Origin of the sequence: Salinarimonas ramus (genome assembly GCF_014645695.1) — a bacterium.
Classification (GTDB): domain Bacteria; phylum Pseudomonadota; class Alphaproteobacteria; order Rhizobiales; family Beijerinckiaceae; genus Salinarimonas; species Salinarimonas ramus.
Map to the genome: position 1 here is coordinate 54,309 of NZ_BMMF01000013.1, position 162,993 is coordinate 217,301.

106 protein-coding genes, 2 tRNA genes and 1 pseudogene (1 of these 109 cut by a window edge) are annotated in these 162,993 nt (G+C 71.6%); 47 read left to right on the forward strand and 62 right to left on the reverse strand.

Translation table 11 applies throughout. The features are described 5' to 3' along the window. The 4 genes from IEX89_RS19500 to IEX89_RS19515 all read right to left on the reverse strand — a co-directional run. On the reverse strand, window positions 1–1,091 hold the 5' portion of the coding sequence (locus IEX89_RS19500) for a sensor histidine kinase (protein WP_188914938.1). 1,159 nt of this gene lie to the left of the window's left edge; only the first 1,091 of its 2,250 coding nucleotides appear in the window; the start codon lies at window positions 1,089–1,091; its stop codon lies off the left edge, out of view. Window positions 1,092–1,230: 139 nt separating this feature from the next. Continuing rightward, window positions 1,231–1,926, reverse strand: coding sequence for an RlmE family RNA methyltransferase (locus tag IEX89_RS19505; protein WP_188915042.1), 696 nt, complete (start codon window positions 1,924–1,926; stop codon window positions 1,231–1,233). Between the two features lie 73 nt (window positions 1,927–1,999). Then, window positions 2,000–3,136 (reverse strand): Ppx/GppA phosphatase family protein, encoded by a 1,137-nt coding sequence (locus IEX89_RS19510; RefSeq protein ID WP_188915043.1) that lies wholly within the window; start codon window positions 3,134–3,136, stop codon window positions 2,000–2,002. A 143-nt stretch (window positions 3,137–3,279) separates the two neighbouring features. Then, complete coding sequence (locus IEX89_RS19515; RefSeq protein ID WP_188914939.1) at window positions 3,280–3,762, reverse strand: response regulator; 483 nt, start codon at window positions 3,760–3,762, stop codon at window positions 3,280–3,282. Between the two features lie 102 nt (window positions 3,763–3,864). On the opposite strand from IEX89_RS19515, the gene IEX89_RS19520 reads away from it, so the two are divergent. Continuing rightward, window positions 3,865–4,215: a c-type cytochrome gene (locus IEX89_RS19520; protein WP_188914940.1), complete on the forward strand. Its 351-nt coding sequence runs from the start codon at window positions 3,865–3,867 to the stop codon at window positions 4,213–4,215. A 17-nt stretch (window positions 4,216–4,232) separates the two neighbouring features. On the opposite strand, the gene IEX89_RS19525 is transcribed toward IEX89_RS19520, so the two are convergent. Beyond that, entirely contained in the window at window positions 4,233–4,433 is a 201-nt protein-coding gene (locus IEX89_RS19525) for a hypothetical protein (protein ID WP_188914941.1), read from the reverse strand. 216 nt (window positions 4,434–4,649) lie between these two features. On the opposite strand from IEX89_RS19525, the gene IEX89_RS19530 reads away from it, so the two are divergent. Beyond that, window positions 4,650–5,639, forward strand: a complete 990-nt coding sequence (locus IEX89_RS19530) for a lipid kinase (protein WP_188914942.1) — start codon at window positions 4,650–4,652, stop codon at window positions 5,637–5,639. Window positions 5,640–5,648: 9 nt separating this feature from the next. Here the strand turns inward: IEX89_RS19530 and IEX89_RS19535 are convergent, their stop codons facing one another. Together IEX89_RS19535 and IEX89_RS19540 are read right to left on the reverse strand one after the other, a co-directional pair. Continuing rightward, entirely contained in the window at window positions 5,649–6,869 is a 1,221-nt protein-coding gene (locus IEX89_RS19535; protein ID WP_188914943.1) for an LL-diaminopimelate aminotransferase, read from the reverse strand. Window positions 6,870–6,980: 111 nt separating this feature from the next. Then, window positions 6,981–7,382, reverse strand: coding sequence for a hypothetical protein (locus IEX89_RS19540; protein WP_188914944.1), 402 nt, complete (start codon window positions 7,380–7,382; stop codon window positions 6,981–6,983). A 252-nt stretch (window positions 7,383–7,634) separates the two neighbouring features. On the opposite strand from IEX89_RS19540, the gene IEX89_RS19545 reads away from it, so the two are divergent. Then, window positions 7,635–9,383, forward strand: coding sequence for a PHA/PHB synthase family protein (locus IEX89_RS19545; protein ID WP_188915044.1), 1,749 nt, complete (start codon window positions 7,635–7,637; stop codon window positions 9,381–9,383). Window positions 9,384–9,550: 167 nt separating this feature from the next. Here the strand turns inward: IEX89_RS19545 and IEX89_RS19550 are convergent, their stop codons facing one another. Further along, entirely contained in the window at window positions 9,551–12,715 is a 3,165-nt protein-coding gene (locus IEX89_RS19550) for an efflux RND transporter permease subunit (RefSeq protein WP_188914945.1), read from the reverse strand. Further along, window positions 12,712–13,911: an efflux RND transporter periplasmic adaptor subunit gene (locus IEX89_RS19555; RefSeq protein WP_188914946.1), complete on the reverse strand. Its 1,200-nt coding sequence runs from the start codon at window positions 13,909–13,911 to the stop codon at window positions 12,712–12,714. Before IEX89_RS19555 ends, IEX89_RS19550 begins: the two co-directional genes overlap by 4 nt. A 179-nt stretch (window positions 13,912–14,090) precedes the next feature. Between IEX89_RS19555 and IEX89_RS19560 the strand changes: the two genes are divergently transcribed. Both IEX89_RS19560 and IEX89_RS19565 read left to right on the forward strand, forming a co-directional pair. Continuing rightward, complete coding sequence (locus IEX89_RS19560; RefSeq protein WP_188914947.1) at window positions 14,091–14,393, forward strand: hypothetical protein; 303 nt, start codon at window positions 14,091–14,093, stop codon at window positions 14,391–14,393. Window positions 14,394–14,436: 43 nt separating this feature from the next. Continuing rightward, window positions 14,437–15,018 carry a hypothetical protein gene (locus IEX89_RS19565; protein ID WP_188914948.1) on the forward strand — a complete coding sequence of 194 codons (582 nt, stop codon included), beginning with the start codon at window positions 14,437–14,439 and terminating at the stop codon, window positions 15,016–15,018. 80 nt (window positions 15,019–15,098) lie between these two features. Here the strand turns inward: IEX89_RS19565 and IEX89_RS19570 are convergent. Beyond that, window positions 15,099–15,174, reverse strand: a tRNA-Lys gene (locus IEX89_RS19570). 156 nt (window positions 15,175–15,330) lie between these two features. Between IEX89_RS19570 and IEX89_RS19575 the strand changes: the two genes are divergently transcribed. Next, window positions 15,331–16,182, forward strand: a complete 852-nt coding sequence (locus IEX89_RS19575) for an ion transporter (RefSeq protein ID WP_188914949.1) — start codon at window positions 15,331–15,333, stop codon at window positions 16,180–16,182. 4 nt (window positions 16,183–16,186) lie between these two features. Here IEX89_RS19575 and IEX89_RS19580 read toward each other — a convergent pair whose 3' ends face one another. Then, on the reverse strand, window positions 16,187–16,747 hold the full coding sequence (locus IEX89_RS19580) for a flavin reductase (RefSeq protein ID WP_244645586.1): 561 nt from the start codon (window positions 16,745–16,747) through the stop codon (window positions 16,187–16,189). A gap of 81 nt (window positions 16,748–16,828) precedes the next feature. Beyond that, complete coding sequence (locus IEX89_RS19585; protein ID WP_188914951.1) at window positions 16,829–18,793, reverse strand: glycoside hydrolase family 15 protein; 1,965 nt, start codon at window positions 18,791–18,793, stop codon at window positions 16,829–16,831. Between the two features lie 133 nt (window positions 18,794–18,926). Between IEX89_RS19585 and IEX89_RS19590 the strand changes: the two genes are divergently transcribed. After that, on the forward strand, window positions 18,927–19,871 hold the full coding sequence (locus IEX89_RS19590; protein ID WP_188914952.1) for a ChaN family lipoprotein: 945 nt from the start codon (window positions 18,927–18,929) through the stop codon (window positions 19,869–19,871). An 84-nt stretch (window positions 19,872–19,955) separates the two neighbouring features. On the opposite strand, the gene IEX89_RS19595 is transcribed toward IEX89_RS19590, so the two are convergent. Continuing rightward, complete coding sequence (locus IEX89_RS19595; RefSeq protein WP_188914953.1) at window positions 19,956–21,215, reverse strand: UbiH/UbiF family hydroxylase; 1,260 nt, start codon at window positions 21,213–21,215, stop codon at window positions 19,956–19,958. Window positions 21,216–21,350: 135 nt separating this feature from the next. Between IEX89_RS19595 and IEX89_RS19600 the strand changes: the two genes are divergently transcribed. The 7 genes from IEX89_RS19600 (at window position 21,351) to IEX89_RS19630 (ending at window position 29,036) form a co-directional block, all read left to right on the forward strand. Continuing rightward, window positions 21,351–22,205: a DUF2182 domain-containing protein gene (locus tag IEX89_RS19600; protein WP_188914954.1), complete on the forward strand. Its 855-nt coding sequence runs from the start codon at window positions 21,351–21,353 to the stop codon at window positions 22,203–22,205. A 320-nt stretch (window positions 22,206–22,525) separates the two neighbouring features. After that, window positions 22,526–25,342 (forward strand): DNA gyrase subunit A, encoded by a 2,817-nt coding sequence (gyrA, locus tag IEX89_RS19605; RefSeq protein WP_188914955.1) that lies wholly within the window; start codon window positions 22,526–22,528, stop codon window positions 25,340–25,342. A gap of 66 nt (window positions 25,343–25,408) precedes the next feature. Beyond that, entirely contained in the window at window positions 25,409–25,903 is a 495-nt protein-coding gene (gene coaD / locus IEX89_RS19610) for a pantetheine-phosphate adenylyltransferase (protein ID WP_188914956.1), read from the forward strand. A 38-nt stretch (window positions 25,904–25,941) separates the two neighbouring features. Continuing rightward, window positions 25,942–26,463 carry a peptidylprolyl isomerase gene (locus tag IEX89_RS19615; RefSeq protein ID WP_188914957.1) on the forward strand — a complete coding sequence of 174 codons (522 nt, stop codon included), beginning with the start codon at window positions 25,942–25,944 and terminating at the stop codon, window positions 26,461–26,463. Window positions 26,464–26,509: 46 nt separating this feature from the next. Beyond that, the gene (locus IEX89_RS19620; protein ID WP_188914958.1) at window positions 26,510–26,974 is read left to right on the forward strand and encodes a peptidylprolyl isomerase; all 465 of its coding nucleotides are present in this window, start codon (window positions 26,510–26,512) and stop codon (window positions 26,972–26,974) included. Between the two features lie 233 nt (window positions 26,975–27,207). Then, window positions 27,208–28,818, forward strand: a complete 1,611-nt coding sequence (locus tag IEX89_RS19625) for an FAD-dependent oxidoreductase (RefSeq protein WP_188914959.1) — start codon at window positions 27,208–27,210, stop codon at window positions 28,816–28,818. Continuing rightward, complete coding sequence (locus tag IEX89_RS19630) at window positions 28,815–29,036, forward strand: DUF2783 domain-containing protein (RefSeq protein WP_188914960.1); 222 nt, start codon at window positions 28,815–28,817, stop codon at window positions 29,034–29,036. The genes IEX89_RS19625 and IEX89_RS19630 overlap by 4 nt, the downstream gene beginning before the upstream one ends. Window positions 29,037–29,061: 25 nt before the next feature. Here the strand turns inward: IEX89_RS19630 and IEX89_RS19635 are convergent, their stop codons facing one another. After that, the gene (locus IEX89_RS19635; protein ID WP_188914961.1) at window positions 29,062–30,276 is read right to left on the reverse strand and encodes an MFS transporter; all 1,215 of its coding nucleotides are present in this window, start codon (window positions 30,274–30,276) and stop codon (window positions 29,062–29,064) included. Window positions 30,277–30,469: 193 nt separating this feature from the next. Between IEX89_RS19635 and IEX89_RS19640 the strand changes: the two genes are divergently transcribed. After that, complete coding sequence (locus IEX89_RS19640) at window positions 30,470–34,072, forward strand: type IIL restriction-modification enzyme MmeI (RefSeq protein WP_188914962.1); 3,603 nt, start codon at window positions 30,470–30,472, stop codon at window positions 34,070–34,072. A 19-nt stretch (window positions 34,073–34,091) separates the two neighbouring features. On the opposite strand, the gene IEX89_RS19645 is transcribed toward IEX89_RS19640, so the two are convergent. Continuing rightward, window positions 34,092–34,493, reverse strand: a complete 402-nt coding sequence (locus tag IEX89_RS19645; RefSeq protein ID WP_188914963.1) for a DUF350 domain-containing protein — start codon at window positions 34,491–34,493, stop codon at window positions 34,092–34,094. Window positions 34,494–34,587: 94 nt separating this feature from the next. On the opposite strand from IEX89_RS19645, the gene IEX89_RS19650 reads away from it, so the two are divergent. Beyond that, window positions 34,588–36,006 (forward strand): MFS transporter, encoded by a 1,419-nt coding sequence (locus IEX89_RS19650; protein ID WP_188914964.1) that lies wholly within the window; start codon window positions 34,588–34,590, stop codon window positions 36,004–36,006. Window positions 36,007–36,167: 161 nt separating this feature from the next. Here the strand turns inward: IEX89_RS19650 and IEX89_RS19655 are convergent, their stop codons facing one another. From IEX89_RS19655 to trhA, 5 genes are all read right to left on the reverse strand, one after another. Next, window positions 36,168–36,506 (reverse strand): DUF3140 domain-containing protein, encoded by a 339-nt coding sequence (locus IEX89_RS19655; protein ID WP_188914965.1) that lies wholly within the window; start codon window positions 36,504–36,506, stop codon window positions 36,168–36,170. Between the two features lie 87 nt (window positions 36,507–36,593). Continuing rightward, window positions 36,594–39,539, reverse strand: coding sequence for an FAD-binding and (Fe-S)-binding domain-containing protein (locus IEX89_RS19660; RefSeq protein WP_188914966.1), 2,946 nt, complete (start codon window positions 39,537–39,539; stop codon window positions 36,594–36,596). 37 nt (window positions 39,540–39,576) lie between these two features. After that, the gene (locus IEX89_RS19665; RefSeq protein WP_188914967.1) at window positions 39,577–40,671 is read right to left on the reverse strand and encodes an enolase C-terminal domain-like protein; all 1,095 of its coding nucleotides are present in this window, start codon (window positions 40,669–40,671) and stop codon (window positions 39,577–39,579) included. Between the two features lie 10 nt (window positions 40,672–40,681). Continuing rightward, window positions 40,682–42,439, reverse strand: a complete 1,758-nt coding sequence (locus tag IEX89_RS19670) for a thiamine pyrophosphate-dependent enzyme (protein WP_188914968.1) — start codon at window positions 42,437–42,439, stop codon at window positions 40,682–40,684. A gap of 131 nt (window positions 42,440–42,570) precedes the next feature. After that, window positions 42,571–43,293 carry a PAQR family membrane homeostasis protein TrhA gene (trhA, locus tag IEX89_RS19675; RefSeq protein ID WP_188914969.1) on the reverse strand — a complete coding sequence of 241 codons (723 nt, stop codon included), beginning with the start codon at window positions 43,291–43,293 and terminating at the stop codon, window positions 42,571–42,573. Between the two features lie 105 nt (window positions 43,294–43,398). Between trhA and IEX89_RS19680 the strand changes: the two genes are divergently transcribed. From IEX89_RS19680 to IEX89_RS19690, 3 genes are all read left to right on the forward strand, one after another. Beyond that, the gene (locus IEX89_RS19680; RefSeq protein ID WP_188914970.1) at window positions 43,399–44,229 is read left to right on the forward strand and encodes a polyphosphate kinase 2 family protein; all 831 of its coding nucleotides are present in this window, start codon (window positions 43,399–43,401) and stop codon (window positions 44,227–44,229) included. Window positions 44,230–44,376: 147 nt separating this feature from the next. Beyond that, complete coding sequence (locus tag IEX89_RS19685; RefSeq protein WP_188914971.1) at window positions 44,377–45,750, forward strand: efflux RND transporter periplasmic adaptor subunit; 1,374 nt, start codon at window positions 44,377–44,379, stop codon at window positions 45,748–45,750. After that, complete coding sequence (locus tag IEX89_RS19690; RefSeq protein WP_188914972.1) at window positions 45,747–48,938, forward strand: efflux RND transporter permease subunit; 3,192 nt, start codon at window positions 45,747–45,749, stop codon at window positions 48,936–48,938. Before IEX89_RS19685 ends, IEX89_RS19690 begins: the two co-directional genes overlap by 4 nt. Window positions 48,939–49,002: 64 nt before the next feature. Here IEX89_RS19690 and IEX89_RS19695 read toward each other — a convergent pair whose 3' ends face one another. The 3 genes from IEX89_RS19695 to IEX89_RS19705 all read right to left on the reverse strand — a co-directional run bounded on the left by IEX89_RS19695 (window position 49,003) and on the right by IEX89_RS19705 (window position 55,454). After that, window positions 49,003–51,738: an HAD-IC family P-type ATPase gene (locus tag IEX89_RS19695; RefSeq protein WP_188914973.1), complete on the reverse strand. Its 2,736-nt coding sequence runs from the start codon at window positions 51,736–51,738 to the stop codon at window positions 49,003–49,005. A gap of 187 nt (window positions 51,739–51,925) precedes the next feature. Beyond that, window positions 51,926–53,623, reverse strand: a complete 1,698-nt coding sequence (locus tag IEX89_RS19700) for a bifunctional GNAT family N-acetyltransferase/carbon-nitrogen hydrolase family protein (protein ID WP_244645587.1) — start codon at window positions 53,621–53,623, stop codon at window positions 51,926–51,928. 58 nt (window positions 53,624–53,681) lie between these two features. Next, window positions 53,682–55,454, reverse strand: a complete 1,773-nt coding sequence (locus IEX89_RS19705; protein ID WP_188914974.1) for an SLC13 family permease — start codon at window positions 55,452–55,454, stop codon at window positions 53,682–53,684. Window positions 55,455–55,740: 286 nt separating this feature from the next. Between IEX89_RS19705 and IEX89_RS19710 the strand changes: the two genes are divergently transcribed. From IEX89_RS19710 to IEX89_RS19720, 3 genes are all read left to right on the forward strand, one after another. Continuing rightward, a complete protein-coding gene (locus tag IEX89_RS19710) occupies window positions 55,741–56,922 on the forward strand; it encodes a YbfB/YjiJ family MFS transporter (protein ID WP_188914975.1) in 1,182 nt (393 codons plus the stop codon). A 135-nt stretch (window positions 56,923–57,057) separates the two neighbouring features. Beyond that, window positions 57,058–57,306, forward strand: coding sequence for a type II toxin-antitoxin system Phd/YefM family antitoxin (locus IEX89_RS19715; protein ID WP_188914976.1), 249 nt, complete (start codon window positions 57,058–57,060; stop codon window positions 57,304–57,306). Then, window positions 57,303–57,569 carry a Txe/YoeB family addiction module toxin gene (locus IEX89_RS19720; protein WP_188914977.1) on the forward strand — a complete coding sequence of 89 codons (267 nt, stop codon included), beginning with the start codon at window positions 57,303–57,305 and terminating at the stop codon, window positions 57,567–57,569. Before IEX89_RS19715 ends, IEX89_RS19720 begins: the two co-directional genes overlap by 4 nt. 13 nt (window positions 57,570–57,582) lie before the next feature. Here IEX89_RS19720 and IEX89_RS24285 read toward each other — a convergent pair whose 3' ends face one another. The 5 genes from IEX89_RS24285 to IEX89_RS19745 form a co-directional block, all read right to left on the reverse strand. Beyond that, complete coding sequence (locus IEX89_RS24285; RefSeq protein WP_210317680.1) at window positions 57,583–58,269, reverse strand: DUF433 domain-containing protein; 687 nt, start codon at window positions 58,267–58,269, stop codon at window positions 57,583–57,585. A 28-nt stretch (window positions 58,270–58,297) separates the two neighbouring features. Then, on the reverse strand, window positions 58,298–58,777 hold the full coding sequence (rpsI, locus tag IEX89_RS19730) for a 30S ribosomal protein S9 (RefSeq protein WP_188914978.1): 480 nt from the start codon (window positions 58,775–58,777) through the stop codon (window positions 58,298–58,300). Between the two features lie 2 nt (window positions 58,778–58,779). Beyond that, window positions 58,780–59,241 carry a 50S ribosomal protein L13 gene (gene rplM / locus IEX89_RS19735; protein ID WP_188914979.1) on the reverse strand — a complete coding sequence of 154 codons (462 nt, stop codon included), beginning with the start codon at window positions 59,239–59,241 and terminating at the stop codon, window positions 58,780–58,782. A gap of 207 nt (window positions 59,242–59,448) precedes the next feature. Then, window positions 59,449–61,563, reverse strand: coding sequence for a penicillin-binding protein 1C (gene pbpC, locus IEX89_RS19740; protein WP_188914980.1), 2,115 nt, complete (start codon window positions 61,561–61,563; stop codon window positions 59,449–59,451). A gap of 7 nt (window positions 61,564–61,570) precedes the next feature. Next, window positions 61,571–66,790, reverse strand: a complete 5,220-nt coding sequence (locus tag IEX89_RS19745; RefSeq protein ID WP_188914981.1) for an alpha-2-macroglobulin family protein — start codon at window positions 66,788–66,790, stop codon at window positions 61,571–61,573. A 187-nt stretch (window positions 66,791–66,977) separates the two neighbouring features. Between IEX89_RS19745 and IEX89_RS19750 the strand changes: the two genes are divergently transcribed. The 4 genes from IEX89_RS19750 (at window position 66,978) to IEX89_RS19765 (ending at window position 70,717) form a co-directional block, all read left to right on the forward strand. After that, window positions 66,978–69,035 (forward strand): hybrid sensor histidine kinase/response regulator, encoded by a 2,058-nt coding sequence (locus IEX89_RS19750; protein WP_188914982.1) that lies wholly within the window; start codon window positions 66,978–66,980, stop codon window positions 69,033–69,035. A gap of 68 nt (window positions 69,036–69,103) precedes the next feature. After that, window positions 69,104–69,517, forward strand: a complete 414-nt coding sequence (locus tag IEX89_RS19755; protein ID WP_188914983.1) for an NADH:ubiquinone oxidoreductase subunit NDUFA12 — start codon at window positions 69,104–69,106, stop codon at window positions 69,515–69,517. A 90-nt stretch (window positions 69,518–69,607) separates the two neighbouring features. Then, the gene (locus IEX89_RS19760; protein WP_188914984.1) at window positions 69,608–70,072 is read left to right on the forward strand and encodes a DUF2155 domain-containing protein; all 465 of its coding nucleotides are present in this window, start codon (window positions 69,608–69,610) and stop codon (window positions 70,070–70,072) included. A gap of 102 nt (window positions 70,073–70,174) precedes the next feature. Continuing rightward, window positions 70,175–70,717, forward strand: a complete 543-nt coding sequence (locus tag IEX89_RS19765) for a YbaN family protein (protein WP_244645589.1) — start codon at window positions 70,175–70,177, stop codon at window positions 70,715–70,717. 199 nt (window positions 70,718–70,916) lie between these two features. On the opposite strand, the gene glmS is transcribed toward IEX89_RS19765, so the two are convergent. The 3 genes from glmS to IEX89_RS19780 form a co-directional block, all read right to left on the reverse strand. Further along, window positions 70,917–72,722: a glutamine--fructose-6-phosphate transaminase (isomerizing) gene (gene glmS, locus IEX89_RS19770; RefSeq protein ID WP_188914985.1), complete on the reverse strand. Its 1,806-nt coding sequence runs from the start codon at window positions 72,720–72,722 to the stop codon at window positions 70,917–70,919. Window positions 72,723–72,838: 116 nt separating this feature from the next. Next, entirely contained in the window at window positions 72,839–74,242 is a 1,404-nt protein-coding gene (glmU, locus tag IEX89_RS19775; RefSeq protein ID WP_188914986.1) for a bifunctional UDP-N-acetylglucosamine diphosphorylase/glucosamine-1-phosphate N-acetyltransferase GlmU, read from the reverse strand. 122 nt (window positions 74,243–74,364) lie between these two features. Next, the gene (locus IEX89_RS19780; protein ID WP_188914987.1) at window positions 74,365–75,069 is read right to left on the reverse strand and encodes a hypothetical protein; all 705 of its coding nucleotides are present in this window, start codon (window positions 75,067–75,069) and stop codon (window positions 74,365–74,367) included. A gap of 225 nt (window positions 75,070–75,294) precedes the next feature. Here IEX89_RS19780 and IEX89_RS19785 point away from each other — a divergent pair, with 225 nt between their 5' ends. The 5 genes from IEX89_RS19785 (at window position 75,295) to IEX89_RS19805 (ending at window position 79,210) form a co-directional block, all read left to right on the forward strand. Then, window positions 75,295–75,711: a MerR family transcriptional regulator gene (locus IEX89_RS19785; protein ID WP_188914988.1), complete on the forward strand. Its 417-nt coding sequence runs from the start codon at window positions 75,295–75,297 to the stop codon at window positions 75,709–75,711. 91 nt (window positions 75,712–75,802) lie between these two features. Then, window positions 75,803–76,189, forward strand: coding sequence for a TIGR04076 family protein (locus tag IEX89_RS19790; RefSeq protein WP_244645590.1), 387 nt, complete (start codon window positions 75,803–75,805; stop codon window positions 76,187–76,189). Continuing rightward, the gene (locus tag IEX89_RS19795; protein ID WP_244645591.1) at window positions 76,186–77,265 is read left to right on the forward strand and encodes an aldo/keto reductase; all 1,080 of its coding nucleotides are present in this window, start codon (window positions 76,186–76,188) and stop codon (window positions 77,263–77,265) included. Before IEX89_RS19790 ends, IEX89_RS19795 begins: the two co-directional genes overlap by 4 nt. Window positions 77,266–77,269: 4 nt before the next feature. Next, window positions 77,270–77,698 carry a hypothetical protein gene (locus IEX89_RS19800; RefSeq protein ID WP_188914989.1) on the forward strand — a complete coding sequence of 143 codons (429 nt, stop codon included), beginning with the start codon at window positions 77,270–77,272 and terminating at the stop codon, window positions 77,696–77,698. An 84-nt stretch (window positions 77,699–77,782) separates the two neighbouring features. Then, entirely contained in the window at window positions 77,783–79,210 is a 1,428-nt protein-coding gene (locus IEX89_RS19805; RefSeq protein WP_188914990.1) for an MFS transporter, read from the forward strand. Here the strand turns inward: IEX89_RS19805 and IEX89_RS19810 are convergent. The 6 genes from IEX89_RS19810 to IEX89_RS19835 form a co-directional block, all read right to left on the reverse strand. Beyond that, the gene (locus tag IEX89_RS19810) at window positions 79,197–79,517 is read right to left on the reverse strand and encodes a YbjQ family protein (protein ID WP_188914991.1); all 321 of its coding nucleotides are present in this window, start codon (window positions 79,515–79,517) and stop codon (window positions 79,197–79,199) included. The genes IEX89_RS19805 and IEX89_RS19810 overlap by 14 nt on opposite strands. Window positions 79,518–79,597: 80 nt before the next feature. Then, a complete protein-coding gene (locus tag IEX89_RS19815; RefSeq protein WP_188914992.1) occupies window positions 79,598–80,431 on the reverse strand; it encodes an ABC transporter permease in 834 nt (277 codons plus the stop codon). Further along, entirely contained in the window at window positions 80,431–81,381 is a 951-nt protein-coding gene (locus IEX89_RS19820; RefSeq protein WP_188914993.1) for an ABC transporter permease, read from the reverse strand. Before IEX89_RS19820 ends, IEX89_RS19815 begins: the two co-directional genes overlap by 1 nt. Before the next feature lie 68 nt (window positions 81,382–81,449). After that, entirely contained in the window at window positions 81,450–82,952 is a 1,503-nt protein-coding gene (locus IEX89_RS19825; RefSeq protein WP_188914994.1) for an ABC transporter substrate-binding protein, read from the reverse strand. 108 nt (window positions 82,953–83,060) lie between these two features. Further along, the gene (locus IEX89_RS19830) at window positions 83,061–83,948 is read right to left on the reverse strand and encodes a glucosamine kinase nucleotide-binding domain-containing protein (RefSeq protein ID WP_188914995.1); all 888 of its coding nucleotides are present in this window, start codon (window positions 83,946–83,948) and stop codon (window positions 83,061–83,063) included. 16 nt (window positions 83,949–83,964) lie between these two features. Continuing rightward, window positions 83,965–84,771, reverse strand: a complete 807-nt coding sequence (locus IEX89_RS19835; RefSeq protein WP_188914996.1) for a GntR family transcriptional regulator — start codon at window positions 84,769–84,771, stop codon at window positions 83,965–83,967. Window positions 84,772–84,989: 218 nt separating this feature from the next. Here IEX89_RS19835 and IEX89_RS19840 point away from each other — a divergent pair, with 218 nt between their 5' ends. The 5 genes from IEX89_RS19840 (at window position 84,990) to IEX89_RS19860 (ending at window position 89,555) form a co-directional block, all read left to right on the forward strand. Then, complete coding sequence (locus IEX89_RS19840; RefSeq protein ID WP_188914997.1) at window positions 84,990–85,871, forward strand: N-acetylmuramic acid 6-phosphate etherase; 882 nt, start codon at window positions 84,990–84,992, stop codon at window positions 85,869–85,871. Further along, window positions 85,868–86,845: an ABC transporter ATP-binding protein gene (locus tag IEX89_RS19845; RefSeq protein WP_188914998.1), complete on the forward strand. Its 978-nt coding sequence runs from the start codon at window positions 85,868–85,870 to the stop codon at window positions 86,843–86,845. The genes IEX89_RS19840 and IEX89_RS19845 overlap by 4 nt, the downstream gene beginning before the upstream one ends. Further along, on the forward strand, window positions 86,842–87,846 hold the full coding sequence (locus IEX89_RS19850) for an ABC transporter ATP-binding protein (RefSeq protein WP_188914999.1): 1,005 nt from the start codon (window positions 86,842–86,844) through the stop codon (window positions 87,844–87,846). The genes IEX89_RS19845 and IEX89_RS19850 overlap by 4 nt, the downstream gene beginning before the upstream one ends. Window positions 87,847–87,934: 88 nt before the next feature. Beyond that, window positions 87,935–88,906: an MBL fold metallo-hydrolase gene (locus tag IEX89_RS19855; protein ID WP_188915000.1), complete on the forward strand. Its 972-nt coding sequence runs from the start codon at window positions 87,935–87,937 to the stop codon at window positions 88,904–88,906. 58 nt (window positions 88,907–88,964) lie between these two features. After that, entirely contained in the window at window positions 88,965–89,555 is a 591-nt protein-coding gene (locus IEX89_RS19860; RefSeq protein ID WP_188915001.1) for an exopolysaccharide biosynthesis protein, read from the forward strand. Between the two features lie 9 nt (window positions 89,556–89,564). Here IEX89_RS19860 and IEX89_RS19865 read toward each other — a convergent pair whose 3' ends face one another. Next, window positions 89,565–90,458, reverse strand: a complete 894-nt coding sequence (locus IEX89_RS19865) for a LysR substrate-binding domain-containing protein (protein ID WP_188915002.1) — start codon at window positions 90,456–90,458, stop codon at window positions 89,565–89,567. 198 nt (window positions 90,459–90,656) lie between these two features. Between IEX89_RS19865 and katG the strand changes: the two genes are divergently transcribed. Continuing rightward, a complete protein-coding gene (katG, locus tag IEX89_RS19870) occupies window positions 90,657–92,849 on the forward strand; it encodes a catalase/peroxidase HPI (protein WP_188915003.1) in 2,193 nt (730 codons plus the stop codon). 110 nt (window positions 92,850–92,959) lie between these two features. Here katG and IEX89_RS19875 read toward each other — a convergent pair whose 3' ends face one another. The 12 genes from IEX89_RS19875 to IEX89_RS19930 form a co-directional block, all read right to left on the reverse strand. Beyond that, window positions 92,960–94,078, reverse strand: coding sequence for a cache domain-containing protein (locus IEX89_RS19875; protein ID WP_188915004.1), 1,119 nt, complete (start codon window positions 94,076–94,078; stop codon window positions 92,960–92,962). An 11-nt stretch (window positions 94,079–94,089) separates the two neighbouring features. Beyond that, entirely contained in the window at window positions 94,090–96,063 is a 1,974-nt protein-coding gene (locus IEX89_RS19880; RefSeq protein ID WP_188915005.1) for a glycosyltransferase, read from the reverse strand. Next, window positions 96,063–97,268, reverse strand: coding sequence for an HlyD family secretion protein (locus IEX89_RS19885; protein WP_188915006.1), 1,206 nt, complete (start codon window positions 97,266–97,268; stop codon window positions 96,063–96,065). The genes IEX89_RS19880 and IEX89_RS19885 overlap by 1 nt, the downstream gene beginning before the upstream one ends. 159 nt (window positions 97,269–97,427) lie before the next feature. Continuing rightward, complete coding sequence (locus tag IEX89_RS19890) at window positions 97,428–100,265, reverse strand: NHLP bacteriocin export ABC transporter permease/ATPase subunit (RefSeq protein ID WP_188915007.1); 2,838 nt, start codon at window positions 100,263–100,265, stop codon at window positions 97,428–97,430. Continuing rightward, window positions 100,262–102,442 carry an NHLP family bacteriocin export ABC transporter peptidase/permease/ATPase subunit gene (locus IEX89_RS19895; protein ID WP_188915008.1) on the reverse strand — a complete coding sequence of 727 codons (2,181 nt, stop codon included), beginning with the start codon at window positions 102,440–102,442 and terminating at the stop codon, window positions 100,262–100,264. The genes IEX89_RS19890 and IEX89_RS19895 overlap by 4 nt, the downstream gene beginning before the upstream one ends. Further along, on the reverse strand, window positions 102,432–103,676 hold the full coding sequence (locus IEX89_RS19900) for an NHLP bacteriocin system secretion protein (protein WP_188915009.1): 1,245 nt from the start codon (window positions 103,674–103,676) through the stop codon (window positions 102,432–102,434). The genes IEX89_RS19895 and IEX89_RS19900 overlap by 11 nt, the downstream gene beginning before the upstream one ends. Window positions 103,677–103,807: 131 nt before the next feature. Further along, window positions 103,808–104,974 carry a glycosyltransferase family 4 protein gene (locus IEX89_RS19905; RefSeq protein WP_188915010.1) on the reverse strand — a complete coding sequence of 389 codons (1,167 nt, stop codon included), beginning with the start codon at window positions 104,972–104,974 and terminating at the stop codon, window positions 103,808–103,810. Window positions 104,975–104,984: 10 nt separating this feature from the next. Beyond that, a complete protein-coding gene (locus IEX89_RS19910) occupies window positions 104,985–105,701 on the reverse strand; it encodes a thioesterase II family protein (RefSeq protein ID WP_188915011.1) in 717 nt (238 codons plus the stop codon). A gap of 97 nt (window positions 105,702–105,798) precedes the next feature. Continuing rightward, the gene (locus IEX89_RS19915; protein WP_188915012.1) at window positions 105,799–106,011 is read right to left on the reverse strand and encodes an MbtH family protein; all 213 of its coding nucleotides are present in this window, start codon (window positions 106,009–106,011) and stop codon (window positions 105,799–105,801) included. Window positions 106,012–106,061: 50 nt separating this feature from the next. Further along, entirely contained in the window at window positions 106,062–106,913 is an 852-nt protein-coding gene (locus IEX89_RS19920; protein ID WP_188915013.1) for a cupin-like domain-containing protein, read from the reverse strand. 22 nt (window positions 106,914–106,935) lie between these two features. Continuing rightward, window positions 106,936–116,223 (reverse strand): non-ribosomal peptide synthetase, encoded by a 9,288-nt coding sequence (locus tag IEX89_RS19925; RefSeq protein WP_188915014.1) that lies wholly within the window; start codon window positions 116,221–116,223, stop codon window positions 106,936–106,938. Between the two features lie 84 nt (window positions 116,224–116,307). Further along, complete coding sequence (locus IEX89_RS19930) at window positions 116,308–116,943, reverse strand: hypothetical protein (protein ID WP_188915015.1); 636 nt, start codon at window positions 116,941–116,943, stop codon at window positions 116,308–116,310. A 144-nt stretch (window positions 116,944–117,087) separates the two neighbouring features. On the opposite strand from IEX89_RS19930, the gene IEX89_RS19935 reads away from it, so the two are divergent. Both IEX89_RS19935 and IEX89_RS19940 read left to right on the forward strand, forming a co-directional pair. After that, complete coding sequence (locus IEX89_RS19935) at window positions 117,088–117,900, forward strand: 4'-phosphopantetheinyl transferase family protein (protein ID WP_188915016.1); 813 nt, start codon at window positions 117,088–117,090, stop codon at window positions 117,898–117,900. A gap of 34 nt (window positions 117,901–117,934) precedes the next feature. Then, complete coding sequence (locus IEX89_RS19940; protein WP_188915017.1) at window positions 117,935–118,486, forward strand: aspartyl/asparaginyl beta-hydroxylase domain-containing protein; 552 nt, start codon at window positions 117,935–117,937, stop codon at window positions 118,484–118,486. An 18-nt stretch (window positions 118,487–118,504) separates the two neighbouring features. Here IEX89_RS19940 and IEX89_RS19945 read toward each other — a convergent pair whose 3' ends face one another. Both IEX89_RS19945 and IEX89_RS19950 read right to left on the reverse strand, forming a co-directional pair. After that, window positions 118,505–125,767 (reverse strand): non-ribosomal peptide synthetase, encoded by a 7,263-nt coding sequence (locus tag IEX89_RS19945; RefSeq protein WP_188915018.1) that lies wholly within the window; start codon window positions 125,765–125,767, stop codon window positions 118,505–118,507. Then, on the reverse strand, window positions 125,764–131,925 hold the full coding sequence (locus tag IEX89_RS19950; RefSeq protein WP_188915019.1) for a non-ribosomal peptide synthetase: 6,162 nt from the start codon (window positions 131,923–131,925) through the stop codon (window positions 125,764–125,766). Before IEX89_RS19950 ends, IEX89_RS19945 begins: the two co-directional genes overlap by 4 nt. 328 nt (window positions 131,926–132,253) lie before the next feature. Between IEX89_RS19950 and IEX89_RS19955 the strand changes: the two genes are divergently transcribed. Genes IEX89_RS19955 through IEX89_RS19970 form a run of 4 tightly spaced genes read left to right on the forward strand, consistent with a single transcriptional unit; the run spans window position 132,254 to window position 146,340 of the window. Next, window positions 132,254–137,845 carry a type I polyketide synthase gene (locus IEX89_RS19955; RefSeq protein ID WP_188915020.1) on the forward strand — a complete coding sequence of 1,864 codons (5,592 nt, stop codon included), beginning with the start codon at window positions 132,254–132,256 and terminating at the stop codon, window positions 137,843–137,845. Then, window positions 137,842–138,858 (forward strand): TauD/TfdA family dioxygenase, encoded by a 1,017-nt coding sequence (locus IEX89_RS19960; protein ID WP_188915021.1) that lies wholly within the window; start codon window positions 137,842–137,844, stop codon window positions 138,856–138,858. Before IEX89_RS19955 ends, IEX89_RS19960 begins: the two co-directional genes overlap by 4 nt. Then, window positions 138,848–143,119 (forward strand): AMP-binding protein, encoded by a 4,272-nt coding sequence (locus IEX89_RS19965; protein WP_188915022.1) that lies wholly within the window; start codon window positions 138,848–138,850, stop codon window positions 143,117–143,119. The genes IEX89_RS19960 and IEX89_RS19965 overlap by 11 nt, the downstream gene beginning before the upstream one ends. Then, a complete protein-coding gene (locus IEX89_RS19970; protein WP_188915023.1) occupies window positions 143,116–146,340 on the forward strand; it encodes a non-ribosomal peptide synthetase in 3,225 nt (1,074 codons plus the stop codon). The genes IEX89_RS19965 and IEX89_RS19970 overlap by 4 nt, the downstream gene beginning before the upstream one ends. Before the next feature lie 7 nt (window positions 146,341–146,347). Here IEX89_RS19970 and IEX89_RS19975 read toward each other — a convergent pair whose 3' ends face one another. Continuing rightward, window positions 146,348–147,346 carry a sugar-transfer associated ATP-grasp domain-containing protein gene (locus IEX89_RS19975; RefSeq protein ID WP_188915024.1) on the reverse strand — a complete coding sequence of 333 codons (999 nt, stop codon included), beginning with the start codon at window positions 147,344–147,346 and terminating at the stop codon, window positions 146,348–146,350. A 193-nt stretch (window positions 147,347–147,539) separates the two neighbouring features. Here IEX89_RS19975 and IEX89_RS19980 point away from each other — a divergent pair, with 193 nt between their 5' ends. The 3 genes from IEX89_RS19980 to IEX89_RS19990 all read left to right on the forward strand — a co-directional run bounded on the left by IEX89_RS19980 (window position 147,540) and on the right by IEX89_RS19990 (window position 150,868). Then, a complete protein-coding gene (locus tag IEX89_RS19980; RefSeq protein WP_188915025.1) occupies window positions 147,540–148,478 on the forward strand; it encodes an ATP-grasp fold amidoligase family protein in 939 nt (312 codons plus the stop codon). Further along, the gene (locus tag IEX89_RS19985; protein WP_188915026.1) at window positions 148,475–149,494 is read left to right on the forward strand and encodes a sugar-transfer associated ATP-grasp domain-containing protein; all 1,020 of its coding nucleotides are present in this window, start codon (window positions 148,475–148,477) and stop codon (window positions 149,492–149,494) included. Before IEX89_RS19980 ends, IEX89_RS19985 begins: the two co-directional genes overlap by 4 nt. A gap of 126 nt (window positions 149,495–149,620) precedes the next feature. Further along, window positions 149,621–150,868 (forward strand): MFS transporter, encoded by a 1,248-nt coding sequence (locus IEX89_RS19990; protein ID WP_188915027.1) that lies wholly within the window; start codon window positions 149,621–149,623, stop codon window positions 150,866–150,868. Window positions 150,869–150,874: 6 nt separating this feature from the next. Here the strand turns inward: IEX89_RS19990 and IEX89_RS19995 are convergent. The 9 genes and pseudogenes from IEX89_RS19995 to IEX89_RS20035 all read right to left on the reverse strand — a co-directional run. Continuing rightward, a pseudogene (locus tag IEX89_RS19995) lies at window positions 150,875–151,084 on the reverse strand (peptidoglycan-binding domain-containing protein); the annotation flags it as partial. A 373-nt stretch (window positions 151,085–151,457) separates the two neighbouring features. Continuing rightward, window positions 151,458–153,791: a DEAD/DEAH box helicase gene (locus tag IEX89_RS20000; protein WP_188915029.1), complete on the reverse strand. Its 2,334-nt coding sequence runs from the start codon at window positions 153,789–153,791 to the stop codon at window positions 151,458–151,460. Then, window positions 153,791–155,770: a site-specific DNA-methyltransferase gene (locus IEX89_RS20005; RefSeq protein ID WP_188915030.1), complete on the reverse strand. Its 1,980-nt coding sequence runs from the start codon at window positions 155,768–155,770 to the stop codon at window positions 153,791–153,793. The genes IEX89_RS20000 and IEX89_RS20005 overlap by 1 nt, the downstream gene beginning before the upstream one ends. 253 nt (window positions 155,771–156,023) lie before the next feature. Continuing rightward, window positions 156,024–156,099, reverse strand: a tRNA-Lys gene (locus tag IEX89_RS20010). Between the two features lie 134 nt (window positions 156,100–156,233). Next, a complete protein-coding gene (phhA, locus tag IEX89_RS20015; RefSeq protein ID WP_188915031.1) occupies window positions 156,234–157,085 on the reverse strand; it encodes a phenylalanine 4-monooxygenase in 852 nt (283 codons plus the stop codon). Window positions 157,086–157,225: 140 nt separating this feature from the next. Then, window positions 157,226–159,076 carry an aq_1923 C-terminal domain gene (locus IEX89_RS20020; protein WP_188915032.1) on the reverse strand — a complete coding sequence of 617 codons (1,851 nt, stop codon included), beginning with the start codon at window positions 159,074–159,076 and terminating at the stop codon, window positions 157,226–157,228. A gap of 122 nt (window positions 159,077–159,198) precedes the next feature. Next, window positions 159,199–160,062 carry a formyltetrahydrofolate deformylase gene (gene purU / locus IEX89_RS20025; RefSeq protein WP_188915033.1) on the reverse strand — a complete coding sequence of 288 codons (864 nt, stop codon included), beginning with the start codon at window positions 160,060–160,062 and terminating at the stop codon, window positions 159,199–159,201. A 117-nt stretch (window positions 160,063–160,179) separates the two neighbouring features. Then, window positions 160,180–160,380: a hypothetical protein gene (locus IEX89_RS20030; protein ID WP_188915034.1), complete on the reverse strand. Its 201-nt coding sequence runs from the start codon at window positions 160,378–160,380 to the stop codon at window positions 160,180–160,182. Between the two features lie 291 nt (window positions 160,381–160,671). Beyond that, window positions 160,672–161,589, reverse strand: a complete 918-nt coding sequence (locus tag IEX89_RS20035) for a pirin family protein (protein WP_188915035.1) — start codon at window positions 161,587–161,589, stop codon at window positions 160,672–160,674. A gap of 248 nt (window positions 161,590–161,837) precedes the next feature. Between IEX89_RS20035 and IEX89_RS20040 the strand changes: the two genes are divergently transcribed. Beyond that, a complete protein-coding gene (locus IEX89_RS20040) occupies window positions 161,838–162,809 on the forward strand; it encodes a magnesium transporter CorA family protein (protein ID WP_188915036.1) in 972 nt (323 codons plus the stop codon). The last annotated feature ends 184 nt before the right edge of the window (window positions 162,810–162,993 follow it).

Genomic DNA, 162,993 nt, shown 5'->3' on the forward strand with positions numbered 1-162,993 from the left:
GAGGTCATGGCGTTGAAGGTCTGGCCGAGGAAGGCGAGATCGCCCTCCGTGCGGCGCACGGGGACCTGGACGTAGAAATTCCCTTCCGCCACCTGCTGCGTGGCGCGGATCAGCCGCCTGATCGGCGAGACCAGCCTGTCCGCGGAGCCGATCCCGAACCAGATCGCCGAGAGCAGGATGATCAGCGTGATCACCGCCAGCATCGAGGCGAAGGCGACCTGGATGCCGTTCGAGAGCTGCTCGAGCAGCCGGTAGTAGCTCATCCCCGCTTCCGCCTCGTTGGGGAAGTCGAGGGCTCGCCGATCGACGAAGCGGGTGACGAAGAGGATGCGCCCGTCGTGCTCCTGCAGCCGGAGGATGGAGCGCAGGACCGAATCCTCGCGGGGCACGAGGCACAGCGCGTCCTCCACTTCCGCGTCATCGAGATCCTCCGGGCCCGGCACTTGGAGGCCGGGGATCGGGACGTTGACGATCTCCTCGACGACGCGCCCGTCGGGCTCCACCATCATGGCCACCGGGAAGCCGAGGAAGACGGCGCGCGAGCGCATGAACTCGCGAAACAGGGCGGGATCTGCGTCGTAGAGCACCTTGGCGCGGTCGAGATCCGCCGCCATCAGCGTCGTCTCGCGGGCGAGCGTGCGGCATTGCAGCTCGCGGTACTCGTGCGCGATCTCCACCGTGTTCTGCAGGAGCGTGTCGATCCAGCCCGAGAACCAGGGCTCGAGCCCCCGCGCCAGCGCGATCGAGGCGACGACGGCGACGACCACCACGGGCACCGTCGCGATGCCGCTGAACAGGCCCACGAAGCGCAGGTGCAGCCGCGCGCCGGCCGCACCCGCGCGCCGCGCCCGCAGCAGCCGGCGGGCCTGCATCGCCATCATCAGCGCGAGCGCCAGGATGAAGCCGATGTTGATGAAGAGCGCGTTGAGCGTCACGCTCTCGGTCGGCTGGATCGGCGTGAGGCCCGACAGGATCAGGAAGCTCGCGAGCGCCGAGACGAGGGCGGACACGACGAGCGCGAGCCCGAGCCAGCCGGGCCCGCTCGCCCCGATCTCCTCGTCCGCGTTCGGCGTGCGTCGCTTGTCCTTCACGTCGGCCTCGGGCTCCCCCAACGCCCGGAGCGATTCGGCCCCGGCGCGCTGATGCGTTCACACAACAGTGTGGCGAAACTAATACAGTGCCGGTCGGGAAGGAACAGGGGCGAGGACGATGAGACGCGATCGATCGGCGTCAGGTCCCCTGCCCTTCGGCGCTCTCGTCGGTCTGAACGACGCGTCCGCGAAAGCCGGTGGCGAGCACGAACAGCTCCGCCGAATCGGCGCGGCTCGCGCCGGGCTTCACGTGCCGCACGGCGGCGAAGTCGCGCTTGAGATCGGCGAGGAGCGTGTGCTCCGTGCCGCCGCGCAAGACCTTGCACAGGAAGGTCCCGCCCGGCGCCAGCACCTCGCGGGCGAACTCGACGCCCGCTTCCGCGAGACCCATGATGCGCAGGTGGTCGGTCTTCTTGTGGCCGGTGGCGTTGGCCGCCATGTCGGACATCACGACGTCCGCCTCGCCGCCGAGAAGCGCCTTCAGGCGATCGGGCGCGTCCTCGGCGAGGAAATCGAGCTCGATGAAGGTGGCGCCGGGCATCGGCTCCACGGGCAGGAGGTCGATGCCGACGATGGTGGCGCGGTCCGAGCGCTCCAGCCCGATCTTGCGCGCGGCGACCTGGGACCAGCCGCCGGGCGCGGCGCCGAGATCGACGATGCGCTGGCCGGGCTTCAGGAAGCGGTACTTCTCGTCGATCTCGAGCAGCTTGAAGGCCGCGCGCGAACGGAAGCCCTCCGCCTTGGCGCGGACGACGTAGGGGTCGTTGAGCTGCCGCTCGAGCCAGCGCTGGGAGGACGTCGTGCGCCCCCGCGCGCTCTTCACGCGGACCTTCATGGCGCGCGGGGCGCCGGATTTCTTCTCGCTCACGGTGTCTCGGGCTCGTGGCTGCGGGGAGGTCGGGCGCGGCTCACCGCCGGCGGCGGCGCCACACCCCGTCCTCGCGCATCAGGTTCATCAGGATGCCCTCGCGCAGGCCGCGATCGGCGATGCGCAGCCGCGGCGAGGGGAAGGCACGGCGGATCGCCTCCAGGATGGCGCAGCCGGCGAGGACGAGGTCCGCCCGGTCGCGGCCGATGCACGGATGCGTCGAGCGCTCGTCGTAGTTCAGCCGGATCAGGTCCTCGATGACGTGGTCGATCTCGACGTCCGCCATCCACAGCCCGTCGACGCGGCGTCGGTCGTAGCGCGGCAGGTCGAGGAAGATCCCGCCGAGCGTGGTGACGGTGCCGGAGGTGCCGAGGAGATGGAAGCCCGGCGCGTTGCTCGCAGAGCTCGCCGCGATCTGGAAGGGCTCGAGCAGGACCTGCACCTCCTCGACCATCCGCTCGAAGCTCTCGGGCGTGACGCACACGCCCCCGTGCCGCTCGGCCACGGTGACGACGCCGACGGGGAGCGAATCCCAGGCGCGGATGCGCTTGCAGGGGTCCTGCATCGGGCTCTTGGCGCGCCCGTCGAGCCACGCGATCTCGGTGGAGCCGCCGCCGATGTCGAAGATGACGACGGAATGCGCGTCGGGATCGGCGAGGGCCGCGCAGCCGGTCACCGCGAGATAGGCCTCGGTGCGGCGATCGACGATCTCGAGCTCGAGCCCCACCTCCTCCTGCACGCGCTCGACGAAGCTCTCGCCGTTGCGCGCCGCGCGGCAGGCCTCCGTGGCGATGAGGCGGGCGCGGCGTACACCCTTCATCCGCATCTTGTCGCGGCAGATCCGCAGCGCCTCCATCGTGCGATCGATGGCGAGCTGGCTCAGCCGCTCGCTCGCGGCGAGGCCTTCACCCAGGCGCACGATGCGCGAGAACGCGTCCACGACGCGGAAGCCGTGGCGCGAGGGCTGGGCGATGAGGAGACGGCAATTGTTGGTGCCGAGGTCGAGCGCCGCGTATGCGCTTGCGCCCGCGGGGTGGCTCGTGCGGGGGCGATGCGCGCCCTCGGGGCCGGCGAAAGCCGGCGCCTGCGGCGTGGCCGAGGCCAGAGGCGTCAGAGCCGGGACGCTCCCGGATTCCTTGACCTGCGGCTGATCTCCGACATTGACGAGCAAGTCCATCATCCGTCTGCGGCGCCGCCTCCGAAGAGGTTCGCCTAGCTACTTGCCGTTAATGTAAGCGCCCGAAAGCGGCCATGCCAAGGCCTATTGCGGCGAGCACGAAGCTTCGCCTGGGGACGGAGCCGCGCTCCGGCGTCTGCCGATCAGGCGGCGGACTTCGTCGCGAGCTGCCCGGGCGCCGTGCGGGCGACGGGGCGCAAGAGGCTCTTCACCTGCAGGTAGGGGCGCGGGCGGTTGATCACCTCGTCGAGGCGCGACCAGAGAACCTTGGGCGAGAAGGGCTTGGCGATGATCTCGTTGACACCGAGCCCGACCGCGCGATCGACCACGTAGCGGCGCGGCTTCGACATCATCACGATGATCGGCACCGTCGGCGCGGGCGAGGTCGTGGGCGTGCGGGTGAGGCGGATGAACTCCTCGCCCGAGAGGATGGCGAGGTCCCAGTCGAGGATCACGAGGTCCGGCTTCGATTCGGACAGCACGCCCAGCGCCTCCGCGCCGTCCGGCGCCTCGAGCACGCGCTTGATGCCGACGCGCGTCAGCATGTCGCGGAGGATGCGGCGCACGTAGAGGCTCTCGTCGACGACGAGGGCGGCGAGGTCCGGGAAGGTCGGGGTCGCGATCATGGAAGGGTGCGCATCCGGGTTCACGCGGAGTTTGCCGCCCCAACCTTTTCCGCTTCGCTAACGCGCAGGAAAACGCGTGCCGTGACGATGCGGGAGACGATCATGAGGAATGCGACCCGGTTCGAGCGCCGTCCCGCCCTCCCCGGCCTGGCGACGGGCGTCGCGATCCTCCTCGCCTCTCTCCTGGCGAGCCCGGCCGCGCGCGCCGCCGACGTCGAGGAGGGGCGCGCCATCGCGGAGCGCTGGTGCGCGTCCTGCCATCTCGTCTCTCGGGAGCAGGAGACCGCGACCGACGAGGTGCCGACGTTCCACGCCATCGCCGCGCGAGGGGATCTCTCCGGCGAGACGCTCACGGCTTTCCTGGCCGATCCGCATCCGGTCATGCCGGACATGGCGCTGACGCGCGACGAGATCGCGGATCTCGCTTCGTACATCGACAGCCTGGCCGATTAGGGCGCAGCGTGCGCGTCTCAGCCGCCCTCCACCTCCGCCCGCACGAGGCGGCGGGGACGGCGCGCGGCGGCGTTGCGCATCGCCTTGCGGGTCGCGACGGCCGCGGCCTCGCGCATCGCGTCGGCATGGAGCGGTGCGACCCTGGCCGGGCCGAGCGCGTTGCGCAGGACTGCGAGGTCCTCCGCGGTCTCGTGCGAGGCGTTGTCCAGGACGGGCACGGCGATCACTCCTCGGGCTTCGCGATGGTCTTCGCGAGCGATCACGAAATGTTACCGGATTGTTAACGCCTCACCTATCCGGTGGTTCCCCGATTCGTACTTGATGGACCCTGCGCGAGGCTGGCAGCCTCTCCTCGCGAGAACCTTCGCCTCGCAGGAACCTTCGCCGCGCGACGCGGTTCGTGCTCCCGTCCGCATCACGGGAGATCATCAGACATGACGGCCGAGCCTGGTGAGGCCGCCGAGGAGGCCACCAATGCCCCTCCCCCGCCGGCGCGCGGCGTCGCCCGGCGGGCGCTCGTCCTCGTCAACGGCAAGAGCCGCCGCGCGCCGGAGATGATGGAGACGGCCGTCTCCAAGCTCGACGCCTACGAGGATCTCGAGATCGTCGTCGAGGATTGCCACGATCCAGAGACGCTCGGCGACGTCATCCGCTCTCATCGCGACGACGTCGACATGGTCGTCGTCGGCGGCGGCGACGGGACCATGAACGCGGCCGCGCGCGGGATCATCGACACCGGCCTGCCGCTGGGCATCCTGCCGCTCGGCACGGCGAACGACCTCGCCCGCACGCTCGGCATCCCCGAGGACCTGGAGGCGGCGGCCGACATCATCCTGCGCGGGCGCACCCGGCTCATCGATTGCGGCGAGGTGAACGGGCGGCCCTTCTTCAACGTCGCCTCCATCGGTCTCTCGGCGGATCTAGCCCGCGAGCTGACGCGCGACCTCAAGCGACGCTTCGGCCGATTCGGCTATGCCATTGCCGCAGCTCGCGTCCTGGCGCGCGCGCGGCCCTTCCGCGCCACCATCGAATGCCCACAGGAGCGCGCCCGCGTCACCACCTTCCAGATCGCGGTTGGGAACGGGCGCTATTACGGAGGCGGCATGGCGGTGGACGAGACCGCGACCATCGACGACGCGACCCTCCACCTCTACAGCCTCGAGATGCGCCGGCCCATGGAGCTCCTGCTCCTCGCCGGCGCCTTCCGATCCGGCCGGCACGTGGCATTCCAGGACGTGCGCTCGCGCGCGGCGACGGAATTCACCGTCACCACGCGCAAGTCTCGCTCGGTCAACGCGGACGGGGAACTGATCACGAAGACGCCCGCGCACTTCAAGGTGCTCGCGCGCGCCGTGCGCGTGTTCGTCCCGGACGCGCCGACGCCGGGCCTGCACGGGCCGAACGGCGAGCCGCCGCCGGCCTGAGGCACTCGATCAGGCCGAGCCGGTGCGCACCATCGGCACGACGTTGTGGCCGGTAGCATCCGTCTCGAAGAAGCGGCGGATGTTTCGCGCGGCCTGGCGGATGCGCTGCTCGTTCTCGACGATGGCGATGCGCACGTACTCGTCCCCGTGCTCGCCGAAGCCGACGCCCGGCGCGACGGCGACCTCCGCCTTCTCCACGAGGAGCTTGGCGAACTCGAGCGAGCCGAGATGGCGGTAGCGCTCGGGGATGGGCGCCCAGGCGAACATCGAGGCGCTCGGGCTCGGCACGGGGAAGCCTGCCTTGTCGAAGCTCTCCACCAGCACGTCGCGGCGGCGCTTGTAGATCGCGCGGGTTTCCGCGATGCAGTCGTCCGGCCCGTTCAGCGCCGCGGCGGCCGCGACCTGGACCGGCGTGAACGCGCCGTAATCGAGGTACGACTTCACCCGCGCGAGCGCGGCGAGGAGCCGCTCGTTGCCCACCGCGAAGCCGATGCGCCAGCCCGCCATGGAGAACGTCTTCGACATGGAGGTGAACTCCACCGTCACGTCCATGGCGCCGGGCACCTGGAGAACGGAGGGCGGAGGCACGCCGTCGAAATAGATCTCGGCATAGGCGAGATCGGACAGCACGATCAGCTCGTGCTTCTTCGCGAAGGCGACGAGCTCCTTGTAGAAGTCGAGCGAGGCGGTGAAGCCCGTGGGGTTAGACGGGTAGCAGACGACGACGGCGATGGGCTTGGGGATCGAGTGGATCACCGCCCGCTCCATGGCGGCGAAGAAGGCGTCGTCCGCCGTCGCCGGGACGGAGCGAATCACTCCGCCGGCCATGAGGAAACCGAAGGCATGGATCGGGTAGCTCGGGTTGGGCACGAGCACCACGTCGCCGGGCGCCGTGATGGCCTGCGCCATGTTGGCGAAGCCCTCCTTGGAGCCGAGCGTGGCGACGACCTGCGTGTCCGGGTTCAGCTTCACGCCGAAGCGGCGCTCGTAATAGCCCGCCTGGGCGCGGCGCAGGCCGTTGATGCCCTTGGAGGCGGAATAGCGGTCCGTGCGCGGCTTGCCCGCGGTCTCGACGAGCTTCTGGATGATGTGCGTGGGCGCCGGCAGGTCCGGGTTGCCCATGCCGAGATCGACGATGTCGGCCCCGCGGGCGCGTGCGGCGGCCTTGATCCGGTTCACGGGCTCGAAGACGTAGGGCGGCAGGCGCTTGATGCGGTGGAAGTCGGTCATGGCGGGATCCAGGATTGCCGGGGTTTGCCGGGTCTCGTGTTGTAGCACGGCGTGGTTAATGGAGCATCCAGCAATAAGTCGCGGCGCAGGAGGCTCGGCTCGTGGCGCGCCTCAGCGGGTGCTCGGCGGCGGGGCGATATCGTCCTCGATGGCGGGCAGCGGCTCGACCGCGACGGGCTCCGGCGCCGGCCCGATGGCGAGGCGCCGCGCGCGAGCGCCGCGCGCGTTCGTCTCCGCGAGGGCGGCTTCGAGCTCGGCGCGCGCGGCCTCCACCTCGGCCTGCGTCTTCGGCGCGGTCTCCCGCGCCGGCGCCGGGGCGATGGGCAGGTAGTCCGCCTCGGCGGCGGGCCGGCTCTCCTCGATGAAGCCGGGGGCGGCCTGCTGCGGCGCCGTGGCACCCACGGACGCGAACACGTCGCGCACGGGGTTGAGGTCGCCCGCGCAGCCGCCGAGCGTCGCGACCGCGAGCGCGAGGCCCGCCGCCGTCACCATCCTGCGCCAGATCGCCGTCATGCACGCTCCGCTCGATCACGCTTTCCGGGAACGCCTTCGCATCGGGCGTCTTCCGGGTCTAGCGAAAACCATATCGCGCTCGGTAAAGTGTCGAAAGGACGGCGTCGACGGGCGAGCCCGGGCAGGGAGGTTCGGGGGAGGACGTCGGCGCGTCGCCGTCCGAACGAGGGGGAAGCGTCCGTGAGCGACAACAGAAGGTCCGAAGGACCACGCGCATCCACGTCCGACCAGCCCGCGCCCGATTTCGAGGCGATGTCGCGCAACATGGCGCGGCTCGTGGAGGAATACGGCAAGGCGACCGCGGCCTATCTCAAGCCAATCGAGGAGCGGCGGGCGAAGACGGGCATGGCCGACGAGATGTCGGACATGGTCAAGACGCTCGTCCACGTCACCGAGCGCTGGCTGATCGATCCGCAGAAGGCCATCGAGGCGCAGGCGCGCCTCGGCGCGTCCTTCTTCGACATCTGGTCGTCCTCGCTGCGGCGCATGCAGGGCGAGGACGTGCCCCCCGCCGCGGCGCCGGACCCGAAGGATTCGCGCTTTGCGGACAAGGAATGGTCCGACAACGCCTATTTCGACTTCCTCAAGCAGGCCTATCTCGCCACCTCGCGCTGGGCGGAGAGCATGGTCGACGAGGCGGAGGGGATCGACGAGCCCACGCGGCAGAAAGCGCGCTTCTACGTGCGCCAGATGTCGAGCGCGCTCTCGCCGTCGAACTTCCTCACGACGAACCCGGAGCTGATCCGCGAGACCCTGCGCGAATCGGGCGCGAACCTCGTGCGCGGCATGCAGATGCTGGCGGAGGACATCGAGGCCGGCGACGGCGAATTGAAGATCCGTCAGTCGGACCCGGCGCGATTCAAGGTCGGCGTCAACCTGGCCACGACGCCGGGCAAGGTGATCTTCCGCAACGAGCTGATCGAGCTGCTGCAATATTCACCGACCACGGACGACGTGCTGAAGCGGCCGCTGCTGATCGTGCCGCCGTGGATCAACAAGTTCTACATCCTCGATCTCAACGAGCAGAAGAGCTTCATCCGCTGGGCCGTCTCCCAGGGGCTCACCGTCTTCTGCATCTCCTGGGTCAACCCGGATGCGCGGCTCGCGGAGAAGAGCTTCGAGCACTACATGCGCGAGGGGATCTTCGCCGCGCTCGACGCCATCGAGCAGGCGACGGGCGAGCGGCAGGTGACGGCGATCGGCTATTGCGTCGGCGGCACGCTGCTCTCGACCGCGCTCGGCTACATGGCCGCGACGAAGGACGACCGCATCGCCTCCGCGACGCTCTTCACGACGCAGGTCGACTTCACCCATGCGGGCGACCTCAAGGTCTTCGCCGACGAGACCGGCATCCGCGCCATCGAGGAGACGATGAAGGCGCGCGGCTATCTCGAAGGCTCGCGCATGGCCTCGGCCTTCAACATGCTGCGGCCCAACGATCTGATCTGGCCCTACATCGTCAACGTCTACCTCAAGGGCCAGGCGCCCTTCCCCTTCGACCTGCTGTACTGGAACTCGGATTCGACCCGCATGCCGGCGGCGAACCATTCGTTCTACCTGCGCAACTGCTATCTCGAGAACAACCTCAGCTGCGGCAAGGTCACGATCGCGGGCAAGAAGATCGATTTGAAGAAGGTCAAGATCCCGATCTTCAACCTCGCCACCCGCGAGGACCACATCGCCCCGGCGAAATCCGTCTTCCTCGGCTCCTCCGCCTTCGGCGGTCCGGTGGACTACGTCATGGCCGGCTCCGGTCACATCGCCGGCGTGGTCAACCCGCCCTCCAAGCCGAAATATCAATACTGGACCGGAGGCAAGCCCGAGGGCGAGCTCGAGGACTGGATCGCGAAGGCGACGGAGCATCCGGGCTCGTGGTGGCCCTACTGGTTCTCCTGGATCGAGAACCAGGCGCCCGAGCGCGTCCCCGCCCGCACCCCAGGAGACGGCGCGCTCGCCCCCCTCGGCGACGCGCCGGGGACCTACGTGCTGGAGAAGGCCTGACGAGACGGCATCGCTTCCTTCCCGCAGGGGAGGAGTCCGCGCGAAGCGCGGGCGGTGGGGCCGTTCCGATCATTCTGCACCCCGGACCACCCCCGCCCCACCCTCCGACCCATGGGTCGTCGTCCTCCCCTGCGGAGAGGTGGCGCGTTCGGGTCCGAACCTGCGCGCTACTCGGCCCCCTCCGCGGCGACGCGTCGGCGCCGGAAGCGCTCCGCCAGGCGCTTACCGGCGGCGCTCGTCCGTGCGCCGAGCACCAGCATGGCCGGCGTCAGGATCAGCGTCAGCACGGTGGCGAAGGTGAGCCCGCCGGCGATGGCGCTGGCGAGCTCCGTCCACCATTGCGTCGAGGGCGCGCCGATCAGGATCTCGCGGCCGACGAGGTCGATGTTGATGCCGAGCACCATCGGCATGAGGCCGAGCACCGTCGTCGCCGAGGTGAGCACCACCGGCCGCAGGCGCTGAGCGCCCGTGCGCAGCACCGCCTCCACCGGGTCGAGCCCGCGGCGCAGGAGGTCGTTGCAGGTGTCGATGAGCACGATGTTGTTGTTCACGACGATGCCGGCCAGCGCGATAACGCCGATGCCGCCCATCACCACGCCGAACGGGCGACCCGTGATCAGCAGGCCCAGCAGCACGCCCGCCGTCGAGAACACGATCGCGGAGAGCACGAGGCCGGCCTGGTAGAGGCTGTTGAACTGCGTGACGAGGATGATCAGCATCAGGAAGATCGCCGCCCCGAAAGCCTGCGCCAGGAAGAGCCCCGCCTCCCGCTGATCCTCGTCCTGCCCGGCGAAGACGACGCGCACGCCCTCGGGCAGCTCCGCGTCGGCGAGCGCGACGCGCAGCGCCTCGATCCTCTCGCTGGCGAGAACGCCCTCCGGCACGTCGGCGCTGACCGTGATGACGCGGCGCGCGTCGATGCGCTGGAGCGTGCCCGTGCGCGGCGCGGGGCGGAATTCGACGAAGTTGCGGATCGGGATCAGCCCCTGGGCCGTCGGGATGCGGAACTGCTCCAGCTGCGCGAGGCTGCGGTCCGTCGTGGGGAAGCGCACGCGGATGTCGACCTCGCCGTCGGCGGTCTCCGGCCGGTACTCGGCCACCTGGAGGCCCGCCGTGAAGAGCTGGACGGCCTGGCCGAGCAGCGTCACGTCCGCGCCGTAGCGCGCGGCCTGCGTCCGGTCGACGGCGAGCTCCCACTCGACGCCGGGCAGCGGGCGCGTATCGGCGACGTCGACGAAGCCGCCGAGCCGCGCCATCGTCGCGCGCACGGTCTCGACGGCGGCGTCGAGCGCCCCGTCGCCCCCGCCCCGGCCGGTGACCTGCAGCTCCACGGGCTTGCCCTGCGCGGGCCCGCCCTCCTGCTCGCGGATCTCGAGGCGGATGCCGGGGATGTCCGCCGTGATCTCGCGGATGTCGGCGAGGATCGCGGCGGCGGGCGGGCGCACGTCCCAATCGCGCAGGTCGAGCTGGATGACGCCGATCACGTCCTCGCCGAGCTGGCGCCCGCCCCCGCCGCCGATGGTGCGGGCGTAGACGTGCTCCAGCTCCGGCAGGTCGAGGACCCGCGCCTCGACGCGGCGCACGAGGGCGTCCTTCTCCCAGACCGAGAGGTTGCCCCGCGCCTGCACCTGGATCTGCGCGAAGTCCGGCTCGACGGAGGGGAAGAACTCGATGCCGCGCCCGTAGGCGCCATACGCCGCGACCGCGCCGACGAGGAGCGCGAAGGCCGCGACCAGCGTCAGCGCCGGGCGCCGCACGGCCCAGCGCAGGGTGCGCAGATACGCGCCCGTCCCACCGCGTATGTCGTCGAGGTCGCCCCCCTCCGCCGCGCGCAGGGCCGCGAGCTGCGCCTCGCTTTGCGCGCCGGGCTTGCCGATCATGCCGCCGAGAACGGGGATGAAGACGAGCGCCATGGCGAGCGAGGCCGCGAGCGTGAGGATCACCGTGATCGGCAGGAACTTCATGAACTCGCCGACGACGCCGCCCCAGAACAGGAGCGGCACGAAGACGGCGAGTGTCGTCGCGGTCGACGAGACGATCGGCCAGGCCATGCGCTTGGCCGCCTCCGCGTAGGCCTCGCGCGGGGGAACGCCCTCGGCCATGCGCCGATCGGCGAGCTCCGTCGTCACGATGGCGCCGTCGACGAGCATGCCGACGACGAGGATCAGCGAGAACAGGACGACGATGTTGAGCGTGTAGCCGAGGAAGTAGATCGCCACGATGCCGGCGAGGAACGCGCCGGGGATCGAGAGGCCCACGAGGAAGGCGGTGCGCAGGCCCAGCGTCGCGATGATGACGATCATCACAATGACGATCGCGGAGAGCACGTTGTTCTGCAGATCCCCCAGCATGGTGCGGATCTGCTCGCTCTCGTCCTGGAGGTAGGACACGGAGAGCGCCGCCGGCCAGCCCTCCTGGCGCTCGGCGACCAGCGCGCGCACGGCCTCGACCGTCTCGATGATGTTGGAGCCGATGCGCTTCTTCACCTCCAGCGCCACCGCCGGCTGGCCGTCGATGCGCGCGAACCCCTCCGGATCGCGGAAGGTGCGGCGCGGCACGGCGACGTCGGCGAAGGTGACGACCGTGTCGCCCACCACCTTCACCGGCAGCGAGAGCACGTCCTCGATGTCCTCGATGACGCCGGGCACCTTGAGCACGATGCGCCCCGCGCTCGTCTCCAGCGCGCCGGCGGCGATGAGGCGGTTGTTGCGCTGGATCTGCTGGACGAGCCCTTCGAAGGAGATGCCGTAGGTCTCGAGCGTCACGGGATCGATGAGGATCTCGAGCAGCTCCTCCCGATCCCCGCCGATATCGACCTCGAGCACCCCCGCGAGGCCCTCGATGCGGTCCTGCAGGTCGTTCGCTATGGAGACGAGCGTGCGCTCCGGCAGCGGGCCGGAGAGCACGACCGTGAGGATGGGGAAGAGCGCGACGTTCACCTCCTGGACGATGGGCTCCTCCGCGCCCGCCGGCAGCTCCGGCTGGGCACGGTCCACCGCCTCGCGCACGGCGTCGAGCGCCTCGTCCGAATCGGATCCCGCCTCGAACTCGAGCTGCACGGAGGCGTAGCCCTCCGCCGCCGTGGCGCTCATCTCGGAGAGGCCCTCGATCGATTGCAGCTCGCTCTCCAGCGGCCGCACGAGGAGCCGCTCGGCGTCGTCGGGCGCGATGCCCTCGTAGGCCACCGAGACGTAGACGATGGGGATCGGCACGTCCGGCGCGCTCTCCTTGGGGATGACGACGTAGGAGATCGCCCCCAGGATCAGCACGAAGATCAGCAGCATCACCACGGTGCGGGTGCGCGAGAAGGCGGCGTCGATGATCGCGTTCATCGCGCGGCCTCCTCGTCGGGCGCGGCGCCGGGCGCGGGTCGCGGCGCCGGCGGCGGCGCCTGCGGCGAGGGCAGCTCGCCGGGCGGCAGCGCGTCCCCGGGCAGCGAGGCGCCGGGCTGCTCGCTCGCCTCGACCGTCTGCTCCTCGACGACGCGCACCTCCTCGCCCTCGGCGACGAAGCCCTGGCCGACCGTGATGAGCAGGATCTCGTCGGGCAGGCCCGACACGTACACGCCCTGCGCCCGCGCCTGGACGATGTCGACGGCATGAAAGTCGACGATCCCCTCCTGCGTCACGGTCTTGACGCCGAGCTGGCCTTCGCTCGACAGCGAGAGCAGCGCCGGCGAGAAGAAATGCGCCGGCACCTCCTCGATGGGGATGCGCGTCTCGGCGCTGATTCCGGAGGGCACCTCACCGTCGGGGTTCGGCACCCGGATCTCGACGCGGAAGGTGCGCGTCTCGGGCTGCGCCGCCGCGGAGACGTAGGAGACCTCCCCCTCGGCCGCACGTCCCGTGACGAAGGCGACCTGCGCCGGGCGCCCGACCGCGACGTCGCCGATGCTCTGCTGGGGCACGTCGATGGCGACGACGAGAGGGTCGTTGTCGATGAGCGTCGCGATCTCGCCGTTGACGGGCACGAACTCGCCCTCGTCGATGGCGAGCGTGTTGACGATGCCGCCGAAGGGCGCCTCGATCGAGGTGTTGGCGATCTCCCGCTCGATCCGGTCGAGGGTGGCGCGGGCGGATTGGAGCGCGGTGAAGCGCTCGCGCAGCGTCGCCTGGGTGGTGACGCCGCGATCCTCGAGCTCGAGCGCCGCGTCGTAATCCGCCTGCGCCTGGTCGACGAGGGCCCGCGCCTCCTCGAGCCGCGCCGGCAGGTCTCCCGCGTCGACGCGCGCGACGAGATCGCCCTCCTCGACCCGCGTCCCCTCCGGCGCCGCGATCTCCGCCAGACGCCCGGCGACCTCGGCGCGCAGGGTCACGGAGCGGTTGGGCAGGACCTCGCCCTGGTTGAGCAGGGCGCGCGTGACGGGCGCGGCGCTGGAGCGCCGCACCTCGACGGGGAACGGCTGGCGCGCCGCGGAGGGCGCCGTGGGCTCGACGGCGGGCTCCGCGCCGTCGAGCAGGTAGCCCGACGCGATCCAGGCGACGAGGGCGACGGCGACGGCGGCCGCGATGAGAGTCGATCGGCTCATGAGGGGTCCGGGCTGGGCTTTCGAGGTCTCCGCGCACGCTGCGACGCGGGAGGGTGAGTGCGGGGGGCGGCCCGGGTCAAGGCGCGAGACCCTCCGGTGGTTTCCCCGGCGCGAGGAATCCGGGAACCGCGGGCGCGCTCGCCGATTGCCCTCTCCGACCGAAGACAGGAGGTTCCGACATGGCCGAGGCCACCACGGACCACGACACGATCCGGAAATGGGCCGAGGGCAAGGGCGGCAAGCCCGCCGCGGTCTCGCGCACCCACGGCGACGACAGCGTCGGCATCGTGCGCATCATGTTTCCGGATGCCGACCAGTCGAAGCACGGCGCGCTCACGGAGATCTCGTGGGACGAGTTCTTCGCGCAGTTCGAGGACGCAGAGCTCGCGCTCCTCTACGAGCCGACGAGCATGTTCTCGAAGATCGTCGGGCGCGACACGCTGGAGAAGCGCGAGCACGGCGAGAACCACGCCTCGCGCTGACCCTGCCGCACACCATCACCCACACGAGACGAGGGAGCTTCCCATGAAGACCACCGCCTCCACCCGATTCTCCACCACGATCTCCGCCGCCGCGCTCCTCGCGGCGCTCCTCGTCGCGCCCGGCGCGATGGCGCAGAGCGACACCTCCGGCATGACGACCGGCGCCATCGGCGATTACGGCCAGATGGATGCCGATGCGAGCGGCGGCGTGAGCGCCTCCGAGTTCCAGCCCTACATCGACCAGACCTACGACGCCTGGGACACGAACCAGGACGATCTCCTCGGCGAGGAGGAGTTCTTCTCGGGCCTGTTCGGCACCTGGGACGAGGATCGCGACACCATCCTGATCCAGGAGGAATACGACCGCGGCTACGCCTCCTGGTTCAACGACATCGATCTCGAGGAGGACACCGGCTATTCCACCACGCTCGGCGGGACCGACGAGGGCCTCTCGCAGCGGGACTTCGTCGCCGGCGCGTCCGAGACCGGCCTCTACGAAGCCTGGACCGGGAGCGAGGGCGACACCTCCCGCGAGGACTTCTCCGCGCGCTGGTACGACTTGATCTCGGGCGGCGACGACGAGCTCACGCAGAGCGAGTTCGAGGAGTTCTACCGCGGCGGCTGACGCCCGGCGGACGAGCGATGAACCAGCGGCGTCGGTCCGGACAGGGCCGGCGCCGTTTTCATATGCGGCGGAAAGATGAATGGTGAGCGCGCTGGGGCTCGAACCCAGGACCTACAGATTAAAAGTCCGTTGCTCTACCAGCTGAGCTACGCGCTCGTGCGGGCATTGGTTACGCGGAACGCCGCGGGCGGTCAACACGCCTGTGGACGCGGGCCGCGCGGCGTTTCGGTCCGGCGCGGGGAGGCGCTTGACGAAACCACGGCGGGCGGGCACTGCCATCGGCGTTGCCCTCTCACGCCTTGGAGCGCGCTCGTGGAGCGTCTGCGATCCTTCGTCGAATCCCGCCGCGTCGAGCGGGTCATCATGATGCTGATCATCGTCAACGCCGTCACGCTCGGGCTCGAGACCGTGCCTGCGGCGATGGCGCGATTCGGGCCGCTGCTTCTCGCCGTCGACAAGGCGATCCTCGCCGTCTTCACGCTGGAGATCGCCGCTCGCCTCGCGGTGCACCGGCTGCGCTTCTTCACCAACGCGTGGAACGTGTTCGACTTCGTCGTCGTCGCCATCGCGCTCGTGCCGGCGACGGGCGCGTTCTCGGTGCTCCGCGCGCTGCGCGTGCTGCGTCTGCTGCGGCTCGTCACCATCGTGCCTTCGCTCAAGCGCGTCGTCGGCGCCATGGTCGGCGCGCTGCCGGGGATGGGCTCCGTGATCGTGCTGCTGACGCTCGTCTTCTACGTCTTCTCGGTGATGGCGACGAAGCTCTTCGGCGCGTCCTTCCCCGACTGGTTCGGCTCCATTCCGGCGTCGGGCTACACGCTCTTCCAGGTGATGACGCTGGAGAGCTGGTCGATGGGAATCGTGCGACCGGTGATGGAGGTGTATCCCTACGCGTGGGCGTTCTTCGTGCCGTTCATCGTTGTGACCACGTTCACCGTGCTCAACCTCTTCATCGGCATCGTCGTCTCGGCCATGCAGGCCGTGCACGAGGAAGAAGCGAAGCGGGAGCGCGAGGCGGAGCGCCAGGCCGACCAGGCCGCGAGCGCGGATGCCGCGGCGAACGCGGTGCAGGAGGGCAACGCCGTTCTCGTCGAGGAAATCAGGGCGCTGCGCCGGGAGGTCTCGGAGCTGCGCGGCTCGCTCTCGGGCAAGCGCGACGTGGCGTGATCCCTCACACGCCGTGGAATGCCCGCTCGCGATAGACGAGCGCGCGGGCGTGCCGGCCGACGCGCACGTCGCGCACCTCCCCGATCACCACGTGGTGCGTGCCGACGATCTCCGCGGAAAGGAGCCGGCAGTCGAAGGAGACGAGCGCCGTCTCGAGCACCGGCGCGCCGGTCTCGAGCGTCGTCCAGCGGCCTTGGCGGAAACGGTCGTCGCCGCGCAGCTCCGTGCGCCCGGCGAACAGGCCCGCGAGGGGCTCGTCGTCCCAGGAGAGCGTGTTGACGCAGAAGATCGCGTTCTCGACGAGCGCCTGCGCGCTCTCGCTGCCGGCGTTGGCGCACACGAGGATGGTCGGCGGATGGTCGGACACGGCCGTGACGGCGGTCGCCGTGAAGCCGGCACGACCGTGAGGGCCCGTCGTCGTCACGACATGGACCGCGCCGGGGACCCGGCTCATGGCCTCGCGGAACGTCCCGGCGTCGAGAACCGTGTTCTCCGGGCTCTCCTGATCGGCGGCATCGGGGCGTGCGCTCAAGTGCGGGTCCTTCTCGATCGTCTCGGTGCGCAAGGGCTCCCTCCATATGGCCTGCCGGGCGCGAAAGGGAACCCTCTCGGCCATGCGCCGGCATCGGGGCGGCGCGGAGCGAGATCAACCGAGGGCGAGCACGCTCGCCTTCGAGGAGAACAGCTTCACCGAGCGATTGCGCGCGAGAGCGTAGAGCAGCGCCTTCACGCCCTGCGTCGCCCCCACCAGCGAGCGCGCGCGATCGGCGTTGGTGCCCCGGATCGCTTCCGCCCCGCCGATCTCGTAGAGATGCAGCAGCGCCGCGCTCGAGATCAGCGAGAGGTGCGTGAAGGCCTGCGGGAAGTTGCCGAGGAAGCCGCCGGTCTTCGGGTCGATCTCCTCGGCATAGAGGCCCACGTCGTTGGCGCGCGCGAGCAGGCTCTCGAACAGCGCCCGCGCCTCGTCCCCGCGGCCGACCGTGAGGTAGGCTTCCACGAGCCAGAAGCTCGTGATCATGAAGGCGCCCTCGCCGCCGGTCAGCCCGTCCTCGCCCTTGTAGCGGAAGACGAGATCGCCGACCTTCAGGTCCGCCTCGATCCGGCGCACCGTCTCCTCGAAGAGCGCCGGGTCGAGCGGCAGGCCGAGCAGCGGCACCTGCAGGAGCGCGGCGTCGACGGCCTCGTTGCCGAAGGATTGCGTCAGGTAGGGCGGATCGCCCGCCGTGCCCTTCTCGCGGATGGCGTCGAGGATGAGATCGCGGTTCTCGGCCCACAGCGGGCGATCGCCGAGCAGCTTCGCGGCGCGGTCGAGGGTCACCCAGGCCATGGCCTTGCCCTGCACGAAATCCTGCGGGCCGGAGCGCATCTCCCACAGCCCCTGGTCCGGCAGCTCCCAGGTGAGGCAGACGTGGTCGGCGATGGAGGCCATGAGCGCCTTCTCGTCGGGCCCGAGATCGGCGCCGAGCGCATGGCGCAGGTCCGCCCAGTCGAGCACCTCGCCGAAGACGTCGAGCTGGCGCTGCTCGGCCGCCTCGTTGCCGGTCCGCACCGGGCCCGCGCCGCGATAGCCGGCGAGGTCGCCGCGCGTCACCTCGGGCAGGAAGGGCTGTCCGTCGATGCCGTAGACGATGCGCATGGTCGAGCCTTCGCGCAGGCATCTCCTCGTGAGGAATTCCGAGAACCGTGCCGCCTCGCCGCTGTAGCCGAGCGCGGAGAGGGAGAAGAGCGCGAAGCACGAATCGCGCAGCCAGGAGAAGCGGTAGTCCCAATTGCGCGAGCCGCCGAGCTCCTCCGGCAGCGACGTCGTCGCGGCGGCGACGAGGGCGCCGGTCGGCGCGTAGGTCAGGCATTTGAGCGCGAGCGCCGAGCGAACCACCTGCTCCGCATAGGGTCCGCGATAGCGCGTGTAGGCCGCCCACTCGCGCCAGAAGGCGCAGGTGACGGCGACCAGCTCCTCCACCCGCTCGCGCGGATCGAAGAGCGGCATGACATGGGTGAGGACGGTGGGCACGCTCTCGCCCTCGGCGATCTCGTGGCGCACGAGGGCGGTGCCCTCGCGCATCTCGATCTCGCCGCCGCACCAGAGCATCAGCCCGCCGCGCAGCGCGATCCGCCCATCCTCGACCACCATGTTCAAGGCCTCTTTCGAGAAGCCCGGCCCACGGGGCGAGAATCGGCTCGTGACGGCGACCCGGCCCTTCGTGCAGGCGAGGCGTCGCACCAGCCAGCCAGGGGCGTTGAGGTCGACGTAGTCGTGGACGGCGGCCTCGCGGGTGCGGCCCACCGGCATGAAGTCGGTCACCTCGAGCACGCCCGTCTCGCAGACGAAGGTCGTGTGCAGCACGTTGGTGCGGTCGAGATAGGCGCGGTGTACCTCCTTCACGCCGTCGGGCAGGATCTCCCAGGCGCCGCCGCCGAGATCGCCGCGCTCGCCGCCGTCCAGCAGGCGAAAGAAGGTCGGGTCGTCGTCGAAGCGCAGCAGCGCCAGCCAATCGATCGCCCCCGCTCGGGACACCAGCGCGGCGCCGTGGCAATCGCCGATGATGGCGTAATCCTCGATGGGCGGCTGGACGTAGGGCGGCGGCTCGACGGGACGGGACTCGGGCGGCATGCGCTCTCCTCGGGGATCGGTCGGCGGGACAACGCACGGCGAGCGTGGCCGTTCGTCCGCGCGTCACGCCTCACGGGGACGTGACGCCGCAGCGGCGTTCCGGAGCGCGGCGCGATGCGCTATCTCGCAGAGCATGCGCACGTTCACGACCGCCCTCCTCCTCGTCGCGGCGACGGCCGCTCCCGCGCTCGCCGCGTCCGAGATCCCTGCTTTCGTCGGGCCGAACGCGCCGCTCGTCGGCGCGATCCACGACGCGCGCACCGGCGAGGCGCTGACGCCGGAGATCGTCGCTGCGATGGTCGCCGAGGCGGATCTCGTGCTGCTCGGCGAGCGCCACGACAACCCGGACCACCACGCCCTCCAGGCTTGGGCGACGGGCGTCGCCGCGGCGGCCCACCCGGAAGGGCGGCTCGTGCTGGAGATGGTCCGTCGCGGTGAGGACGTGCCGCTCGCAGAGGCGTCGGCGCAGGACGTCGAGGCGCTGGGCGAGGCGCTCGCCTGGGAGGCGAACGGCTGGCCGGACTTCGCGATGTACGCCCCGATCCTCGAGGCGGCTCTCGAAGCGGACTGGACGCTGCATGCCGGCGACGTCGACCGCGAAACGATGGGCGCCCTCGCATCCGACACGGACCCGCTCGGCGAGACGGAGCGCGCCCGCCTCGCCCTCGACGCGCCGCTGCCCGATGCCGCGCTCGCGACCATGGAGCAGGCCATCGTCGAGGGCCATTGCGGTCTCCTGCCCGACGAGGCCGTACCGGGCTTCGTCGCCGCGCAGCGCCTGCGCGACGCGTCGCTCGCGGACGCGCTGCTCGAGGCGCCCTCCCCCGCCGTGCTGATCGCGGGTGCGGGCCATGTCGGCCCGGAGGCGGTGCCGTTCTATCTCGCGGCACGCGCGCCCGAGCGCGAGACGTTGACCATCGCCTTCGTCGAGGCGCCGGCCGACGTCGAGGAGCCCGGCGCGCTGGCGCCGGGCTTCGGCACGCAGGACGCGCCCGTCGACATCGCCTGGTTCACGCCCGCGATCGAGCGCGGCGACGTCTGCGCCTCCCTTCGCGAGCGATTCGCGCCGGCAGACTGAGACGCGCGCCGCCACCTCCTCGAAGGGGAGGAGTCCGCGCGCAGCGCGGGCGGTGGGGCCGTCTCCTTTTACGGCGATGGCCGCTCAGAACGCCACCGCCCGCGGTTCGCGCCTGCGCATCAGTTGCGGCGTGCCGATCGTGGGCGTCACGCCCTCGCGCATCAGCATGCGCCGCAGCGGCCCGACCGCCGAGAGCGCGTGGAGGCCAGCACCCCGCAGGAAGTCCGCGGGGAGGATGCCGGCCAGAAGCGTGCGGTTGAGCATGTCGACACCGAGCGTGCGCGTGCGCACGTCGAGCGCGCGGGAGCGCTCGTAGGCCCGCAGTGCCGCGCGCGAGCCCGGATCGGTGTTCGCCGAGACGGCGGCGTCGCGCAGCGAGGCGACGTCGCGCAGGCCGAGATTGAGCCCCTGCGCGCCGATCGGCGGGAAGACGTGCGCCGTCTCGCCGACGAGCGCGAGGCGATCGGCGGTGTAGCGCTGCACCGACATGCCCGTCATCGGCACGACGCCGCGGGGCCCGTCGATGCGCATGGCGCCGAGCAGCGAGCGCGCCTGCCGCTCCACCGCGCGGGCGAGCGCGTCGTCGTCGAGCGCGGCGAGCGCCTCCGCCTTCTCCGGCGCCGTGACCCAGACGAGGCTCGAGCGGCGCCCGGGCAGCGGCACGAGCGTGAAGGGGCCGTGGCGGGTGTGGAACTCGCTCGAGACGTCGCGGTGGTCGCGCTCGTGCGCGAGGATGGTGGTCAGCGCCTTCTGCGGGTAGGTCCAGCTGCGCGTGCGGATGCCCGCCGCCTCGCGCAGCTTCGAGCCGCGGCCGTCGGCGGCGACGATCAGCGAGGCGAGGAGGCTCGATCCGTCGGCGAGGCGCACGGCACGCTCGGCGCCCTCCTCCGCCTCGTCCGGCTCGCCCTCACCCGGTGCGAAAACCTCCTGCACGGCGCCGAGCCCGTCCGCCGAGACGGGGAAATGCGTCAGCCCGGGCGCCTCGCCGACGGCCTCCGCCAGCCGCTCGACGAGGGTCGCGTTCTCCACGTTCCAGCCGAAGGCGTCGAGGTCGATCTCGTGCGCCTTGAAGTCGACATTGGGCGCGCGGAAGAGGTTGTCCGTGGCGTCGACGAGGCGCATCGTCTCCAGCGGCGCCGCCTCCGGCGCGAGCGCGTCCCACACGCCGAGCGCCTCGAGAAAGCTCACCGAGCCGTCGAGCAGCGCCACCGTGCGCCCGTCGCGCGCGGCGCGGACCTCGCCGACGAGCGCCGTCGCGTAGCCTTCCCGTGCGAAAGCCAGCGCGGCGGCGATGCCCGTCGCACCCGCACCGACGACGACGACGTCGAGGCTCTTCTCGCTCATGGTCCGCTCCCTCGCTGTGCTTCGAGGTCACACATCTAGCGCGCCCCGCGTCGCTTGGCGATTGATGCGCGTCAACGCGTCTCGCGCCGCGATGGTCTAGAGATGCGTACGTCCCGATCCTCGAAGGTCGCCCCGTTGAGCCGTTCCGCAGAGCCTCTCGCCGCCGCCTCCCCACGCGTCTTCGCGCGGCCCGTTCCCGTGGCGCTCGTCTCGATCGCCGCGCTGACGCTGATGGGCTGGTCGATTCTCTTCTGGGAAGCGATCCGCCGCGGCGGCGGCGCGGACGCGTTCCTGGAAGCCCTGTGCACGCCCGCCGCCGTCCTCGCGGCGCCGAGCCTCGCGGGCGCGCTCTCGGCGCTCGCGCTCTCGATCGGCATGTGGATCGCGATGAGCGTCGCCATGATGCTGCCCACCGCGAGCGCGCTCGTCGTCGGCTACGCCGATCGCGCCGAGACCGCCCGCGCGGCGGGCGAGCGCGCCGTCTCGCCCCTCGTGCTCGGCGCAGGCTACCTCTCCGTCTGGATCGCGGTCTCCGTCGTCGTGGCGCTCGTGCAGACGGGCGTGTCGGTGGCCTTCGCCACGGTCGACATGCCCGAGCGGATCGTCGGCGTGCTCGGCGGGGCGGCGCTCGGGGCCGCGGGGCTCTACCAGTTCACCGCCTTCAAGCTCTCCTGCCTCGTTGCCGTCGGCTCGCCCTTCGCGGGGCGCGAGGAGGGCTGGCTTTCTCGCCCCCGCGCCGTCTACGCGCTCGGCCTGCGCCAGGGCGCGGCCTGCGTCGGCTGCTGCTGGGCGATGATGGCGGTCCTCGCTTTGCTCGGAGCCATGAACCTCGTGTGGATGGCGGTGTTCTCCGCGATCATGGCCGCCGAGAAGCTCGTCGCCACCGAGCGCGCGGCGACCATCGTCGGCACGGGCCTGATCGCCGCCGGCGTCGCGCTGTCCGTGATGGCGGTCGGCCCGGAGGCGATCACGGACTACCTCGCCCGCTGACCAACGAGGTTGATGACGTCCGCACCGCGCCACCTCCCCGCAGGGCAGGACGACGACCCGAGGGTCGGAGGGTGGGGAGGGGGCGGGCCGGCCCGCAGAACCCGCGGAACGGCCCCACCGCCCGCTTCGCGGACTCCTCCCCTGCGGGAAGGTGGCGCCGCCCGTCATTCCGGTGGATGACTCCCGCGCCAACGCTCTCGCAACCCTTGCCATGCTTGCGATCGGCGCCCGGAGCGGCCATCTAGAGGGTTGATTTCCCCGTGGATTCGGTCGCCCTCGCGCCCCGGCCACGGCATTGTCGACGCGAGAGAAGGTCGCCCGTGGCCGAGAACGATCCCAAGACGCCCGGCGGCGAGCCGCCGCCGCCCGGCGCCGACGTGAAGCCCGTCTCCATCATCGAGGAGATGAAGAAGTCCTATCTCGATTACGCGATGAGCGTGATCGTGAGCCGCGCGCTGCCCGACGTGCGCGACGGGCTCAAGCCCGTGCACCGGCGCATCCTCTTCGCCATGCACGAGGCGGGCATCTTTCCCGAGCGTCCGTACGTCAAGTGCGCCCGCGTCGTCGGCGACGTCATGGGTAAGTACCACCCGCACGGCGACCAGGCGATCTACGACGCCCTCGTGCGCATGGCGCAGACCTTCTCCATGCGCCTGCCGCTGATCGACGGCCAGGGCAATTTCGGCTCCGTCGACGGCGACCCCGCGGCGGCCATGCGCTACACCGAGTGCCGGCTCGCCAAGCCTGCCATGGCGCTCCTCGACGACATCGACAAGGAGACGGTCGATTTCGGCGACAATTACGACGGCAAGGAGAAGGAGCCGCTGGTCCTGCCGGCGCGCTTCCCCAATCTCCTCGTCAACGGCGCCGGCGGCATCGCCGTGGGCATGGCCACCAACATCCCGCCGCACAATCTCGGCGAGGTGATCGACGCCTGCCTCGCCTATATCGACGATCCCGGCATCAGTGTGGACGACCTCATCGGCATCGTGCCCGGGCCGGACTTCCCCACCGGCGGCCTGATCATCGGCCGCGCCGGTGCCCGCTCGGCCTACCACACGGGCCGCGGCTCCGTGATCATGCGCGCCCGCGCCGAGGTGGAGGAGATCCGCAAGGACCGCGAGGCGATCGTCGTCACCGAGATCCCCTACCAGGTGAACAAGGCGGCGCTCATCGAGCGCATCGCCGATCTCGTGCGCGAGAAGCGTATCGAGGGCATCTCGGATTTGCGCGACGAATCGGATCGCCAGGGCATGCGCATCGTCGTCGAGCTCAAGCGCGACGCCGTGGCGGACGTGGTGCTCAACCAGCTCTACCGCTACACGCCGCTCCAGACGTCCTTCGGCTGCAACCTCGTGGCGCTCAACGGCGGGCGCCCGGAGACGCTCAACCTCAAGGACATGATCCGCGCCTTCGTCGACTTCCGCGAGGAGGTCGTCTCCCGGCGCACGAAGTACCTGCTCGGCAAGGCCCGCGATCGCGCCCACGTCCTGTGCGGCCTCGCCATCGCGGTGGCCAATATCGACGAGGTCATCCGCCTCATCCGCACCGCGCCCGATCCGAACGCGGCACGCGAGGCGCTGATGGCGCGCGACTGGCCGGCTCACGACATCGCGCCGCTCATCGCGCTCGTCGACGATCCGCGCCACCGCGTGGCGGAGGACGGCACCTACCGCCTCTCCGAGACGCAGGCACGCGCCATCCTCGACCTGCGGCTCCAGCGCCTCACCGCGCTCGGCCGCGACGAGATCGGCGACGAGCTCAAGAAGCTCGCCGACGAGATCCGCGACTATCTCGAGATCCTCTCCTCGCGCGTTCGCATCCTCGGCATCATCCGCGACGAGCTCGCCGCCGCCCGGTCGGAATTCGCCACGCCGCGCAAGACCGAGATCATGGAGGCCGAGGGCGAGTTCGACGTCGAGGACCTGATCGCCCGCGAGGACATGGTCGTGACCGTGTCGCACATGGGCTACATCAAGCGCGTCCCGCTCTCGACCTACCGGGCCCAGCGCCGCGGCGGCAAGGGCCGCTCGGGCATGGCGACGCGCGAGGAGGATTTCGTCTCGCGCCTGTTCGTGGCGAGCACGCACACGCCGGTCCTGTTCTTCTCCTCGCGCGGCCAGGTCTACAAGGAGAAGGTCTGGCGCCTGCCCGTCGGCGCGCCCAATGCGCGCGGCAAGGCGCTCATCAACATGCTCCCCCTCGTCGAGGGCGAGCGCATGACGACGATCATGCCCCTGCCCGAGGACGAGGACACCTGGGAGCGCTACGACGTGATGTTCGCCACCGCGAACGGGAACGTGCGGCGCAACAAGCTCTCCGACTTCGTCCAGGTGAACCGCGCCGGCAAGATCGCGATGAAGCTCGACGAGGGCGACAGCATCGTCGACGTCCAGGTCTGCTCCATCGACGACGACGTGCTGCTGACGACGGCCAAGGGCCAGTGCATCCGCTTCGCCGTGCCGGACGTGCGCGTCTTCAAGGGACGTGATTCGACGGGCGTTCGCGGCATCACGCTTGGCCAGGACGACACCGTCATCTCGCTCGCCATCCTGCGCCACGTGGACGCGAGCGCCGAGCAGCGGCAGACCTACCTGCGCCGCGCCTCGGCGATGCGGCGCGCCCGCGGCGAGGAGCTCGGGGCCGAGGAGCTGCCGACGAGCGGCGACGTCGAGGAGGAGGCCGCTGACGTCGATCTCGGCGATCTCTACGCCGAGATGGACGCCAAGGAGCAATTCGTCCTCACGCTCACGGAGAACGGCTACGGCAAGCGCTCGTCGGCCTACGAGTACCGGGTGACGAACCGCGGCGGCAAGGGCATCACCGCGATGGTGACCAACGCCCGCAACGGCCGCCTCGTCTCCTCCTTCCCCGTGGAGGGCCACGACCAGGTGATGCTCATCACCGATCGCGGCCAGACGATCCGCGTGCCGGTCGACGGCATCCGCATCGCCGGGCGCTCGACGCAGGGTGTCATCGTCTTCGACACGGCCGAGGACGAGCACGTCGTCTCCGTCGAGCACATCGCCGGCGGCGCCGAGACCGAGGTGGTCGAGGGCGAGGCGGGCGAGAACGGTGGCCCGGAGAACGGTGGGGAAGCTCCCGAGGGTCCGCCCGAGAGCCCGTCCGAGGCGTGATCGCCACGACGCGAACCGGCGCGCCCGCCCTTGCGGGCGCGCCGCGTTGCGGCTAACGCTCCTCGCATGCCAGGTCCCCGCACCGCCCTCTACACCGGCTCCTTCGATCCCGTCACGAACGGGCACGTGGACGTTCTCGTCCAGGGGGCCGCGCTCGTCGACCGGATCGTGATCGCCATCGGTGTGCATCCGGGCAAGACGCCGCTGTTCTCGGCGGACGAGAAGGCGGACCTCATCCGCGCGAGCCTCGCCATGCTCTCGCTTCCCGTGAAGGTGGAGATCGTCACCTTCGCCGATCTCGCGGTGGACGCAGCACGCCGGGCCGGCGCGACGATCGTCCTGCGGGGCCTGCGCGATGCCACCGATTTCGACTACGAGATGCAGATGGCGGGCATGAACGCCGCCATGGCGCCCGAGATCCGCACGATCTTCCTTCCCGCCTCGGGGCCGACCCGCCACATCTCCGGCACGTTGGTGCGGCAGGTGGCGAAGATGGGCGGCGACGTCGCCCCCTTCGTGCCCGCGCCCGTCGCCGCGGCCCTGAAGGCCAAGCTCGCTTGACGCCGCGCCAGAACCGCGGCTCCCACCTGGAGACATGCATGAAGACGCTTCTCGCCGCCTTCGCCCTCATGCTCGCGGCCGTGCTGCCGGCCGCGGCGCAGGAGAACACGCTCGTCATGGAGACGCCTCACGGCGAGGTCGTCATCGAGCTGCGCGAGGATCTCGCCCCGCAGCACGCCGAGCGCCTGCGCACGCTGACCAGCCAGGGCTTCTACGACGGCGTGCCCTTCCACCGCGTCATCTCGGGCTTCATGGCCCAGACCGGCGACCCGACGGGCACCGGCACCGGCGGCTCGGACCTGCCGGACCTCTCGGCGGAGTTCACCAACACGCCGTTCCGGCGCGGCTCCATCGGCATGGCGCGCACGCAGGACCCGAATTCGGCCAACAGCCAGTTCTTCATCGTCTACGACCGCGCCGAATGGCTCGACAACCAGTACACCTATGTCGGCGACGTCGTCTCCGGCATGGAGGCGATCGACGCCCTCGCGAAGGGCGTCGGCCAGTCCGGCATGGTTCCCAATCCCGACCGCATCGTCTCGATGCGGGTGGGGCAGTGAGCCCGTTCCGATTATTTCGACACGCAACCAAGCACAGGAGGGCCCGATGGCCGATCCCGAGAACACCCTCGTCCTGGAGACGACCAAGGGCCGCGTCGTCATCGAGCTGCGCCCCGATCTCGCGCCCAACCACGTCGAGCGCATCAAGACGCTCGCCCGCCAGGGCTTCTATGACGGCATCGCCTTCCACCGGGTGATCGAGGGCTTCATGGCCCAGACCGGCTGCCCGAACGGCACCGGCACCGGCGGCTCGGACTTCCCCGACCTGAAGGCGGAGTTCAACGCCGAGCCGCACGTGCGCGGCACCTGCTCCATGGCGCGCACCAACGCGCCGCATTCGGCCAACAGCCAGTTCTTCATCTGCTTCGGCGACGCCCGCTTCCTGGACAAGCAGTACACGGTCTGGGGCAAGGTCACCGAGGGCATGGAGAACGTCGACCAGATCAAGCGCGGCGAGCCCGTGCGTGACCCCGATCGCATCGTCTCGATGAAGGTCGCCGCCGACGCCTGAGGCGCGACGGGCGCCGCTCGTTCGGACGTGAGCGAGCGGCACCGCATCTCTTCCCGGCAGGGGAAAATGGCGCCGGGTCGGCCGCAACGTCATCGCCCCGCGAGCCCGAAGGATCCCCGCTCGGACGGCGCGACGTGCACCCGCAAAACGTCCTGGACTGGAGCATCCTCATGATGGTTGCTTCTTCCGCAAAGAAGGAGAAGCACCGCGGGAAGCGCGAGGACACGTAGACCATGACAGCCAAGGCCCGGAAGTCCCTCTATCAGTTCGACTATCGCCGCTCGCCGGACCAGGACGGGCCGGTGGTGCGCCGTCCCGTGGTCGTCGTCGGCGCGGGGCCGGTTGGCCTGTGCACGGCCATCGACCTCGCGCAGCGCGGCGTGCCCGTCGTCCTCCTCGACGACGCGGACCGGATCGGCGAGGGCTCGCGGGGGCTGTGCTACGCCAAGCGCACGCTCGAGATCCTCGACCGGCTCGGCGTGGGCCGGGCCTGCATCGAGAAGGGCGTCACCTGGAAGCTCGGGCGCGTCTTCCAGGGCGAGGACCTGCTCTACGCCTTCGACCTCCTGCCCGAGACCGGCCACGCCATGCCGGCCTTCGTGAACCTGCAGCAATACTACCTCGAGCACTTCCTCGTTGAGCGTGCGGGCGAGCTCGAGGGGATCGACATCCGCTGGCGCAACAAGGTCGTGGGCCTCTCCCACCTGCCCGACGCCGCGGAGCTGACGATCGAGACGCCCGACGGGGCCTATACGCTGCGCGCCGATTGGGTCGTGTGCGCCGACGGCGCGCGCTCGCCCACCCGCGCCATGCTCGGCCTGGACTTCGTCGGCGAGGCCTTCGAGGAGCGCTTCCTCATCGCCGACGTGCGGATGTCGGAGGCCTACCCCACCGAGCGCTGGTTCTGGTTCGATCCGCCCTTCCATTCCGGCCGGTCCGCCCTCCTCCACAAGCAGCCCGACGGGATCTGGCGCATCGATCTGGGCTTGGGCGCCGATGCCGACGCCGCCCACGAGCAGAAGCCGGAGGTGGTGACGCCGCGCATCGCAAGGATGCTCGGCCACGATGATTTCGAGCTCGAATGGGTGTCGGTCTACACCTTCCAATGCCGCCGCCTGGAGCGCTTCGTGCACGGGCGCGTCGTCTTCGCGGGCGACGCCGCCCACCAGGTCTCGCCTTTCGGTGCGCGCGGCGCCAATTCCGGCATTCAGGACGCGGAGAACCTCGCCTGGAAGCTCGCGCGCGTCGTGAAAGGCGAGGCGCCGGTCGCGCTCGTGGAGAGCTACGAAACGGAGCGGGTGGCGGCGGCGGACGAGAACATCGGCCATTCCACCCGCTCTGCCGACTTCATCGCCCCGCGCTCGCGCCAGGAGATGCGCTATCGCGACGCCGCGCTCACGCTGGCGCGCGAGTGCGACTTCGCCAAGCGCATGGTGAACTCGGGCCGGCTCTCGACGCCGAGCACCTATCGGCAGACGCCGCTCTCGACCCCCGATGCCGAGCCCTGGGCCGGCTCCGCCCGCCTCGGCGCGCCACTGCCCGACGCTCCGATGGAGCGCGCGGACGGTACGCCCGCCTGGCTGCTGGGCGAGATCGGCGGCGACGCCGTCGAGATCGTGATGCCGGACGGCGCCGACCACGGCCCGCCGCCGGAGGGGCTGCGCCGCATCGTCGTCGGCAAGGACCTCATCGACGTCGAGGGCCGCTTCCGCGAGCGCTTCGACGCCGTGCCCGGCGCGACCTGGCTGGTGCGGCCGGACCAGCACCTCGCCGCGCGCTTCCGCCACGAGGACCCGGAGCGCATCGCCGCCGCCGCCCGTCGCATGCTCGGAGACGCCGCGTGACCGACACACGAGATCTCGCCCCCTCTGGCCTCGACACCTCGCCGCGCCTGCCGGACCCCGACCGCGCCTACCGCGCCCTCATCGATGCCCATCGCGGCCTCACCGACGAGGAGAGCGCCGCCCTCAACACGCGCCTCGTCCTCATCCTGGCGAACCAGGTGGGCGACGAGACCGTGCTGGAGGAGGCGATCGCGCTGGCGAAGGGCGAGGCGGGCTGAGCGCCTGCCCGTCTCGTAAGGCAGCCTAGCGCGACCGCGCGGTGTCGGCGCGACGCGCCGGATCGGTCCGCACCAGGATCATCCCCGCCACGGGGCCGAGGCAGGCGATCGCGGCGGCGGCGAGCGCCAGCGTCGCCCCCTCCCCGATCAGCGCGAAGCCCGCGCCGATCAGTGCGGGGCCGAGCGCGCCGCCGAGGAAGAAGAAGCAGGCGTGCAGCGCCGTCGCGGAGCCGCGGGCCTCCGCCGCGAGCTCCGTCACCGCCGTCTGGAAGGAATTGTGCATCATGTAGAAGCCGAGCCCCATGGCGAGGAAGGCCGCCGCCATGAGCCGCCAATCCGCCACGACGACGAGGGCGAGGATCGCGAGCGCGGCCAGGATGCCCCCCGCGCCCACCATGCGCGGCATGCCCAGGAAGCGCAGCAGCGTACGCACGAGCGCCGAGTAGAGGAGCCCCCCGATGGCGAAGCCGGCGATGGCCAGACCCGCTTCCGCCGATCCGCCGGCGTCGCGGCGCTCGAGCAGCACGGCGGCGAAGGGGAAGAGCCCGAACAGGGCCGCCGCCTCCACGAAGACGAAGGCGAAGAGCGCCCGCGCCCGCGGCATGGCGAGGAGCGCGCGGTAGCGGGCCTTGGCGATGCCGAGGTCGAACGTACCCTTGGCCTCGGTCGCCCGGCGTGCGAAGACGAGCACCGCCGCGAGCGCGCCTGCCGCGAGGATCGCGGCCAGCACGAACACGCCCCGCCAGCCGATCCACAGCGCGAGCGCCCCCGAGAGCGACGAGCCCGCGAGCTGGCCCAGGATGATGGCGACCAGGAAGCGGCTGATCGCCACCTGCCGTCCCTCCATCCCCACCCGGTCGCCGATGGCCGCGAGCGCGAGCGGGATCACTCCGCCCGCCGCCGCGCCGGCGATCACGCGAAGGACGAAGAGCGTCGTCTCGTCGGGCGCGAAGGCGGAGGCGAGGAGGGCCAGCGCGAGCAGCGCCACGCACACCCGCATGACGGCGAGCTTGCCCACCGCGTCGCCGATCGGCCCGAGGATCGGCTGGATCAGCGCATAAGGCAGCGCGAAGGCGGTGGCGAGGAGCGCGATCGTCTTCACCGACGCCCCGAGATCGGAGGCGATGGTGGGCACCAGCGGATCGGCGATGCGCGAGGAGAAGGTCGAGGCGAAGCCCGCGATGGCGAAGATCGCGATGGTGAGCGCGATCGCGCGCTGATCGTCCGAAGTCTGCGTCATCGCTCCGCCGCGGGAGGTGCACGGAATGGGGTGCAGGAACGCGCATCCTATACCCCCGCGCGGGGCGCGTGCAGTGAGCCGACGCGCATGCCCGGCTTGCGGAATGCTCGCGGCGTGAGCACGAGAGTCATACGATCTGAAGTAAGCACGATACGCTGGACAGCGACATCTTCGAATTATAACACTCTGCTTCATGCAGAGTTGCGTCGACGATTCCATCGAGCGTTTCATCGCGGCGGCGGGCCGGGCCGACGGGTCCGAACGCGCGAACTATCAGCTCTTCGTGCGCGACCTGTGCGAGCTCATCGGCGTCCCCCCGCCTACCTATTCCTCCGCCGAGACCGCGCTGAACGACTACGTCTTCGAGCGACGCGTCGACTTCCCGCATCCGGACGGCTCGCGCACGCCGGGCTTCATCGATTGCTACAAGCGCGACTGCTTCGTGCTGGAGGCCAAGCAATCGGGCAAGCGCAAGGACGGGGCGGACGGCGGGCCGGCGCCAGGATGGGACCGCGTGCTCATGGAGGCGCGACGGCAGGCGGAGAACTACGCCCGTGCATTGCCGGTCGCGCACGGATATCCGCCATTCCTGATCGTCGTCGACGTCGGCCGCTCCATCTCGCTCTTCGCCGACTTCTCCGGCCAGGGCAAGAACTACGTCCACTATCCCGACCGGGCGAGCTATCGCATCCTCCTCGACGACCTGCGCGACGAGGCCGTACGCGAGCGGCTGCGGCGGGTGTTCGTCGAACCTCTCACGCTCGATCCGACGCGGGAGGCCGCCGAGGTCACCCGCGACGTGGCCGAGCGGCTCGCCCGCATCGCCAAGCGGCTCGAGAAGCGCCACGACCCCGGCGACGTGGCCGAGTTCCTCATGCGTTGCGTCTTCACGATGTTCGCCAAGGACGTGGGGTTGCTTCCGCGCGAGAAGCTGCTCGACCTGCTCGCCGACGTGAAGAGCGAGCCGAACGCCTTCGTCCCGGCGATGGAGAGCCTCTGGGCGGCGATGAATGCGGGGACCTACGAGCCGCGGCTCCTCGTGCGACTCGTCGAGTTCAACGGCGGCCTCTTCGCCGATGCTCGCGCTCTGCCGCTCGCGGCCGAGGAGATCGCCGAGCTCGAGATCGCCGCCCGGAAGACGTGGGCGAACGTCGAGCCGACGATCTTCGGCACGCTCCTCGAACGCGCTCTCGATCCGCGCGAGCGCGCCTCGCTGGGCGCACATTACACACCGCGCACCTATGTCGAGCGCCTGGTGATCCAGACGGTCATCGAGCCGCTTCGCGCGGAATGGGACATCCGCAAGAACCATGCGGACGAGCAGGCGCGCGCCGGCGACATCGCGGAGGCCGTGAAGACGGTTCTCGCCTTCCATCACGAGCTGTGCACCGTGCGCGTCCTCGATCCCGCCTGCGGAACGGGCAACTTCCTCTACGTCGCGCTCGAGCTGATGAAGCGTCTGGAAGGCGAGGTGCTCGATGCGCTGGAGGCGCTGGGCCAGGATCAGGGGCGTCTCGCCATGGAGGGCGAGACGGTTGGCCCGCGGCAATTCCTGGGGCTCGAGCTCAATCCGCGCGCCGTCGCCATCGCCGAGCTGGTTTTGTGGATCGGCTTCCTCAAGTGGCAGCTCAAGACCGGCGGGCCCAACGCCATCACGCCGCCGGTGCTCAAGGCCTACGGCACGATCCGCGAGCAGGACGCGATCCTCGCCCATGACGGCCGCGTCGCCGTCCTGGATGGGAACGGCGAGCCCGCCACCCGCTGGGACGGCGTGACGTACATCACGAGCCCGATCACCGGCGAGCGCGTGCCCGATCCGCAGGCGCGCGTGCCACTCTACCGCTACGCGAACCCGCGCCCGGCGCCCTGGCCGGAGGCGGAGTTCATCGTCGGCAACCCGCCCTTCATCGGCGGCAAGGACATGCGCGCCCAGCTCGGCGACGGCTATGCCGAGGCCTGCTGGAAGGCGCGTCCGCACCTGCCCGGCGGCGCCGATTTCGTCATGCACTTCTGGGACGAGGCGGCGACGCGGCTCGTTGCGGCGCCGAGCGCGGGCAAGACGGCCGGCGGGCGGGCGGGCAAGGGGGCGGCGAAGCAGCCGAAGGCGCACGCCACGCCGGTGCTGCGGCGCTTCGGGTTCATCACGACGAACTCGATCACGCAGACCTTCTCGCGCCGCGTGATCGAGCGCCATCGTGCCGCCAAGACGCCGATCCATCTCGTCTTCGCCGTGCCCGACCACCCCTGGTACAAGAGCGCGGACGCCGCCGCCGTGCGCATCGCCATGACGGTCTGCGCCCGCGGCGACGGCCCCGGCGTGCTGGCCCGCGTCGTCTCCGAGGAGCACCTCGACAGCGATACGCCGCAGGTGGAGCTGGAGCGGCGGGAGGGGGTGATCACGGGGAACCTGATCATCGGCGCCGACCTCGCGAGCGCCGGAGCGCTCCTCGCCAACGAGGCCCTGTCGAGCCGAGGCGTCGCGCTCCACGGCGCCGGCTTCATCGTCACGCCGCAGAAGGCCGCGGCGCTCGGGCTCGGGCGGGTGGAGGGGCTGGAGAACCACATCCTGCCCTATCGCAACGGCCGCGACCTGACCGGCCGTCCGCGAGGGGTGATGGTGATCGATCTGTACGGGCTCGAAGCGGAGGAGGTGCTGGAGCGCTTTCCCGCCGTGTATCAGCACCTTCTGGAGACGGTGAAGCCGGAGCGGGACCAGAACAACCGTGCGAGCTACCGGGATAATTGGTGGCAGTTCGGGGAGCCGCGTGGAAACTTGAGGCCTGCGCTGCACGGTTTGACGCGCTACATCGCCACGGTGGAGACTGCGAAGCATCGCTTCTTCGAGTTCATCAACATCGATACTCGACCAGATAATCGGCTCGTTGTCGCTGCGCTCGAGGAAGGCTATGCGCTTGCGCTGATGTCGTCGCGTGTTCACGTTGCGTGGGCGTTGGCTCAGGGTGGGCTTCTTGAGGACCGTCCAATCTACACCAAATCTCAGTGCTTCGACCCCTTCCCCTTCCCCGCCTGCCTCGACCCCGCCCATCCCGACGCCGACACCCGCGAGACCCTCCGCCGCCTCGGCGAGCGGCTCGACGCGACGCGCAAGGCACGCATCGCGCAGCATCCCCACCTCACCATGACGGGCCTCTACAACGTGATGGAGCGGCTGCGGGCCCTGGAGTGGAAGACCGACCTGGAGCCGCTGACGCCGGCCGAGATCGACGTGAAGGACGCGGGCTTCGTCTCGATCCTGAAGGACCTCCACGACGCGATCGACCGTGCCGTCTTCGCCGCCTACGGCTGGGAGGATCTGGCGGAGCGCCTCGTCGGCCGCCCCGGCGCGACGATGCCTGCGGACGTGCTCCCGCCCGGCCAGGCGCAGGCCGAGGAAGAACTGCTCACGCGTCTCGTCGCGCTCAACCGCGAGCGCGCGGAGGAGGAGGCCGCGGGGCGCGTGCGCTGGCTGCGGCCCGAGTTCCAGATCCCGCGGCTCGGCGGGCGCCTGCCCGAGCCGGTGCAGGAGATCCTGCCGGACATGGACGTGGTGCCGATCCCCGTCGCCGCGCGTCCACGCTGGCCCACCGACGGCCTCGACCAGATCCGCCTCGTGCGCGACGTTCTCGCCCGCGCACCGGCACCCGTGCGCATCGAGACCATCGCCGTGTCCTTCGACGGGCGGGCGAATGCGCACCGCCGCCGCCGCGTCGCAGCCGTCCTGGAGACCCTCGTCGCCACCGGCTCCGCGCGCATGCGCGACGACGGCGAGGCGGCGTCCTACTTCGTGCCGCGCTGAGCGCCGGCCCCTACCCCGCTCAGAACCGCATCGCGGACGCGTTGATCAGCCCCGCCGAGACGCTCGCGGCGCCGAGGAAGAGCGCGGGCGCGATCTCGCCCTTGGCGATGCGCGGGGAGAGATCGGGCAGGACGAGCCGCACCAGGAAATAGACCGCGATCTGCACGACGAGCGCGACGCCGCCCCAGACGACGAGGTCGAGGACGGTGACGGCGAAGACCATGGCCGAGGAGAGCGGGATGGCGAAGCCCACCATGCTCAAGCCCAGCGCCAACGCCGCGGAGGGAATGTTGCGGCGGATGAGGGCGAACTCGTTGTGCGCCGTCGCGAATGTGTAGATCGCAAGATAGAGGGCGACGAGCGCCGTCGCGAGGACGAAATCGAGAAGGAATCCCGGCAGGACGGTCAGAATCGACGGCATCGCGTTATACCCAGCCTCTCGCCCGATTCGGGCGCCCGCAGCATAGAAGTCCTCGGGCCGCCATGCACGGCCCTCGCGAAAAAGGACCGGACCCTTGCGTCATCGCCGCATCGCGCCCCTCATCGTCGCGACCGCCCTCTTCATGGAGACGACGGATTCGACGGTGATCGCGACGGCGCTGCCGGCCATCGCCGCCGATCTCGGCGAGGACCCGATCGCGCTCAAGCTCGCCATCACGTCCTACCTGATCGCGCTCGCCGTCTTCATCCCGGTGAGCGGCTGGATGGCGGACCGGTTCGGCGCGCGCACGATCTTCCGCGCGGCGCTCGGCGTGTTCGTGACGGGCTCGATCGCCTGCGCCTTCGCCGATTCGCTGGGCGGCTTCGTGGCGGCGCGCTTCTTCCAGGGCATGGGCGGGGCGATGATGGTGCCGGTGGGCCGCCTCGTCATCCTGCGGGGCATTCCCAAGAACGAACTCGTCGGCGCCCTCGCCTTCCTCACCGTGCCGGCGCTGGTGGGGCCGGTGATCGGCCCGCCACTCGGCGGATTCATCACGACCGCCTTCTCCTGGCGCTGGATCTTCATCATCAACGTGCCCATCGGCCTCGTCGGCATGGTGCTGGCGTCGATCTTCATCGAGAACCTGCGCGAGGAGGACACCCCGCCGCTGGACTGGCGGGGCTATCTCATGCTCGGCACGGGGCTCGCGACCGTGATGCTCGGCCTGGCGACGGCGGGGCGCCACCTGCTGCCGCTCTGGGCCTCGCTCGCGAGCTTCGGCATCGGCGCCGTGCTCCTCGCGCTCTACGCGCGCCATGCCCGGCGGGTGGCGCATCCGGTGATGAGCTTCCGGCTGATGGTGCTGCCGACCTTTCGCGCCGGCGTCGTCGGCGGGGCCCTGTTTCGCCTCGGCGTGGGCGCGATCCCGTTCCTCTTGCCCCTGATGCTGCAGCTCGGATTCGGGCTCGATCCGCTGAATTCGGGTCTCATCACCTTCGCGGCGGCGGCGGGCGCGCTCTTCATGAAGACGCTCGCCGCGCGCATCATCCGCACGCTGGGCTTCCGCTCGATCCTCGTCTGGAACAGCCTCGTCTGCGCCGCCTTCATCGCGGTGATGGGAATCTTCCGGCCGGAGACGCCCTATGCGATCGTCATCGCGCTCCTGCTGGTGGGCGGATGCTTCCGCTCGCTGCAATTCACGGCGTTGAACGCCGTCTCCTTCGCCGACGTGGTGCGCAAGGACATGAGCCAGGCCACCGCGGTGACGAGCGTCGTGCAGCAGGTCGCGCTGGCGGTCGGCGTCACGATCGCCGCCTTCGCGCTCGAGGCGTTCAGCCTGATGGCGGGCCACGAACGGCTGATGACCGAGGACTTCACCCCGGCCTTCCTGTTCATGGCCGCCCTTTCGGCGCTGGCCTACTTCGTCTTCGCCCGCCTCGACCCCGACGCCGGCGCCGAGATGTCCGGCCACCGGACCAATCTCGGCCCCGCACCGAAGCCTCCCTCGCTGTAAGGGAGGAGAATGCTCGCGGAGCGAGCCAGGGGTGGGGTCCGTCGCCTGCGGGTGAAGCGCCCTCCCCTTCGGCTACGCCGAACACGCGTGCCGCGTGCCCCATCCGTCTCGGCTGCGCCGAGCCACCTTCCCCTACAGGGAAGGAGAAGGCGGCACGCGTCTCACTTCAGCGGGTCGTGGCCCCAGTTCATCAGGGAATAGCGCCAGCGGGAGTGCTCCTTGTCCTCGCCCGGGCCGCCCTGCTTGGAATGGCGGTGGACGTAGCCGACGACCTTCTTCATGTGAGCGTAGTCGTCGTCGCCGAGGTCGGCCTTCTTGGTGTGCTTGATCTCGACGATGCGCCTTCCGGACTTGTGGCCCACGGCCTCGCTCTCGCCCTCGTGCGTCCAGCCGACCTCCTTCGATTCGTCCGTCTCGAGCCAGTCCTCCAGCTCCTTGGGCGTCATGTTCACCGCCTCGCCGAACTCGCGGTAGATCTCCTGCTTCTCCTGGTCGTCCATGGCGTCGTCGTCTCCCTCTGTTCCGGTTTCGGAGGAAAAACGCGCCGGCCGGGCTTCGGGTCGAGCGGCGTGCCGTCGCGGGGGCGCTCACCCGTGCGTGGAGAGCCCCATGCGCTCGGCCATCAGTTCGGCGAGGTGGCGCGTCGGGCGCCCCGCGCCCTGCTCGATCTGCTCGCGGCAGGAAAAGCCGTCGGCGAGGATGGTGCGGCCGGGCTCGGCCTCGCGCACCATGGGCAGGATCACCCGCTCCCCGCAGTCGCGGGACACGGGGTAGGTCTCCCTCGCGAAGCCGAAGGAGCCCGCCATGCCGCAACAGCCCGACGGCGCGATCTCGGCCTCGATGCCGAGCTTGTCCATCAGCGCGCGCTCGCCCGCGTCCTTGATGACCGCGTGATGGTGGCAATGGATCTGCACCAGCGCCCCCTCCCCGATTCGCGGCAGGTCGAAGCGGTCCTCGTCGGCCATGACGAAATCCGAGAAGTAAGACGTCTGCGCCGAGAGATCGCGCGCCCGCTGGTCGTCAGGGAACAGGTTCACGAGCTCGTCCTTGAACGCCGTGGTGCAGGCGGGCTCGAGCCCGATGATCGGCGTTCTCGCCGCGATGTCGTCCTTCAGCGTCGTGAGCGTGCGGAACCACAGATTCTGCGCCGTGCCGAGGAAGCCCTCGTCGTAGAGCGCGCGCCCGCAGCAGAGCGGGCGCGGTGGGATGTCGACCGCGTATCCCGCACGTTCCAGGATCAGCGTCGCCGCGATCAGCGTGTCGGGGCGGAAATTGTCGTTGAACGTGTCGGGCCAGATCAGCACGCGCTCGCCGTCGGTGGGCCGGTCCTCGCGCGCCTCGAACCAGGCGCGGAAGGTGCGGGTGGCGAATTTCGGGATGTCGCGCTCCTGCGCGATGCCGCCCACCGACTTCGCGAGCCGCGAGATCCCGGGGAAGCCCGCCGCGAAATTGGCGAGCCGCGGCAGCTTCGAGCCGATGCGGGCCCACAGGTGGATCAGGCCCATCGAATAGGCGGCGCGCGGGCGCAGCTTGCGCTTGTAGTAGTGCGCGCGGAACTCCGCCTTGTAGGTCGCCATGTCCACGTTGACGGGGCAATCGCTCTTGCAGCCCTTGCAGGCGAGGCACAGCGAGAGCGCGTCCTCGACCGCGTCGGCGTGGAAGCCGCCCTGCATGGCGCCGCCGTGGAGCATCTCGAAGAGGAGCCGCGAGCGGCCGCGGGTCGAGTGCTTCTCCTCGCGCGTCGCCATGAAGCTCGGGCACATGACGCCACCCGACGACTCGATGCGCCGGCACTTGCCGACGCCCACGCAGCGCTCGGCCGCGGCGACGAAGCCGCCCTCCTCGTGGAAGGAGAACACGGTCTTGGGCTCGTCGGGATCGTAGGCGGGCCCCAGCCGCAGGTTCGACGTCGCAGGGTAGGCGTCGAGAATCTTGCCCGGGTTCATCAGCCCGTCGGGATCGAAGATGCCCTTGAAGGCGCGGAACATGGCGAGCATCTCGGAGCCGTACATGCGCTCGAGCAGCTCGCCACGCGCCTGCCCGTCGCCGTGCTCGCCCGAGAGCGAGCCGCCGTGGCGCACGACGAGATCCGCCGCCTCGCCGAGGAAGCGTCCCCATTGCGCGACGCCGTCCTCGTGCTTGAGGTCGAAGGAGACGCGGCAATGGACGAGCCCGTCGCCGAAATGGCCGTACATCGGGGAGACGTAGCCGTACCTGTCGTAGAGTGCCTTGAGGTCGCGCAGGTAGGCGCCGAGCTTCGCCGGCGGCACCGCCGTGTCCTCCCAGCCCTCCCAGGTCTCCGGGCGATCGGGGATGTAGGCCGAGCCCGGCAGCCCCGCCTCGCGCACGCTCCAGAGCTTCTGCTCGCGGGTGGGGCGTGTCAGCACCCGCGCCGCGACGCCCTTCCGCTGGTAGGCCGCGCACAAAGCCCGCGCCTTCTCCTCGGCCTCCGCCCGGTCGAAGGCGCCGAACTCCACGGCGAGCCAGGAATGACCCTCCGGGAGCACCTTCATGTCCTCCTCGTGCAGGTGCTTCCTGTGCATGGCGTCGACGAGGAAGCCGTCGATGCCCTCGATGGCGATGGGCCCGTGCTCGCGCACGGCCACGACCTCGTCCGCCGCCTCGAAGATCGAGGGGAAGGAGAGGACGCACAGCACGCGCTCGGGCGGGCTCTCGATGAGGGTCAGCGTCGCGCCGAGGATGGCGACGCAGGTGCCCTCCGTGCCCACCAGCGCCTTCGCGACGTCGAATCCGTGCTCGGGCAGGAGCTTGTCGAGATCGGCGAAGCCCGAGACGCGCCGCGGCAGGTCCGGGTAGCCCTCGCGCAGGAGCCGCGCATGCGTCTTCCGGAAGGCGTCGAGATTGTCGTAGAGGTCGGCCACGGGCCCGCCCTCGGCGCGGATGCGGGCGAGGTCCTCGTCCGAGGTCTTGCCGACGGTGAGCCGCAGGCCGCGCGGCGTGAGGATGTCGAGCGCCTCGACATTGTCCGCCGTGCGCTTGCCGATGACGGAATGCACGCCGCAGGAATTGTTGCCGATCATCCCACCGAGCGTGTTGTGGTCGTGCGTCGCGGGATCGGGCCCGAAGGTCAGGTGGTGGCGCTCGGCCTGCGCGCGCAGGACGTCGAGGATGCAGCCGGGCTCGACCCGCGCCGTGCGCCGCTCCGCATCGATGCCGAGCACGCGGTTGCAATGCTTCGACCAGTCGATGACGACGGCCGTGTTGGTGCATTGCCCCGCGAGCGAGGTCCCGCCGCCGCGCGACAGGATCGGCGCATGGTGCCGGATCGCCGTGCGCATCGCCTCCGCGCCGGCTTCGACGGTGCGCGGCACGACGACGCCGATGGGCACCTGCCGGTAGTTCGAGGCGTCCGTGGCGTAGAGCGCCCGGTCGCCGTCGGAGAATCGCACCTCGCCGTTCACGCGCTCGGCGAGATCGCGCTCGAGCGCCCGCGCGTCGCCGTCGAAGCGCGCCGCCTCCGTCTCGATGCGGCCGGCGGCGTTGCGGTGGATGACGCGGGCGGGCTCGTCCATGCGGGTCGTCTCCTCGTGCGTCGCGCAGGCTGAGGGGTCAGAGCGCGAAGCGCTCGGCGTCCTTGGTCTTGAAGGTGAGGCCGTGGCCGGCGGCGGTGCTCGCCGCGATCGCGCCGTCGCGGGGAACGGGGGCGCCCTCGAAGAGCATCGCCTCGATGCGTACGTGATCGTGGAACCACTCGATGTGCCGCAGGCCCGGCGCGGCGCGGCAGACGGGCAGGTGCAGCGCGGGCGCCGTATGGGCCGAGATCGGGATGGCGAAGGCCTCCGCCAGCGCCGCCGCCTGGAGGAAGCCGGTATAGCCGAGGCAGCGGGTGGCATCGAGCTGGAGGCAGTCGACGGCCCGCGCCTCCAGCATGCGCCGCGCGTCGTGCGGGCCGTAGACGTATTCCCCCGCCGCGCAGTCGACGGCGCCGGGAAGCCCGCCGCGCACGAAGGCGAGGCCCTCGAGATCGTCGGACGTCACCGGCTCCTCGAACCAGTCGACGCCCAAGCCGTCGGCGATCTCGGCGATGGCCAGCGCCTCGCGCGGGGTGCAGGCGCCGTTGGCGTCGATCATGAGGCGAGCCTCCTCCCCGATCGCCTCCTTGGCGCGCGTCATCCGCCGCTCGGCGTCGCGCCGGTCCGCGCCGATCTTCATCTTCACGCGCCCGCAACCGTCCTCGGAGACCCAGCCCGCGAGCTGCTCGGCGAGACGGTCGTCGTCGTAGCTGGTGAAGCCGCCGGACCCGTAGATCGGCACCGCGTCGCGCCGCGCGCCCCAGAGGTCAGCGAGCGGCAGGCCGACGAGGCCGGCCTTCAAGTCCCACAGAGCGGTGTCGACCGCCGAGACCGCCCCGGCCGCGATGCCGCCGGACCCCATGTTGCGCACGCGCCGGCGCATGCGGTCCCACAGGCGCGGGACGTCCATCGCATTCTCGCCGAGGATCTCTGCGGCGAGCGTGCGGTTCGCCACGCCCACGGCGCCAGCGTCGGCAAAGGAATAGCCGGTGCCGCGGACGTTGCCTGCGCCCGCCGTGACGACGACGAGGGTCGTCGCCTCCCATTCCAGCGTCCCGTCCGCCTCCGGCGCATCCGTGGGGATGCGGTAGGCGCGCGCCTCGAGCGCGTCGATGGGCACGACGCCGACCATCGCATCCGCCTCAGATGATCTCGCGGACCGTGTCCGAAGCGGCGGTGAGCGCGATCTTCGTCGCGTTCGGCGTGCCGCGGGCGAGGCTCTCGCCGAACTTCGCCGCCTGGCCGGGCTTGATCTTCGGGGGCATGGGCGGCTCGTGGGGATCGACCACGGCCTCCACCAGCACCGGCCCCGGCGTCGCCAGCGCCTGGCGCAGCGTCGTCGCGCATTCCGCCGGATCGGTGACCGTGAAGGAGACGAAGCCGCAGCCGCGCGCGATGGTGGCGAAGTCCACGGGCTCCAGCTCGCAGCCGTATTCCGGGTTGCCCAGGAAGACCATCTGCTCCCACTTGATCTGGCCGAGCGTGTTGTTCTTGATCACGACGACCTTCACGTCGAGGTCGTATTTCTTCGCCGTGATCAGCTCGCTCATCAGCATCGACAAGCCGCCGTCGCCCACGAAGGCGACGACCGGGCGCCCCGGATAGGCGATCGCGGCGGCATTCGCGTAGGGCAGCCCGCAGGCCATGGTGGCGAGGTTGCCCGAGCACGAGAACATCATGTCCCCGCGTATGTCGATGTGGCGCGCGACCCAGGTGGTGATGGTGCCCGAATCGGTGGTGAGGATCGCGTTCGACGGCATGAGCTTGTTCAGCTCGTGGGCGACGACCTGCGGCTTCATCGGCATGTCGGTGCGGGTGCCGCGCTCGTGCATCAGCTCGCGCCACTCGCGCATGCCGGCCTGCGCCTCCTCCAGGAAGGAGCGGTCCTCGCGATAGGCGAGATGCGGCATGAGGAGCTCGAGCACGCGCACGCTGTCGCCGACCAGCGGCACATCGACGTCGTAGCGCAGCCCGATGCGCTGCGGATCGATGTCGATCTGCACCGCCTTCGCCTGCCCCGGCTGCGGGTAGAACTCGACGTAGGGGTAGGACGAGCCGACGATGAGCAGCGTGTCGCAGCTCTCCAGCGCCTCCTGCGAGGGCCGCGTGCCGAGAAGGCCCGTGCCGCCGGTCGTCAGCGGGTGCTCGTCGGGGACGACGCCCTTGCCCAGCAGCGGCTTGACGATCGGCGCACCGAGCCGCTCCGCCAGCGCGATGACGTGATCGCCCGCGCCCAGCGCGCCGCGACCCGCGAGAATGACCGTGCGCTTGCCCTCGTTGAGGAGCGCCGCCGCTTCCGCGATCTGGTTCGCGTTGGGAATGTGGGCGCTCTCGGCCATGCGGTCGGAGACGTGGCCGGCGATGTTGCGCTTGGAGCGGTAATCCGCCTTCACCGGCTGGGACTGGGTGTCCACCGGCATGGTCACGTGGGCGACGCCGCGATAGGCGAGCGCCGATCGGCAGGCGAGCTCGACGACGTTGCGGGTGTGCGCCGGGCCCATGACGCGGGCGTTGTAGACCGATACGTCCTGGAAGACCTTGTCGAGCTCGACGTCCTGCTGGGTGTGCGTCTGGATCAGGTCGTGGAACTGCAGGCCCGTGATGGCCAGGACAGGCTGCCCGTCGAGCTTGGCGTCGTAGAGGCCGTTCAGCAGATGGATGCCGCCGGGGCCCGAGGTCGCGAGGCAGACGCCGAGCTTGCCCGTGAACTTGGCGTAGCCGCAGGCCATGAAGGCCGCGCCTTCCTCGTGGCGGACCTGGACGAAGCGGATCTCGTCCTTGCGCTTGCGAAGGCTCTCGATGATCCCGTTGATGCCGTCACCCGGCAGGCCGAAGATCGTGTCGACCCCCCACTCGATCAGCGTGTCGACGAGAACGTCGGCGGCGGTCTTCGATGCCATGAGAGCCTCTCCCTGTGCGGCGGCGCGGGGTCGCGGCGCGTGGCGCACCGCTTTGCCCGGTCAACAGGGAGGGACGCGGATCGTTCCTGGAAAGGAGAGGCCGGTCTAAGCGCCCACGGTTGACGCTCTGCTCAAGATTTGGCGAGCACCATGGCGTCGAGCACCGCGAAGTAGAAGCAGGCGGACGCGACGAGCACGAAGGCGTGCCAGACGGCGTTGTGGAAGCGCAGCGTCTCCCACAGGTGGAAGACGATGCCGGCCATGTAGATGGCCCCGCCGATGACGATGAGCCACAGCGTCGTGGGCGTCAGCGCCGCGATGATCTCCTCGCCGCCGAGCACGCCGCTCCAGCCCATCGCGAGGTAGAGCAGGATCGCCCCGCGATCCCAGCGGCCGGGGAAGACGAGCTTGAGCGTCACGCCCGTCGCGGCCGCGCCCCACAGGATGACGAGGAGCGGGGCGGCATGCGCCGCGTCCACCTGCGTGAGGAAGGCGGTGTAGGTGCCGGCGATGAGGATGTAGATCGCCGAATGGTCGAACCGGCGCAGGATCCATTTGGTGCGCGAGGCGGGATAGAGGTTGTAGATGGCCGAGACGGTGAGAACCGTGACGAGCCCGAAGCAATAGACGAGGAGCCCCGTCATCTCGAGCGCGCCGGCGCGCTCCGCCGCCCACAGCGTGATGAGGACGACGCCGATCAGGGCGAGCTTCAGGCCCAGCGCATGCACGATCCCGTCGGCGATGAGCTCGGCGCGGCTGTAGTCCCATTTCACCCGCACGGGGGGGACGAAACCGGCGGCTCGGTCGCGCGCTTCCCCGGTCTGCGCTTCGACGCTCGGCCCTTCCACGTTCATATGGTCTCCGTCTCCTGTCGTGCCGCTGGGGAGCATCATCGCGACGGGCGCTTGCTCCGGACGGCGAACGGCGCTTCCCTGGTCGACGTTCCGGGAGACGATAGCATGAAATTGGACGCGAACCGCCTGGTGGCACCCGAATTTTCCCTGTCCGACGTGGACTTGAAGGAGCGTATCGAGGACGACGAATACCTCGCCGAGGAGGCACGGCTGCAGACGGAGCTGAAGCGCATCCAGCAGGCGTATCTGCACAAGGGCGAGCGCGCGCTCATCGTCTTCGAGGGCTGGGACGCCGCCGGCAAGGGGGGCACCATCCGCCGCATGGCGGCGGCCATGGATCCCCGCGGCTTCAAGGTCTGGCCCATCGGCGCGCCCTCCCCCGCCGAGCAGCGCCACCACTATCTCCACCGCTTCTGGACCCGGCTTCCCGGCAACGGCGAGATCGTGATCTTCGACCGCTCGTGGTACGGACGCGTGCTCGTCGAGCGCGTGGAGGACTTCGCCACGCAGACCGAATGGCAGCGCGCGTACGAAGAGATCGTCGCCTTCGAGCGCATGCTGCTCGACGACGGTGCGCGCATCGTGAAGATCTTCCTCCACATCTCCCCCAAGGAGCAGCGCAAGCGCTTCGTCGAGCGCCTGCGCGACCCGCTCAAGCGCTGGAAGCTGTCCTACGAGGACCTGCGCAACCGCGAGAAATGGCCGCACTACGAGGCCGCCGTCGACGACATGGTGCGCCGCACCTCGACCGTCCGCGCACCCTGGACGGTCGTCTCCTCCGAGCAGAAGAAGTCGGGCCGCATCAAAGCCTTGCAGGCGATCGTGGAGGCGCTTTCCCATGACGTCGACCTCTCGCCGCGGCCCCTCGACCTGGGGCTCCTGGCGGAGGCCGAGGCCAAGCTCGGGATTGATCCGCGAGACGTCGTGGACACGTAAGCCCGGCGAGGCGTCGATGCTGCCGCTTTACGTTTCTTCACGTGCTGTTCGCACCTGCGAAACGGGTCTATGTGAGACAGGGCGAAGACAAGGCGACGAAACGGTTTGCAGCCCGTGAGTTTCCCGCCCTCGAGGATGACGAAGACCATGGACGCGCGCGTCAACGACGAACCGCCTTTCGCGGCCGACCGGGAGGCCGATCCCGACCGACCCGCGCCGCGGCGTCCGAGCGTGCTCTCGCGCATCGGCCGGGGCCTCCGGCTCCTCGTCATGGTGATCTTGCCGATCGCGCTGATCGTCGGCGCGCTCGCCGGCTTCGGCTGGATGCGGGCGACGAAGCCCACCGTCCCCGTCGAACGTCAGGGCGAGGTGGCGCGGCCGATCGCGGCGATCGTCGCCGATCCCGGGCCCGTCCAGCCGACGCTGACGGTCTACGGCCGCATCGTCTCCGGCCGCTCGGTCGACATCCGCGCTCTCGTGTCGGGGCCGATCGTGTCGGTGTCGGACGCCCTCGTCGACGGCGGGCGGGTGGCGGCGGGCGATCCGCTGGTCACCATCGATCCCTTCGCCTACGAGGGCGCGCTCGTGCGGGCGAACGCGGATCTGGCGGAGGCGCAGGCGCGGATCGCCGAGCTCGAGGCCCGCACCCGGCAGGAGACCGACGCGATCGAGCGGGCCCGCGACCAGCTCGTCATCGCCGAGCGGGATCTCGACCGGATCTCGACGCTCCGCGACAGCGGCTCGGCCTCGGCGCGCGCGCTCGACGACGTCGAGCTGCGCGTTTCGCAGGCGCGGGCGGCGCTCGAGACGCGGGAGAACCAGCTCGCGATCTACGAGGCCCAGCGCGCGGCACTCGATGCCTCCCTCGACCGGCTGCTTTTCGCCGTCTCCCAGGCCGAGCGCAATCTCGCGGACACGGTCCTGCGCGCACCTTTCGACGCCCTCGTCTCGGACGTCGGCGCGGAGGTGGGCAAGGTCGTCTCGCTCAACGACCGGATCGCGACCCTCGTCGCCACGGAGCGGCTCGAGGCGCGCTTCCTCCTCTCGGACGCGCAATACGCCCGACTCGCCCCGGACGGCGGCCTCGTGGGCCGCCCGGTCACGGTCATCTGGAGCGCCGGCGAGAGCGAGATCAGGCGCGCGGCGACGATCACGCGTGTCGCCAGCGCGGCGCAGGACGCCTCCTTCGCCGTCTACGCCTCCTTCGACGAGGCAGCGGACGCCGAGGTGCTGCGTCCGGGCGCCTTCGTCGAGGCGCGCCTCGCCGATCGCGTCTACGAGAACGCGCTCACCCTTCCCGTCACCGCCCTCTACGACGGCGGCGTCTTCACGGTGGACGGCGAGAGCCGGCTCGCGCGCGTGCCCGTCGAGATCCTCGCCTGGGGCGAGGACGAGGCGGTGGTGCGCGCCCCCGAGATCGCCGCCGGCACGACGATCCTCGCCTCGCGCCTCACGGCGGCCGGTGCCGGCCAGCTCGTCGAGATACGCACGCCCGCCGCCGACGCGGAGGTCGGGCGATGAGCGCCGCGACGGACGAGCGCGACGCCGTGCCCGCGGGCGGCGGCGGGATCATCGGCATCATCAACGGCTTCCTGCGCCACCGCATCGCCGCGAACCTGCTCGCGCTCGGCGTCGCGTTGATGGGGCTGATGGCGCTCACGCGCCTCAACACGCAATTCTTCCCGACGGTGCAGATCCCCACGATCTTCGTCACCGTCGCATGGCAGGGCGCGAGCCCGGAGGACGTCTCCACCGCCGTCCTCGACGTCATCGAGCCCGAGGTGCGCTTCCTCGACGGCGTCGACGACATCACCTCCTACGCCGTCGAAGGGTCGGCACGCATCGTCCTCGAATTCGTCGAGGGCGCGGACATGGACAAGGCGCTCTCGGACGTCGAGCAGGCGCTGACCTCGATCAGCACGCTGCCGCTCGAGGCGGAGCGCCCCGTCGTCACCCGCGTCGAATTCTACGAGACGGTGGCGCTGCTGGCGCTCTCGGGCGACGTCTCCGAGGACACGCTGAAATCCCTCGCCCGCGACGCGCGCGACGGCCTCCTCGACCGCGGCATCGATCGCGTCGTCTTCACCGGCGACCGCGCCCGCGAGCTGTGGGTGGAGGTCGACGCGGCCGCCATGCGCCGGCTCGGTCTCACCGCAGCGGACGTCTCCCGCGCGATTGCGAGGACCAACCTGTCCGAGCCGCTCGGCACGCTGGAAGGCGCGAGCGAGCGCACCCTGCGCACCCTCTCGCGCACGGATCGGCCCTCCGGCATCGGCGCCATCGAGGTCGTCGCCTCGGCGGAGGGCGAGCGCATCTTCGTGCGCGACGTGGCCGCGATCCGCGAGGCGCTGCGCGACGGGGGCGTGCGCCTCCTGCGCGACGGCGCGCCGATGATCCTCCTCGACATCCAGCGTGCGGAGAGTGCCGACACGCTCCAGAGCATGTCGGCGGCCCTCGACCACGTGGAGGAGCTCGAGGCCCGCCTGCCGCCGACGGTGCATGCGCAGCTCTTCGACGTGCGCGCGCAGGTCGTCTCCGACCGCATCGAGACACTCTCGCTCAACGCCCTCTCGGGCATGGCGATCATCGTCGTCGTGCTCCTGTTCTTCCTCAACACCCGCGTCGCCTTCTGGGTGGCGATGGGCGTGCCGATCTCGCTGCTCGCCACCTTCGCGCTGATGTGGGCGACGGGGCAGACGATCAACGCGATCTCGCTTCTCGGCCTCATCCTCGTGCTCGGCATCCTCGTCGACGACGCCATCATCGTCGGCGAGCACGCGGTGACGCTCACCGAAGCCGGCAAGTCGCCCACCGAGGCCGCCCACGGCGCGGCCATGCGCATGCTCGTGCCCGTCATCGCGGCGACGACGACCACGCAGGCCGCCTTCCTGCCGGTCTTCATGATCTCGGGCGTGGTCGGGCAGATCATCGTCGCGATCCCCCTTGTCGTCGTCGTGGCGCTCGCGGCCTCGCTCTTCGAGAGCTTCCTCGTCCTGCCGACGCATCTGCGCCACGCGCTCGCCGCGCAGGAGCGCGCCAAGGCCCGCGCGGCGCGCCGGGCACGGCCCTCCGCGATGAGCCGCATGCGCGCGGGGCTGGAGCGCGGCATCGACCGCTTCCGCAACGGGCCGATCCGGGCGCTCGCGCGGATCGCCTATGCCTGGCGCTACTCGACCATCGCGCTCGCCGTCGCGGCGCTGATCCTCTCGGTGGGCCTCATCGCCGGCGGGCGCGTGCAATTCACCTTCTTCCCCACGCCCGAGCCCGAATACGTCACCGCCGAGATCATGTTCGCGCCCGGCATGTCGGAAGCCGCCATGGTCGACGCCCTCGCCCGCGTCGAGGACGCGATCGAGGCGGCGGACGCGGACATCGCGGCGCAGAGCGGCGAGCGCGTCGTGCGCTTCGCCTTCTCGCGCCTGGGCGTCGCCGGGCAGAAGCGCGGGGACAACATGGCGACCGTGGAGGTCGAGCTGACGCCCGGCGAGGAGCGCACGATCCGCACGCCCGACGTCGTCGCCGCCTTCGAGGCGGCCGTGCCGGCGATCCCGGGGCTCGACGAGATCTCCATCACCGGCCGCCGATCGGGCCCGCCGGGCTCGGACATCGACGTCTCGTTCACGGGCGCCGACCTCGCGACGCTCAAGGCCGCCGCCGAGGAGCTGAAGCTGCGGCTTCGCGACTATCCAGGCGTCTACGGCATCGCCGACGACACGCCTTTCGGCAAGAACGAGATCGTGCTCGCAACGACGCCGCGGGGCGAGGCGCTGGGCCTCACCGCCGACGTCGTGATCTCCCAGGTGCGCGCCGTCTATCAGGGCGCCGTCGCCATGCGCTTCGCCGCCGGCGAGGAGGAGGTGACGATCCGCGTCAAGCAGGAGGGCGCGGACGAATCGGTCGCGGGCCTCCTCGACATGATGCTGCGCACGCCGTCCGGCGCTCAGGTGCGCCTCGGCGACGTCGTCACCATCGACGAGCGCGCCGCCTTCGCGCTGATCCAGCGCCGCGACGGGCGCGTCGCCGTCACGGTGACGGCGGACGTCAACGCCGACGTCACGCCCGAGGGCGAGGTGCGCGGCGACGTCGTCGACAACATCCTGCCGGCGCTGCGCTCGCAATACGGCGTCGAGACCGCCGTGCGCGGGCGCGCCGAGACGCAGGCCGCCGCCTTCGGGGACCTCGGCTTCGGCGCCATCGTGGCGCTGGCGGCGATCTACGTGATCCTCGCCCTCGTCTTCCAGAACTGGTCGCAGCCGATCCTGGTGATGCTCGTCATCCCCTTCGGCTTCATCGGCGCCGTGATCGGGCACTGGATCCTCGGCTTCCAGTTCGCCTTCCTGTCGATGGTGGGGCTGCTCGGGCTCTCGGGCATCCTCGTCAACGGCTCCATCGTCCTCGTCGACCGCTACAACGAGCGCGTCCGCGACGGCGAGGACCCGGCCTCCGCGGCGGTCGCCTCGTCGGTCGACCGCTTCCGCGCTGTGCTGCTCACCACGCTGACGACGTCGGGCGGCATGGCGCCGCTCATCGCGGAGAAGAGCCTGCAGGCGCAGTTCCTCATCCCCATCGCGATCACGCTCTCCTTCGGGCTGCTGGTCGCGGCGCTGATCATCCTTTTCGTCGTGCCGGCGCTGCTGGGCGTCGCGCAGGACCTCGCCCGGATGAAGCGCGGCTATCTCCGGCTCGCGGGGCTCGCGGAGGTGCGCTGAGGGGGCGGCCGTCGTCCTCCCCTGCGGAGAGGTGGCGCTTGGTGCAGGCGTATCGGTGGTCGCCTCAGCGGGTGCGGAGCCTCGTCATCGCGCGGCGCACGAGCTTTTCCGCCTCGAGCATCACCAGCACGGCGACACCCGCCGCCAGCGCCGCCGCCAGCTCGGCCAAGCCGAGCGGTCGCGAGTCGAACACCGCGTTCATGAACGGCACGTAGGTGAAGCCGAGCTGCAGCGCGGTGACGGCACCGACGACGATCAGCACGACCGGCGTGCCGAGCGCGCCCGCCAGCGTCATCGAGGGGCTGTCGAGATAGCGCACGGCGAAGAGGTAGAAGATCTCCATGGCGACGAGCGCATTCACCGCGATCGTGCGCGCCGTCGCTTCGTCGTGTCCCTGCGACAGGCCGAAACGATAGGCGCCGAAGATACCGGCCGTGAACAGGGCCGAGACGAAGAGCACCCGCCAGGCGAGGAAGGCGTCGAGGATGCGCTTTTCGGGATCGCGCGGGCGCCGGCGCATGACGTCGGGCTCCGGCGGCTCGAAGGCGAGGCTCGTGCCGAGGATGACGGACGAGACCATGTTCACCCACAGGATCTGCACCGCCGTGATCGGCAGCGCGAGCCCGGCGAGGAGCGCGATGACGAGGCTCGCCGATTCGCCGCCGTTGATCGGCAGCAGGAAGGCGATGCCCTTCTGCAAATTGGCGTAGACCGTCCGGCCCGCCTTCACGGCGGCTTCGAGCGTCGCGAAATTGTCGTCGAGCAGCACCATGTCGGCGGCCTGCTTGGCGGCCTCGGACCCCTTGCGGCCCATGGCGATGCCGATGTCGGCGCGCTTGAGCGCGGGCGCGTCGTTGACGCCGTCCCCCGTCATGGCGACGACGCGTCCTTGCGCCTGGAGCGCCGAGACCAGGCGGATCTTGTGCTCGGGGCTGGTGCGCGCAAAGACGTCGACCGCCCGCACCCGCTCGGCCAGCGCGGCGTCGTCGAGCGCGTCGAGGTCGCGGCCGGTGAGCACGTCGTCGGGGTTCGAGAGGCCGAGCGCACGGGCGATGGCGGATGCCGTCGCGGCGTGATCGCCGGTGATCATCTTCACGTCGATGCCGGCCTCGTGGCACTCCGCGACGGAGGCCACGGCCTCCTCCCGCGGAGGGTCGATGAGGCCGACGAGCCCGATCAGGACGAGGCCCGGCTCGACGCTCTCGATGTCGAGCATGTCCTCCCCCTCCCCCGCCTCGCGCCCGGCGAAGGCGAGGACACGCTGGCCCTTCGCCGCGATCTCCTCGATCGCCGCGTGGCAACGCGCGCGGTCGAGGGGCAGGTCGCGCCCGTCGGCGCCGCGGGCGACGTCGCACATGGCGAGGATGCGCTCGGGCGCGCCCTTGACGAAGACGTAGGCGCCGCGCTCCGCCTCGTTCGGCCTGTCGAGGGTCGCCATGAAGCGGTGCTGCGCGTCGAAGGGCACGGCGTCCATGCGCGTCCAGGACGTGCGCTCCGCCCGCGGCTCGAAGCCGGCCTTGGCGGCGAGCGCCACGAGGGCGCCTTCCATCGGATCCCCTTCGACGCGCCAGCCGTGCTCGGTACGCGTCAGAGCCGCGTCGTTGCACAGGAGCGCGGCGCGGGCGAGATCGGCGAGGAGCGGCTCGTCCGCCGGGTCGACCGCCGCGCCGTCGTGCGTGAAGCCGCCCTCGGGCGCATAGCCCTCGCCCGAGACCTCGTAGACGCGCTCGCCCGTCATCACGGTCGCGGCCATCATCTCGTTGCGGGTGAGCGTGCCGGTCTTGTCCGAGCAGATGACGGAGACGGCGCCCAGCGTCTCGATGGCCGGGAGCCGGCGCACCACCGCATTCCGTCTCGCCATGCCCTGGACGCCGATGGCCAGCGTGATGGTGAGAAGCGCCGGCAGGCCCTCGGGCATCGCCGCGACCATCAGGCCGACGACGGCGATGAAGAGCTCGTCGAAGGCGTAGCCCCGCACCAGGATGCCGAAAGCCAGCACCGCGGCGGCGAGGACGACGATGCCGATGGCGAGCGTCTTGGCGAGGCTGTCGATCTGGCGAAGCAGCGGCGTCGTCATCTCGCCGACCTCGGCGAGGAGGCCCGAGATGCGGCCGATCTCCGTTCGCGAACCGGTGGCGACGACGACGCCGCGGCCGGAGCCCGCCGTCACCATGGTGCCGGAATAGGCCATGGAGGCGCGGTCGCCGAGCTGGGCGTCCGCCTCGACAGGATGGATCGACTTCTCGGAGGGCACGCTCTCGCCCGTGAGCGCCGCCTCCTCGATGCGCAGGTTGCGCGCCTCGACGACGCGCAGGTCCGCCGGGACGCGGTCTCCCGCCTCGACGAGCACGACGTCCCCCGGCACGAGATGCTCGCCGGGTATCCCGACGCGCTTGCCGTCGCGCAGCGTCGCCGCCTGGGGCGCGAGCATGCCGGCAATGGCGTCGAGCGCCGCCTCCGCCTTGCCCTCCTGCACGAAGCCGATACCCACGTTGGCGACGACGACGGCGAGGATGACGGCGGTGTCGATCCAATGGCCGAGCAGCGCCGTCACCAGCGCCGAGACGAGTAGGATCCAGATGAGGACGGAATTGACCTGATCGAGGAGCCGCTGCAGCGGCCCGCGTCGCTTCGCCTGCGGCAGCCGGTTGGGCCCGTGCCGCTCGAGCCGCCGCGCCGCCTCGTCCGCAGCGAGGCCGTGCGGCGCGCTCTCGAGATGCGCGAGCGCGTCGGCATGGGGAATGGCGTGCCAGGGGCGAGCGTCGGGGGGCCGCGTCGCGTCGTCGTCCGTGGGGGGCATGGGCGGATCACTCCACGCATCTCTCCTTCCCTGTAGGGGAAGGTGGCGCCGGCGAAGCCGGTGACGGATGGGGCACGCCGAACGGCGTGCTCGGCGAAGCCGAGATGGGGCGTTTCACCGGCAAGCGACGGACCCCACCCCTCGCCGGCTGGCGCCGGCATTCCCCTCCCCTACAGGAAGGGACACCTCACCGCGACCGCTCCTTCCTCCACTGCACCGAATACAGATCGAAGCGCCGGTCGCGCAGGTTCTGGACGGTGCCGTTGGCGCGCGCCTGGCGCAGCGTGTCGAGATTCAGGTCGGCGATGGCGACCATCTCCGAGTTCGGCGTCGTGTCGGCGGCGATGCCGTCGCGGTCGAAGGGGAAGTCGCAGGGCGTCAGGATGCAGCTCTGCGCGTACTGGATGTCCATGTTCTCGACGTTGGGGAGATTGCCCACGTTGCCGGCCAGCGCGACGTAGACCTGGTTCTCCACCGCCCGCGCCTGGCAGCAATAGCGCACCCGCAGGTAGGACTTGCGCTCGTCGGTGCAGAAGGGGACGAACAGTATCTGCGCGCCCTGGTCGACGAGGTGGCGGGCGAGCTCGGGGAACTCGCTGTCGTAGCAGATCATGATGCCGATCGGCCCGCAATCGGTCATGACCGTGCTCGCCTCGTCGGCGCCGACGATGGACCACCAATAGCGCTCGTTGGGCGTCGGGTGGATCTTCGGGCGTGCGTGGATCGAGCCGTCGCGCAGGCAGACATAGCAGACGTTGATGATGTCGCCGTCCTCGTCCCGCGTCGGATGCGAGCCGCCGATGATGTTGATGTTGTAGTGCACGGCCAGCCGCGACAGCATCTCCTTGAGCCGCTCGGTATAGCGGGACAGCTGCGCGATCGCCTTGTCGGGCGGCAGGTTCTCGTTGTCGATCGAGAGCAGCTGGAGCGTGAACAGCTCCGGAAAGACGCAGAAGTCCGACTTGTAGTCGGCCACGGCATCGACGAAATACTCGACCTGGTCAGCGAATTCCTGGAAGGATTCGACCTTGCGCTGCTGGTACTGGATGCAGGCCACGCGCACGGTCGATTGCGGGCGGCGGCGCTGCTTGTCGTTGCGCGAGGCCGGATCCGGCGCCACGGCCGGGTTCCACCAGACGAGGTGCACGGCGTTGCCGCGGCTCTCCGTGTCGATGGGCAGGTAGTCGTGGAGGACGCGCAGGGGCTCGAAGCCGTTGCGCATCTGGAACGAGATCACCTGGTCGCGCAGGCCCTGCTCCACCACGGACTCGAGATATTCCTCGGCGCTCGCCACCTGCTTGCGGCGCTTCGCCTTCGCGTAGCCCGGCATGCGCCCGGCGAAGACGATGGCCTTGAGCTTGAGGTCGATGGCGAGGCGCTTGCGCTCATTGTAGAGGCGCTGGCCTATGCGCAACCCGCGATGCTTCGGGTCGACCATCACCTCGAAGCCGTAGAGCACGTCCCCGTCGTCGTCGTGGCGGGAGGCGAAGCCGTTGCCGGTGATCGTGTTCCAGTCGTGCGGGGCGAGCGCCGTCTTCTCGTCGATGAGGAAGGTGGCCGCGTAGCCGACGAGCTCGTCCTGGTAGATGGCGACGAACTGACCTTCCGGGAACATCTGGATCTGGCCGCGCAGCTGGGCCTGGGAATAGGGCTCCATCGTCGGGTAGGCCCGCCGGCACAGCGCCTGGATGGCACGCACGTCCTTGAGCAGAGCCGGCCGCACGAAGAGCTTCGGCTTCGTCTCGGCGCGAGCCTGGGCCTTGGCGGTGCGCGCGTTGGACGCCTTGGCGGCGGCGCGCTTGACGCCTGGCGCGTGCGCCTCTCGCGTCGCGGCGTCGGTGGTTGCGTCGTCGATCAGCGTCTTGTCGCCGGCATCCTCGTTCACGAAAGCCTCTCTTCTCGCATGGGCCGGCCTGCGCGGGCCGGCCTCTCAAGTGATGATCCTAGAGCGGCCAGACGACGAGGATCATCGGGATTCCCACGCACAGGACGACGATCTCCAAGGGCAGGCCGAGGCGCCAGTAGTCTCCGAATCGAAAACCGCCGGGGCCCAGGATCAGCGTGTTGTTCTGGTGGCCGATCGGCGTGAGGAACGCGCAGGACGAGCCGATCGCCACCGCCATCAGGAACGGGTCCGGATTTGCGCCCATCACCCCCGCGATCCCGATCGCGATCGGACACATAACGGTCGCGGTCGCCGCATTGTTCATGAAATCGGTGAGACACATGGTCATCACCATGAGGCCGACGAGCACCAGGACGGGGCTGCTCTCGCCCATCAGCCCCATCATGCCGCGCGCCAGCATGTCGGCCGCACCCGTCGCCGCGACGGCGCCGGCGACGGGGATGAGCGCGCCGAGCAGCACGATCACCGGCCACTCCACCGCCGTGTAGACCTCCCGCGTGGGCACGATGGACGCGAGCACGTAGGCGAGCGCGGCGAGCGTGAAAGCGATCTCGGCGGGCAGGATCGCGAGCGCGGTGGCCGCGATGGCCGCGCCGAAGATGCCGGCGGCGAGCCACGCGTCGCGCTTGGCCGGGAAGCGCAGCGCGCGCTCGGCCAGCGGCACGCAGTCGAAATGCGCGGAGAAGTCGGCGAGCGTGTCGGGCGTGCCCTGGAGCAGCAGCACGTCGCCGGGCGCGAGACGCGTCTGGCGCAGCCGCGAGATCGAGCGCCGGCCCTGGCGGGAAATGGCGAGGAGATTGATCGCGTGGCGCGAGCGCAGCTTCAGATGCTGGGCCGTGCGCCCGACCAGCGGCGAGCCCGGGCGCACCACGACCTCCGCCATCACGGTGTGCTCGGCCTCGGGCGCGCGCACGCCGGTGCGCTTGTCCTCCTCCAGCGTCAGGCCGAGCTTGGCCAGCGCCTGGGCGAGGTTCTTCGAATCGGCCTCGATGACGAGGATGTCGTCCTCGCGCACGCTGCGCCAGTTCTGCGGGGCGGGGATGCGGGCGTTGTCGCGCACGAGGCCCACGACCTGCGCCTCCGCCGCCGCGAGGGTCTCCTCGACCTCCTTGAGTGTCATGCCCACGGCCCGCGCCTTGGCAGGCACCCGCGCCTCGGTGAGGTAGGCACCGATGTCGAAGTTTTGCCCCGCGCTACGCGGCCGCTCGGGAACGAGGAAGCGCGCGCCGAGAACGACGAGGAGCACGCCCGCGCCGGCCACCGCGAGCCCCACGGGCGTGAAGGCGAACATGCCGAAGGGCTCGCCCGTCGCCTCGGCTCGGAAGGCGGCGACGATCAGGTTCGGCGGCGTGCCGATGAGCGTCGTCATGCCGCCGAGGATGGAGGCGAAGGAGAGCGGCATCAGGATCTGCCCCGGCGCCACGTTCACCCGCCGCGCGGCTCCGAGGGCAGCCGGCATCATCAGCGCCAGCGCGCCGATGTTGTTCATGAACGACGACATGGCGGCCGTGAGCGCGCAGAAGATCAGGATGATGCGCCACGGTCCGGCCGCATCGGGAACCACCCGGCGGATCAGGCGGTCGATCAAACCGGAGGACGCGAGGCCGTGGCTGAGCACGAGCACCGCGGCGACGGTGACGACCGCCGGGTGACCGAAGCCGGCGAAGGCCTGCGAGGCCGGCACGAGGCCGACCAGCACGCACGCGATCAGCGCCGCGACGGCCACGAGGTCGTGACGCCAGCGTCCCCACAGGAAGAACCCCATGGCGACGGCGATGATCGCGAGGATGAGGGCTTGGGGCGCCGTCATGCGCCGTTCCGGCCGGTCCGAGCTGCGGGCATGGGCGACGCGGCAGGCAAGGGCGACGGGCTCCCGCACGCCGCCTCGTCCGCGAGCGCCGCGCTTCCCGCGAAGTTCGACCACACATCGGCGCGGCGGGCAAGCCCCAGGTTGGCCCGCAAAGAGCGCTTGCCGGGCGCTCGACCGGAGCGTGCGTCCGCTGCGGGTCCGCTTCGCGTGCCGTGCGTGCCGCGCGCCTTGCGGTGCGGCCGGCCGCGGCCTACGGCTCGACGGAAATGCGTACGCGGAGGCGGCGATGGCGGGCGAGGCGGAGATGCGGACGAAGGCGCCGAGCGGCGGGCTCGCGCCCTGGCTCCCGGCGCTGCTGGCGGTGATCGTCGGCATCGGCTTCGCGCGCTTCGCCTACACCCCGCTCCTGCCGCTCCTCGTCGAGCGGGGCTGGGTGAGCGCCGCCGAGGGCGCTTTCGCGGGTGCTGCGAATCTCGCGGGCTATCTCGTCGGCGCGCTGGCGGCGCAGGCGCTCGCGGGAAGGCCCGAGCGCGGGGCGATCCTCAACGCCTCGCTCGTTCTCGCCATCGTCTCGCTCGGCGCCTGCGCCGCGCCGCTCGGAGCGACCTGGCTCTCCGGCTTCCGCTTTCTCGCGGGTGTGGCCGGCGGGCTGATCATGGTGCTCGGTCCCTCCGCGATCCTGGCGCGCACGCCGCCGGAGGCGAAGAGCCGGGTCTCGGGCTACGTCTTCGCGGGCGTGGGCATCGGCGTCATGCTGTCGGGCGCCCTCCTCCCGGCGCTCGCGACGCTCGGCCTCGTGACGACCTGGCTCGCGCTGGCCGCCATGGCGCTCGTCCTCACCGCGATCGCGTGGCGCCGCTGGCCGGAAGGCGCGGGCGCCGCCGCCGCGGGCGAGATGCCGAAGCGCGCGCCCTTGGCCATCGCGCTCCTCGTCCTCGCCTATGCCAGCGACGGCGCCGGCTTCGTGCCGCACACGCTCTTCCTGTCGGACTTCGTCGCCCGCGGCCTGGGGCGGGGAGAGGCCGCGGGCGGGCTCGCCTGGACGGCCTTCGGCATCGGCGCCGTCGTCGGCGCGCCGCTGTGCGGGCTCGTCGCCTCACGGATCGGCGCCGGGCCCGCCCTCGTCGGGGCCCTGTTCCTCAAGGCTGCGGCCGTCGCCCTGCCCCTCGTCTCGACCAGCGCCGTGGCGCTCGGGGCCTCCGCGATCCTCGTGGGCGCGCTCACGCCCGGCATGGTCGCGCTCGCCGCCGCGCTGACGGCGACCCTGGCGAGCGGCCCCGCCCAGGCCCGCCTCTTCGGCACCATGACCATCGCCTTCGCCGTCGCCCAGGCGGCGGGCGCCTACGCCCTCTCCGCCCTCTTCGCTGCGAGCGGCTCCCACCTGCCGCTCTTCGCGACCGGCGCAGCGGTGCTCGCGGCGGGTGGGTTGGCGGCCGTGGGGGCGGTGCGGATGGTGGGAAGGGGCTAAGTCGGGTCACGTCCTGAGGGTTGTAGATTATACCATTCAGGATGGTTTCATCCTTAACTAGCATGCAATGATGTGCACTCTTCTTGACATGCATGTGCTGTCAGGCCATTTTCCACGAACAGCAGGAACCGAGCCATGGCACACGTATCGTCCTCTTCATTTCGTGATCTCGAGGAATTCCTCGATAGCGTCTGCGCGTCCGACGTGCCGGTGACGGTCACGCGCACGGACAAGAAGTCGGTCGTCGTCCTATCCGAGGACGAGTATTCCAGCTTGATGGAAACGCTTTATCTCCTGCGAAGCCCTGCGAACGCGCGGGACTTGCGAGAGTCCGTGGCGGACCTGGACGCTGGTCGCGGTCTGGAGCGTAATCTTCTGTCGTGAAGCTCCTCTGGTCGCCCGCTGCCTGGGAGGCGTATCTCTCTTGGCAGAAAGAGAATCCCGAGGGCCTCAAGCGGCTCAACGAATTGATTAGGGAAGTACAGCGTACTCCGTTCACCGGGACCGGAAAGCCGGAGCCGCTGAGAGGCGATCTTACGGGATGGTGGTCGCGCCGGATCACCAAGGAGCACCGGCTGGTCTATCGAGTGCGCGGCAAAGGTGATGAGCAATTCGTCGAGATCGCTCAGTGCCGCTACCACTATTGAGAGGCGATAGTGCTCAAGCCGCGCCGCGCTCTCTCGCGGGTCGGCCGACGCTCGGATGGGTCGCCGCGTAGAGATAGGCGGCCTCGAACGCTTCGCGCGGGACATCGGGATAGTCGTCCAGCAGGTCGTCGATCGTGTCGCCGGCCTCGATGCGCCCGAGGACGGAGCTCGCCGTGATCCGCGTCCCCTTGAGGACGGGACGCCCGCCCATCACGCCGTCAACACGCTCGATATAGGCATCGCGCGCCTCCGCGTAGCGCAGCGCACGGTCGACGGCATCGCTCGCGAGGGCACCGACGTCGACTGTCAGCGCCGGCGCGATCTCGATGCGGCACTCCCTCATCGCATCGAGGCGTACGGTTTCGACGTGCCTGCTCATCTGCAGCTTGTCAGCGATCGTGAGGCGACGTCCTAGAGACCGGAAGGTCGCGGCGAGAGCGACAGAGCGAATCGGAAGCATCCGCTCGGCTCGCGTGCCGGAACGCGTCGCGCTGAAGATCCGCTGCTCGAGGGCCTTCTCGACGACGCTTCGCGGCGCGTCCGCCAGCGCGGCGACCTCGTTCACTGACAGCATGGCAGCCACTGAAAACTCCTTCCTCACGGGGGAAGAACAAACCCTAGGCCGGACGTGGGCAAGATGCCCCCGACATCCCGCCCCGAACACGAAAAAGGCGGCCCCCGCGGGGACCGCCTCTTCCACGTCTCGGCAAAACAGCCTCGTCGCGCGATCAGCGCTTCGAGAACTGGAAGGAGCGGCGGGCCTTGGCCTTGCCGTACTTCTTGCGCTCGACCACGCGGGAGTCGCGGGTGAGGAAGCCGTTCTTCTTGAGGATGCCGCGCAGCTCGGGCTCGTAGTGCGTCAGCGCCTTCGACAGGCCGTGGCGCACGGCGCCGGCCTGGCCGGAGAGACCGCCGCCCATCACCGTGACGGTGATGTCGTACTGGTCGACGCGGTTCGTCAGCTGGAGCGGCTGGTTGAGGATCATCCGCAGGACCGGGCGCGCGAAATAGGTCTCGAGCGGACGGGCGTTGACGGAGATCTTGCCGGTGCCGGGGCGGATCCAGACGCGAGCGATGGCGTCCTTGCGCTTGCCGGTGGCATAGGCGCGGCCGTGGGCGTCGAGCTTCTGGACGTGGACCGGGGCGTCCTCGGTCGGGGTCGTCGTCTGCGCCTGGCCGAGATCGGAGAGGGACTGCAGGGTCGCCATCGTCAGATCCTCACGTTCTTGGAGTTCATCGCCGCGACGTCGAGCGCCTCGGGCTGCTGCGCCTCGTGGGGATGCTCCGTGCCCGGGTAGACCCGCAGGTTGCCCATGATCTTGCGGAAGAGCGGGCCGCGCGGGAGCATGCGCTCCACGGCCTTCTCGACGACGCGCTCGGGGAAGCGGCCCTCGAGGATCGAGCGCGCGGTGCGCTCCTTGATGCCGCCCGGATGGCCGGTGTGGTGGTAGTACACCTTCTGCTCGCGCTTGCGGCCGGTGAACTTCACCTTGTCGGCATTGATGACGATGACGTTGTCGCCGCAATCGACGTGGGGCGTGTACGACGGCTTGTGCTTGCCGCGCAGGCGCATCGCCACGATCGAGGCGAGACGGCCCACGACGAGGCCCTCCGCATCGATCACGACCCACTTCTTCTCGACGTCGGCGGGCTTCAGCGAAAAGGTCTTCATCGCGCTGTGTCCCTGGTTGGAGCCGCGAAGGCCCCCTGCGAAACGAGAAGCCGCCGGGCGGACCCGGCGGCAGCTGGCGTGTCTCTATGCGCGAAAGGCGCGAGGGTCAAGCCCTTTCGCGCGGAAACGACCGGCCGGAGCCCTTGCCATGCAAGGGATCGAGCGATGCGTACCAGGATACCGTCGCGCGCGTACCCCGATACCACATCACTCCAGCCGCACCGAGACGCTGTCCGTCTCCCCTGCCGCGTCGATCACCGTGATGCGCGCGAAACCGGCGCCGTCGGGGCGCCAGGCGGCCTCGCGGCGAAGGCTCGCCTCGCCCACGGGCACGCCGTTCACGAGCCAGGTGAGCGGCAGCGCCCCGCCCTGTGCCTTGAGCGCGAGGCGGCTCTCGCGTGCGCCGTCGGCGGCGACGAGGCCGAGATCGACCCGCGAGCCGTCCGGCGGGAAGGCGATGGCGAGGCGCGCGATCGCCGTCGCCTCGATGGTCTTGGGCCGATCCTGCCGGATGTGGCGCAGCGGCGGCGGCAGGCCGGCGGTGGACGTGATCAGCGCATGGGCCGGCACGGGAAGCGCGCTCGGCTCGCGGCCGGTGCGGGCATAGGCGTCGAAGAGGAGCGGGGCCGCGGCGTTGCGCCCGGTCAGCCCCGGCGTCGCGCCACCGTCCGCGCGCCCGACCCAGACGGCGATCGTCAGGTCGCGATCGAAGCCGATCGCCCAGGCGTCGCGGAAGCCGTAGGACGTGCCGGTCTTGTAGGCGATGCGTCCGCCGAGCGCGCCCTCGGGCGCCGGCGCGCCGCGCAGGACGTCGAACACGTACCAGGCGGCCACGGGATCGGCGACGGCCATGGGCGCCGGGTCCGCCGGGACGGGCGCCTCGCCGGCGCGGGTGACGAGCGCCGGCGCGGGCCCGCCGCGGGCGAGGCCGGCATAGAGGCGCGCCACGTCCGTGAGCGTGATGCCCAGCCCGCCGAGACCCACCGCGAGCCCCGGCGCGGTCTCCCGCGGGACCACAACTCCCGCGCCCGCCTGCCGCAGCCGCGCGACGAAGCGCGCGGGCCCGATCTCGGAGAGCAGCGCCACCGCGGGCACGTTGAGCGATTCCTGCAGCGCCCGTCGCGCGGTGACGGCGCCCTGATAGCCGAGATCGAAATTCTCCGGCGCGTAGATGCCGTAGCGGACGGGCCGGTCCTCCAGGATCGTCTCGGGATGGGCGAGCCCGGTCTCGAAGGCGAGCGCATAGATGAAGGGCTTGAGCGCCGAGCCCGGCGAGCGCACCGCTCGCGTCATGTCGATGGCGCCGCGGCGGGAATGGTCGAGGTAGCCGGCCGAGCCGACATGGGCGAGGACGGCGCCGGTCCGGTTCTCGACGACCAGCACCGCCGCCGACAATCCCGTCCCCAACCGCGCGACCCGTGCCGTCACGAGCTCTTCCAGCGCGACCTGCAGCCCGCCGTCGATGGCGAGGCGATGCATCACGGCCTGCGGCCGCTCGCCGACGGCGATGTCCGCCGCATGAGCCGCGATCATGGGGAAGTCGACGCGCGCCTCCGGCACGGGCTCGCGCGCCGCCATCTCGCGCTCGCGCGCGCTCAGGATCCCGGCCGCGAGCGCCCGGTCGAGCACGCGCTCGCGGGCGGCGCGGGCGATCTGCGGGAAGCGGTCCGGCCGGCGGGTCTCCGGGCTCTGCGGCAGGGCGACGAGGAGCGCCGCCTGCGCGTGCGAGAGCCGCTTCGGCTCACGCCCGAAATAGGCGAGGCTCGCCGCGCGCACGCCTTCGAGATTGCCGCCGTAGGGCGCCAGAGCGAGGTAGAGCCGCAGGATCTCGTCCTTGGTCAGGTCGGCTTCGAGGGTCCGCGCCCGCACGATCTGGCGCAGCTTCGCGGCGAGGCTGCGCTCCGCTCGCGGCTCGACGAGACGCGCGACCTGCATCGTCAGCGTCGACCCGCCCGACACGATCTCGCCATTCGCCACGAGCTGCCCGGCCGCACGGGCGAGCGCCAGGAGATCGACGCCGCCGTGCTCGCGAAAACGCTTGTCCTCGTAGGCGAGGAGCATGGCGAGGAAGGTCGGGTCGACGTCCTCGACACCCACCGGCAGCCGCCAGCGCCCCTCACCGGTGGCGTATGCCCGAAGGAGATCCCCCTCCCGGTCGAGCACCACGACGGAGCGCGCCTGCGCGGGCCCGAGGTCGAGGGGACCGAGCGAGGCGGCGTAGTCGCGGTAGAGGAGGTAGGCGGCGAGCGTCGTCGCGAGGGCGAGGATACAGAGGGCGCCCGATGCGACGCGAACTACCCGCCACGGGAATGGCCGGTTCACCCTCCCCTCACCGTGCCGGCACGACCGTCACCGTGCCGGCGCCCGTGCGGCCGAAGCGTTCGGGACGATACATGTCCTCGGCGCTCGCCGGCGGATGCAGGTAGGTGCCGGGCGCCACCGTGCGCACGACGTAGGCGAGGCGCAGCGAGCCGACCGCGCTGCCCAGCGAATCGAAGGCCGCGACGAAACGATCGTCCCGGAACTCGGCCCGGTCCGGCGGGCGATCCTGGCTGAGCCAGGGCAGCGCGGCGACCTCGCTGCCCGTGACGAGGGCGGGGTTGTCGATCTCGAAGCCCGCCGGCAGCCGGTCGACGACGAGAAGACGCCCGGCATCGTCCGTGGTCTCGACGACGTCGAGCACGGTGACGAGGCGCGTGTTCTGCACGACCCGCGTCGGGTCGACCGGGTTGCCCTCGAGGTCGAAATAGCTGCGCGCGATCTCGAAGCCCTGCGACAGCGCCGGCTCCACGGAGAACGGGTTGCCGGTCACCGTGATCGCCACCTCGACGCCGCTGGCGCCGTCGTTGCGGATCGAGACGCCGCCGCCCGCCAGCGCGCCGGCGTCGAAGCCGTCGTAGAGCGGGCCGGTGAGCGTCTCGCCGGAGACGTCGAGGACGATGCTCTCGGCCTCCTCCGCGACGCTGCGCGCGGCGACCGCCAGCCAGGCCATCTCCTGCGTGGACAGAGCGCCGCTCCGCGCGCTCTCCTCGTCGATGGTGCCGGCGAGGCGCTTGACGGCGCCCTGCCCCACGTCCGCCTCGCCGACGAGGGCGAGAATGCCGGCCGCGTCGCGCAGGCGCGATCCGTAATCCGCGCGCCAGCCGCGGCCACGGGTCTCGTCCGCGGCGAGCCGCGTCAAAGCCGCGCCGAAGGCGGTCTCGGCGCGCGCGGTGTCGCCGAGGAGCGCGAGGCCGGCGCCGATCTGGGCGCGGGCGAGCGGCGTCTCGAAGGCGTCGATCCGCGCGTCCGCGAGATAGCGCAGGTCGCCCATCACCGGCCGGCCGTTGCGGGCCAGCACGTAGGCGGCGTAGGCGAGGGCCGCGCCGTCGTCACCCTCGACCTCGGTCGTGTTGGCGACGTGGTTGCGCAGCCGCTCCAGAGCGCGGTCGAGCGCCGCCTGCGGCGCCTCGAAGCCCTCCTCCCGCGCGCGGGTGAGGAAATCCGCGGCGTAGGCGGTAAGCCAAAGATCGTCGTAGCTCGACGCCGACCAGAGGCCGAACGAGCCCGACGCCGTCTGCCGGCCGAGCACCTGCGCGACGACCGAGCGGATGGTCTCCTCGCGATCGCGCGGGAGCTCGAGCGCCTCGGGCCCGACGAGCGCCCCGGCATAAAGGAGCGGCAGCGCCTGGGAGACGAGCTGCTCCGTGCAGCCGTAGGGGTAGCGCTGCAGCGCCTGGATCATGCCGGGCGGATCGAGGCGCCCGATCGGCGTCACCGCGACGCTGACGAGCCCCGTGCCCGGCTGGATGTCGGCCAGGAGATCGTCGGTGATCCTGAGCGACGCACCGGGCGCGAGCCGCGCGATCTCGCGACGCACGACGCCCTCGGTCCCCGGCGCCACCGGCACCGCGACCTCCTGCGTCAGCGACAGGCCGTCGGGGCCCGTGAGCGTGACGGAGACGCCCGCATCGCCCGGAGCCCCTGCGACGAGCGGGAACGACGCCTCGGCGTTCGCGCCCTCCCCGAGCATCACGTCGACGAGGCGCTCGCCGATGGCGATGTCGAGGGATCCGAGCGGCAGGGCCTCCAGCGTGTAGCGACCGGCCGGGCCGGAGACGTTGTCGAGGCGAACGTGCAGCCGGCTCTCGTCCTCGGCATTGAGGAAGCGCGGCGCCGTCGCCGCCACGACCACGGGGTCGCGCACGAGGACGTCGACGGTAGCGTCGCCGACCTTGCCCGCGGACCAGGCGACGCCTATCACGCGCACCGTGCCGTTGAAGGCGGGGATGGCGAACGTCATCTCCGCCGTGCCGTCCGGCCCCACCTCGACGATGCCGGAATGCAGCGCCAGCGGCGGCTGGTCGGGCGGCGGGGCGGCGAGGCCCGCGGGCGCGGAATCGCCGCCCGAGCGGATGGCGCCGCGGGTGCCCTGCATGCCGTCGATCAGGTAGCCGTAGAGGTCGCGCACCTCCGCCCCGAGCCGCTTCTGCCCGAGGAAGTGCTCGGTCGCGTCCGGCGCCTCGTAGTTCGTGAGCGCGAGGATGCCGACGTCGACCGCCGCGAGGGTCACGAAGGCCCGCTCGCCCGGCGCGAGGTTCGCGAGCCGCACTGGAATGGTGAGGTCGCCGCGCGGGCGGATCTCGTCGGGCGGCGAGAGGGTCATGGCGAGATCGCGCGCCGCCCGGTCCACGCCGAACCAGGCGAGCCCCATGGCGCGCCCCGGCTGGCGCCGCGCCGTCGCGTCGAGCGGACGGTGCGCGATGGCGACGAGGTAGGCGCCGGCGCCCCATTCCTCCGAGACGGTTAGCTCGGCGCGCGTCCCCCGCCCCGTCACCGGGATGGTCTCCAACGCGTGGACCCGGTCGGAGACGATCGCGATCGTCGCCTCGCCCTCGAAGGCGGCGTCGATCGTGGCGACGAGCGTGTCGCCGGCCGCGTAGTCCGCGCGGTCGAGGGTGAGCGGCAGGAGGTCGGGCGCGCGCGCCGTGGCGTCGCCGGACCAGCCGACGTCGAAGCCGAGGCTGGTCGGCGCCACGGCCGGATCGGCGGCAACGACCTCGAGGCGATGCGCGCCCCAGGAGACGGGCGCCTCGATCCGCGCCGGCGCGTCGGGAGACAAAGCGATCGTCCCGCTCGCGATGCGCTCGGTGGTGGTCACCGGCTCGAAGCCCCATTGGCCTCCGGTCTGGTACCATTGATAGCGCCGCTCGACCTTCAGCAGGCTCCACTGCGCCTCGCCGGCGAGGCGCGAGCCGTCGGGGCGGGCAGCGACGACGTCGAAGGCCGCGACGTCGCCTTCGGCGAGATCGGTTTCCAGCGCCTTCACGCCGATGACCGGCGCCTGCGGCAGGATCGGGAGCGTGACGCTGCGGGCGACGGCCCGACCGCCGGCCTCGGCGACGCGCAGCGTGATCTCCGCGGAGAGCGGGCGCGCGGCGGCCGGCGCGGGGACGGACACGGCGATCGTCGCCGTGCCGTCGGCGCCGGTGCGGCTTTCCTCCGGCAGCGCCGCGTATGCGCCTTCCACCGGCTCGTCCGTGAGGCCGACGACGTAGCCCGCGAGCCCCGGCACGGCGCTCTCCTGTGCCGCGGAGACGGAGACCTCGCCGGAAACGACGAGGTCGACGCCGGGCGCGCCGAACAGGTAGCGCGCGGAAAGGTCGATCTCGGCGCGCGCACCGGGAGCGATGGCGGGCGCCCGCGGCGTCAGGTCGAGCGCGATGCGCTCGGGCACGTAATCCTCGACGAGGAAGACGGTGTCGCCGATCGCCTGCCCCTCCGGGTCGACGTGGGCGCTCACCCGCCAGGTGCCGGGCATGGCGTCGGGCAGCAGCGGCAGCGTGTGGACGCGCCCGCCCTCGCCCTCGTCGCGCGTGAGGATGCGTGCGTGCTCGATTCCGTCGGGACGGCGCACGATCAGCGTCAGCGGCACGGCCGGGACGGCACGCGCCTGCGCGTCGCGCAAGACGGCGGTGAGGTGCACCTCCTCTCCGGAGCGGTAGACGCCGCGTTCGGGGAAGAGCATGGCGTCGAGCGCGCCGGTGGCTGGGCGACCGGCGACGCCGCGATCGGTGAGGTCGAAGGGCGCCTGGCCGAGATCGAGGAAGCCGTAATCGCCGCCGACCTGCGCCGTGACCATGCCGGCGCCGAGCCCCTCCTCGCCGCGGGCGAGACCCGGATCGAAGCGCACGTAGCCGCTCTCGTCCGTGGCGCTCTCGCCCAGCACCTCGTTGTTTCGCGCCACCAGCGCGACCGATGCGCCGGCGATGGGCTCGGCGGTCGCGAGCGAGCGCAGGAGCACGTGCACGCCGTCGCTCGCCGAGAAGGCGGTGAGCCCGATGTCGGAGACGACGAACCATTGCGTCGCCCGCGGCCCCCAGTCGTTCTGAGGCTCGACGCTGGCGTCCGCGCGGGCCGTCATCACGTAGACGCCCGGCTCAAGCGCGCCGACCGCCTCCGAGACCGGGAAGGCGGTGACGACGTCGACGTTGCGCTCCATGGCGACGTCGAGGGTGCCCGACCAGATCGGGGCGCCACGCTCGGCCGCGATCTCCTCCTCGGTCCAGCTCGCGATCTGGTCGAGGAAGTCGCCGCCTCGCAGCGTCGGCAGGAGGTTGCGGTCGCCGATCCGGTAGATCGCGACGGCCACCTCATCCGTGTTCGTGGAGACGACGGGGATGCCCTCCTGGCCGAGCCGCGGGAGGACGTAGTTTCGCCCGGTGAAGCGCGCCTGGGGCGCGCGATCGCGGATGTAGACCTCGTAGTCGCCCGCGCGCTCCAGCACCTCGTCAACCGTCGAGGGGATGCCCGGGCGCAGCACGATGGCGTAGCGCTCGCCGTGGACGAGCCCGTCGACGCAGGCCTCGTTGCCCTCGCTCGTCACCGCGAACCCGCTCGCGCCGGCGACGGCGACATACGGCGTCAGGTCGACCCGCGGCGTCAGCGGCTCGGAGAACACGAAGCACACCCGCGGGCTCGGCGTGTCCGATTCGACGCGGTAGTCGAGGATACGAAAGCCGTATCGCGTACGCAGGTCGTCGTGCACGGCCTGGACCCGGGCATCGGCGCGGGTGGCGAGGCTCGCCTTGTAGGCGGTGAGCGCATCGCGCCACATCTCGCGCGCGGCGAAGGCCTCGCCCAGCGCGGCCAGCGCGTCCGCCGCCTCCGTCGCGTTCTCCGCGTGGCCGTAGGCGATGTAGGCGGCGACGGTGGCGCGCTCCTGCATCTGCCAGCGCTCGCTCCAATCCTGATAGGGGATGGCGAGCGCGGCGCGGGCGTAGGAGGACCAGAGCGTATAGCTCTCCGGGTTGACCCGGATCGCCTCGGCGAAGCGCCAGGCGGCGTCGCGCGGCGCGCCGCTCTCGAGGAAGGCGCGACCCTCGCGCAGCAGGTCGAGGCTCGCGCGGTCCGGACGCGGCGTCTCGTCCGCGATCTGCGCCTCGACCTGCCGCGTCATGGCGGCGAGCGCCTCGTTCTCGTAGGTGCGCCCCTGCGCCGATGCGGGCAGCGCCGCGAGGCAGGCGAGGACGAAGGCGAGGAGGATACGGACGAGCGCGTGCGGCGTCATGGCGAGCCTCGGGACGCTGGAGATCGCGCGACCTTAGCAGCGCCCGAGCCCACCCGGGAGCGGATGCGCATTCATCCGGATGCTGCCGGCTCTCACGGGGCAGCCGAGCGTGGCCGCTTGCCCGGTCGGAGATTGCACCATACCAATGGTGCCCTGGCTGGGCGTCGGACACGAAAGGTCGGCACGCGTGCGCAGACCCTTGATCCTGCTCGCCCTCGCGGCGCTCGTCCCCCTCGCGCTCCTCGCCGCGGGGCTCGGCTTCGCGACCCTGAGGCAGCAGCAGGAGACCATGCGCGAGGACGCGCTCTCGGGCGCACGCGGCATCATGGCCGACGTGGAGCGCGAGCTCGACAGCTATCTCGAAGTGCTGTCGATCCTCTCCCAATCGCCGCTCTTCGACGGAGACGCTCCCGATCTTGAGCGATTCCGCATCCTGGCGACGCGCATCGGCGCGGCCTGGCCGATCATCGACCGAATCATCCTCAGCGACCGCAACGAGCGGCAGGTCTTCAACTCCTTCGTGGAGCCCGGCACGCCGCTGCCGCCCGTCGTCGATCTCGAGGGCCACCGCCGCATCATGGAGACCGGGCGCGCGGAGATCGGCGATCTCACGGGTCCCGGCCCCTTCTCCGCCGACGGCTTGCCGCGGGCGACGCTGCGCGTGCCGGTCGTGCGCGAGGGCGAGACCCGCTACGTCCTCGTCGCCATCGTCTCGCTCGATCGGCTGAACGAGATCCTCACGGGGCGCGACCTGCCCGAGGGCTGGCGGCCGTTCCTGATCGACGGTACCGGCCGCCTCGCGGCGGCGGCGGCCGCGCCCGAGCTCGTCGGCACGCCGGCCGGCGAGAACGCCCTGGCGGCGCGGGCGAGCGGCCTGTCGGGCATCTACCCCGGCCGGACGCCCGCGGGCGATCCCGTCGTCACGGCCTTCGTGCAGCATCCGCGCACCGGGTGGTCGAGCCACGTCTCGATCCCGCTCACGCTCTATCGCGAGCCCCTCGTGCGCTCCGCCGGCCTCGTGGCTCTGGGCGGCCTCGCCGCGCTCGTGCTGACGGGGACCTTCGCCCATCTCTTCCGGCGCGAATTGCAGGCGAGCCGCGAGGAGGCGCTGTCGCGCGAGCGCGCGGCGCGGCTCGAATCGCTCGGGCGCGTCGCCGGCGGTGTCGCGCACGACGTCAACAACGTGCTGCACGTGGTGCTCGCCGGCATCGCCCTCGTACGCCGGCATCACCCCGACGAGCGGGTCGAGCGCTTCTTGCAGCCCATGAAGGAGGCGGCGGAGAAGGGCACGCAGACGACCCGCGGGCTCCTCGCCTTCTCCCGCGGCGGCAGCGGCAGCAAGGTCGCGACCGATCTCGTAGCGCACGTACGCGGGCTCGAGCCGATGTTGCGCCAGGCGCTGCGGGGCGACATCGCGCTCGCGGTCGACCTTCCGGCCGAGCCGCTCGTCGCGGAGGTCGACACGACCCAGCTCGATCTCGCGCTCCTCAACCTCCTCTCGAACGCCCGCGACGCCATGCCCGGCGGCGGCGCCGTGCGGGTCTCGCTCGATACGCGCACGGAGAGCGGGCTCGGGCGCGTGGCGCGGCTGTGCGTCTCCGATACCGGCCCGGGCATCCCGGAGGAGGTGCTCGCCCGCGCCTTCGAGCCCTTCTACACGACGAAGCCCGTGGGTTCCGGCACGGGTCTCGGCCTCGCGCAGGTCTACGGCTTCGCCCGCAGCGCCGGCGGCGCGGCGCGCATCGCGAGCCCGCGCGGAGGCGGCGCGTCGATCGAGATGCTCTTGCCTCTCACCGAGGCGACACGCGCCGCGAGCGGCGACGCCGCTGCGGACGAGGCGCCCTCCCCCGCGGTGAAGCGTTGCGAGAGCAGCGATCCCTGCGGGCGCGTCCTCGTCGTCGACGACAACGAGGCCGTCCGCACGAGCACGGCCGCTTTCCTCGCCGATCTCGGCTTCGACGTGGTCCAGGCGGCGAACGCGGCGGAGGCGCTCGCCGTCTTCGCGCAGAACCGATCGGCGCCGGAGATGGTCGTCACCGATCTCGTCATGCCCGGCGCGATGAGCGGGCTCGATCTCGCGGAGGCGATCAAGGCACGCGCCCGAGGCACGACCATCGTCCTCGTCACCGGCTACAGCGACGCCGCGTCCGAGGCCGCGCGGCGCGGCTTCCCGATCCTGGCCAAGCCCGTCGATTTCGACCGCCTCGCCTCGCTCCTGGGCGCCGAGGGGCGCAGCGCCGCCTGAGCGGTGGCGCTGCCTCTGGACACGCCGCGGCGCAATCGCCATAAGGACGCGCACAAGGGACGACGCGCATGACCTTCAAGCAATTCCTCACCGAGTTCTTCACCTGGTGGAACGGCCAGACGCTCGGCACGCGGCTGACGATCCGTCGCCACGGCGAGTTCGTCGGCGAGGACGCGTTCGGCAACAAGTATTATCGCGACAAGCGCGGCAAGGTCGACGGCTTCGGCCACGAGCGCCGCTACGTGATCTACAACGGCCTCGCGGACGCGTCGCGCACGCCGATGGAATGGCGCATGTGGCTGTGCCACACCCACGCGACGCCGCCCTCGCAGGAAGAGTATACGCCCCGCGAGTGGCAGAAGCCGCACGTCGAGAACCTCACCGGCACCGCCGGCGCCTATCGCCCCCGCGGCTCGACCCTCTCCGAGGGTCAGCGCCCCGCCGCCACCGGCGACTACGTCGCCTGGACGCCGGGGGACTGAGCCGGGGCTCGGGTGGTACGCGCCTCGTTTCCGTCGCGATCGGCGGGCAACGAGGAGCGCCCGCCCTCGCCGTTCCGCCTCGCGACGCTCATGCGCAGATTTGCCCTCACCGCTCTCGCCGCCCTCGCGCTCGGCCTCTCGGCCGCGCCCGCCGCCGCGCAGAAGATCGAGAACCCCGTCGCCGTGTTCTCGGGCCTCGACAAGATCACGGGGCGAATCATCAATTTCGAGGCGGCGATCGACGAGACGGTGCAGTTCGGCGCCCTGCAGCTCACGGCGCGGGTCTGCTACACGCGCCCGCCCACCGAGAGCCCGAACACGACGAGCTTCATCGAGGTGGACGAGCTCTCGCTCGACGGCTCGCTGGCGCGCATCTTCTCGGGCTGGATCTACGCGAACTCGCCCGGGCTGAACGCCATCGAGCATCCGGTCTACGACATCTGGCTCGTGGACTGCCTGCCGGCGCCGGCGGCCGAGATCGCCGAGGACGTCGGCCCCGACGATCCCGGCACGCTCGCCGACCACCCCCTTCCCCCGCCGCGCCCGCTGCTCTGACGCGGCGGCGCTTGGCAGGCCGGGGCGCGGCGCCTATCTAGGTCTCACCGGGCGCGCAGATGGCGGGCGCCGCGGCGAATCCGACCAGCGAGGACGCATCAGGTGAACGGGCCGGGACAGCGCGAGCGCGCGGGACGGCCCGGGGCCGCCGACGGCGCGCGCGCCGACACCGCCGTGTCGGCCGAGCGCATTCCGGCCGAGCACACTCCGGCCGAGCACACTCCGGCCGAGGAAGCCATGGAGAGCCTCGCCCTGCCCGCCTGGGCGCGCTGGAGCCTCTTCCTCCTCGGATTCCTCTTCGTGGGCATCGGCGCCGTCGGCGTCGTGCTCCCGCTCGTCCCGGGTGTCGTGTTCCTGCTGCTGGCGGCCGCGTGCTTCGCGCGCTCCTCGCCGCGCTTCGAGCGCTGGCTCGTGAACCACCCTCGGCTCGGCCCGCCGATCGTCACCTGGCGGCGTACGGGCGCCATCCCCCGCCACGCCAAGGCCGCCGCGCTCCTCGGCATGGGCGCCTCGCTCGTGGTGATGGCGATCGGCGGCGCGCCGTTCGTCGCCGTCGGCTCCGTGGCGCTCGTGATGGCGGCCTGCGCCACCTACATCCTCACCCGCCCCGACGCCCCCGGCGCGGGCCGACCTCCTTCCCTGTAGGGGAAGGTGGCGCCGCGCATAGCGCGGTGACGGATGGGGCACGCCGAGAGACGTGGTCCGCGAAGCGGAAATCTCGGAGGCAGGATGGACGCGGCCGGTTTCGGCTGCGCCGAACGCGCGTTCCGCGCGCCCCATCCGTCTCGTCGGCTTCGCCGCCGATCCAACTTCCCCTACAGGGAAGGACGCACGTCGCCCGACATCACTCCACCGTGACGGATTTCGCCAGGTTGCGGGGCTGGTCGACGTCCTTCCCCATGAAGACGGCCGTGTGGTAGGCGATGAGCTGCACCGGCACGGCGTAGGCGATGGGCGCGACGAGGGGGTCCATCTTGGGCAGGACGAGGGTCGCGAGCGTGTCGATGTGGGCGTGCGCGGCGCCCTCCTCGTCGGTGATCAGCACGATCCGGCCGCCGCGGGCGGCGACCTCCTGCATGTTCGAGATCGTCTTCTCGAACAGGTGGTCGTAGGGCGCCACCACGACGACGGGCGTCGTCTCGTCGATGAGGGCGATCGGGCCGTGCTTGAGCTCCCCCGCCGCGTAGCCCTCGGCGTGGATGTAGGAGATCTCCTTGAGCTTGAGCGCGCCCTCCATCGCGATGGGGAAGGCGGCGCCGCGGCCGAAATAGAGCACGTCGCGGGCCTTGGCGAGATCGCGGGCCAGCGCCTCGATCTGCGGCTCGAGCGCCATCGCCTCGTGCATCAGCCCCGGCACGCGCTGCACCGTCTCGGCGAGCGCCTGGGCTTCCTGCGCGCTCACGTGGCCGCGCGCGCGCCCGGCCTGGAGCGCCAGCGCGAACAAGGTCGCCAGCTGGCAGGTGAAGGCCTTCGTCGAGGCGACGCCGATCTCCGGGCCGGCATGCGTCTGGGCGACGAGGTCCGCCTCGCGGGCCATGGAGGAGGTCGGCACGTTGACGACGGCGAGCACCGTCTGCCCGTGCGCCTTGGCGTAGCGCAGCCCCGCGAGCGTGTCCGCCGTCTCGCCCGATTGCGAGACGACGATCATCAGGCCCTTCTCCGGCAGCGGCGCCTCGCGGTAGCGGAACTCGGAGGCGACGTCGATCTCGACGGGCAGGCGGCCCAGGCGCTCGAACCAGTATTTCGCCACCAGCCCCGCGTAGAACGCCGTGCCGCAGGCGGTGATGGTGAGGCGCTGCTGCGCCTTCCAATCGAGCGCAGGCGCCTGCTCGATGTCCAGATGCGGCGCGAGCGTGCGGGCGACGACCTCCGGCTGCTCGTAGATCTCCTTGATCATGTAATGGCGGTGGTTGCCCTTCTCCGCCGCGAAGACGCCGACGGGGATGCGCTGGCGCCGGCGCGCGACGGGCGTGCCGCTCTCGTCGAAGAAGGAGGCGCCCGCGCGCGTCGCGACGACGACGTCCCCCTCCTCGAGATAGGTGATGTCGTCGGAGAACGGGGCGAGCGCCAGCGCGTCGGAGCCCAGGAACATCTCCCCGTCGCCGTAGCCCACCGCGAGCGGCGAGCCGCGGCGGGCGCCGATCATCAGGTCCTCCTCGCCCTCGAACAGGAAGGCGAGCGCGAAGGCGCCGCGCAGGCGCGGCAGCACAGCGAGCACGGCCGCTTGGGGATCGAGGCCCGACGCCATCTCGTGCGACACCGCCTGAGCCACGACCTCGGTGTCGGTCTCCGAGGAGAAGCGCACGCCCTCGTCCTCGAGCGCGAAGCGCAGCTCGCGATAATTCTCGATGATGCCGTTGTGCACGAGGGCGAGCCGGTCGGTGGCGTGCGGATGGGCGTTCGCCTCCGTCGGGCGTCCGTGCGTCGCCCAGCGGGTGTGCCCGATGCCGGTGCGGCCGGGAAGCGGGTCGGACGCGAGCTTGACTTCGAGGTTACGCAGCTTGCCCTCGGCGCGCCGGCGCGCGATGCGCCCGTCCTGAAGGGTGGCGATGCCGGTGGAATCGTAGCCGCGATATTCGAGCCGCTTGAGCGCGTCGACGAGCTGGTCCGCCACGTCGCCGCGGCCGAGAATGCCGATGATTCCGCACATGGGAACAACCTTTCGCGAGATCTGCACGGCGGCCGTGCGCTTGCGTCTCGGTGCTACCCGGACGGCTCAGCTTGGGCCAATCACGTTTCTTGTCGGTTTATGTCCGTCCGGAACGGTTACGCATCGTCACTCGTCGAGGCCTTCGCCTCGTTCTCGGCCTTGGCGGCCTTGGCCTCGGCCTTTTCGGCGCGGAAGCGGACGGCCCAGCCGTCCTTCACCGCCTGGCGCCCGCGTGCCAGCGCCAGCGCGTCGGCCGGCACGTCCTGCGTCACGACGGAGCCGGAGCCCACGAAGGCGCCGGCCCCGACCGTAACGGGCGCGACGAGCGAAGAGTTCGATCCGACGAAAGCCCCCTCGCCCACCCGCGTGAGATGCTTGTCGAAGCCGTCGTAATTGCAGGTGATCGTCCCGGCACCGAGATTGGCCTTTGCGCCGATCTCGGCATCGCCCACGTAGGACAGATGTGGCAGCTTGGCGCCCGCGCCGACCTTGGCCTTCTTCACCTCGACGAAATTGCCGACCTTGGCGCCTTTGCCGATGTCGGCCCCGGGGCGCAGGCGCGCGAAGGGGCCGACGCTGGCGCCGGCGGCGATGCGCGCGCCTTCGAGATGCGAGAAGGCGTGGATCGTCGCCCCGCTCTCCACGACGACGCCGGGGCCGAAGACGATGCTCGGCTCGAGCACCACGTCGCGCCCGAGCACCGTGTCGTGGGCGAGGAAGACGCTTTCCGGATCGACCATGGTGACGCCTGCCCGCATGGCGCGCTCGCGCAGCCGCTCCTGGAGCGTGCGCTCCACGTGGGCGAGCTGGACGCGATCGTTGACGCCCTGCACCTCCCATTCGGGCGCCACCACGCAAGCGACGGTGCGGCCGCGGGCGCGCGCGATCTCGACGGCGTCGGTGAGGTAGTACTCGCCCTTGGCGTTCTCGTTGCCGATCGCGTCCAGCAGCGAGAGCGCGTCCGAGCCCGAGAGCGCCATGAGCCCGGCATTGCAGAGCGTGACGGCGCGCTCGGCGTCGTTCGCGTCGCGGTGCTCGCGGATGGCGCGCACGGTCTCGCCGTCGCGCAGCACGCGTCCGTAACCCGTGGGATCGGCGGCCTCGAAGCCGAGCACCGTCACCGCCGCGCCCTCCGCCAGCGGCGCGCGCAGGCGCGCGAAGGTCTCGGCCTCGACGAGAGGGGTGTCCGCATAGGCGACGACCACGTCGTCGGCGGGCTGCGCCAGCGCCGCGCGCGCGGCGAGCACGGCGTGCGCCGTCCCGAGCCGCTCGGCCTGGACGAAGACGGAGGCGTCCGGCACCACGCGGCGGGCGGCCTCGGCCACGTCCTCGCGCCCGGGGCCGACGACGACGGCGATGCGGTCGGCGCCGGCCGCACGCACGGCGTCGAGCGCATGCGCGAGCATGGAGCGCGCGGCGACCCGATGGAGCACCTTCGGCGTATCGGAGCGCATGCGTGTGCCCTCGCCGGCGGCGAGGACGATGGCGAGGCAGGTGCGGCGCGAGGGGTCGTCGGTCACGGGGGCGGGCTCCAGGAAGTCACGGCGCAGCTATGGGCGATGCCGCACGGGCGGGCAATCGCTCCACCGTGCGACCCGTTCCCGGAAACCTACCGCGAAAACCTGAACGATCCCGACCGCGATCAGCTCGATTCGCCGGCGAGGCAGCCCGCGTCGCGCACGCGCTCCAGCAGCGCGGCGCCGGCCTCCTGCAGGACGAGCGCGCGCTCGAGCACCTTGAGCGTGTCGTAGGCGTCCGTGCGGATGCGCCAGAGCTCGAGCAGGTCGTCGCGATCGGTGCGCGTGGTTCGCGCCTTGAGAATCGTCTGGCGCTCCGCCTCGCGCGCCTCGCGCTCACGGATCTCGCGGGGCGCGGGATTGTCGATACGCAGCTGGTCGACGAAGGTGGCGGAGAGGGCGTCGCACCGCTCCTGCCCGTCGAGCCCGGCGGCACCGGTGGGGCGCGCGGAGGGGCAGTAGAGCCCGCGCCAGCCGGCGACGACGGAAGACGAGTTGTCGATGGTGCGCGCGACGCCGCGTATGGCGCGCGCGGCGTCCCAGAGGTCGCGCCCGCGCAGCAGCGCCTCCGCCTCCTGCAGGCGATCGAAGGGCTGGACCTCGTCTCGCGCGGCGATCTCGTCGAGCGCCGCGAGGGCCTGCGCCTGCGTATCGACCAGCGGCGCGATGTCGCCGTGGCCCGCGAGACGCCCCGCGTAATCCGTCGCGATCTCCATGCACGCCTCGGGCTCGCGGCCGAACTGGGCGGAACCCGGAGCCGGCAGCAGCGTCGCCCCGGCGACGACACCGAGCACGAGAAGAGCGGGAATAGAGATGCGGGCGCTGATCATCGTGTCCCCAACATGGCGCGCGCGGCGCCGAGCGACAAGGCGAGCACACCCTGTCGAAACGCCTCATGGCGTCCATCGCCGGCTCATGCCCGCTATTGTTGCTTGGGGATGTATGCGCAGCTTCCGCTTGCCACGCTCCCGGTTTCATTGCATCATGAAACAACCATGCGGATGCACCCCGGTGGATTCGCCTTTGTTTCCGATGGCTGTTCGGGGGCTGTCTCGATGAACACACTCGCAAGGACGCGCAAGAAGGACAAGGCGCATGAGGGCGCCGGAGGACCCGACGAGCGCGAATACCTCATCAGCGACCTCTCGCGGGAGTTCGACGTCACCCTGCGCGCGCTGCGCTTCTACGAGGATCGCGGCCTTCTGTCGCCGCGGCGCATCGGGACGATGCGCATCTATTCCGCGCAGGATCGCGCGCGCCTGTCCGTGATCCTCAAGGGGAAGCAGCTCGGCTTCACGCTGGCCGAGATCCAGGAGATGCTCGAATCGGACGCCAAGGGCGCGGGCGAGATCGACCTGCGGCTCTCGGTCGAGAAGATCGACGATCAGATCGCTCATCTCGAGGCGCAGCGCGCGGAGGTGGAGGCCGCCATCGCCGAGCTGCGCGCCACGCGCGAGAAGCTCACGGGCTGAGCCCCATCGCGAACGGGCGTTCGCGCCCGGTCGCACCTCTTGCGCAACCGCTCCGTCGCGGCTCAGATGGCCGCGACGAACGGAGGCGGATGTGCAGGACGCGGATGTGCGAGACGACGAGTTCGAGCTCTGGGACCTGCGCGTCGAGGTGACCGCGCCCGAGGGTGCGACGCTCTATTGCGGCGCGCGCCCGGGCGATCATTTCGAGCTCCATGGGGAGATGCTGCATCTGCCGCCGGGCCAGGGCTTCTCGATCTACTCGCTCGCGGCTCTCCTGCCCCTCCTCCCCGCCAAGCAGCGCGACACGCACCGTGCCGACTGGATGTCGACGGACGCGGAGGTCGCCTGCCCCGATCCCAATTGCCCGAGCCGCTTCCGCATCACGCGAACGGCGAGGAGGCGCTTCCGCCATGCGGACACGACCGCGGTGGCGCTGCCCACGGTCGCGGCGCAGGACGGCACGGGAGACGGGGCATGAGCGGCAGCATGAGCGGCAGCATGAGCGCCGTCGAACGCACCCTCCTCGCCCCCGGCTACGAGATCTCGCGCCTCGTGCGCGGCGGCTGGCAGCTCGCCGGCGGCCACGGCGAGATCGATCGCGAGCGCGCCATCGCCGACATGGCGGCCTTCGTCGATGCGGGCGTGACCACGTTCGACTGCGCGGACATCTATACCGGCGTCGAGGAGATGATCGGCGCCTTCCGCGAACGGCTGCGTGCCGAGCGCGGCGCGGAGGCGGCGCGGGCGCTGAAGGTCCACACCAAGTTCGTGCCCGATTGGGACATGCTCGGCCGGCTCACCCGCGCCGACGTCCGCGCCGTGATCACCCGCTCCCTCGCCCGGCTGAAGGCCGATCGGCTCGATCTCGTCCAGTTCCATTGGTGGAACTACGACGCGCCGGGTCTCGTCGAGACCGGGCGGATGCTCGCCGAGCTGAAGGACGAGGGGCTGATCGCGCAGATCGGTGGGACGAATTTCGACGGCGCCCACGCGCGCGCGTTGATCGAGGCCGGCGTGCCGCTCGTCTCCATGCAGAGCCAGTACTCGCTCCTCGACCGGCGTCCGGAGGTCTCGCTCACGGCTCTGTGCGCCGAGCGCGGCATGAAGCTCCTGTGCTACGGCACGGTCGCGGGCGGCTTCCTCTCCGACCGCTGGCTCGGCGCTCCAGAGCCGCGCGAGCCGATCTCGAACCGCTCGCTGGTGAAGTACAAGCTCGTCATCGACGATTTCGGCGGCTGGGACCTCTTCCAGGAGCTGCTCGCCACGCTCTCGCGCATCGGCGCGCGTCACGATGCGAGCGTCGCCGCCGTCGCGACCCGCTGGGCGCTTCAGCGCCCGCACGTGGCCGGCATCATCGTCGGCGCGCGCTATGCCGAGCATCTGGCCGACAACCTCACCGTCTTCCGATTCGCGCTCGACGCCGAGGACGAGGCGGCGATCGAGGCGGTGCTCGCGCGGCGCACGGGCCCGGCGGGCGACGCCTACACGCTCGAGCGCGACCGGGACGGAAAGCACGGCCGCATCATGAAGTACAATCTCAACACGGCGAGCTGAGCCCTTGATTGCGCAAGACATGGACGTCAAGGCCTTGTCCGCCGCCGCGGCGCGCGACGTCGTGGTGCTGCACCGGGTCTTCGAGGCGTGGCTCTCCGGCCATGCGCCGAACTGCCCCGAATCGTTCAAGCCGATCGAGGAGGCGCTGGGGCCGGGCTTCTCGATGGTCATTCCCGACGGCACGCTCGTGCCGCGCGACGCGGTGATCGCGCGGCTCGCCGCGAGCCATGGCGTCCGGGGGTCCGACTTCCGCATCCTGGTGGAGGAGGTGACGCCGGTCGCGACGACGGAGACGCTGGCGGCCGTACGCTACATCGAGCGGCAGTCGGGGTCGGTGAAGAGCGACGCGCGGCGATCCCTCGCGCTCCTCGTCCCGGCACCGACGGAGACGGGCGTCGCCTGGCGCTTCGTTCAGGAGACATGGTGCGCGTGACCCTGCTCGCGCTGCGATCCCTCTCACGCTAAGGTCCCGCTCACCCCCGCCCGCATCGCGGCCCGGGGCTCCGGAGCGAACCCCATGCATTCCGCGCCCGACGAGGCCCTCGCCCATACCGCCGCGCGGCTGCGCGCCGAAAAGAGCGCGCCACGGTGCGCGCTGTTCGGCTGGGTGATGTTCGACTGGGCGACGCAGCCCTTCTTCACCCTCGTCGTCACCTTCGTCTTCGGGCCGTATTTCGTGAACGCGGTGGCGGCGAACCCGGTCGCCGGTCAGTCGCAATGGATGCTCGCGACCTCCGCCGCAGGCCTTTCGCTGGCGATCCTCTCGCCGGTGCTCGGCGCCATCGCCGATGCGGGCGGGCCGAAGAAGCCCTGGATCCTCGCCTTCGGCGCGCTGATGAGCGTGGCCGCGGCGCTCCTGTGGCTCGTCCCCCCAGCGGCGACGCCGGGATACGTCCTCCTCGCGCTCGTCGCCTTCGCCGTCGCGACGGTGGCGGCGGAGCTGGCCGGCACCTTCAACAACGCGATGATGCCGACCCTCGTGCCGCCGCACCGCCTGGGCCGCCTCTCCGGTGCCGGCTGGGCGACGGGCTATGCGGGCGGGCTCGTCTCCCTCGCCATCGTGCTCGGCCTCCTCGCCGGCAGCCCGCAGAGCGGTCTGACGCTCGCCGGTCTCGAGCCGCTCCTCGGCCTCGATCCGGTGGCGCGCGAGGGCGACCGGGTCGTCGGGCCGCTGACGGCGCTCTGGTTCGCACTCTTCGTCCTGCCGCTCGTCCTGTTCACGCCGGACGTGCCGCGTGGTGGGCGGCCGTTCGGCGAGGCCGTGCGTGAGGGGCTCTCGCGGGTGCGCGGCACGATCGCGGAAGCCCGACGCACGCCGGCCATCGCGCGTTTCCTCCTGGCGCACATGGCCTACCAGGACGGGCTCGTCGTCCTGTTCTCGCTCGGCACCATCTACGGCGCCGGCATCTTCGGCTGGGGCACGATCGAGCTCGGCGTGTTCGGCATCCTCATCCTCGTCACGGGCACGCTCGGCGCGCTGGCGGGCGGGCCGATCGACGACCGGATCGGGCCGCGCGCGGTGATCCTCGGCAGCCTCGCGATCCTGGCGCTGGTGACGCTGGGCGTGCTCTCGCTGGGCGAGAGCCACGTGCTCTTCGTGGTGGACACCGGCCCGCCGCCCGAGGGCGCCGGGCTCTATGCGAGCCTGCCCGAGAAGGTCTTCCTCGGGCTCGGCCTCGTCATCGGCGCGCTCGCGGGACCCCTGCAGGCGTCCTCGCGCTCGCTCCTCGCGCGCCTCGTGCCCGCCGGCGACGCGGGGCGCTATTTCGGCCTGCTCGCGCTGTCGGGAAAGCTCACCGCCTTCCTCGGCCCGTTCCTCGTCGCCGTGGCGACGGCGCTGTTCCAGACTCAGGCCGCCGGGCCGGTGGTGCTCCTCGCCTTCTTCCTCGTCGGCGCGCTCCTGGTGCGCGGGGTGCCGAACGGGCGCGTCCTCAGCGCAGCGTGACGGCGGTGCCCGACGCGGTGACGAGCATCATGCTCTCCTTGGCGCCGATAGCCCCGTAATCGAGGTCGACGCCGATGACCGCGTTGGCGCCGAGCTTGCGGGCCTCGTCGAGCATCTCGTTGATCGCGGTGTCGCGACCGTCGCGCATCACCCGCTCGTAGGACCCAGAGCGGCCGCCGACGATGTCGCGGATGGAGGCGAAGAAGTCCTTGAAGATGTTCGCCCCGAAGATCGCCTCGCCCGAGACGATGCCGTGATACTCGACGATCTGGCGTCCCTCGACGCCGTTGGTGGTGGTGACGATCATGAAGGCCTCCTCGTGACGCCGCCCGACGCGGCGGGGCGAGGAGACATACCGGCCGCGCGGAGGTCAAGCCAGCATGAGGCTCAGCGCAAGCGTGGGTCCAGCGTGTCGCGCAGGACGTCGCCGAAGAAGTTCAAGACGAAGGCGACGACGAGGATCGCGAGGCCGGAGAAGAGCGCCGCCCAGGGCGAAAGGAGCAGGAAGTTGCGCCCCTCCGAGAGCATCATGCCGAGCGAGGGCGTCGGCGGCTGCGTGCCGAGCCCGAGGAACGAGAGCGACGCCTCCACCAGGATCGCGGTGGACATGAGCAGGCTCATCTGGACGAGCACCACGCTGGCGAGATTGGGCAGGATGTGGTGCACGATGATCCGCGCGTCCGACGCGCCGATGGAGCGCGCCGACATGACGTAGTCGCTCTGCGCCACGACCAGCGCCGGCCCGCGCAGCAGGCGCGCGAAGATCGGCGTGTAGACGATCGCGATCGCCGCCGCCGTCGTCGTGGCGCCGGGGCCGAGCACGGCGATGATGCCGATGGCGAGCAGCATCACCGGGAAGGCGAAGAGGATGTCCATGAGCCGCATCAGGATGCGCTCGGTCCAGCCGCGATAATAGGCCGAGACGAGCCCGATCGTGCCGCCCACGAGGAGCGCCAGGCCCACCGCCCCGAAGGAGATCGCGAGCGAGGCACGAAGCCCGTGGAGGATTCGCGAGAGGAGGTCGCGTCCGAATTGGTCGGTGCCGAGGAAATGCGTCGCGCCGGGCCCCTGCAGCCGCGCGAGCACGCTCTGCGCCAGCGGATCGAAGGGCGCGATCACGGGCGCGAGCAGCGCCGCCGCGACGGTGAGCGCGAGGAACGCCCCGGCGACGAGGAGCACGCGGGAGGGCCCGCGGCGCAGGGAGGCGCTCGCACCGGCCATCAGCGCGTCACCCGCGGGTCGATCCAGGCGTAGACGAGGTCGACGACGAAGTTCACCGCGACGAAGACCACCGTGACGAGGAGGATCGTCGCCTGGAGGAGCGGATAGTTGCGCTCGGCGATGGCGCCGAGCAGCAGGCGCCCGAGGCCGGGAATGGCGAAGACCTGCTCCACCACGATGGCCCCGGAGAGCAGGTAGCCCGTCATGATGCCCACCGACGTCACGAACGGGATCAGCGCGTTGCGCAGAGCGTGCTTGTAGAGGATGGCGCGCTCGGAGACGCCCTTGGCGCGCGCCGTGCGGATGTAGTCCTGCTGGAGCGCGTCGAGCATGGCCGAGCGCACGAGGCGAGCGAGGTTGGCCAGGATCGGCAGCGCGAGCGCGATCGCCGGCAGGACGAGGCGCGCCAGGTTGCCGAGCGGGTCTTGCGTGAAGGGCACGTAGCCCAGCATCTGCACGGAGGGCGCGAGGGTGGCGAGCGCCAGGATCATCATGATGCCGAGCCAGAAGGACGGCACGGTCAGCCCCGCCACCGAGCCGATCTGGAGCCCGATCTCCCAGCCGCGCCCGCGCAGGCGCGCCATCAGGACGCCGAGCGGCACCGCGAGCGTCGCGCCGATGACGAGGGAGAGCACCGCGAGCTGGATCGTCGGCCAGACGTGCGCCGCGATCTCGTCGATCACGGGGCGGCGCGTCCAGAGGGATTCACCGAGGTTTCCCGTGAGCACGCCGCCGATCCAGTCGAGATATTGCAAGAGGATCGGCTGATCGAGGCCGATGCGGGCGCGCAGCTCGTCCATCCGCTCCGGCGTCACCTCGGCATTGGCGCCGAGCATGATCGCCACCGCGTCGCCGGGGACGAGGCGGATCATCAGGAAGGTGACGACCGACACGCCGAAGAGCACGACGACGAGGTCGGACAGGCGCGAGAGGATGAAGCGTCGGCGCATCGCGTCGTCCCGGAGAAGGCGCGAGGCGGGCGGGGCCCGCGCCCCGCCCGCCTCGCTTCAGCGCGTCGTCACTGGCCCGCCGTGGTGTCGGCGAGCGTCGAGAGCGAGCGGTTGGCGATGATCTCGAACCCGTCGACGCCCTCGCCCACGGCCGTGTAGAGCTGGCCGTAGGCGACGTGCGCCACCGGCCCCTCGCAGGCGAGGATGCCCTGGAGCTCGTCGTAGGCGGCCTTGCGGGCCTCCTGGTCGAGCTCCGTGCGGCCGGTGTCGAGGAGGGCGTCGACGCGCTCGTCCGAGTACTTGAAGACGTTCGTCGAGCCGCCGGTCCGGAAGGCGCGGTAGAAGAAGTCGTCCGGATCGACGGAGCCCGCGTTGGCCGAGGCGAAGATGTCGAAGTTCGAGTTGCGCCAATCCTGCACGAACTGGCCGAGCTCGGGGATGTTGAGCTCCACCTCGAAGCCGGCGGCGTTCAGCTGCGCCTGCGCCACCTGGGCGATGTCGCGGATGTCCTGGCGCGGCAGCACGAGCATCGTCACCTTCACGGGCAGCTCGACGCCCGCTTCCTCGAGGAGCGCGCGCGCCCGATCGGGGGAATGCTCGTAGCAGGGGAATTCGGAGACGTCGCGCGCCCACGCTTCGAGGGCCGGCGAGAGCGGGCCCGCCGCGACGCCCGCCCCGAACAGCGCCGCCTGCACGATCGATTCGCGATCGAGCGCGTAGTTCACCGCCTGGCGCACCCGCGGATCGTCGAAGGGGGGCTTCGACGTGTTCATGCCGAGCAGCGTATAGGAAAGCTCGAGCGTGTCCTGCAGCGCCACGCCCGGCCGGCCCTGGAGCTGGAGCGCGGTGGCGGCATCGATGTTGGGCAGCATCTGGTACTGCCCGCTGGTGAGCCCCACCTGCCGCGTCGCCGATTCCGGAACGATGTTGAAGCGGATGCCGTCCAGCTTCGGCGCGTCCTCGCGCCAGTAATCGGGGTTTGCGTCGAGCTGGATGTAGTTGTTCGGCTGCCACTCGGCGAAGGCGAAGGGCCCCGTCCCGACGGGCTGCTGCTGGAGCGCCTGCGTCTCGTCGCGATATTCCGCCGGCACGATGGCGATGGAGGCGAGCTGGGTGAGGAACGGCGCGGAGGGCTCGGACAGCGTCACCTCGACGGTGCGATCGTCCACGGCGCTCGCGCTCTCCACCGCCGCCAGCCGGCTCGCCAGCGGCGATCCGGTGGCTTCCGCGCGCACGCGCTCGATCGAGGCGACGACGTCCTCGGCGGTCATCGCGGAGCCGTCGTGGAAGGTGACGCCCTCGCGCAGCGTGAAGGTGTAGGTCAGCCCGTCGTCGGAGACCTCCCAGCTCTCGGCGAGCGCCGGGCCGATGGTGAGATCGGGCTCCACCTGGGTCAGCGCCTCGTAGATCGTGCCGTTGACCACCTGGAAGGAGGTGAAGGCCGTGACGATGTGCGGGTCGAGCCCGGCCGGGCTGTCCGACACGGCGAGCTGGAGCACCTGCGCGCTCGCGGCGCTCGCTCCGATGCTCATCGCGGCGACGAGCGCCGCCTTGCAGATGGAACGCTTCATCGTCTCGTCCTCCCCTCGTCGGCGGCCTGACGCCGCGCTCTCCACGATCGGTCGGCGGCATAGTACCAATTATGAGCCAGTTGGAAAGGGCCGCGAAACCGCGTCGTCTCAGCGGCGGCCCGCGAGGTGGATCGCACCGGAGACGGCGTCCCCGAGCGCCGGCGAGAGGCGTCGGCGTACGTCGGGGGCGAGCCAGGCCTCCATGGCGCTCGACAGCCCGCCGATGAGGCTCACCCGCGGCGCGCCGCGATCGACGAGCGCGCGCACGAGCCCGTCGATCTGCTCGGCGCCCTCCTGCACGAGTCGGCGCCCGACGGGATCGCCGTTGTCGGCGTGTCGCATGACGAGGGGCGCGAAGGTGGCGTAGTCGGTGGCGGTGGCGCGATCCATCCAGGCGACGGCCTCGAGCGGATCGTCGTCGAAGCGCGCGAGCAGCTCGCGGGTGAGCGCGCTCGCCTCGTGGCGGCCGTCGGCCGCGCGCAGCGCCACGCGGATCGCCTGGAGGCCGAGATCGGCGCCCGAGCCCTCGTCGGAGATCGGGAAGCCGTAGCCGCCGACGCGCAGGTCCACGCCCGCGACGCGTCCGAGCCCGCACGAGCCCGTGCCGCAGATGACGATCGCCCCGTCGCCGCCGGCATGCGCGCCGAGGCAGGCGACGAGCCCGTCATTGGCGAAGGCGATCGACGCGAAGGGATGCGCCAGCGCCTCGAACGCCGCGCGCGCACCCTTGCGGCCCAGCCCCGCGACGCCGATGCCGGCGTGTACCCGCGCGACCGCGGCCTCGTCGAGCCCCGCTTCCTCCATCGCCGCGCGGGCGGCCTGCATCAGCACCTCCCACGAGCGCTCGATGCCGAAGCGGGTGGCGGCGGGGCCGGCGAAGCCTTGGCCGAGCACGGTCCCCTCGCTGGTCTCGAGGCGCGCGCGGCAGCCGGTCCCGCCGCCGTCGACGCCGAGATAGAGCGTGGCCGCCTCCTGATCCGCCGTACCGGCGCTCATCGCATCCTCCGCCGCATCAGCGGCTCTCCTCGTCGCTCCCGCGCAGGGTCGCGACGAAATCGTAGCGATCTCCGCGATAGGCCGACACCGTGAATTCCACGGGCCTGCCGTCCGCCAGGAACGCACGGCGCTCGATGCGCAGCACGGCCGAGCCCGGCGCGACGTCGAGGAGCTTGCCCTCCTGCGCGGTCGCGAGCGACGCCTGGAGCCGCTGCACGCCGCGGGCGGGACGATACCCCGCCTGCGCCAGCGCCGCGTAGAGCGAGGCGCCGACGCGCTCGGGCGCGTCCAATGCCCAGGTCGGAACCGTGGCGATCTCGATCGCGAGCGGCTCGTCCTCCGCGGTGCGCACCCGCGAGAGCCGCAGCACGGGCTCGCCCGGCGAGAGGCCGAGCGCCAGCGCCTCGCTCGGGCCGACGCGGGCGATCTCCTTCGACAGCCAGCGGGAACCGGCCGTGCGCCCGCGCGTCGACATGTCCTCGGTGAAGCTCGCGAGCACCGAAAGGGGCTGCTCGATGCGCCGCGTCACGTATGTGCCCGAGCCCTGGCGGCGGGTCAGGATCCCTTCGCGCAGCAGGACCTCGATGGCGTGGCGCACGGTGATCCGCGCGAAGCCCGTCCAGGCGGCGAGGTCGCGCTCGGAGGCGAGCGCCTCCTCCGGCCGGAAGACGCCGCGCTGGATCGCGAGGCGGATGGCGGAGGCGAGCTGGAGATAGCGCGGCGTCGCGTCCCGCGGCGCGCCGAGCCCGGCGAGGATCTCCGCCTTGGGATCGGGGCGCTCGACGAGGCCCGGAGGAGCGTTCGCGATCGGGGTCGTGGTCATGTCGTGTCTCGTCCGCATCTCGCCACGCCGACGGCGGGAGCGCGATGATAGAGGAGATGGTCCTGAGAAGGTAGCATCGTAAAGGTTGTTCCCAGCCGTCGCGGGACGGCCGGGAATTGGCTCGGGCGCATGCGTGCGGGGGCCCTGCCGAGCGCCGCTGGTATTGTTCGCACGCGGCAAAGGCACTAGATTGGTCTCATCACTTCAGGGAGCCGTCCATGTCCACCGAGCGAATCAGCCGGCGCTTCGTCGATCTGGACGCCTGGGAGACGAGCGAGGCTCTCGACGCCATGCTCGAGGGCCAGCTCTCCGCGATCGCTGCCGTGCGCCCGGCGCTGACCGCCATCGGGCGCGCCGTGGACGAGGCGGCGGCGCGGCTCGGGGAGACCGGCCGGCTCGTCTATCTCGGGGCCGGCACGTCCGGCCGCATCGCCGTGCAGGACGGCGCCGAGCTCACCCCCACCTTCGACTGGCCCCGCGAGCGGCTCGTCTTCGCCATCGCCGGCGGCATGGGCGCGCTCGTCGCGAGCGCGGAGGGCGCGGAGGACGACGAAGCGGCGGCTCGGGCGGCGATGGACGAGGCCGCCGTCGGCCCCGCGGACGTCGTGATCGGCGTCGCGGCGAGCGGGGCCACGCCCTACACGATCGCCGGGATCGCCCGTGCCCGCGAGACCGGCGCGCTGACGATCGGCATCGCCAACAATCGCGGGGCGCGCCTCCTCGCGGCGGCGGAGCACGCGATCCTGCTCGAGACGGGGGGCGAGCTCATCGCCGGCTCCACCCGCATGAAGGCGGGCACGGCGCAAAAGGCGACGCTCAACCTCATCTCGACGGGCATCATGCTGCGCCTGGGGCGCGTCTATCGCGGCATGATGGTCAACATGCGCGCGGCGAACGCGAAGCTGCGCCGGCGCGCGGAGGTCATCGTCGCCGAGATCGCCGGCTGCGGGGACGACGACGCGCGCGCGGCGCTCGCGCGAGGCGAGGGCGACATCAAGGTCGCCTCTCTCGTGGCGCTGGGCGCCGAGCCGGAGGCTGCCCGCAGCCGCCTCGCCGAATGCGGCGGCAACCTGCGCCTCGCGCTCGCGGCCCTGCAATGACGCGACTCCCCGAGACGTCCCCCACCGAACCGATCCTGTCGGTAGAAGGGCTCTCCCTCGATCTGCGCGGCACGCCGCTCGTCGAGGACGTCTCGTTTTCCATCGCGCCGGGCGAGATGCTCGGGCTCGTCGGCGAATCGGGCTGCGGCAAGAGCGTCACCGCGCTCTCGATCATGCGGCTCCTGCCGACGCCGCCGATCGCGATCTCCGGCGGTCGCATCCTGTTCGAGGGCACGGACCTCGCCGGCCTGCCGGAGGCGCAGATGCGTCGGCTGCGCGGGCGCAGGATGGGGATGATCTTCCAGGAGCCGATGACCGCGCTCAATCCCGTCTTCACGATCGGCAGCCAGATCGCCGAGCCGCTTCGCATCCACGAGGGGCTCTCGGAGCGCGCGGCGCTGGAGCGCGCGGCGGAGCTGCTCGCCCGCGTCGGCCTCCCCTCCCCGCGCACCCAGCTCGCACGCTATCCCCACCAGCTCTCCGGCGGCCAGCGCCAGCGGGTGATGATCGCCATGGCGCTCGCCTGCGGGCCCCGTCTCCTCGTCGCCGACGAGCCGACGACTGCCCTCGACGTCACCGTCCAGGCGCAGATCCTCGCCCTCGTCGACGGGCTGCGCCGGGACATGGGCCTCGCCTGCCTGCTCATCACGCACGATCTGGGCGTCGTCGCCGAGATCTGCGAGCGGGTCTGCGTCATGTATGCCGGGCGCATCGTCGAGGCGGGCCCGATCGCTGACGCGCTCGGCGCCCCGCGCCACCGCTACACCCGCGCGCTCGTCGAGACGATCCCATTGTCGAACCCGCCGGGACGCCCCCTCCCCTCGATCCCGGGCAACGTTCCGCCTCCCGGCGCACGCCCGCGCGGCTGCGCCTTCGCCGATCGCTGCTCGGCGGCGCTGGACCGCTGCCGCGCCGAGACGCCGCCTTGGACGATGGACGGCGCGCGGGGCTTCGCCTGCTGGAACCCCGCATGAGCGACGAGACCGTGCCGCTCCTCGAGGTGAGAAACCTCGTCAAGCATTACCGCGAGGCGTCGGGTGCGCGCGTGCGCGCCCTCGACGACGTCAGCCTCACGGTGCGCCGCGGCGAGGTCGTCGGCATCGTGGGCGAATCGGGATGCGGCAAGACCACGCTCGGTCGCACGATCATGCGGCTCGTCGAGCCGACGTCGGGCGAGATCCGCGTCGACGGCGTCGATTTCGCGAGCCTGTCTGGCGCGAAGCTCAAGGCCGCGCGCCGGCGCGTGCAGATGGTCTTCCAGGACCCGTTCGGCTCGCTCAACCCGCGCCACAAGGTGGGCGTGATCATCGCCGAGCCGCTCGTCGTGCACGGCGTGCCCGGGGCGAAGGCGCGCGTGGCCGAGCTCCTGGACCTCGTCGGCCTGCCGGGGGAGGCCGCCGGACGCTACCCGCACGAATTCTCCGGCGGGCAACGCCAGCGCATCGCCATCGCCCGCGCGCTCGCCCTCGATCCGGCGCTGATCATCGCCGACGAGCCGGTGTCCGCGCTCGACGTCTCGATCCAGTCGCAGATCATCAACCTGATCGGTTCGCTGCGCGCGCGGCTCGGGCTCTCGATGATCTTCATCAGCCACGATCTCTCCGTCGTGCGCCACGTCAGCGACCGCGTCGGCGTGATGTATTTCGGCAAGCTCGTGGAGCTCGCCCCGACGTCCGCCCTCTTCGAGCGCCCGCGCCATCCCTACACGAGCGCGCTCCTCGCCTCCGTGCCGCGCCCCGTTAAGGACGTCGTGCGGGAGAAGCGCGCGGGCGCCGGCCTCGTCGCGGCGGCGCCGGGCGAGATACCCGATCCCGCGAACCCGCCGCCCGGCTGCGCCTATGCGGCGCGCTGCCCTCTGGCCGAGCCCCGCTGCCGCGAGGCCGTCCCGCCGCTCGCGGCGGTGGAGACGGGCCACGAGGCCGCCTGCTGGCGTTCGGGCGAGGTCGCGGCGCGCGAGCCGATCACAAGCGCGTGATCGCCGAAGGTCGTGCGCTCGGGGCGGCCCATAATCTCGGCGGGCACCAGGCGTGCCCCAACGTCATCCCCCACGGAGCGAGAACGCCATGGCTCACTTCACCCGTCGCGAGATGCTGGCCGTCCCGGCCGCCGGTGCCGCCGCGAGCATGATCCCGATTGCCTCCGCCAAGGCCCAGTCCGACGCGACGCCCGACGGCACTGTCCCGGTCTTCCGCTATCGCCTGGGCGAGATCGAGGTGTTCCCGATCTACGACGGCATGCGCGGTTTCCCGCTGCAGGACGGCTTCGTGACGAACGCCCCGCTGGAGGAGGTCCAGGCCGCCTTCACCCAGGCGCGGCGCGGAACGGAGCAGATCGAGAACCCGTTCACGGCCACCCTGTTTCGCATCGGCGGGCGCCTCCTCCTCGTCGATACGGGCAACGGCCCGCAGGAGGGCGAGAGCCCCGTCGGGCATCTCGACGTCGGCCTCGCCGCCATCGGCGTTTCGCCCGAGGACATCGACACCGTCGTGATCTCGCATTTCCACGGCGACCACATCTCGGGCCTGCGCCGCGCCGACGGCTCGCCGATGTTCCCCAACGCCGAGACGCTCGTGCCCGAGGGCGAGGCCGCCTATTGGCTCGACGAGGGCGAGATGAGCCGCGCTCCGGAAGGCCGTCGCGGCGGCTTCGAGCGGGCGCAGGCGATCTTCGCCGGCGAGGATCTCGGCATGCGCACCTACACGGGCGGCGAGGAGCTCGCGCCCGGCATGGTCGCCGTCGACGCCCACGGCCATTCGCCGGGACACATGGCCTATCGCGTCCAGTCGGGCTCGGACGGGCTCCTCCTGATCTCGGACGCGGCCCACCTGCCCTTCCTGTTCGTGGCCAACCCCGACTGGTCCGTGCGCTTCGACATGGACCCGGAGATGGCCCGCGCCACCCGCCGGCGCCTGCTCGAGGAGGCCGCGGCCGACCGTCTCATGATAGCCGGCTACCATTGGGGCTTCCCGAACGTGGGCCACGTCCGCGAGGCCGGCACCGGCTTCGAGCTGGTGCGGATCCCCTGGCCGGGTTGACGGCTCCCGGAACTCGGCCGTTCGCGCGTGCGTTCGCGCTCCTCTCGCGAGGTGACGAATGCCGAAGGAACGCACGCGCGCGCTGAGCGACGTCCTCGACCAGCTCGAGCAGACGGCGCACGGCGACAGCATCACGATCGAGGAGGTGGTCCAGCATCTCGGCAACAAATCGTTCGCCGCCTTGATGCTGGTCTTCTCCCTCATCTCCACCTCGCCGGCGAGCGCCATTCCCGGCATCACCGCGAGCGTCGCGGTGATCGTCTTCGTGCTCGCCGCGCAGATGATGCTCGGGCGCAAATGCGTGTGGCTGCCGGACTTCGTCACGAAGCGGCACATGTCGACGCAGAAGCTCTGCAAGGGCGTCGCCTGGCTCAGGCGCCCGGTTCGGTTCGTCGAGCGCTTTCTGGGCGCGCGGCTCACCTTCCTGCTGCACCGGCCCTGGCTCTACCTGCCGCTGACGCTGATCCTCGCGCTCACGCTGTTCATGCCCTTCATGGAGGTGGTGCCGACCTCCGGATCGATCGCGTCCGCGGTCATCGCGCTCTTCGCGGCGGGCCTTTTGACGCGTGACGGCGTGCTCGTCGTGCTCTCCTTCGTCGTCCTCGCCGCCGTGCCGATCGCCGTGTGGCAATTCGGCTTCTCGGGCTGAGACGGCGCATCAGGAGATCGGGCGAAGGTCCTCGATCGCCTCGGCGATCCGCCGCAGCTGCGGCGCGATGGGGCTCGTGCGGCGCCAGATCATGCCGATGGTGCGGGACGGCTGCGGCGGAGCGAACGCCGCGACGCTGACGGGCGCCGAGCGCGTCTCCACCGGGACAGCCATCTCGGGGATCAGCGTCACGCCGATGCCGGCTCCCACCATCTGCACCAACGTCGAGAGCGAGCTTCCGTCCATCAGCTCGCGCGGACGCGGCGCGTCGGCGCCGCAGAAGGAGAGCGCCTGCTCGCGGAAGCAGTGCCCCTCCTCCAGGAGGAGCAGCTTCATGCGCGCGAGCACGTCCGGGTCCGGCACGGGGCGCCCGGCGTCCTCGAGCGGGCGCACGAGGACGAAGCTCTCGGAAAACAGAGCCGTCTCGTCGAGATGCGCCTCCGAGACGGGCAGCGCCACGATGGCCGCGTCGAGCCGCCCTTCGGACAGCTCCCGGATGAGCGTCGGCGTGATCGATTCCCGGATGCGGATGTCGAGATCCGGGTAGAGCCCGGCGAGCCGCCCGACGATGCGCGGCAAGAGGTAGGGCGCGACCGTGGGAATCACCCCGATCCGTAGCGGCCCCGCCAGCCCGTCCTGCGCGGTCCGCGCCAGCGCCTCGAGCTCGTCGACCGCCCGAAGCACCTCCCGGGCGCGCTCGGCGAAGACCTCGCCGAAGCCGGTGAGCGACACCTTGCGGCCGCTGCGCTCGAACAGCGCCATCCCGAGCGTCTGCTCCAGCTCCTTGATCTGCATCGAGAGCGCCGGCTGCGAGATGGCGCAGGCCTCCGCCGCGCGCCCGAAATGGCCGTGGCGGGCGAGCGCGTCGCAATAGGAGAGCTGCCGCAGCGTCAGGTTTGTCATAGCCTCATCTTATCGTTGGGATCAGAAAATCCGACTTTACCTGATGGCTGCGATGGAGCAAGGTCACCCCAGAGTGTTTCGCGCGTAGGTGTCCGACGCGTCTCGTCGCGGCTTCCCCCCGGCCGGATCGACACGCAGGGAAGTAGTGTGTTATACGCGCAAACCAATCGAGGGTCGGATCGGATTTCGGAGGACGAGATGGACGAGATGAGCTCCCTGACCACCGGGGGCTGCCCCGTCGCGCACGGCGTGCGCCGGGTCAGCAATCGGGACTGGTGGCCGAACCAGCTGAACCTGAAGGTTCTGCACCAGCACACCGCCCTCTCGAACCCGATGGGCGAGACGTTCGACTACGCCGCCGAGTTCGGCAAGCTCGACCTCCAGGCCGTCAAGAACGACATCTACGCGCTGATGAAGACTTCGCAGGACTGGTGGCCGGCGGATTACGGCCATTACGGGCCGCTCTTCATCCGGATGGCTTGGCACTCCGCCGGCACCTACCGCACGGCCGACGGTCGCGGCGGCGGCGGCTCGGGCACGCAGCGCTTCGCGCCGCTCAATTCCTGGCCGGACAACACCAACCTCGACAAGGCCCGCTTCCTGCTGTGGCCGATCAAGAAGAAGTACGGCCGTCGCCTCTCCTGGGCCGACCTGATGATCCTCGCCGGCAATTGCGCGCTGGAGGACATGGGCCTGAAGACCTTCGGCTTCGCCGGCGGTCGCGTCGACGTATGGGAGCCCGAGGAGGACATCTACTGGGGCTCGGAGAGCGAGTGGCTCGGCGACGTGCGCTACACCGGCGATCGCCAGCTCGAGCGTCCCCTCGCCGCCGTGCAGATGGGCCTCATCTACGTCAACCCTGAGGGCCCCAACGGCAACCCGGACCCGGTGGCGTCCGGCCGCGACATCCGCGAGACCTTCGCGCGCATGGCGATGAACGACGAGGAGACCGTCGCGCTGGTCGCCGGCGGGCACACCTTCGGCAAGTCGCACGGCGCGGCGCCGGCGACCCACCTCGCCCGCGAGCCCGAGGCGGCGGACGTCGAGCTGATGGGTCTGGGCTGGAAGAACTCCTTCGAGAGCGGCCGCGGCGTCCACACCATCACGAGCGGCATCGAGGGCCCCTGGACGCCCAACCCCACCAAGTGGGACATGGGTTATTTCGACGTCCTCTTCGGCTACGAGTGGGAGCTCGTGAAGAGCCCCGCCGGCGCCTGGCAATGGGCGGCGAAGGGCCTCTCCGAGGCCGACCACGCGCCGCAGGTCGACGGGTCGGGCGAGAAGGTCCCGCTCATGATGACCACCGCCGACATGGCGATGCGCATGGACCCGGCCTACGAGCAGATCTCCCGGCGCTTCCACAAGGACCCGGAGGCCTTCGCCGACGCCTTCGCCCGCGCCTGGTTCAAGCTGACCCATCGCGACATGGGCCCGCGCGAGCTCTATCTCGGCCCGGAAGTCCCCGCCGAGGTGCTGCTGTGGCAGGACCCGCTGCCGGCGTGCGACTACGCGCTCGTCGGTGACGACGACGTCGCGGCCCTCAAGCAGGCGATCCTCGCCACCGGCGTCTCCGTCTCCGATCTCGTCTTCGCCGCCTGGGCCTCGGCCTTCACCTACCGCGGCTCGGACAAGCGCGGCGGCGCCAACGGCGCGCGCATCCGCCTCGCCCCGCAGAAGGACTGGGCGGTGAACGAGCCGGCGCGTCTCGAGGCGGTCCTCTCCGCGCTCGAAGGCGTCAAGGCGAGCTTCGAGGCCGGCCGCACGGACGGCAAGAAGGTCTCCATGGCCGACCTGATCGTGCTCGGCGGCACGGCGGCGGTGGAGAAGGCGGCCGAGATCGCCGGCCACAAGGTCGAGGTGCCCTTCGCCCCTGGCCGCGTGGACGCAGGGCCGGAGCACACCGACGTCGAGTCCTTCGCCGTGATGGAGCCGGAGGCCGACGGCTTCCGTAACTTCGCCAAGGGCGCCTACGCCATCTCCCCCGAGGAGATGCTCGTCGACCGCGCCCAGCTCCTGACGCTCACCGCGCCGGAGATGACCGCCCTCGTCGGCGGCCTGCGCGTGCTCGGCGCCAATCACGGCGGCGCGGCGCACGGCGTCCTCACCGAGCGTCCCGGGGTCCTGACGAACGACTTCTTCGTCAACCTCCTCGACCTCGGCACCGAGTGGGCGCCCGCGGACGAGGGCAAGACCGTCTATCAGGGCCGCGACCGCGCCACCGGCGCGCCGAAGTGGACCGGCACCCGCGTCGACCTCGTCTTCGGTTCGAACTCGCAGCTGCGCGCGCTGTGCGAGGTCTACGCCTGCGACGACGCCACCGACCACTTCATCCACGACTTCGCCAAGGCCTGGACGAAGGTGATGAACCTCGACCGCGTCGACCTGACCTGAGCGACGGCGAGAGCCGCCGGGGCGGCTCTCGACACCTACGAAAAGAGGCCGCCGTCTCCGCGAGGAGACGGCGGCCTCGTTCGTTTCGGCCAGCAGGAAGCGCCCCCCCCTCACCTCCTCTCCCGCACCCCCATCGCGCTCTGCACCCGCGCCAGGGCGCGGGAGAGGCGGGCGGCTTCCTCGTAGCGGGTCTCGGGGTGGACGGGGCGGCCGCCGGGCTCGGTGGTCATGGTCTCGGCGGAGAGGGCGAGGCGGCGCAGCGGGGTGGCGAGCCAGCGGGCGCCGGCGAGGAGGAGGAGGAGCGCGGCCAGGCTGGCGACGGCGAGCGTCGTCCAATAGCCGACGAGGAGCGCGCGCAGAGGCGCGAGCGCGGTCTCGGCCGGCTCGCGCAGGACGAGGCTCCAGCCGAAGGTCGGCAGGCCCGTGTCGTCGAAGGCCGGCAGGGTGACGGAGACCCAGGTGATCCCGTCGGGCCAGGTCTCGGTGGCGGCGTGGCGCCCGCCGCGCCCGGCGCCCAGCGCGGCGGAGACGGTGAGGACCTCGCCTTCGAGATGCTCCGGGCCGGCGAGGACACGGCGGTCGCGATCGAGCAGGAGGACCTCGACGTCGTCGGTCCGGAGGGCGTCGAGGTTGTCGAGGACCCATCGCCAATCGACATGCGCGCCGACGACGGCGGTGACGGAGCCGTCGGGACGGCGCACGGGCGCTGCGAAGTCGATGAAGCGCGGCGGCTCGCCGTCGGCGGAGCCGAGCAGGCTCGCCAGCAGCTTGGCGTCGTGCACGTCGCCGGCGAAGGGGCCCGACAGGCCCTCGCGGAACCAGGGCCGCTGCGCCACGCTCTCGCCCACCAGCATGCCGCGCGACGCGACGAGGACCTCGCCCGCCGTGTCCGCGACGCCGAGCCAGGAATAGCGCTCGTCGACGCCGCCGACGGTCTCGATGAAGGCGGCCCGCGCCTCGGGATCGTCGATCGGCACGCTCTCGGCGACCCGCTCCACCTCGCGCCAGAGCTGGCCCAGCCGCTTGCCCACGAGGGCGGAGCCGAGCTCGGCGCGGGTCTCCATCTCCTCGAGCAGCATGGCGCGCGTGCGCTCCTCCAGCATGCGCGAGAAGTGCCCCGCCGCGAGGAGGATCGGGGCGAGGATGATGACCGCGCAGCCGACGACGACGAGGGGCGCGAGCCCGATGCGGCGGGACGGGCGGGTTGTCTTGTTCGCGGGGGCATGCATGGCTCGGCGCCTCAGCTGGAGAGCGCGCGAGCGAGCTCGCGCGCCATCTGGACGAGATCGCCGCGCCCGGTCCCCGGGGCGGCGTCGGCGGTGTGCAGGAGAGCGATGATCGCCTCGCGCTGCGATGGTGTCGGCTCGAGGCGAAGACGTACGCCGTCGCCGGTCGGGGCGTCGACGACGGCCTCGACGGAGCCGATCGTCGGCAGGTCGAGCCGCGCGGGCTCGCCGGCGGCGAATCCGGACGGGCCGCTGACCTGCGCGCCCGCGACGCCGAGATCGACGAGCCAGCCCGGCTGGGCGCCGGAGAGCCCGGCGATCGTGACCGCCCGCGCCTCCTGGCGCATCGGACGATCCTCGCGCGGGCGCTCGATGCACGCGGCGATGGCGACGAGGAGAACGAACAGGTTGTAGATCGTCCAGAACAGGACGACGACCATCCCGTCCCCGGCCGCGGCGGCGTTGTTGAACAGGAAGTCGGAATTGAGCGTCGCCACGAGCCCACCGACGGTGAGCGCGAAGAGCACGAGGAACGGCCGCATCATCGGCCATTGCACCACGGTGCGGGTCCGGTCGCCGCCCTTCGCCGTCACGGAGAAGCGGTGCGGGCCTTTCGTCAGGAGCCCGCTCGCGGTGGCGCGCATGATCGGCCAGGCGGCGAGGAGCTGGGCGACGTCGTTGACGACGGGGATGAACAGGCCGCGCGAGATCCAGTTCAGGACCGCGATGGTGAGCAGATAATACGGCAGGTAGTAGACGAGGACATCGTGGACCGTGGCGTCCACGACGGTGACGCCGAGCCACCAATAGAGCAGCGGGAAGACGAGCCCCGCCATGCGGAAGGGGAAGGTGGTCGTCCAGTAGAGCAGCGAATCGACGATGCTGAGCCGATGGCGCAGGGGCAGTCCGTTGCGCGCGAGCGGATTGTAGACCTTGCGCACGATCTCCATCATGCCGAGGCACCAGCGCCCACGCTGGACGATGTATTCCTTCAGCCCCTCCGGGGCGAGCCCTTCGGTCAGCGGCTCGTTGAGGTAGACCGTCGAGAGCCCGTTCTCGGCGAGCTTCAGGCTGAGCAGGAAGTCCTCCGTCACGCTCTGCGTGGGAAAGCCGCCGATGGCCTCGAGCGCCGAGACGCGCACCATGGAGGACGTGCCGCAGCATACGGCGATGCCCCAGGCGTCGCGGGCGGGCTCGACATTGTCGAAGAAGTGGCGCTGCTCGTCCGGGTAGGCGGTCGAGATGCCCAAATTGTGCTGGACCGGGTCCGGGTTGAAGAAGTGCTGCGGCGTCTGGACGAGCCCGACGGCGGGATCGTGGAAGAGCGCCAGCGCGCGCCCGACGAAATGCGGGTGCGGCACGAAATCGGCGTCGAGGATTGCGACGAAGTCCGGCGCGTCCGATGCGGCGAGGCGCTCGGAGAGCGCGTGGTTCAGGTTGCCGGCCTTGGCGTGCGCATTGTCGGGCCGGCGCAGATAGCCGACGCCGTGGCGCGCGCACAGGTCCGCGAGCCAGTCCCGCCGGCCGTCGTCGAGGACGAAGACGCGCGTCGCGGGATGGCGGATGAGCTTCGCGCCGACGAGCGTGCGCTCCAGCACGCTCTCCTCCTCGTTGTAGGTCGCGATGTAGACGTCGACCCGCGGCGGCGGCGCGGCCGCGCCCCACCACGCGAGGTTCGCATCCGCCTCGCGGGAGCGGTCGCGCACGCGGGTGAGGATCGCGAAGGCGATGGTGGACGAGACGACGGTGCCCGCCTCCAGGATCGCGAAGGACCAGCTCGCGAACGCGTCCACCGTGAAGCCGAGCGGCGCCAACGTGTCCGTGAAGCGCCAGGCCATGTAGCGCCAGGCGAGGATCACCGCCGCGCCGAGCAGCAGAACGCGCCACAGCGTCCGGCGGGCGTCGAGCACAGGGAGCAGCAGGAGCTGAACGGCGAGGACGAGCGCCGTCCCCGCCAGCGCCGAGAGGAGGCCCGGCAGCGCGATCATCACAGGCCGACGCGGTCGAGGAGGCGCATGAACCCCGATGCCGGCCCCTCGGCGAAGGTCACCCGCCCTGTGCGCCCCACCGAGCAGCCGCCGCCCTGGCTCGCCGTGAGCGCCGGCACGGCGATGGTGACATGGAAACGCTCCAGGTGCTCCTCGCTCGCGCCCACGGCGAGCGTGTCGAACAGGCTGAGCGCACCCGATCCGCCGAGCCGCACGATGGCGCCGGGCATCACCGCGCCCTCGCCGTAGAGCCGGAACTGCACCGGCTGACCGATGGCGAGCGTGTCGTAGAGCCGCTCGGAAACGCTCGCCGTGACGAGGATCTCCTCGCAATCGACGAGCCGCATCAAGTCTTGCCCGCGATTCGTGTAGACGCCGTCGTCGACGAGGAAGTCCCAGACGAGCCCCTCGACCGGCGAGCGCACCGCCGCCTGCTCCAGCCGTGCGATCCGCACGCGCTCGGCCTCGATGTCGCCCGAGAGCGCGTCGGCGAAGGCGCGCGATTCGGAAAGCTGCGCCTCGAGCCGGCCGAGCTCCAGGTCGATCTCGCGGATTCGCTGGGCGGAGAAGGGCGCGTCGTTGTAGCTGTCGCCGATGAAGACGCCGGTCTCCGCCGAGCGCTGCTCGGCCTGCACGTAGGCGAGCCGGCTCTGGGCGCTCTCCAGCTCCTCGCGGGCGATCTCGGCGGCGGTGGCCACCGTGTCGAAGACGGCAGCGGTCTGCACGCCGCGCTCGCGCAGCGCCTCGGCGCGGTCGAGCGCGCTCTGCGCCTCGCGCAGGCGGGCGGCGGCGGCCTCCCGGTCGGCGCGCGCCTCCGCGAGGCGCGCCTCGATCTGGAGCGCGCGCCCGGCGCGGTAATCGTCGAGCTGCGCCTCGAGCGCCGTGCGCGTCTCGCGCAGCGCCTCGCGCTCGGCTTCCATGCGCGAGACCATGATGCGCTGGGTCGCGAGCGAGCGCTCGAGATCGGCGAGGCGGGTCTTGTCGAGGCGCGGATCGACGAGGCGCCCCAGCACCTCGCCCTGGCTCACCCGCGAGCCGATGCCCTGCGCCTCGATGGCGAGCTCGCCCTCGATGGGCGCGCGCACCACCGCGACACGAGCGTTGACGGTGGCGTCCGCGGAGGTGCCGGCGAGATGCTCGCCGACGAGGATGTAGAGGCCCCCGACGAGCAGGAATGCTCCGAGGAATACGCGAAAGAGCTTCATGGCGGATCTCGGTGCGCCGGTCCGATGTTCCCGCCGACGTCTCTTGGGTGGAATTCGTGTGTCTCACCTTCCACCGTGAGCAGTCAAACCTAAGAAAGAATGATCATAGGTTAGCACGCCTTGATCGCATCCGCGGCGCCTCGGCAGCCGGCCACCCCTTCATTCCGCGAGCTGCCGCCGGGCGAGATCCGCGAACACGCCGCCCTGCGCCATCAGCTCCGCGTAGGTGCCGTGCTCCACCACGCGTCCGGCGTCGACGACGTAGATCGTGTCGGCGTTGGCGATGGTGGACAGGCGGTGCGCGATGACGACGCGCGTGCAGTTCAGCTTGTCGAGCGCCTGCGTCACGATGGACTGCACCTCGTTGTCGAGCGCGCTCGTCGCCTCGTCGAGGAGCATGATGCGCGGGCGGCGGATGATGGCGCGCGCGAGCATCAGGCGCTGGCACTGCCCGCCTGACAGCGTCGAGCCGCCGTCGCTGAGCATGGTGTGGAGCCCGTCCGGCATGCGGCGGATGTCCTCGGCGAAGCCCACCTGCTCGGCCGCCCACCAGGCGTCCTCCTCGCTCATGTCCGTGCCGGAGGTGATGTTCTCGAAGATCGTGCCGGTCATCACCCGCACGGTCTGCAGGACGACGCCGAAATTGCGCCGCACGGCGCGCTTGTTGAGCTGGCGAATGTCCATGCCGTCGAGGAAGACGGCGCCCGCCTCCGGATCGTCGAAGCCGAGGAGCAGGCGCATCAGCGAGGACTTGCCGGCGCCCGACGGGCCGACGACGGCGACGAACTGCCCCGCCTTCGCCGAGAGGCTCACGCCCTTGAGGACGAGGGGCTGGTCCGGGACGTAGCGGAATTTCACCTCGCGCACGTCGATGTCGCCGCGCAGGATCCCGGGGTCCTCCTCGCCTTCCTGATGCTCCTCCCGTGCTTCCAGGAGCGGACGCAGCCGGTCCCAGGTCGGCACGAGCGCGGTGAGCGCGAGGCCGGACTGGACGACCTGGTTCACGGCGAGCGCGAACTGGCCGAAAGCCGCGTAGAAGGCCATGAACTGGGCGGGATCGATGGTCCCCTCCAGCCCCGTGGCGGAGAGGCCGGCCCAGCTCACGTCGACGTGGAAGATCGCGAAGAGCTGGTCCGTGATCAGGCCGATGGCGAGCACGATGGCCAGCACGGAGCCGAAGGTGAAGACCGCGTTCGTCGTCTGCCCCGCATTGGCGAGGCGCCCGGCCTCGTAGGTGCGGGCCTGGCTTTCCGCGAACTTCGCCGACCAGCGCGCGAAGGCACGACGTTCCGCGTCGTTGGTGCGCAGCTCCGTCACGCCGCCGAGATATTGCACGACGTCCGCCTCCACCTCGCCCCTGATGTCGAGCTGGCGACGCTGGACCGCCACGGCGCGGCGGCCGAAGACGTAGTTCAAAGCGCCGACGACGAGGGCGACGACGGCGACGGTGAGCGCGAGGCGCACCTCGTAATAGAGCATGATGGCGAGCGAGAACGTGCCGTTCACGCAGGCCATGATGATGAAGAGCGTGTTGTCGCTCAAAAGCTGGCGCATCTCCTCGACGCCGCGCACGCGCACCGAGAGGTCGCCCGCGGTGAAGTCGCGGAAGAACTCGGTCGGCAGCCGCAGGAGCCGGCCGAAGACGGCGAGCTGCGTGCGCGAGCTCGCCCAGCCCTCGATGCGCAGGAGCGCGAGGCTCTGCACGATTGAGAAGCCCGCGCCCGCGATCGCCACCGCGACCATCATGCACACGAGGACGAGGAGCTCGCCGCGCGCGGCCTCCGGCACGGCGCTGCCGATGATCTGCTCGATCATGAGCGGCATGGCGAAGGCGACGCAGCCCGCGAGCAGCATGGCGACGACGAGGCGGCGCACGTCGCCGCCCAGACCCTGCAGGCCGATCCCCAGCACGTCGCGGAAGCCGACGGAGCGGCTCGGCAGGAGGCGCACGAGGCTCTGCGCGTCGCGGGCGAAGCGCCCGGCATTCGCGGCGCTCACCCGCTCGCTGCGCATCGTGGCGGGGTCGAGCGCCTCGTAGCGGCCGGGCCCCGCGGGCAAGAGCGCGACGGGCGTGCGCTCCGGGCCGGAGAAGGCGAGGAGCGGCCCCATGTCGGCGCGCCACCAACCGTCGTCGAGGCGGATGGGGAGCGTGTGGAAGCCGCCGAGCTCGGCGAGCATGGCGAGCGGGTCGGAGGCGCGCGCGGCGGCGTCCATCCCGCCTTTCGGCAGGTCGAGCACGATGCCGGCGGCCTTCGCCACGAGGCAGGCGGCGGCGAGGAGCGGCGTCCCGGCGGTGGCGACCGGCGCGGCCGGCGTCCCTGCGCCCACCGCGGCGAGGGCGCCGATGGAGCCGTCGAAAGAGGTCGTGTCGCCCCCGCGGCGTGCGTCGAGGCGTTTCCAGACGCCTTCACGGTCGGTGTCGAGGGCCGCGAGGATGCGCGCGAGCACGTTCGCGTGGACCCGCTGGAGATCCGCGGTCCAGGATCCGCCGACCCACGAGCCGCCGGCCCACGAGCCGCCGAGCCGATCGCGCGTGCGCAGGCTCTCGATCGCCGTACCCGGCGCCGCGGCGTCGGCATCGGGGAGCGCGTCCTCGAGACGCCCGACCCAGGCCGCGACGGCGCGCGCGAGATCGTCCGCGACCACGTTAGCCGAGGCCGCGACGGTGCCGAGATCGGCCGCGACGATGCGCGTGCCGGCGCCGGGCACGGCGAGCACGCGCGCCTCGCCCTCCCCGACGGGGAAGCCGAAGGCGATCTCCCCGGCGGCGACCTGGACGAGCCCGTGGCGACGCCCGTTCGGCTCGACGACGAAGAGGTTGAGCGTGCCTTCGATCACGAGCACGACGGCGTCGGCGCGCGCGAGATCGATCACGTCGCGGGCCGAGACCCGGCGTGCGGCGTCGGCGCGGCCGATCGCGGACGCGATCCGCGCCGCATGGGACGCCTCGGCGGAGGTGCCCGCGCGGGCGGGCAGGGTTTCGACGCCGCCGCTCATCCCGCCGCCACCAGCTGCGCGTAGTGTCCGCCCGTCGCCATGAGCTCCTCGTGCGTTCCGCGCTCCACCACCTTGCCGTGGTCGAGGACGACGATCTCGTCGGCGTCCCGGATCGTGCTGAGGCGGTGGGCGATGATCAGGCAGGTGCAGCCGCGCGCGCGCAGCCGCTCGTCGATCTTCAGCTCGGTGAGCGGATCGAGGGCCGCCGTCGCCTCGTCGAGGACGACGATGGAGGGGTTTCGCGCCAGCCCGCGGGCGATCTCGATGCGCTGGCGCTGACCACCGGAGAAGTTCGAGCCGCCCTCCTCCACCGCGCTCTCGTAGCCGCCGGCGCGCGCCGCGATCGTGTCGTGGATCTGCGCGTCGAGCGCTGCGCGGTAGACGTCCTGCGGGGCGATGGTGTCGTCCCACATGGTGATGTTCTCGCGGATCGTGCCGCGGAAGAGATGGATGTCCTGCTGGATGTAGGCCACCGACGCGACGAATTGGCCGCGCGGGATCTCCTCGATGGGCTTGCCGTCGAACAGGATCTGACCGGCGCGGGCCTGGTAGAGCCCGGTGACGAGCCGCGCGATGGTCGACTTGCCGCTGCCGCTGCCGCCGACGAGCGCGACGCGCGCGCCGGGGGCGAGCGTCAGGTCGAAGCCCTCGATGAGCGGCGGATCGAGGCGGCCGTAGGCGAAGGAGACGCCGCGCAATTCGAGCGCGCCCGAAAGCGTCGCGGCGCTGCCCGCGCCCTGCGGCGCAGCCGGCGGCAGCATCTCCACCTTCGCCATCAGCGGGTCGGGGCGGGTGTTCATCGCATCGTCGATGCGCACCACGTCGGCGACCGTCTCCTGGATCTTGCCGGAGAACATGACGAGCGCGATCACCGGCTGGACGAAGCGCGTCAGCACGGCCTGGAAGGCGACGAGGCCGCCCACCGTGAGATCGCCGTCCATGATCAAGAGGCCGCCGAAGCCGAGGAAGGCGGCGAGCACCAGGTTGTTGATGAATTCCGGCACGGTGTTGAGGAGCGCGCCCAGCGCGTTGAGCTTCTGCTGGGCGTTGGCGACGCCGGAATAGTGCGAGGCCCAGCGGCTGAAGACGTCGCTCTCGACGCCGGTCGCCTTGATGGTCTCGATGTTCTCGATGGCGCCCAGCAGCGCGCTGTTCGCCTTCGCCTGCACGCCCTGGAGATCGGTCGCGAGCGACACACGCGGCGCCTGGGCGAGGATGATCGCGGCGAAATTCAGGACCATGGCGCCGATCGCGAGCAGCGTCAGCTGCCAGCTGAGGAAGACCATCACGGCCGCGTAGAACACCACGACGAGGGCGTTGACGACGTTGAGGCTGACCTCGTTGCCCATCACCACGGCGACGCGATTGCACGCGTCGACCCGGGTGACGAGATCGCCGACCTGGCGCTGGGTGAAGAACACCGCCGGCGCCCGCAGGAGGTGCCAGATCAGGAGCGCCGTCTGCGTGATGGCGAGCTTCGTCTGGAGCCGCAGGATGTAGGCGCGCTGCAGCCAGGTGAGGAGCCCGTTCGCAAGCATGGCGAGGGAGAGCCCGATGGCGAGCGGCAGGAGCCAGCCCGCGAGCCCGCGGGTGAGGACGTCGTCGACGAGCGCCTTCAGGAAGGCCGGCAGCAGCAGCCCGGGCAGGACCAGCATCACGCCGAAGAGAGCCACCAGAGCGAAGGCGTCGCGCGAGCCCGGCAGCAGGCGCGCGAGCGAGCGCAGCAGGGAAGGCGGATGCCCTCCCCTACGGAAGCCGGGCGCCGGCGCGACCTGCAGCACCCGCCCCGCATAGGAGCGCGCGAACTCCTCGCGCGCGACCGAGCGCTTGCCGCCGGCGGGATCGTTGAGGAAGACGCGATCGCCCTTGGCGCCTTCGAGCACGACGTACTGGTTCTGCTCCCACGTGACGATCACGGGCATGGGCAGCGCCAGCACCGCCGCCGCGTCCGGTGCGGCGCTCTGCGTCTTCAGGCCGTACTCGCCGCAGCCGCGGTCCAGGTTCTCGAAGCGCGTGCCGTCGCGGGAGGTGCCGGTCGCCTCGCGCAGGTCGGTGATGGTCTCCCACCGTCCGAAATGCGCGAGCACGATGGCGAGCGCCGCCGCGCCCGATTCCGCGGGGTCCATCTGCAGGAAGGTCGGCGTCGAGACCCGACCGGGCTTGGGCTCACGTGCCATGCCCGACCCAGCTCCGGAAGACGGGGATGACGAGATTGGCCGGCGCCTCCTCGCGCACCACGACGGAGACCGCCGACATCGTGCCGTGCGTGATGGCGTAGGGCGGCCCCTCGCCCGAGGACCAGGCGAGCCCGCTCGGCGTGCTCGCATCGGCCTTCATCGTCACCTCGACGAGGATCGGCGGGCCCGACGCGAAGACCTGCTCGGCCATCTGCTGATTTCCGAGCAGGCTCGTGACCGAGGCGAGCGTCTCCGGCAGCTCGGAGACGCGCGTCACCGTGCCCTGGATCGTCCCCCAGATCGCCCGCTCCGCCGTGCTCGGAGACACGGCGACGTCCATGCCCGGCCCGATCTTCTTGCCGTCGGCGGCCTCGAAGAAGGCGACGACGCGCAGCTCGTCGCCCTCCGCGTCGATGCGGGCCACCGGCGCGCCGACGGAAACGACGTCGCCCTGGCGCGCGGAGAGGCCGATCACGCGCCCGGCGCGGCCGGCGACGACGTTCGTGCGCTCGCTGTGCGTGCGCTCCAGGATGTCGCGATCGGCCGTCGCCTGAGCGATCTCGCGGCGCAGGGCGTCGAGCTCGTCCTGGCGCTGATCCTCGAATTCCAGGTATTCGAGGTTCGCCTGCGCGACCTCGACGTCGCTCTCGTTGACCTGCAGGCGCGTGTCGGCGAGGTCGGCGCGCACCTGCTGAAGGCGCGCTTCGGTGGTGAGGCCCTCGCGCCGCTCGCGCTCGACGACGGCGAGGAGATCGGCGAGGTAGTCCACCCGCTGCTGGAGGGTGCGCTTGCGATCCTCGATGACGGCGATGTGCCGGTCCGTGGCGCTCCGGCGCTCGGCGAGATCCACCCGAACCTGCGCCGAGCGGACGTCGTAGGTGTCCTGGAGCCGCTGGATCTGCTGATTGGCGGCCTCGATGCGGACCGCATCGCCCGGCTGCCCGATGCGCGCGACGATCTGGCCCTCGGTGACGCTCGCGCCGATGTCGACGGCGAGCTCGACGACGGTGCCGTCGCCGACGCTGCGCAGCTCGTAGACGGCGCCGTCCTGAGCGAGCACGATGCCCAGCCCGCCGACGCGGGTCGTGAGGACGCCGAGCACGCCCCAGACGATCACGGCGATCGTGACGAAGACGAACACGGCCGCGATGATCCAGGATCCCGGATCGGTGATGCGGATCGCTGTCTGGAGCCGCTCCGGGCCCGGCAGGCTCGCTTCGCTCGACTGTGCCACGCTCTCCCCCGGGCTGTCGCTGCGGTCCTCGCATCGGCTGTGCGTGCGCGCGTGTCCCGGAAGGAAACACCGGAAGCGTTAAGATCACATTGCCCGTGTGGAAATGCGCACCTCCCAGGTGTGCGCGTCGGTCAGAGGTCGCGCAGGAAGCCGACGAGCGCCCCGATCTCCTCCGCCTCCCGGGCTGCGAGAACACGCGTGCGGGAGGCGGCGGCGCGGCGCCACGGCTCGGGATTCGAGCGCACAGTCTCCAGCGCCGCCAGCCATTCGGCGGTGGAGGCGGCGAAGGGCACGACGAGCCCACCGGCGCCCTCCCCGCTGCCCAGAGCCTCGCGGATCGCCGGGTAGTCGCGCGCGACGACGGGCACGCCGCGCGCCATCGCCTCGACCGCGACCATGCCGTAGCCCTCGTAGGTGCTCGCCACGATCAGCGCGCCGATGCTCGCGTAGAAGCGGCCCATGTCGTCGATGCGCTCGATAAGGTCGATCTCGGCCGCCGCGCCCGCGATCGCTACGCGGAAATCCGCGAAGGCGGCGCCGTGCCCGCCCTGGAGCGCGCGGAAGCGCCAGCCCTCGGGCGCGCGGCGGACGATGTCGGCGAGCGTCGGGCCGCCCTTGTGGCGGCGCGGGTTGACGAAGCCGAAATCCGCTCGAACGAGCGCCGGACCGCCCGGCTCTGCCGAAAGCCCTCCCATCGGCGGATGCACCGTGAAGCGGGGCACGCGCGCCAGCGGGTCGACGAAGCGCCCCGACCAGTCCGAGCACGCGATCAGCCCGTCGATGTCGAAGACGAGAGGCGAGCCGATCTCCTCGTGGACGCCCGGGCCGAGGCTCGCCGCCATCTCCGCGAGCCGCGCCTCGCCGAGCCGCGCCGCGCCCTCCCAGTCGCCCGTCGCGGCGTATGCCTCCGCCAAGCCTTCGACGATGCCGCGGTCGAGGTCGAGATGCACGCCGACGATCCGGCAGCCCCGGGCGCGAGCCATGGCGTAGACCGGCTCGGCATGCGCGTGGCTCGCCCGGGTGAAGGGGGCGTTGACGAGGAGATGCGTCGGGCGGGTCGCGTCGAGCCAGGCGGCGACCTGCGGATACCATGCGGCGCAGGCGGCGGGATCGTCCGGATCGACGTCGCGCGCAGCCGCGGCGGGCGCGAGCCCCGCGGCGGCCTCGGGTGCGGCGGCTCCCGTGCAGGCGAAGACCTCCATGCCGGCCGCCGCCAGCGCGATGCCGATGCGCTGGAGATAGACCTCCCCGCCCCCGCCGCGCGGCGGCCAGAGCGGGCCGAGGAGCCCGATCCTCACGCCGGCTCCCTCACGACGGGAGCCACGGCCGGAGGACCCGCAGCGTCTCGGCCAGAGCCGCCGGCGACTTGTCGCGCACGAGGAAATGCCCACCCGGCCCCTGCCGGACGTCGGAGCCCGCGCCGCCCCAGCGCGTCCATTCGGCCAGGACGTCGCCCGGAACCTGCGTGTCCTCATCGCCGCCGCGGGCGAAGATCGGGCAGGCGAGCGGGAGACCGTCCGCCGGCGGGGCGTAGCGTTCCATGGCGGCGAGGTCGCCGCGCAGGGCCGGCAAGAACAGGCGCAACAGCTCGGGCTGCTGGCGCAGAGCTTCGGGCACGCCGCCGTAATCGTGGTGGAGCCGGTCGATCAGCGCCTCGTCGTCCAGCGTCGAGAACGGGCCCACCGGCTGCACCCGGTGCGGCGCCCGGCAGGCGAAGACGGTCATCGCCACCGGCGCCGGCAGCCCGGCGCGCGGAAGCGCGCGGGCGAGCTCGAGCGACGCGATCGCCCCGAAGCTGCACCCGACGAGCGCATAGGGCGCGTCGAACAGGCCCGGCTCCTCGGCCATGGCGCCGACGAGCCGCTCGATCATCTCCGGCAGGTAGGTGATCGCGGGCTCGGAGATGCGGCTCTCGCGCCCCGGCGCCTGGATGCCGTAGACCCCCACGCTCTCCGGCGCGCTCCGGCTCCAGGGCACGAAGAGCGAGGCGCCGAGCCCCGCATAGGGCCAGCAGAAGACGCGCAAACGCGGCCGATCGGGACGCCGCGGCGGCAGGAGCCAGCCGCCGGCGCTGCCCGGCCGCGGGAGGGGCCGTGCGGTGGCACTCAGGACGCTCTCCCCCTCACCGGCCTTGCTCCTCCATCTTCTTGCGCAGGGAGAGCGGGCGCATGTCCGTCCAGACCTCCTCGATGTAGGAGAGGCACGCGGCTTTCGGGCCCTCCTTGCCCACGGCCGTCCAGCCGGGCGGGATCTCCCGATAGGTCGGCCAGATCGAGTATTGCTCCTCGTGGTTCACCACGACGGCGTAGATCGTGCGGTCCTCGTCCTCGTCCATGCTCGGCCCTCCCGGCCGTCGTTCGCAGTCTCGTTCGCAGGTGGCGGCGCTCAGCGCGGGCCCGCGCGGTTCGTCAGCTCCCGGGCGATGTCCGGCAGGTTGTCCCAGAGCTGCGGCCCGATCAATTGCCGATACATCGGAATGAACCAGATGTTGACGCTGATCCCGGCCGTCTCGCTGTAGACCTGGTGCCACCAATAGGTCGGGATGAAGAGGAGGTCACCCTCCTCGATCTCCACCTCGTACATCTGGGCGTCGGCGAAGCGCGGGAAGCGCTCGAGATCGGGCGCGTCGATGTTCACCCGGCTCATGTTGTAGGCCTTGCTGCGGCACGGATAGAGCCGGCGCGCCTGCCAGGGCGAGAACATCTTCAGCCGCTTGCGGCCGCGCACCTGGGCGAGGAAGTTGTTCGGCGTGTCGTAGTGCAGCGTCGTGACGTTGCCCGCCGGGCCCATCCAGAGATTGATGAGGTAGACCTTCGCCGCGTCCACGTAGGACGGCAGCGAGAAATCGTCCTTCAGCTCCGGCAGCTTCTCGGGGATGTTCACGCGCTGGACGTAGTAGCGGATGTCGCCCTCGGTGATGTTCATCATCGAGTGCACGTACGCGCCGAGCGTGGTCTTCACCTCCTCGAAGCGCGGCCCGCCCTTCTCCGGGTCGAGGCCGAAGATGCCGGTGGGCGATTGCTGCACGTTGATCTCGTTGCCGCCCACCTTCTCGGCCAGGTACTCGGGGGTCCATTCGCGGAAGGCCGGCCAGTCCCGGATGCCGCCGCGGAACACGACGGGCTTGCTGCGCGCCGCGTAGCGGGTGCGGAACTCCTCCGCGCTCGGCAGCGTCTCGCGCTCCTCGATGGCGAGCGGTCTCGTCCCGCTCTCCTGCGTCGCCACGATCGTCGTCATCGCCCCCTCCGCTCTCTCGCTGTCAGCTCTCGTCGATAATCGATGTCGCCGCCCGCAAGGCGGCACGGCGCCGTTGCGCCCGCTCGCCCGCCGCCGCGACGGCCGCGCTCGCCGCCGGCGCGCCGGTGCGGTCGAGCTCGGCCGCGAGCGCCCGCACGGTGGGCCGGCTCACGCAGAGCGCGAGCGGGAACGTGCGCTCGAGGCGCCGTTGCAGCATGTCGTGGACGCGCGCGAGCGCGAGCGACGTGCCGCCGAGCGCGAAGAACCCGTCCTCCGCGCCGATCTCCTCGATGCCGAGCACGGCGCGCCAGGTCGCCGCGATCGCGGATTCCGTCGCGCCGACGGGCGCCTGGAAACCGGCTCCACGCGCGGCGCGCCGCGTCCGCGTCGCCGCCAGAGCGGCACGGTCGAGCTTGCCGTTGGCGTTGAGCGGCAGCGCCTCGACGAGGTGGAAGCGCGACGGGATCATGTAGGCCGGGAGCCAGGCGGCGAGCCCGTCTCGCAGATCCTCGACGGAGGGCTCGCGGGCAGAGGCCGAGACGAGATAGGCGACGAGCTCGGCCCCGCCGTCCCCCGCCGGCTCCACCAGCACCGCCGCCGCGCGCACGCCGTCGAGCCGCTCCAGCGCCGCCGCGACCTCGTCCGTCTCGATCCGATGCCCGCGGATCTTCGCCTGGTGATCGCGCCGACCGAGATGGACGAGCCGCACGCGCGCGTCGACGCGGGCGAGATCGCCGGTGAGGTAGAGCCGCGCGCCGGGCACCATCGAGAACGGGTCGGGGCGGAAGCGATCGGCGGTCGTGCCCGCCTGCCCGCCGTAGCCGCGGGCGAGCCCCTGCCCGCCGATGGCGATCTCGCCGACGGCACCGTCCGGCACGGGATCGAGCGCGTCGTCCACGAGGTGGATCGTCGTGCCGCCGACGGGCTCGCCGAGGTCGACGACGTCCGCCTCGTCGATGCGCGCGCGCATGGACCAGATCGTGGTCTCGGTCGGGCCGTAGAGGTTCCAGAGCGTCGCGCCGCGGGCGACGAGCCGGCGCGCGAGGGCGGGCGGGAGCGCTTCGCCGCCGCACAGGATCTCGAAGCCCGCGGGCGGCGTCCAGCCGTGATCGAGGAGCATGCGCCAGGTCGCCGGCGTCGCCTGCATCGCGCTCGCGCCGAAGGCGCCGATCTCGCCGAGCAGCCCCGCGGGATCTCCGCGCAGGCGCCGGGGCAGGACGCGCAGCTCGGCGCCGGTGACGAGCGGCAGGAACAGCTCCAGAGCCGCGATGTCGAAACCGAGCGGCGTGACCGACAGGAGCCGGTCGCCCGCCGTGAGCCTGGGCGCCGTGGCCATTGCGCCGAGGAGGTTCGCGAGCGCCCCGTGCGAGACGCCCACCGATTTCGGCGCGCCCGTGGAGCCCGACGTGTGCATCACGTAGGCGAGCTGCGCGGGAAGCGGTAGCGGCGGGAGCGCGACGTCCGCCGCCGGCTCGGCGTCGAGCCAGTCGACCCGCAGCAACGGGACGCCGAGCCGCTCCGCGAGCGGAAGGGTCTCCCCGTCGCACAGGACGAGCCGGCACCCCGCCGCCGCGACCATGGCGGCGAGCCGGCGCTCCGGCTGATCCGGATCGAGCGGCACGTAGGCGCCGCCCGCGCGCAGCACCGCGAGAAGCACGTCGGGAAGGTCGTCCGTCGGCTCCACGCAGATGCCCACCGCCATCTCCGGCCCGACGCCGCGGACGACGAGGCGACGTGCGCGGGCCTCGATCCGCGCCCGGCGCTCGGTATCGCCGATGCGCTCGATCCAAGCGGGTAGCGTCTCGGCGTCGGGGGCCTCGACGGGCGTCTCGCGGCGCGCCTGCCAGAAGGCGAGTTCGTGCGGGCGGCGCTCGGCGTCGGCGGCGATCGCGCGAAGCGTCTCGCGATAGAGGTCGAGCCAGCGCGCCACCGTGGCGCGATCGAAGAGGTCGCTCGCATATTCGAGCCGCGCGTCGAGCCGCTCGCCGACGCGCATGAGGTTCAGCACGAGGTCGAACTTCACCGCCCGCACCGGCGCCTGCACGACGGAGGCGCCCGGACCGAAGCCGGCGGGGACGGCGTCCGCCTGATCGAGGTTCAACGCCGCCGCGATCAGCGGCGTGCGCGACGGATCGGAGGGGATCCGCAGGCGCTCGATCAGGGTCGCGAAGTCGAAATCCTGCCGCTCGTAGGCGTCGAGCATCGTCCCCCGCAGGCGCGCGACGAAGGAGGCGAGCGTGTCGTCGGGATCGAGCAGGCTCGCGATCGGCAGCATCTGCGCGCAATCGCCGACGAGGCGCCGATCCGCCTCGTCGATGCGCCCGTCGCTCGGCAGGCCGGTGACGACACGCGCCTGCCCGCTCAGCCGATGCAGCAGGACGAGCCACGCCGCGAGGTGGATCATCACCGGCGTCACCGACAGCGCCCGCGCGGCGCGCGCGACGGCGGGGACGGTGTCGTCCGGCAGCATCGCGGAGACGGACGCGCCTGCGTGGCTCGCCTGGGCGCGGCGTGGCCGGTCGGTGGGCAGATCGAGCACCGGCGGGCTGCCCAGAGCCGCGATCCAGGCGTCGAGCGTGCGCGCTCGCGCCTCGCGCCGCGCCTCCTGCCGGGCGAGGAAATCGGCGAAGCCGGATGCGGGCGGAAGGGTGGGCTCGGCCCCCGCGCGCAGGGCCGAATAAGCGCTCGCGAGGTCCTCCACGATGATCCCGAGCGAGCCGCCGTCGGCGAGCGCGTGGTGCGCGACGACGACGAGATGCGCGCCGCCGTCGGCGCGCGGGACGAGGCGCACCCGCATCGCCGGCGCGTCCGGCGCGAACGCCTCGGCGACGATGCCGGCGAGCACGTCCTCGATGCGCTCGCCGGGCTCGATCCGGCGCAGCGCGAAGGCGTTGGGCACGTCGCCCGCATCGCGCACGCGCTGCAGGCCGGCGCGGGCGTCGATGACGGTGCGCAGCGCCGGGTGACGGGCGACGACCGCCCCGAGCGCCCGCGCGAGGAGCGCCGGGTCCGGCGCGCGCGGCAGATCGAGAACCGCGCTCTCGTGGTACGCGCGCTCGGCGCCGGGCCGCAGCTCGGCCAGGAGGCAGAGCTGGCGCTGGGCCGGGCTCAGCGGGAATTCACGCAGCGAATCAGCGACTTCGGCGCGGCGGCTCGCAGACGACGGCGGGCGTTCGCCCAGCGCGTCCTCCAGCGCCCCGGCGACGGCCGCCTCGATGGCGTCGATCTCGGCGTCCTCGTGCGCCGTGGAAAGGAAGCAATTGCGGCCCTCCCAAACGAAGAGGCCGCGCGCGCGCAGCGCGTAGAGGAAGGCGTCCGCATTGTCGCCGTGGGTGAAGCGGAAGAGCGACCCGAAGCGCGCGATGCGCATGCCGTAGCCGGCCTCCTCGAACAGCCGGTCGAGCCGCCCCGCGAGATCGGCGCTGCGCGCCTCGAGCCCGGCATAGAGGTCCGGGCCCGCCTGCGCGATCCGCCCGAGCATGGCGCGCGCGGCCGCCATGGCGAGCGGATGCTTGTTGTAGGTGCCCGCGAAGAAGGTCGTCTGCGCCTCGGGGAAGCTGTCGTCGCCGTAGGCCCATTGGCCGCCGTCGAGGGCGTCGAGCAGGTCGGCGCGACCGGCGACGGCGCCGACGGGCATGCCGCCGCCGAGAATCTTGCCGTAGGTCGCGAGATCGGCCTTCACGCCGAAATGCGCCTGCGCCCCGCCGGCGGCGATGCGGAAGCCGGTGATCATCTCGTCGAACAGCAGCACCGCGCCCGACGCGTCGGCGATCCGGCGCAGATCGTGCAGGAATTCCGCCGGCTGCAGCCCCGGCCGGCGGCTCTGCACCGGCTCGACCAGGATCGCCGCGAGCTCGTGCGCGACGGTGCGCAGGCGATCGAGCGCCGCGGGATCGCCGTAGGGCAGGACGACGACGTCGGAGACCATGGCGTCGACGATACCCGGCGCCATGGGCTCGGGGCCGTTCGCGCCGGCGCTCGCGAGCACGCCGTCGAAATGGCCGTGATAGGCGCCCTCGAAGATCGCGATCCGGCGCCGCCCGGTCACGGTTCGGGCGAGCCGCAGGGCCGTCATCACCGCCTCGGTGCCGGTGGTGGCGAAGGCGACGCGCTCGGCGCCCGTGAGGTCGCAGACGAGATCGGCGACCTCCCCCGCGAGCCGCGCCTGCGGCCCCAGCGCGAAGCCGCGGCCGAGCTCGTCGCGGAGCGCCGCCTCGACGAAATCGGGGGCATGCCCGAAGAGCAGCGTGCCGAAGCCCATGGAGACGTCGACGTAGCGATTGCCGTCGACGTCCCACAGATACGCGCCCTTCGCCCGCTCCCCGACGACGGGATAGACCATCTCCTTCGTCGAGAACCGAAATCCGGCGGAGGCGCGGTTGTCCGACAGGCGCGGGCGGAAGGCGGCGGCGAGGCGCTTCGATCCCGCGGTCATCGCCGTGTAGCGCGGCACGAGCCGCTCCAGCGCGCCGGTGCGCCCGGCGCTCGCGGCGATCTCCGCCGCGGGGCGCCAGAGGGGAAGGGAGTCGGGCGCCTTCGGCGATGGCGCGGGGGCGGCGGGCATGGGCGTGGGCGTGGGCGCCGAGGCTCCGGCGCCGTCGATGCGCCGCCGCAGCTCCTCCTGCTGCGCGATGAGGAGCTTCAGCGTCTCGTCGGTTCGCGCGAGCAACGCGCGGACGTCGTCCGGCATGGCCACGGGGGCAGCCGCCATTTCCACGGGAGCGGCGGCCGGAGCCGGAGGCGCCTCCTCCCGACCCGGGCTCGCCTGCTGCGCCTGCTGCGCCAGATGCGCGGCGAGTGAGGCGATGTCCGGCGTCGTCTCGAAGAGCTGGCGCATGGTGAGCTTCACCGAGAAGCGCTCCTCGATGCGCCGCAGCGCGCGCGTCAGCACGATGCTGTCGGCACCCATCTCGACGAAGCGCTCGTGCGGGTCGATCTCGCTCGGCGGCCCGCCGAGCAGCTCGGCGATGATCGCCGTGAGGTCGGCCTCGACCATGTCCGGCGCGGGCGGTGGCGGCGGGACGGCGACCGCATGGCGGATCGCACCGAGCGAGGCGAGCGCCCCGAGCGCGGCCGCCCCGCTCGCGATCGGCGCCTGCACCGCGCCGAGCGCGCCCATCGCCGCGCCGAACCAGCCCCCGCTCTTCTCCTCGGGTGCGTCGTACCAGCAATGCCGGCGCTCGAAGCGCATCCGCGGCAGGTCGAGAAACGGCACGCGCCGCCCCGCCACGCCGTTCTTCGCATCGAGGCCGATACCGGCGACCCACGCCGCGCCGAGCGCCCGCGCGAGGGCGTGTGCATCCATGGCGGCGTCGAAGACGACGATCCGGTCGCATCCGGCCCGGCGCAGGGCCGCCTCGGGATCGCGCGCGCCTGCGACGACGGCGACCGCGCCGGCTTCCGCGACGGGCGCCGGGCGCCCTCCCCCGTGTCCCTCCTCGACGGCGGCGCGGCGCGCGTCCTCGATGTCGACGAGCCCACCGATCACGGCCGCGGCCCATGCGCCCACCCCGCGCCCGGCGACGGCCCCGGGCTCGAGGCCCCAGGCGCGCCAGGTGTCACCCATCTCGACGAGCCGCGCGAGGCGCTCCGCCGGGCCGGCCGCGCCGTTGTCGAGGAAGGCGACGCCGATGCGCTGCGGCGGCTGCTTCGCGACGCGGCCCGACGCCGCCTCGCCACGCCCGGCGAGCCAATCGCCGATCCCGCGCTCCAGCTCCGCCGCGGTCGAGCCCACGAGCGCGAGGCGCCAGGGCAGCGCGCCGCGATGGCGCGCGGCGTTGACGGCGTAGACGGCCGCGGGGATCTCCGGCCGCGCCGCGAGACGGGCCCGCCACTCCTGCGCGAGGGCACGCAGGCCCGCTTCCGAGCCGGCGCTGATCGTCAGGATCTCGGGGCCTGTCGCCTGATCGGCATCCTCGACAGCCTCGCGCGCCGGCTCGCCCTCGACGACGACATGCGCGTTGGCGCCGCCGAAGCCGAAGCTGCTCACGCCTGCGATCCGCCGCGCCCGCTCCGGCGGCCAGGGCGCCTCGGCGCGCGCGGGCTCGAGCCGCGCGAGGGCGGCCGCGAGCTTCGGGTTCGGCGTGTCGAGGTTCCGGTTCGGCGGGATCGTGCCGTTCGAGACGACGAGTGCCGCCTTGATCAGCCCCGCGATCCCGGCGGCGGCCTCGAGATGCCCGATATTGCTCTTGAGCGCCCCCAGCAGCGGCCGCCGCGCGCTCTCGCCGAGCGCCTCCGCGAGCGCCGTCAGCTCGATCGGGTCGCCGAGATCGGTGCCCGTGCCGTGCGTCTCGACGTAGCCCACCGCGTCGGGCGCGATGGTCGCGTCCGCCAGCGCGGCGCGGATCACGGCGCTCTGCGCGGGGCCGTTGGGCGCCGTGATGCCGTTGGAGAGGCCGTCCTGGTTCAGCGCCGAGCCGCGGATCGTCGCGACGATCCGGTCGCCATCGCGCCGCGCGTCGGCGAGACGCTTGAGCACGACCGCGCCGCAGCCCTCGCCGCGCACGTAGCCGTCGGCGGCGGCATCGAAGGTCTTGCAGCGCCCCTCCGGCGAGAGCATCCCGGCGGCGTGGAAGGCGCGGGTGAGGCGTGCCGAGAGGACGAGGTTCACGCCGCCGACGATCGCCGCCTCGCACTCGCCCCGCCGCAGGCTCTGCACCGCGAGATGGGTGGCGACGAGCGAGGACGAGCAGGCCGTGTCCACGGAAAAGCTCGGGCCGCGCCAGTCGAAGGCGTAGGAGAGCCGGTTCGCCGCCATGTTGTGGGCGTTGCCGGTGGGGAAATGCGCGTCCGCCGCCCGGTCCTGCGCCGCCGTCAGCTCCACGTAATCCGAGGTCGAGATGCCGACGAACGCTCCGACGGCACGCCCGCGAAGGTCCTCCGGGCGCAGGCCCGCATGCTCCAGCGCATGCCAGGTCGTCTCCAGGAGGAGGCGGTGCTGCGGATCGAGGAGGTCCGCCTCGCGCTTCGCCATGCGGAAGAAGGCGGGGTCGAAGAGCGAGATGTCGTCGAGGTAGCCCGCGCGGCGCGGTACGCCCGGCGCGGCGGCGAAGTGCGCGGCGAGCTCGCGCCGCTCCGCCGGCGGCTCGCCGACGCCCTCGCGGCCCTCCCGCAGCAGGGACCAGAAGCTCTCGAGATCCGGCGCACCCGGCATCCGGCAGGCCATGCCGACGATGGCGATCGCGTTCGGGGCGTCGACGGGGACCGGCTCGGGCCTCGGCTCCGCGAGAGGCTCCGCACGCGGTGCCGGCGGAAGCGGCGCGGCGGCGGGAATCGTCCCGCCCTGCTCCACGATCCAGCGCGCGGCGGCTTCGATCGTGGGCGTGTCGTAGAATTGCGTCGGCGCGATCGCGAGCCCGAAGCGCGCCCCGACGCGCTCGGCGAGCTGCGCGGCGACGAGGGAGCCGAAGCCGAAATGGCTCAGCGGCTCGTCGACGTCGATCTGGTCGAGGGGGAGGTTCAGCACCTGCGCGAGGTCCGCGCACAGGAGCGCAGCGACGGCCGCGGGCGTCGTGCGCGGCGGCGCCGCGACCGGCTTCGGTTCCGGCTCGGCCTTCGGCTGCGGCGCGCGGAACTCGGCGAGCGCCTTCAGCTCGCCCGAGAGCCAGCGCCGCCGCGCCTCCGCGCGCTGGACCTTGCCGCTGCTCGTGAGCGGCAGCGTGCCCTGGCGGATGAGCACCACGGCCGCGACCTCGACCTCGTGCGTCGTGGCGACCGCGCCGACCGTCCGACGCACCAGCGCGTCGAGGTCGAGATCGCCCTCGCGGCGGACCTCCTGGACGATCGCCACCGCCTCCGTGCGCGCCGCGTCGACGGGGAAGGCGGCGCCGCGGTCGCGCACGAGGCGCGGATCCACGTCCTGCACCGTGCCCTCGATGTCGACGGGATAGAGGTTGCGCCCGGCGACGACGATCATCTCCTTGAGCCGCCCCGTGACGTAGAGCTCCCCCGCCCGGGTGAAGCCGAGATCGCCGGTGCGGAAGAAGGCCCGCTCGTCTCCCGGCAGGCGCCAGCCGAAGGTGGCGGCCGTCGCCTCCTCGTCCTCCCAATAGCCCTGCGCCATGCTGGGGCCCGAGGCCCAGATCTCGCCGATGCGATCGTCGCCGAGCGGCGTGCCGCTCGCGGGATCGACGATCGCGAGGGCGGAGGCCTCCTCCGTCCAGCCCACCCCGGCGACGAAGCGCCGGTCGGGGACGTCCAGCGCATCGTCCGCGCTCACGTCGACGACGCGCCCGGCCTCGAGCGCCGTTCCGGACAAGGGAAGGTAGAGCGGGCGGCGCCCCGGCCGATGACCGGTGACGCAGACGGTGGCCTCGGCGAGGCCGTAATAGTGGAGGAGCGCGCCCGGATTGAAACCGAGCGGGGCGTAGCGCGCGAGGAAGGCGTCGTTCGTCGCCCGCCGGATCGTCTCGGCCGCGTTCAGCACCCAGCGCCAGGAGGAGAGGTCGAGCCCCTCGATCTCGGCGTCCGGGACCTGCCGGGCCAAGAGCTCGAAGGCGAAGTTCGGCGCCGCCGAGTGCGTCGCGCGGACGTGGGAAGCCGCCCGCATCCACACGGAGGGCTTCTTGGCGAAGGCCGCCGGCGTGATCAGATGGCTCGTCCCGCCGGACGCCAGCGGCATCAGGTAGCCGACGACGAGCCCCATGTCGTGGAAGAGCGGCAGCCAGGAGAGGAAGTTCGCGCGCTCGTCCGCATCGGACCAGTCGCACAGCATCGTCATGTTGGCGACGATGTTGGCGTGGGTGATGGCGACGCCGCGCGGGCGGCTCGTCGAGCCCGACGTGTATTGCAGGAGCGCCACGTCGTCCGGCCGCGGGCGATGAAGCGGCTCGACGGTCGTGTCGCCGGTGGCCAGGACGTCCTCGACGGCGATGCAGTCGGGCGCGTTCTCCTCCCCAGCGAGGGCGCGTGTCAGGGGCTCGGCGAGCGCCTGCGTCGTCAGGGCGATTCGCGCGCCCGAGGCCGTGAGCACGCCGAGCGCGCGACCGCCCGCGCGCGCCCGAAGCGGCGGGGCGCAGGGCACGGCGACCGCGCCGGCGTAGAAGCATCCGTAGAGGGCCGGGGCGAAGATCGCGCCCGCGGCGAAGGCCAGCACCACCCGGTCACCGGGAACGACCCCGCGGCTGCGCAGCCACGCCGCGACCTGCCGCGCGCCGCGCTCGACCTCGGACCAGGTCAGCGTCCCCGCGGGATTTCCCTCGCCGTCGATGTCGACGAAGCCCACCGCGTCCCCGCGCGTGCGGGACCGCAGCCGCAGCCAGTCGACGCAGGTCGGCACGCGTCCGGAGCTCTCGCTCCCGATCAGGGACATGAGGCGGAACTCTCGCTGCGAGGATGCCGTGCCGGACGCGGCGCGCCACCGGGAAGGCGACGCGCCGCGCGCGCGACAGGAGCGTCAGGCGGCGAGCTTGCCGAGGAAGCCGTCGACGGCGGTCATGAGGTCGGAGAGCTCGGACTTCAGCTTGGTGTCGATGTCCTGGAGCTCGCCGTGCAGGTGCTGGAGCGCCGGCGTGTCCTGGCTCGACTCGGCCTTGGCGCGGTCGATGATCTGCTCGAGATGCTGCACGACGCCGATCTGGTCGACCTTCACGCTCTTGAGCGCGCCACGTACGTCGTCGTAGCCGTCGGTGAGGCCCTTGGCCGCGAAGCCCTTCTTCATCTCGTCGGTGAGGGCGGTATCGGCGGCGAGACCGTTGACCGCCTCGACCACCGCGCTGAGGTCGGCTGCCTTCTTCAGGCTGCCGGTCGCCTGCGCGAGCTTGGTCGTGTCGATGTGGGCGTTGCCGGCGTGCGAGCCGGCGGCCTGGGAGGCCGCGACCTTGTCGAAGTCGATGGCGTGGACGAGGGCCTCGACGGCCTCCACGAGCGCCATGCCGTGCGACTGCACCGCCGAGATCAGCTTCTGGGCGGAGGGGTGGTTCTTCGCGTTGGCGATGATCTCGGAGGTCGGGTCCACCGCCCCAAGGCTGGCCTTGGCCGTATCGACCGCACCCTTCGCCGCCGACGCGGCCGTCTGGACTGCTTCGCTCATCGTGCTCTCCTCGGTTCCCGGCCTGCCGCATCCGGTCGGCAGCCGATGGATGTTCGCGTATGGACCCGGCCTGGGACGGCCGGGCGTGAACCCGTCTCGATGCCCGACGAAGCTCCGATGCCGAGCGCCGCACAATCTACTACGATGCGGATCGACATGCAGCCGTTCAGTGAGCACCCCCCGTCGACCCCCCGCCCCCGGCCGGCCGCCGCCCGGCCTCCCGGGGACAACGCGCTCGAGCTGTGGACGGTATCGCTGGCATCGCCACTGTCGATTGAAATGTGGCGCGCGTCAATGCTGGACGAGGCCGAGCGTGACCGTTCCTCGCGATTTCGCTTCGAGCGGGACCGTAGGCGCTTCGTCCTGCGCCGCGCAGCCCTGCGCGCGATCCTGGCGGAGCGGCTCGGATGCACGCCGGGGGCCGTAAAGCTCGCCGAGGAGCCGCGATTCGGCCGGCCGTATGTCGACATGGCCGATGCGCCGGGCTTCTCCACCTCGCATTCGGGCGATCTCGCGCTGATCGCAGTCGGCCCCGGTGCGGATCGGGGGCGATTCGCCGTCGATCTGGAGGAGACGCGGCCGATCGACGACTTCCGGTCCGTGGCCCGGCGCTTCTTCGCGGCCGAGGAGATCGCGGCCATCGCGCAGCACGCCGACGAGGCGGCGGCGCGGGCGCACTTCTATCGGATCTGGACCGCCAAGGAGGCCTTCGTGAAGGCGCTCGGCCGAGGGCTCGCGCATCCGCTCGACGCCTTCGCGGTCGATGTCGGTCCGCCGCCGCGGGTGATTCGCACGCACGGCGCGCCCGAATGCGACGGCAATCCGGCCGCGTGGTCGCTCGCGCTGTTCGAGCCCCGTCCCGGCTGGACCGCCGCCCTCGCCGCCACGCCCGCGGACATCGTCGGCGCCGATCTCCCCCCGGTGGGGAACTGGTCAGCGCAGGACATCTCGTGGTAGCTAGCGGGAAAGCGAAGCCGCGCCGGAGACGTCCATGTTCCTCGACACGTCGCAGTTCGAGTTCACCCGCCGCCTCGAAGCCGGCTGGCGCGACATCCTCCAGGAGCTCGAGGACCTCGAGGCGGGCGAGATGATCCCCTGGCCCGAGCGCCACCTCTACGGCCAGGGCTGGGACGCCTACGGCTTCTATCTCCTCGGCGATCGCTTCGACGAGAACTGCGCGCGCTGCCCGAAGACGACGGCGATACTGGAGACGATCCCCGGCCTGCGCAGCGCCGGCTTCTCCGTGCTGCAGCCGGGCGCCCACATCACCCCGCACGTGGGCTACTCGCACGCGCTCTACGTGGGGCATCTCGGCCTGATCGTGCCGGAGAACTGCGCGATCCGGGTGGGGCGCGACACCTACCATTGGACGCCCGGCGAGTTCATGGCCTTCAACGACATGATCGAGCACGAGGCCTGGAATCGCGACACGACGCGACGCGTGGTGCTGCTCATCGAGTTCCTGCGCCCGGGCAAGACCGAGGTCGACCTCGCCATGTCGCCGGAGCTCGCGGCGGCGCTGAAGGACGGCAAGCCGGCCTGAGGCGCACAAACGCGCCCTTCAGGTCGCGTGCGCCAGCCGATCGGCGAGCCAGGCCGCGACCCGCGCGGCGTTCTCGCCGCGCAGCACGTCGACGTGATCGCCGGGCACGGTCTCGACGCTGATCGCGCCGCGCACGAAGCGCCCCCAGCCGAGGGCCTCGTCCGCCATCTGCGCGGGATCGGTCCCCGCGAGGTCCTCCGCGCTCGGGCTCGCGCAGCGCAGCAGCGCGAGCGGTCCGTCGTAGGGGCCCGGGCGATAGGTGGCGCGCGCGAGCCCCGCGCCGCGGGTCGCCGCCAGCGTGGCGCCGAGATCGAGGGCGGAGGCGAGCCCGTCGAGCACGCCGCCCGATTCGAGCGTGCGCCGCACGAAGGCGAGGCGCTCCTCGGCGGGGATCGCCGCCACGGCGTCGGCCGTGAGCGTCGGCGCGCCGCCGCCGTAGCGCTCGAGGATCGTCCCGAGCTCGGCCAGCAGCGCCGCCTCGCCGAGCCCGGCATCGCCCGAGGGCTCCGCCGGCGGGGCGAGGGTGTCGATGATCGCGAGGAGCGTGGGCGGCATACCCGCCGCCGCCTCCTGGCGCGCCGCCTCGAAGGCGACGAGGCCGCCATAGGAATAGCCGGCGATCGCGAGGGTGCCCTCCGGCTGGACGGAGCGCATCGCGTCGCGATAGGCGCGGGCGAGCGCGACGAGATCGCCGCTCTCGATCCCGGCGGCGCCCGCCAGCTCCGGTGCCTGGATCGCGTGGAGCGGGCGCGCGCCGGGGAACGCGCGCGCGGCCTCGATGTAGCAGATCACCGCGCCCAGCGCCGGGTGGACGAGGAAGAGCGGCGCGCCCTTCCCCTCCGGTCGCAGCGGGACGAGGAGCGCGGAGCGACCAGTGGCCGTGCGCTCGCCCTCCGAGACGAGCCGCGCCACGCCCTCGATCGTCGGATCGCGAAGGAAGCCGGCGAGATCGACGCGGCCCGGCCAACGCTGCTCCAGGCGCCCCACCGCGCGCAGGACCTGCAGCGAATGCCCGCCGAGATCCGCCGTGAAATGGTCTCGCACGCCGATGCTCGCGGCATCCGCCTCCCCGCGGCCGAGGATCGCGAGCAGGATCGTCGCGATCTCCCGCGAAACCGCGTCCGCGGGGGGGCCGCCGCGCCCGCCGCGCATGGTGGCCGCCCCCGGCTCCGGCAGCGCGCCGCGATCGAGCTTCCCGCTCGACGTCAGCGGGAGCGCGTCGAGCACGATCCAGTCGCCCGGGCGCATCACCTCCGGCAGGCGCTCGGCGAGCGCCGCCTTCAGCGTCGTGAGAGCGGCCGGATCGTCCGCGGGCCCGACGACGTAGGCGATCAGCCGGCCGTCACCGGAGGCTCCCTTGCGGTAGACGATCGCGCAATCGCGTACGCCCGGACAGGCGCGCAGCACCGCCTCGATCTCGGCGAGCTCGACGCGCTGGCCGCGGATCTTCACCTGCCAGTCGATGCGCCCGAGATAATCGAGGCCGCCGTCCGCGCGGCGGGCGACGAGATCGCCGGTGCGGTACACGCGGTCCCCCGGCCGCGTGAGCCCGTCGCGCCCGGCGAGCGGGTCGGGCACGAAGCGCTCCGCCGTGAGGTCCGGGCGCGCGATGTAGCCGCGCGCGATCGCGACGCCGCCGATCAGCAGCTCGCCGGGCACCCCCACGGGGCAGGGATGACCGTGCGGATCGACGACGCGCAGGACGACGCCGTCGATGGCCCGGCCCATGGGTACGGACGCGCCCGTGTCTTCGGGCGCGCAGAGCCAGTGCGAGACCTCGATCGCCGCCTCGGTCGGGCCGTAGAGGTTGAGGATCTCGACGCCCGCATGCTCCCGGCAGCGGTCCCGCAGGTCGCCCGAGACGGCCTCTCCGCTGCACACGATCCGCCGCAGCGCGCGGCAGCGCCGGGGGCGGGCGGGGTCCTCGAGGAAGAGCTGCAGCATCGAGGGCACGAAGTGCATGAGCGTCACCGCCTCGCGCTCGGCGAGATCGGCGAGGTAGGCGGGATCGCGGTGGCCGCCGGGACGCGCGATCACCAGCGTCGCGCCCACGCTCAGCGGCCAGAGCCATTCCCACACGGAGACGTCGAACGTGAAGGGCGTCTTCTGCATCACCCGGTCGTCGGGCCCGATCGGATAGGCGCTCTGGCCCCAGGCGATGCGATTGGCGAGGCCCCGGCGCGTATTGACCACGCCCTTCGGCCGTCCCGTCGAGCCGGACGTGTAGAACACGTAGACCGGATCGTCCGGGCTCCCCGTCGGCGCCGGCGGCTGCGCCCGCGCGTCGGCCCAGGGCGGCGCCGGATCGTCGAGGGCGACCACCCTGGAACCGGCGGGCAGGTTTTCGGCCAGCCGAGACGTCGTCAGGACGAGGCACGGGCGCGCCTCGTCGAGCATCTGCGCGAGGCGCGGCGCCGGCACGTCGAGGCCGAGCGGCAGGAACGACCCACCGGCCTTCATCACCGCGAGCATCGCCTCGACGAGGGCGAAGGAGCGCTCGAGATGGAGCGCCACGACGACCTCCGGGCCGATGCCCTCGGCGCGCAGCCAATGTGCGAGCCGGTTCGCGCGCGCCTCGAGGTCGGCATAGGACAGCGCCTCCCCCTCGAGCACCAGCGCCGTCGCCTCGGGGGTCTCCGCCGCACGCGTGGAGACGAGGGTGGCCGGATCGACGAAGGGCGGCGCCGGCGGGCCGGCATCGTGGCGCGCGGCATCGTCCGGCAAGCAGGCGGGCCAGGCGCCGAGCGGGCCGTTCGCCGCGTCCGGCAGGGTTTCGAGCGCCGTGCGCAGCGCCGCCGCGAAAGCACGGGTGCGCGCGCCCGACAGGCGGCTCTCGTCGTGCACGAGGCGAAGCGCCGTGCGCTCCGCCACCTCGACGATGATCGTCAGCGGATAATCCGTGCGCGCCGCGACGGGATCTGCGGTGACGGCGAGCTCCGCGGGGCGCGCGCCCCCGGGCGGGAGGCTCTGCACCACGACGAGCGTGTCGAAAGGCGCCGCACCCGCCGGCACGTCGGCGAGGCGCTGCAGCTCCGCGAGCGAGAGGAAGGCGCGCGCCTGCATCTCCGCGAGATCGCGCTGCGCCGTGGCGAGGAAGGCGGCGAGCGGGACGTGCGGGTCGAGGACGAGGCGGTAGGGCAGCGTGTTGATGAAGAGCCCCACCATCTCCTCGACGCCGTCGAGCTCCGCCGGGCGCCCGGAGACGATCATTCCGCTCGCCACGTCTCGCCGGCGCAGGTGGCGCGAGAGGACGAGCGCCCAGGCGACCTGGACGAGCGTGTTGAGCGTGAGCCCCCGCGCGGCGGCGAAGTCCCGCAGCCGCTCGTCCGCCGCCGGATCGAGGATCTCCGAGGCCTCCCGCCAGGCCGGCTCGCCGCTCGCGGCACCGTCGGCGACGAGGGCGGGCGTGTCGAAGCCCGCGAGCCGCTCGCGCCACCAGGCGCGCGCCGCCGCCTGATCGCGCCCCGCGATCCAGGCGAGATGGTCCGAGAAGGCCGGCGCCACGGCATCCGGCGCGGCGCGCCCGTCGCGCTCGGCCGCATAGAAGGCGAAGAGGTCACGCTCGATGATGGCGAAGGACCAGCCGTCCACCATGACGTGATGGCAGGCCCAGAACACCTCCCATTCCTGCGCGCCCAGGCGCACGAGGGTGCAGCGCACGAGGGGCGCGGCCTCGAGATCGAACCCGGCGCCGGCCTCCTCGGCGTCCAACCGCCCGAGGGCGGCCACGCGGGCGGGCGCGTCGAGGGCGGAGAGGTCGATCCGCGAGACGGTCATCTCGACCCGCTCCTCGACGATCTGCACCGGCCGCTCGCGTCCTCGCCAGGCGATGCGCGTGCGCAGAGCCTCGTGGCGCGCGAGGAGCCGGTTCCAGGCGCGCTCCAGCGCGTTCGGGTCGAGGGGGCCTGCGACGTGCAGCCGGAAACGCTGGACGTAGAGCGGCAGGTCCGGCCGGCGCAGGCAGTGGAAGAGGAGGCCCTCCTGCAGCGGGGACAGCGGCAGCTCGCCGCTCGCGTCTGCGTGCGCGCGCGCCTCGCCCTGCGCCACGCTCTCCACCAGCGGCGCTAGGCCGGCGATGGTGGGGTTGGCGAAGAGCTGCACCGCCGTGAAGCCGAGGCCTGCGGCGCGGGCGCGCGAGACGAGCCGCACGCTCGTGATCGAATCGCCGCCGAGCTCGAAGAAGCTCTCGTCACGGCCCGGCGGCTCGATCTCCAGCACATCGGCCCAGACCGCGGCGAGCCGGCTCTCGATCCCCTCCCGCGGCGGCTCGCCGGTGCCGAGCGCGGGCCGCGCCTGCGGATCGGGCGGGGGCAGCGCGCGGCGGTCGATCTTGCCGTGCGGCGTCAGCGGCATGGCGTCGAGGCGCACGTAGAAGGACGGGCGCAGCCATATCGGCAGATGCGCCGCCGCATGCGCGCGCAGGGCGGGTTCGTCGAGGGGCGCACCGCTCGCAATCCACCAGGCGACGAGGACGTCGCGGCCCTCGTGGGAGACGGCGCGCACGACCACCTGCGCCACGCCCGGATGGCGCGCGAGCGCCGCCTGCGCCTCGCCCGGCTCGACGCGAAAGCCGCGGATCTTCACCTGATCGTCGATGCGCCCGACATAGCGCACCCGCCCGTCCGGCAGCCGGCAGCCGAGGTCGCCCGTGAGGTACATCCGCTCGCCGGGCGCCTGCGCGAACGGATCCGGCCGAAAGCGCTCCGCGGTGAGGTCGGCGCGGCCGACATAGCCGCGCGTCACCGCCGGACCCGCGAGCGCGATCTCGCCGAGCGCTCCCACGGGCACCGGGTTCAGGGCGGCGTCGACGAGGTGGAGGCGCATGTTCGCGACAGGCCTGCCGATGGCGGGCGCCTCGCCGGCCGTGCAGATCTCGCCGCTCGCCCAGACGGTGGTCTCCGTCGGGCCGTACGCGTTGACCATGGAGCGGCCCGTGGCGAAGCGCGTCGCGAGCGCCGCCGGGCAGGCCTCGCCCGCGACGACGAGGCTCCGCAGCCCGGCGAGCTCGCCCTCCGGCAGCGCGGAGAGGACCGATGGCGGGATCGTCATCATGCTCACCCGCGCCTCGCGCAGGAGCGCGAGGAAGGCCTCGTCCGGCTGCGGCGCGCCGTCGGGATGCAGGACGAGCGTCGCTCCCGCCCGCCAGACGAGGGCGAGCTCCCAGACGAAGGCGTCGAAGGTGACGGCCGAGACCTGCATCACCCGATCCTGCGGCGTCAGGCGAAACGCCTGAGCTTGCGCCTCGCACAGAGCCGAGAGGCCGCGATGGTGCCCCATGACGCCCTTGGGCATCCCGGTGGAGCCGGACGTGTAGATGACGTAGGCGAGCTGGTCGGGGTCGATCGCGACGTCGAGGCGGGTCTCCTCGGAGCTCGCCTCGTCGGCATCGACGTCGATGACGGGTGCCGCGACCGGCGGGAGCAGGGCCGCGCCGGCTTCGTCGGCGAGGATCACCGCGGGGCGGGCGTCCTCCAGGATCGCGCGCCAGCGGCCCGAGGCCTGGGCGGGATCGAGGACGAGGATCGCGCCGCCGGTCTTGAGAGCCGCGAGCACGGCGCAGACGAGGCGCGGCCCGCGGGCGATCGAGAGCGCGACGACCCGCTCCGGCCCGGCGCCGGCCGCCGCCGCGCGCCGCGCGAGCCGGTTCGCCTCGCGCTCGAGCCGCGCATGGCTCCACGCCTCGTCCCCGTGGATCAGAGCCGGATGGGCCGGATCGCGATCGTGCGCCGCCTCGAAGTGGCGATGGAGCCCGACAACCTCCGGCAGCGGACGTGCCGTCGCGTTCCAGGCGCCGCGCTCGAGGCGCATCACCTCCTCGCCGCCCAGCGCGACATGCGCGAAGGGCCGCTCGGGCTCCGCGAGGACGCAGGCGACGGCCCGGCGCACCGCGTTCGCGAGCCCCGCCATCGCCTCCGCGGCATGGAGCCGGCGGTCGTACTCGATGGCGCCCCCCAGGCGCGACCCGTCGTCGACCATGGAGAAGGCGAGGTCGAATTTCGGTGCGAAGGTCTTCGGCCCGCCGTCGGGCACCGGCTCGAAGCGCACCGCGCCGCCGGCGGCGTCGTCCGGCCCGCGCCGGCCCTCCTCCGTGCGCAGGCTCAGCACCACGTTGAAGAGCGGCTGGCGCTCGCCCTGGCGCTCCAGCGCGCGCACCACGCGATCGAAGGGCAGGTCCTGGTGCGCGAAGGCGCGCCGCACGGTCTCGGAGATGCGCCGGCAGGCCTCGGCGAAGCCGGGCTCGCCGGAGAGGTCCGTTCGCAGGGCGAGCTGGTTCACGAAGAGCCCGATCAGCTCCGCGTGCTCGGCGCGGGAACGCACCGAGGCCTCCGTGCCGACGACGACGTCCGTCGTGCGGGCGTAGCGCGACAGGACGAGCTTCAGGATGGCGAGGAAGCCGACATAGAGGCTGATGCGCTGCGTGCGGCAGAAGGCCTTGAAGGCGGAATAATGCGGCTCGTCGATGCCGAAGGGCAGCGTACCGACGGCGTCCACGGCCTCGCGCGCATCCGCCGTGCGCGGCAGGGCGATGCCGTCGGGCGCGTCGGCGAGCGCCTCCTTCCAGAAGGCGATCGCCGCCTCGGCACGCGGCCCCGCGAGGGTCGCCGCCTCCTCGCGCGCGACGTCGGCATAGCGCGCGGGCAGCCGCGGCAGGTCCGGCGCGCCGCCGGCGGAGAACGCGTGGTAGGCGTGCGCCAGCTCGCGCATCAGGATCGCCGCCGACCAGCCGTCGATCGCGATGTGGTGGACGACGACGTGCAGGACGGCGTCGTCCTCGGACATCATGTAGAGCGTCGCCCGCAGGACCTCGCGGGCGAGGTCGACGGGCGAGGAGCCGTCCTGCGCCGCCCGCTCGTCGACGACGCGGAGCGCCTCCTCGGGCGGCCGGTCGCCGAGCTCGACGACCCGCCAGCGCGGCGCCGCCGGCTCGACGATCCCGACGACCTCGCCGTCACGCTCCTCGTGGCGCGTGCGCAGGATCGCGTGGCGCTCCACGACGCAGGCGAGCGCCCGGCGAACGATGTCGCGATCGACGGGCCCGCGCAGGCGCACGGCCAGCGGCACGTTGTAGGCCGCGCGGCCGGGGTCGCGGCGGTCGAGATACCACATTCGCCGCTGCGCGCTGGTGAGGCGGACCGGCCCCTCCTCGGCTGCGGGCGTACTCTCGACAGGCGCGGCCGCGGGTGTCGCGCGCCGTGCGGCGAGCGCCTGCTCCAGCGCCCGGCGCTTCTCCGGCGAGAGCGCGCGAATGCGCTCGGAGAGCGAGGCGTCCGCCCCGCTCACGACGCCGCCCGCTGCGGGTGGACCGGTCGTGCGAGCCCCCGGCCGTCCTCGCGCAGTCGCGCGGCGGCCGCCATCAGCGCGGGCCAGGCCTCCATGAGCGCGCCGTAGAGGCCGATGAGCCGCCGGACGCGCAGGAGCCGCGCGGTCCGGTCGAGATCGGGGCCGATCGCACGGGGGATATGGCTGTCGTCCTCGGCGAGGCGCGTGCGCGCGAGGCCGAGCGCCAGCTCTGCATCACGCGCCCAGAACGCCTTCTCCGACGGCGCCGCCGCGATCCGCGCCTCGACGGCGGCGATCTCGGCATGCGCGTCCGCGAGCGCCCGCTCCCGCAGCCAGGCGTCGAACGCCTCCGGTGCGGCCGCGGCGGCGCGGGCGAGGCGGGAGCCGAGCGTGCGCAGCCGCTCGGCGGGCTCCTCGGGCAGCCCGTCCTCGTGGGCGAGCGCCGCGCGCACGAGGGCTGCGAGGTCGACGGCGTCCGGCAGGGGCCGCGCGCCCGGCGTGGGTGCGCGATCGTGCAGGATCATGCCCGGCAGGTGCGCCGCGACGGCTGTGGGATCGGCCAGCATCGACACGAAGCCGAAGAGCGCGTCCTCCCGCCGCTGCACGGGGAGGAACGGCACGAGCGGGCGGCGGGCGTCGAAGCCCGCGGACAGGCAGAAGAAATCGCCGCCGCGACCGAGCGTCAGGCCCGGCACGTCGCGAAGGATCTCCCGGCTCGCCAGCGCGCGGGAATAGGTCTCGGGGTCGGCGGTCACGAGGTCGAAGGACGGCCCGGTGAGCCAGCGTGCCTCGTCCGCCCCCGCCCAGCCGGAATCGCCGAGCCAGCCGTGGGAGGTCGTCACGATCCGCCCCTCGCCCTTCGCGAGCCGGGCGAAGGCGTCGGCGTCGGCGCCCTCCGCCCGCAGCGGACGTGCCGGGTCGGCCGCGAAGAGCGCCGGGACTTCCGCACCGAGATGGGCGGCGTGCTGCCCGAGCCAGTCGACGGCGCGCGGCACGGCGCCCGCGAGCGCCTCGGCGCGGCTCGCCGCGACGCGGATCTCCGCGATGCCGGCGTCGGAGCGCAATGTGACGCCCGTGTCATCCGCGGCGGCGCGCATGCGCATGTCGGCGCGGGTATCGTCGTCGACGCTGACGAAGGCCCGCCCGGCATTGTGCAGGAGGAGCGTGTTGCGCCCCGTCCCGTAGGGCGCGCCCGCGCCCTCGCCGTCGTCAAGGGCGAAGCGCACGATCGCCGGATCGACACCGGCGGCTTCGGCGAGCCGGGCGGCGAAGGCGTCGATCTCGGCCGCGCCGGCATAGGCGACGGGCAGGCCCGTGCGCGCGGCGAGGTGAGCGAGGACGCCTTCGTAGGCCGCCTCGGTGGCCGCGTCGGGCTGGCGGCCGCAGACGACGATCTCCGGTGAATGCCCATAATCCTGCGCGTTCGCGACGTAGGAGGCGAGGCATTCCGCGAGGCTCTCGGGCCGGCCGCTCGACGGCACGCCGATCGCCGCGACGCCGGGGCCGGGCTGCGCGTCGGGCGCCCGCGCGAGGAGCGCGCGGCGCAGCGCGTCGGGATCGAGCGTCGCACGGACCGGCTCCGCGGGGGGCGAGGCCGAAGCTCCCTCCGCTTCGTCTTCCCCTCGCCCTTCTTCTTGCCCTCGCCCCTCGATCTCGGCGAGGAGCGCCTCGAGATCGGCGTCGTCGCCCGCCTGCGCCATCAGCGCGGTCACGGCGACGGCGACCTCCTCGATGGTCGGGCCGTCCATGAAGGTGGCGAGCGGCAGGTCGACGCCGAGGCGCTCGCGCAGGCGCGCGATGATGCGGATGATCAGCAGCGAATGGCCGCCGAGCGAGAAGAAGTCGTCGCGGATGTCGATCTTGCGGATCTCGAGCACGTCCTGCCAGAGCTCGAGCAGCACCGCCTCGATCTCGGTGCGCGGCGCGCGGATCTCCGTCTCGTCGCTCGTCGCCTCCTGCGGCAGCGGCAGGCGGGCGCGGTCGATCTTGCCGTTGGTGTTGAGCTCGAAGCGCGGCAAGAGCACGATGTGCGCCGGGATCATGTAGTCCGGCAGGCGCTCGGCGAGATGCGCGCGCAGCCGCGGCACCTCCGGCGCCGGCCCCGATCCCGCCACCACGTAGGCGACGAGGCGGCGGTCGTCGCCGGGGAAGGTGCGCGCGATGACGAGGCAATCGCCGACGGACGGATGCGCGCGAAGGGCGATCTCCACCTCGGCCGGCTCGACGCGAAAGCCCCGGATCTTCAGCTGGTCGTCCGCGCGCCCGATCAGCTCGAGCGCGCCGTCGCGGCGCAGGCGCGCGATGTCGCCGCTGCGATACATCCGCTCGCCCGGCGTCGCGGCGAACGGATCGGGCAGGAAGCGCTCCGCCGTCATGCCGGGCGCGCCGTTGTAGCCGCGCGCGAGCGCCGTCCCGGCGAGGAAGAGCTCGCCGGGCATGCCTTCCGGCACGGGGTGGAGATAGCGGTCCAGCACGTAGCAGCGCGACGAGCGCACCGGGCGGCCGATGGGCGGCAGCGCGCCGTAATGGTCGGCGCGGGCGGTCACGTCGAGCGCGGTGACGACGTTGCTCTCGGTGGGCCCGTAATCGTTCCACAGCCGCAGGTGCGGGTAGCGCCGGAGAAGCCGCTCCACGGCGGGCGTGATCTTCAGCTGCTCGCCGGTGGCCATGACCTCCGTCAGCGCGAGCCGCTCCGGCGGCTGCCGCAGGATGCGCTCGGCCAGGAGGTCGAGGAGAACGACCGACACCACCGCGCGCTCGATGCCCTGCTCGAGATAGATGTCGACGGCGCGCGTGACGTCCGCCCGCTCGGCCTCCGTCAGGAGGTTCAGCGCGCCCCCGGTCATCAGGACGGAGAGGCTCTCGTTGAAGCTCGCGTCGAAGCCGATGGAGGCGAATTGCAGCGAGCGGGCGGGCTCCGGCAGCCGATCGACGAACCACGCCATCAGGTTCAGCTCCGCCCCGTGCGGATAGGCGACGCCCTTGGGCAGACCCGTGGAGCCGGACGTGTAGAGGATGTAGGCCGTCGCCTCGTGCGGCACGGTGGCGGGAAGCGGCGTGCGGGCGGCAGCTCCCTCGGCGGCGACGTCCGCGAGGTCGAGGACCGGCGCGCCCAGCGCCTCGGCGCGCTCGCGGGTGGCGGCATGCGCGAGGACGAAGGGCGCGCGGGAATTGGCCAGCACGAAGCGCAGGCGCTCCGTCGGCAGGCCGAGGTCGAGCGGCACGCAGGCGCCGCCGGCCTTGAGGATCGCCAGCATGGCGATCATCCGCTCGAAGCCGCGCTGCGTGGCGAAGGCGACGGACACGTCCGGCCCGACGCCTTTGGAAAGGAGGCCCGCGGCGAGCGCGTCGCTCCGCTCGGCGAGCTCGCGATGGGTGAGGACGACCTCGCCCGCGCGCAGCGCCTCGGCATCGGGCGTTCGCGCGGCGGCGGCGCGCAGGCGGGCTGCGATGGAATCGCCGGGATCGAGGGGCTCCGGCTCGGGATTGAGCCGGCTATAGATTTCGGCCGCGCGGTCCGGCGGCAGGAGCGGCACCGATCCGATCCGCCGGCGGGGATCGGCGGCGATGCCCGCGATCACCGTGCGCCACGCCTCCGCAAGCCGCTCGACGGTGTCGCGCTCGAACAGCTCCGTGTCGTACTCGATGGAGCCCTCGATGCGCCCGTCGACCTCCGCCAGCTCGACGTTGAGGTCGAACTTGGCCGTGCCGTTGTGGATCGGCACCGGCGTCGCCGCGAGATCGGGGAGCGCGATCGCGCCCGCGCCCGCTCCGGCGTCGTGGAGGCCGAACAGCGTCTGGACCAGCGGTCCGTGGCTGCGCGAGCGGGGGAGATCGAGGCGCTCGACGATGCGCTCGAAGGGCGTGCTCGCGTGCTGGAATCCCTCCAGCAGGCGCTCGCGCACGTGATCGAGCAGCGCCTCGAAACTCGGGTTCTCGCGGACGGCGATGCGCACGGGCAGCGTGTCGACGAAGAACCCGACGATGCGCTCGAGCTCCGGCCGGGCGCGGTTCGCCACGGGGACGCCGATCACCATGTCCTCGTCGCCGCCGACACGGTGGAGGACGATCGCCCAGGCCGCGAGCATGGCCATGAAGGGCGTGGCGCCCCGCTCCCCGGCGATCCGGCGCAGCTTCGCGGTGGCTTCCGGGGGGAAGGAGAGCGGCAGGCTGTCGCCGAGCTGGCGGCGAACGGCCGGGCGCGGCCGATCGCTCGGCAGGTTGATCGCCTCCGGCGCGCCGGCGAGGGTCGCGACCCAGTACTCCTCGTCCGCCCGCGCCGTCTCGGCGCGCGCGGCATCCGCCTGCCAGGCGACGTAATCGGCGAAGCCCGGCGCCTCGGGGGCGATCTCGGGCGCGCGCCCCGCGAGCGCCGCCGCGTAGAGCGCGGCGAGGTCCTGCGCGAGGATGCCCGTCGACCACGCGTCCGTGGCGATGTGGTGGATGGCGAGGAGGAGGACGTGATCGTCCTCGGCGATCCGCACGAGATGGGCCCGCGCGATGGGGCCGTTCGCGAGATCGAAGGGCCGCGCCGCGCAGCCGCGCAGGAGCGCCGCAGCCGCGTCCTCATCGGCGGCCGTGAGCGTCTCCAGGGGGAGACCGGTCGCCGGCGCGATGCGGACGACCGGCCCGTCGCGGCCCTCCAGGACGTGCGTGCGCAGCGCCTCGTGGCGCTCCGCGAGGCCGTCCAGGGCCTGCGCCAGCGCCGACGTGCTCGACCGTCCTCTCAACCGAAGCGCGAAAGCCGTGTTGTAGGCTCCGCTTTCCGGATCGAGCCTCTGGAGGAAGTAGAGCCGTCGCTGCCCCGGCGAGAGCGGCAGGTCGCCGTCGCGCGACACGCGCGGAATGCGGGCGCGGGGGCCCGACGCCGTCGCGCTCTTGCGTTCGCGGGCGCGCCGGAGCGCCTCCGCCTTCTGCGCCGGCGACAGCATCGGCCGATCCTCCTTCTCGACGGTGTGGAGCGTGGGCGGGCGCGGCGCCGGCGCGGCCGCGGCCTCCGCGAGGAGCCGCTCGACCGGCTCGACGGAGGATCGCGCGACGTAGTCCCGGGCGGTGCGCGCGACCGCGCGGGAGGCCTCTTCGTAGCCGGCTACGTCGCCCCAGAGCGCGGCGAGCGCATCGCGCCAGGGGCCGATCTCCTGGTCCGGCACGACGGGCTCGAGCAGCAGGTTCTCGCCGAGCCGGTCGCGATAACCCTCGATGGGGCGCACGGGGAGCGGCGCGCGGGTGCCGAGCAGCGCCTCCGGCAGCGCGCCGTGATCGGAGGCGAGCACCGGGACGCCACGCAGCATGGCGTCGACGGCGGCCATGCCGAAGCTCTCGAACCACAGGCTCGGCATCAGGACGACGCTCGTGCCTGCGAGGACGTCGTCGAGCGCGGGTCGGTTGGCGCGTATCTGGACGTTGGGCAGCCCCGCGAGCCGTCGCCGGTCGTCGGGCGTCGTCGCATAGCCGGGAAGCGCCGCGAAGGGCTTGTCGGGGAAGGCGGCTGCGAGGTCGCAGAAGAGGCCGAGCCCCTTCACCGCGCTCGCGTTGATCAAGAGCGCCGGTCCCGCGGGATCGGCGAGCATCGGATAGGGCCCGGTGCCGAAATGCGGCGGCGCGTAGAGATCCGCCGCGACGCCGGCATGGCGTTCGACGTAGGAGGCCGCCGCCCGGCTGAGCACGAGGCGCAGGCGGCAGCGGCGCACGAGCCGCGTGCGCTCCTCCCCCGGATAGAGGCTCTCGGGGCCGAAGGGGAAGAGCTGGGGCGTCAACGCCAGGTAGACGACGCGCTCGGGCGCCGCCTGGAGCGCCGCCTCGAGCAGGCTCTGGCTCGGATCCTCGCTCGCGACGAAGACCCAGTCCGGCCGCTCCCGCGCGATGGTCTCGCCGAGCGCCGCGATCATGCGGCCCTGGTCGGCGACGGCGTGGACGTCGACGCCGCTGTTCACGAAGCGCTCGCCGAAGGCGGTGGCGGTGAGCGCGTCGCCCTCGGCGAGACGGCGCGCGCGCCAATCGGCGTAGGTCTCCTCGGGGGGGCTCGAAAGTGCGGGCGTGACCACGGACACGGCATGCCCACGCGCGGCCAAGGCCTCGGCGAGCGCCCGGTTGGACCGGTTCGCGCCGCCGTGATAGCGGGTGTAGGGGACGTTCGTCGCCAGCACCAGTCGCAACATCCGCGCCCCTTCGGATCAGCCCGCTCCACCGCCGGGCGTAGTATGCGCGACTCGCCTCCGGCGAGGCAACCTCGGGCCGGCGCGCCGGCCGTGCCGGCGGACACCTGCCGGCTCCCCGTGGGCATGAGATGCGAATCGCGGCGGCTTATCAACGCCTAATTTCAGCGAACCCCCGTGACCTTCGCCCAGCCCGCCATGCCCACGGTCCCGAGATTGGCAATCTGCAGTAAGCATACGGAGCGTGCTGGACGCAACCTTGCGCAGATGGCGGTTGCCCCGCGCACGGTCGCTGAATAGTCTCCGGCGGGAAGTCGGGGGCCGGGCATCCATGCAGATCGCGATCGTCGGTATCGGATGCCGCTTGCCGGGCTGCCCCGACCGCCGGGCGTTCTGGCGGCGTCTCGTCGCCGGCGAGGAATGCCTGACCCGATTCGCGCGCGACGAGATGCTGGCCGACGGCGTGCCCGCCCGCCTCCTCGACGATCCCGCCTACGTCCCCGTCGCCGGCTATCTGGAGGACGCCGACCGATTCGACGCGGCGTTCTTCGGCACGACGCCGTCCGAGGCGCGCCGCACCGACCCGCAGCAGCGCCTCCTCCTCGAATGCGCCTATCATGCGTTGGGCGACGCCGGCTACGCGCCAGCGACCCTGCCGGGGGTGGTGGGGGTCTATGCGGGTACCGGAGCGAACGCCCATTTCTGGCGCGACCTGGAATACGCGAACGACGACCCCTCCGAGCAATTCCTCTCCTATGTGGGCAACGACAAGGACTTCGCGGCGACGCGCATCGCCTACAGGCTCGGGCTGAAGGGCGCGGCCGTCGCGGTGCAGACCGCCTGCTCGACGGCGCTCGTCGCGGTCCACCTCGCCTGCCAGAGCCTCCTCCTCGGCGAGACCGACATGGCGCTGGCCGGCGCGTCCTCGCTGCGCCTGCCGCGGCGCGCCGGGTACCGCTACGAGCCCGACGGCATCGAATCGCCCGACGGGCATTGCCGCCCCTTCGACGCGAACGCCGCCGGCACCGTCTTCGGCGACGGCGTGGCGATGCTCGCCCTGCGCCGCCTCGACGACGCGCTGGCGAGCGGGGACCGCATCCATGCGGTGATCCGCGGCTCGGCGGTGAACAACGACGGCGCGGACAAGCTCGGCTTCACGGCACCCAGCGAATCCGGCCAGATCGGCGCCGTCGCCGAGGCCCTCGCGGTGGCGGGCTGCGACCCCGCCGATGTCGCCTTCATCGAGACGCACGGTACGGGAACGGCGCTCGGCGACGCGGTGGAGGTCTCCGCGCTCGCAACGGTCTTCGCGGGAGCGCGCCGCGCGGCGCCCTGCCCGCTCGGCTCGGTGAAGGCCAATATCGGCCACACCGACACGGTGGCCGGCGCGGCCGGGCTGATCAAGGCGGCGCTGGCGCTGCAAAACCGGCTCCTGCCGCCGCAGGTGAATTTCGCGGCGCCCAACCCGCTGCTCGGCCTCGCCGATCGCGGCTTTCGCGTCCACGATCACGCATTGCCGCTCGCCCCCGGCGCGGTCGCGGGGGTGAGCTCGTTCGGGATCGGCGGAAGCAACGTGCACATGGTGCTCGAGGCCCCGCCGCAGCGCGCGGCGCGGTCGGCGCGCGCCGTCGCGGGGGCGCGGATCTTCCCCGTCGCGGCCGCCTCGCCCGAGGCACTGGCTCACCGGCTCGACGATCTCGCGGACATGGTCGCGCGCGACGCGCCCGACCCCGACGATCTCACCTTCACGCTGCGCCGGACCGAAGCCGGGCTGCGCTGCCGCCACGTTCGCATCGCCGGGCCGGACGAGACGCCTTTCGCCGGAGGCGCCCCCGCGCCGCGCATCGCGTCGCCCGCGGACAAGCCGGCGCGACGCGTCTTCCTGATGCCGGGCCAGGGCGCGCAGTATCCCGGGATGGGAAGCGGGCTATACGAGCGCTTCGCCGGCTATCGCGAGGCGATCGACGAGGCGGCGGCGATCCTGACGCCGCTGCTGGGCGAGGACGTCCGCCGCCTGATGGCCGCCGGCACGCCCGAGGAGCTGGCGCAGACGCGCCTGACCCAGCCGCTCGTCTTCGCCTGCGACGTCGCTTGCGCGCGGCTCCTGCAGAGCGTCGGCGTCGCACCGGACATGATCATCGGTCACAGCCTCGGCGAGTACGCCGCCGCCTGCATGGCCGGTGTGTTCTCCTTCGCCGACGGCCTTCGCCTCGTCGCCCGGCGCGGCGCGCTGATGCAGGCGCTGCCGACCGGGCGCATGGTCGCCGTCGGCGCGGATGCCGAGACGGTCGCGCGCCACCTGCGCGGTGCCACCGCCATCGCGGCGCTGAACGCGCGCGAGAGCACCGTGATCTCCGGCCCGCCGCAGGACGTCTCCGCCAGCGTCGCGGCATTGGAGGCGGCGGGCCACGCCTGCCTGCCGCTCGCCACTTCCCACGCCTTCCATTCGGCCATGATGGAGCCGATGCTCGACGCCTTCCGCGCCGAGCTCGCGCGCACCGCGCTGCGCCCGCCGCGCATCCCTGTCGTCTCGAACCTCACCGGCGGCATTCTCTCGGATGCCGATGCGACGTCGCCGGACTACTGGTGCCGGCAGCTGCGCGCGCCGGTGCGCTTCGCGGACGGCATCGGGACCCTGCTCGCAGAGGGGCCGGCGATCCTCCTCGAAGCCGGCCCGGGGCGCGTGCTGTCCTCGCTGGCGCGCCGCCACCCGGCCTTCGCCGAGGCTGTGGGAGCGCACGCCCTTCTCCCGCCGCCGCAGGAGCGCCGCGACGAGGTCGCCGCCGTGCTGGAGGCGGCGGGTGCGGCCTGGGTCTCCGGCGCCGAGGTCGACTGGGGGGCGCTGGACGACGTTTCGGAGCCGCGCGTCGTCGACCTTCCGCCCTATCGTTTCGCCCGCGAGCGCCATTGGCTCGACCCGGCCCCCGCCCGCATGCGCCCGATGGAGGAGCCGCGCCTGCCGCAGATCCTCGTTCCCGGCTGGCGGCGCGATCCCCGCCGCGCGCCACGCGAAGGCCGGCTCGACGGCCGCTGGCTGGTCGAGGCGTCCGGGAACGGTGCCGATACCGCCATCGCGGAGGCGCTACGGGCGCTAGGCGCACAGGCCGAGGTGCTGCCGCTCGATCGGATCGTAGCCGACGCGACATCGGAAACCGCCGGCATCGTCCTCGTCGGCGCCGGCGGCGATCCCCTCGCCCGCGTCGCCGCGTCGGCACGAGCCGCCGAGACGCGGGGGAGCGCGCACCCCCTCGCCATCGCCTGGCAGGCGTCGGGCCTCTTCGACGTCACCGGCGCCGAGCGCCTCGACCCGAATGCGGCTCTCGCCCTCGGCGCCTTGCGCTGCCTGCCGCTCGAGCATCCGAACGTCACCCTCGCCATCGCGGATGTCGACGACCCGGCTGCCGCCGCCGCGCTCCTGGCGCACGATCTCGCGGCGGGAGCGCCCGCGCCGCTCGTCGCCTACCGCGCCGGCCGGCGCTGGCTCCCGGTGGAGGAGCCCCTCAAAGAGGCGACCGAACCGCCGCGCATCGGTGGTCCGATCCTGATCACCGGCGGGCACGGCGGCGTGGGCGGCCTCGCGGCGCGGGCCGTCGCCGCGCTCGCGAGCGAAGGCGGCGTCGACATCTACTTGCTCTCGCGGACGGGCGGCGCGGCACCGGAGCTCCCGAACGCCCGCGTGCATGCGCTCGTCGGCGACGTCGGCGCCGAGGGCACGCTTCGCGACACCGTCTCGACCATCCTGGCCCGGCACGGCCGGCTCGCGGGCGTGATCCACGCCGCCGGCAGCCTCGACCGGTCCGGCTTCGAGCCGCTCGCCGGAGCGGTCGCGGAGGCGTATGCGCGCCACGCCCCGGCGAAGATCGCGGGGACGACGGCGCTGGTGGAGGCGCTGGAGGGCGTCGCGATCGACTTCTGCCTCCTCGTATCCTCGCTCTCCACGCGTCTCGGCGGCATCGCCTACGGCGCCTACGCGGCGGCGAACGCGGTTCTCGACCAGATTGCGGAGGCGCAGGCCCGCCTCGGCCGCCCCTGGCTCGCCGCCGATCTCGACGCGTTCGACCTCGATCCCGCGGCGAACGCCCGCGACGCGCTCACCGCCACGACGGGCGACGCCACCTTCCGCCGCCTGATCGGAGCGGCGACGCACGGGCACGCCGGCACGCTCGTCGTCACGGCGAACGCCTATGCACCACGCCGCGCGCGCTGGGTCGCGGCGGCGTCCACGGCGGAGATCTCCGGTGATACGCCGGCACGCCTGGACGAGGCGGCGCCGGCCGCGAGCCCGGTCGACGCGGCGTGGTGCGAGGTGCTCGGCATCGAGGCCTGCGCGGACGACGAGAACTTCTTCGCGCTCGGCGGCTCCTCGCTCCTCGCGCTGCAGGTGCTGGCGCGGATCCGGCGCACCACGGGCGTCGAGATGGGGCTCGCCGACTTCCTCGCGGCCCCGACGCTCGCCGCGCTCCGCGAGGCCGCCGGCACTCCGGCGACCGCGCAGGCCGAACCCGCGATCCGCGCCGACCGCTCCGCGCCCCTGCCGATCCTGCCGGGCCAGCGCCGCATCTGGGTCGCCGAGCAGATGTCGCCGGGCCGCTCCAACTTCGCGGTGAATGCCGCCTATGCCGTCGAAGGCCCCCTCGACGTCGCGGCTCTCGGGCGCGCGCTCGGCGCGCTCGCGGCGCGTCACGAGCCCTTGCGCACGCGCTTCGTCGTCCTCGACGGCGTGCCGCACCAGATCGTCGACCCTGCGCCGGCGGAAACCCGGCTCGATGTCGTCGACGCGCCGGAGGAAGTCACCGGACCGCGCGACGCGTTCTTCGCCCGCCCCTTCGACCTCGCGGAAGGACGGCTCTGGCGCGCCATGCTGCTGCGGCACGGGCCCGATCGCCACACGCTGCTCCTCGCCGTCCACCATATCGTCGTCGACGATTGGTCCATCGGCCTCCTCCTCGACGATCTGGGCCGCCTCTACCGCGCGGCGCGCACCGGCGCGCCACAGGCGGAGCCCGCGCCGGTCCAGTTCGCCGACATCTGCGTCGCGCGGGCGACGCGGGCCGAGCTCGAGGCGGATCTCGCCTATTGGCGCCGCACGCTCGCAGACCTGCCGGACGCCCCGCCCCTCCCGTCGGACGCCGAGGCGGATGCGGCGGAGGACCCGCATGCCGGCGGCGTCGTCGCCGTCGAGATCGCGCCTCGGACGCTCGCGCGGCTACGGACCGCGGCGGCGGCGCACGGCACGACGCCCTACGTCTGGCTGCTTTCGGCGTTCCAGACGGCGCTCTGCGGCCTCGGCGGGGCACGCGACATCGCCGTCGGCACGCCGCTCGCGGGGCGTACCGAACCGCAGAGCGAGGAAATCGTCGGCTATTTCGTCAACCCGGCGACGCTGCGGCTCTCGCTCGCCGAGGGCGAGACCTTCGCTCACCTCGTGGCACGCGCCGGCGAGACAGTCGCCGCCGCTCACGCTCACGGCGGAACGCCCTTCGAGAGCGTTCTCGACGCGCTGGGCCGTCCCGCGGGCGCGACGACCTTCCGGGCGTGGATGACGCTCCTCACCCATGCCGCGCCGAAGAACCTCGACGACGATCTGCGCGTCACCCCGATCCGCCTGCCGGACCGGCCGGCGCGCATTCCCCTCGCGCTCGTGCTCGAGCCCGAGGCTGAGGGCCTCATCGGGCATCTCGAATTCGCCCGCGCCACCTACCGGGCGCAGACCGCCGAGGCGCTCGCGAGCGCCTTCTCGCGCATCCTGGAGCGCAGCCTCGCCGAGCCGAGCTCGGCGGTTGCGGACATGCTGAGCCTCTGCGAAGACATCCGCAGGGACGCCGACCAGAAGAACACGGAGCACTTCGCCGAGACGCAGCGCCGCCGCCTCGCCTCGGCGCGCCGCACGACGCGCTCCGCAGCTCGGGGGATCGACCGATGAGAACCGGACCTGGCGCCGTCAAGCGTCGCGCACTCCAGTCCAGCGCCAGCGATCTCGTGGAGTGCCGCCCCCTCGGCACGGAGGGGTGGTGGCCGGGGCTGGTGACGCCCAAGGCCGCCGGCGTCGATCTCGTCGGCTGGGCGCAGACGAGCCGCGATCACGTCGCGGCGCTGCTGGCGCGGCACAAGGCGCTGCTCTTCCGCGGCTTCGACCGGCAATCGGCCGATCAGCTCTCCGATTTCGTAGCGGCGACGAGCGACAACAGCCTTCTCGACTACAAGGACCGCACGACGCCGCGGGAGGCGCTCGGCAAGAAGCTCTACACGTCCACGAGCTACCCCGCGGACCGCCGCATCGAGCTGCACAACGAGGGCACCTATTGGCGCCGCTGGCCGCTGAAGCTCTATTTCGCCTGCGGCGTGGCCGCCGAGAGCGGGGGCGAGACCCCGCTCGCCAACGTCGCGCGCGTGCTCGATCGGCTCTCGCCGCAGACCGTGGCGCGCTTCGAGGAGGCGGGCTTCACCCTCGTGCGGCGGTTCAACGACGGCTTCGGCCTGCCCTGGCAGGAGGTCTTCCAGACCGAGGACCGCGCCGAGGTCGAGGCCTTCTGCCGGGAGAACGCCATCGCGTTCGAGTGGGGCGAGGACGACCGGCTCGCCACGCGCCAGACCCGCCCGGCCATCCGTCGGCATCCCGCGAGCGGGGAGCGGGTGTGGTTCAACCACGCCGCCTTCTTCCACGTCAGCGCCTATGCCGGCCCGGATCGCGACGCGCTCGAGGCCGAGCTCGGCTCGGACCGCATGCCCTACGCCACCACCTTCGGCGACGGCTCGGAGATCCCGGTCGCGGTCGTGGAGGAGGTGCTCGCCGCCTACCACGCCGAGGAGCGGCGCTTCCCCTGGGAGGCGGGCGACATCCTGCTCGTCGACAACATGAGCGTCGCCCACGGCCGCCAGCCCTATACGGGCGAGCGGCGCACCCTCGTCGCCATGGCCGAGCCTCATGACGGGTGAGGCGATGACGACGAGCGAGGCGGCCGGCCCGGTCGAGGACGCCGCCGGGTTCCGGCTCTCGCCGCAGCAGGAGCGGCTGTTCCGCCGCTATCCCGAGGGTGCCGTGCCCCGCCTGACGCTGGTGCGGCGGCTGGAGTCCGGCGCGGACACGGGAGTCCTTGCGGAACGCTGGGCGCGCTGCGTGGCGGATCTGGAGATCCTGCGCACGGCCTGCCGGGTGCCGGCCTGGTCGCGCATGCCCCAGCAGGTGATCGACGACGTTGTCGCGGCACCCCTGCCGGTCGAGGAGATCGACGCGGACGCGCTCGACGCGGATGCACTCTCCGCGCGCATCGACGCGATCGCGCAAGAGCCCTGCGACCCGACGCGCACGCCCTCGGTCGAAGCGCGGGTGCTGCGGACGCCGCAGGGCGCCTGGCTGGTGCTCTCCGGGGGCGCGCACTTGCTCGACGGCGACGGCCTGCGCCTGCTCTCCAGCTGGCTGTCCGCAGAGACCGCGCCGGCGGAAGCGCTGCAATACGCCGACGTCGCCGAATGGGCGGCGAGCCTCCCGGAGGAGCCGGACGCGGCCGCCCATATCGCCTTCTGGCGCACGCGCGCGGCCGAGCTCGGGGACGCGCCGCTCGCGTTCCCGGAGCTGGCGAGCCGCAACGGCACCCGCCGGCACGTGATCGAGATCGACTGGCCCGCGTGCTGGTCGGCGCGCGCACCCTCCCCGGCCGCGATCGTGACGCTCGCGTCGCTTTTCGCCTCGCGCTGCGCCGGCGGCGAGGACGCGTTCGTCGCCCTGCGGCGGGACGGCCGCGACATCGAGGACCTGCGTGCGGTCGTCGGCCCCCTCGCCCGCTGGCTGCCGCTTCGCCTCGACCGCGGCCGGGCCGACGGCTTCGCCGCCTGGGAGCGGGCGGCCGAGGACGAGATCCGCCGCGTGACGGAGCGGCAGCACCTGTGGGAGGCGGGCCTCGGCGACGCGCCAGCGCCGCGCCTCGCGATCGGCGTGGAGATCGTGCCCGAGCCGGCGGACGCACGGATAATCCGGCTCGATCCCGAGCCGGACGCCCCCACTCTCGTGCTGCGTATCGAGCCGCAAACGCGGCGGCTCCTCGTCCTCGCTGCCACGGACGCCTTCGACGTCGCCGCCGCCCGGCGGCTCGGGCGCATGTTCGCCGCCCTCGCTGCGGCCGCAGCGGCGGATCGCGAGGCGCCGGTCGATGCGCTCGACTGGCTCGACGCGGAGAGCCGGGCCGAGTTCGTCGCCCTCGGCGACGGTCCTGCCGGAGAGGCGCCGGCCGACCTCCTGCCGCAGCGGATCGCCGCGCAGGTCGCGCGCGACGGCGGCGCGCCCGCGATCGTCCAGGGCGAGACGACGCTGAGCTACGCGGACCTCTGGCGTCGCGCCGGTCTCGTGGCGAGCGCTATACCCGCCCCTGCGGGCGCGGACGAGCGGCCGGTCGCCGTGCGACTCCCCCGCGGCCCGGACGCGCTCTGCGCCATGATCGGCGCCTGGCGCGCCGGACGGCCCTACACGCCCTTCGACCCGGCGCTGCCGGAGGCGCGCCTGTCGCAGATGCGTCGCGCGGCGGACCCGGTCCACGAGATCGCGGCGATCGAGGGCGCCGCCGCGGACGTCCCCGAGCGTGCGCCGGGCGATCTCGCCTATCTTCTCTTCACCAGCGGCTCCACCGGCACGCCCAAAGCCGTTTGCGTCACCCATGCGGGCCTCGCGGCCTCGACCGCTATCCGAACACGGCATTACGGCGCCGACCCTGCGCGCTTCCTCGTCGTCTCGCCGCTCGGCTTCGACAGCTCGGTGGCCGGCCTCTACTGGACGCTCGCCACCGGCGGCACCGTGGTGCTGCCCACCGACGCGGAGGCCGAGGACGCGGGCGCGCTGGCGCGGCTCGTGCGCGAGCACCGCGTCACGCACACCCTCATGCTGCCGGGCCTCTACGACGCCGTTCTCGAAGCGGCGGCGCCCGGCGATCTCGACAGCCTCGCCGTCGTCGTGGTCGCCGGCGAAGCCTGCCCGGCGGCCCTGGTGGAGCGCCATCGCGCGCTCCTCCCGCACGCGCGGCTCGAGAACGAGTACGGGCCCACCGAGGCGACCGTCTGGTGCAGCGCGGCGCGCCTCGACCGGGAGCCGGGCACACGCGTCAGCATCGGGCGCGCCGTGCCCGGCATGACGGTGCGTGTCGTCGATCGCGCGCTGCGCCCGCTCCCACCGGGCGTGCCGGGGGAGATCGTCATCGCCGGGCCGGGCCTCGCGCGCGGCTATGCGGGCCGCCCGGCCGAGACCGCGCAGCGCTTCCTGCCGGACCCGGACGCGAGCACGCCGGGCGCGCGCCTCTACCGCGTCGGCGATCGCGGCATGCTCACGGGCGACGGCCGCATCCTCTACCAGGGCCGCACGGACAACCAGGTGAAGGTGCGCGGCCACCGCATCGAGCTCGAAGAGATCGAGGCGCGGCTCCTGGCCGAGCCCACGATCCGCGCCGCCGCGGCGACCGTGCGGGACGGGCGGCTCGTCGCCTACGTCGTGCCGCGTGACGGCGAGGCTGCGCGCTACGAGGCGGCCGTCGCGGCGCTGCCCGCCTGGATGCGCCCGCACGCCTTCGTCACCCTCGACGCGCTCCCGCGCGGGCGCACCGGCAAGCTCGACCGCGCCGCCCTCCCGGACCCGGTCGAGGCGTCCCGGCAGACGCGCTCGCGACCGCCGCGCGACGCGCTGGAGGCGCGGGTGGCCGCGATCTGGTCCGAGCTCCTGAAATGCGGCGAGGTCGGCATCGACGACGATTTCTTCCGGCTGGGCGGCGATTCGCTGCTCGCTCTGCGCGCCGCGACGCGCATGCGCCAGGCGGGCATCGACGCGAGCCCGCGCATGCTGCTCAAGCATCCGACCATCGCGGCGCTCCTCGACGCCGCCCCGCGCATCGCGGTGCAGTCCCCCGCCGCGCCGGACGAGAGCGCGCCCGTAGTCGAAGCCGCACCGCTGACGCCGCTCCAGGCCTGGCTCGTCGAGCGCGCGGGCGGCATCCCCGCGCGCTACGATCAGACGCTGCGCGTCGCCGCCCGCGAGCCCCTCGATCTCGCGCTGCTCGAGCGAGCCTTCGCCGAGGTCGTCTCCCGCCACGAGGCCCTGCGGCTGCGCTTCGAGGAGACGCCGGAGGGCTGGCGGCAGCGGCCGGGGCCGGCGATCGTCGAGCCGCCGCTCCTCTACGACCTCGCCCGCGTGCCGCAGGCGGCGCGGGCCGGCATCGAGGCGGGCGCCTGGGAGCGCCTGCATGCCGGCCTCGACCCCGCCGCCGGCCGCCACGCCCGCCTCGCGCTCGTGCGGCGCGGCGCGGACATGCCGGACCTCCTCCTCGCCGTGGCGCACCACCTCGTCATGGACGCCGCCTCCTGGCGGATCGTCATGGAGGACCTCGATTTCGCTTATCGTGCCCTGCGCGAGAACCGGCCGATCGCATGGCCGGCGTCGGCGGGCTCGTTCACGACCTACGCCGCACGCATCCGCGATCTCGCGCCCGACCGGCTCGGCGAGCCCTTCTGGGCCGAGCAGGACGCGATTGCCGTCCCGGCCCTCCCGCGGGACGGGACGGATGCCGCGAACCGCGAAGGCGACGTCGCCGACCACGTGGCGTCCCTTTCGCCGGAGCAGACCGAGAGCCTCGCCCGGCGCGCGCCCGGGGCTTTGAGCAGCGGCCTCGACGCGATCCTCACGGCGACCCTCGCCGAGACGCTGGCGGGCTTCACGGGGAGTGACACCATCCGCGTCGACCGCGAGCATCACGGCCGGGCCGACGCCGTCGCCGGGGTGTCGACCGAGAGCACGGTCGGATGGTTCACGACGATCCATCCCGTCGTCCTGCGCGTGCCCGGTAGCCCGGGTCCCGCACGGCTGCGCGCGCTGCTCGACCAGATCGAGCGCGTGCCCGACGACGGCTTCGGCTACGGGCTACGCTCGACGCCGACGACGAGCGGCGAGGTGTTGTTCAACTTCCTCGGCCGCACGGACGAGACCACCGCCCCGGACGCGCTCTTCACGGTCGAGGACGGGCCCACCGGGCGCGAGCGCGATCCCGCCATCCCGCGCCGGTGCCTTCTCGAGATCGACGCCGAGATCGTCACGGGCCGGCTGCGGCTCCATTGGCGCTACCCGGCCGGCGCCTACGACGCGGGCACGATCGCGCGGCTCGCCTCCGATCACGTCGCGCGCCTGGCCGCGCTTGCCGACACGCTCGGTGCCGAGGAGGGCTCATGACGGGCGTGTTCGACGACGCGGAGGCGATCTACGGCCTCACGCCGATGCAGGCGGCGATGCTGCTCTACTCGAGCGCCGGCGCCGCAGGGACCTTCGTCGGGCAGCTGAGCTGCCGGCTCGCGGGCCCGCTCGACGCGCAGGCGCTGGAGCGCGCCTTCGCGGCGCTTCTCGCGCGCCATCCGGCGCTGCGCACCGCCTACGCGACGCAGGGTCTCGACGAGCCGCTCCAGGTGGTGAAGGGGCAAGTCGCCCTGCCCTTCCGGATCCTCGACTGGTCGGCGCTGCCCGCGACCGAGCGCGCGGTGCGCGAGGCGGCCTTCCTGGAGGAGGATCGCGCCACGGCCTTCGCGCCGGACGAGGCGCCGCTCATGCGGGTCTCGCTGGTGCGCGCCTCGGCCGAGGATCATCTTCTCGTCTGGACGCGGCATCACCTGCTCATGGACGGCTGGTCCATGGCGCTCGCCATCGACGAGCTTTCCACGCTCTATGCCGCCGAGCGGGACGGCGCCGCGGGGCGAGGCGCCGCGCTCGCGCCGGCGCGCCCGTTCCAGGACTACGTCGACTGGCTCGCACGGCGCGACACCGCAACGGATCGCGACTTCTGGCGCGAGACGCTGGCGGCCGCGACGGCGCCGACGCCGATGGTGCCGCCCGACGTCGCCGGCGCCGCGCCGGAGGCGGCCCTCGTCGAGCACGTGCGGCCGCTCTCCGGCGACACGGCCGCGGCGCTGCGGCGCGCGGCGGCCGCCCGCGGCGTCACCGAGGCGACGATCCTCGCCGCGGCGTGGGCGCTCGTCGTCTCCCGCGAGACCGGGGGCGAGACGGCGCTCTTCGGCCTCACCGCGTCCGGTCGCCCTGCCGACCTGCCGGGCGTCGAGACCATCGTCGGGCTCTTCCTGGAGACGGTTCCCCTCGGCCTGCCGGTGCCGTCGGACGCGTGCGTCGGGGAATGGCTCGGCCTCGTCGCCGAGAGGCTCGCCGCCGCCGAGGAGCACGCCCACGTGCCCCTCGCGGACCTGCGTGCCGCCTCGCCCATCCCCGCCGACCAGCCGCTCTTCGACCACATCCTCGTTCTCGAAGGCACGAGCCTCGCCGGCAGCGTCGATCGCTTCGCGGATCTCGCGGTGCGCGACTATCGCTTCGTCGACCAGACCAACTTCGCCCTCAACGTCGGCGTCCAGCTCGGCTCGCCGGAGCAGATCCTCGTCGTGCACGATCCCGAGCGCATCGACGGCGAGACCGCCTCCGCCCTCGCCGCCGCCTTCGAGACGGCAATCCGGGCGTTGTCTGGAGACCCCACCCGCCGCCTCGGCGAAATCGCGCTCGCGGATGCGGCTTACGCGGATTTCCTCGTAAACGACGTGAACGCCACCGCAACGGACTTCGCGGATCGCCGCCCGCTCCTGCGCCGGATCGAAGAGCAGGACCCGGCCGCGATCGCCCTCGTCTCCGAGGAGGGCAATGTCACCTACGGCGCTCTGTGGGACGCCTCGGGCGCGCTCGCGAGCGATCTCGTCGCGGCCGGCGTGGGGCGCGAAGACATCGTCGCGCTCCTCCTCGAGCGCGGCGCGCTCCTGCCGCTGGCGATCCTCGCGACGATGCGCGCCGGCGCGGTCTACCTGCCCCTCGACCCGCAGGACGCGCCGGAGCGACTGGCAGGCCTCCTCGCCGAGGCGGGCGCCGTACGCGTGCTGACCACCGACGCCCACGCGGATCGCGTCGCGGCGGCGGGCGTCCCCGTCCACCGCCTCGGCCCGGCGGACCTGGCACGCGCGCCCGGGGGCCCGCTCGCCCTCCCCGAGCCGGAGCCCGAGGGCGCGGCCTACGCGATCTTCACGTCGGGCTCCACCGGCCGGCCGAAGGCCGTGGTCAACACCTGGGCCGGCCTGCAGAACCGGCTCGACTGGATGCAGGCCGCCTACCCGATCGGGCCGGGCGAGCGGGTCCTGCACAAGACGCCGACGACCTTCGACGTCTCCGTCTGGGAGCTGATCTGGCCGCTGACCGAGGGCGCGACCATGGTGATCGCGGCGCCGGGCGGGCATCGCGATCCGGACTATCTGCGCGACCTGATCGTCGCGCAGCGCGTCACGCTCTGCCATTTCGTGCCCTCGATGCTGCGCGCCTTCCTCGCCGCGCCAAGCGTCGAGTCCTGCCGCTCGCTGCGTCGCGTCATCTGCAGCGGCGAGGCGCTCACGGGGGCCGATCGCGACCGGGCGCACGCACGCCTGACCGCGAGCCTGCACAATCTCTACGGCCCCGCGGAAGCCGCCATCGATGTCAGCGCTCACGATTGCGCCCGCGACGAAGACACCCCCGAGCCGCCCATCGGGCGAGCCATCGCCAACACGGCGCTCCACGTGCTCGACCGCGACCTGCAGCCCGTCCGGCGCGGCGGCACGGGCGAGCTCCACATCGGCGGCGTGAACCTCGCGCGCGGCTATCTCGGCCGGCCGGGCCTCACCGCCGAGCGCTTCCTTCCCGACCCCTTTGCGCAAACGCCCGGCGCGCGGATGTACCGGACGGGCGACCTCGCCCGGCGCCGCTCCGACGGCGCCCTGCTCTATCGAGGGCGCCGCGACGGGCAGGTCAAGCTGCGCGGCATGCGCATCGAGCTCGGCGAGATCGAGGCCGCGCTCGCCGCGCTCGACGAGGTCGCGGAGGCGGCGGTGACGCTCTCCCCCGGCCCGGACGGGAGCCCGCGCCTCGTCGGGCACGTGGTGCCGAAAGGCGCCGACTCGACGCCGGATACGCTCGCCGCGCGCCTCGCCCGCGTGCTGCCGGAGGCGATGGTGCCGACGGCCTTCGTCATGCACGAGCGCCTGCCGCTCTCCCCGAACGGCAAGCTCGACCGCCGCGCCCTCGCCTCTCTCGCGGCCGACGACCGGGCTCGCGGCGCGGGGCCGGAGCGGGTCGCGCCGCGGACGGAGGAGGAGGGCATCGTCGCCGAGATCTGGTCGGAGGTGCTGGGCATCCCCGACATCGGCGTCACCGAGGACTTCTTCGCGCTCGGCGGCCACTCGCTCCTCCTGGTCCAGATCGCGGCACGCCTGCGTCAGCGCTTCGACGTGGAGATCTCGCTGCGCGCCCTCTTCAACGCCCGCACGGTCGAGGCCATGCTCGACGTCGTGCTCGACGCCGAGCTCGCGGCCCTCGACCCACAGGAGCGCGCGGCGCTCCTCGCCGAGATCGGACCGGCGCGCGAGGGCGGTACGGCGTGAGTCCGCCTCAGAGCATCGCGGCGAGGCTCCGGCCGGCCGCGCTGTCGTCGAGGAGCGGCGCGTAGATCTGGAAGAAGCGCAGGCTCGGATGGGCGTTGCCCTCGATCACGGTCGCGCCGTCCCGGGAGACCGCGAGGTCCCAGCCGACATAGGGCAGGAAGGGGAAGAGCGCGCCGAGCCGCCGCGTGAGCGCGAGGACCTCCTCCCACGCCTCCACCCGCACGCCTGCGATGGGCTCGGCTGTATCGGGGTGGCGGTCGAGCCAGTCGAGCCGGTTTCCCGGCCCGACGCGCACGGCGCGATCGAGCACGCCGGTCCGCGGATCGATGCGCGCGACGACGCCGCCGGCGCTGAAATTGTCGACCTCCCCCGTCCCGGCGGCGCCGAAGCGGTGCACGGCGCCGATCAGAACGGGCTCCCCGCCGTTCCGATCGAGCGTCACGAGACGGATCGTGTTGAGCGAGCCCGGGTTGATCGCCTGCGCGTACTCGGCCTGACGCACGAAGGCGGTGGCGACGAGCTCGGAGCCCGGCTGCGCCAGCGCCTCCTCGACGCTGCGCACGCGCGCGACGGAGAGCCCCTTCTTGCCGAAGACGGGCTTGACCACGCCATAAACTTCGCGCGCGATGCTCTCCTCGAACCGCGCCCGGCCGTCCTCCCGCCAATGCCAGCGGCCGCGATGGCTGTGGCCGAAGACCGTGGGGTGCGGCACGCCGGCGCTCTCCAGCGCCTGCGCGAACAGGAGCTTGTCGTCGAGCACGGAGGCGCGATGGCCGTTGAGCCCGTGAAGCGCCGTCTCGCGATGGAAGTTCGAGACGCAGGCTCCGCGGTCGATCCCCGCCTGATCGTACCAGGAGCCCTCCAGCGGGTGGAAGCCTTCCGCGACGTAGCGAAGGCGCCGCCACGCGGGCATGGCGGGATCGCCCGCGCGCGCCTCGGCGAGGTAGCGCGGCGCGTGCCGCTTCAGGAAGCCGGCGCGCTTCCTCAGATATCGGACGCCTCCCATCGTGTCTCCGTCGAAAAGCCGCTTTGCAAGCGCATCCCAATGCGCCGCGAGCGCGATTGGTTCGGTGAACCTATCGGGGTGATCCGCGTTCGCGCAGCATTGCCCTCGCGGGGCCGCTCCGCGAGCCGTTCCTCTGCGCACCGTCTCCCGGTGCACACGCCCCTGGTGACCGATGCTCGACCTCGAGAGATACGTGCCGACGCGAGTGCGCGCGCGGCTCAAGCCGCTCCTCCATGCGGCGCGGCGGGCGCGATGGGCGATCGACGACGAGCTGCCGGCCCGGTTCGTGGTGCGCCGGCAGTACCGGGCGCGCAACGGCGTTCTCCCGAACCTGGACGATCCGCGCGACCTCAGCGAGAAGATCTGCTGGATGAAGCTCTACGGCATGTCGGATCTCCACCGGCGCTGCTCGGACAAGCTCGCCGTGCGCGACGTCCTCGCCGAGCGCCTCGGCGCCGAGCGGGCCGCGAGCCTGCTGCCCGCGCTGCTGCTGGCGTCGAAGCACCCGAGCGACCTCGTGCCGGAGGCGATCGAGGCCGAGAGCTTCGTCGTGAAGACGAGCCACGATTGCGGCACCGTGATCGTCGTGCCCTCACGCGAGCGCTTCGACTGGGAGAAGGCGCGCCGGACACTGGAGCGGAGCCTGAGGCGGGATTTCTCCAAGGTCTTCAAGGAGCGGCAATATGCCGGCATCCGCCCCCGCATCCTGGTGGAGGAGATGCTCCACGGCGCGAACGGCGGGCCGCTCGACGACTACAAGGTCTTCTGCTTCTCGGGCGAGCCGTGCCTCGTCCAGGTCGACACGGGCCGCGACACCGGCCACCGCCAGGCCTTCTACGATCTCGACTGGCGCCGGATGCCCGTGCGTCGGCACTTCGCGCCGGTCGAGACGGACGTCGCGCGCCCGGCGCGTCTCGACGAGATGATCGACGTCGCGCGCGCGCTCTCGGCCGGCTTTCCGTTCTGCCGGGTGGATCTCTACGCCACGCGCGGCGGCATCGCCTTCGGCGAATTGTCCTTCACGCCGGATGCGGGGCTCGGGCGCTTCGAGCCCGCCGCCTTCGAGCGCGCGATGGGCGATCGCCTCGATCTCTCCGCTCTGCGGGCGGCATCCGCCGGGGCGCGGTCGTGATCGGCGGCGTCGTCCGCCGGCTGCGGGTCGTGCGCCGCCTCCTGGAGATCGAGCGCGGCGCCGGCGGCAAGCGTCGGCCGGACCTGTGGGCGCGCGGCTTCGTCTCGCAGCGCGCCGCGCTCTACCCCCTCGACCGCCACCCGCGGGCGCTCTTCCTGAGCGACTGGGAGATCGAGCATCGCCTCGCGCGAGCGAACCCGGACAGCGCCATCGCCTTTCTGGAGAACAAGGCCTTCTTCCACGCCTTCCTCGCCTGGAGCGGCCTCGCCGATCATGCAGCCGAGATGATCGGCATCCTCGCCGACGGCGTGCCGACCCTCGCGGCCGGCCGGACCGATCTGGAGAGCGCCTTCGCCGAGGGCCGCCTCGTCTGCAAGCCTGTCTCGGGCGCCGGCGGGCGCGACGTCGTCGTCGCGACCAGTCCCGGCGACCTGCCACGGGACCGCGGGCCATACGTCGTCGAGCGCTTCATTCCCCAGCACGCCTATGTCGCGGAGATCTTCCCGTCGAGCCTCAACACGATCCGCATCCTGACGCTCCGCGGCGCCTCGGGCGAGCCCTTCGCCGCGGCGGCGGTGCATCGCTTCGGGGTGGCGGCGTCGGCGCCCGTCGACAATTTCAAGCGCGGCGGCCTCTCCGCCCTCGTCGGCCTCGAAACCGGACGGCTCTCTGCCGCGCGCTCGAACCCGGGCCTGCACGCCCGCGACGTCCACAGCCACCATCCGGATACGGGGGCGCCCATCGACGGCGTCGTCGTGCCCGGCTGGGAGGCGGCGCGCGGGCTCGCCCTCGACCTCGCGGCGCGGATCCCGGGCCTGCGCCTCGCGGGCTGGGACGTCTGCGTCTCGCGCGACGGGCCTCGGGTCGTCGAGGGCAACGCGCGCATCCCCAATCCCAACCTCATCCAGGCGCACGGGCCGCTCCTCGGCGACCCGCGCATCCGCGACGCGCTGTGGCGCATGGGCGTCCTCTCCGACCGCCGGCGACGGGAGGCGGAGAAGGCGTCGCGCGGGTGATGCGCTCGCGGGCGCGGTCCCCGCGCAGGCCGCTCGTGCCTCGCCGCACCGCCCGGCGCCTATCGCGGAACCGGCGCCTGCGCCATGCTGCAGGCGCGCAATCCAACCGGGACGATCCCCACCCGCATGCACACGTTCCTCCGCGAGAACGCCCGCTGGATCGGGGCGGGCTTCCTCCTCACCTTCGCCTCGGCTTTCGGCCAGACCTGGTTCATCGCCCTCTTCGCCGGCGCCATCAAGGCCGAGCACGGCCTCACCGACGGCAGCTGGGGGACGCTCTACACGATCGCGACCCTGTCGGCGGCAGGCCTGATGTTCTGGCGCGGCTCCATGGCCGACACGATGCGCCTCGCCCACCTCGCCCCGCTCACCGCCGGCATCTTCGCGCTCGCCGCGATCGGCATGGCGGCGGCGCAGTCGATCTGGATGCTGGGGATCTGCGTCTTCCTGCTGCGCTTCTGCGGCCAGGGCATGTTCAGCCACATCGCCATGACGGCCATGGGCCGCTGGTTCCAGGCCCGCCGCGGCCAGGCGGTCGCCCTCGCCAATCTCGGCCATCCGGCGGGCGAGATCGCGGTGCCGTTCGTCGCCGTTCTCGCCGCGGCGAGCCTCGGCTGGCGCCCGACCTGGATCGGCGTCGCGCTCGTCCTCGTCCTGGCGATCGCGCCGGCGCTCTGGGCGCTGCTGCGCGAGGAGCGGGCGCCTCGCGGCAGGCACGAGACGGCGCTGCGCCCGGGCCTCCACGGGCGCGAATGGCAGCGCGGCGACGCCGTCCGCCATTGGCTGCTGCCCGCGCTCCTGCCCGTGCTGCTGACGCCCGGCTTCATCGCCACGGTCGCCTTCTTCCACCAGTCGCACATCGCCGCCGTGAAGGGCTGGACACTGGTGGAGATGGCACCCGCCTATTCCGCCTTCGCCACGACGACGGTGGTCTCCGCGCTCGCCGCCGGCTGGGCGGCGGACCGGTTCGGGCCGCAGCGCCTCCTGCCCGTCTTCCTCCTGCCCATGGGCATCGGCATCGCCCTCGTGTACCCGGCCGAGCAGGTCACCGCCTGGTATGCCGCGCTCGGCGTCATCGGCATCACCCAGGGGACCGCGAGCGCCCTGTGGGGCGTCCTCCTGCCCCAGGTCTACGGCACGCGCCACCTCGGCGCGATCCGCTCGCTGGCGACGACGATCATGGTGGTCTCGACCGCCATCGGACCGGGGATCACCGGCGTCCTCATCGATCTCGGCATCGGCTTTCCCACGCAGAGCCTGTTCATGGGCGCCTGGTGCCTCGCCCTCTCCGCCGCCTGCCTTCTCATCTCGGTACGCCTGACGCACGAGCTCGCCCGCTCGTGGCGCGCGATGGACGCGGAGGGTCCGGCGTGATCACGCCTAGCGGGGCGGCGTCTCGTCGTCGGAGCCGTAGTAGAGCATGTCCGAATGGATCTCGACGATGCCGGCATGCGTATTCGCATCGATGAGACCGGACACCGCCATGCCGCGCTCGCGCTGGAAGTCCGCGATGGCGCGCTTGGTGTCGTCGGTGACGATGCCGTCGATCGGGCCCGGGTCGTAGCCGAGATCGCGCAGCATGGTCTCGAGGCTCTCGAGCTCGCCCCGCGCGAGATCGTGGCCTCATCCCCATATCGGCGGACGATCATTCCGTCCTCACCCTCTCATAAATGAGACGCGCTCATGCGGCTCGCAGCTCTCCGTGGGCTCGCGCCGCGAACGCCGTTGTCGATGGCTCTAACCTTCTTCAGATCGGTCTTTGCCCACGCGAGAGCGACTTCAGCTTTGTCTGGCGCGGATCCAATTGCGGCTGCGAGGTGCTATCCTCGGAGGTCGCCTCGTTCTTGATGCCCTTCCCGAGCAGCTCTTCGTTGGAGGCAGAACCGCCCATCTGCTTCAAGGCCATAAGCGCAGGCAGCATGAGAGCGTGGCAAGGCGCTACGACTTTCTACATCGCGAAACGTTATGGATCAATCTGCAGCGCGGCCGCGACCGTCGTGGCAGCATCCGGGTAATGGACCTGGTTGAGCGAGCCGGTCCATTTCCAGACCGTGAAGCCGTCCTTCCCATGCTGCGCGGTTTGTCCCGACGGAGCGACCGACCACCGCCCCTCGCTGATCATGCGCAGGACGAGGCGCGGGCAGTCTCCCGTCGAGCGGATGTCCAGAACCTTGCGCCGAGCTTCTTCCGGCAAGAGATGCCTACCCTTCGTCTCAAGGGCGACGACCTTGCTATCCACCCAGACCAGGAAGTCTGGCCAGAAGGTGCCCGTCGACCCGCGGTCGAGGAGCGGAATGAAGTAACCGGAGCCCTCCGGATTCCTGGCCCATACCCGTTGGGTGCGGTCCAGCGCCCTGGCGATTGGCAGCTCGAGACTGGGGTTGAGACCACTGTAGCGCCCGTGCAACGCATTTGTGAACGAGACGGCGTTATCGGGATCGAGAGCCACGGGGCCCACGGCATAGGGCGGGTCGTCCTCGTTCAGCAGGATCTGCGAATGATTGACATAGGCGTCGACAACCTCGGCGGCAATCGACCGTATGTGGTCGGCTGCCGGGCTGGTGATCTCGACCATGGCGTCGAACTTCGGCTCCTCGATATCGACGAGGTTCACCGGGCCGCCGGCGCGACGAAGGCCGCCCGGAAACAGGCGCTGCAGCTCCCGCCGGAAGATCGTACGCGCGGAGATCAGATTGCTGTGCTCGACCGCGATCCATTCGTACTGCGTCGCGCCTCGGACACCGATCTCCTGCAGGACCTGCATGCGGGCGCCTTGCCCGACGATGTTTGGACCGCCGCTGCTGAAGTCGAGCATTCGACGCACAGTCTCGTCGACGGGCCCTTTGGCGAGACCCGAGTAGATCGAAGCCGTCGGGACGACCCTTGACTTGCTCGGAGCTGCTCGGAAGGCGCCCGCTCGACGATTGTTCGTGCGGACCGCGAGCTCGATCGATGGGTGCTCGTCCGTGATCTGCGCGCGGATGTCGTCGAGAATGTTTTCGAACACGCCCTTCTCGTCCGAGCGGATGTAGAAGTGCGCAGTGTTCAGGATGGGATCGGCGTAGTGCCTTGCGTTCGGCTGGCGCAGCACCCGGCCGATCACTTGGGTGATCTGCGTCGCCGACGCCATCTCCTTATCGATATAGGCGAAGCCGCACATCGGATCGTCCCAGCCCTCCTGCAGGCTGAGGTTGAAAATGATGTGTTCAAAGTCACCCTGGATGAAGCGGTCGTAGTCGCGATCCCCGCCGCCGAAGAGATTGAAGTCATGCCGAGGGGGCGTGTATTTGCCGAACTGCAGTTGGGCATACACGGCTATCTTGCTCGGATCTATACCCGACGCGACCAGATGGCGCCATATCACGATCGGTCGCGCCTGTCTCTCCTCGAAGGGCCGGCGAACATCCTCGCTGATCGGCACGCCGTCGACGGCGTTCGTGGACGAGACGTAGATCGCCTTGGGTCGGAAGGGTTCATCGATTTTGGCCGCCGCCTCCTCCGCATCGCGCATGTCTTGCAGCATCGCGTCGATAGCGGTTTCCATCGGCGTCACGTAGCCGCCCAACGAAATGCGTCGTTTAACGAGGCCGGCTTCCACGACGGCGGAGCTGAGCACCCCCGTCCGGAAGTCGGCGTCGGTCCAGTTCCGGTCGGTTCTCAGACGCGAGATCACGCGCTCCAGCTCGGCGGGAACCGACGGCGTCGCGCTGGCCGAGATGATCGCGTCCGGCACGAGCTCTAGGAGGCGCTCGGCTTGAAGATCGGATAGGTTCTGTCCCTCGTCGTAGATTACGACCAGCGGCCTACGCTCGCCGTTAGTCGTGCGCCGACGCTTCAACAGGTTCCAGAGGCTCTCCGTCGCCAGATCGAACTGCACCTGGAACACGCGGCGGTCGTCGGTCTCGTCCTGCCGGGCGAACTTCGCCGCGGTCGCCATCAGCAACAGCGGCGTCGCACTGTCTTCGATGTCGGCCGGCACGAGTTCCAGGAGAGGCTTTACGGTGTACCCGGGAATATTAGCGGCGTACTTACCGTGTGCGAGGTTGGCGTATGTTTGCCAGACGACGACACGCCCCTTCGAGAGCCACAAGACAACGGGCTCGCGCGGAAGCCGCGACCGGATCTGGTTGATCGCATCTGCGAGCATTAGCGTCTTGCCGGAGCCGGTGATGGACACCAGCGTCTGGAAGAACGGAACCGGGCGCGTGCGATCCACCATGAGCGGATCCACGAGGTAGTCGCCAAGGCGCTGCGCTATCTGCGCAGACGCCTCTTCCTGAAACCGCAATAGGTCCATCAGGCGGCCTCTTCCTCTCCGCCCTGGTCGGCGTTGTTGTAGCGATCGTTCTCGTCGAGACCGAGGTGGGCAAGAATCTTGTCCGGGATCTTCCAGAACCGCACGTTCGGCGACTGGAAGGCTTCGTAGCGGGCGTAGACGTGAAACGGAGGCTTGAGCCCTGCGCGCTTCGCCTCGCTGGTGACGATCTTGTAGCTGTCGATATCCAGTGTGCCGACGGGACCGCAGTTGTTCCACACGAGGAAGTAGCCCTCTCCGTCAGCGTCGCGCCCAATGAGATACTGGTAGCCGTCCTCGTCCAATCGCTGGAGGTTTGGCGCCGTTCGGCGATGCGTTTCCCAGTGAGATGTCAGGACGACGTCGATAAGCTCGTCGCGCTTCATCGACATGACCGCCCTGGCATCGATCGTCTTGGTCAGCAGCCGGTACTCGAAGCCGCCGCCGAGAGGTTCGGCCATGTTGCCGTCGGGTCGCTCTCCGGTGATCGCGTTGCGGAGCCGCCGCCACGTCAGCGTTCGAGCGTACTTGTCGCCGTTCTCGGGCGCGCCCTGCTCGATGAGGATGAAGCGGCGCTGGGCTTCCTGCGCCTTGTTAAGAAGCAGCACCGCGTGGCCCGTCGTCCCCGAACCGGCGTAGGGATCGAGCACGAGTCCGCTCGGCGGGCACCAAATCTGGATAATCTTTCGGATTAGGCTCATCGGCTTAACCGTCTCGAAGCCGTGCCCGGTACCAATGACCGCATCGAGTTCCTCTATCCCCTCGCGGCTACGACCCGATTCCGAGGCCGCCCACGAAACGGAACCTATGGCCACCAGTCTGTCGGGATCCTCCTCGTCCATCCAGAATGTCGTCGGCACCGCGCCGGCCTTAACGTGTGAGGCATGTACCTTCAGCATGGGCTGCGCATCGCCCTTTACACCGAAGTAAAGCTTTGGCCAGTTTCCGGCCGACAGGCGCTCCAACGCCCGGTCTCGCGCCTGAACCAGCCTGGGGTGGGACGGATCGAAGCCGAGATCAAAACGGGTCGGAGCCCCTTTTATCACCAATGCTTTGGGTTTCCCGTCCGCGAGGTCGCGCTCCTCGTACGGCGATCCCCATTCGCCAAGCCACGCCTTCATCGTCGCCTTTTCGAAGGCCCAGTGCCGCGTCTCCAACGGGTAGTGGAGCTCTCCTGTGAAAGGGGATTGGATCGCGTAGATCATGCCCTGGTGAGAGGTCGGGCTCCGCTTGCCTGTGAGATCGCCCTGCTTCCATTGGCCGATCAGATCACCGTCCCGGTTTCCAAACCGGCGATCGGCCTTCTCTGATCTCGCAAGCAGCTCGGTTCGTGTGCTCGTCTTGTCCTTAGAGTATACCAGAACGTAATCCGTCGTTGTCGACACATGCCTAGAATTCTTAGGGGTGGTTTTCTGCCAGTTGATTATTGCGAGTCTATTCTCCTCCCCGAAAACCTCGTCCATCATCATGCCGAGATGGAACAGCTCGTTGTCGTCGATGCAGATCGCGACGACACCGCCCGGCTTCAGCATGGCCTTCATCATCTGAAGGCGCGGCATCATCGCCTTGATCCACTTCGTGTGCCGCGAGCCGTCCTCTTTCGCGACCAGCGTCCCCAGATCGGGGTCGTTCGGATCGCTGTCCCATCGATCGTTATAGCGAAACTGCCCGCCGGTGTTGTACGGGGGATCTGTGACGATTAGATCGACTTGGCCGCGAAATTTATAGAGCGTCACCATCGCTTGAAGGTTTTCGCCCTCGACGAGCAGGTTGTGGCATTGGTCCTCCAAGGACCCCACATGCAGTTTCGGCTCGCGTCGCGTGACGCGAGGGCGGACCCGCCGGGCAATTTCCACCGCCGTTCGTTTGCCGTGAAAGCTCAGCGCAACGCCATTCGCAAGGAGACCTCTGACGATCTTCACGAGGTCGTCGCGGTCGAGAGCGTCGAGAGCTTCCTCAAGTTCAGAGCGTTCGTCCGGCATATCCACCCTGTCGGCTTAGTTGGATGGCCGTCATACCACAGGCTGAGCGGCGCGCCACGATTCGACAGCGGGATGCGGTACTCTGTCCTCGAACTCCACAGCGCACGGAAGCCGGCGCAGACCGCACGCCGTCGTGGACCGGGCGAGACCTCCCACGGTCCTTCCACGGTTTTGGTCATCACAACGGCAGCGTGCGGCCAAGACAGAGAAAGGGACGCAAGCCGTTGATGGCGTTGCGTCCCTTTGAAGCCGGTGGTGGGCGCACTAGGGCTCGAACCTAGGACCCGCTGATTAAGAGTCAGCTGCTCTACCAACTGAGCTATGCGCCCGGTCCAGTCGGGGGCGGTTAATGCCCGCCCCGTCGTGAGGGCGCTTCGATATCCGAAGGGCGCTTCCCTGTCCAGCCCTTCTCGCGAAAAAATCACGCAGAATGCTGAGGACGCGCAGGAGTGCCGTCAGGCGCTCAGGCGCGGACCTTCTCGCGGTGATAGGCACCGCTGCCGCGTGTGAGGACGCGGTCCGACCCGAGCACGTCGCCCGGCTCGAGATCGTGCTCCCGGTCGAGCTCGCGCCAGAGCGGGATCAGCGTCGAGATGTCGAGCCGCGGCCAGGCGTCCGGGCCGTCGAGCACGAAATAGCTCTCCTGGTAGTCGTCGATGCGGTAGCGCGTGCGCATGACGCGGCCGAGATCGAAGCCGATCCGGTTCGGCGAGGGGCTCTCCAGCGCGAACACGGTCTCGCCCGGCGAGGAGGCGATGCCGGCGCCGACGATGCGCAGACCCTGCGGCGTCTGCGCGAGCCCGAACTCCACGGTGTACCAGTAGAGGCGCGCCAGGCGATGCAGCGTGCCGTGCCGCGCGGCCTCGAGCCCGGCGCGGCCGTATTCCTCCAGGTAGTCCGCATAGACCCGCTGCATGATCAGCGGCACGTGGCCGTAGACGTCGTGGAAGACGTCCGGCTCCTCGATGTAGTCGATCTGCTCGGGCTTGCGGATCCAGTAGCCGGCGGGAAACTTGCGCGTGGCGAGGAGCTTGAAGAATACGATGTCCGGCACGAGGCCGGGCACCGCCACCACCTCCCAGCCGGTCGCCGCCATCAGCCGCTCGTTCATGACGCGGAAGTCGGGGATGCCCTCCCCCGAGATGCCGAGTCGGTCGAGCCCCTCCAGGAAGGTGTCGACGACGCGCCCTTCGAGAATCGCGCGCTGGCGGCTCGCGAGCCGCGCCCAGGTCGCGTGATCCTCTGCGGTGTAGTCGGAGAAGCCCTGGTCGCGCAGGAAGTCGCGCGGGTTCTCGCTCGTGGCGTTGGGGTTCATGACCGTCCTCCTGCAATCATCGTCTCAGGTTACAAGTCGTGAGCCCCCGCACGATTTCCATGGCGTATCGCTCATGCACGCGAAAGGGGCGCGCCCGGTCCGGGCGCGCCCCTTCGTTTCGACCCGTCCTGCGCGCGCCCTCAGCGCGCCTGCGCCTCGATCGAGACGAGCGGCAGGAGGTCCATGGGGTTCTCGGTCTGGCCGAGCTGCATCACGGGGATGCCCGTCGGCTCCTTGGCGGTGACGACGACGTCGAGCTCGCCCGGCGTCTCGACGAAGGCGGCGATGGCGTCGCCCAGCGCCCGCGCCTCGGGCGTCCCGCCGAGCATGGCCGGCAGCATGGCGCGCGCCATCATGGCGCCCTGCCCGCGCAGGTCCTCGGCCGAGACGCCCTGCGCCGACGCTTGCATCTCCAGCACGCGCTCGGCCAGACCCTCGTCGACGACGTTGACGCTGACGTTCTTCGCGGTGGCGCCGAGCCAGGCCATCATCATCGCCATCTGGTCGGTGGCGAAGGCCGCCTCGCCGATGTTGCCGAAGGCGCCGGTGAGGCGAACGGAACCCATCTCGACGCCCGAGATCGAGGCCTCCTCGATGGTGACCTCCTCGGCCTCGGCATTCCAGCGCGCGGCGAAGACGCCCGAGAGGTCGAGATCCTCGTAGCCGAGCGTGCGCAGCTGCACGACGGCCTGCTCCTCCGACGCGCTCGGCAGCGCGAAGGCGAGGTTGTCGAAGCTCACGCGGATGTTCGTCGGCGCGCCGTTGATCGGCTCGTCCGCCGTCATGGCGAAGGAGGCGAGCGAGAACATCATCGGCGTCGTCTCGCCCTCGGGCACGATGTTGGCGTCGAGCCCTTCCAGGCGCACGGTGCCGATTGTCGGCATCAGCGCGCGGGCGGTCGCCGCGTCCATCTCGAGATCGGGCGTCTGCGCCATGCGGCGCATGCCCGCGAGCATCGGCTCGAGGGAGAAGCCTTCCGACGACATCGAGGCGATCGTCATCTCGCCCTCGTCGACGTCGATGCTCAGCCCCTCGATCCGCGCCGGCTCGTCGCCGCCGACGCCGATGCGGGCGATGCGGAACACCGGCTCGTCACCCATCTCGGCCGCGGTGACGGCGACGTCCTCGACGACCATCGGGCCGAAGCGCACGGCGCCCAGCATGTCGGCCATCATGCCGAGCATGCGGCGCGCATCCTCGTCGCTCGGCTCCTCGACGTCCGACATGGCCTCGAGCTCGGGCATCATCTCGGTGAAGGGCGTCTCCATCAGGCGCCCTTCCACCTCCTCGCCGGAGATGCGCGCGATGGCGACGGTGGCCTCCTCGTCGCCGAAGCTCATGTCGGCGACGGAGAAGCGCTCGTAGAAGGTCCGGAACGGGTTCTCGGCGCCGTCTGGCGCAGCCTCGGCGTACCAGCTCGCCGTGAAGGGCAGATCGAGCCCCTCGACGAACATCTCGCCCACAGAGCCCTCGAACGGCCGCCCGTCGGGCCCCTCGGCCTCGATCGTGGCGGAGGCGGCGACGAGGCGCGCGATCATGCCCTCGACGACGTTCTCGGCGACAACGTCGGAATAGGTGATCGTGCTCGTGCCCTCGTCCACCGTCTGCTCGATCACGAGCTGCGGGGCGACGATGCGTTCGGCGGAGATCTCGGCGAGCGTCTCCTGCCAGGAGCCGTCGGTCTTGCCGCGAAGCGCCGCCTCCAGCGCGTCGCGCGAAAGGCTCGAGCCTTCGAAGGTGACGCTCGGCAGGCGGTAGACGCTCGGGCCGGCGTTGATGGTGACGTTCTCGAGCGTCACCGCGCTCTGGGCGAAAGCGGCGGAGAAGAGGCCGCCCTCGAGCCGCACCGCCTCGACGGCGATCGTCCCCTCGCCTGCGGGCAGCGCGATCCGCGTGGGCTCGAAGCCGATCTCGCCCATGGCGAGCGCGGTCACGCCCACGCCGGCCATCAGCGCGAGCCGACGGGCGCGGATGCGGTTGTGTCGTGTCATGTGTCGTCCTCTCCCAGGGCCGCGCCTCCCCGCGGCGCGGCGCGATCATAGCGGTGCCGTCGCTGTTTGACAGCGCGAAGGGGCGAAAAATCGGCAGGCCCCCGCGAGGGCGCACCCGCCGGTCAGTCGGTGAACACCACCGTCTTCGAGCCGTTGAGGATGACGCGGTCCTCGAGATGCAGCCGCACCGCGCGTGCGAGCACGCGCCGCTCGATGTCGCGGCCCTTGCGCACGAGGTCGTCGGGCGTGTCGCGGTGGGAGATGCGCTCGACGTCCTGCTCGACGATCGGCCCCTCGTCGAGGTCGGAGGTGACGTAATGCGCGGTGGCGCCGATCAGCTTCACCCCGCGCTGATGCGCCTGGTGGTAGGGCTTGGCGCCCTTGAAGCCGGGCAGGAAGGAATGGTGGATGTTGATGCACCGCCCTGTCAGCTTCGCCGACAGCCCGTCCGAGAGCACCTGCATGTAGCGGGCGAGCACCACGAGATCCGGCGAGACCTCCTGGATGAGGCGCCACAGATCCCCTTCCTGCTCGAGCTTCGTGTCCTTCGTCACCGGCAGGTGGTGGAAGGGCGCGCCGCCGAAATCGAGGTGGGAGAACGCCTCGCGCGGATGGTTCGAGACGATGGCCGCCAGATCCATGGCGAGCTCGCCCGTGCGCCACCGGTAGAGCAGGTCTGCGAGGCAATGGTCGAACTTCGAGACGAGGATCATCACGCGGCGGCGCTCGTCGGCCCCGCGCATCGACCAGGCCATCCCGAACCTCTCCGCCAGCGGCGCGAAGCCCGCGCGCAGGCCCTCGCGGGAGGCCGCGCCGTCGAGCCGGTTGAAGACGACGCGCATGAAGAAGTTGCCCGTCTGGGTGTCGTCGTATTGCTGCGCGTCGAGGATGTTGCAGGCGCTCTCGAAGAGATGCGCCGACACCGCCGCGACGATGCCGGGGCGGTTGCGGCAGGAGAGCGTGAGGACGATGGCGGGCTCGGTCATGATCGGTCCGGGGCTGCAATCCAGGGTGCACGCGAGGCGGCGCGTCCTACGCCTCTAGCCCAGCTCGCGCGCCCGCGCCATCCCGGATCGATCGGGACGTAAGTCGGACGGCCTGCCTCAAGCCCCGCCGACGCCCTCCTCGACGACACCGGTGCCGCCGCAGGTCGGGCATTCGCGGTCCTGCAGGCGGCCCGTGCCCTTACAATCCGGGCAGACGTTCTCGCCGACGCCCGGCGTGCCGGGCGCCGCCTCGTCGCCGGGCGAAAGCGGCTTCACCGTCTCCGCCGGTCCCTGGGACGTGCGCTTGTCGTCGGCCATCGCTGGCTCCTCTTCCGATCCGGTCGCTTCTAAACGCGACCGACCTCATCAGGTTCGGGAAGGCATTCGGAGACCCCTCCTTCCCTGTAGGGGAAGGAGGCGCCGCGCGCAGCGCGGTGACGGATGGGGCACGCCGCAAGGCGTGTTCCGCGAAGCGGAAGTGACGGCGTCCGGGTTCGCGTGCCGGTTTCGGCTTCGCCGAACGCGCGTCCCGCGCGCCCCATCCGTCTCGCCGCTGCGCGGCGATCCATCTTCCCCTACAGGGAAGGAGGAGATGCCGCGCCGCCCCCCTCACCTGCCCGGCAGGGGGATGAACTCGGTCTCGCCGGGCACCATGGCGAAGCGGCCTTCGCGCCAGTCGTTCTTCGCCTCCTCGATGCGCTCGCGGCGGGAGGAGACGAAGTTCCACCAGATGTGGCGCGGCCCGTCCATCGGCTCGCCGCCGAGCACGACGAAGCGCGCGTCCGACACCGCGCGGATGGCGATGCGGTCGCCGGGGCGGAAAACGAGGAGCTGGCCCGGCCCGAAACGGTCGCCCGCGATCTCGACCTCGCCTGAAACGGTGTAGATCGCCCGCTCCTCGTACTCCGCATCCAGCGGAAAGACGGCGCCGGCGACGAGCGCGACGTCGGCATAGAGCGTCGCCGTGGACGTCCGCACCGGGGAGGTGGCGCCGAGCGCACCGCCGACGACGAGCCGCACCGTCTTGCCCTCGCCTTCGAGCACGGGAAGATCGTCGGCGGCGTAGTGGACGAAGCCGGGTTCGGTCTCCTCGTCCTTCTCGGAAAGGGCGACCCAGCTCTGGATGCCGAACAGCGTCGAGCCCGTGGTGCGCAGGTCCGCGGAGGTGCGCTCGGAATGGGTGATGCCGCGCCCCGCCGTCATCAGGTTGAGCGCGCCGGGGCGGATCGGCAGCTCGGTGCCGAGGCTGTCACGATGCATGATCTCGCCGTCGAAGAGGTAGGTGACGGTGGCGAGCCCGATATGCGGGTGCGGGCGCACGTCCATGCCGGCGCCGAGCAGGAACTCGGCCGGGCCCATCTGGTCGAAGAATATGAAGGGGCCGATCATCTGCTTCTTGGCGGAGGGCAGCGCGCGGCGGACCTCGAAGGAGCCGATGTCGCGGGCGCGCGGCACGATCACTGTCTCGATGGCGTTGCAGGAATAGGCGTCGCCGGGAATGGGGTCGTCCGCGTGGCTCCAGCTCATGTCCCGTCTCCTCGTCGTGTGCGTTGTCCGGATGCGTGTCTCGGCAGGCATCATGGCCGAGCCTCGGCGTGGAGGCGAGCGGGCGGCGTGCAAGCGTTCGGCTGCGAACACGCAATGAAACGACCACCAAACCCGAATGGAACCGGCATCATTGCAAGCGCGTCTTCCCAGCGCGCGATCCCGCCGCTTCCCCTCGCCCGCCCGCGCGGGTACCAGATCCCGACCCGTCCCGAGAAGGCCCGCCTCTCATGATCACTCTCTACGGCGCCCGCGACGGCGCTCTCGTGCGCCTCGCCGAGACGATCCCCCACCCCGACGCCGTCTGGATCGACCTGTGCGACCCGACGGCGGAGGAGGAGGACGCCGTCGAGCGCATGATCGGCGTCGAGGTGCCCACCCGCCAGGAGATGGCGGAGATCGAGGAGAGCTCGCGGCTCTATCGGGAGGACGGCGCGCTTGTCGTCACGGCGACGATGATGGAAGGCGTCGGCGAGGGCCGGCCCTCGCGCACCCAGGCGACCTTCGTCCTCAGCGAGCGCCATCTCGTCACCGTGCGCTACGGCGATCCCCTGCCCTTCCGCGCCTTCGAGGCGAAATGGGCGCGCCAGCCCGAGGCGCGGCCCTCGAGCGACCTCGTCTTCGTGGCGCTGATCGACGCGATCGTGGAGCGCGCCGCCGACGTGCTCGAATACGTCGCGGCCGATCTCAACGCCGTCTCGATGCATCTCTTCGTGGAGAGCGGCCCGCGCAAGGCCAAGGAGGCCGAGACCGATCTCCAGGAGATCCTGATGCGGCTCGGGCGGCGCAACATGATGGTCTCGATCCTGCGCGAGAGCCTGCTCTCGCTCACGCGCCTCGTGCCCTTCGTGCGCCAGAACGCCGAGGAATGGCTGTCGCAGGAGGCGCCGGCCCGGCTCAAGCAGCTCGAGCGCGATTTGCGCTCTCTCTCCGCCTACGAAGGGCAGCTCTCGGCGGAGATCGTCTACCTCCAGGAGGCGACGCTCGGGCTCATCAATCTCGCGCAGAACCGGGTGATCAAGGTCCTCTCCATCGCGGCCGTCCTGTTCCTGCCGCCGACCTTGGTGGGCACGATCTACGGCATGAACTTCGCCTACATGCCCGAGCTCGACTGGCCCTACGCCTACCCCGTCGCGCTCGCGGCCATGGTCGTCTCCGGCGTCGCCTCGTTCTACTGGTTCAAGAGCAAGGGATGGCTCTGAGCATCCCCGCGCGGTGACGCGGGTGGCCGGTGCGGCTAGGCTTGGGGCACGCATCGACACGAGCCCGAAAAAGAGAGCCCGCATGAGACACCCCGTGTCCACCTCTGTTTTCCTATGCAGCGCATTTTTGCGCGGCGAGATGGCGTGCGGGGTCGTAGTCGGCTCGATCTCGCCAGGCATGCCA

What these genes read in the sequence shown, in the direction of transcription:
- IEX89_RS19855 (WP_188915000.1), top strand. Translation starts at nt 87,935, where the DNA reads ATGGCTCACTTCACCCGTCGCGAGATGCTGGCCGTCCCGGCCGCCGGT.
- IEX89_RS19875 (WP_188915004.1), bottom strand. Translation starts at nt 94,078, where the DNA reads ATGCATGCCCCCGCGAACAAGACAACCCGCCCGTCCCGCCGCATCGGG.
- IEX89_RS19815 (WP_188914992.1), bottom strand. Translation starts at nt 80,431, where the DNA reads ATGGCCGGTGCGAGCGCCTCCCTGCGCCGCGGGCCCTCCCGCGTGCTC.
- IEX89_RS20040 (WP_188915036.1), top strand. Translation starts at nt 161,838, where the DNA reads ATGATCACTCTCTACGGCGCCCGCGACGGCGCTCTCGTGCGCCTCGCC.
- IEX89_RS19615 (WP_188914957.1), top strand. Translation starts at nt 25,942, where the DNA reads ATGAAGACGCTTCTCGCCGCCTTCGCCCTCATGCTCGCGGCCGTGCTG.
- IEX89_RS19670 (WP_188914968.1), bottom strand. Translation starts at nt 42,439, where the DNA reads ATGGCATCGAAGACCGCCGCCGACGTTCTCGTCGACACGCTGATCGAG.
- IEX89_RS19845 (WP_188914998.1), top strand. Translation starts at nt 85,868, where the DNA reads ATGACGCGACTCCCCGAGACGTCCCCCACCGAACCGATCCTGTCGGTA.
- IEX89_RS19810 (WP_188914991.1), bottom strand. Translation starts at nt 79,517, where the DNA reads ATGATCGTCACCACCACCAACGGCGTCGAGGGACGCCAGATCGTCGAG.
- IEX89_RS19665 (WP_188914967.1), bottom strand. Translation starts at nt 40,671, where the DNA reads ATGGTCGGCGTCGTGCCCATCGACGCGCTCGAGGCGCGCGCCTACCGC.
- IEX89_RS19555 (WP_188914946.1), bottom strand. Translation starts at nt 13,911, where the DNA reads ATGAGCCGATCGACTCTCATCGCGGCCGCCGTCGCCGTCGCCCTCGTC.
- IEX89_RS19590 (WP_188914952.1), top strand. Translation starts at nt 18,927, where the DNA reads ATGCGCACGTTCACGACCGCCCTCCTCCTCGTCGCGGCGACGGCCGCT.
- purU (WP_188915033.1), bottom strand. Translation starts at nt 160,062, where the DNA reads ATGACCGAGCCCGCCATCGTCCTCACGCTCTCCTGCCGCAACCGCCCC.
- IEX89_RS19540 (WP_188914944.1), bottom strand. Translation starts at nt 7,382, where the DNA reads ATGACGGCGATCTGGCGCAGGATGGTGACGGCGGCGGGCCTCGCGCTC.
- IEX89_RS19835 (WP_188914996.1), bottom strand. Translation starts at nt 84,771, where the DNA reads ATGACCACGACCCCGATCGCGAACGCTCCTCCGGGCCTCGTCGAGCGC.
- IEX89_RS19785 (WP_188914988.1), top strand. Translation starts at nt 75,295, where the DNA reads ATGAACACACTCGCAAGGACGCGCAAGAAGGACAAGGCGCATGAGGGC.
- IEX89_RS19825 (WP_188914994.1), bottom strand. Translation starts at nt 82,952, where the DNA reads ATGAAGCGTTCCATCTGCAAGGCGGCGCTCGTCGCCGCGATGAGCATC.
- IEX89_RS19885 (WP_188915006.1), bottom strand. Translation starts at nt 97,268, where the DNA reads ATGAAGCTCTTTCGCGTATTCCTCGGAGCATTCCTGCTCGTCGGGGGC.
- IEX89_RS19930 (WP_188915015.1), bottom strand. Translation starts at nt 116,943, where the DNA reads ATGAGCGAAGCAGTCCAGACGGCCGCGTCGGCGGCGAAGGGTGCGGTC.
- IEX89_RS19705 (WP_188914974.1), bottom strand. Translation starts at nt 55,454, where the DNA reads ATGACGGCGCCCCAAGCCCTCATCCTCGCGATCATCGCCGTCGCCATG.
- IEX89_RS19680 (WP_188914970.1), top strand. Translation starts at nt 43,399, where the DNA reads ATGAAATTGGACGCGAACCGCCTGGTGGCACCCGAATTTTCCCTGTCC.
- IEX89_RS19565 (WP_188914948.1), top strand. Translation starts at nt 14,437, where the DNA reads ATGAAGACCACCGCCTCCACCCGATTCTCCACCACGATCTCCGCCGCC.
- IEX89_RS19595 (WP_188914953.1), bottom strand. Translation starts at nt 21,215, where the DNA reads ATGAGCGAGAAGAGCCTCGACGTCGTCGTCGTCGGTGCGGGTGCGACG.
- IEX89_RS20020 (WP_188915032.1), bottom strand. Translation starts at nt 159,076, where the DNA reads ATGACACGACACAACCGCATCCGCGCCCGTCGGCTCGCGCTGATGGCC.
- IEX89_RS19660 (WP_188914966.1), bottom strand. Translation starts at nt 39,539, where the DNA reads ATGGACGAGCCCGCCCGCGTCATCCACCGCAACGCCGCCGGCCGCATC.
- glmS (WP_188914985.1), bottom strand. Translation starts at nt 72,722, where the DNA reads ATGTGCGGAATCATCGGCATTCTCGGCCGCGGCGACGTGGCGGACCAG.
- IEX89_RS19510 (WP_188915043.1), bottom strand. Translation starts at nt 3,136, where the DNA reads ATGGACTTGCTCGTCAATGTCGGAGATCAGCCGCAGGTCAAGGAATCC.
- IEX89_RS19715 (WP_188914976.1), top strand. Translation starts at nt 57,058, where the DNA reads ATGGCACACGTATCGTCCTCTTCATTTCGTGATCTCGAGGAATTCCTC.
- IEX89_RS19505 (WP_188915042.1), bottom strand. Translation starts at nt 1,926, where the DNA reads ATGAAGGTCCGCGTGAAGAGCGCGCGGGGGCGCACGACGTCCTCCCAG.
- IEX89_RS19515 (WP_188914939.1), bottom strand. Translation starts at nt 3,762, where the DNA reads ATGATCGCGACCCCGACCTTCCCGGACCTCGCCGCCCTCGTCGTCGAC.
- IEX89_RS19745 (WP_188914981.1), bottom strand. Translation starts at nt 66,790, where the DNA reads ATGACGCCGCACGCGCTCGTCCGTATCCTCCTCGCCTTCGTCCTCGCC.
- IEX89_RS19860 (WP_188915001.1), top strand. Translation starts at nt 88,965, where the DNA reads ATGCCGAAGGAACGCACGCGCGCGCTGAGCGACGTCCTCGACCAGCTC.
- IEX89_RS19830 (WP_188914995.1), bottom strand. Translation starts at nt 83,948, where the DNA reads ATGAGCGCCGGTACGGCGGATCAGGAGGCGGCCACGCTCTATCTCGGC.
- IEX89_RS19975 (WP_188915024.1), bottom strand. Translation starts at nt 147,346, where the DNA reads ATGGGAGGCGTCCGATATCTGAGGAAGCGCGCCGGCTTCCTGAAGCGG.
- phhA (WP_188915031.1), bottom strand. Translation starts at nt 157,085, where the DNA reads ATGAACCCCAACGCCACGAGCGAGAACCCGCGCGACTTCCTGCGCGAC.
- IEX89_RS19640 (WP_188914962.1), top strand. Translation starts at nt 30,470, where the DNA reads ATGCAGAGTTGCGTCGACGATTCCATCGAGCGTTTCATCGCGGCGGCG.
- IEX89_RS19685 (WP_188914971.1), top strand. Translation starts at nt 44,377, where the DNA reads ATGGACGCGCGCGTCAACGACGAACCGCCTTTCGCGGCCGACCGGGAG.
- trhA (WP_188914969.1), bottom strand. Translation starts at nt 43,293, where the DNA reads ATGAACGTGGAAGGGCCGAGCGTCGAAGCGCAGACCGGGGAAGCGCGC.
- IEX89_RS19520 (WP_188914940.1), top strand. Translation starts at nt 3,865, where the DNA reads ATGAGGAATGCGACCCGGTTCGAGCGCCGTCCCGCCCTCCCCGGCCTG.
- IEX89_RS19990 (WP_188915027.1), top strand. Translation starts at nt 149,621, where the DNA reads ATGCACACGTTCCTCCGCGAGAACGCCCGCTGGATCGGGGCGGGCTTC.
- IEX89_RS19935 (WP_188915016.1), top strand. Translation starts at nt 117,088, where the DNA reads ATGCGGATCGACATGCAGCCGTTCAGTGAGCACCCCCCGTCGACCCCC.
- IEX89_RS19865 (WP_188915002.1), bottom strand. Translation starts at nt 90,458, where the DNA reads ATGACAAACCTGACGCTGCGGCAGCTCTCCTATTGCGACGCGCTCGCC.
- katG (WP_188915003.1), top strand. Translation starts at nt 90,657, where the DNA reads ATGGACGAGATGAGCTCCCTGACCACCGGGGGCTGCCCCGTCGCGCAC.
- coaD (WP_188914956.1), top strand. Translation starts at nt 25,409, where the DNA reads ATGCCAGGTCCCCGCACCGCCCTCTACACCGGCTCCTTCGATCCCGTC.
- IEX89_RS19760 (WP_188914984.1), top strand. Translation starts at nt 69,608, where the DNA reads ATGCGCAGATTTGCCCTCACCGCTCTCGCCGCCCTCGCGCTCGGCCTC.
- IEX89_RS19645 (WP_188914963.1), bottom strand. Translation starts at nt 34,493, where the DNA reads ATGCCGTCGATTCTGACCGTCCTGCCGGGATTCCTTCTCGATTTCGTC.
- IEX89_RS20035 (WP_188915035.1), bottom strand. Translation starts at nt 161,589, where the DNA reads ATGAGCTGGAGCCACGCGGACGACCCCATTCCCGGCGACGCCTATTCC.
- IEX89_RS19940 (WP_188915017.1), top strand. Translation starts at nt 117,935, where the DNA reads ATGTTCCTCGACACGTCGCAGTTCGAGTTCACCCGCCGCCTCGAAGCC.
- IEX89_RS19890 (WP_188915007.1), bottom strand. Translation starts at nt 100,265, where the DNA reads ATGAGCGGCGGCGTCGAAACCCTGCCCGCCCGCGCGGGCACCTCCGCC.
- IEX89_RS19925 (WP_188915014.1), bottom strand. Translation starts at nt 116,223, where the DNA reads ATGTCCCTGATCGGGAGCGAGAGCTCCGGACGCGTGCCGACCTGCGTC.
- rpsI (WP_188914978.1), bottom strand. Translation starts at nt 58,777, where the DNA reads ATGGCGACCCTGCAGTCCCTCTCCGATCTCGGCCAGGCGCAGACGACG.
- IEX89_RS19920 (WP_188915013.1), bottom strand. Translation starts at nt 106,913, where the DNA reads ATGACGACGATCGTGGCGACGCAGGAGAGCGGGACGAGACCGCTCGCC.
- IEX89_RS19690 (WP_188914972.1), top strand. Translation starts at nt 45,747, where the DNA reads ATGAGCGCCGCGACGGACGAGCGCGACGCCGTGCCCGCGGGCGGCGGC.
- IEX89_RS19850 (WP_188914999.1), top strand. Translation starts at nt 86,842, where the DNA reads ATGAGCGACGAGACCGTGCCGCTCCTCGAGGTGAGAAACCTCGTCAAG.
- IEX89_RS20005 (WP_188915030.1), bottom strand. Translation starts at nt 155,770, where the DNA reads ATGCCGGACGAACGCTCTGAACTTGAGGAAGCTCTCGACGCTCTCGAC.
- IEX89_RS19585 (WP_188914951.1), bottom strand. Translation starts at nt 18,793, where the DNA reads ATGCCGCCCGAGTCCCGTCCCGTCGAGCCGCCGCCCTACGTCCAGCCG.
- IEX89_RS19635 (WP_188914961.1), bottom strand. Translation starts at nt 30,276, where the DNA reads ATGACGCAGACTTCGGACGATCAGCGCGCGATCGCGCTCACCATCGCG.
- IEX89_RS19710 (WP_188914975.1), top strand. Translation starts at nt 55,741, where the DNA reads ATGGCGGGCGAGGCGGAGATGCGGACGAAGGCGCCGAGCGGCGGGCTC.
- IEX89_RS19550 (WP_188914945.1), bottom strand. Translation starts at nt 12,715, where the DNA reads ATGAACGCGATCATCGACGCCGCCTTCTCGCGCACCCGCACCGTGGTG.
- IEX89_RS19950 (WP_188915019.1), bottom strand. Translation starts at nt 131,925, where the DNA reads ATGTTGCGACTGGTGCTGGCGACGAACGTCCCCTACACCCGCTATCAC.
- IEX89_RS19820 (WP_188914993.1), bottom strand. Translation starts at nt 81,381, where the DNA reads ATGCGCCGACGCTTCATCCTCTCGCGCCTGTCCGACCTCGTCGTCGTG.
- IEX89_RS19695 (WP_188914973.1), bottom strand. Translation starts at nt 51,738, where the DNA reads ATGCCCCCCACGGACGACGACGCGACGCGGCCCCCCGACGCTCGCCCC.
- IEX89_RS19655 (WP_188914965.1), bottom strand. Translation starts at nt 36,506, where the DNA reads ATGGACGACCAGGAGAAGCAGGAGATCTACCGCGAGTTCGGCGAGGCG.
- IEX89_RS19755 (WP_188914983.1), top strand. Translation starts at nt 69,104, where the DNA reads ATGACCTTCAAGCAATTCCTCACCGAGTTCTTCACCTGGTGGAACGGC.
- IEX89_RS19625 (WP_188914959.1), top strand. Translation starts at nt 27,208, where the DNA reads ATGACAGCCAAGGCCCGGAAGTCCCTCTATCAGTTCGACTATCGCCGC.
- IEX89_RS19535 (WP_188914943.1), bottom strand. Translation starts at nt 6,869, where the DNA reads ATGACCGACTTCCACCGCATCAAGCGCCTGCCGCCCTACGTCTTCGAG.
- IEX89_RS19805 (WP_188914990.1), top strand. Translation starts at nt 77,783, where the DNA reads ATGCATTCCGCGCCCGACGAGGCCCTCGCCCATACCGCCGCGCGGCTG.
- IEX89_RS19880 (WP_188915005.1), bottom strand. Translation starts at nt 96,063, where the DNA reads ATGATCGCGCTGCCGGGCCTCCTCTCGGCGCTGGCGGGGACGGCGCTC.
- IEX89_RS20030 (WP_188915034.1), bottom strand. Translation starts at nt 160,380, where the DNA reads ATGGCCGACGACAAGCGCACGTCCCAGGGACCGGCGGAGACGGTGAAG.
- IEX89_RS19560 (WP_188914947.1), top strand. Translation starts at nt 14,091, where the DNA reads ATGGCCGAGGCCACCACGGACCACGACACGATCCGGAAATGGGCCGAG.
- IEX89_RS19955 (WP_188915020.1), top strand. Translation starts at nt 132,254, where the DNA reads ATGCAGATCGCGATCGTCGGTATCGGATGCCGCTTGCCGGGCTGCCCC.
- IEX89_RS19840 (WP_188914997.1), top strand. Translation starts at nt 84,990, where the DNA reads ATGTCCACCGAGCGAATCAGCCGGCGCTTCGTCGATCTGGACGCCTGG.
- IEX89_RS19970 (WP_188915023.1), top strand. Translation starts at nt 143,116, where the DNA reads ATGACGGGCGTGTTCGACGACGCGGAGGCGATCTACGGCCTCACGCCG.
- IEX89_RS19530 (WP_188914942.1), top strand. Translation starts at nt 4,650, where the DNA reads ATGACGGCCGAGCCTGGTGAGGCCGCCGAGGAGGCCACCAATGCCCCT.
- IEX89_RS19915 (WP_188915012.1), bottom strand. Translation starts at nt 106,011, where the DNA reads ATGGACGAGGACGAGGACCGCACGATCTACGCCGTCGTGGTGAACCAC.
- IEX89_RS19895 (WP_188915008.1), bottom strand. Translation starts at nt 102,442, where the DNA reads ATGGCACGTGAGCCCAAGCCCGGTCGGGTCTCGACGCCGACCTTCCTG.
- IEX89_RS20000 (WP_188915029.1), bottom strand. Translation starts at nt 153,791, where the DNA reads ATGGACCTATTGCGGTTTCAGGAAGAGGCGTCTGCGCAGATAGCGCAG.
- IEX89_RS19620 (WP_188914958.1), top strand. Translation starts at nt 26,510, where the DNA reads ATGGCCGATCCCGAGAACACCCTCGTCCTGGAGACGACCAAGGGCCGC.
- IEX89_RS19795 (WP_244645591.1), top strand. Translation starts at nt 76,186, where the DNA reads ATGAGCGGCAGCATGAGCGGCAGCATGAGCGCCGTCGAACGCACCCTC.
- rplM (WP_188914979.1), bottom strand. Translation starts at nt 59,241, where the DNA reads ATGAAGACCTTTTCGCTGAAGCCCGCCGACGTCGAGAAGAAGTGGGTC.
- IEX89_RS19960 (WP_188915021.1), top strand. Translation starts at nt 137,842, where the DNA reads ATGAGAACCGGACCTGGCGCCGTCAAGCGTCGCGCACTCCAGTCCAGC.
- IEX89_RS19780 (WP_188914987.1), bottom strand. Translation starts at nt 75,069, where the DNA reads ATGATCAGCGCCCGCATCTCTATTCCCGCTCTTCTCGTGCTCGGTGTC.
- IEX89_RS19965 (WP_188915022.1), top strand. Translation starts at nt 138,848, where the DNA reads ATGACGGGTGAGGCGATGACGACGAGCGAGGCGGCCGGCCCGGTCGAG.
- IEX89_RS19545 (WP_188915044.1), top strand. Translation starts at nt 7,635, where the DNA reads ATGTCGCGCAACATGGCGCGGCTCGTGGAGGAATACGGCAAGGCGACC.